The sequence below is a fragment of the Edwardsiella anguillarum ET080813 genome, assembly GCF_000264765.2.
Classification (GTDB): Bacteria; Pseudomonadota; Gammaproteobacteria; order Enterobacterales; family Enterobacteriaceae; genus Edwardsiella; species Edwardsiella anguillarum.
Genome location: NZ_CP006664.1, coordinates 3,726,171 through 3,956,856 on the forward strand (window position 1 = coordinate 3,726,171; position 230,686 = coordinate 3,956,856).

The 230,686-nt window shown below is 60.4% G+C and carries 201 protein-coding genes, 2 pseudogenes and 1 other annotated feature (2 of these 204 only partly in view); of the genes and pseudogenes, 88 read left to right on the forward strand and 115 right to left on the reverse strand.

Translation table 11 applies throughout. The annotated features are described in order from the left end of the window. The 3 genes from ETEE_RS16755 to ETEE_RS16765 form a co-directional block, all read left to right on the forward strand. On the forward strand, positions 1–121 hold the end of the coding sequence (locus ETEE_RS16755; protein WP_034163479.1) for a copper-binding protein. 227 nt of this gene lie to the left of the window's left edge; the window shows 121 of its 348 coding nt (coding positions 228–348); its start codon lies beyond the left edge, outside the window; the stop codon is at positions 119–121. Positions 122–218: 97 nt separating this feature from the next. Beyond that, entirely contained in the window at positions 219–1,526 is a 1,308-nt protein-coding gene (locus tag ETEE_RS16760) for an efflux RND transporter periplasmic adaptor subunit (RefSeq protein WP_034163498.1), read from the forward strand. Further along, entirely contained in the window at positions 1,519–4,683 is a 3,165-nt protein-coding gene (locus ETEE_RS16765) for a CusA/CzcA family heavy metal efflux RND transporter (protein WP_034163478.1), read from the forward strand. Before ETEE_RS16760 ends, ETEE_RS16765 begins: the two co-directional genes overlap by 8 nt. A 52-nt stretch (positions 4,684–4,735) precedes the next feature. Here the strand turns inward: ETEE_RS16765 and cfa (ETEE_RS16770) are convergent, their stop codons facing one another. Both cfa (ETEE_RS16770) and punC read right to left on the reverse strand, forming a co-directional pair. Next, positions 4,736–5,887, reverse strand: a complete 1,152-nt coding sequence (gene cfa, locus ETEE_RS16770; RefSeq protein WP_034163477.1) for a cyclopropane fatty acyl phospholipid synthase — start codon at positions 5,885–5,887, stop codon at positions 4,736–4,738. A gap of 209 nt (positions 5,888–6,096) precedes the next feature. Then, positions 6,097–7,311, reverse strand: a complete 1,215-nt coding sequence (gene punC, locus ETEE_RS16775; RefSeq protein ID WP_034163476.1) for a purine nucleoside transporter PunC — start codon at positions 7,309–7,311, stop codon at positions 6,097–6,099. Between the two features lie 139 nt (positions 7,312–7,450). Here punC and punR point away from each other — a divergent pair, with 139 nt between their 5' ends. Beyond that, a complete protein-coding gene (gene punR, locus ETEE_RS16780) occupies positions 7,451–8,365 on the forward strand; it encodes a DNA-binding transcriptional activator PunR (protein ID WP_034163475.1) in 915 nt (304 codons plus the stop codon). On the opposite strand, the gene ETEE_RS16785 is transcribed toward punR, so the two are convergent. Genes ETEE_RS16785 through purR form a run of 3 tightly spaced genes read right to left on the reverse strand, consistent with a single transcriptional unit; the run spans position 8,346 to position 11,608 of the window. Then, entirely contained in the window at positions 8,346–8,969 is a 624-nt protein-coding gene (locus ETEE_RS16785) for an ATP-binding cassette domain-containing protein (RefSeq protein WP_034163474.1), read from the reverse strand. The two genes, punR and ETEE_RS16785, sit on opposite strands and share 20 nt — an antisense overlap. Then, complete coding sequence (locus ETEE_RS16790) at positions 8,956–10,578, reverse strand: ABC transporter permease family protein (protein WP_034163473.1); 1,623 nt, start codon at positions 10,576–10,578, stop codon at positions 8,956–8,958. Before ETEE_RS16790 ends, ETEE_RS16785 begins: the two co-directional genes overlap by 14 nt. A 4-nt stretch (positions 10,579–10,582) precedes the next feature. Beyond that, entirely contained in the window at positions 10,583–11,608 is a 1,026-nt protein-coding gene (gene purR / locus ETEE_RS16795; RefSeq protein WP_034163472.1) for an HTH-type transcriptional repressor PurR, read from the reverse strand. 354 nt (positions 11,609–11,962) lie between these two features. On the opposite strand from purR, the gene cydH reads away from it, so the two are divergent. Next, entirely contained in the window at positions 11,963–12,052 is a 90-nt protein-coding gene (cydH, locus tag ETEE_RS21070) for a cytochrome bd-I oxidase subunit CydH (RefSeq protein ID WP_095666566.1), read from the forward strand. A gap of 62 nt (positions 12,053–12,114) precedes the next feature. Here the strand turns inward: cydH and sodB are convergent, their stop codons facing one another. Continuing rightward, a complete protein-coding gene (gene sodB / locus ETEE_RS16800; protein WP_034163471.1) occupies positions 12,115–12,693 on the reverse strand; it encodes a superoxide dismutase [Fe] in 579 nt (192 codons plus the stop codon). Between the two features lie 266 nt (positions 12,694–12,959). After that, positions 12,960–13,814: a C40 family peptidase gene (locus ETEE_RS16805; RefSeq protein WP_034163470.1), complete on the reverse strand. Its 855-nt coding sequence runs from the start codon at positions 13,812–13,814 to the stop codon at positions 12,960–12,962. A gap of 451 nt (positions 13,815–14,265) precedes the next feature. On the opposite strand from ETEE_RS16805, the gene ETEE_RS16810 reads away from it, so the two are divergent. After that, positions 14,266–14,610, forward strand: coding sequence for a Grx4 family monothiol glutaredoxin (locus ETEE_RS16810; RefSeq protein WP_015461457.1), 345 nt, complete (start codon positions 14,266–14,268; stop codon positions 14,608–14,610). Positions 14,611–14,678: 68 nt separating this feature from the next. On the opposite strand, the gene ETEE_RS16815 is transcribed toward ETEE_RS16810, so the two are convergent. From ETEE_RS16815 to gloA, 3 genes are all read right to left on the reverse strand, one after another. Beyond that, positions 14,679–16,001 (reverse strand): Na+/H+ antiporter family protein, encoded by a 1,323-nt coding sequence (locus ETEE_RS16815; RefSeq protein WP_034163469.1) that lies wholly within the window; start codon positions 15,999–16,001, stop codon positions 14,679–14,681. A gap of 159 nt (positions 16,002–16,160) precedes the next feature. Further along, entirely contained in the window at positions 16,161–16,826 is a 666-nt protein-coding gene (gene rnt / locus ETEE_RS16820) for a ribonuclease T (RefSeq protein WP_034163468.1), read from the reverse strand. A gap of 133 nt (positions 16,827–16,959) precedes the next feature. Further along, positions 16,960–17,367 carry a lactoylglutathione lyase gene (gene gloA, locus ETEE_RS16825; protein ID WP_034163467.1) on the reverse strand — a complete coding sequence of 136 codons (408 nt, stop codon included), beginning with the start codon at positions 17,365–17,367 and terminating at the stop codon, positions 16,960–16,962. 843 nt (positions 17,368–18,210) lie between these two features. On the opposite strand from gloA, the gene slyA reads away from it, so the two are divergent. After that, positions 18,211–18,642 (forward strand): transcriptional regulator SlyA, encoded by a 432-nt coding sequence (gene slyA / locus ETEE_RS16830; protein WP_034163466.1) that lies wholly within the window; start codon positions 18,211–18,213, stop codon positions 18,640–18,642. 70 nt (positions 18,643–18,712) lie between these two features. Here the strand turns inward: slyA and ETEE_RS16835 are convergent, their stop codons facing one another. Then, positions 18,713–19,180, reverse strand: coding sequence for an outer membrane lipoprotein (locus tag ETEE_RS16835; protein WP_034163465.1), 468 nt, complete (start codon positions 19,178–19,180; stop codon positions 18,713–18,715). A gap of 382 nt (positions 19,181–19,562) precedes the next feature. Between ETEE_RS16835 and anmK the strand changes: the two genes are divergently transcribed. The 5 genes from anmK (at position 19,563) to pdxY (ending at position 24,338) form a co-directional block, all read left to right on the forward strand. Further along, positions 19,563–20,693: an anhydro-N-acetylmuramic acid kinase gene (gene anmK, locus ETEE_RS16840; protein ID WP_034163464.1), complete on the forward strand. Its 1,131-nt coding sequence runs from the start codon at positions 19,563–19,565 to the stop codon at positions 20,691–20,693. 20 nt (positions 20,694–20,713) lie between these two features. Then, on the forward strand, positions 20,714–21,019 hold the full coding sequence (locus tag ETEE_RS16845) for an MliC family protein (protein WP_081854130.1): 306 nt from the start codon (positions 20,714–20,716) through the stop codon (positions 21,017–21,019). 252 nt (positions 21,020–21,271) lie between these two features. Next, positions 21,272–21,925 (forward strand): pyridoxamine 5'-phosphate oxidase, encoded by a 654-nt coding sequence (gene pdxH / locus ETEE_RS16850; protein ID WP_034163463.1) that lies wholly within the window; start codon positions 21,272–21,274, stop codon positions 21,923–21,925. 198 nt (positions 21,926–22,123) lie between these two features. Continuing rightward, positions 22,124–23,398, forward strand: coding sequence for a tyrosine--tRNA ligase (tyrS, locus tag ETEE_RS16855; protein WP_034163451.1), 1,275 nt, complete (start codon positions 22,124–22,126; stop codon positions 23,396–23,398). Positions 23,399–23,471: 73 nt separating this feature from the next. Next, positions 23,472–24,338, forward strand: coding sequence for a pyridoxal kinase PdxY (gene pdxY / locus ETEE_RS16860; protein WP_034163450.1), 867 nt, complete (start codon positions 23,472–23,474; stop codon positions 24,336–24,338). Positions 24,339–24,420: 82 nt separating this feature from the next. On the opposite strand, the gene gstA is transcribed toward pdxY, so the two are convergent. From gstA to ydgT, 12 genes are all read right to left on the reverse strand, one after another. Continuing rightward, the gene (gstA, locus tag ETEE_RS16865; RefSeq protein WP_034163449.1) at positions 24,421–25,026 is read right to left on the reverse strand and encodes a glutathione transferase GstA; all 606 of its coding nucleotides are present in this window, start codon (positions 25,024–25,026) and stop codon (positions 24,421–24,423) included. A gap of 151 nt (positions 25,027–25,177) precedes the next feature. Next, positions 25,178–26,650, reverse strand: a complete 1,473-nt coding sequence (gene dtpA / locus ETEE_RS16870; protein ID WP_034163448.1) for a dipeptide/tripeptide permease DtpA — start codon at positions 26,648–26,650, stop codon at positions 25,178–25,180. 574 nt (positions 26,651–27,224) lie between these two features. After that, on the reverse strand, positions 27,225–27,866 hold the full coding sequence (nth, locus tag ETEE_RS16880; RefSeq protein ID WP_034163462.1) for an endonuclease III: 642 nt from the start codon (positions 27,864–27,866) through the stop codon (positions 27,225–27,227). Continuing rightward, positions 27,866–28,576: an electron transport complex subunit E gene (locus ETEE_RS16885; RefSeq protein ID WP_034163446.1), complete on the reverse strand. Its 711-nt coding sequence runs from the start codon at positions 28,574–28,576 to the stop codon at positions 27,866–27,868. The genes nth and ETEE_RS16885 overlap by 1 nt, the downstream gene beginning before the upstream one ends. Further along, a complete protein-coding gene (rsxG, locus tag ETEE_RS16890; protein ID WP_034163445.1) occupies positions 28,573–29,202 on the reverse strand; it encodes an electron transport complex subunit RsxG in 630 nt (209 codons plus the stop codon). The genes ETEE_RS16885 and rsxG overlap by 4 nt, the downstream gene beginning before the upstream one ends. 9 nt (positions 29,203–29,211) lie before the next feature. Continuing rightward, positions 29,212–30,249 carry an electron transport complex subunit RsxD gene (rsxD, locus tag ETEE_RS16895; RefSeq protein ID WP_034163444.1) on the reverse strand — a complete coding sequence of 346 codons (1,038 nt, stop codon included), beginning with the start codon at positions 30,247–30,249 and terminating at the stop codon, positions 29,212–29,214. Continuing rightward, positions 30,250–32,520 carry an electron transport complex subunit RsxC gene (rsxC, locus tag ETEE_RS16900; RefSeq protein WP_038631584.1) on the reverse strand — a complete coding sequence of 757 codons (2,271 nt, stop codon included), beginning with the start codon at positions 32,518–32,520 and terminating at the stop codon, positions 30,250–30,252. After that, on the reverse strand, positions 32,513–33,088 hold the full coding sequence (rsxB, locus tag ETEE_RS16905) for an electron transport complex subunit RsxB (protein ID WP_034163442.1): 576 nt from the start codon (positions 33,086–33,088) through the stop codon (positions 32,513–32,515). Before rsxB ends, rsxC begins: the two co-directional genes overlap by 8 nt. Beyond that, entirely contained in the window at positions 33,088–33,669 is a 582-nt protein-coding gene (gene rsxA / locus ETEE_RS16910; protein ID WP_015461468.1) for an electron transport complex subunit RsxA, read from the reverse strand. The genes rsxB and rsxA overlap by 1 nt, the downstream gene beginning before the upstream one ends. Positions 33,670–33,823: 154 nt before the next feature. Further along, positions 33,824–34,255: a DUF2569 domain-containing protein gene (locus ETEE_RS16915; protein ID WP_034163441.1), complete on the reverse strand. Its 432-nt coding sequence runs from the start codon at positions 34,253–34,255 to the stop codon at positions 33,824–33,826. Positions 34,256–34,339: 84 nt separating this feature from the next. Then, positions 34,340–36,070 carry a formate--tetrahydrofolate ligase gene (locus tag ETEE_RS16920; RefSeq protein ID WP_034163440.1) on the reverse strand — a complete coding sequence of 577 codons (1,731 nt, stop codon included), beginning with the start codon at positions 36,068–36,070 and terminating at the stop codon, positions 34,340–34,342. 558 nt (positions 36,071–36,628) lie between these two features. Then, on the reverse strand, positions 36,629–36,844 hold the full coding sequence (ydgT, locus tag ETEE_RS16925) for a transcription modulator YdgT (RefSeq protein ID WP_034163439.1): 216 nt from the start codon (positions 36,842–36,844) through the stop codon (positions 36,629–36,631). 237 nt (positions 36,845–37,081) lie between these two features. Here ydgT and ETEE_RS16930 point away from each other — a divergent pair, with 237 nt between their 5' ends. Beyond that, positions 37,082–38,068: a bile acid:sodium symporter family protein gene (locus tag ETEE_RS16930; RefSeq protein ID WP_034163438.1), complete on the forward strand. Its 987-nt coding sequence runs from the start codon at positions 37,082–37,084 to the stop codon at positions 38,066–38,068. A gap of 24 nt (positions 38,069–38,092) precedes the next feature. Here ETEE_RS16930 and add read toward each other — a convergent pair whose 3' ends face one another. From add to manA, 3 genes are all read right to left on the reverse strand, one after another. Next, positions 38,093–39,094 carry an adenosine deaminase gene (gene add, locus ETEE_RS16935; protein WP_034163437.1) on the reverse strand — a complete coding sequence of 334 codons (1,002 nt, stop codon included), beginning with the start codon at positions 39,092–39,094 and terminating at the stop codon, positions 38,093–38,095. A gap of 260 nt (positions 39,095–39,354) precedes the next feature. Then, the gene (locus tag ETEE_RS16940) at positions 39,355–40,833 is read right to left on the reverse strand and encodes a YdgA family protein (RefSeq protein WP_034163436.1); all 1,479 of its coding nucleotides are present in this window, start codon (positions 40,831–40,833) and stop codon (positions 39,355–39,357) included. Positions 40,834–40,961: 128 nt separating this feature from the next. Next, positions 40,962–42,140: a mannose-6-phosphate isomerase gene (manA, locus tag ETEE_RS16945; protein WP_034163435.1), complete on the reverse strand. Its 1,179-nt coding sequence runs from the start codon at positions 42,138–42,140 to the stop codon at positions 40,962–40,964. A 195-nt stretch (positions 42,141–42,335) separates the two neighbouring features. Here manA and fumC point away from each other — a divergent pair. Beyond that, positions 42,336–43,719 (forward strand): annotated as a pseudogene (gene fumC, locus ETEE_RS16950) (class II fumarate hydratase). Positions 43,720–43,734: 15 nt separating this feature from the next. Here the strand turns inward: fumC and tus are convergent. Continuing rightward, complete coding sequence (tus, locus tag ETEE_RS16955) at positions 43,735–44,664, reverse strand: DNA replication terminus site-binding protein (RefSeq protein ID WP_034163434.1); 930 nt, start codon at positions 44,662–44,664, stop codon at positions 43,735–43,737. 356 nt (positions 44,665–45,020) lie between these two features. On the opposite strand from tus, the gene ETEE_RS16960 reads away from it, so the two are divergent. Beyond that, positions 45,021–45,458 (forward strand): VOC family protein, encoded by a 438-nt coding sequence (locus tag ETEE_RS16960; RefSeq protein ID WP_034163433.1) that lies wholly within the window; start codon positions 45,021–45,023, stop codon positions 45,456–45,458. Between the two features lie 284 nt (positions 45,459–45,742). Here ETEE_RS16960 and ETEE_RS16965 read toward each other — a convergent pair whose 3' ends face one another. Next, positions 45,743–47,020 carry an MFS transporter gene (locus tag ETEE_RS16965; RefSeq protein ID WP_034163432.1) on the reverse strand — a complete coding sequence of 426 codons (1,278 nt, stop codon included), beginning with the start codon at positions 47,018–47,020 and terminating at the stop codon, positions 45,743–45,745. A 162-nt stretch (positions 47,021–47,182) separates the two neighbouring features. Between ETEE_RS16965 and ETEE_RS16970 the strand changes: the two genes are divergently transcribed. From ETEE_RS16970 to bioD, 3 genes are all read left to right on the forward strand, one after another. After that, a complete protein-coding gene (locus tag ETEE_RS16970) occupies positions 47,183–48,124 on the forward strand; it encodes a LysR family transcriptional regulator (RefSeq protein WP_034163461.1) in 942 nt (313 codons plus the stop codon). 115 nt (positions 48,125–48,239) lie between these two features. Further along, on the forward strand, positions 48,240–49,463 hold the full coding sequence (gene mlc / locus ETEE_RS16975; protein WP_034163431.1) for a sugar metabolism global transcriptional regulator Mlc: 1,224 nt from the start codon (positions 48,240–48,242) through the stop codon (positions 49,461–49,463). A gap of 238 nt (positions 49,464–49,701) precedes the next feature. Beyond that, a complete protein-coding gene (gene bioD, locus ETEE_RS16980; RefSeq protein ID WP_034163430.1) occupies positions 49,702–50,367 on the forward strand; it encodes a dethiobiotin synthase in 666 nt (221 codons plus the stop codon). A 74-nt stretch (positions 50,368–50,441) separates the two neighbouring features. On the opposite strand, the gene ETEE_RS16985 is transcribed toward bioD, so the two are convergent. Further along, positions 50,442–51,908 (reverse strand): cytochrome-c peroxidase, encoded by a 1,467-nt coding sequence (locus tag ETEE_RS16985; RefSeq protein WP_034163429.1) that lies wholly within the window; start codon positions 51,906–51,908, stop codon positions 50,442–50,444. Between the two features lie 541 nt (positions 51,909–52,449). Then, positions 52,450–52,758, reverse strand: a complete 309-nt coding sequence (locus ETEE_RS22095; protein WP_192828382.1) for a hypothetical protein — start codon at positions 52,756–52,758, stop codon at positions 52,450–52,452. Between ETEE_RS22095 and ETEE_RS20485 the strand changes: the two genes are divergently transcribed. Together ETEE_RS20485 and ETEE_RS16995 are read left to right on the forward strand one after the other, a co-directional pair. After that, positions 52,729–52,965 (forward strand): CAT RNA binding domain-containing protein, encoded by a 237-nt coding sequence (locus tag ETEE_RS20485; RefSeq protein ID WP_330935802.1) that lies wholly within the window; start codon positions 52,729–52,731, stop codon positions 52,963–52,965. The two genes, ETEE_RS22095 and ETEE_RS20485, sit on opposite strands and share 30 nt — an antisense overlap. Before the next feature lie 139 nt (positions 52,966–53,104). Beyond that, positions 53,105–54,586: an MDR family MFS transporter gene (locus ETEE_RS16995; protein ID WP_034163427.1), complete on the forward strand. Its 1,482-nt coding sequence runs from the start codon at positions 53,105–53,107 to the stop codon at positions 54,584–54,586. Between the two features lie 28 nt (positions 54,587–54,614). Here the strand turns inward: ETEE_RS16995 and ETEE_RS17000 are convergent, their stop codons facing one another. From ETEE_RS17000 to ydfG, 3 genes are all read right to left on the reverse strand, one after another. Beyond that, positions 54,615–54,887 carry a DUF1161 domain-containing protein gene (locus ETEE_RS17000; RefSeq protein WP_034163426.1) on the reverse strand — a complete coding sequence of 91 codons (273 nt, stop codon included), beginning with the start codon at positions 54,885–54,887 and terminating at the stop codon, positions 54,615–54,617. A gap of 14 nt (positions 54,888–54,901) precedes the next feature. After that, positions 54,902–55,237, reverse strand: coding sequence for a DUF1283 family protein (locus ETEE_RS17005; RefSeq protein ID WP_081854131.1), 336 nt, complete (start codon positions 55,235–55,237; stop codon positions 54,902–54,904). 136 nt (positions 55,238–55,373) lie between these two features. Further along, a complete protein-coding gene (gene ydfG / locus ETEE_RS17010) occupies positions 55,374–56,123 on the reverse strand; it encodes a bifunctional NADP-dependent 3-hydroxy acid dehydrogenase/3-hydroxypropionate dehydrogenase YdfG (RefSeq protein ID WP_034163424.1) in 750 nt (249 codons plus the stop codon). 266 nt (positions 56,124–56,389) lie between these two features. On the opposite strand from ydfG, the gene wzzB reads away from it, so the two are divergent. After that, a complete protein-coding gene (gene wzzB / locus ETEE_RS17015; protein ID WP_034163423.1) occupies positions 56,390–57,343 on the forward strand; it encodes an LPS O-antigen chain length determinant protein WzzB in 954 nt (317 codons plus the stop codon). 46 nt (positions 57,344–57,389) lie between these two features. Here the strand turns inward: wzzB and ETEE_RS17020 are convergent, their stop codons facing one another. Further along, complete coding sequence (locus ETEE_RS17020; RefSeq protein WP_034163422.1) at positions 57,390–60,344, reverse strand: HD domain-containing phosphohydrolase; 2,955 nt, start codon at positions 60,342–60,344, stop codon at positions 57,390–57,392. Between the two features lie 86 nt (positions 60,345–60,430). Further along, a complete protein-coding gene (locus tag ETEE_RS17025) occupies positions 60,431–60,856 on the reverse strand; it encodes a universal stress protein (RefSeq protein WP_034163421.1) in 426 nt (141 codons plus the stop codon). 258 nt (positions 60,857–61,114) lie between these two features. Between ETEE_RS17025 and ETEE_RS17030 the strand changes: the two genes are divergently transcribed. After that, on the forward strand, positions 61,115–62,602 hold the full coding sequence (locus ETEE_RS17030; RefSeq protein ID WP_034163420.1) for a C69 family dipeptidase: 1,488 nt from the start codon (positions 61,115–61,117) through the stop codon (positions 62,600–62,602). 141 nt (positions 62,603–62,743) lie between these two features. Here the strand turns inward: ETEE_RS17030 and ETEE_RS17035 are convergent, their stop codons facing one another. The 10 genes from ETEE_RS17035 to ETEE_RS17080 all read right to left on the reverse strand — a co-directional run bounded on the left by ETEE_RS17035 (position 62,744) and on the right by ETEE_RS17080 (position 74,461). Further along, positions 62,744–63,673 carry a cation diffusion facilitator family transporter gene (locus ETEE_RS17035; protein WP_034163419.1) on the reverse strand — a complete coding sequence of 310 codons (930 nt, stop codon included), beginning with the start codon at positions 63,671–63,673 and terminating at the stop codon, positions 62,744–62,746. 53 nt (positions 63,674–63,726) lie between these two features. Next, the gene (locus ETEE_RS17040) at positions 63,727–64,038 is read right to left on the reverse strand and encodes an ArsR/SmtB family transcription factor (RefSeq protein WP_034163418.1); all 312 of its coding nucleotides are present in this window, start codon (positions 64,036–64,038) and stop codon (positions 63,727–63,729) included. A 1,682-nt stretch (positions 64,039–65,720) separates the two neighbouring features. Continuing rightward, the gene (locus ETEE_RS17045) at positions 65,721–66,299 is read right to left on the reverse strand and encodes a Slp family lipoprotein (RefSeq protein ID WP_174434960.1); all 579 of its coding nucleotides are present in this window, start codon (positions 66,297–66,299) and stop codon (positions 65,721–65,723) included. A gap of 204 nt (positions 66,300–66,503) precedes the next feature. After that, positions 66,504–68,294, reverse strand: coding sequence for a methyl-accepting chemotaxis protein (locus ETEE_RS17050; RefSeq protein WP_034163416.1), 1,791 nt, complete (start codon positions 68,292–68,294; stop codon positions 66,504–66,506). Between the two features lie 215 nt (positions 68,295–68,509). Continuing rightward, on the reverse strand, positions 68,510–68,869 hold the full coding sequence (locus ETEE_RS17055) for a helix-turn-helix transcriptional regulator (RefSeq protein ID WP_012848578.1): 360 nt from the start codon (positions 68,867–68,869) through the stop codon (positions 68,510–68,512). 18 nt (positions 68,870–68,887) lie between these two features. Beyond that, positions 68,888–69,184 carry a DUF406 domain-containing protein gene (locus ETEE_RS17060; protein ID WP_034163415.1) on the reverse strand — a complete coding sequence of 99 codons (297 nt, stop codon included), beginning with the start codon at positions 69,182–69,184 and terminating at the stop codon, positions 68,888–68,890. Positions 69,185–69,335: 151 nt separating this feature from the next. Beyond that, complete coding sequence (asrC, locus tag ETEE_RS17065; RefSeq protein ID WP_034163414.1) at positions 69,336–70,343, reverse strand: sulfite reductase subunit C; 1,008 nt, start codon at positions 70,341–70,343, stop codon at positions 69,336–69,338. Positions 70,344–70,354: 11 nt separating this feature from the next. Then, complete coding sequence (asrB, locus tag ETEE_RS17070; RefSeq protein WP_034163413.1) at positions 70,355–71,173, reverse strand: anaerobic sulfite reductase subunit AsrB; 819 nt, start codon at positions 71,171–71,173, stop codon at positions 70,355–70,357. Beyond that, positions 71,173–72,222 carry an anaerobic sulfite reductase subunit AsrA gene (asrA, locus tag ETEE_RS17075; RefSeq protein ID WP_034163412.1) on the reverse strand — a complete coding sequence of 350 codons (1,050 nt, stop codon included), beginning with the start codon at positions 72,220–72,222 and terminating at the stop codon, positions 71,173–71,175. Before asrA ends, asrB begins: the two co-directional genes overlap by 1 nt. Positions 72,223–72,496: 274 nt before the next feature. Beyond that, the gene (locus tag ETEE_RS17080; RefSeq protein ID WP_034163411.1) at positions 72,497–74,461 is read right to left on the reverse strand and encodes a peptidase U32 family protein; all 1,965 of its coding nucleotides are present in this window, start codon (positions 74,459–74,461) and stop codon (positions 72,497–72,499) included. 541 nt (positions 74,462–75,002) lie between these two features. Between ETEE_RS17080 and ETEE_RS17085 the strand changes: the two genes are divergently transcribed. Further along, on the forward strand, positions 75,003–75,761 hold the full coding sequence (locus ETEE_RS17085; protein WP_012848584.1) for an FNR family transcription factor: 759 nt from the start codon (positions 75,003–75,005) through the stop codon (positions 75,759–75,761). Positions 75,762–75,950: 189 nt separating this feature from the next. Continuing rightward, a complete protein-coding gene (gene uspE, locus ETEE_RS17090) occupies positions 75,951–76,910 on the forward strand; it encodes a universal stress protein UspE (RefSeq protein ID WP_034163410.1) in 960 nt (319 codons plus the stop codon). A gap of 74 nt (positions 76,911–76,984) precedes the next feature. Here uspE and pntB read toward each other — a convergent pair whose 3' ends face one another. After that, entirely contained in the window at positions 76,985–78,376 is a 1,392-nt protein-coding gene (gene pntB / locus ETEE_RS17095; protein WP_034163409.1) for a Re/Si-specific NAD(P)(+) transhydrogenase subunit beta, read from the reverse strand. 12 nt (positions 78,377–78,388) lie between these two features. After that, entirely contained in the window at positions 78,389–79,915 is a 1,527-nt protein-coding gene (pntA, locus tag ETEE_RS17100) for a Re/Si-specific NAD(P)(+) transhydrogenase subunit alpha (protein ID WP_034163408.1), read from the reverse strand. Between the two features lie 554 nt (positions 79,916–80,469). Between pntA and ydgH the strand changes: the two genes are divergently transcribed. Both ydgH and ETEE_RS17110 read left to right on the forward strand, forming a co-directional pair. After that, a complete protein-coding gene (gene ydgH / locus ETEE_RS17105) occupies positions 80,470–81,420 on the forward strand; it encodes a DUF1471 family protein YdgH (RefSeq protein WP_034163407.1) in 951 nt (316 codons plus the stop codon). Between the two features lie 242 nt (positions 81,421–81,662). After that, the gene (locus ETEE_RS17110) at positions 81,663–83,054 is read left to right on the forward strand and encodes an amino acid permease (protein ID WP_034163406.1); all 1,392 of its coding nucleotides are present in this window, start codon (positions 81,663–81,665) and stop codon (positions 83,052–83,054) included. A 268-nt stretch (positions 83,055–83,322) separates the two neighbouring features. On the opposite strand, the gene ETEE_RS17115 is transcribed toward ETEE_RS17110, so the two are convergent. Beyond that, positions 83,323–83,724, reverse strand: a complete 402-nt coding sequence (locus tag ETEE_RS17115; RefSeq protein ID WP_034163405.1) for a preprotein translocase subunit SecD family protein — start codon at positions 83,722–83,724, stop codon at positions 83,323–83,325. A 655-nt stretch (positions 83,725–84,379) separates the two neighbouring features. Here ETEE_RS17115 and folM point away from each other — a divergent pair. The 6 genes from folM (at position 84,380) to agp (ending at position 91,095) form a co-directional block, all read left to right on the forward strand. Beyond that, positions 84,380–85,102: a dihydromonapterin reductase gene (folM, locus tag ETEE_RS17120; protein WP_034163404.1), complete on the forward strand. Its 723-nt coding sequence runs from the start codon at positions 84,380–84,382 to the stop codon at positions 85,100–85,102. 22 nt (positions 85,103–85,124) lie between these two features. After that, the gene (gene rstA / locus ETEE_RS17125; protein ID WP_034163403.1) at positions 85,125–85,847 is read left to right on the forward strand and encodes a two-component system response regulator RstA; all 723 of its coding nucleotides are present in this window, start codon (positions 85,125–85,127) and stop codon (positions 85,845–85,847) included. Between the two features lie 5 nt (positions 85,848–85,852). Further along, positions 85,853–87,163 carry a two-component system sensor histidine kinase RstB gene (gene rstB, locus ETEE_RS17130; RefSeq protein WP_034163402.1) on the forward strand — a complete coding sequence of 437 codons (1,311 nt, stop codon included), beginning with the start codon at positions 85,853–85,855 and terminating at the stop codon, positions 87,161–87,163. Between the two features lie 49 nt (positions 87,164–87,212). Continuing rightward, positions 87,213–88,727, forward strand: coding sequence for a carboxypeptidase M32 (locus ETEE_RS17135; RefSeq protein WP_034163401.1), 1,515 nt, complete (start codon positions 87,213–87,215; stop codon positions 88,725–88,727). Between the two features lie 387 nt (positions 88,728–89,114). Further along, positions 89,115–89,597, forward strand: coding sequence for a GNAT family N-acetyltransferase (locus ETEE_RS17140; protein ID WP_034163400.1), 483 nt, complete (start codon positions 89,115–89,117; stop codon positions 89,595–89,597). A gap of 259 nt (positions 89,598–89,856) precedes the next feature. Then, a complete protein-coding gene (gene agp / locus ETEE_RS17145; RefSeq protein ID WP_034163399.1) occupies positions 89,857–91,095 on the forward strand; it encodes a bifunctional glucose-1-phosphatase/inositol phosphatase in 1,239 nt (412 codons plus the stop codon). A gap of 213 nt (positions 91,096–91,308) precedes the next feature. Here the strand turns inward: agp and ETEE_RS20495 are convergent, their stop codons facing one another. Beyond that, positions 91,309–91,758 carry an MmcQ/YjbR family DNA-binding protein gene (locus ETEE_RS20495; RefSeq protein WP_081926443.1) on the reverse strand — a complete coding sequence of 150 codons (450 nt, stop codon included), beginning with the start codon at positions 91,756–91,758 and terminating at the stop codon, positions 91,309–91,311. Positions 91,759–91,914: 156 nt separating this feature from the next. Here ETEE_RS20495 and ETEE_RS17150 point away from each other — a divergent pair, with 156 nt between their 5' ends. The 4 genes from ETEE_RS17150 to ETEE_RS17160 all read left to right on the forward strand — a co-directional run bounded on the left by ETEE_RS17150 (position 91,915) and on the right by ETEE_RS17160 (position 95,128). After that, positions 91,915–92,484 (forward strand): recombinase family protein, encoded by a 570-nt coding sequence (locus tag ETEE_RS17150; RefSeq protein WP_034163398.1) that lies wholly within the window; start codon positions 91,915–91,917, stop codon positions 92,482–92,484. A gap of 40 nt (positions 92,485–92,524) precedes the next feature. Then, positions 92,525–93,391: a YopJ/AvrA family T3SS effector serine/threonine acetyltransferase gene (locus ETEE_RS17155; protein WP_034163397.1), complete on the forward strand. Its 867-nt coding sequence runs from the start codon at positions 92,525–92,527 to the stop codon at positions 93,389–93,391. Between the two features lie 764 nt (positions 93,392–94,155). Further along, positions 94,156–94,236: a small membrane protein YdgU gene (ydgU, locus tag ETEE_RS22420; protein WP_455709036.1), complete on the forward strand. Its 81-nt coding sequence runs from the start codon at positions 94,156–94,158 to the stop codon at positions 94,234–94,236. A 79-nt stretch (positions 94,237–94,315) separates the two neighbouring features. Further along, positions 94,316–95,128: a trypsin-like serine peptidase gene (locus ETEE_RS17160; protein ID WP_034163396.1), complete on the forward strand. Its 813-nt coding sequence runs from the start codon at positions 94,316–94,318 to the stop codon at positions 95,126–95,128. 18 nt (positions 95,129–95,146) lie between these two features. Here ETEE_RS17160 and hrpA read toward each other — a convergent pair whose 3' ends face one another. The 4 genes from hrpA to ETEE_RS17180 form a co-directional block, all read right to left on the reverse strand. Beyond that, positions 95,147–99,031, reverse strand: a complete 3,885-nt coding sequence (gene hrpA / locus ETEE_RS17165; RefSeq protein ID WP_034163460.1) for an ATP-dependent RNA helicase HrpA — start codon at positions 99,029–99,031, stop codon at positions 95,147–95,149. Positions 99,032–99,178: 147 nt separating this feature from the next. Further along, a complete protein-coding gene (locus tag ETEE_RS17170; protein WP_012848608.1) occupies positions 99,179–99,505 on the reverse strand; it encodes a YdbL family probable chaperone protein in 327 nt (108 codons plus the stop codon). Between the two features lie 9 nt (positions 99,506–99,514). Next, positions 99,515–99,709, reverse strand: a complete 195-nt coding sequence (locus ETEE_RS17175; protein WP_012848609.1) for a YnbE family lipoprotein — start codon at positions 99,707–99,709, stop codon at positions 99,515–99,517. Continuing rightward, a complete protein-coding gene (locus ETEE_RS17180) occupies positions 99,702–102,305 on the reverse strand; it encodes a YdbH family protein (protein ID WP_034163395.1) in 2,604 nt (867 codons plus the stop codon). The genes ETEE_RS17175 and ETEE_RS17180 overlap by 8 nt, the downstream gene beginning before the upstream one ends. Before the next feature lie 219 nt (positions 102,306–102,524). On the opposite strand from ETEE_RS17180, the gene ETEE_RS17185 reads away from it, so the two are divergent. Continuing rightward, entirely contained in the window at positions 102,525–103,517 is a 993-nt protein-coding gene (locus tag ETEE_RS17185) for a 2-hydroxyacid dehydrogenase (protein ID WP_034163394.1), read from the forward strand. Positions 103,518–103,590: 73 nt separating this feature from the next. Here ETEE_RS17185 and ETEE_RS17190 read toward each other — a convergent pair whose 3' ends face one another. Further along, complete coding sequence (locus ETEE_RS17190; RefSeq protein ID WP_015461515.1) at positions 103,591–103,797, reverse strand: hypothetical protein; 207 nt, start codon at positions 103,795–103,797, stop codon at positions 103,591–103,593. Between the two features lie 287 nt (positions 103,798–104,084). Here ETEE_RS17190 and ETEE_RS17195 point away from each other — a divergent pair, with 287 nt between their 5' ends. Then, positions 104,085–104,498, forward strand: a complete 414-nt coding sequence (locus ETEE_RS17195; RefSeq protein WP_034163393.1) for an META domain-containing protein — start codon at positions 104,085–104,087, stop codon at positions 104,496–104,498. A 14-nt stretch (positions 104,499–104,512) separates the two neighbouring features. Here the strand turns inward: ETEE_RS17195 and ETEE_RS17200 are convergent, their stop codons facing one another. Next, positions 104,513–104,770 carry a putative hemolysin gene (locus ETEE_RS17200; protein WP_034163392.1) on the reverse strand — a complete coding sequence of 86 codons (258 nt, stop codon included), beginning with the start codon at positions 104,768–104,770 and terminating at the stop codon, positions 104,513–104,515. 190 nt (positions 104,771–104,960) lie between these two features. On the opposite strand from ETEE_RS17200, the gene ETEE_RS17205 reads away from it, so the two are divergent. Then, positions 104,961–105,614 carry an MgtC/SapB family protein gene (locus ETEE_RS17205; RefSeq protein WP_034163391.1) on the forward strand — a complete coding sequence of 218 codons (654 nt, stop codon included), beginning with the start codon at positions 104,961–104,963 and terminating at the stop codon, positions 105,612–105,614. Between the two features lie 42 nt (positions 105,615–105,656). On the opposite strand, the gene ETEE_RS17210 is transcribed toward ETEE_RS17205, so the two are convergent. Further along, positions 105,657–105,989 carry a DMT family transporter gene (locus ETEE_RS17210; RefSeq protein WP_015461516.1) on the reverse strand — a complete coding sequence of 111 codons (333 nt, stop codon included), beginning with the start codon at positions 105,987–105,989 and terminating at the stop codon, positions 105,657–105,659. A 197-nt stretch (positions 105,990–106,186) separates the two neighbouring features. On the opposite strand from ETEE_RS17210, the gene nifJ reads away from it, so the two are divergent. Further along, positions 106,187–109,717, forward strand: coding sequence for a pyruvate:ferredoxin (flavodoxin) oxidoreductase (gene nifJ, locus ETEE_RS17215; RefSeq protein ID WP_034163390.1), 3,531 nt, complete (start codon positions 106,187–106,189; stop codon positions 109,715–109,717). A 341-nt stretch (positions 109,718–110,058) separates the two neighbouring features. Continuing rightward, complete coding sequence (aegA, locus tag ETEE_RS17220) at positions 110,059–112,095, forward strand: formate-dependent uric acid utilization protein AegA (protein ID WP_034163389.1); 2,037 nt, start codon at positions 110,059–110,061, stop codon at positions 112,093–112,095. A 71-nt stretch (positions 112,096–112,166) separates the two neighbouring features. On the opposite strand, the gene ETEE_RS17225 is transcribed toward aegA, so the two are convergent. Beyond that, the gene (locus ETEE_RS17225) at positions 112,167–112,478 is read right to left on the reverse strand and encodes a DoxX family protein (RefSeq protein ID WP_034163388.1); all 312 of its coding nucleotides are present in this window, start codon (positions 112,476–112,478) and stop codon (positions 112,167–112,169) included. A gap of 234 nt (positions 112,479–112,712) precedes the next feature. On the opposite strand from ETEE_RS17225, the gene ttcA reads away from it, so the two are divergent. Then, complete coding sequence (ttcA, locus tag ETEE_RS17230; RefSeq protein ID WP_034163387.1) at positions 112,713–113,648, forward strand: tRNA 2-thiocytidine(32) synthetase TtcA; 936 nt, start codon at positions 112,713–112,715, stop codon at positions 113,646–113,648. Positions 113,649–113,929: 281 nt separating this feature from the next. Here ttcA and zntB read toward each other — a convergent pair whose 3' ends face one another. The 3 genes from zntB to ydiJ are packed head-to-tail and all read right to left on the reverse strand — an operon-like array spanning position 113,930 to position 118,381. After that, positions 113,930–114,910: a zinc transporter ZntB gene (gene zntB / locus ETEE_RS17235; RefSeq protein WP_034163386.1), complete on the reverse strand. Its 981-nt coding sequence runs from the start codon at positions 114,908–114,910 to the stop codon at positions 113,930–113,932. Beyond that, complete coding sequence (locus ETEE_RS17240) at positions 114,907–115,329, reverse strand: hotdog fold thioesterase (protein ID WP_034163385.1); 423 nt, start codon at positions 115,327–115,329, stop codon at positions 114,907–114,909. The genes zntB and ETEE_RS17240 overlap by 4 nt, the downstream gene beginning before the upstream one ends. Then, positions 115,292–118,381, reverse strand: coding sequence for a D-2-hydroxyglutarate dehydrogenase YdiJ (gene ydiJ, locus ETEE_RS17245; RefSeq protein WP_034163384.1), 3,090 nt, complete (start codon positions 118,379–118,381; stop codon positions 115,292–115,294). Before ydiJ ends, ETEE_RS17240 begins: the two co-directional genes overlap by 38 nt. A 303-nt stretch (positions 118,382–118,684) precedes the next feature. On the opposite strand from ydiJ, the gene ydiK reads away from it, so the two are divergent. After that, a complete protein-coding gene (gene ydiK / locus ETEE_RS17250; protein ID WP_034163383.1) occupies positions 118,685–119,782 on the forward strand; it encodes an AI-2E family transporter YdiK in 1,098 nt (365 codons plus the stop codon). A gap of 525 nt (positions 119,783–120,307) precedes the next feature. Here the strand turns inward: ydiK and ppsA are convergent. Continuing rightward, positions 120,308–122,683 (reverse strand): phosphoenolpyruvate synthase, encoded by a 2,376-nt coding sequence (gene ppsA / locus ETEE_RS17255; RefSeq protein WP_034163382.1) that lies wholly within the window; start codon positions 122,681–122,683, stop codon positions 120,308–120,310. Between the two features lie 413 nt (positions 122,684–123,096). On the opposite strand from ppsA, the gene ppsR reads away from it, so the two are divergent. The 13 genes from ppsR to ETEE_RS17320 all read left to right on the forward strand — a co-directional run bounded on the left by ppsR (position 123,097) and on the right by ETEE_RS17320 (position 136,517). Continuing rightward, a complete protein-coding gene (gene ppsR / locus ETEE_RS17260) occupies positions 123,097–123,918 on the forward strand; it encodes a posphoenolpyruvate synthetase regulatory kinase/phosphorylase PpsR (protein ID WP_034163381.1) in 822 nt (273 codons plus the stop codon). A 212-nt stretch (positions 123,919–124,130) separates the two neighbouring features. Next, on the forward strand, positions 124,131–125,177 hold the full coding sequence (locus ETEE_RS17265; RefSeq protein WP_034163380.1) for a 3-deoxy-7-phosphoheptulonate synthase: 1,047 nt from the start codon (positions 124,131–124,133) through the stop codon (positions 125,175–125,177). Between the two features lie 171 nt (positions 125,178–125,348). Then, positions 125,349–126,731 (forward strand): heme anaerobic degradation radical SAM methyltransferase ChuW/HutW, encoded by a 1,383-nt coding sequence (hutW, locus tag ETEE_RS17270; RefSeq protein WP_034163379.1) that lies wholly within the window; start codon positions 125,349–125,351, stop codon positions 126,729–126,731. After that, entirely contained in the window at positions 126,721–127,242 is a 522-nt protein-coding gene (hutX, locus tag ETEE_RS17275; protein WP_034163378.1) for a heme utilization cystosolic carrier protein HutX, read from the forward strand. The genes hutW and hutX overlap by 11 nt, the downstream gene beginning before the upstream one ends. After that, positions 127,239–127,871 (forward strand): NAD(P)H-binding protein, encoded by a 633-nt coding sequence (locus ETEE_RS17280; RefSeq protein WP_034163377.1) that lies wholly within the window; start codon positions 127,239–127,241, stop codon positions 127,869–127,871. Before hutX ends, ETEE_RS17280 begins: the two co-directional genes overlap by 4 nt. 34 nt (positions 127,872–127,905) lie before the next feature. Beyond that, complete coding sequence (gene hemP, locus ETEE_RS20915) at positions 127,906–128,136, forward strand: hemin uptake protein HemP (protein WP_034163376.1); 231 nt, start codon at positions 127,906–127,908, stop codon at positions 128,134–128,136. 111 nt (positions 128,137–128,247) lie between these two features. Next, positions 128,248–130,245, forward strand: coding sequence for a TonB-dependent hemoglobin/transferrin/lactoferrin family receptor (locus ETEE_RS17290; protein WP_034163375.1), 1,998 nt, complete (start codon positions 128,248–128,250; stop codon positions 130,243–130,245). Between the two features lie 66 nt (positions 130,246–130,311). After that, positions 130,312–131,349 carry a hemin-degrading factor gene (locus tag ETEE_RS17295; protein WP_034163374.1) on the forward strand — a complete coding sequence of 346 codons (1,038 nt, stop codon included), beginning with the start codon at positions 130,312–130,314 and terminating at the stop codon, positions 131,347–131,349. Continuing rightward, a complete protein-coding gene (locus ETEE_RS17300) occupies positions 131,349–132,179 on the forward strand; it encodes a heme/hemin ABC transporter substrate-binding protein (protein ID WP_034163373.1) in 831 nt (276 codons plus the stop codon). Before ETEE_RS17295 ends, ETEE_RS17300 begins: the two co-directional genes overlap by 1 nt. Next, on the forward strand, positions 132,176–133,177 hold the full coding sequence (locus ETEE_RS17305; RefSeq protein WP_034163372.1) for a FecCD family ABC transporter permease: 1,002 nt from the start codon (positions 132,176–132,178) through the stop codon (positions 133,175–133,177). The genes ETEE_RS17300 and ETEE_RS17305 overlap by 4 nt, the downstream gene beginning before the upstream one ends. Beyond that, positions 133,167–133,949, forward strand: coding sequence for a heme ABC transporter ATP-binding protein (locus ETEE_RS17310; protein ID WP_034163371.1), 783 nt, complete (start codon positions 133,167–133,169; stop codon positions 133,947–133,949). The genes ETEE_RS17305 and ETEE_RS17310 overlap by 11 nt, the downstream gene beginning before the upstream one ends. Before the next feature lie 235 nt (positions 133,950–134,184). Beyond that, a complete protein-coding gene (locus ETEE_RS17315; RefSeq protein WP_034163370.1) occupies positions 134,185–135,579 on the forward strand; it encodes a purine-cytosine permease family protein in 1,395 nt (464 codons plus the stop codon). Beyond that, positions 135,576–136,517 (forward strand): PfkB family carbohydrate kinase, encoded by a 942-nt coding sequence (locus ETEE_RS17320; protein ID WP_034163369.1) that lies wholly within the window; start codon positions 135,576–135,578, stop codon positions 136,515–136,517. The genes ETEE_RS17315 and ETEE_RS17320 overlap by 4 nt, the downstream gene beginning before the upstream one ends. Positions 136,518–136,523: 6 nt before the next feature. On the opposite strand, the gene ETEE_RS17325 is transcribed toward ETEE_RS17320, so the two are convergent. The 15 genes from ETEE_RS17325 to ETEE_RS17390 form a co-directional block, all read right to left on the reverse strand. Further along, complete coding sequence (locus ETEE_RS17325) at positions 136,524–137,537, reverse strand: lipoate--protein ligase (RefSeq protein WP_034163368.1); 1,014 nt, start codon at positions 137,535–137,537, stop codon at positions 136,524–136,526. Between the two features lie 74 nt (positions 137,538–137,611). Continuing rightward, positions 137,612–138,100 (reverse strand): C40 family peptidase, encoded by a 489-nt coding sequence (locus tag ETEE_RS17330; protein ID WP_045427908.1) that lies wholly within the window; start codon positions 138,098–138,100, stop codon positions 137,612–137,614. Positions 138,101–138,243: 143 nt separating this feature from the next. Continuing rightward, entirely contained in the window at positions 138,244–139,011 is a 768-nt protein-coding gene (gene btuD / locus ETEE_RS17335; protein ID WP_081854135.1) for a vitamin B12 ABC transporter ATP-binding protein BtuD, read from the reverse strand. Then, complete coding sequence (gene btuC, locus ETEE_RS17340) at positions 139,001–140,035, reverse strand: vitamin B12 ABC transporter permease BtuC (RefSeq protein ID WP_034163367.1); 1,035 nt, start codon at positions 140,033–140,035, stop codon at positions 139,001–139,003. Before btuC ends, btuD begins: the two co-directional genes overlap by 11 nt. Continuing rightward, complete coding sequence (dsrB, locus tag ETEE_RS17345) at positions 140,016–140,219, reverse strand: protein DsrB (RefSeq protein WP_034163366.1); 204 nt, start codon at positions 140,217–140,219, stop codon at positions 140,016–140,018. The genes btuC and dsrB overlap by 20 nt, the downstream gene beginning before the upstream one ends. Positions 140,220–140,309: 90 nt before the next feature. Beyond that, entirely contained in the window at positions 140,310–140,606 is a 297-nt protein-coding gene (gene ihfA / locus ETEE_RS17350) for an integration host factor subunit alpha (RefSeq protein WP_005285818.1), read from the reverse strand. Positions 140,607–140,610: 4 nt separating this feature from the next. Then, positions 140,611–142,998 (reverse strand): phenylalanine--tRNA ligase subunit beta, encoded by a 2,388-nt coding sequence (pheT, locus tag ETEE_RS17355; protein ID WP_034163365.1) that lies wholly within the window; start codon positions 142,996–142,998, stop codon positions 140,611–140,613. A gap of 14 nt (positions 142,999–143,012) precedes the next feature. Next, a complete protein-coding gene (gene pheS, locus ETEE_RS17360) occupies positions 143,013–143,996 on the reverse strand; it encodes a phenylalanine--tRNA ligase subunit alpha (RefSeq protein WP_034163364.1) in 984 nt (327 codons plus the stop codon). A 109-nt stretch (positions 143,997–144,105) separates the two neighbouring features. After that, positions 144,106–144,231: a sequence feature (Phe leader region), on the reverse strand. Beyond that, complete coding sequence (pheM, locus tag ETEE_RS21415) at positions 144,182–144,226, reverse strand: pheST operon leader peptide PheM (protein WP_106120997.1); 45 nt, start codon at positions 144,224–144,226, stop codon at positions 144,182–144,184. Its footprint overlaps the feature before it by 45 nt. Positions 144,232–144,388: 157 nt before the next feature. Further along, a complete protein-coding gene (gene rplT, locus ETEE_RS17365) occupies positions 144,389–144,745 on the reverse strand; it encodes a 50S ribosomal protein L20 (RefSeq protein ID WP_015461533.1) in 357 nt (118 codons plus the stop codon). A 43-nt stretch (positions 144,746–144,788) separates the two neighbouring features. Continuing rightward, complete coding sequence (gene rpmI, locus ETEE_RS17370) at positions 144,789–144,986, reverse strand: 50S ribosomal protein L35 (RefSeq protein WP_005293643.1); 198 nt, start codon at positions 144,984–144,986, stop codon at positions 144,789–144,791. Positions 144,987–145,082: 96 nt separating this feature from the next. Beyond that, positions 145,083–145,625, reverse strand: a complete 543-nt coding sequence (gene infC, locus ETEE_RS17375) for a translation initiation factor IF-3 (RefSeq protein WP_034163363.1) — start codon at positions 145,623–145,625, stop codon at positions 145,083–145,085. A gap of 3 nt (positions 145,626–145,628) precedes the next feature. Further along, complete coding sequence (gene thrS / locus ETEE_RS17380) at positions 145,629–147,557, reverse strand: threonine--tRNA ligase (protein WP_034163362.1); 1,929 nt, start codon at positions 147,555–147,557, stop codon at positions 145,629–145,631. Between the two features lie 227 nt (positions 147,558–147,784). Then, positions 147,785–149,800 (reverse strand): choline BCCT transporter BetT, encoded by a 2,016-nt coding sequence (gene betT / locus ETEE_RS17385; protein WP_034163361.1) that lies wholly within the window; start codon positions 149,798–149,800, stop codon positions 147,785–147,787. 501 nt (positions 149,801–150,301) lie between these two features. After that, entirely contained in the window at positions 150,302–150,793 is a 492-nt protein-coding gene (locus ETEE_RS17390; protein WP_034163360.1) for a hypothetical protein, read from the reverse strand. 948 nt (positions 150,794–151,741) lie between these two features. Here ETEE_RS17390 and ETEE_RS17400 point away from each other — a divergent pair. Together ETEE_RS17400 and dps are read left to right on the forward strand one after the other, a co-directional pair. Next, positions 151,742–151,978 carry a YobH family protein gene (locus ETEE_RS17400; protein ID WP_034163358.1) on the forward strand — a complete coding sequence of 79 codons (237 nt, stop codon included), beginning with the start codon at positions 151,742–151,744 and terminating at the stop codon, positions 151,976–151,978. 303 nt (positions 151,979–152,281) lie between these two features. Beyond that, on the forward strand, positions 152,282–152,791 hold the full coding sequence (gene dps / locus ETEE_RS17405) for a DNA starvation/stationary phase protection protein Dps (RefSeq protein WP_034163357.1): 510 nt from the start codon (positions 152,282–152,284) through the stop codon (positions 152,789–152,791). A 76-nt stretch (positions 152,792–152,867) separates the two neighbouring features. Here the strand turns inward: dps and pfkB are convergent, their stop codons facing one another. Then, entirely contained in the window at positions 152,868–153,821 is a 954-nt protein-coding gene (pfkB, locus tag ETEE_RS17410; RefSeq protein WP_034163356.1) for a 6-phosphofructokinase II, read from the reverse strand. 224 nt (positions 153,822–154,045) lie between these two features. Here pfkB and ETEE_RS17415 point away from each other — a divergent pair, with 224 nt between their 5' ends. Then, the gene (locus tag ETEE_RS17415; RefSeq protein ID WP_012848661.1) at positions 154,046–154,288 is read left to right on the forward strand and encodes a DUF4060 family protein; all 243 of its coding nucleotides are present in this window, start codon (positions 154,046–154,048) and stop codon (positions 154,286–154,288) included. 1,362 nt (positions 154,289–155,650) lie between these two features. Further along, the gene (gene ompC, locus ETEE_RS17420; protein ID WP_034163355.1) at positions 155,651–156,772 is read left to right on the forward strand and encodes a porin OmpC; all 1,122 of its coding nucleotides are present in this window, start codon (positions 155,651–155,653) and stop codon (positions 156,770–156,772) included. Between the two features lie 69 nt (positions 156,773–156,841). Here ompC and ETEE_RS17425 read toward each other — a convergent pair whose 3' ends face one another. From ETEE_RS17425 to cfa (ETEE_RS17455), 7 genes are all read right to left on the reverse strand, one after another. Next, complete coding sequence (locus tag ETEE_RS17425; RefSeq protein ID WP_034163354.1) at positions 156,842–157,651, reverse strand: alpha/beta fold hydrolase; 810 nt, start codon at positions 157,649–157,651, stop codon at positions 156,842–156,844. A gap of 32 nt (positions 157,652–157,683) precedes the next feature. Continuing rightward, a complete protein-coding gene (locus ETEE_RS17430) occupies positions 157,684–159,741 on the reverse strand; it encodes a S9 family peptidase (protein WP_034163353.1) in 2,058 nt (685 codons plus the stop codon). A gap of 132 nt (positions 159,742–159,873) precedes the next feature. After that, positions 159,874–160,731, reverse strand: a complete 858-nt coding sequence (locus ETEE_RS17435) for an EAL domain-containing protein (RefSeq protein WP_034163352.1) — start codon at positions 160,729–160,731, stop codon at positions 159,874–159,876. Between the two features lie 1,668 nt (positions 160,732–162,399). Further along, positions 162,400–162,723, reverse strand: a complete 324-nt coding sequence (gene yqfB, locus ETEE_RS17440; RefSeq protein ID WP_034163351.1) for a N(4)-acetylcytidine aminohydrolase — start codon at positions 162,721–162,723, stop codon at positions 162,400–162,402. A gap of 122 nt (positions 162,724–162,845) precedes the next feature. Further along, entirely contained in the window at positions 162,846–163,166 is a 321-nt protein-coding gene (locus ETEE_RS17445; protein ID WP_034163350.1) for a YebG family protein, read from the reverse strand. Between the two features lie 164 nt (positions 163,167–163,330). Beyond that, positions 163,331–163,540, reverse strand: a complete 210-nt coding sequence (gene cspE / locus ETEE_RS17450) for a transcription antiterminator/RNA stability regulator CspE (RefSeq protein ID WP_034163349.1) — start codon at positions 163,538–163,540, stop codon at positions 163,331–163,333. Positions 163,541–164,038: 498 nt separating this feature from the next. After that, on the reverse strand, positions 164,039–165,193 hold the full coding sequence (cfa, locus tag ETEE_RS17455) for a cyclopropane fatty acyl phospholipid synthase (RefSeq protein WP_034163348.1): 1,155 nt from the start codon (positions 165,191–165,193) through the stop codon (positions 164,039–164,041). Between the two features lie 431 nt (positions 165,194–165,624). On the opposite strand from cfa (ETEE_RS17455), the gene purT reads away from it, so the two are divergent. Further along, the gene (purT, locus tag ETEE_RS17460) at positions 165,625–166,803 is read left to right on the forward strand and encodes a formate-dependent phosphoribosylglycinamide formyltransferase (RefSeq protein ID WP_034163347.1); all 1,179 of its coding nucleotides are present in this window, start codon (positions 165,625–165,627) and stop codon (positions 166,801–166,803) included. Positions 166,804–166,833: 30 nt separating this feature from the next. Here purT and ETEE_RS17465 read toward each other — a convergent pair whose 3' ends face one another. Next, positions 166,834–167,028, reverse strand: a complete 195-nt coding sequence (locus tag ETEE_RS17465; protein ID WP_012848677.1) for a YoaH family protein — start codon at positions 167,026–167,028, stop codon at positions 166,834–166,836. Positions 167,029–167,170: 142 nt separating this feature from the next. On the opposite strand from ETEE_RS17465, the gene pabB reads away from it, so the two are divergent. The 3 genes from pabB (at position 167,171) to ETEE_RS17480 (ending at position 170,957) form a co-directional block, all read left to right on the forward strand. Beyond that, positions 167,171–168,559 (forward strand): aminodeoxychorismate synthase component 1, encoded by a 1,389-nt coding sequence (gene pabB / locus ETEE_RS17470; RefSeq protein WP_034163346.1) that lies wholly within the window; start codon positions 167,171–167,173, stop codon positions 168,557–168,559. Beyond that, positions 168,550–169,122 (forward strand): CoA pyrophosphatase, encoded by a 573-nt coding sequence (locus ETEE_RS17475; RefSeq protein WP_034163345.1) that lies wholly within the window; start codon positions 168,550–168,552, stop codon positions 169,120–169,122. Before pabB ends, ETEE_RS17475 begins: the two co-directional genes overlap by 10 nt. A 467-nt stretch (positions 169,123–169,589) precedes the next feature. Beyond that, a complete protein-coding gene (locus ETEE_RS17480) occupies positions 169,590–170,957 on the forward strand; it encodes an L-serine ammonia-lyase (protein WP_034163344.1) in 1,368 nt (455 codons plus the stop codon). 71 nt (positions 170,958–171,028) lie between these two features. Here the strand turns inward: ETEE_RS17480 and phsC are convergent, their stop codons facing one another. The 5 genes from phsC to ETEE_RS17505 form a co-directional block, all read right to left on the reverse strand. Further along, a complete protein-coding gene (phsC, locus tag ETEE_RS17485; RefSeq protein ID WP_034163343.1) occupies positions 171,029–171,796 on the reverse strand; it encodes a thiosulfate reductase cytochrome B subunit in 768 nt (255 codons plus the stop codon). Further along, positions 171,793–172,365 (reverse strand): 4Fe-4S dicluster domain-containing protein, encoded by a 573-nt coding sequence (locus ETEE_RS17490; RefSeq protein ID WP_034163342.1) that lies wholly within the window; start codon positions 172,363–172,365, stop codon positions 171,793–171,795. Before ETEE_RS17490 ends, phsC begins: the two co-directional genes overlap by 4 nt. A gap of 11 nt (positions 172,366–172,376) precedes the next feature. Further along, the gene (gene phsA, locus ETEE_RS17495; protein WP_034163341.1) at positions 172,377–174,656 is read right to left on the reverse strand and encodes a thiosulfate reductase PhsA; all 2,280 of its coding nucleotides are present in this window, start codon (positions 174,654–174,656) and stop codon (positions 172,377–172,379) included. A gap of 660 nt (positions 174,657–175,316) precedes the next feature. Beyond that, positions 175,317–176,375 carry a nicotinate-nucleotide--dimethylbenzimidazole phosphoribosyltransferase gene (cobT, locus tag ETEE_RS17500; RefSeq protein ID WP_034163340.1) on the reverse strand — a complete coding sequence of 353 codons (1,059 nt, stop codon included), beginning with the start codon at positions 176,373–176,375 and terminating at the stop codon, positions 175,317–175,319. A gap of 51 nt (positions 176,376–176,426) precedes the next feature. After that, the gene (locus ETEE_RS17505) at positions 176,427–177,968 is read right to left on the reverse strand and encodes a cobyric acid synthase (protein WP_034163339.1); all 1,542 of its coding nucleotides are present in this window, start codon (positions 177,966–177,968) and stop codon (positions 176,427–176,429) included. A gap of 528 nt (positions 177,969–178,496) precedes the next feature. Between ETEE_RS17505 and cobD the strand changes: the two genes are divergently transcribed. The 3 genes from cobD (at position 178,497) to ETEE_RS17525 (ending at position 181,982) form a co-directional block, all read left to right on the forward strand. Next, positions 178,497–179,573 carry a threonine-phosphate decarboxylase CobD gene (gene cobD / locus ETEE_RS17510; protein ID WP_034163457.1) on the forward strand — a complete coding sequence of 359 codons (1,077 nt, stop codon included), beginning with the start codon at positions 178,497–178,499 and terminating at the stop codon, positions 179,571–179,573. A 459-nt stretch (positions 179,574–180,032) separates the two neighbouring features. Next, complete coding sequence (gene pykF, locus ETEE_RS17520; protein ID WP_034163337.1) at positions 180,033–181,445, forward strand: pyruvate kinase PykF; 1,413 nt, start codon at positions 180,033–180,035, stop codon at positions 181,443–181,445. 300 nt (positions 181,446–181,745) lie between these two features. Beyond that, on the forward strand, positions 181,746–181,982 hold the full coding sequence (locus ETEE_RS17525; RefSeq protein ID WP_005285548.1) for a major outer membrane lipoprotein: 237 nt from the start codon (positions 181,746–181,748) through the stop codon (positions 181,980–181,982). A gap of 186 nt (positions 181,983–182,168) precedes the next feature. Here the strand turns inward: ETEE_RS17525 and ETEE_RS17530 are convergent, their stop codons facing one another. Further along, complete coding sequence (locus ETEE_RS17530; RefSeq protein ID WP_034163336.1) at positions 182,169–183,233, reverse strand: L,D-transpeptidase family protein; 1,065 nt, start codon at positions 183,231–183,233, stop codon at positions 182,169–182,171. Between the two features lie 526 nt (positions 183,234–183,759). Beyond that, complete coding sequence (locus ETEE_RS17535) at positions 183,760–185,379, reverse strand: peptide ABC transporter substrate-binding protein (protein WP_034163335.1); 1,620 nt, start codon at positions 185,377–185,379, stop codon at positions 183,760–183,762. Between the two features lie 218 nt (positions 185,380–185,597). Between ETEE_RS17535 and tpx the strand changes: the two genes are divergently transcribed. After that, entirely contained in the window at positions 185,598–186,101 is a 504-nt protein-coding gene (gene tpx / locus ETEE_RS17540) for a thiol peroxidase (protein ID WP_034163334.1), read from the forward strand. A gap of 50 nt (positions 186,102–186,151) precedes the next feature. Here tpx and tyrR read toward each other — a convergent pair whose 3' ends face one another. Further along, on the reverse strand, positions 186,152–187,735 hold the full coding sequence (tyrR, locus tag ETEE_RS17545; RefSeq protein ID WP_034163333.1) for a transcriptional regulator TyrR: 1,584 nt from the start codon (positions 187,733–187,735) through the stop codon (positions 186,152–186,154). 390 nt (positions 187,736–188,125) lie between these two features. Here tyrR and sseA point away from each other — a divergent pair, with 390 nt between their 5' ends. After that, positions 188,126–188,956 (forward strand): 3-mercaptopyruvate sulfurtransferase, encoded by an 831-nt coding sequence (sseA, locus tag ETEE_RS17550; protein WP_034163332.1) that lies wholly within the window; start codon positions 188,126–188,128, stop codon positions 188,954–188,956. Positions 188,957–189,013: 57 nt separating this feature from the next. Here sseA and ETEE_RS17555 read toward each other — a convergent pair whose 3' ends face one another. Genes ETEE_RS17555 through pspA form a run of 6 tightly spaced genes read right to left on the reverse strand, consistent with a single transcriptional unit; the run spans position 189,014 to position 193,067 of the window. Further along, positions 189,014–190,081 carry a TIGR01620 family protein gene (locus ETEE_RS17555; RefSeq protein WP_034163331.1) on the reverse strand — a complete coding sequence of 356 codons (1,068 nt, stop codon included), beginning with the start codon at positions 190,079–190,081 and terminating at the stop codon, positions 189,014–189,016. Then, positions 190,078–191,478, reverse strand: a complete 1,401-nt coding sequence (locus tag ETEE_RS17560) for a YcjX family GTP-binding protein (RefSeq protein WP_034163330.1) — start codon at positions 191,476–191,478, stop codon at positions 190,078–190,080. The genes ETEE_RS17555 and ETEE_RS17560 overlap by 4 nt, the downstream gene beginning before the upstream one ends. After that, positions 191,475–191,738, reverse strand: a complete 264-nt coding sequence (locus tag ETEE_RS17565) for a hypothetical protein (RefSeq protein WP_034163329.1) — start codon at positions 191,736–191,738, stop codon at positions 191,475–191,477. The genes ETEE_RS17560 and ETEE_RS17565 overlap by 4 nt, the downstream gene beginning before the upstream one ends. Positions 191,739–191,774: 36 nt before the next feature. Continuing rightward, positions 191,775–192,128: an envelope stress response membrane protein PspC gene (gene pspC / locus ETEE_RS17570; RefSeq protein WP_015871156.1), complete on the reverse strand. Its 354-nt coding sequence runs from the start codon at positions 192,126–192,128 to the stop codon at positions 191,775–191,777. Continuing rightward, positions 192,128–192,355, reverse strand: coding sequence for an envelope stress response membrane protein PspB (pspB, locus tag ETEE_RS17575; RefSeq protein WP_012848702.1), 228 nt, complete (start codon positions 192,353–192,355; stop codon positions 192,128–192,130). Before pspB ends, pspC begins: the two co-directional genes overlap by 1 nt. Positions 192,356–192,401: 46 nt before the next feature. Continuing rightward, positions 192,402–193,067, reverse strand: a complete 666-nt coding sequence (gene pspA / locus ETEE_RS17580) for a phage shock protein PspA (protein ID WP_034163328.1) — start codon at positions 193,065–193,067, stop codon at positions 192,402–192,404. 216 nt (positions 193,068–193,283) lie between these two features. Between pspA and pspF the strand changes: the two are divergent. From pspF to ETEE_RS17615, 7 genes and pseudogenes are all read left to right on the forward strand, one after another. Beyond that, positions 193,284–194,305, forward strand: a pseudogene (gene pspF / locus ETEE_RS17585) (phage shock protein operon transcriptional activator). Positions 194,306–194,707: 402 nt separating this feature from the next. Then, positions 194,708–196,393 (forward strand): ABC transporter substrate-binding protein SapA, encoded by a 1,686-nt coding sequence (sapA, locus tag ETEE_RS17590; RefSeq protein WP_034163326.1) that lies wholly within the window; start codon positions 194,708–194,710, stop codon positions 196,391–196,393. After that, positions 196,390–197,355, forward strand: coding sequence for a putrescine export ABC transporter permease SapB (gene sapB / locus ETEE_RS17595; protein WP_034163325.1), 966 nt, complete (start codon positions 196,390–196,392; stop codon positions 197,353–197,355). The genes sapA and sapB overlap by 4 nt, the downstream gene beginning before the upstream one ends. Next, entirely contained in the window at positions 197,342–198,232 is an 891-nt protein-coding gene (sapC, locus tag ETEE_RS17600) for a putrescine export ABC transporter permease SapC (protein WP_034163324.1), read from the forward strand. The genes sapB and sapC overlap by 14 nt, the downstream gene beginning before the upstream one ends. After that, positions 198,232–199,227, forward strand: a complete 996-nt coding sequence (gene sapD, locus ETEE_RS17605; protein ID WP_034163323.1) for a putrescine export ABC transporter ATP-binding protein SapD — start codon at positions 198,232–198,234, stop codon at positions 199,225–199,227. The genes sapC and sapD overlap by 1 nt, the downstream gene beginning before the upstream one ends. Next, positions 199,224–200,039, forward strand: a complete 816-nt coding sequence (gene sapF / locus ETEE_RS17610) for a putrescine export ABC transporter ATP-binding protein SapF (RefSeq protein WP_095666567.1) — start codon at positions 199,224–199,226, stop codon at positions 200,037–200,039. Before sapD ends, sapF begins: the two co-directional genes overlap by 4 nt. Positions 200,040–200,134: 95 nt before the next feature. Then, positions 200,135–201,106, forward strand: coding sequence for a mechanosensitive ion channel family protein (locus tag ETEE_RS17615; protein WP_034163321.1), 972 nt, complete (start codon positions 200,135–200,137; stop codon positions 201,104–201,106). A gap of 76 nt (positions 201,107–201,182) precedes the next feature. Here the strand turns inward: ETEE_RS17615 and fabV are convergent, their stop codons facing one another. Continuing rightward, complete coding sequence (gene fabV, locus ETEE_RS17620) at positions 201,183–202,376, reverse strand: enoyl-ACP reductase FabV (protein WP_034163320.1); 1,194 nt, start codon at positions 202,374–202,376, stop codon at positions 201,183–201,185. Positions 202,377–202,573: 197 nt separating this feature from the next. Here fabV and ETEE_RS17625 point away from each other — a divergent pair, with 197 nt between their 5' ends. From ETEE_RS17625 to ETEE_RS17635, 3 genes are all read left to right on the forward strand, one after another. Further along, positions 202,574–204,034, forward strand: coding sequence for an AMP nucleosidase (locus ETEE_RS17625; protein ID WP_034163319.1), 1,461 nt, complete (start codon positions 202,574–202,576; stop codon positions 204,032–204,034). Positions 204,035–204,168: 134 nt separating this feature from the next. Further along, on the forward strand, positions 204,169–206,112 hold the full coding sequence (locus tag ETEE_RS17630; protein ID WP_034163318.1) for an exoribonuclease II: 1,944 nt from the start codon (positions 204,169–204,171) through the stop codon (positions 206,110–206,112). Positions 206,113–206,292: 180 nt separating this feature from the next. Further along, positions 206,293–206,886 (forward strand): NAD(P)H-dependent oxidoreductase, encoded by a 594-nt coding sequence (locus ETEE_RS17635; protein WP_034163317.1) that lies wholly within the window; start codon positions 206,293–206,295, stop codon positions 206,884–206,886. 87 nt (positions 206,887–206,973) lie between these two features. Here ETEE_RS17635 and pepT read toward each other — a convergent pair whose 3' ends face one another. Then, the gene (gene pepT / locus ETEE_RS17640) at positions 206,974–208,212 is read right to left on the reverse strand and encodes a peptidase T (RefSeq protein ID WP_034163316.1); all 1,239 of its coding nucleotides are present in this window, start codon (positions 208,210–208,212) and stop codon (positions 206,974–206,976) included. 363 nt (positions 208,213–208,575) lie between these two features. Between pepT and potA the strand changes: the two genes are divergently transcribed. The 5 genes from potA (at position 208,576) to potD (ending at position 214,489) form a co-directional block, all read left to right on the forward strand. Then, positions 208,576–209,709: a spermidine/putrescine ABC transporter ATP-binding protein PotA gene (potA, locus tag ETEE_RS17645; protein WP_034163315.1), complete on the forward strand. Its 1,134-nt coding sequence runs from the start codon at positions 208,576–208,578 to the stop codon at positions 209,707–209,709. After that, positions 209,693–210,559, forward strand: a complete 867-nt coding sequence (gene potB, locus ETEE_RS17650; RefSeq protein WP_034163314.1) for a spermidine/putrescine ABC transporter permease PotB — start codon at positions 209,693–209,695, stop codon at positions 210,557–210,559. Before potA ends, potB begins: the two co-directional genes overlap by 17 nt. A 161-nt stretch (positions 210,560–210,720) precedes the next feature. Then, positions 210,721–211,497, forward strand: a complete 777-nt coding sequence (gene potC, locus ETEE_RS17655; RefSeq protein WP_012848720.1) for a spermidine/putrescine ABC transporter permease PotC — start codon at positions 210,721–210,723, stop codon at positions 211,495–211,497. Positions 211,498–211,903: 406 nt separating this feature from the next. Further along, positions 211,904–213,238 (forward strand): cadaverine/lysine antiporter, encoded by a 1,335-nt coding sequence (gene cadB / locus ETEE_RS17660; protein WP_034163313.1) that lies wholly within the window; start codon positions 211,904–211,906, stop codon positions 213,236–213,238. A gap of 192 nt (positions 213,239–213,430) precedes the next feature. After that, entirely contained in the window at positions 213,431–214,489 is a 1,059-nt protein-coding gene (gene potD, locus ETEE_RS17665) for a spermidine/putrescine ABC transporter substrate-binding protein PotD (protein WP_034163312.1), read from the forward strand. 43 nt (positions 214,490–214,532) lie between these two features. Here the strand turns inward: potD and ycfP are convergent, their stop codons facing one another. The 8 genes from ycfP to ETEE_RS17705 form a co-directional block, all read right to left on the reverse strand. Next, positions 214,533–215,075 carry an alpha/beta hydrolase YcfP gene (gene ycfP / locus ETEE_RS17670; RefSeq protein ID WP_034163311.1) on the reverse strand — a complete coding sequence of 181 codons (543 nt, stop codon included), beginning with the start codon at positions 215,073–215,075 and terminating at the stop codon, positions 214,533–214,535. Positions 215,076–215,173: 98 nt separating this feature from the next. Further along, positions 215,174–216,196: a beta-N-acetylhexosaminidase gene (nagZ, locus tag ETEE_RS17675; RefSeq protein ID WP_034163310.1), complete on the reverse strand. Its 1,023-nt coding sequence runs from the start codon at positions 216,194–216,196 to the stop codon at positions 215,174–215,176. Positions 216,197–216,235: 39 nt separating this feature from the next. Further along, complete coding sequence (locus ETEE_RS17680) at positions 216,236–217,078, reverse strand: phosphotransferase (protein ID WP_034163309.1); 843 nt, start codon at positions 217,076–217,078, stop codon at positions 216,236–216,238. Next, complete coding sequence (gene lpoB, locus ETEE_RS17685; RefSeq protein WP_034163456.1) at positions 217,068–217,664, reverse strand: penicillin-binding protein activator LpoB; 597 nt, start codon at positions 217,662–217,664, stop codon at positions 217,068–217,070. The genes ETEE_RS17680 and lpoB overlap by 11 nt, the downstream gene beginning before the upstream one ends. A gap of 25 nt (positions 217,665–217,689) precedes the next feature. After that, on the reverse strand, positions 217,690–218,082 hold the full coding sequence (locus tag ETEE_RS17690; RefSeq protein ID WP_034163308.1) for a YcfL family putative periplasmic lipoprotein: 393 nt from the start codon (positions 218,080–218,082) through the stop codon (positions 217,690–217,692). 29 nt (positions 218,083–218,111) lie between these two features. After that, the gene (gene hinT, locus ETEE_RS17695) at positions 218,112–218,462 is read right to left on the reverse strand and encodes a purine nucleoside phosphoramidase (RefSeq protein WP_034163307.1); all 351 of its coding nucleotides are present in this window, start codon (positions 218,460–218,462) and stop codon (positions 218,112–218,114) included. Positions 218,463–219,638: 1,176 nt separating this feature from the next. After that, positions 219,639–220,193, reverse strand: a complete 555-nt coding sequence (locus ETEE_RS17700) for a Spy/CpxP family protein refolding chaperone (protein ID WP_034163305.1) — start codon at positions 220,191–220,193, stop codon at positions 219,639–219,641. Between the two features lie 389 nt (positions 220,194–220,582). After that, positions 220,583–221,098: a Spy/CpxP family protein refolding chaperone gene (locus tag ETEE_RS17705; RefSeq protein ID WP_034163304.1), complete on the reverse strand. Its 516-nt coding sequence runs from the start codon at positions 221,096–221,098 to the stop codon at positions 220,583–220,585. A 409-nt stretch (positions 221,099–221,507) separates the two neighbouring features. On the opposite strand from ETEE_RS17705, the gene kduI reads away from it, so the two are divergent. From kduI to ETEE_RS17725, 4 genes are all read left to right on the forward strand, one after another. Continuing rightward, positions 221,508–222,344 carry a 5-dehydro-4-deoxy-D-glucuronate isomerase gene (gene kduI, locus ETEE_RS17710; RefSeq protein ID WP_034163303.1) on the forward strand — a complete coding sequence of 279 codons (837 nt, stop codon included), beginning with the start codon at positions 221,508–221,510 and terminating at the stop codon, positions 222,342–222,344. Positions 222,345–222,409: 65 nt separating this feature from the next. Continuing rightward, positions 222,410–223,171 carry a 2-dehydro-3-deoxy-D-gluconate 5-dehydrogenase KduD gene (gene kduD, locus ETEE_RS17715; RefSeq protein ID WP_034163302.1) on the forward strand — a complete coding sequence of 254 codons (762 nt, stop codon included), beginning with the start codon at positions 222,410–222,412 and terminating at the stop codon, positions 223,169–223,171. Positions 223,172–223,496: 325 nt separating this feature from the next. Further along, positions 223,497–223,748, forward strand: coding sequence for a hypothetical protein (locus ETEE_RS17720; protein WP_034163301.1), 252 nt, complete (start codon positions 223,497–223,499; stop codon positions 223,746–223,748). Positions 223,749–224,447: 699 nt separating this feature from the next. After that, the gene (locus ETEE_RS17725; RefSeq protein WP_034163300.1) at positions 224,448–225,662 is read left to right on the forward strand and encodes a YadA-like family protein; all 1,215 of its coding nucleotides are present in this window, start codon (positions 224,448–224,450) and stop codon (positions 225,660–225,662) included. An 825-nt stretch (positions 225,663–226,487) separates the two neighbouring features. Here the strand turns inward: ETEE_RS17725 and ETEE_RS17735 are convergent. The 6 genes from ETEE_RS17735 to tssF all read right to left on the reverse strand — a co-directional run. Further along, positions 226,488–227,867 (reverse strand): VasL domain-containing protein, encoded by a 1,380-nt coding sequence (locus ETEE_RS17735; RefSeq protein WP_034163299.1) that lies wholly within the window; start codon positions 227,865–227,867, stop codon positions 226,488–226,490. 102 nt (positions 227,868–227,969) lie between these two features. Further along, positions 227,970–228,440 carry a hypothetical protein gene (locus tag ETEE_RS17740; RefSeq protein WP_034163298.1) on the reverse strand — a complete coding sequence of 157 codons (471 nt, stop codon included), beginning with the start codon at positions 228,438–228,440 and terminating at the stop codon, positions 227,970–227,972. A gap of 14 nt (positions 228,441–228,454) precedes the next feature. Beyond that, complete coding sequence (gene tssE, locus ETEE_RS17745; RefSeq protein ID WP_034163297.1) at positions 228,455–228,910, reverse strand: type VI secretion system baseplate subunit TssE; 456 nt, start codon at positions 228,908–228,910, stop codon at positions 228,455–228,457. Further along, positions 228,910–229,455 carry a type VI secretion system lipoprotein TssJ gene (gene tssJ / locus ETEE_RS17750; RefSeq protein ID WP_034163296.1) on the reverse strand — a complete coding sequence of 182 codons (546 nt, stop codon included), beginning with the start codon at positions 229,453–229,455 and terminating at the stop codon, positions 228,910–228,912. Before tssJ ends, tssE begins: the two co-directional genes overlap by 1 nt. Then, positions 229,433–230,518, reverse strand: coding sequence for a type VI secretion system baseplate subunit TssG (gene tssG, locus ETEE_RS17755; protein WP_034163295.1), 1,086 nt, complete (start codon positions 230,516–230,518; stop codon positions 229,433–229,435). Before tssG ends, tssJ begins: the two co-directional genes overlap by 23 nt. Further along, positions 230,482–230,686, reverse strand: the 3' end of a protein-coding gene (gene tssF, locus ETEE_RS17760; protein WP_034163294.1) for a type VI secretion system baseplate subunit TssF. The gene runs 1,550 nt beyond the window's last position; 205 of the gene's 1,755 nt are visible here — the last part of the coding sequence; the start codon falls outside the window, past its right edge — the gene reads right to left on this strand; its stop codon occupies positions 230,482–230,484. Before tssF ends, tssG begins: the two co-directional genes overlap by 37 nt.

Here is a 230,686-nt window from a genome sequence, read left to right on the forward strand (position 1 = left end):
CATGCGCTTTACCTTCGATGAGGCGAGCCAGGTCGCGGGAGTAAAGGCCGGCGATCGGGTCTCCTTCTCGTTTGTTCAGCAGGGCGCGATCTCACGGTTAACCGCCATCCATGCCATCTGATCGCAGCGATGCTATTGATGCCGGAGGTTCCCGAGGGGACTCCGGCCGTTCGACTCTGCGTCCGTCGTGAATGACCGGCTCGCGAATGGGGATTGTCATGCCCGCTCTAAATATAAAGTATGCCGCGGCGCTTGCCGGCGGCCTCATTCTGGGGGGGGCGATCACCGTCGCCCTGTATCCTTATCTGAATCTGACATCGTCAGCCGCCACGGCGCCGGCCGAACGCCGCGTGCTGTTCTGGTATGACCCGATGAAACCCGATGTCAAATTCGACCAGCCGGGGAAATCCCCCTTTATGGACATGGATCTGGTGCCGAAATACGCCGACGAGGGCGGCGCGGAGGGGCAGGATGGCGGCGTACGCATCGATCCCGCCCAGCGGCAGAATCTGGGGCTGAAGACGGCCGAGGTGCGACGGGGGACGCTGCGCGACGCACTTACGCTGCCCGCCACCATCAGCTTTAACGAGTATCAATACGCGATCGTGCAGGCGCGTGCGGAGGGGTTTGTCGAGAAGGTCTACCCGTTGACCAACGGCGATCGGATCGCGCGCGGCAGCCCGCTGGTCGATATCACCATCCCGGCCTGGGTCGAGGCGCAGAGTGAATATCTGCTGCTGACTCAGCCGGGGGGCGGCCAGGAGGCGCAGCGCCAAGGGGTGCTGGAGCGTCTGCGCCTGAGCGGGATGCCGGAGGAGGATATTCAGCGCCTGCGCACCGCCCGGCGCATCCAGACGCGCTTTACCCTGCGCGCGCCGATCGACGGGGTGATTACCGCCTTCGATCTGCGCGCCGGGATGAACTTCTCCAAGGATAAGACGGTGGCGCAGATCCAGGGTATCGACCCAGTCTGGGTCAGCGCTGCGCTGCCGGAGGCGATGGCCGCGCAGCTGAACGCGGATAGCCGCTTCGAGCTGACGGTGCCCGCCTATCCACAGCAGCGTTTCTCGGTGCGCGACTGGCGCACGCTGCCCAGCGCCGATCCGGCGACGCGCACCCTGCAGATCCGCCTTGCGGTGGCCAATCCCGACGGCAGACTGAAGCCCGGCATGAACGCCACGCTGCATCTTGAGACGCAGAGCCGGCCGCTGCTGCTGATCCCCGCCCAGGCGATCGTCGATAGCGGCGCCGAGCAGCATGTGATCACCGTGACGCAGGACGGGCGCTTCCTGCCGAAGCGCGTCGCGGTGGCGCAGGAGGCGCAGCAGCAGGCGGGGATCGCCGCGGGGCTGACGGAGGGGGAATCGGTAGTGGTCAACGGCCTGTTCCTGATCGATTCGGAGGCCAGTATCAGCGGCGCGCTGGCGCGTATGCGTCAGGCGGGTGGGGGAGATGCGCCGTCATCCCCTGGCGCACCGGCTCCCTCCGCGTCGCACGCCGAACACGGAGACGCGCGCCATGATTGAATGGATTATTCGACGCGCGGTGGCGAACCGCTTCTTGGTCATGATGGGCGTCCTGTTCCTCGGTATCTGGGGCGCCTGGACCATCGCCAACACGCCGGTGGATGCGCTGCCCGACCTCTCCGACGTCCAGGTGATCATCAAGACCAGCTACCCGGGGCAGGCCCCGCAGCTGGTGGAGGATCAGGTCACCTATCCATTGACCACCACCATGCTGTCGGTGCCGGGGGCCAAGACGGTGCGCGGCTTCTCCCAGTTCGGCACCTCCTACGTCTATGTGATCTTCGCCGATGGCACCGACCTCTATTGGGCGCGCTCGCGGGTACTGGAGTACCTGAATCAGGTGCAGGGTAAGCTGCCGGCGGGCGTCAGCGCGGAGATCGGCCCCGATGCCACCGGGGTCGGCTGGATCTTCGAGTATGCGCTGCTGGATAAGAGCGGGCGACACGACCTGGCCGAGCTGCGCTCGCTGCAGGACTGGTTCCTGAAGTATGAGCTGAAGACCATCCCCAACGTCGCCGAGGTTGCCTCGGTCGGCGGGGTGGTGAAGCAGTATCAGATCCAGGTCGATCCGCTGAAGCTGGCGCAGTATGGCATCAGCCTGGCGGCGGTGAAGCAGGCCGTCGGGGCATCCAATCAGGAGGCGGGCGGCGCGTCGCTGGAGCTGGCCGAGGCGGAGTATATGGTGCGCGCCAGCGGCTATCTGCGCACCCTCGACGATTTTAACCACATCGTTCTGAAGAGCGGCCAGGATGGCGTACCGGTCTATCTGCAGGACGTCGCGCGGGTCCAGATCGGGCCGGAGATGCGCAGGGGGATCGCCGAGCTGAACGGCGAGGGCGAGGTGGCCGGCGGGGTGGTGATCCTGCGCTCGGGCGAGAACGCGCGCCAGGTGATCTCGGCGGTGAAGGCGAAGCTGGCCGCGCTGCAGGGCAGTCTGCCGCCGGGGGTGGAGGTGGTGACAACCTATGACCGCAGCCAGCTGATCGATCGGGCCATCGACAACCTTAGCGCCAAGCTTATCGAGGAGTTTATCGTGGTGGCGCTGGTCTGTGCCCTGTTCCTGTGGCATGTGCGCTCGGCGCTGGTGGCTATCGTCTCCCTGCCGCTGGGGCTGTGCATCGCCTTTATCATCATGCGCTACCAGGGGCTGAACGCCAATATCATGTCGCTGGGGGGGATCGCCATTGCGGTGGGGGCGATGGTCGATGCGGCGATCGTGATGATCGAGAACGCCCATAAGCGCCTGGAGGAGTGGGCGCATCGTCATCCCGACAGCCCTATCGACAACGCGACGCGCTGGCGGGTGATCACGGATGCCGCGGTCGAGGTGGGGCCGGCGCTGTTTATCAGCCTGCTGATCATCACGCTCTCCTTCATCCCGATCTTCACTCTGGAAGGGCAGGAGGGGCGGCTGTTCGGCCCGCTGGCCTTCACCAAGACCTATGCCATGGCCGGCGCGGCGGCGCTGGCGATCGTCGTCATTCCGATCCTGATGGGGTTCTGGATCCGGGGCGACATCCCGCCGGAGAGCCGCAATCCCCTGAATCGTTTTCTGATCAGGATCTATCATCCGCTGTTGCTCGCCGTGCTGCGCTGGCCGCGGCTCACCCTGCTGGCGGCGGCGCTGTCGATAGTGACGGTGATCTGGCCGTTGGAGCGCCTCGGCGGCGAGTTTTTGCCGAACATCAACGAGGGCGATCTGCTGTACATGCCCTCGACGCTGCCGGGGATTTCGCCGGCTCAGGCGGCGCAGCTGCTACAGACCACGGACAAACTGATCAGGCAGGTGCCGGAGGTGGCCAGCGTCTTTGGTAAGAGCGGGAAGGCGGAGAGCGCGACCGACTCGGCGCCGCTGGAGATGATCGAGACCACCATTCAGCTGAAGCCGCAGGATCAGTGGCGTCCGGGAATGACGATGGACAAGATCATCGCCGAACTCGACGCCACGGTGCGTCTGCCGGGGCTGGCTAACCTGTGGGTTCCGCCGATCCGCAACCGTATCGACATGCTCTCGACCGGCATCAAGAGCCCGATCGGCATCAAGGTGTCGGGTACCGTGCTGGGCGACATCGACGTCACGGCCCAGCGTATTGAGGCGGTGGCTAAGGGGGTACCCGGGGTGGTTTCGGCGCTGGCGGAGCGCCTGGAGGGGGGGCGCTACCTCGATATTCAGATCCAGCGCCAGCGGGCCGCCCGCTACGGGATGACGGTCGCCGATGTGCAGCTGTTCGTCTCATCGGCCATCGGCGGGGCGATGGTGGGGGAGACCGTCGAAGGGGTAGCGCGCTATCCGATTGCGCTGCGCTATCCCCAGAGCTGGCGGGATTCGCCCGAGGCGCTGCGCCGGCTGCCGATCCTGACGCCGCTCAATCAACAGATCACCCTGGGCGATGTGGCCGAGGTGCGCGTGGTCTCTGGGCCATCGATGCTGAAGACGGAGAATGCGCGCCCGGCCAGCTGGATCTATATCGATGCCCGCGGGCGCGATATGGTGTCGGTGGTCGAAGATCTGAAGACGGCGATCCAGCGCGAGGTCACCCTGGCGCCGGGCACCAGCGTCAGCTTCTCCGGCCAGTTCGAGCTGCTGGAGCATGCCAACCGCAAGCTGATGCTGATGGTGCCGATGACGCTGGTGATCATCTTCGTGCTGCTCTACCTGGCCTTCCGGCGAGTAGAAGAGGCGCTGCTGATCCTGATGAGTCTGCCCTTCGCCCTGGTGGGTGGCATCTGGTTTCTCTACTGGCAGGGGTTCCATCTGTCGGTCGCCACCGGCACCGGCTTTATCGCCCTGGCCGGCGTGGCCGCCGAGTTTGGCGTGGTGATGCTGATGTACCTGCGCCAGGCCATCGAGCAGGATCCGGCGCTGAGCCACGCTGAGCGCTTTACCCCGGCCGCGCTGGATGAGGCGCTGTATCACGGCGCGGTGCTGCGGGTGCGCCCCAAGGCGATGACCGTGGCGGTGATCATCGCCGGTCTGCTGCCGATTCTGTGGGGAACGGGCGCCGGCTCGGAGGTGATGAGCCGCATCGCCGCACCGATGATCGGCGGGATGATCACTGCGCCGCTGCTGTCGCTGTTTATCATCCCGGCGGCCTATAAGCTGATCTGGCTGCATCGCCAACGCCGAGCTACGCGCCGGACGGACACTTCAGCGTAGAAAAACGGGCGGCACGCCTTGAGCATGCCGCCCGCTTGGCGCATCCCTTTCCCTAGCGCGCGGCGCGTATTCCTCCAGCGATCCCCTGTGGGGAGAACAGAACCTGCCAGAGTTGGATATCGCGAGCGCGGAACGCCCCGGCGCAGGCACACAGATAGTAGTTGAACATGCGGAAGAAGCGTTCGGAGTAGCGTTGCTGCAGCGCCGGCCAGGCAGCGAGGAAGCGCTGTTGCCAGGCCATCAAGGTACGGTCGTAGTCGGCGCCGATGTTATGCCAGTCCTCCATCACAAAGAGCGGCTCACTGGCCCGGGCGATGTGGCGTAGCGAGGGGAGACAGCCGTTGGGGAAGATATACTTATTGATCCAGGGGTCGACATCCGGCGTGGTGCGGTTGGCGCCGATGGTATGCAGCAGGAACAGCCCGTCATCCTTGAGATTGCGCCGTGCGACGGCGAAATAGGTGGCATAGTTCTTTGGTCCGACGTGTTCGAACATGCCGACGGAGACGATACGATCGTAGCGCGCGTTCAGATCGCGGTAGTCCTGCAACAGGATGCGTACATCCAACCCGTGGCAGCGTGCGGCGGCCAGCTTCTGCTGTTCGGCCGAGATGGTCACCCCATCGACCCGCACCCCGTAGTGGCGGGCGGCGTAGGCGGCCAGCCCCCCCCAGCCACAGCCGATGTCCAGCAGGGCCATGCCGGGACGCAGCTGAAGTTTCTCACAGATCAAACGCAGCTTATCCCGCTGTGCCTGCTCCAGGCTCTCGGCCTGCTTCCAATAGGCGCAGGAGTACTGCATCTCGGGATCAAGCATCTGGCTGAAGAGGTCGTTGCCCAGATCGTAGTGTTCGCGCCCCACCGTCCAGGCGCGGCGGCGAGACTGCAGGTTGGTCAGGCGGGCGCCGGCGACGCGCAGGGTGTCGCGCCAATGGTGCGGTAGCTGACGCTCCAAGCCGGCGCGCAATACCTTATGAAAGAAGATATCTAGTCGTTCGCATTGCCACCAGCCATCCATATAGCTTTCGCCGAGCCCCAGCGACCCCTGCTGCAGTACACGGCGGTAAAAATGCGGATGGATAACCTGGATATCATAGGGCCGCTCACCGTTGAGTGTGATCCCGGCCCGGCCCAGCATCTCGCTGGCGATGCGTTGCCAGGTGTCATTCTGTTCGCTGATCTCTTCTACACATGATGCGCTCATCGTTGCTCCCTCGCCAAATCGGATGGACGGTCAGCCTGATGGCGTCGCCGGCTTTTCAGCGAGCGGAGGGCTGTTGCTGTCCACGGCCTGCTGCGTAAAACGCAAGGCTGGTCACATTCTGTTCAGTATAGGCCGGAGGGAAAAGAGGCTCAAGGCGGGGAGGAGACATTGCCAGACGCGCCGGGAGACCCAGCGCGTCGGCGTGGAAATCAGCGGCGGGAGAGGGCGTGCTGACCGCGCTGCTGTTCGCGGCGTTTTTCCAGCATAGTTGTGACGCTGTCACTTTTAAGCCAATACCCCAGCGCAACCAGCGGAATGGTGCCGGCCATGATGGCGGAGGTCGCCAGCAGCGGCATGTGGATCAGCGCCGACACCAGCAGGCTGGCCAGGAAGCAGACGCCCAGCTGCAGCGTGTTCTGCAGCGCCGCCGCTTTGCCGCTGTTGTTCGGGAAGGGCGTCAGGGCGCTGGCCACCACGATAGGATAGATAGCGCCGTTCATCATCGCCATGACGCAGAACGGGACCAGCAGCGCTAGCAGGCCGGGCTGGTAGCTGAGGGCCATCACCAGCATCGCCAGCATGCTCAGCGAGTAGATCACCAGCAGCCACGGCAGCAGCAGGGTACCGCCGATGCGGCTCAGCAGCGCCCGGCAGCCGTATCCGCCCAGCAGGAAGGCGATGGTCTGCGGTACATAGCTCAGGCCGATATCGTTCGGGCTATAGCCCATCTCGCCCAGAATAAACGGCGAGCCGGTCAGCCAGGCGAAGAAGCCGGCGGAGCAGGCGGCGTAGATCAGCACGTTGCCGCTGAAGACATTAGAGCGCATCAGGCGCAGGAAACCGATGCGCGGCGCCTGACGGTTAGCCGCCGCCCGGTGCTCCTGCAGACACAGGGTCGGGATCATCAGCAGCAGAGTGATGGCGAACAGCACGGCGAAGATAGCCTGCCATTCAAAGTGGTTGAGCAGCCAGGCGCCGAGCAGCGGCGCCAGCGCCGGCGACAGGGCGACCAGCGGCATGACCGTGGCGAAGACGCGGTTGGCGACCCCTTTGCTGTAGCGATCGATAACCAAAGCCTGCCAGGTGACCGCCGCGGAGCAGACCCCGACGGCCTGCACGAAGCGCAGGATCAGCAGCTGGGTGGTATTGCCGACCCACAGCATCCCCAGGCAGGCCAGGGCGAACATGCCCAGCCCTAACAGCAGAACCGGTTTGCGTCCGATGCGATCGGAGAGCGGTCCCCACAGCAGCTGCGCAAAGGCAAAGCCGGCCAGAAAGATGCTCAGGCTGGCGCTGATGGCGCCAGCGGAGGCGCCCAGGTCGTGGCGCATGGCGCCAAAGGCGGGCAGATACATATCGGTGGCCAGGTACCCCAGCATACTGAGGCCAGCCAGATAGATCATAAAACCTGATTTACTTCTCATTATTTTGACTCGTTATGAATATGTTGCAGGCGGAGAATGTGACGGGTGAGAGTTTATGGGCTGACGTCAGCGTTGTGAAACGCTATTATTTGGCATGATGGATGAAAATTTTTGAAAGCATAATATTGAGGGGCTGAACATGTGGTCAGAATATTCGCTGGAGGTGGTGGATGCGGTTGCCCGCACCGGGAGCTTCAGCGCGGCGGCGCAGGAGCTGCATAGGGTGCCCTCTGCCGTTAGCTATACCGTACGTCAGCTGGAGAACTGGCTGGCGGTACCGCTGTTTGAACGACGTCACCGTGACGTTGAGTTGACCGAGGCCGGGGCGTTTTTTGTCGATGAGGCCCGCAGTATTATCAAAAAAATGAATGCCACTCGGCGCCAGTGTCAGCAGGTCGCCAACGGCTGGCGCGGTCAGTTCCATGTCGCGGTGGATCGCATCGTCCGTCCGCAGCGTTGCCAGCAGCTAGTAGTGGACTTTTACCGTCACTTCCCCGATATGGAGCTGATGATCCACAGCGAGGTGTTCAACGGCGTGTGGGACGCGCTGATCAACGGGCGGGTTGAGGTGGCGATCGGCGCGACGCGGGCGGTACCCGCCGGCGGGCGCTACGCCTTCCGCGATATGGGCTTTCTGCGCTGGCGCTGCGTGGTCAGCCCCGACCACCCGCTGGCCGCGTTTGACGGCGAGGTGGACGACGACCGCCTGCGCCCTTTTCCGGCGCTGAGCATCGAGGATACCTCACGGACGTTGCCCAAGCGGGATACCTGGCTGCTCGATAACCAGCGGCGCTTGGTGGCGCCGGACTGGCCGTGCGCCATCGACTGTCTGGAGGCCGGGCTGTGCGTCGGCCTGATGCCGGCCCACGCCGCCGAGCCGCTAATTGCCGCCGGGCGCCTGCATGCGCTGCGCCTGTGCCAGTCGTTTCCCGACAGCGCCTGCTGTGTGACCTGGCAGGATCACAGCCGTTCGCCGGCCCTTGAGTGGCTGCTGGAGTATCTGGGCGATACCCGTACCATGAATCAGGAGTGGCTTATGCCGCAGCCAGCGTGACGATCCGTCCGTCGGGCGGAACGTCGGCGCGATCGTGGGTGACTAGGATCGCGGGAATGGCGCGTTCGGCGATCTGCCCGTAGACCCAGCGGCGAAAACGGCGGCGCAGCGGGGCGTCCAGGCGGGAGAAGGGCTCATCGAGCAGCAGGGCCGAGGGCGCGGCCAGCAGCGTGCGCAGTACGCTGATGCGCGCGCGCTGCCCCCCTGAGAGGGCGGCGGGATAGCTGGCGCCCCGTCCGGCCAGCTCCGCCTGCTGCAGCGCGCGCGTCACCGCCTCATCCGATACCCCCGGCGGCAGGGCAAAACGCAGATTCTGCGCCACAGTCAGGTGTGGGAACAGAACATCATCCTGAAACAGCAGCCCGATCCCGCGCCGCCAGGGCGGCACGCGGCTCAGGCTGCGCCGATCCAGCCAGACTTCGCCGCGGGCGACCAGCGGCGGCTGCAGATGGCCGCCGATCCCGGCCAGCAGGGTGGATTTGCCGCAGCCGCTGGGGCCCATCAGCGTGACGATCTCCCCCGGCGCGACCGTCAGCGTCAACGGTGCCAGCAGGGGACGCCCGGCCAGTTCGACGCTCAGCTGGCGGAGATTAAGGGTGGTCATGCGACGTTGCTCCTCGTATACCGCGCCGCGGCAGCCACAGCGCCAGCAAAAATGCCGGCAGCGGTAGCAGGGTTTGCCACAGGGCGCCGATGGCGGCCAGGCGGCGATCGATGCCGCTGGCATAGGCGACGGTTTCCGTGGCCAGGGTCGGCAGCCGCCCGGCGCCCAGCCCCAGCGTCGGCAGATACATGCCGACGCTGACCGCGATGCCAAAGGCCACCGTCAGCCGCAGCGCCGGCAGCATCTGCGGCAGCTTAATCCGGTAAAAGGCCTGCCAGGGCGTCTTACCTAACGCCAGCGCTACCCGGATCTGACGCGTATCGAAACGCAGCCAGGCGCCGGACAGCGTCAGCAGGTAGTAGGGGGTGACGAACAACAGCTGGCCATAGATAACCAGCGGGTAGCTGCCCAGCAGCTGGCTGCGGGCGGCGAAATACTGCAGGCCGAAGATCAGCCCCATCTGCGGCAGCAGCAGCGGCAACAGCAGCCAGGCACCGGGGGCCCGCCGTCTCAGGGCATACCACTCCAGCGTGCCGAGCGCCAGTATCAGCGCCAGCAGATTGACCGCCAGCGCGATGCACAGGGTATGCCACAGCGGGGCGCTCCAGTCACTGAGGCTGTACAGCCAGCTGTCATAGCGCCACTGCTGCGGCCAGCGTTGCGCAAAGGGCCAGCGCTGGGCCAGCGAAATCAGCACCAGCATCAGGTAGGCCGCAGCGGTCAGCGCCAGCGCCAGGGGCCAAAAGGCGGCATAGGCCGCTGACCCGCCGAGGGCGACGCGTCGTCGCGGGGGCCGGCGGCCCACGGCGACCCACAGGCGCTCTATGCCATACCAGAGCAGCAGCGCCAGCGCGTTTAAGAGCATCAGCAGCAGCGCCCCGAGGGCCGCTAGCGCCGTCTGCCCACCGTCGGCAATCCACTGCCACAGCAGCTGCGCAAACAGCAGCGGCCGCTGCGGACCGAGCAACTGCGCCAGATCCAGCGCCGACAGGGCAAAGGCCAGGACGCAGAACATGGGCAGGCGTAGCCCCGGCAGCAGCTGCGGAACCACGATACGCCACCAGCCCTGCGCCGGGGGATAGCCCAGCGCGGCGCCGATACGCAGCTGCCGCGGCGCCGCGCAGCGGGCGGCCAGATTCAGGGTAAGCAAATAGAAAAAGGGGGTCTCTTTTAACAGCAGGAGCAGCGAGAGGCTCAGGCCGTAGGGATCGTTGGGAAGCGGCAGGTCGGGCGGCTGCTGCCAGCCAAACAGCGGCGCCATCAGGCGCCACAGCAGGCCGGTTGGCGCCAGCAGCATCAGCAGGCCGGTGGCCAGGGCGATGTGGGGGGCCGCCAACAGCAGCGCCGGCGCCAGCGCATGCTGACGCTGACGCCGCAGGGTGAACCCGGCCAGCGCCAGCGCCAGCAGCAGGGCTCCGGCGCTGGCCCCCAGCGCTATCCACAGCGACAGACCGAGGCTGTGACCGAGCGCGGGCCACTGCAGCAGTCGCTGCAGCGCCTGTCCTGCATCCTGTCCGGTCAGCGGCAGTAGGGTTGCCGGGACCATCGCCGCCAGCGGCAGCGCGCCGGACAGCAGCACCAGCGCGGGAAACAGGACTAGCCGAGACACGCGCTTAGCGGCGGTAGTCGATGAACGGTCCGTCGGCCACGGAGCGGCGCTCAACCAGCTTAGGATGTACTTCGATGGTTTGGGCGTCCTCGCGCTTGCTGGTAATGCGATCGAGCAGCATGTCGAACGCCATGGCGCCAAGGCGCTCCTTGGGCTGATGAATGGTGGTCAGCGCCGGGGTAAAGTAGCGGGCGTTGCGCACGTTATCGTAGCCGATGACGGAGATATCCTGCGGTACGCGCAGTCCCATCTCATCCGCTGCGCAAATGGCGCCCATCGCCATGATGTCGCCGCCGACAAACACCGCCGTCGGACGCTGTTTCTGCGCCAGAATGTTTTGCATCGCCGCATAGCCGGACTCCGGCTCGAAGTCGCCTTCGACCAGCCATGACTCCTGCGGCGTGATATTGGCCTCCTGCAGCGCCTTGAGGAAGCCGCGCAGTCGACCGCCGCCGGTGTTGCGCGATACCGGGCCGGTGATGGCGCCAATGTCGCGGTGGCCACGCTCGATCAGGTAACGGCCGGCCAGATAGCCTCCCTCGAAGGCGTTGTCCTGGATAGCGTCGGTAAAGTCGCTGCGACGGGTTCCCCAGTCCATGACCACCATCGGGATGTGGCGGTAGTCCTCCAGGATCTCCAGCAGGTTTTCCGGGTATTCGGAGCACATCACCAGCAGGCCGTCGACGCGTTTCTGCGCCAGCATGGCCAGGTAGGCTTTCTGCTTCTCCAGATTATTGTGGGAGTTACACAGGATCAGGGTATAGCCTTGGCTGTAGCAGCTATTCTCTACCGATTCGATGACCTCGGCAAAGTACGGCGCCTCGCTGGAGGTCGCCAGCAGGCCGATGGATTTGGTGTGGTTGACCTTCAGGCTGCGGGCAACGGCGCTGGGGGAGTAGTGTAGTTCTTTAATGGCCTCCCAGACGGCGGCTTTGGTCTCGTCGGCGACAAAGCGGGTTTTATTGATGACGTGAGACACCGTGGTGGTCGATACGCCTGCGCGCTTTGCCACATCTTTAATCGTTGCCATGAAACAAATGACTCCTGGGCGTACGCGCTGCGTCGCCGTTTTGTTAATCGTTTGCCTGCGTGCATCGGAAAATACGCCTGACAGCGCGGCTCGGCGCCGGCGCGTTTGCGCAATAGGGTGACGTTTGCCATTTCTTGTTTAGAATTATAGCGTCGGCACGCGGCAGTAAACCGCAAATTCTGTCTGATCTCAGGCAAAAGGGGAAGCACTAATTGGCGATTTGCGCAGGATGTAATCATAAGATTTTCTGCGTGTTTTAAGATGTGATTTATGTAAAAATGATTTAACACGGGTTTTGTGCGAACTTTCAAGTCAGTAAAAATTGATCCGGAACGTAAAACATGAGGTGTCAGGATGGAAAACGATCTGAAGTATTCTCTGGTAACAACGGTGGTGGCGCTGGCGCTGATCGTCGTGGCCAGCCTGATCGCCGCACTGCACTAAGTCAGCGGGCGGCATAAATAAAAAAGGCGCTCGGTGAGCGCCTTTTTTATCTCTGCGGCCGGTTACGCCAGATTCTGGGCGACGAACTCCCAGTTTACCAGCGCCCAGAAGTTTTCCAGGTACACCGGGCGAGCGTTACGGTAGTCGATGTAGTAGGCGTGCTCCCATACGTCCACGGTCAGCAGCGGCTTGTCGTCGCCGGTCAGCGGGGTCGCGGCGTTAGCGGTGTTGACGATGGCCAGGGTGCCGTCCGCCTTTTTCACCAGCCAGGTCCAGCCGGAGCCGAAGTTGCCGACGGCAGACTTGGTCAACGCGTCTTTGAACGCGGCAAATGAGCCGAAGGCGGCGTTGATGGCGTCAGCCAGGGCGCCGCGCGGCTCGCCGCCGCCGTTCGGGGAGAGACAGTGCCAGTAGAAGGTGTGGTTCCACACCTGAGCGGCGTTGTTAAAGATACCGCCGGAGGCGCTCTTCACGATCTCTTCCAGCGATTTCCCTGCGAACTCCGTGCCTTTGATCAGATTATTCAGGTTGACCACATAGGCGTTGTGGTGCTTACCGTAGTGGTATTCCAGCGTTTCGGCGGAGATATGCGGTTCCAGCGCATTCATGGCGTACGGTAATGCAGGTAATTCAAATGACATAGCTCTCTCCTTAATGCTTCTGTGGCAAGACGGTTAATCCGTAAGCAACGCACGTAAGACGCCGCCGGCGGTTAGACAAAAATGAAAAAATCTTGTTGTCCGCTTGTTATGGTTTGTGATTCTAGCAAGTTTTGCCGTGAAAGACAGGGGGCAGGTGTATTTTAGCTGACTGAGTGGCGAAATGTGCAGCAGACACGCGGTGAAAACGGCGCGTGGAAGCCGGGTGTCGGGGGGCCACCGCGGGGGGAGATGCCGTGGCGAGAGCGTTAGCGGATGGTTTTCGGGGTCATGACGCGGCGGGCGCCCAGGTAGTGATCCTGCCAGTAGTCATCGCCCAGATAGCTGACGCGAATCTCCTCGCCGGTGCGCGGAGACTGAATAAATTTGCCGTTGCCCAGATAGACGCCGACGTGATCGGCGGCGCCGCGCCCGTGGATCTGAAAGAACACCAGATCGCCGCGCTGCAGCTCGGCGCGCTTGACCGGCGCGGCGTCGCGCAGGTGGTACATCTCGTTAGCGGTGCGCGGCATTTTGATGTTCAGCAGATCCTGGTAGGCGTAATAGATAAGGCCGCTGCAGTCAAAGCCGGTATGGGGAGAGGTGCCGCCCCAGCGGTAGGGTTTACCTATCTGACGCATCAGCTTATTCATCGCCGTCTGTTTGGCGTGCTGATAGCGCTTCTTGTGCAGCGGACTCATGTGGATCGGCTGGCTATCCTCATGGCGGCCGGCTGCGTGGCGGGCCGTCTTAAGGGCCGAGGGGCGGCCATAGGCTTTTTTGCCCCGGTGCGACGCCGCCTGTGCGCTTGCGTGCCGCGCAAGGGGTTTCTCGCCGCGGTGGCGCGCTTTTGCCCTGTGCTCGGCGGCGGCGTGCTGCGGCGCAGCCGCCGTGCGGTGGGGAGTGTGCGCCGCGCGCTTCTCCCGGGCGGGGAGATGAGACGCCGCGCTGCGGCTCTTCTGCGCCCCGGCGTCTGCCCTGCGTTTTTTACGCTCGCCGCTCTGGCTGTGGCCAGCCGTGGCTTTTCGCTGATCGGCGATGACTTTGTGTGCCGGTGACGCAGTCGCTGAGGTGGTAAACCATTGGGTAAACAGCAATACAAAGAGCGCAACGAATAGACGCATGATCAGTCGCTTCCAGGCTAAAAACTAAAATAAAAACGCTGAAACAGTATTAATTAAAATATGCTGAACATAACAGTACTGATGTTTACGTATTCGCGTCTAATTGTGAGTAAATATTTCAATTGTCTGATTTAGCGACAGAGAGGGCTTTTTTACAGTGAGATTACCTATTAAAAAATGCTTGAGCAGGATAATGGGCGAATAATGTGCGGCTGGCGGAGAGGCGATGCGCTGCCGCGGCAGCGCGCTGTGCAATAGACCCTGCAAAAGATGGTGTTTTTTTCCTGCCTCGCCCGCCGCTACAATAGTGCAATCCGACGCCGCGCGTCCTGCGGCGGGCGGGGGAGGCGCCTTTCGTGCCCCATCCCTTGTCTGCCGCGGTCGACGCGGGCGATAATGACAATATACTGCGTTACCGCTATAACACTGGATATTTAAGGAAGTAAAGACCATGACCACTATCGAAAAGATTCAGCGCCAGATCGCCGAGAACCCGATTCTGCTGTATATGAAAGGCTCACCGAAGCTGCCGAGCTGCGGCTTTTCTGCGCAGGCGGTGCAGGCGCTGTCTGCCTGCGGCGAGCGCTTTGCCTACGTGGATATCCTGCAGAACCCGGACATCCGCGCCGAGCTGCCGAAGTTTGCTAACTGGCCGACCTTTCCGCAGCTGTGGGTCGAGGGTGAGCTGATCGGCGGGTGTGACATCGTGCTGGAGATGTATCAGCGCGGCGAGCTGCAGACGCTGATCAAAGAGGCCGCGGCGCGCCACGGCTCAGCGGCGCAGGACAACGCCTGATCGCGCGGCGTTAGGCCATGTAAAAAGGCGCCGCAGGGCGCCTTTTGCATATCGGCAGGGGCCGCTTGCTAGAGGATCATCGCCGCCGCCCAGCCGAAGCCGAGCAGCGGCAGGTTGTAGTGCAGGAAGGTGGGCACCACCGAATCCCAGATGTGATCGTGCTGGCCGTCCATATTCAGCCCAGAGGTTGGCCCCAGGGTGGAGTCAGAGGCCGGCGATCCGGCATCCCCCAGCGCCCCGGAGACGCCGATAATGGCGATGGTTGCCATGGGGGAGAAGCCAAAGGCAATGCACAGGGGCACATAGATTGCCGCGATGATCGGCACCGTGGAGAAGGAGGAGCCGATGCCCATGGTGATGACCAGCCCGACCGCCAGCATCAGAAACGCGGCCAGTCCCCGGCTGCCGCCGATTGCCCCCTCGATGGAGGTCACCAGCGTATCTACGCTGCCGGTGGCTTTGATCACGGCGGCGAACCCGGAGGCAGTGATCATGATAAAGCCGATCATCGCCATCATATGCACCCCGCGGGTAAAGACATCCTGAGTATCCCGCCAGTGGATCACGCCGCCGAGAATAAACACCACAAAACCCATCAGCGCTCCGAGCACGATGGAGTTGGTCGCCAGCTGTACTCCTAGGGCGGCGATGATGGCGACAACGGCGACCCATACGGCCCGTAAATGAATACGCTTATGCTCCGGCTCGGCGGAGAGGATGCGCCCTTCGCTATAGCGGCGCGGCCTGCGGTAGCTGAAGAAGATGGCCAACAGCAGACCGAACAGCATCCCCAGCCCCGGCAGCAGCATGGCGCTGGGCACCTGGGCGGCGGTGACCTGCAGCCCATTCTCATTGAGGTTTTTCAGCAGAATATTGTTCAGGAAGATGCCGCCAAAGCCGATCGGCAGCACCATATAAGGGGTGATCAGGCCAAAGGTCAGCACGCAGGCTACCGCGCGCCGATCGAGATTCATCCGCGAAAACAGGTGCAGCAGCGGCGGGATCAGAATGGGAATAAAGGCAATGTGGATGGGGATCAGGTTCTGCGACGAGATGGCGATCAGCGTCAGGATCAGCAGCAGACCGTATTTAAACCAGAACAGGCGGTGGGTGCTCGGCGCCAGCCCCATGCGGCGGATCACGCCGTGGGCCAGCACGTCGGTGATCCCGGAGCGCGAAATCGCGACGGCGAAGGTACCCAGCATGGCGTAGCTGAGGGCGATCTCCGCGCCGCCGCCCAACCCACCGCTGAAGGTGGCGATCGTGGTGTCCAGCGTGAGACCGCCGCTCAGGCCGGCAACCAGCGAGGCGACGATCAGGGCGATCACCACGTTGACCCGCAGCAGGCTGAGGAGCAGCATTACGACCACGGCAATTACAACAGCATTCATAGACGTCAATGTCCTAAAAGTCGTTCAAGGCAATAGCAGGATTATTAGCATGTTTCCGTGCGTGGCACGACAAAAAAATACCCTGGCGTGACCTTTTCCCCGCCGCCGCGGGGCGGAATAAAAAACGCCCGCGGAGCGGGCGTGGTCTGCGGGGGGCGGCTATGCCTCCGCGGAGAGGTCGGCATCGTTCAGGCCAGCCGGGGGCCAGCCGCCCAGGCGTTTCCAGCGGTTCACCAGCTCACAGAACAGCGTGGCGGTCTGCTGGGTGTCATACAGGGCCGAATGGGCCTGGGCGCTGTCGAAGGGGATCTCCGCGCTGATGCAGGCCTTGGCCAGCACCGTTTGGCCGAGAACCAGCCCGCTGAGAGCGGCGGTATCGAAGGTGGCGAACGGATGGAATGGGTTGCGCTTCAGCCCGGCGCGCTCTGCGGCCGCCATCAGAAAGGAGTGGTCAAAGTGGGCGTTGTGGGCCACCACCACCGCGCGATTGCACGCCTGATCTTTAATTCCCTTGCGCACCATCTTAAAGATGGCGTGCAGCGCGGTATATTCGCTGACGGCGCCGCGCAGCGGGTTGTGTGGATCGATACCGTTAAAGGCCAGCGCCTCTGGCGAGAGCACGGCGCCCTCAAAGGGAGCGATATGAAAATGCAGGCACTGATCGGTTTCCAGCCAGCCGTCGTCGCTCATTCGCAGAGTGACGGCAGCAATTTCCAGCAGGGCGTTGCAATTGGCGTCAAAGCCCGCGGTTTCGACGTCGATGACGACCGGGTAAAAGCCACGAAAGCGCGCGCTCAGCGCGTTGAGATTAGAGGTGTCAGCCATGGGTTCGTTGGTGTCTTTATTTTGAATGCAGCGCGTATTATGGCAAATTTCGCCGTGTTTTACACGGGGATGGCCAATGAGAAGGGGGGCGGGCGGCACATATTGCGTCCGCCCGGGTGAAAGGGACGGGGCGTTAGCGGCCCAGCCCTTCGCTGGCCGAGCGGTTTTCGATCAGCTCGATTTTATAGCCGTCGGGATCTTCGACAAAGGCGATGATCGTATGGCCGCCCTTGACCGGGCCCGCCTCACGGGTAATGTTGCCGCCGGCGCGGCGGATCTGTTCAACGGTAGCGGCGACGCTATCGACGCCGAGGGCGATATGGCCGAAGGCGCTGCCCATCTCATAGCTATCGACGCCCCAGTTATAGGTCAGCTCGATCACGGCGCCTTGGCTCTCATCGCCATAGCCGACGAAGGCAAGAGAGTATTTATAGGCTTCGTTTTCGCTGGTGCGCAGCAGGCGCATGCCCAGTACCTGGGTATAAAAGTCGACGGAGCGCTTCAGGTCAGTGACCCGCAGCATGGTATGAAGTACACGCATAGTTATCCTCAACGCTGACAAAGTAAAAAGACGTTTCAATAGTGTCACAGCGGCCGCCGGCTTGGCAACGCCAAACCCGCAGGGCTGGGTGGTTTGGCGAAGCGTCTATTGCGTGGATCCCGGCGGGTCACCGGCGCGGCGATCCGCGGGTGGCGTAGGGCGGTGACGGACCCAGAGGCGCTTTAACACTTTTAATAGATTAATTGTTATCATAATGGCTTAAATAATTATTTGATGTTTCTTCCCGGCATTGGATGAAATTTGTGTGATAGATATTTATGTTGCATTTTTATCATGCAGGTTAAATCAATAAATGAGGCGTCGGTGGGCGGGGGCGACGGCGCGATCGCCCGCCCAGCCTGTGCGTAGCAGGCCTAGCGCATTCTCGTGGTGTATTATGTGATAGGCCACGATTAATTTTGATATATTTGCAATATGTATGTTTATTAATGAGCAAACAATAAGCATGAATAAGATTTTTTTCATTATTTTGCTTTATATTGTTTAGCTAACTGGTTAATATTATTCGCACGCAACCGCTCGGCTATCGATGCTTTTGGCGTCCATAGACGTGGGGGAGTGCATCACAAAGGAATTGGCCGATATGTACCCGGCACGGGCATCGGGATGATGATGCGTTACCGTTCGGTGCCATAGCCGAAAGGAGCTCGCCGCCTGAAGCCTGACCGCTGCGTTTCACCGGAAGGGGGAAACCAACGGGCATCGCGCCGCCGGATCCGGTCCATAGGGGAGCAGCACGCTGAGTCGTGGCTTCTGGACACGGGACGGTGATGACGGTGTATCGGGTTTATGGATTAGCACGCTCATTATAAGGAGATTAAATTGGAATCAACATTGGGGTCGGATTTATCACGGTTGGTGCGTGTATGGCGCGCCTTGATCGATCAGCGACTGAAGCCGCTGGAGCTGACGCAGACGCATTGGGTGACGCTGTATAACATTCATCGCCTGCCGCCTGAGCAGTCACAGATTCAGCTGGCCAAGGCGATTGGCATTGAACAGCCGTCACTGGTACGTACGCTGGATCAGCTGGAAGATAAAGGGCTGATTACTCGACATATCTGTGCTAACGATCGCCGCGCCAAACGCATTAAGCTGACGGACGGTGCCGAACCCGTGATTAAGGAAGTGACCGACGTGATTTCGCTGACGCGCAGTGAAATCTTGGACGGTATCTCAGCGGATGAGGTCTCGCTGTTGACCAGTCTGGTCGAACGTCTGGAGCAGAACATTATTCATTTACAGAATAAATAAACAGCGCCGCGTTCGAGCAGTCAAAAAAAAACCGGAAGGCATGCCTCCGGTTTTTTTTATTGGCGCGGGATCACATCGGCGAGACGTTAACGGTGCTGCCGTTGCTCAGCAGCATCACGCGCTGATTAACCCGGAAAGCCTGCTTGTCGTTTTTCTGCACCACGGCGATGGTCTTACCGCTGTCGAGACGGATCACCAGTTGGACGCCATTGGTACGGTTGACCGCGCCCTCAATGCTGTTGCCAGCCACGCCGCCCGCGACGGCGCCTGCGGCGGTCGCCAGGCTGCGTCCGGTGCCGCCGCCGATGGTGTTACCCAGCAGACCACCGATGACGGCGCCACCGATGGTGCCGATCACGTTCGCCTCGTTACCGGCCTGAATCTGTACCGGCTCCATGGAGACGATGGTGCCATATGTTACCTGCTGTACCTGCTTGGCCTGATTGGCGCTGTACACGTCACCGGACAGGGTGCTGGTATTGGCACAGCCCGCCAGGGTTGCCGTGGCAATAGCGACAATAATAAGACGCTTCATCATGATTAGGTTCCTTTTATTACCATTACCCGTGTTCTTTCCCAGGGGGCGGCGGTGAGATGGCTGGGCCTCATGACCGGACGCGCCCGCGGGACGAGCGTAGCTTCAGTGTATGTCAAAATGGCTTAACCGTGGGTAAACCGTCGCCGACGGCGGCGTACTGCCCATCAGTATGGCATGTATAATGTTATTCTAATGATAAAACGGTAGCTTAAGAAGTCGGAATCCGGAAATTATGTTGCAGCTTTTTGCTGGCGTCGGATTTATCCGCAATTGGCGCCGATATTGATAAAAGTTAAGTCGATCCGTTAGTTGGGTGATAGGCTGGACGAAATACCGGCGACGGCCTGCGCGGCGCGTCGCACCACCGGAGTCGGAAGAGAAAATGAAAACGGGACGCTATATCGGCATTATGTCCGGCACCAGCCTGGACGGTATTGATGTGGTTCTGGCCGCGATCGATGAAACGCTGGTGGCACACCAGGGACGCTACGTTCACCCCATTCCCCATGAGGTCAAGACGGCGATCCTGGCCATGAGCCAGGGGCAGGAGACGACGCTGGCGGCGGTGGGCGAGTTGGATCGGGTCCTGGGCACGCTGTATGCCGAGGCGGTCAATCAGCTGCTGCAGCGCCAGAGGCTGACGGCCCATGATATCGTGGCCATCGGTTGCCATGGGCAGACCGTCTGGCATCAGCCCGACGGGAGCGCGCCGTTTACGCTGCAGCTGGGGGATAATAACCGCGTAGCGGCGCTGACAGGGATCGCCACGGTGGGCGATTTTCGGCGGCGCGATATGGCTTATGGCGGGCAGGGCGCCCCGCTGGTTCCGGCGTTTCATCATGCGCTGCTGGCCCACCCCGGCGAGCGACGCATGGTGCTGAATATCGGGGGGATCGCCAATTTATCGCTGCTGCTGCCTGGCGCGGCGGTACGCGGCTTTGATACCGGGCCGGGCAATATGCTGATGGATGCCTGGATCTGGCGCCGGTGCGGACGTCCGTACGACGCCGACGCCGTCTGGGCGCGCGGCGGTCGCGTTCTTAGCGCGCTGCTGGCGCAGATGCTGGCGGATCCCTATTTTGCGCGTCCGGCGCCGAAAAGTACCGGACGGGAGCTGTTTAATCTCGGCTGGCTGGAGCGGCACCTGCAGCGTTGGCCCGGCGTGGACGCCCGGGATGTCCAGGCGACGCTGGCGGAGCTGACGGCGCGCAGCATCGCTGATCAGGTACAGCTGGCCGGCGGCTGCGAGCGCCTGCTGGTCTGCGGCGGCGGCGTTCACAATCCGCTGGTGATGGCCCGGCTGGCGGCCCTGCTGCCGGGCACCGAGGTCGCGTCGACCGATAAATACGGCGTCAGCGCGGATGATATGGAGGCGCTGGCCTTTGCCTGGCTGGCCTACCGGACGCTCTCGGGACTGCCCGGCAACCTGCCGTCGGTGACCGGCGCCGATCGTCCGACGCTGCTGGGCGCCATCTACCCGGTCAATCCCTACGATGCCGGTATCGCTCTATAGCTTTATCAACGGAGGGCTCTATGATGCGCTTTTCCCTCGCGGTAACCGCCATGCTGACGCTGGGCGGGTGTCAGTGGCTCGGCGTCACCCCGCCACAGACGCTGCACTATCGCTGTGGCACGCTGCCGCTGACCCTACAACAGGATAATGCCCGGCGCCAGGTGCGTCTGGTGCTGGACGGCAACGCGCTGACACTGCCACAGACGCTCTCGGCATCGGGCGTGCGCTACAGCGATGGCCGCTATACCTTCTGGTCTAAGGGCGAGGGCGCTTTTGTCGAGCGTGACGGGCATCTAATCCTGAATGATTGCCGGCTGCAGCGCTGAGCCCGACTGTCCCTATAGTTTCCCCCCTGCTGTCACCGTCCGGCTCGCCCTGCGGCAGGTGGTGAGCTTATCATGTTTATTATCAATGAATTACATCTCATTCCCGATCGTCGCCCAGCGCCGCTCGGGAGGAATTTGTATGGCAAAATCCCCGATCCCTCCCGCCTGACGGGGGGCGGGGAAACGCAGGCGATTGAGATTGTGACGGCCAGCGTGCAGAATGAACCTATCTCCGCTGGCAGGACGTTGAATATGAGTGAAAACAACGAGTTTGATATTGCCGATCTGCGCCGCGACTATGTGCGCGGCGGCCTGCGCCGCCGTGATTTAACCGCCAATCCGCTGGATCTGTTCGAACGCTGGCTGCGTCAGGCGTGCGATGCGCGTCTGGCCGATCCGACCGCCATGTGCGTGGCGACGGTGGATAAGTCCGGCCAGCCCCATCAGCGCATCGTGCTGCTGAAGCACTACGATGCGCAGGGCATGGTGTTTTATACCAATCTGGGCAGCAATAAGGCTCAGCAGCTGGAGGAGAATCCGCGTATTAGCCTGCACTTCCCCTGGCATATGCTGGATCGACAGGTCAGCATCACCGGCACGGCTCACCGTCTCTCGGCCCTGGAGGTGATGAAGTATTTTCACAGCAGACCGAAGGACAGTCAGATTGCCGCCTGGGTGTCACACCAGTCGGCGCGCATCTCCACCCGCGGGATCCTGGAGAGCAAGTTTTTGGAGCTGAAGCAGAAGTTTTTGCAGGGTGAGATCCCACTGCCTAGCTTTTGGGGCGGCTATCGGGTATCGCTGCAGACCATCGAATTTTGGCAGGGACGCGAAAGCCGCCTGCACGATCGTTTTCTGTATCAGCGCGATGGGGGTGGTTGGCAAATTGACCGCCTGGCGCCCTAGGTTGGGGACAGGGACGGCGGCGGCGGCCATTTGGCTACGCCTTAACCCTCAAACGGTTACGGGCACAGCCTAACGGCGTAATTTCCCCTGTAAAGGCTGGCGTGACGGAGCGCGGCGCTTTATCCTATAGCGTTTATTATCCGCCTTGACACCGCCCCGCGAGGGTAACGGTGTGTGTTAACACTAATGGAGTTATTAATGGCAAGCAGCAACCTGATTAAACAACTGCAAGAGCGGGGCCTCGTTGCCCAGGTTACGGATGAAGAAGCGTTGGCAGAGCGACTGGCGCAGGGGCCCATCGCACTGTATTGCGGATTCGATCCGACCGCTGACAGCTTGCACTTGGGCCATCTGGTTCCCCTGCTGTGCCTTAAGCGCTTCCAGCAGGCCGGGCATAAGCCGGTGGCGCTGGTGGGCGGGGCGACCGGTCTGATCGGCGATCCGAGCTTTAAGGCGACCGAGCGTAAGCTGAACACCGAAGAGACGGTGCAGAGCTGGGTGGATAAAATCCGCCGTCAGGTAGCGCCGTTTCTGGACTTCGACTGTGGGAGCAACAGCGCGATTGCCGCCAATAACTACGATTGGTTTGGCGGCATGAATGTGCTGACCTTCCTGCGCGATATCGGCAAGCACTTCTCTGTTAACCAGATGATTAACAAAGAGGCAGTTAAGCAGCGTCTGAACCGTGACGATGTGGGGATCTCCTTCACCGAGTTCTCCTACAACCTGCTGCAGGGCTATGACTTTGCCAGCCTGAACCGTATGCACGGCGTCGAACTGCAGATCGGCGGATCCGATCAGTGGGGGAACATTACCTCCGGCATCGACCTGACCCGCCGCATGAACCAGCAGCAGGTGTGGGGGCTGACCGTCCCGCTGATCACCAAGGCCGACGGGACCAAGTTTGGTAAGACCGAAGGCGGCGCGGTATGGCTGGATCCGAAAAAGACCAGCCCGTACAAGTTTTACCAGTTCTGGATCAATACCGCCGATGCCGACGTATACCGTTTCCTGAAATTCTTCACCTTTATGGACATTGAGGAGATCAATGCGCTGGAAGAGGAAGATAAGAACAGCGGCAAGGCGCCGCGCGCGCAGTATGTGCTGGCCGAGGCGGTGACGCGCTTGGTGCACGGCGAGGCGGGGCTGGAGGCGGCGAAACGTATCACCCATAGCCTGTTCTCCGGCAGCCTGAGCGAGATGACCGAGGCCGACTTTGCCCAGCTGGCACAGGATGGCATGCCGATGGTCGAAATGGATAAAGGCGCCGATCTGCAGCAGGCGTTGGTTGACGCCGAACTGCAGCCGTCGCGTGGCCAGGCGCGTAAAACCATCGCCTCTAACGCGGTCACCGTCAACGGTGAGAAACAGTCCGACCCTGAATACACTTTCAGCGACGGCGATCGTCTGTTTAGCCGCTATACGCTGCTGCGTCGCGGCAAGAAGAACTATTGCCTGATCTGCTGGAAGTAATCACAGCAATCAAGGGGGCTGCGGCCCCCGTTAATACCAACGACTGCCCAGTGGGCAGATAAGCAAAAATACGATGAAGAATATCCTTTCCATTCAATCTCACGTGGTGTTTGGCCACGCCGGCAACAGCGCCGCTGTTTTCCCGATGCGTCGCATGGGCGTTAACGTATGGCCGCTGAATACCGTTCAGTTTTCTAACCATACTCAGTACGGTCACTGGACCGGCAGCGTGATGCCGGCTAATCATCTGACCGAGATTGTGCAAGGGATTGCCGATATTGGGGAGCTGACGCGCTGCAACGCGGTGCTGAGCGGCTACATTGGTTCGCCGCAGCAGGGCGAGCATATTTTGCAGATCGTTCGACAGGTGAAGCAGAGTAACCCCGACGCATGGTATTTTTGTGATCCGGTGATGGGACACCCGGAAAAAGGGTGCATCGTCGCGCCAGGCGTGGCGGAGTTCTTCTGCCAGCAGGCGGTCGCCTGCAGCGATATCATGGCGCCCAATCTGCTGGAGCTGGAGACGCTGACCGATCGTAAGATAACCAGCGTTGAGGAGGCCCTGGCGGCCTCCCGCGCGCTGATCGCCCGTGGCCCGCGCATTGTCTTAGTCAAACACCTGCACAATGCCGGCTACGATCGCAACCGCTTTGAAATGTTGCTGGTCACCGCCGACGAGGCCTGGCACATCGCCCGTCCGCTGGTGGACTTCGGTGCCCGCCAGCCGGTGGGCGTTGGCGATTTGACCAGTGGTCTGCTGCTGGTGAACCTGCTGAAGGGCGAGTCGCTGCAGAGCGCGCTGGAGCACGTTACGGCGGCGGTCTATGAGGTGATGCTGACGACCCAGGCGATGGGGGAGTACGAGCTGCAGCTGGTCGCCGCCCAGGATCGCATCGCCTGTCCGCAGCACCGCTATACGGCGCGGGCGCTGCACGGCTGATCCCGGACGATCCGCAAAAAACGAGGCCTCCCCTGGGAGGCCTTTTTTTTACTTGTCTGCTGCGCGCTCAGGGTCGATCGCGCTACTTCAACCCCTCGGCGCTGAGCGTAGCATCGACCGCCGGCCGCGCGGCGATACGCGCCATATAGTCGGCCAGCGCCGGCCAGACGGCCAGATCGAAGTGCATCGCCTTGGCCCAGCACAGCGTGGTGAACAGATAGGCGTCGGCGACGCTGAAGCTGGGCCCCAGCAGGTAGGGACGCTCGCTGAGTACGCCGTTGAGGTAGTGGAACTGCTTCTCCAGCGCCGCGCGCGCTATCGCCTTGCTCTCCTGCGGCTGGCGCGGATTGAACAGCGGGCTGAATCCCTTATGGATCTCGGTGGCAATATAGTTGAGCCATTCGATCGCGTGATAGCGCGCCAGCGTCTCCTGCGGCGGGATCAGCGCGCGGTCTGGCACCCGATCGGCCAGGTACTGCACGATGGCCACCCCTTCGGTCAGCAGACTGCCGTCATCCAGCAGCAGCGCCGGCACCTGTCCCTTGGGATTAATACGCAGATAGTCGCTGCCGTGCTCGGTACGTTTGCTGGCCAGATCCACACTTTCGATGGTGAAGTCCAGACCGGCCTCACGCAGTACGATATGCGGTGAAAGAGAGCAGGCCCCGGATTTATAGAACAATTTCATCACTCGCTCCTTGGACGTTTCCGCTGGGTAGATGACCTTTAGCGTAGTCCGTCAGCGGCAGTCTGTCTGTGTGGCAGATAGAATTTATACGCGGCGCGCCCGCGGTAAAAAAAAGGCGCCGCAGGGGCGCCTTTTTCGCGAGGGAGAGAAATCAATCGCCCAGGGTCATGCGGTTCAGCTTCGGCGCGGTCAGCAGCATCAGCACGGCGATGACGGCGGTAGCGATACCGATCTGCATAAATACGTGGCTATAGATAGCCAGTGACGCGTGGGGATCGGCAACCTCGCCCCCCGGCACGGCGGTCAGCGCCGCCACTTTACCGGCGATCAGCGCCGCGGCGGCGGTGGTCAGGAACCAAGAGCCCATGATAAAGCCCATCAGTCGCTGCGGCACCAGCTGCGCCACCATGGCCAGACCCAGACCGGAGATCATCAGTTCGCCGATACTCTGCAGCGCATAGCTCAGGATCAGCCAGTTAACCGACACAATCCCCGCTTCATTGGCGAAGGATGCGCCCCACGGCAGCACCAGGAACGCGCCGGAGCACAGCACCATACCGATAGCAAACTTGTGCGGCATCGGCAGGCGGTCGCCCATCTTGTTGTAGATTGCGGCTAGGATCGGGCTAGCGACCATGATCCAGAACGGGTTCAGCGCCTGATACTGCTCCGGCTCGAACGCGATGCCGAAGATGCTGTGTTCAACGTTATGGATGGCGAAGAAGTTCAGCGAGGTCGGCATCTGGCTATACAGCACGAAGAAGACCACGGCTTCTAGCATCAGCAGGAAGGCGACGATCATCTTACGGCGCGCGCCGCCCTGCAGTGCAAAGGTCTCTTTCGCGAAGATCAGGATGATGCCGGCGGAGATGATGGCCAGCGCCCAGCGCGCGATGGTTTGGTTATGCAGCAGCCAGGTTGAAATGGCGACCAGGATCACCACGCCGACCAGGGTCATCATCAGCTTGCCGACCTGCAGCGCTGCGAAGTCCGGCTTGGAGCCCTGATCCTTCACCCAGCGACGGCACATCATAAAGTTGACCAGGGTGATCAGCATGCCCACGACGCTTAGGGAGAACGCGACGCTCCAGCCAAAGCGGGCCGCCAGCCACGGGGTTGCCAGCATAGAGAAGAAGGAACCGATGTTCACCGACATGTAGTACATGGTGAAGGCGCCGTCCAGGCGCGGATCGTTTTTCTCATAGCAGGTGGAGAGCAGCGAGGAGGGGTTAGCCTTAAACAGGCCGTTACCGACCGCGATGGTCGCCATCCCCACGTAGACCAGCGACAGGTCATGGCCGGAGTAGGCGACAAAGGCATAGCCAATGGCCAGAACCAGCGCGCCGAGCATGATGACGCGCTTGGCACCCAGCACCTTGTCACCCAGCCAGCCGCCGATAGCGACGAAGCCGTATACCAGGGCGCTGAAGGAGGAGAACAGGGTAATGGAGTCGGCCTCGGTCATGCCCAGCATCTTGACCAGATAAACGGCCATGATGCCCTGCAGGCCGTAATAGCCAAAACGTTCCCACAGTTCGATAGAGAAGATCAGATAGAAAGCACGGGGCTGTTTAAACGCGTTAAGACTCACGTTTTCCGGTTGGTTGTTGTTTGCGTTTGACACAAGTTACCTCTGGTTTTTCACGCCCGTCTGACGACGGGTAACGGCCGCGGCGCATGTTTAAAAAACATACTGTTTACATTGTTATACGCGGCAGGAAGAGGGGTACTCTTAACGATATTTTGCAGGCTGACAATAGCTTTGTCATATTCTGTTACACAAACATTCTATGGAATAATCCGATAATGTTACAAATGTTACTCAGAGGGAACTAACGCCTAAAATGCATTTTCCGATGTAAAATTTTGCCGAATTGCCGTACAAAAGCAATTTCGTTGTATATTTCGCTATTTTTATAAAAAGCAGGGTTATTATCTGGTTGTTCGCAATAATTGTATTTGATTGTACTAAATTATCGTCTTTTTCCAAAATCATCAAATAGAGCAACATATCGGCATCAATCGAAGAATAATATTAACGATTTAAATGTGATCAACCTCAAAATTACGACAACGAAAGTGCTTGCGCTGTGGCAAATAAAGTGAAACTGCGCTAGCAGAGGTAAAAACGGGGGAGAGATCACAGCAGAGGGCGGCGCGCACCGCCGGATAAGCAGTGCGCGGCACCGGGAAAGGGCCTACTGCTCGGGGTAGACTTTATCGCGGAATTCGCACAGATCCTCGATGAGGCAGGAGCCGCAGCGCGGGCGCCGGGCGATGCAGGTATAGCGCCCGTGCAGGATCAGCCAGTGATGACAGTTGAGGGTGAACTCCGCCGGTACCACCTTAAGCAGCTTCTCCTCAACCTCGTTGACCGTCTTTCCCGGCGCAAAGCGGGTGCGGTTACAGACGCGGAAAATATGGGTATCGACGGCGATGGTCGGCCAGCCGAAGGCCGTATTGAGCACGACGTTGGCGGTCTTGCGTCCGACGCCGGGCAGCGCTTCCAGCGCAGGGCGATCCTCCGGTACCTCGCCGCCGTGCTGCTCCAGCAGGAGACGGCAGGTCTTGATAATGTTTTCCGCTTTGCCGTTATACAGACCGATAGTCTTGATGTGCCGCTTGACACCGTCCACGCCGAGCGCCAGCAGCGCCGCGGGGGTGTTGGCCGCCGGAAACAGCGTCGCGGTTGCCTTATTGACGCTGACGTCGGTCGCCTGGGCCGACAGCAGCACGGCGATCAGCAGTTCAAACGGGCTGCTGTAGATAAGCTCGGTGGTCGGCTGCGGATTGGCGTCGCGTAGGCGCCGGAGTATCTCGATGCGTTTTTCCTGATTCATCATGCCTGCTCATGGTTGTCCGTGGGCGCCGCGCTGCGCTGCGCTTGGCCAACGGCGCTACGCTGCGCCTGACGCCGGCGTAGCTTTTGATCGATAACATATTTGAACGCTAGCATAAACCCAAGGCCAAGAAATGCGCCCGGCGGCAAAATGGCCAGCAGGAACGGCGTATCGGTATGAAACAGCTCGATGCGCAGCGCGCGGGCCCAGTGGCCGAGCAGCAGGTCGGCGCCGTCGAATAGGGTACCGTTGCCCAGGATTTCACGCAGGGCGCCCAAAACGAACAGCGCCGCGGTCGCGCCTAGCCCGGTGGCCAGGCCGTCCAGCGCCGCTACCCCGACGGGATGGTGGGCGGCATAGGCCTCGGCGCGCCCGATGACGATGCAGTTGGTGACGATCAGCGGAATAAAGATCCCCAGGGATTGATACAAGCCGAACGCGTAGGCGTTGATCAGCATCTGCACCGCGCTGACGACGGAGGCGATGATCATCACATAGATAGGAATACGGATCTCGCTGGGCACCCAGCGGCGCAGCGCCGAAACGGCGCTGTTGGTCAAGACCAGCACCAGCGTGGTGGCCAGCCCCAGCCCCAGGGCGTTGGTGGCGGTCGAGGAGACCGCCAGCAGCGGGCAGAGGCCGAGCAGCTGTACCAGGGCCGAGTTGTTCTTCCATAGCCCGTTGATGAATAGATTTTTGGCCTCACTCATTCACTTTCTCCACAGCGCGGCAGGCTGGCCAGATGCGGTCGGATATCGCGGATTGCCAGCGTAGTGCGGCGAACGGCGTTAACCACCGCCCGCGGAGTGATGGTAGCGCCGGTAAACTGGTCGAACTCGCCGCCGTCTTTCTTTACCCGAAACGCCGGGTCCTGTGCGCCGTGTACGACCTTGTTGCGAAAGCTGTCGATCCAGTCGGAGATACGGATTTCAATTTTATCGCCGAGCCCTGGGGTTTCGTGCTGCTCTTGCACCCGTACGCCTAGAACCTTACCGCTGAAATCGGCGCCGACCAGCAGGCGAATGGCGCCGGCATAGCCATCGGGCGCGGTGGCCTCGACCAGCGCAGCGATCGGCTGGCCCTGACGCTGGGCCAGATACAGCCGGTGCTCCGCGCCGTCGCCCAGGCGCGGGTCGCGCAGCAGCAGACAGCTACGCTGCAGGTCGTTGTCGTAGTCGCCCGGTGCGATCACCTGATCAAACAGTCGCTGCTGCTGCAGCGCCGCCTGACGGGCGATGGTGCGGGTGGTCAATTGATGCACGATGGCCGTCAGCGCGGTGGCGAGGATGGCGAACAGGGCCAGGCGGATACCGTGGCGGCGCATAGTGGTTAGCATGAAGACTCCTTAGCGATGGCCATAAACGCGCGGCTGGGTGTAGTGGTCGATCAGCGGCACACAGATGTTGGCCAGCAGCACCGCAAAGGCGACGCCGTCGGGGTAGCCGCCATAGGTGCGGATCAGCCAGACCAGTACGCCGCAGAGCAGGCCAAAGATCAGGCGGCCGCGCGGCGTGGTGGCCGCGGTGACCGGATCGGTAGCAATGAAAAACGCGCCCAGCATGGTGGCGCCGGAGAACAGGGTAGTCAGCGGCGGCGCAATGCTCTGCGGCGCCAACCCACCGCCCAGCGCGGCGCATAGCGCCATGGCGACCAGGAAGCCTAGCGGGATCTGCCAGTGAATAATGCGGCGCAGCAGCAGCAGCAGGCCACCGAGCAGGAACCCTGCGTTGACCCATTGCCACCCTAAACCGGCCAGCTCGCCCTGCCAGATGGGCTGGCGGAAGATTTCCGTCAGCGTCTGGCCGCTGCGCAGCCCGGTCTTCACGCTGTCGAGCGGCGTGGCGGAGCTTACGCCGTCCACGCTGAGCAGGGCGTGCAGATCGGCGGCGTGACCGCCGAAGATCTGTGACAGAGTATGGCTGAGATCCAGCGGTTGGCTCAGCAGGCTCTGCGGCGGCAGCCAGGTGGTCATGGGCACCGGGAAGGCAATCAGCAGCATGACATAGCCGACCATGGCCGGGTTGAAGGGGTTCTGCCCCAGCCCGCCGTACAGCTGCTTGGCGATGATGATGGCAAAGGCGCTGCCGAGCACGACGAGCCACCAGGGCGCCAGCGGCGGCAGGCTGATGCCCAGCAGCAGCCCGGTCAGCAGCGCGGAATTATCGCCGAGCGTACTGAGCGGGCGTCGGCGTAGACGCAGCACCAGCGCCTCACAGAGGCAGGCGGTGAGGATGGCCAACGTGAGCTGGATAAGCGTGCCGTAGCCAAAAAAGTAGGTTTGCGCCACGATGCCAGGCAGGGCGGCGGCAACGACCCAGAACATGATGCGCCCCGTGTTCTGGCGGTTATGGGTAAAGGGTGAACTGGCGATTCTGAAGGCCATTTATTCCTCGCTTGGCGCTGCGGACGCCTGCTTTGCCTTAATGCGGGCGATAGCGGCCGCGACGGCCGCTTTCTGCGCATCCGTGGGGGTGGACGGAGAGGCGGGCTGAGGGGCCTCTCCGCTGACCAATGCCTGGCGGGCTTTCACCCGAGCGATTGCCGTGGCGATGGCGGCCTGGCGATCGGACGTCGGCGTCTCTTTTTCCGAGGCTGCCGGTGTATCCGCGTCGGATCCTGGCGCGTAGGCTGCCTGCAGCGTTGCCCGGTGGATCTGACGGCGAGGGCTTTCACCCTTGTCTGCCGCCGGTGGCTCGGCGTCGGCTTCGCTCGCCGCGGCCTGCTTGGCCTTGGCGCGGGCGATGGCGGCGGCGATGGCCGCCTTACGCGGATCGTCCTGCGGCGCCGGAGCGTCGGCGTCGCTGTTCGCGGCCGATGGGGCCGCGGCCTGCTTGGCCTTGGCGCGGGCGATGGCGGCGGCGATGGCCGCCTTGCGCGGATCGTCCTGCGGCGCCGGAGCGTCGGCGTCGCTGTCCGCGGCCGATGGGGCCGCGGCCTGCTTGGCTTTGGCGCGGGCGATGGCGGCGGCGATGGCCGCCTTACGCGGATCGTCCTGCGGCGCCGGAGCGTCGGCGTCGCTGTTCGCGGCCGATGGGGCCGCGGCCTGCTTGGCCTTGGCGCGGGCGATGGCAGCAGCCAGCGCCGCCTGCCGCGGATCGCTTACCGCGGCGGTGACGTCATCGGTCGGCCCCGCCTTACGCAGGTTAATGCGCTGCAGCGCGGCTTGGATGGTCTCCCGATCGCTGTTGCTGACGCTGACGGCGGCCTGTTTATGACGCTGCTCGCGCGCCGCCTTTTCCCGCGCCAGTCGCGCCAGACGGGCCTCAAAGCGCGCCTTGGCCTCGGCGGCGCGTCGGGCCTCATCGTCCAATGCGCGGATCTCGGCCTTCTCCTGTCGATAATACTGCACCAGCGGAATGTTGCTGGGACACACATAGGCGCAGGCGCCGCACTCGATGCACTCCTGCAGATGGTAGTCGCGCGCCTTATCGTGCTCCTTGCCCTGGCTGAACCAGTACAGCTGCTGGGGCAGTAGGCGCGCTGGACAGACGTCGGCGCAGGCGCCGCAGCGAATGCAGGGCTGCTCCGCCTGCGCCGCGCTGGCGCTGAATTCATCGCGCGAAGGCGTCAGGATACAGTTGGTGATCTTGACCACCGGGACGCCGAGGCGCGACAGGGTAAACCCCATTAGCGGGCCCCCCATGATCACCATCGGGTGCTTGTTCTGTGCAATAAACCCGCCGTTTTGCAGCAGATGCTTCACCGGCGTACCGATGGCGGCCCAGACATTTCCCGGGCGGTGCATCTGCTCGCCGGTCAGGGTGACCACGCGCTCGATCAGCGGCTCTCCGTCGATGACGGCGCGCTTGATGGCGTAGACCGTCGCCACGTTTTGCATCAGCACGCCGATGGAGGCCGAGTGTCGACCGTGGGGAACCTCCATGCCGGTCAGGATCTTGATCAGCTGCTTGGCCCCGCCGGAGGGATACTTAGTGGGGATCACCCGCAGCTGTATCTGATCGTGACCCTGTAACGCCTGCCGCAGGGCGGCGATCGCCTGCGGCTTATTGTCTTCGATGCCAATCAGCACCCGCTCAGGCGACAGAATGTGGCGCAGTATCGCGCAGCCGGTGACGATATCCGCGGCCTGCTCGCGCATCAAGCGATCGTCGGCGGTGATGTAGGGCTCACACTCGGCGGCGTTGATGATCAGGGTATTGATGCGATCCACGCCGCCGTTGAGCTTGGCGGCGGTCGGGAAACCGGCGCCGCCGAGTCCGGCGATCCCGGCCTGATGGATATGGTCGATCAGCGCCGAGGGCGTCAGGGTGCGATAGTCGGGCAGCGGGTGGCGCTCTCCCCAGCGCTCCTGCTGGTCGGGAACCAGGCTGATGCACAGCTCGGGCAGGCCGGAGGGGTGGGCGGTCACCTGGCGCGAGATGGCGCTGATGGTGCCGGAGGTCGACGCGTGTACCGGCAGGGTGCGGCCATTGCCATGGGTGAGCGGCTGGCCTTTCAGCACCCGTTCGCCCACCTTGACCAGCAGGTCCCCCTCGGGTCCCAGGTGCTGCTGCAGCGGAATGATCAGCAGATTCGGCAGCGGAATGCGGCGCAGCGGGATCTCGCTGGAGATCTGTTTCATCTCAGGGGGATGGATCCCCCCTGTAAAGTCCCACAGTCTCTCTTTACGCAGTGCGGCGAACAGCTTAAACATGGCGCTCAACTTCCAGAATATGTACGGGGATGGTCTGCAAATCCCATTTCCAAGTGGCGGTCGTGGTAGGGACGGGCACCAGCTGGATACACGACGTCGGGCAGGGCGGCAGACACAGGCCGCAGCCGGTACACTGATCGCTGATGACGGTGTGCAGCGCTCGCGTCGCGCCGACGATGGCGTCGACCGGGCAGGACTGAATACACTTGGTGCAGCCGATACAGTTGGCCTCGTCGATCAGCGCGACCTGGCGCTGAGGCTCGCGCTGGGCGCTCTCGCCCTCCAGCGGCTGCGGATCGACGGCCAACAGGGCGGCGATATTACGCATTACCGCGTCGCCGCCCGGCGCACAGCGGTTGATCTTCTCCCCGTTGGCGACGGCCTCGGCATAAGGGCGGCAGCCAGGGTAACCGCACTGGCCGCACTGGCTCTGCGGCAGCAGGGCGTCAATACGTTCTACGATGGGGTCCGCCTCCACCTGAAAACGGCGGGCGGCAAATCCCAGGATCAGGCCGGAGAGCAGCGCGATGGCGCTGACGGCGGCGATCGCTATCCACAATGAAGACATTAGAATTTCACCAATCCGCTAAAGCCCATAAAGGCAAGAGACATCAGCCCGGCGGTGATGAGGGCAATGGACGCGCCGCGAAACGGCGCCGGGACGTCGGCCAGCGCCAGTCGCTCACGGATGGCGGCAAACAGCACCATCACCAGCGAGAAGCCGGCGGCGGCGCTAAACCCGTACACGGCCGACTGCAGAAAGTTGTGTGACTGGTTGACGTTGAGCAGCGCCACGCCGAGCACCGCGCAGTTGGTGGTGATCAGCGGCAGAAAGATGCCCAGCAGACGATATAGAATCGGGCTGGTTTTACGCACCGCCAGCTCGGTGAATTGTACCACGACGGCGATGACCAGAATAAAGGTCAGGGTGCGCAGATAGGTCAGCCCCAGCGGCACCAAAATAAACTGGTTTACGGCCCAGGCGCAAACGGACGCCAGGGTGAGTACAAAGGTGGTTGCCAGTCCCATGCCCATCGCCGTCTCAAGCTTTTTCGATACCCCCATAAAGGGGCACAGGCCGAGAAATTTAACCAGGACGAAGTTATTGACCAGGACGGTGCCGACCAGCAACAACAGGTAATCGGTCATCACACAAAACCTACAAAGCAGAAAGATCAGCCGGAAGATGAAACCGCTGTATTATCGGGGTTTAACCGGCTGACGACAACAGATCAAACGTAGGGTTATTGCGATTTGCGCAAATTACCCACGATGAGGGCGGCGGCGCCGGCGTAAATTGACGCTATTGCTCAATAAATGTCTGGCGCACGCGGGCCGAACGCTTGATATAGGGAACAAACACGGCGGCGGCCAGCAGCGGCATGACGATCCCGCGCAGCGCAAGGGTATCGCTGATCGGCGAGAAGGCGAAGGACTTCAGCGCCAGCAGCAGCATGACCAGCAGCCAGGCGATGAAATGCTTGGGGAAGCGCCGCGAGCGCTTAAAAAACAGGCGCAGCACGTGCAGTGAGAAGCACCATACGCCTAGGGTAATGAGCAGGGAGAGCCCCCACTGCGAGAAAAAGGTGCCGCCGTGGGACCACAGGCGTCCGCCGCCGCCGTGCTGCAGCAGCGTCATGATGAACAGCGCCAGCATCAGGCTGGAGGAGATGAGAGAGAGGATCATGTAGGCCAATGGCGCAAACAGCCAGCCGCCGATACGGTCAGTTTTCATCGTATGCAATACCGGATAAAAGGGCGAATGCGGGGGAGTATACCCGATCCCGGCGCCGGAGGGAGCAGGGATCGGGGGCGGGCGTTAGCTTAGTCCAACGGTATTGCCGTCGGCGTCGATATCGATGTGGCGGTAGGCCGGCAGGGTGCTAAGCCCCGGCATCGTCATGATGTTACCGGCATAGGCGCGGATAAAACCGGCGCCGGCGGAGACCTGCAGGCTGCGGATGGGCAGCACAAAGCCGCGCGGGGCGTTTTTCAACGCCGGATCGGCGCTGATGGAGAGCGGGGTCTTCGCCATGCACAGCGGCAGTTGGCCAAATCCGGCCTGCTCCAGTGCATCCAGCTCCTGCTGCGCCTGCGCCGTCAGCTCGGCGTGGCTGGCGCCGTAGCTGTGCGCCAGGGTCTGCAGCTTCTCTGCCAGCGGCATCGCGTCCGGGTACAGTAGGTTGACCTGGGCCGCCTGGCTGCAGGCATCGGTGACGCAGGCTGCCAGGCGCGCCGCGCCGCGCCCGCCGAGAGCAAAGGCTTCGCTGAATTCGACGCCGAATGCGCCGGCGCTGAGCGCATAGTCGCGCAGTATGGCCAGCTCCTGCGGCGTATCTTCCGGCCAGCGGTTGACGGCGATAACCACCGGCAGACCATAGCGGCGAGCGTTGGCGATATGCCAGCCCAGGTTTTCACAGCCGGTGCGCAGCAGATCGGCGTTCGGCTGCTTCACCTCTTCCGGTAGCGCCTGTCCCGGCTTCATATTGAACTGCCCGCTGTTGGCCTTCAGGCTGCGCAGCGTGGCGACCAGCACCACGCAGGAGGGGGCGATCCCCGACTGGCGATATTTGATATTGAAGAACTTCTCCATTCCCATGTCGGAGCCGAAGCCCGCTTCGGTGACCACATAGTCGGCTAGCTGCAGGGCCAGTCTATCGGCTAGCACGGAGGAGTTGCCGTGGGCGATATTGGCGAAGGGACCCGCGTGGATCAGCACCGGCGTCTGCTCGCTGCTCTGCATCAGGGTCGGGTGGATCGCCGCTTTCATCACAACGGTCATGGCACCGGCCACCTGCAGATCCTCCGCGGTGATCGGCGCACCTTGCAGGGAATAGGCCAGGATCACCTTGCCGATGCGCGTACGCATATCGGCCAGACCGTCGGAGAGCGCCAGAATGGCCATCAGCTCTGAGGCGGCGCTGATGTCAAAGCCATCGTGACGCGGCACGCCGTTATTGCCGCCGCCGACGCCAACGTCGATGCTGCGCAGCGCCCGATCGTTATGGTCCATCACCCGTTTCCAGACGATGCGCTGGGGATCGATATCCAGACGCGGCAGCCCGCTCTGATCGGTGAACGCATCGCCCAGGCGCTGTTCGTGGAATAGACGGGCATCGAGCGCCGCCGCGGCCAGGTTATGTGCGGCGCTGATGGCGTGAATATCACCGGTCAGATGCAGATTGAGCTGCTCCATCGGCAGCACCTGCGACGCACCGCCGCCGGCGGCGCCGCCCTTAACGCCGAACACCGGGCCGAGGCTGGGCTGGCGGATACAGGCGATGGCGCTGTGCCCCAGATGGTTCAGCCCTTGGCTCAGGCCTAGGGTCGTGACGGTTTTCCCTTCGCCGAGCGGCGTGGGGGTGATGCTGGAGACCAGGATCAGTTTACCGCGTGGGGGACGGGGCGTGAGCTGTCGCATATCCACCTTGGCCGCATACTGGCCGTAGGGGATCAAGGCTTCAGAGGCGATGCCGATTCGGGTCGCAACGGCGGCGATCGGCAGCAGGGCAGGCTGAGATGAAGGCATCGGTTCGCAGCGGGATATCATGGCGTGTCGTGATCCTTTACATAGACAGAGTAAACACAGGCGCTGCCGGCAGCAGGCCGCTAAGTGGGCTGAGCGGCATCGATTATACGCCTGGACGGGCTCAGGTGCGTACTATGCCACAGTGCGCAAACGTTTGCCTTGTTAAATGTCGGAATAGTGTAACCGGGAGGGGGAAAACGGCGCCGGTAAGGATAAAGAAGAGACTGCACCGCCTGCGAGGGCTATTTTATAAAGCCGGCTGATTTATCATCTCGCTGAGCGCGGTGAGGCGGGGGAATTCCCGCGGGGCCGGGTATTTACGCTTAATTTTCATTACGCTTCGCGTTAATAGAAAAAGCGAGGTAAACGATTAACCGGACGGAATAATTCAGAGCATCTAATTTAAAGTCACTGACTCTGCCCGGTTCGTCCGTCGCGCGCTATTTCGGCGGGATGACCTGCGTGGCGGAGGCCGCGCGACGGGCTTAGCGGGAGGGGGCGAGCAGGGGACGGGTTAACCCGGTACGCCGCGCGGCGGCGGGCGCGGACACAGGGCCAACGCGCGCGGCGTCGGCCGATCTAGACGACATAGTGCCAAATCTCTTTCGGCACGCAGCCCACGTCAAACAGACGCCCGCCGCTGACCAGTTCGGCGCGCCGATGGTCGGCGGCGCGATACATATTTATAATGTCGCTTTCATCGCGCAGAGAATAATTTAAATGGTCGAAGAGTTTTTCCAGACTGTCGCTATTATTCACCTTGCGGAATTTGTGCAGGAATTCGTCAACGTTCATATTTTCGTCATTGTTCGATATGTATAATAAAAGAACAGTATTCAGCAATTATTCTAATGAGTCCAGCGAGATATTAGTGATATAGATTGCAAAATTATGAAATGTTGATGGCAACGATGCCATTCTGCGCCACCGCGGCGGCGGGGATTTTGTCAGGGTCTGTAACAGGGGCGTGGCAGGCGGAGGAAACCCCGCTATGATGGGGCGATCCCATCGATTGACAAGGAAACCGGTGTTATGTCCTGGCTGCGGCGTTTACGCATTGATCCATTTCTGTTGGTTCTGATCCTGGTGGTGCTGCTGGCATCGCTGTTTCCTTGTCGTGGCGAAGCCAAAACCCTGTTTGGTCACTTGACGACCGCGGCTATCGCGCTGCTGTTTTTTATGCATGGCGCCAAGCTGTCGCGCGAGGCGATCGGTGCCGGTATCGGCCACTGGCGGCTGCATCTCGTAGTATTCCTGAGCACCTTCGCACTGTTCCCTCTGCTGGGCGTGGGGCTGGGGGCGCTGGTGCCGGCGCTGATGAGCCCCGCGGTCTATCTGGGCTTTTTGTATCTGTGCGCGCTGCCAGCGACGGTGCAGTCGGCCATTGCCTATACCTCGATGGCCGGCGGCAACGTGGCGGCGGCCATCTGCAGCGCCTCGGCCTCCAGTATGCTGGGGGTGTTTTTATCGCCGCTGCTGGTGGGGCTGCTGATGCATACGCAGGGCGACAATATCGATAGCCTGCACGCTATCGGCGCGATTGTGCTGCAGCTGATGCTGCCGTTCCTGCTGGGACATCTGTCGCGTCCGCTGACGGCGACTTGGGTGGCCCGTCACCGGCGTCTGATCAATGTAACCGACCGTTCATCGATCCTGTTGGTGGTCTATACCGCGTTCAGTGAGGCGGTGATCGAGGGGATCTGGCAGCGTATTGACGCCGGCTCTCTCGGGGTGATCGTGCTGGTCTCCTGCCTGCTGCTGACGATTGTGCTGCTGATTAACACCGTCGTCGCCCGGGCGTTGGGGTTCGATAAGGCCGATGAGATAACCATTGTGTTCTGCGGCTCTAAAAAGAGCCTGGCCAACGGTATCCCGATGGCCAACGTGCTATTTCCGGCGGCGGCCGTCGGGATGATGGTGCTGCCGCTGATGATTTTTCACCAGCTGCAGCTGATGGTCTGTGCCTGGCTGGCCCAGCGCTACGCCCGCGGCCGTCAGGCGCAGGCGCGCGCTGAATAGCGAGGCGCCCAGGGCGCTGGGGGATTAGCCTACCTGCTTGGCGTCGCGCAGCGCCTGCTTCTCCGCCGGGCTCAGGAAAGCCATGGTCAGGCCGTTGTACTGCGCCTGGCGGATCTGCTCGGCGCTCAGGCCCGCCGCCGGGGCGGCCGTCTGGTATTCGTGACGCAGCTCAATCCCTTCCACCGCAGGGTCATCCGTATTGAGGTTAGCGATAATGCCGTGTTGCAGGAAATGCTTCAGCGGATGCTGTGCCAAAGAGGGCACCGTACTGGTCTGCAGATTGGAGGTCAGGCAGGCCTCCACGCCGATGGCGTGCTCCGCCAGATAATCCATCAGGCGCGCATCTTGGATCGCCTTCACGCCGTGGCCAATGCGTTCGGCCCCCAGCTCGCGGATGGCCTGCCAGATGCTTTCCGCCCCCGCGGCTTCGCCGGCGTGTACCGTAATGTGCCATCCCGCGTCACGCGCTCGGGTAAAGTGCGACATAAACAGATCGCCCGGGAAGCCCAGTTCGTCACCGGCCAGGTCCAGCGCGGCGATCCGCTCACGGCAGCTCAGCAGCGCCTCCAGCTCCTGGCGGCAGGCCTCCTGGCCAAAGGTGCGACTCATGATCCCAATCAGCTTGACCGGAACGCCGACGTCGCGCGATGCGGCGCTGACGCCGTCAATGATGGCTTCAACCACCCCCTGCAGCGGCAGGCCGTGGCGCTGTGCCATGTAGTAGGGGGAGAAGCGCAGTTCGGCATAATCGATGCCTGCGTGCTTCAGATCTTCCACGTTTTCGTAGGCCACCCGGCGGCAGGCGTCCAGAGTGGCCAGAACGGCGACGCCCCAGTCCAGCTTCTGCAGAAAGCTGACCAGATCCGGAACCGTATCGCTGATTTGGACATGGGGGCGCAGGGCCTCCAGCTCATCCGCCGGCAGTGCCAGCTGATACTGTTGCCCCAGCTCTAGAATGGTTTGCGGTCGGATATTGCCATCAAGATGGCGGTGCAGGTCGGTCAGGGGAAAACGCGAATCGATCATGATGGGCACTCTCAGTTATTTTGATTAAAGTGCGCAACAGTATAAAAATAACACGATGTAAAACGCCATCTAATTGCATAAAAGTGTGATGAATATCACCAAAAATCCATCAATGTCTCGCTTTGCTGCCATACTGTATTTATATACAGTATGGCGCGCTGTGCGGAAATGCTGTGTTTATATACAATATTACGCACTGTGCGGAAAGGGAAAAAAAACGCCCGCCGAGCGGCGGGCGTTGTCGATGGCAGCGGAGAGGATTACTGCGCGCCCGTGGGCGCTGAATCCATACCGCCCAGCACGCCAAACAGGCCGGCAAACTGAGCCAGGGTCATCTGCTTACCGTTTAGGGTGACCTGTCCGTCGGCATAGCGTAGCTGGCTGACGATCGCGTTATCCTGCTGCGTCGTGAGCTTAAACATCTGGCCCATGGCGGAGACGCCCTGCACCTGCTGTGCCGCCAGCTTTTGCGCCTCATCGGCCTGGTAGCCCTCGAGCTCGGCCGCATTGGCGGCGATTTGCGTCGCCATCGGCATGGAGAGGTTAAGGGAGACATCTAGCGTACGGACGGCCTGCAACAGCGGCGGCAGCGCGGCGGCGGCCTCGGTCTTGGCCGGTGCGCCCAGGGACAGGCTAAGGTCAAACTGACTGCTGCCGGCGCTGTTTTTCCAGGTGACCGGCTTGAGATCGATCCGGGGATTGCCGCTCAGCAGGGTGGGCAGGGCGGCATCCAGCATGCTGGTCAGCTGCTGCTGATAGGCGGCGCTGTCGCTGCTGTGGCCGCTGCTGAGCTGGCGGCTGATAAAGGCGTTGTATTCATCGGCAAACGTTTTCACGCCATGGCCATCGAACCCGTTCAGGTCCAGCGTCATGGCGCCGCCGCCGAAGGCTTTGCCATCGATCTGCAGCGCGCCCAGGCGATAGTCCACCCGGGCGTCCAGCGTACGCTCACCCTCTTTCAGGCTGGCGTTCATTGCCAGATCGTCCAGCGCGGCGCTCTCTTTGCCATCGACCGATAGGCTCAGATGCTTGGCGGCGATCTGCTGTTCACCGATATTCAGGCCGAACTTGCCCATCTTGCTGTGGGTGGTAAAGGTGGCGCCCGTCAGCGACAGGGTTTCACGCTGTCCACCGTTCGGGGCGTCGATGCTCAGGCTCTTGGCCTCCGCCGCCAGATCCATTCGGCTGAGATCGCGGGCGACATCGGCCTTAATCTGCGCCCCACCAAAGTCGATTTTATTCTCGCCCGCCAGCAGAGAGAGCGGCAGCAGGGTTATTTCGGAGCGGTTATCTCCGCTATAGGCGATCCGGGTATAGGCATCGAGCGGCGACTGCCCTTTATTGGCTGTAAACAGCGGGGCGACCAGCGGTGTGTTGGCCAGCTCACTGTGCACCACGGCCATGCTGGGCTCCAGGGAGAAGTGGGTCAGCGGGAAGGGGCCATGGCTGATGGTTTCATTCAGCGCCAGCTGCTGGCCCGGCTTCAGCAGTGCATCCTGTTTGGCGGCGGGATCGGCCTGGATAATGTAGCGAACCCGGCTGGAGAAAACGCCGCGTTGGTAATCCTGGTAGCTGATCTTCAGGCCGGCCTGAGGCAGGCGCTGAGTGAGGCTTTCGTTAAGGCGGGCAACCTCACCGTCCATACGCTGCTCAATAAGCTTACCGGTATACCACGATGCGCCGCTCCAGGCTGCGCCCAACACCACGATGACCGCAACGGCGACGGCTGATTTTTTCATACTCTGTCCTTCTGTAGCCAGAATCGGGCACCGGCTTCAAGCGCATCGGTGCCGGAAGGTAAAAAACGCCCGCAGGCGTTTTTATTGTGGCGGCAAGGGGGTGTAATTGGCAAATAATTCGTTGAAAATTAATCTAACTGATTAAACACGCGCGCCAGCTCGCCGTGACCGGTCACCGAAACCTGGCGGTCGGCGGCGCTGAGATAGCAGGACTCGCCGGCGTGCAGGATCAGCGTCTGTGCCCCCTGCTGCAGCCGGGCCTCTCCACGGATACAGAACAGCACAGCGGCGCTCTCCTGATGCAGCGGCTGCGGCTGTGCGCTCAGGGTATGGACCGCGAAGGAAAAATCGGCGACCGGCACCGGAAAACGGGTCTCTGCGCCGGCGGTGCTCGGCGCCGTCAGCAGCGTCTCGAGCGGTTTGGCGACGAAGCGGACGTTCTCCAGCAGCTCGGCGACGTCGATATATTTCGGGGTCAGGCCGGCGCGCAGTACGTTATCCGAATTGGCCATGACCTCCAGGCCGACGCCGTGCAGATAGGCGTGAGGGGTTTCGGCATCCAGGAACATGGCCTGGCCCGGTGCCAGCTCGATCACATTCAGCAGCAGCGGGGAGAACAGGCCGCTGTCATCCGGGTAAATAGGGATAATGGTATGCAGGGTGTCCCAGACCGCACCTTGCTGGTGGGCCATCTCCTCGCGCAGGCGGCGCAGCGCATGGGCTTTTTCCTCGCCCTGCATATTGAGCAGATTGGCAAACAGGGTCCGCAGCGTGTCGGTGGTCGGGTGCGCGATAAAACCGGCGATATCCGGGTGGGCATCGGCCAGCGGCTGCAGCAAGGCGGCTATCCGATCGAATTCGCGAAAGCCGTTCATTGCCGCAAAGGGGGTCAGCGCATATACCAGCTCCGGCTTATGGTTGGCATCCTTGTAGTTACGGTTAGGGGCATTTCGCGCGATGCCGGCGGCCTCCTCACGCGCAAAGCCGGCCTCGGCGGCGCGTTTGTTGGGATGTACCTGAATGGAGAGCGGCTGGGCGGCGCATAGCACCTTGAACAGAAACGGCAGCTCGCCAAAGCGATGAGCGACGGCATCGCCCAGCTGGGCGCGTGGATCGGCGGCGATTTGATCGCGCAGGCTGAGCTCGGCGCCGTGCGCATCCTGCACCCGAGAGCTGTTCAACGGGTGGGCCCCCATCCACAGTTCGGCCATCGGCTGGTCATCCGGGTTAGCGATGTCATAGAGGTTACTCAGCGCGTCGTGGCTGCCCCAGGCATAGTGCTGTATGGCATTGATCATCTTTTGCATCTGTCGGTTCCGCGAGTCAGTGAAACGTGAATTTTCTTCAGTAAACAGGAACAGCCCCCGCCTCGGCAAGGGGATTGATCATCTAAATGACGAAGGCATCCTCAATGAGGCCATTGGCAAGGCAGTATACTGAAAAAGAGGCGGTTAATTTCTCACCGCGCGGGCGATGGGCCAACGGAGAACCGAGGAGAGACGATGACGGCGATGCGTATAGAGAGAGACGCGATGGGACAGGTGAGGTGCCTCAGGATCGTATGTGGGGCGCCCAGATGCAGCGCTCTCTGGCGCATTTTCGTATCTCGGTAGAAAAGATGCCGCCGGCGCTGATTACGGCGCTGGCGCTGGTCAAACTGTGTGCTGCGCGAGTAAACCGAGAGGCCGGGCGCCCGCTATTATACTGGCGGCGCAGGAGGTTATCGACGGTCAGCGTGCCGGGGAGTTGCCGCTGTCGGTCTGGCAGACGGGCTCCGGCACGCAGACCAATATGAATATGAACGAAGTGCTGGCGAACCGCGCCAGTGAGCTGCTGGGGGGCGTCCGCGGCGAGCAGCGCTTGGTGCATCCCAACGATGACGTCAATAGCACCCAAAGCTCCAACGATGTGTTTCCAACGGCGATGCACGTGGCGGCGGTGTTGGGCATTGAGCGCGATCTGCTGCCGCGGATCGCCCAACTGAGCGATACCCTGCGGCATAAGGCGCAGTGCTTCGCCTCCATTGTGAAGATTGGGCGCACCCATCTGCAGGATGCCACGCCGCTGACGCTGGAGCAGGAGATCTCCGGCTGGGTGGCGGTGCTGGAGCACAGTGGGCAGCATATCCGCCACGCGCTACCGCACCTGTACGAGCTGGCGCTGGGGGGAACGGCGCTCGGAACCGGACTGAATACGCCGCCGGGCTTTGCCCTGCGTGTCGCCGCCGAGATCGCTGACCAGCGCGGTCTGCCATTTGTCAGCGCTCCTAATAAGTTCAAGGCGCTGGCGACCTGTGATGCCTTGGTGCAAGGGCACGGCGCGCTGAAGGGGCTGGCCTGCTCCCTGATGAAGATCGCTAACGATGTGCGCTGGCTGGCCTCTGGCCCCCGCTGTGGGATAGGGGAGCTGGGGCTGCCGGAGAATGAGCCGGGCAGCTCCATCATGCTCAGTAAGGTCAACCCGACGCAGTGTGAGGCGCTGACCATGGTGTGTGCGCAGGTGCTGGGGAATGATACCGCCGTGAATATCGGTGGCGCCTCCGGTAACTTTGAGCTGAACGTCTTTCGCCCGCTGGTGATCCGCAATGTCTTACAGTCCCTGCGCCTGTTGGCCGATGGCATGGAGAGCTTCAACCAGCACTGTGTGCAGGGGCTGATGCCGAACCGGGAGTGTATCGATGAGCTGCTGCAGCGTTCTCTGATGCTGGTGACGGCGCTGGCCCCGCACATCGGCTACGATCGGGCGGCCGAGATCGCCAAGAAGGCGCACCGAGAGGGGACGACGCTACGGGCGGCGGCGCTAGCGCTCGGCTATGTCAGCGCGCAGGCGTTTGACCAGTGGGTTCAACCCGCGCAGATGGTGGGTAATCCGGCGTGGGGCGATTGATCTGTGACAACGTCACTACTCATCGACCTCACGGTACAGATGCAGCCGGGGGATCACCGGAATCAGCTTCTTGGCCCGCGGGCGATGGCGCAGCGCGATGTTGTCGGCGTCGTAGTCGGCCAGCGTGCCGATGCGCGGCGCCAGCTCAGCAGACTCGCACAGCGCGATCAGCGGCATGCTGCAGGGGTGCTGTACCTGACGCTGGATAGCGCTGTACCACACGCGGGCAATCGGCTGAACCTTGACCGGGCGGCGAATTTTGAGTTTGACATCCCCGGGCAGCGCCAGCAGGGTATCCCGTTCCTGCAGAATGCGCTGCGTCCACTGTTCACGGGTGTAGGGGGCAACGGCGCGTCCGGCGCGCAGGCTTTTATCCAGGCGCGTCAGTACCTCGGCGCGGCTGAGATTATTGATCACCTGCTTGTTTGCCCAGCCGAAGCCGACGCTGCTGGGATCGTCTAGTAGCGTCAGAGTGCGGTAGGCGCTGAGGGTCAGCAGCCCTTTGAGCTGGCGGTGGACAAAGTCAAAGCGCTGCTCCGGAGGCAGTCCGGTCTCCACGGCGATGATCTGCTCCAGCTGTTGTTTGTGGCGGTTGACTCTCTCGATCGCGTCGCGCAGCGCGCTGCGCTGCCGGGGCGTGGCCTGGTAGCACAGCACGCCGGGCAGGCGTACCGCGGCCTTGCTGCTGACATGCTGGCTGTGGTGGTGAAGGAAGAGGCGGCGAAAGTGACGGCGTCCGGCGTCAAAAGCCTCCCCGGCGGCACAGGGGAGGACGGCGATGCGGCGGATCTCCTCATGCTCTTTGCCTTTTTCTATCTCCGGTAGCGCAAATATCTGCGCCTGCAGCGGGGTGAGGGCAGCCAGCTGGTGGTCGACGTGCGCTAGCGTCTCCTCCAGTTGACGGAAGCAGAGATGAAGTCGTTCGATAACGCTGCTGGTGGTCATTGAGGATAGATGTCTTTATTAGTTACAACATACATTTGATGATGACACACTGCGCTGTCTGCAGCAACGCATTTTACCCCTACCATCCCGCGGATAGCGGGAGTCCAGCAGGATTGATGTCCATCGATGGAGGGGGGCCCCGGCGGCGATAGCATCCTCAGGATGGCAGGGGTGGACGCTTGGAACGCGAGAGGTATCCTACGCTAAGGCGGTTTCTCAGCCCGGACCGCGTTGGGCGCGCAGCGGATGTTCTGGTTACTGCCCATATCACATGGAGCCGTCAGCGCATCCCCCTGGATACTCGCTGAGTCGTAATATACATTGAGGATTCATTCCAGCGGATTAAGGATGCCGGCATGGCGCAGAATTTACCGGAAATTGACGTGTTGTTTGTCGCGGGGTTTGGGCCCATTGCGCAGGATACTGAATCCAGCACCGCGTTTTATGTGCGGATACTCGGTCTGCCGCTTAAACCCATGGAGGGTAACTGCGATTACCTGCTGTCGGAAGAGGGCCTGCTGAAAGGGGTTAAACATTTTGCCGTCTGGCCACTGTCACAGGCTGCAACCTCATGCTTTGGCGTTGGGTTGTGGCCAACGGAACACCCGATCCCTCAGGGATGGATTGAATATGAGGTACAGGATCTCGATTCTGCTACCCGGATATTGGTAGAGAAGGGCTATAGCCTGTTTGTGGCTAACCGCATAGAGCCGTGGGGACAAACTGTCACGCGTCTGCTCAGCCCCGAAGGGTTGCTCACCGGGCTTACGATGACCCCTTGGCTTCGTGGGTAAACCGTGTTCGTTTCTGGCACTGAGCGGATAGCCAACCCGAATGTCTGACATTCAAGAGGATGACGTTCCCGCCAATAGGCTAAAAGGGGGAATTAAATTCCGGTGCAATGGCACCGAGACTCCCCGAGCGCCAATATGAGCAGTCGTCGTCAGCGGCCGTTTTTCATTCCGCGCGGGAGGAGGGCCAAACCGCACTCCGGCTGCTTTGGCCCCCGCAATACCTGGGCCGGGATCGTTCGTACGCTCGCCGAGCGGCGGGCCGCCCGGCAAGGACGCGATGGACGCTATGATAGCGGGGTGGCTTCAGGGAGACGCTGTAGACGACGCCCCAGCAGCCAGGCGAGCAGCAGCATGGCGACCAGGAAGACGACGATACCGTTCCAGCCATGGCTGTGCCAGAACACGCCGCCTAGCGTACCGGCGACGCTGGATCCGACGTAGTAGCTGAACAAATAGAGTGAGGAGGCCTGGCCTTTGGCCCGGCGCGCCCGGCGGCCGATCCAGCTGCTGGCCACGGAATGGGCGGCGAAGAAGCCGGTGGTAAACAGCACCATGCCAATAAACACCAGCCACAGCGCGGAGAAGGCGGTGATCAGCAGTCCCAGCAGCATGATGATTATCGCGACGCTCAGCACCGGGCCACGGCCAAAGCGGGCGGTCATCGCCCCGGCCTTGGGCGAGCTGTAGGTGCCGCTGATATAGACCAGTGATAGCACGCCGACGATAGCCTGGCTGAGGTCATAGGGGGAGGCCAGCAGGCGGTAGCCAATGTAGTTAAACAGCGTGACAAAGCTGCCCATCAGCAGGAAGCCTTCGGCGAACAGCAGCGGAAGCCCCCGATCGTGGCAGTGCAGGCGCAGATTGAGCAGCAGGTTGCGCGGGCGCAGGGAGGTCGGGCGAAAATGGCGCGAGGGCGGCAGGATTTTCCAGAACATCAGCGCGCCGCACAGCGCAAATAGCCCGATGACGGCCAGGGTGGCCCGCCAGGAGAAGTAATCCGTCAGGACGCCGCTGATCAGGCGGCCGCTCATGCCGCCGATCGAGTTTCCGCTGATGTACAGCCCCATGGAGAACGCGACTACCGAGGGATCCATCTCTTCGCTGAGATAGGTCATGGCCACGGCAGCTACGCCGCTCAGGGCCAGCCCCACCAGGGCTCGCATCACCAGAATGGCATCCCAGCTGCTCATCAGGGCGCAGATCAGGGTGCAGACAGCCGCCAGCAGCAGCGCCGTGACCATGACATTCTTACGACCGATGGCATCGGAGAGCGGGCCGGTAAACAGCAGTCCGATGGCCAGCATACCGGTGGAAACCGATAGCGATAGGCTGCTGGTCGCCGGAGTAATGGCGAAATCCTGCGATAGCACCGGTAGAATGGGCTGTACGCAGTACAGCAGGGCAAAAGTGGCCAGCCCCGCGGAAAACAGGGCCAGCGTGACCCGCTTGAAATCGGGGCGGTCGCGGGTGATAAAAGGGGGTTTACCATTAAGGTCATCGCTGATGGCGGTGGATGCCGGAGAGACGGTATCCGGCGCGGCTTCAGCCGGGGAGGTATTCACACAATATCCTTATACGGGACAAACAGAGAGTCAGCCTAGGCCACATCACGATCTGCGATATCGACGCGAAACCAGGCTGCAGGACAGCGAGCATAGAATTACGCCTGTTGAATGTCTAATATATTAATAAGAACCAATAATATATTTAAAGTATCAATGGCCATGCGCATCGAAATTCGTCATCTTAAGTACTTTATCGCCGTCGCCGAGGAGCGACATTTCAACCGGGCGGCGGAGCGGCTGAATATCTCGCAGCCGCCGCTGAGCCAGCAGATCCAGGCGCTGGAGCGCGAACTGGGCGCCTGTTTGCTGATGCGCACCAACCGCAGCGTCAGCCTGACGCAGGCGGGGAGCCTTTTTCTAAAAGAGTGCTATGCGATCGTCAGTCAGCTGGAGCAGGCGGCCGAAAAGGCGGCCCGGGCCCATCGGGGGGAGACCGGGGATCTAACCATTGGCTTTACCTCATCGGTTCCCTTTATTCCCCGGGTGGCACACAGCCTGTTCTCCTATCGCCAGCGCTATCCGCAGGTACATCTGCAGATGCGCGAGCTAAATACCAAGCAGCAGATCGAACCGTTGGTTGATGGCAAGCTGGACATCGGCATATTGCGCAATACGCTGCTGCCCGGCGTGCTGACGCACCGGGTGCTGCAGCGTGAGCCGCTGGTTGCGGTTTTGCATCGTCACCATCCCTTGGCGCTGCGGGGGCAGGCGCTGAGGTTCAGCGACCTGGCCGACCAACCCTTTGTCTTTTTTTCCCGCGGTGATGGTACGGCGCTATACGATGAGCTGCTGTCGCTGCTGAAGAGGGCCGGCATTGTGCCGTATATTACGCAGGAGGTCGGTGAGGCGATGACGATCGTCGGGCTGATCTCGGCGGGCCTGGGCATCTCTATTCTGCCTGCGTCCTATACTCGTATTCAGGTGGACGGTGTGTGTTATCGCGCATTGGATGAGCCCGACGCCTATACCGAGGTGTGGCTCGCCTACCACCGCCAGCGGCCGCTGAGCGCACAGGCCAATGCGCTGATCGCGCTGCTGACCGCGCCCCCCTCCGACGTCATGGCGCCGCCATCGATGATGGAAAACGCGCCGAATGGGTAAGTATTTGTGCACTTAATCACATAACTAATCAAATGGTTGACGCCTTTTTGTAAAATCCCCGCCATACCCGGTAAGATTTATTTTGAAGCGCGAAAAATAACTGGGAGTAGCGGTAGTGATTGCTGACGGTCAGCCGGGGCATATTGATCAAATCAAGCAGATAAATGCTGGGGCGGTTTACCGCCTTATCGATCGTTTTGGCCCCATTTCGCGCATTGAGCTCTCAAAACGCGCACAGCTGGCACCCGCCAGCATTACCAAAATCGTGCGTGAGCTGCTTGAGGCTCACCTGGTGCAGGAGACGGAATTCCAGGAGCCCGGCAGCCGCGGACGTCCTGCCGTGGGGCTCACGCTGGATACCGCATCCTGGCACTATCTTTGCGTGCGGATTGGGCTGGGCACGATGACGCTAGCGCTGCGCGATCTGAGCGGCGCGCTGGTCGCCGAAGAGGAGATCGCGCTGCCGGCGCAGGGTGAACTGCCGCTGCTGACCCGCATCGTGACAGAGATCGATCTGTTTTTCACCCGCCACCAGCATCAGCTGGAGCGTCTGACGGCGATTGCCATTACGCTGCCGGGGCTGATTAACGCCGCCCAGGGGATCGTACACCGGATGCCGTACTATGCTGAGGTGTGTGACATGGCGTTGAGCGTCGAGCTCTCGCGCCATACGGGGCTGCCGGTATATCTGCAGCATGACGTTTGCGCTTGGACCATGGCCGAGTCGCTGTTTGGCGCCGGCGCGGGCTGCGCCAACCTGATTCAGATTGTCATTGACCATAACGTGGGCGCCGGCGTGATCAGCGAAGGGCGTCTGCTGAACGGAAGTCGCCAAAGTTTGGTAGAAATAGGGCATACCCAGGTCGATCCCTATGGCAAGCAGTGCTACTGCGGAAACCATGGTTGTCTGGAGACGGTCGCCGGGCTGGGCAATATACTGACGCTGGCGCAGCAGCGTCTCGCGCTGTCGCCGTCGTCACAGCTGCACGCGGTCAGTCCGCTGAATATTGAGGCCCTGTGTCAGGCCGCGCTGCAGGGAGATCAGCTAGGACGGGACTTGATCAATAGCGTCGGTCATAGCGTGGGGCGCATCGCTGCGGTGATGGTTAACCTGTTTAACCCGGAAAAAATCCTGATAGGCTCACCGCTGAACCAGGCCGCGGAGGTCTTGTTCCCCTCCATCGCCAGCGCAATTCGGCAGCAGGCGCTGCCCCATTACACCCAGCATCTTTCGGTTGAGGCCAGCCATTTTCACAACCATGGTACGATGCCCGCTGCCGCGCTGGTCAAAGAAGCGCTATATAACGGTTCGCTGCTGGTACAGCTGCTGCAAGGGTAATTGTACGCATAATTGTTCGCTTTTGTTTGCCGAACGGTTACTCATCGCCCGTGAATTCGCGCGCTGGGTAGGAAAATGATCCGCGCGATAAATAAAAATTTGAGCTAACGCAAGCCGCCTAAGAAGCGCTTCGCCTAGACTTCCTGGTTTATTAGCGATCGCGGGCACACAGCATACTTCCGGTCAGATCGTTCTGCTTTTTTATTATTAATCGGAGTCTCTCCGGAGTAATTATTCCATGTTAAAACGCGTATTCGTTACGGGAACCGACACCGAGGTGGGTAAAACGGTGGCCTCCCGTGCGTTATTACAAGCTATTCAGGCGGCGGGGCACAGCGCGGTGGGGTATAAACCTATCGCCGTAGGCAGCGATGAGACCCCGCAGGGATTACGCAATCGGGATGCCGTCACGCTGCTCGAGGCCTCTTCCATGGCGCTCAGCTATGACGAGGTTAATCCTGTCACCCTGCGCGAAGAGATAGCCAATGCCTATACCGGCGAGGCGCTGGACTATGGCGCCATGAGCCGTGGGCTGCAGCATCTGAGCGTGAAGGCGCAGCATGTCGTGGTGCAGGGAACCGGCGGCTGGCGGGTATTGATGCAGGATTTGCGTCCGCTCTCTGAATGGGTTGTGCAGGAGCAACTCCCGGTGATCCTGGTGGTGGGGATTAAGCTGGGCTGTATCAGCCATGCCATACTGACCGCTCAGGCCATTATTAATGATGGCCTTCCGTTTGTCGGCTGGATTGCGAACCGGATTAACCCCGGCCTGTCGCATTATGCTGAGACCATTGATGCTCTGCGGCAGAAACTGCCGGCGCCGCAGCTGGGAGAGATCCCCTATCTGTACCGTCCAGAGGAAAAAGCGCTGGCGCGCTATATCGATTTGTCTGCGCTGGTCTGACGCCGCGTAAGGACACGATTTTGTGACTGAAACGGGCGTGCACAGTGCACGCCCGTTTGCTTTTCGGTCAACGGTTATGGATGGGCCGTCTCCCGCGGCGCCGTCGTTAGGCTCTCTGCGGCGGCGGCCGTGTTCATCGGATACGGCGTATAGACACCGTTCAGACTCTTCAGGAAGGCCACGATATCGTCGACATCGCTTTGCGGCAGGGTGACGCCGACCTGATAGCGCAGCATTTGCTTCACCGCCTCATCCAGCGTCTTCACATCGCCACGGTGGAAGTAGGGGCCGGTCAGCTCAACGTTACGCAGCGTCGGTACCTTCTGGCGCAGCTTATCGCGCAGATCCTGGGTCACGTTCATCCGGCCGATATCAGCGCTGGTCACTTCGCCAAACGGGTAGGCTTTGATCAACCCGAGGGGCTCATAAGACTCCCCGCCCATGGCGACGCCGGCGTGGCAGGTTGCACAGCGGTTATCCTTAAAGAGCTGATAGCCATGCTGCTGCTGGGCCGTGAGTGCGCTGCTGTCGCCGCGCAGATAGCGATCAAACGCGGAGTTCGGCGTAATCAGGGTCCTTTCAAACTCGGCGATGGCGTCAGTGATGGTTTTTCCGCTGAACCCCTGCGGATACACCTTGAGAAACTCCTGCTTAAACGCCTGATCCTGATTCAGCTTACCGATGATTTGTTCCCACGACGTGGACGCCATCTCGATCGGGTTCAGCGGTGGCCCTCCGGCCTGATCCTGCAGGGTTGCCGCGCGGCCATCCCAGAACTGGGCGATGTTGAACACAGAGTTAAACACCGTCGGCGCGTTGATGGGGCCAACCTGGTCATCGACGCCCAGCGATGTTTTCCGCCCATCGACGCCGCCGGCACCCAGCTGGTGACAGTGGGCGCAGGCCACGGTGTCATTGCCGGATAGACGCGGATCGTGGTACAGACGGAATCCCAGCGCAACTTTTTCGGCGTTGACCGGTAAGGACTCGGGGATCGGCTGTATCGGCTCATTGCGCAGTGAGGGTGCCATATCTGGCGTTGTGTAATATTTTTGCCGCTGCTCATTCACCCACTTCAGCAGGGTATCGCGATCGGCCTGTGACATCCTGCCGGCCCAGTGCATCGCGGTATAGCGGGTGGGCGGCATGGTTTGATGCTGAACCACCCACTCCAGCTTATTGAGATCCGTCAGGGTCGGCGGTTGGCCGCTGGCGGTTTTCCACGGGGAGGGCTTCAGCAGACTTTCGCGCAGGGGGGTCAGGTTGAACGCCTTATATCCCTGATACATGTCATACTCCATTAGCTGCTTCACGCCGGGAACACTGGCATAAAACGGCAAATTCGCCGACGGCGTATGGCAGTAGTCACAGCCCTTTTCGCTCAGGATCCCCAATACCTGAGCATTAAGCGGTGAGCTTGCCGGTTCACTCGGTACGGTATTACGCTGTTTGTCATGATTATAGACATAGCCGACCAACCCTAAGTAGCAGGCGATACCGACAATGACGATGCCTCCCACCCATTTCGTTATTTTTTTCATTGTTACAGAACTCCTTTTGAGAGTGTCAATACGGCTGCGGAGGCAGCCGACAAATATCGGCGAACCGACGCGACCATAGTGCAGGGTGGTCTCGCAGCGATATTTGATAAGTGTCAACGATAGATGCAGGGACGGCCTATCATTAAGATAGGAACCGACAATTAATGATGTTTTTTTAGATGCATATACTGCCTTTCAGGCAGGATTCGGCGATAAGTTTGTATATTACATGGCAATATTATCTTTTCCTGACAGATGATCTTTACCCAGCGCGCAACCGCCGTCGTCTGGACGGCGGTGTGGCGATAGACCCCGGCGCTGACGCCGCGGTGATCGCATCGTCAGTAAACGCCGACTTATTATGGCATTAGTTGGATAAAGAGATTACGCCGATAATGAATTCCTTTTCACCGTACTTAATTGCATTATGATGTTCGCCGTTGATATAGGTCTGCATGGTGATCGCCAACAATAGCGCATCAGTTTTGAAATGCATGAATTTATTTAATTTATGAATTATTGGGGAGATATTAAATAGACGCTAACATAGAGACAAATTACCAATCAGCCCCACACTTTTTATTAAGATAGTGGAAGTTGTTATGGGTGCAATTACAGTATTAAAACACTGGATTGTTACTGCACCTGCAGGCAAAACCTGATCGTTGGCGATGATGTCAAAGGTCAGGTTTTTTTTGTTTTGTCGCCGTGGCCGACCTATCGACAGCGGCGGGAGAGCGCTCGGGGGGATGATGCGCATATTGCCAACATCCTGAATAATAATGTGATACTGGCGTTGGATAGCCGGCAACGCGAGCTGGTGATGATGGGGCGAGGCCTTGCTTTTCATCAGTGCGTAGGGGATATCCTGGATGAGGGTAGAATAGAGAAAATATTTACACTTCAATGTAATAGATTAAACTGTCGATCTCATGACATGATTCTACACCTTCCCCTGGATGCTATAGCCACCTGCGAGCGCATTATTTTATCGGCTTATACTGGCGCAGGTCGGGCTCGCCAGCGCATTGGCGGAGTACTGCTATTGCGCCATTGAGCGACATCGCCGAGGGGCTGTTATTCACAATGAACTTTTACGGGAATGCTGCGGAAAGACGTAGGAAAGGAAAGTAAGTAGGAATCGCCTTATCTCTCCATGCTAGTATAGCCGCAGGATTTTCGACGACATAGGCCCTATGAGTACGGATACGACATCGATAAGCCCGAAGCGGGTACTGGTCTTGGCAGCCTGCATGCTTGCCACCTTCATGGCGGCGATTGAGGTAACGATTGTCTCTACCGCCATGCCAACCATCATTGCCGATTTGGGCGGTTTCTCCCTGCTGGGATGGGTGTTTGCCGCCTATTTGCTGACGCAGGCGATCTCTATTCCTATCTATGGGCGGTTAGCGGATCTGCATGGCCGCAAGCGGATGTTTTATATCGGCGCCTCGCTGTTCCTTTTGGGCTCTGTGCTCTGCGGCTTTGCCCACAGCATGCTGTGGCTGATCGCGTTCCGCGCGCTGCAGGGGGCTGGCGCTGGCGCGATTACACCGATCGCGGTCACCATTATTGCCGATGTCTATGGCCCCCTTGAGCGTCCCCGTATTCAGGGCTATCTCTCCAGCGTCTGGGGCGTATCGGCGATCGTCGGGCCGTTGATGGGGGCATTTATCGTCCAGCATTTCCACTGGTCCCTGGTCTTTTGGATCAATTTGCCCATTGGCTGCTGCGCGATGTATCTGCTATGGCGTTATTTTCCCGAACAGCGACATCCGCGGCGCCATGCGCTGGATCTGGCCGGAACCGCCTGGCTCGCCATCGGCATCAGCGCGCTGTTGCTGTCACTGCTTCAGGCCGAGTGGCTGGGGTGGTGGGTGCTGCTGCTACTGGCCATCGCCGTGCTGAGTGGTTTTTTACTGTGGCGTCAGGAGCTGCGCGCGACAGAGCCCCTGTTTCCGGCCGTACTCTGGCGCCAGCGCATTATGGTGGCCGGCAACATCGGCGGGCTGGTCGTGGGGGCCGCCATGATGGGCGTCGCCGCATTTTTACCCACCTATGTGCAGGGCGTCATGGGATATTCGGCCCTGGAGGCCGGTACGACGCTGGCCCTCATGTCGATAGGCTGGCCTATCGCGAGCACGCTCAGCGGCCGGCTGATGGCCCATACGTCATACCGGACCACGGCGTTGCTGGGCGCCCTGTTGCTGATCGCGGGAAGCCTGTGTCTGCTGTGGCAGACTCCACAGGGGAGCCTGTGGTGGGGGCGAGTTTCGGCCTTTATCATCGGCGCGGCGATGGGAATGACCAATACCACCTTCCTGGTCTCCGTCCAGAACAGCGCGCCGCATTCCATGCGCGGTATTGCGACGGCCTGCACGGTGTTTACCCGTATGCTGGGCTCTGCGCTGGGCACCGCCGTGCTTGGTGCGACGCTCAACCTGAATCTGGCCTGGCGCCTACCGCAGGTGAGCGATCCGGTACAGCGGCTGATGACCCTGCGTACTCAGCCGGCGGCAGAGGAGGTCGGCGCGCTGTTGGCGCCGGTCGCGGCGTCGCTGCATGCGGTGTTTATTGCGGCGGCGCTATTGGCGTGGCTGGCCCTGTTGGCGGCATGGCTGATCCCGGCGGGGGCGGGGCTGCGCGAGCGGATTGAAGAGATCGGGGATAATAAGTAGTCCAGGCCGCCGACGGCGGCCTGGGCGTTTAGCGTGGATTCACATGGGCGCCTGGCTCGGCGCCGTCGGTACGGATATAGACAATTTTCTGAGTGTCGTTACCGCAGTGACCCACAACTTGACCGCCTGCCTGCTGTACCTGATCGTTGGGGACGATCTCTAGCGTAAAGGCCTCCTGGGGGACACCGTTGGCCACGATCTTCTGGCTAATCTCATCCCGAATGCTTTCGCAGGAGGAGGCGGCGGCATAAGAGAACAACGGCGCCAGGAGCAGGGCGGACAATAAGATAGGTTTATGCATAGGATACCTGTCAGTTAGGGTGTTAACGGACGCCCGCTCTGGCGATCCAGGCAGCGGCGCGTCTCTGGCTCCCAGTAGGCGTTGACGTTCAGACTGCGCTCACAGCGCTCTCGCTGCTCGATGGCCCGATCGGCCTTATCAAACTCTTTCTCAACGTGGCTGTTGACCTTGTTACGCAACGGGCGGGTTTGATCCCATTGCTCCCGCTGTTCACGCGCCTGTTCTTTGGTCAGCGAGTTGTCTTGTCCACCGCTGGAGCCAAAGACGCAGGTGCTACCGGCCTCGCAGCTGGCGGCCTGCGCGGCGCTGTGCCAACCGACGCCGCCGAGCAGTAGCAGCAGGGGAATCAAACGGACGAGTCGATGTCGTTTCTCTATCTTCACAGTGTTGTCCTCAGCGAAATGCACTCTTCAGACCGCGCAGAGCGTCATTGATTCAATCTGCCATGATTTTCTCTATGACGCCATAGCCGTAATCGGCGAATGCCTATTCGCCGCGATAGATCGCCAGAGGTGAGAACGACTGGGAGACTGGCATCATCTCCATCGTATTGATGTTGACGTGAGGGGGCAGCGTGGCCACCCAGAACACCGCCTCGGCGATATCGTCGGCGGTTAGAGCGTGCGCGTCTTGATAGGTACGGGTGACGCGCTGCTCGTCGCCTTTAAAGCGGACGCTGGAGAATTCGGTACCGCCAACCAGACCGGGCTCAATGTCGCTCACCCGGATTCGGGTTCCGTGCAGATCGGCCCGCAGACCAAGACTGAACTGGCGGACAAAGGCCTTGGTTGCGCCATAGACATTGCCGCCGGCGTAGGGCCAGCTGCCCGCCGTTGAACCGATATTGATGATATGACCCGCGTTGCGGGCGACCATTTCAGGCAGCAGGGCACGGGTCATGTTCACTACGCCTTTGACGTTGGTGTCGATCATGGTTTCCCAGTCATCGATATCCGCCCGATGGGCGGGCTCCAGCCCCAGAGCGAGACCGGCGTTATTGACCAGCAGATCGACGGTGCGCTGCGCCGGCGTCAGGTGCGCGATCGCATCCTGGATCGCGGCCCGATTACGGACATCCAGCTGAACGACCGTTAGCGCGTCGCCCAGCTCATCCCGCAGCGCCTCCAGCCGTTCTAGGCGCCGTCCGGCGGCGATGACGTGATGGCCATGACGGATAAACTTACGGGCGATTGCAGCGCCAAACCCGGCGCTAGCACCGGTAATGAAAACGTTCATACTCACTCCCTCGCGTGTGGATAAATTCGGCGCGCCTTTACAACGTTTCACAACCGTCGGCGTTACGCACCCTATTGGAACACTGCCTATCAGAATGCCAGAATTATCCTAATATGTAATCATGATAATAATTCGATACAGTTCATATTTTAAGATTCTATGGTTTTTATTCGTAATATACTATCTGTCTTATTAAAATCGAGATATTCTTAGCAGGGATTTACGTTACTACGTATAAACATGCGACATATTAAGGACTATGCAAGATGCATGAAAAACCAGTAAACCATGTCAATGATGAGATCGATCTGCTTGATATCATTAGGCAGCTATGGCAAGGGAAAGTGATTGTTTTTTGTGTTTCAATCGTGTTTCTCGCTATCGCAGGCATTTATATCATGTTAGCTACGCCAAAATGGACGGCGGAGTCAACGCTTTCGAAGCCTTATCTTAACCAGTTGGCAAATTATCCCGCGGGGGTCATGTTGAGCCAGGCCTGGCCGATGAATGAGGGGGATAACACTCCTGCCATCGATGGTGAAAAAACAACCAGCAATGTATTTAATACCTTTGTCGCCACGGCCAGTGCCCAAATTCTCTCAGGTATCAACATCAGCATTCGCCCCGGCGCCACCGCCGATACATATATTATCTCCTCAACGGCAAACGATCCGGCATCGGCAAAGGAGAATTTGCAATCGGCCTTAATGTCGCTGCGTGATGAGACTCGTAAGCAGCTGGATGCGTCGATGTACAGCTCGCTGCGTGAACGAGCTAATAGCCTGAAAATACAGATGCAAGCTCAGGAGAATAGCGCCAAGGCCCAGCGAGACTACCGTGTTAGCGTGTTGAAAAATGCGTTGCAGTTAGCGCATCAGATGAATATTCAACAGACCAAGCTTAACCCTGTATCCGGAGAAATATCTGACGACATGCTATTTATGCTTGGTGTCCCAATCTTAAATACAATGATTGAGCATGAAAAAAACTTGCCGCTTAAGTTTAATGCCAGTTATTTTGATATGCAGGAGATGTTCGCTTCGATTAATGGTTTTAAGCTAACTGGCGACAACCTATCCATATTTAATGCGACAAATATCTCCGTGGATAAAGTCGGGCAAAAGCGCGCTTTGATTTTGGTTTTATCCTTATTGCTTGGCGTAATTTTAAGCTGTGGATATATTTTGCTGAGAAACGCACTGCGCAGCGCTAACAAGTAAGAGCTATTCTTAAAGGCATGTGCATCGCTTGGCATGCCTTTTTTCTTTATACCGATGAAGCCTCCGTTCCCCGTTCCGGTTTCCCCCGGCAATTATTTATCAGCATAGTAATGTCTACCCGATCCATTTGCTCTGGGCGCAGATAGCGCTTAGCGTAGTTCAGGTAGACACCGCTTTGTAGAAACAGGCAAAATACATCGACATCAATGTGCGCCCTACGGCACATCTCACCCATGATCGCGAGCGTCTGCGATAGCGTCTTGGCCGGCTTATAGGGGCGATCGCTGGCGGTTAGCGCCTCAAAAATATCGGCAACGGCCATAATACAGGCCTGTATCGACATCTGGCTGCGGATCAGCCCTCGGGGGTAGCCGGAGCCGTCGATATGTTCGTGATGGCTGCCGGCAATATCGGGAACCTGCTGCAGGTGGCGAGGAAAGCTAAGCTGATTCAGCATGAGGATCGTCTGAATAATGTGTTCATTGATCTTAAAGCGCTCCTCGTGAGTTAAGGTTCCGTGCGCGATCGTCAGATTATGCAGCTCACCGCGATGATACTGATACTGCGGTATATCCATGGTAAATCCCTGCTGGCGATAGGCCTCAAGCGGCTCGTTGCCGTGGCGCGGCAGGAGATGCTCCGCTCTGTCGGCCAGCAGCAGTTCATTCACCGGCAGCGGCGACTCTGGCGTCGCCTGTCTGCGCTGCATCTCATCGGCGGAGAGGCCGATTCTATCGGAAAGGGTGCGGGTCCAGGTTCGCAGGGCGATGGTACGCAGGCGCTCAATCGCGTCCGGTGACAGGGATTCGCTGCCGCGATTACAGATGGCGACAAAGGCAAACTCCTCATCCAGCTGTGATTTTAGCGTATCGCGCACGTGCGCCAGCATCGTCGGATCGTCGCCTTCCGCCATGCCTTGCCAGTAGGCGACGTCAGCATCCCGCTTTAGCAGCTCAAAGCGCATACGGACCTCATGAATACGGTCATACAGGGTCTCCAGCTTGGTGGCCTTTTCCATCACGAAGTCCGGCGTCGTCACCTTGCCGCAGTCGTGTAGCCAAGCGGCAATGCGCAGCGCCTCCCACTCGTCGTCAGAGAGGGAGAAGTCAGCAAAGGGCCCCTGTTTTTGGTCACAGGCCGCCTGCGCCAGCAGCTTGGCCAGCACGGGCACCCGCTGGCAATGCTCGCCGGTATGTGGGCTTTTCGCATCGATGGCGCCGGCGATGATCCGAATAAAATCCTCCAGCAGACGCTTTTGCTCATCCAGCAGACGCTGGGTATTCAGCGCGACGGCGGCCGTTCCGGCCAGCGCCTGGGCGAAGGCCAGCATGCGCGATGAAACGGGAAAGTGCTGATGATCGATGAACAGGATCAGCTGCCCCAGGAGTTCTTGATCGGCATTTCTCAGGGGAAGCAGCAGGAGGGTCAGCGGTCGGATCACCGGTGGGAAAGCCGGGAAGGCCGCCGCCAGCGTCGGCGGATCAATGGTACGCCGGATGAGCTGCTGCTGCTGCATCCGTTGGAGCAGACTCATCCCGGCGGTAGAAACCCAGGTATGACGTTTATCGATTGTCGTGGTCGTATCCAGCCAGCGTGACTGAACCGGGTGCAGCCCTCCCTGTTGGGATAGCAGGATTAATCCTCCCATCGCATGGGTCTGGCTGGTCATTTCACCAAGGATCCGCGCCAGCAGTACGGGCTGGTGACGCTCACCGACCAATGCCTGAGAGATCGCCATAAAGTGGTCGATGCTCTCTTTCATTTTTCCGAACGCTTTTGCCAGTCGGTAAATTTCAACGATGTTACTCTGGACATTGACCGGCTCATCAAAACGGAACTCTTCGATTTTCTTAACTTCATCAACCAGCTGATTCAACGGCTTGGATGCGCGGTGCGCCAGCCATATCGCACCGATCAGCCCCAGCCCCAGGATCAGCAGCGAGATCCGCAGCATTCGGCCGACGTCCTGCCGGGCGCTGGCCATCAGCTCCGCCGTGGGCGAGGCCATCAGCAGGCGTAGCGTCTCTCCCCCCAGCACCTTAAAGGTAAAGAGCATCCCCTCCCAGCGTTCACCGTTGGCAAGATCCAGCGAGACGGGCTGTAAGGGCGGCATCCGGCTAAGCTGGGCCAGCGGGAGCAGCTGCGGGTTGTCAGTATCGGCCAACGTAGGCAGGTGGGCAATGCCCTGGCCGTTGGTCAGTAGCCCCGGCAGGCCCAGATCGCTGGCGAGGATCTGTCCCTGTGCGTTAAGGAGAACCAGGTGGCTGTTGGGCGTAATGCGGGCCGCCTGCAGCATGGCATCTAACCCATTAATCTGAATATCGCTTCCCGCGACGCCGGGGGCCTTGAGCATGCGTGCTGAGAGCGTGATCCCCAGCAGGCCACCGCTGGCAAAGCGGTATGGCGGGGTACCGTGCAGCGTGCCCGGGTCGGTGGCCATCTGATACCAGTTGCGCGTGCGCGGATCAAAACGGTAGGCGGCAACGCCGCGCTGCTCCAGGAGGGTTAAATTATCATTATAAAACAGATAGTTTCCTGCTATGTTACCATCACCGCTCAGCGTTTGGCTCTGCACCATCCAGGCGGTTCCCGCCGGCGGATCGAACTGACGGATCATTTCGGCCGACGGAATATAGCGACGGACTAGAAAAAACGTACCGTTATCATAGCCGGTATAGAGCGCAGCTAATTTGGGGCTATTGCGTAATGCGGTGACATAGAACGGCAGATGCTGCAGGCGATCTGCCAATGGCTGCGTCGCCATCTCGTTGCGCTGGTTGGCCAGCAGCTCGACCAGCAGCGAGCCGCTGTGGTAGGCCTGTTCCATTTCATTAGCGGTTTCACTGACGACGCTGCGATAATGATTGTACGTCGTCCTCAGGAGCAGGCGGGTGCTGGCGTGATATTGATACCAGAGGATCAGGCAAGAGAAGACCAGTAGCAGCCCGACAAACAGGTAGGCAATATGCAAATAAAAGGGAATCGCGCGCGGAGGCTTCATGGTGATCCAGGCAACGGGTCAAGATTCAGTTAACTTAAGGATAGCACCCGGCGGTAAAGATGCCGGGCCTATCTGGATTAGCTGACTCAGTTACCTTTTAACGGCACGATCAGCGTATCAATGTTAATGGCGTCAATGGTGTTCTTAGCCACGGAAAGAAAGGAGACAAACTTCTGGGCAAACGCGCTGTTGTGATGCCCCAAAATCACCAAATCGATTTGCTGCTGCTGAATAAAGTCTTCCAGGGATGCAGAAAAATCATTGCTGATCATAATGGTAATTTCTGGACATGCGGCGCCAACGGTTTGCTGCAGTGCGGTGGCCTGATCTTCCAACTGAGAAAAGTAGGGTGAGTTTCCGCCGTCGTCACCCGGATCGATATCAAGCACGACATGCACCGGATGCAGCGTTGCCTGCAGGCATCCGCCCAGCTGAACGCCCTTGCTCAATAGCTGAATGTCCTCTTGGGATCCGGTTTTAAGGTCAAGTAGTACCAAAATATTTCTGTACATAATTGTTTCTCCTATTGGCCCTATTGTTAAATTTAGCCGTATTACTCGCGATCCGGTAACAAAAAATAACTGTTTAATGTATGGAAAATAGTCATAACGATTGGTTCCTGCGCAGGCGGATAAGCGGTGGGGGGCTAGAGACATTATTGCCGGCGCCTAAATGCGCCATGGCAATATATGGCGTATGCTGAAGCTGATAATTGCAACGTCATGCGTCGTTGCTGACGCCATTTCCCTCAGGTTACGAGGAGTTGAACAATGAAGCTCTCTTCTGTCTCTGCTGCTTCCCCATCGGCCGTTCCGCTAAGCCAGGATTCGTGTACCACGATCCTCATTGGCGCGGCGGCGACCCGCGACGGTTCACGTATTATTGCCCGCACCGAGGATCACGATCCGCTGCTGTCGAAGGTGCTGCTCAAGCATCCGCCGCAGGCGAATCAGCGCGGACTGTTCCACGCCAATGAAAATGCCTTTAGCTGGCCGCTACCCGAAACGGCGCAGGGCTATAGCGCATTTGCCAACGGTAAGCCCGGAAAAACGGCGGCGCAGATGACCTGGGGCGCCGCCGGATTTAATCAGCGCGGCGTCGGAATGAGCGCCACCGAGACGATTTTTGCCAGTGAACAGGCTCTGTTACACGATCCTTATCTGAGCGAGAGTGGGATCACCGAGGACAGCATTGTCGATATTGTTCTGCCCTATATCGACTCCGCACGGGAAGGAGTGTCTCGCCTGGGAAAAATGATCGAAGAGCAGGGCGCCGGCGAAGGGTTTGGCGTTGCCTTTATCGATCAGAATGAGATTTGGTATCTGGAGACCGGCAGTGCGCACCAGTGGCTGGCCGCTAAACTGGCGCCGCACTGCTATTTTGTTACCGGCAACCAGGGACGCCTGCGCGACTATGATCCCGACGACCGTGACGGCTATATGGCGTCGGCCTCGCTGATCGACTTTGCCCTTCAGCATGGGCTGTATGATCCCCAGCGCGATGGTCCATTCAATTTTGAGCGGGCCTATACGCGTCATGACGATCGCCTCGACGGCTATTACAACTACCCGCGGGTGTATGCCCTGCAGCAGTTATATCGCCCCGATCCGGACAGAACGCTGCAGCAGCCGCAACGGTTTGCGGTCTTCGAAGCGCCCAGCGATGCGCTGGATGTGGAGTCGGTTAAGCGAGGGCTGCGCAACACATACGATAATCTGGGGAGACAGCCCTATGCGGATACGCCGGACTATACCTGGCGGCCGATCTCCCTGTTCCGCACCCAACAGTCCCATATCCTGCAATCGCGCAGCGGTTTGCCGCGCGCGCTGAGCGATGTGATATATCTATCCTACGGTATGCCCAGTATCTCGCTCTATATTCCGTTTTATCCCAACGCCGGGGGCGATGTGCCGGCCGCCTATGGCGAGGTTACCGCCGGGGAGGCCGATACATTCTCGGCGCAGTGGCAGTTTCGCAAGCTGCAGACGCTGATTATGGTGAACTACTATCGCTATGCGCCGAGCGTTCAGCAGGCGTATCAACGGTTGGAATCACGCTTTAGCGATCTGCAGCAGGCGATGGAGTCTGAATATATCAAAATTTATCAAGAGGATATAGCTGAGGCTGACCGTCTGCTTCAACGCTTCGGTGAGCAGGTGTTTGCGGAGGCGCTAGAGACGACGCAGACGCTAACCAACCAGCTGTTTACCCAGCTGGCGCAGGATGTTAACGCGAAATACCTGTTCGCCGGCGCCTAGATAGGCGCTATCTCGCCGGTGCGCCGCTAAACGTGAGTCAAATAGTGACGTTGTCACGTATTGTCTGCTGCGGCGCTGCCATCAGGGCAGATCCTCGATGGCTGTAATGGAAGAGAGGGGCTTTTCGTTGTGTCACTCATCTTAGCCGTTGGCGTTTACGCAGACGACAGGGTCGACGTGCGTCATCAGACACAGTACCGGATGTTCTGCCATAACCCTGCGCTCCGCCTCGCTGGCGATATGATGTCCTGCGGTGATGCTAATCCGGCCATCGATTTCCAGATGGACATCGACCAGGATCAGATCGCCGCTTTTGCGGGTTTTCAGCGCATGCAGTCCGATGACCCCGGGGGTAGATAAAATGGCCCGTCGGATGGCATCGTTCTGCTCCGCGTCGGCGGCCCGATCGGTTAAATCATGCAGCGCATCCGCGCTAAAGCGCCACCCCATACGGCTCACGATTACCCCGACGATCAGCGCAGCGATGGGATCGAGTAATCCGAACCCCAGCAGATTTCCAGCGATCCCGATGGCGACAACCAACGATGAGGCCGCGTCCGAACGGGCATGCCAGGCGTTGGCGACCAGCATCCCAGAACCAACCCGGTGGGCAACGGCGAGCATGTAGCGAAAGAGTATCTCTTTCGCCAGCAGTGCAACAACCGCCACACCTAGCGCGACGTAGTGCACGCGGGGGATGGCCGCCGGATCGCTGAGCTTATTGATGGCTGAAACGATCATCCCAATACCGACGGCCAGCAGGAGTCCTCCCAGGATCAACGAGGCCGCATTCTCGTAGCGCCGATGTCCATAGTGATGATGCACATCCGGGGCCCGCTGACTACGCTGAACGGCGCAGAGGACGACAAAGTCCGCCGCCAAGTCGGATAACGAATGGAGACCGTCGGCGATCAGCCCCTGAGAGCCGGAGAAAACGCCGGCGACGATCTGAAACACCGTCAGAGCGATATTGACGACCACGCTGATCCAGGTGCTGCGTTTACTGGCCGCCTCACGGCTCTGATCCACGCTGGGGCCCCGGGAAAACGGCATGTGCTGCGGTTGACTCATGGCATAAAGCTCCTGGATTGGCGAAAGAGAGAAGAGGGCGAGGCCGCGCGTCCTCAGTCGAGATCCAGGCGCGGCTCATCCAGATGCTCCAGCATGCTGGCCACCATCCGGGAAATATGTGAGTCCGACACGAAGTAGAACACCTGTTTACCCTGGCGATCGGCCGTCACTATCCGGGCGGCGCGGAGAAGGCGCAGATGGTGGCTAACCAGCGATGGGCTGATATCCAGCGAAGCGGCAATATCACCGACGGCAATCGGATGCGCTCGACAGCAGAGCGTAATGCGTAGCCGGGTGGTATCCCCCAAGAGACGGAAAATATCTGCCAGCTCAGCGACGGTGCCTTCTGCGATAGTTAACATCATTAATACCAACACATGAATATGTGTTCATATGTTATTTCTAGTTGATAGCGTTGTCAATACGACGAATCATCAGGAGATGAGTTTTAGGGGGCAATTTGGATATCGAAAATTATGGTACGTTAAGACTGTTCTTTGACCTTCTCTGTTCAAAGTTTAGGATGCGCTAGGCGAAATGAGCAGGGGTTTATCCCTGTTTCCATTCCAGATTTCACGCAGCGACACCATTTTTAGCGAGGCGGTATGGCGAATTTTACGGCAATTTGACCGCGTAGTGAGCGTATCGCCAACGCTATGGCAAATAACGCCGATAAAATAGTCTGAGGTATCGCATTACATCACTCAGCGAGGGCGAATTGCGAAGTCCGGGTTAGCGTGGTCATCGAGAGCCAGGCTCGCGGCACTTATTTTATCGGCGTCGCGCAATTGCCGATGAGTGCGAGCGTATAAGGTGAACCGCGGGAGTAGGGAAGCGCTGCCGGGCTATAAGCTAGCCTGCGATCTTTTCACCGTGCCGGCCTCGATATATTTCAGTGGATTAACTCGGCGTCTTCATGCCGTCTGAGTGTTACCCTGAGCCGGACTGAATCATGAGATACCTGACGGATTGCTTACCAAGGAGCATACCGTGAATTTGCATTCGCTTTTCTTATGCCTGCCCAGATCTGACATCTTGGGGCCGAAGGATGCTTACGCCAGGTGGTTCAGGCTGACACTAGCATTCGGCTGATAGAACAGCAGTAGCCAGCGGCAATGACTGGCTCGGGTAATATCGAGTCTCTTACCGAGACTCTCGTGCAGCCTTGCGAGAACCTGAATGGCGCGTGATGACATCCTGAAGGATCTTGAAGCGGTGCTTGTTTTCACTGAGAACATCCCGGCGTCACAGGCATCGCCATCGCAAACGCCTTATCAGGAGCAGAGGTCCGTTGAATAGGAATACCGGTTTGAAGACGTCCGCGTATTGGTATTGAGCTGCAGCAACTTTAGTTCGCATAATGTATATTATGTTAAATTGCGAATGAACAGAGAAATGGGGAGTGTTCTCATCGAATACGTACCGTTGTTGCCTCGCCATATTGACACCTCCCCTGCGGCGTTAATCTTCCCGACGCGCATAATGATCCGACCAGCCTTTTACATCGTTATCGCTGCGGCGGCGCATATCGCGACAGCCGCAGCCTCTTTCTTTCGCCGTATCATTGCTATCGCTGCGGCCGCATCTTTTCCGCTGAGTCCGCAACGAATGAGATGGCATTCTGCAGCGTGTTATCGTGGTGACGTCTCTCGTCATCCCCGTCCCCCCGGCAACATGCCTCGTCGCAGAGATCACCCGTCGTTATCGCGGCCGATTGTTCCGCTCAAGGTTTCCCTCTGGTTTCCTCGCTACGCAACGCATTTGCCGGCGGCTCCATAACACCGCATTTTATGATGCGCCGTTCACAGCCGATATTCCTAGGCATCAGATAAATGTTCTGACAGTGCCCGCGTTGTCGGTCGCGCAGTGGTCGATGCAGCCGCCCTGCGCGTTGGCGTCGCTACGTGAAATCTGCGCGTCGATTAACAGGATTACCCTGCTGATTTTTTCTAGCGACACCGCGCTTGCGCATAAAAAATGCAGCCGTCGGTTGTTTTGACGGCCGCATCGTATGATTTATACGCAGCGGATACAGCTCAGCGCGTTTTTAGTGCGCTGAGGCCGTTTCCGGCTGCAGCACCGGGTACCATCCCCAGCCTGGATCCCTATGGTTTTGCCCGCTCAGCGGCCAGTTGGGGCCAATGCCGTAGTCCCAGGCAGCCACCGGTGGCTGCGTTTCGCTCACCTGCCAGAGTTGAATGCCCTGAATGTTCAGCATGACAAAGGTGTAAGGTGACGAGCCTATTTTACCCACCTCGCTACCGCTTAGGGTGCCCAATACCGTGACCAGATGATGACGGTAGCTGACTGGATCGAGGAAGCGATCGCTACGGGCGATAAGCCTTCCTTGGTAATGCTGATCTAGCTGCGGTCTGGCAGCGCTGTTTAACGGCAGCACGGCAATCTCCAGCAACGTCTGTTTGGGCTGATTAATCACGTTGATGACCCGCCCACCCAGGCGAACCTGCTGACCCGTGTAGAGATTGGGCGTCATGCGGATCTGGTTAAAGTCTTTTTGCAGTATCGGGCTGTTGTTACCCTGTATATCGCCAGGAATGGCGGCGCACCCGCTGAGTATTAGCGGTGCACAGAGCGCAGCGGCGAATAGTGAATGTCGGCACTTCATCATGACTCTCCTTACGCAGTCACATTAACTATCATAGTTATCACTCAGTAAAAGAGATAGTTAAAGCATAGGAGTCGTGCGGGAACATTGCTTGTTATATTGTGGTAAAACGTCAGCGATGGTGAGAGATCTCGTGGATAGATAAAAAAAGAGAGGACGACTATTAGGCCGCCCTCTCGGTTGACGCGGTGTAAATAACGCGGGCTACATGCGGAACTGGCCCACGGTATCGGCCAGCTCACTCGCCTGCCCCTGCAGCGCGGCGGAGGCCGCGGTTGACTCCTCAACCAGGGCGGCGTTCTGCTGTACCATGGTATCCAGCTGGATCACCGCGCTGTTGATCTCACTGATGCCGCGGTTTTGCTCTTCAGCCGCATTGGTGATCTCCCCCATGATGGCGCTGACGGTGCCGACGCTGTTAACAATATCCGTCATCGTTTCACCGCTCTGGCGTACCTGGTGTGATCCGGAGGCGACGCTGGCTACGGTTGAGTCGATCAGATTTTTGATCTCTTTGGCTGCCTGGGCACTGCGCTGGGCCAGCGTTCTGACCTCGCCGGCGACAACGGCAAACCCACGCCCCTGCTCGCCGGCGCGGGCGGCTTCAACCGCGGCGTTGAGCGCCAGTATATTGGTTTGGAATGCAATGCCGTCGATGACTCCGGTGATGTCGCCGATTTTACCGGAGGCGACCTCAATCGAAGACATGGTTTCAATGACCTGTGAGATCATCTTGCCACCGCGCTGCGCTACCTGAACGGCTGAGCTAACGGCCTCATTGGCCTGCTGAGCGGAGGTCGCCGACTGCGCGACGGTTGACGAAATCTGCTCCAGCGCCGCCGAGGTCTGCTGCAGACTGGCCGCGGCTGACTCGGTTCGACTGGAGAGGTCCTCGTTGCCGGCGGCGATTTCCCGCGCGGCAATGCGAACCGATTCACTGGTACTGTGAATAGAAACCATCACCCGGGCCAGCTTATCAACAAACTGGTTAAATGCGCGGGCGATCTGCGAGACCTCATCTTTGCCCTGCACATCCAGTCGCTTGGTCAGATCCGCGTTGTTGCCGGCGCCGATGTTTTCCATCGCCTGGCGAATATGGAACAGCGGACGCAGCGCTCGACGCGTAACGATGCCGATCACCAGCGTGGCGAGCACGATCAGAACCAGCAGTGCAATGCAGGAGGCTAGCAGCAGTGAACGCATCCCGGCCGTGGCCTCTGTCTTATCCATGGCCACGACGGTATACCAGCTAGTTCCCGGGACCGGCATCGCCAGCAGCAGCACATCACGGCCGGAGACGATCGCCTCCACCGGTTTGCCGGAGGTTAACAGCTGGGTCAGGCTCAGGCCTGGCGCGATATTGGCCAGCGGCTTCAGCGTCAGCTGCTGATTGGGATGGGCAATAATGGTACCGTCAGCGTTGAGCAGCATGCCGAAGCTGTTTTCCGTGGGGCGGATGGATCGCACATTGGCAATTACTTTATCCATATGTACGTCGCCCTCGACGACGCCGCTGATCGGCGTGTCCTGCGGGCCGGGGGCGGCAAAGGTCACCACTAAGGTATGGGTATTCGCATCCATATAAGGCTCGGTGACGATCGGATGCCCCGCTTTTCTGGCATTGATAAACCAGGCGCGGGTCGTGGGATCGAACCCCGGGGGAATGCTTGAGGGGTCGGAAGAGATCTCCACCTTGTTGGAGTACCCCATATCCACGCTGATAAAGCCACCGGCGTCGGCTATCTGCTTTAATAGCGGCCGGGGATCGCTGTCTCCGACGTGGGGCGTCAGCGAGGCGATCAGCGCCGTATTGTTTTCGACCCACTGGCGTACGGTGGCGGTATGGCTGGCGGTTAAAGAACTGAGGGTATGTTGAATGGCTTCTGCATTGGAGTCGCTGGCAATGCGATAATTAATCAATGTATTGACACAAAGCGACGCCGCGACAATAACGCCAGTTGTCGCGAGGATCCGTGCCCGAATGGAATCGAACATAATAAGCCTGCCTGTGTAGTAAGTAAGACAAATTTTAAATGGTTAGCCTTACTGATAACGGCAGAATGACATTAAACTTGAGTGATTTTATCTAATGTAAAGAGTATCAGAGTGTTACTCATCGCGGGGAAAGAATATATAAGATTATTTTTACATTGCGCAACACTTGCCCATAGCGCCCCGGTCTCTGCGGCGTGGCTATGGGCAGGCGATGGTTAGCTTGCCAGGCGAGAGGTCCTGCGGCACAGTAGGCGATACTCTGACGGCGAGACGCGATACTGATTCTTGAAGATCTGACAGAATGTACTTTGGCTGGGATAGCCAAGTGCGTGGCTAATCTCCTTAATGCGCAGGTCCGTCTCTTCTAACTGCTGCAGCGAACGCTTGAGGCGTTCGAGACGAATATAGTTCGCCAGCGTCATCCCCATCGCCAGCTCAAATTCGCGGAGAAAATAAGAGCGAGAATAACCTGAAATCGCGACCACGTCAGCGCTTTTAATTCCAAGATGAACGTGGCTGGCAATCCAGAGCTTAATGGTTGAAAAACTTTTTAAAATAAACTTATCTCTAACCATAGTGCAATATCCTACCGTTTATGCGTGGCGTAGTGAAAGCTCAAAAATAACGGTTTCTGCCTGGCATGAAAAATTGAAATAGGCGTTAAGAACAAACTCCCCTTCTTTTTCAGCGATGTCGTGGGTAATGATGCAAGGGTACTCTTGCTGCGCGACGCGCTGGGCTTTAGCGGTTAACTGAGCCAGCTGTTTCTCGGCCTCATCACGGCTGGCGTAGGCTTGTGTAATGATGGTGGTGCAATTATCGTTATCGAGCACAGAGCCAATATCGATGGCACAGCCTTTGTTACTGCATTTATCGATGACGTCTTTCATCACATTGCCCTCATTATTATCAACTGTTTCTAGAGTAAAACAAATTAATAATTAACAAAAACGATTAATTATAATATATACAACCACTTTTACAGATAAATTAATTTATAAAAAAGGCCCGCCGCAGCGGACCTGATCCCTCTTGGGCACGCTACACCGATTTCAGGTGGACGTTGCCGACGTAGGTGTCCTCTTGCCAATACATCCGTTCGGCGACCTGGGCGCCCGGATTCAGGGTGACGCCACGCAGCACCCGCTTTTTAAAGTCGCTGTAGCCGGCGCGATCGATCAGATGCCCCATATGCAGATACACCGGCGTGCCGTCCAGCATCTCGCGTTCAAATTCAAATATGTTGCCGATGACGGCCTGGATCACCTCTTCGGTGACCCAGTTAAGAAAGACTTTACCGACGCGCGGTGTCTTCTTACTGGTACGGCCGCCCAGGCGCACCTGGTACAGCTGCTCCGGACGCCGCTGCCAGGCCAGCGTTGGGCAGGCCAGCACGCACTCGCCGCAGCCGATGCACAGACTCTCCTGCTTGGTGGCCTTACCGTTCAGCAGGGAGAGGCAGTCGACGGCATGGTGTTTACAGGCGCGAACGCAGGCGCCGCAGCCGATGCAGCGCTCGGGGGTAAAGTTAATCCGGGCGACCCCCAGGATCCCCAGATCGGCCATGGTGGCCTTAGCGCAGTCGTTAGGGCAGCCGGCCAGCACCACCTTGAGATGATAGCGGCTGGGATAGATCAGCTTTTCCAGCCGCTGCGCCATGCCGGTGGTATCCGTATTGGCCTTTTGGCAGATGCGGTTGCCCTGACAGGCAACGATGTTACGCCCACCGATAGCCTGATAGCCGGCCTTCGGATCCTCGACCTCAATCCCGCAGGTTTCAATTTCAATCTCGCGGATAAAGGGCTCCAGTGCGGCGTTAACCTTGTCCATGTCCTCATAGCGAATACCGGGCATCGCCAATTTTTGGCGGGTCGTCAGGTGAATCAGCCCGTTGCCATACTCTTCGGCGATTTGCTGGGCTACGCTCAGCAGACGTGCGGGCAGGATCCCCCCGGGGATCCTGACGCTGACCATGGCCTCAGAGCGTACCTTGGAGAAACGGTATTCATTCAGCGCCCGAGCGCGGTAAATATCGACATCGATACTCATTATTGGCTCCTTCAGTCAACCATGGCGCGAGCGTCGGCATAGTTAAACACCGGCCCATCGACACAGATATAGACATCTCCCATGCGGCAGTGGCCGCACTTGCCGACAGAGCAGGCCATGCGACGCTCATAGTCGACCCAAATCTGCTCATCCCGCAGGCCATTTTCCTGCAGCATGGCGACCGTCGCCCGGATCATCACCGGCGGCCCGACCACGATGGCCTGGATCTCCTCCGGTGCGCTGAAGTCCAGGTACGGCAGATGGTCGGTCACCCGCCCCAGGTGATAATATTCGGCGATGGTGTCGCCCTCATCCAGGGTCAGGCACAGGTTGTGCCGGCTGCGCCAGAAGTCGAGCTCGCGTTTGTACAGGATGCTGTCCTGATTCTTATAGCCCAAGATCATATCCAGGCTTTTTACCTGCTGCGGATGCTCGCAAAAATGACGCATCAGCCCTTTTACCGGCGCTACGCCGGTGCCGCCGGCGACCACGATCAGGCGCTTATCGTAAAACTGGCTCAGGTCATAGCCGTTACCGTAGGCGCCGCGCAGCCAGACCTTATCGCCGATCTGCAGCGCAAACAGCGCATCGGTCACGTGCCCTACCCGGCGGATCAGCAGATCAACCCAGCCATCGCCATAGTCGGAAACGGATATCGGCGCCTCGCCGACCAGCGGCAGAGAGACCTCCACAAACTGGCCATAGTGCAGCGGAAAGTCGCAGGCAACGCGAAAGTTCCACTCCAGCGCCGTATGTTTCTCAATCTCCAGAATCGGGTATGCCGCCGGCAGCAGCACCTGGTGACGATGTTCACAGTTACCGTTACACATTATTCCTGCTCCTCCTGCAGCACCCGGGCGACTTCAGCACTCATCTTATTAATAATATTTGAAAATTTTATATACTGCGGGCAGCGATCGTCGCAGCGGCCGCAGCCGACGCACATATGCTCCCCCTCCTGGGCACGGGCGCGGTAGTCGTTGACCTTATGCAGTGCGCGGAAGCGCAGACGCTCGCTGACCTTGTCGCGGAAGTGGTGGCCACCGGCCATATCGGTAAATCCGGCCACCATACAGCTGGCCCACTGACGACGGCGCTCGCCGCGCTGTGGATTTTCGGCATAGGCGACATCGAAGAGGCTGTAGCAGGTACAGGTTGGGCAACCGGTGGTGCAGCGGCCGCAGCCGATGCAGCGGTGCTGGTAGTCATCCCACAGAGGACTCTGCTGTAGGATTTGGCGCACGCGCTTAGGGTCATCGCATACCTGGTCCGGGGTGACCACGTTCTCTGAGTTCTCGCTGACGAACCCAGCGCGGTAGTTACACGCCTGCCCCAGCCCGGAAAAGGCGGCCTCTAGCGCCGGATCGGTGATCTCGACGTTCACCCCCTGCTCATCAAAACGCATCGCGGCGCTGTAGCTGTCAGTTCGGTTGGTTCCCATGGAAACGCAGAAGCAGTTTTCAAAGCTGGATGCGCACTCCATCAGCACAAACTTGATGCTGTCGCGCACTAATGCGTAGCTGTAGTCGGCATTATTGCCGTTCTTCAGATACATATAGTCAAGGCGGCTCATGGCATTAATATCACAGGCGCGCGCCAGGATCAGACGTGGACGGCGATCGACATCGGCAATCTGAATCACATCGTTATCGAAGTGAAACAGTGTCTCGGTAATCGGGGATATAATCGTGCTGGGTGCCATATGGGACTTTTCCTGCCAGACAATATCCCGCCAGCGAGTCACCTCCTGGTAGACGATATTATCAGTATCAGAAAAGCGTCCGCCGCGATACTCCGCCACCGGCGCATAAACCCGGTAGTGGCTGCGCAGGCGCGTCAGCGCCGCGTCGGCGTCGGCTTCAGACAAACGAAGTGACATAATGACTTCTCCATGTTAATTGTATGGATTTTCTGAATATGAATATATAACGCCTGCGCGACGTCGACTTACGCGAAATGCGAATTAGCGATAAAGTAAAAAGAGGTAAATGAAATTTATCTTATGAAAACAATAAATTATTTTATTTTCGCGCGATGGCAGCGGTAGATAGACAGTCAGAAATGCAAGTCAGATCGCATTTTTGGCGGGAGATCTCTCCCGCCGAGGGGTAAATAAAATGAAAATAATTGGTTATTTTACGGATATTCCAGAATTATCTTTGCTTTCCTGGCAGCGTTTTTAGCAGCTCATCCGGTGTAATGGCGCCCAATACGCTCCCCGGCAGCGCCATTTTAAGCACGTGGGGTTTAATCTTGCCAATAACCTGCATTTCACAGTGTTTACAGTCAAACTTCAGCGTCAGTAGCTCATCCTGGTACACCAACTGCATCGGCGACGCCCTTCCCTTAACGCCCTGGCTCCCTTTCGCCTGCTTGGGGCAGAGGTTAAACGCAAAGCGTAGGCAGTGCTTGGTGATCATAACCGGAACCTCGCCCTTCTCCACGTGCGCCTCATAGGCGGCGTCGATCAGGGTGACGCCATGCCGGTGATAAAACTCACGGGCCAGTCGGTTATACACATTGTCCAGATAGGTCAGATGGCTCTGCGGATACTGCGGCGGCGGCGTCAGCGCGGCCCTGCGCCGCAGACGCTTGTCCTGGCAGGCCCGGGCCTGATCCAGCCGCTCGATGGCTTCGCGGCGCAGCTGGTTCAGCTGGCTGTTGGGGACAAAATAGGGCTCTGCCAGCGCAATCTCGACCTCATCGGCCTGATACAGGGTTTGTCCCAGCTTGCTTAGCCCCTCGCGCAGCCCCTGCAGCGCCCGCTCGGCCTGGCGCGCCGGTTCAAAGTGACCCGTCAGAGAGTGACTAACGCTGACGCCATCCTCACAGGTGAGCGTCAACTGCAGCCGCTGTGCCGAGCCGCTTAAACGCAGCTTCAGGCCGACGCGGCGCTCGCTGGAGCTCTTCAGCAGCGTCTGCTGCCAATCGTGGTCTAGGTTACGGTTCAGGGGATGGGGCAACCGCAGCGTAGCCAGCGCCGGCGGCATTTCGTTAGGCCAGATACGGTAGCGCCCCTCGCCCCGCGCCTCTACGGTATTGGCCCGCAGCCCGACGATATCTCGCTTCACCTGTACGTTCAGTCCATCGCCGTTGTGCAGCGCCTCGTGGACGCTGACATCCAGGTGCCCGGCGGCAACGGCGGCAACCTCACCGATGGGAACCCCGATAAATTTGGGCGACTCAAACGCGCCGATATCCATTTGTCGCTCACGCACAAAGTAGTCGGTGCTGCCGCGGTGAAAGGTCTTGTCCGGCGACGGCGTAAAAAAGTGACGGGTGCGGCCCAGGGAGGCGCGGCTCAGGTCTGGCCGCTGCTCCAGGATAGCGTCCAGGCGCTGGCGATAGTAGGCCGTGATGTTTTTCACATAGCTCATATCCTTGTAGCGCCCCTCAATCTTAAAGGAGCGCACGCCGGCATCGATCAGCGCCGTCAGGTTGTCGCTTTGGTCGTTATCCTTGAGCGACAGCAGATGCTTCTCATAGGCGACGACGCGCCCCTGCTCATCTTTCAGGGTATAGGGTAAACGACAGGCCTGGGAGCAGTCGCCGCGGTTAGCGCTGCGCCCGGTCTGGGCATGAGAGATATAGCACTGCCCGGAATAGGCTACGCACAGCGCGCCGTGGATGAAGAATTCGATATTGGCATCGATACTGTCGCGGATAGCGGCGATCTGCGGCAGGCTCAGCTCGCGGGCTAGCACGATCTGGGAGAAGCCGGCCAGGGATAGGAAACGGGCCTTCTCCACGCTGCGGATATCGCATTGGGTGCTGGCATGTAAATCGATGGGGGGAATGTCCATTTGCAGGATCCCCATGTCCTGCACGATCAGCGCATCCACGCCGGCGTCGTAGAGACGGTGGATCAGGCTGCGCGCTGGCTCCAGCTCATTATCGTGCAGTATGGTATTGAGCGTAACGAAGATTTTGGCGCCATAGCGGTGGGCAAAATCGCTCAGGGCGGCGATATCACTCAGGGAGTTACCGGCGTTATGGCGCGCGCCAAAGCTGGGTCCGCCGATATAAACCGCATCGGCGCCGTGCAGAATGGCCTCACGGCCGATGGCCGCCTCGCGGGCGGGACTGAGGAGTTCAAGCTTGTGTGTGGGTTGGCGCATGCGGTTACCGTGGTTAGTCTCTGAAACGGCGCTATTGTAGTCGCGCCGGACACAGTTACAAGGCTAGCGCTGTGAATTTCTTATCCGCGTCGCCCGCGCCGGCCGCCGTTAGGCTCACCGCTGCGCTATTTTTTCGGCGCCCCGGCGTGCTATTATAAACAAATTACTTACTTAAATGGCGCTGCGCCGCTTTATTTATTTGTGTGATTTTATTCTTGCCCGCGCTGTAATTTTTAATTTCCGCTCCGATCGTTCCCTCCGCGCCAAGCCCCGCGTCGTCTCGCTCTGCGCGTATTTTTACGCCGCCATCCCCGCCGTGGCTAACACGATATCAACAGGAAAAATCATAGCACTAACATAATTAATGGCGCTAACCATATTATCGTGACAATGTCACCAATAAATAATGTGCTATACATCACAGCTTATACACGAAACGTGCCTTAATTCGCATCCCCAAATCTGGATCAACAATAGGGTTTATTATCCCCCGTAAAAGATGTTAAAATTGACCGATATCAATATTATTTAGGCAACACCTATGATTCCGGAAAAACGTGTCATTCGCCGTATCCAGTCTGGTGGTTGTGCGATCCACTGTCAGGATTGCAGCATCAGCCAGCTGTGTATCCCGTTTACGCTTAATGAGCATGAGCTGGATCAGCTCGACAACATCATTGAGCGTAAAAAGCCGATTCAGAAAGGTCAGGCGCTGTTTAAGGCGGGGGATGAACTGAAGTCGCTGTACGCGATCCGCTCCGGAACCATTAAGAGTTATACCATCACCGAACAGGGTGACGAGCAGATCACGGCGTTTCACCTGGCGGGCGACCTGGTGGGGTTTGACGCCATCGGCGCGCAGATGCATCCCAGCTTTGCCCAGGCACTGGAAACCTCCATGGTGTGCGAGATCCCCTTTGAAACGCTGGACGACCTGTCCGGTAAAATGCCCAGTCTGCGTCAGCAGATGATGCGCCTGATGAGCGGCGAAATTAAGGGCGATCAGGACATGATCCTGCTGCTCTCCAAGAAGAATGCCGAAGAGCGTCTGGCCGCCTTTATCTATAACCTGTCGCGGCGCTTTGCCCAGCGGGGCTTCTCACCGCGTGAATTCCGCCTGACCATGACCCGCGGCGACATCGGGAATTATCTTGGCCTGACGGTAGAGACTATCAGCCGTCTGCTGGGACGCTTTCAGAAAAGCGATATTCTCAGCGTAAAGGGTAAATATATTACGATTCAAGATATTGATGCGTTGGCCCATCTGGCCGGTAATCCGCGTACGCCCTGCGGCGAATGAACGCCCGCTGCGAATAAAGAAGACGGCCTGCGGGCCGTTTTTTAGTGTCACCCTCCCTGCCCAGGCCTCCCTCGATTATATTTTCTGATTTGTTGCTCGTCGGCATTTTCCTTATCTATTCTATTGTATGGTGAATGGTGAAGTTCGCGTAAAAACACGTTAATGATGAGGCAGTAAAGGAGAGTCCATATGGCCCAATATCAGAAAATACTGGTGGCTATCGATCCGAACCAAAACGATCAGCCAGCGCTACGGCGCGCGGTATACCTGGTGCAGCGTAACGGCGGCCAGATCCTGGCATTTTTGCCTATCTACGATCTCTCCTACGAGATGACGACCCTGCTGTCGCCCAGCGAGCGGGTGACCATGCGCCAAGGCGTCGTCAGCCAGCGCACCGCCTGGATCCGCGAGCAGTGCCACTACTATCTTGAGGCGGGTATTTCCATTGAGATTAAGGTGATCTGGCATAATCGCCCGTTCGAGGCCATCATCCAGGAGGTGATCCGCGGCGGTCACGATCTGCTGCTGAAGATGGCTCACCAGCACGATCGGCTGGAGTCGGTCATTTTTACCCCCACCGACTGGCATCTGCTGCGCAAATGCCCCTGCCCGGTATGGATGGTGAAGGATCAGCCCTGGCCGGAGAATGGCGTGGCGCTGGTTGCGGTGAACCTCTCCAGCGAGGAGCCCTATCACGATCCGCTGAATATCAAGCTGGTACGGGAGACGCTGGCGCTGGCGGAGAAGGTGAACCAGACGGCGGTTCACCTGGTGGCGGCCTATCCGGTGACGCCGATCAATGCTGCTATCGAAATTCCAGACTTTGATCCGCGTATCTACAACGAGGCCATTCGCGGCCAGCATCTGGTCGCCATGAAGGCGCTGCGGCAGAAGTTTTCGATCCCAGAGACGCAGACCCACGTAGAGAAAGGACTGCCGGAGGATGTGATCCCCGCGGTCGCCGCCCGGCTCAATGCCGGCGTGGTGGTGCTCGGCACCCTGGGGCGCACCGGTATTTCCGCGGCGTTTATCGGCAATACGGCGGAACATGTGATCGATCATCTGAAATGCGACCTGCTGGCGATTAAGCCGGACGGCTACGCCTCGCCGCTGGAGGTGGACTGCGAAGATGAGCACGATGACGAGTAAGCCGACGGCACCTCGCCCTTAAATGAAAAAAGCGCCCCACATAGGGGCGCTTGCGTTTTCATCCCGACGACCCTTTACAGGGCGCGCAGGATGGCCTCGACGCTGTCTTTGGCATCGCCGAACAGCATCTGCGTATTTTCTTTAAAGAACAGCGGATTTTGCACCCCGGCATAGCCGGTATTCATGGAACGCTTGAACACGATGACGTTCTGAGCCTTCCATACTTCCAGCACCGGCATCCCGGCGATCGGGCTGCGCGGATCTTCCATGGCCGCCGGGTTGACCGTGTCATTGGCGCCGATCACCAGTACCGTATCGGTATCGGCGAAATCATCGTTGATCTCATCCATCTCCAGCACCACATCGTACGGTACCTTGGCCTCCGCCAGCAGGACGTTCATGTGACCGGGCAGGCGCCCCGCCACCGGGTGGATGCCAAAGCGCACTTTGATCCCGCGATCGCGCAGCTTCTGGGTGATTTCCGCGACCGGATACTGCGCCTGCGCGACGGCCATGCCATACCCCGGCGTGATGATCACGCTTGAGGAGTTCTTCAGCATGTCGGCCACCTCTTCCGCGCTGGCCTCGCGGTATTCACCCATTTCGCCCTCATCACCGGTGGATGAGCCGTCGGTGCCGAAGCCACCGGCGATCACGCTGATAAAGGAGCGGTTCATCGCTTTACACATGATGTAGGACAGAATGGCACCGGACGAACCGACCAGGGCGCCGGTTACGATCAGCAGATCGTTGCTCAGCATAAAGCCCGCCGCTGCTGCCGCCCAGCCGGAGTAGGAGTTCAGCATGGAAACCACCACCGGCATATCCGCGCCGCCGATAGAGGCCACCAAGTGCCAGCCAAAGGCCAGCGCGATGAGCGTCATCAGCAGCAGGGCAAACACCTGCGCCACGCTGGAGCCGGTATTGACGAACCACAGCATCAGCAGGAACGAGACGACCAGCGCCGCCAGATTCAGCTTATGGCGATGCGGCAGCATCAGCGGCTTGGATGAGATAATCCCGCGCAGCTTGCCAAAGGCGACGATAGAGCCGGTAAAGGTGACGGCCCCGATGAAGATCCCCAGGAACACCTCGACCAGGTGGATATTTTCCAGCACCGCTTCCATGCTGCCCGGCTGATGCTCGATGTAGCTGTTGTAGCCCACCAGAACCGCCGCCAGACCGACGAAGCTATGCAGAATAGCGACCAGCTCCGGCATTTCAGTCATCTCGACCTTACGCGCCAGATGCATGCCGATAGCGCCGCCGATCACCATCGCCACGATGATCCAACCGATGCTGCCGGCGTCGGGACCACAGATGGTAGCGATCAGCGCAATGGCCATACCGACCATGCCAAAGGTATTGCCCTGCTTGGACGTCTCGTGCTTGGAGAGCCCGGCCAGACTAAAAATAAACAGGATGGCGGCAACAATGTATGCTGCGGTGACTAATCCTCCAGACATTTGTTACCTCCCTCAGTTCTTACGAAACATTTTCAGCATGCGCTGGGTGACGGTGAAACCGCCGAAGATGTTGATACTGGCGATCAGCACCGCAATAAAGGCAAAGAACGTGATCCAACCGCCGTGCCCAATCTGCAGCAGCGCACCGACCACAATGATGCCGGAGATGGCGTTGGTGACCGACATCAGCGGCGTATGCAGCGCATGGCTGACGTTCCAGACCACGTAGTAGCCCACCACGCAGGAGAGCGCAAATACGGTGAAGTGCGATAGGAATTCCTTCGGCGCCACGCTGGCCATCCAGCCGAACAGCACGATGGCCAGGGCCATCAGCAGGTACTTCTTAAGCGGCGACGTCGGCTTGGCCACGGGGGCGGCTACCGGCTCTGCCTTGGCAGCCTGCGGCTGGGCGGAAACCTTGATCGGCGGCGCCGGCCAGGTAATCTCTCCCGTCCGCACCACGGTCACTCCGCGGATGATCACATCCTCAAAGTCCACGTTAAGGGTGCCATCTTTCTCTTTGCACAACAGCTTAAGCAGATTGACCAGGTTGGTGGCATACAGCTGGGATGACTGGGTCGGCAGACGGCTCGGCAGATCGGTATAGCCGATGATCTTGACGCCGTTTTCGGTGGTCACCACCCGATCCGCCTGCGTCAGCTCGCAGTTACCGCCGGTCTGCGCCGCCAGATCGACGATCACGCTGCCCGGCTTCATGGCGGCGACCATCTCTTTGGTGATCAGGCGCGGCGCCGGTTTCCCCGGGATCAGCGCCGTGGTGACGATGATATCCACCTCCTGCGCCTGGGCGGCGAACAGCGCCATCTCGGCCTTAATAAAGGCCTCCGACATCACTTTGGCATAGCCGTCGCCGCTGCCGGCCTCTTCTGCAAAGTCCAGCTCCAGAAACTCGGCGCCCATACTCTGCACCTGCTCTTTGACTTCTGGACGGGTATCGAAGGCGCGTACGATGGCGCCGAGGCTACCGGCAGCGCCGATGGCGGCCAGACCGGCAACGCCGGCGCCGATCACCATCACCTTCGCCGGCGGCACCTTACCCGCCGCCGTGATCTGACCGGTAAAGAAGCGGCCAAACTCATGAGCCGCCTCCACGATGGCCCGGTAGCCAGCGATGTTTGCCATGGAACTGAGGGCGTCCATCGACTGGGCGCGCGAAATACGCGGCACCGAATCCATCGCCATCACCGTGACCTGGCGCGCGGTCAGCTTCTCCAGCAGCGCCTGGTTCTGCGCCGGCCAGATGAAGCTTATCAGGGTAGCGCCAGCCTTAATGCGGGCAATTTCATCATCATCCGGCGCGTTGACCTTTAAAATCACGTCAGACTGCCAAACCTCGTCAAGTTCCACTACCTCGGCGCCGGCCTGCTGATAGGCGGCATCTTCAAAGCTGGCCAGTTTTCCTGCGCCGCTTTCGATAGCCACCGTGAAGCCCAGCTTTAGCAGCTGCTCTACCGTCTTCGGCGTCGCCGCTACGCGGGCTTCATTGGCCAACCGCTCTTTTGGTACACCAATACGCATAATCGTCCCTTTTCACCTGTCAATAAGATGAGCGTCATCCATACCCTGCGATGACCTTGTATGCTGTTAGCGAAAATTGCTGATAGCTTGCTATAAACTACTGAAAACAGGTGCGCCGATCCACTACTGATCGTCACGTCCGGTGCCAAAATCGGCAAAACTTTCGCATTTGTCATTGAGATAACCGCTAATGCCTGATTTACGGCTGTTTATGCCCCTGCCCACGCAAAGGATGCGGCGGTGTTTTAAAAAAGAAAACGCGAAATCAATTAATTATCAGCCGAGTTATCGCCGCAGGCAGAGAGGCTGTCCGGCAGCCAGGTGGATTGCCCATCCCCTCTCAGAGAAGATGGCAGCCGCTGCAATAACAGCGGACGAGCGCATTGATCGCATAAAATCCTGAGGCAAGGGGCAGCATTACGTGTAATAATCTGGCGCATTATTATGTGCTGTCATTGTCAATCGCGGCAAGGTTTGGCAAAAGCCGGACGCCCCGGTGTAGGCTTCTGCCGCTAACCAAAACAACCTTATAAGGCGTAAAGGATTTTTTTGATATGAAGCTGAAAACCACCCTCGTTGCGTCGGCCCTGCTCTCTGCCACGGCATTTTCTGTCCAGGCGGCCCAAGAACTCACGCCGCAAAAAGCCGCGGAGCTGAAGCCTTTCGAACAAATCGCCATCAGCGGGCGCTTCAATATGCTCAGCGAGGCGGCGGACGCCGTTTCTCGTCGGGCCGATCAGCTGGGCGCCGCCTATTTCTATATTCTGGATACCAACGCCAGCAACGACGGCGGCAACTGGCGCGTCGTGGCCAACGTCTATAAGAAAGATGCGGCAACCGTCGACAAGAGCCAAAGCTACCGTTACTTCCAGGGGGTTAAAGAGCTGCCGAAAGCAGAGGCCGTTGCGCTACAGCCTTTCGATACCGTGACTGTCAGCGGCTTCTTTAACAGTCAGCCAGAGGTCAATGACGCCGTCGCGCGCGCCGCCAAGAAGAAAGAGGCCGCGGCGTTTTACATCGTGCGTCAGATCGATACCAATAACGGTGGCAACCAGACGATCACCGCCTACGTCTTTAAAGCCGATGCGCCGAAGCGTCAGGTGCAGAGTCCCGATGCGATCCCCGCCGACTCTGACGCGGGTCGCGCGGCGCTGGCCGCCGGCGGTGCCGCGGCCGCCAACGTCGAGATCCCGGGCGTCGCCTCCTCCTCGACCCTGAGCAGCAACGTCGGTCAATTCTGGCAGACGCAGTCCTCTTCCGGTCACCGTTACACTGTAACATTACCGAACGGCACCAAAATCGAAGAGCTGAACAATGCCACCGCCGCCCAGATGGTTCCCTTTGACTCCATCACCTTTACCGGTCGTTTTAACAGCATGACCGATATGTCAACGGAAGCCGCCAAGCGTGCGGCGGCGAAGGGTGCCAAGTACTACCACATCACCCGCCAGTGGCAAAATCAGAGCGGCGGCAACCTGACCGTCAGCGCCGATCTGTTTAAATAAACGCCGGTTGTATGACGAACGGCCCTGCGGGGCCGTTTTTTTTTACGCTTTCCGCGGCCTAAGCCCGCTGTTTTTGAATAATTTTTTACTCAAATTGCATAGTATTCCATTGCGCGGCAGGCGCTCTCTTCGTACAATCGGCGCCACTTTTACCGGCCAGCCCCCGCTGAGCCCGTCATCGTCAGTTTTTACATCGTAGAAATGTAAAATATTGGTTAATTCATCTATTTTTGGATTTTGCCTTGGAAAAAAAACTCGGACTTACCGCCCTGACGGCGCTGGTATTGAGCTCCATGCTCGGCGCCGGCGTATTCAGCCTGCCGCAAAATATGGCGGATGTGGCAAGCCCTGCGGCTTTATTGATCGGCTGGGTAATTACCGGCGTCGGGATTCTGTTTCTGGCGCTGGCCATGCTGCTGTTGACCCGCTTACGTCCCGATCTGGACGGTGGTATCTTTACCTACGCCAAAGAGGGGTTCGGCGAGCTGGTGGGGTTTTGCTCGGCCTGGGGGTACTGGCTGTGCGCCGTGATCGCCAACGTCTCTTACCTGGTCATCGTGTTTGCCGCCCTGAGTTTTTTCACCGATTCGCCGCAGCAGACGCTGTTTGGCGATGGGAACACCTGGCAGGCGGTGATCGGCGAATCCATTCTGCTGTGGGTCGTGCACTTTATGGTGCTGCGCGGGGTTAAAACCGCGGCGGGGATCAACCTGGCCGCTACGCTGGCCAAGCTGCTGCCGCTCGGGCTGTTTGTGATCCTGGCCGCCATCGCCTTTCGTCTGGATACGTTTAAGATCGACTTTACCGGGCTGAAGATGGGCGTCCCGGTCTGGGAGCAGGTCAAGGACACCATGCTGTTTACCCTGTGGGTCTTTATTGGCGTGGAGGGCGCCGTCGTGGTCTCCGCCCGCGCCCGCCATAAGCGAGATGTGGGTCGGGCGACGATGCTGGCCGTCGTCTCCGCGCTGGTGGTCTATTTGCTGATAACCCTGCTCTCCCTCGGCGTGGTGCCGCGTGCCGAACTGGCGGAAATGCGCAACCCCTCCATGGCGGGACTGATGGTGAAGATGATCGGCCCGATTGGCGAAATCGTGATCGCCGGCGGACTGATTATCTCCGTCTGCGGCGCCTACCTGAGCTGGACTATCATGGCGGCAGAGGTGCCGTTCCTGGCCTCGCAGCACGGAGCCTTTCCGAAAATCTTTGGTAAGCAGAATGCCAAAGAAGCTCCGGCCTCTTCACTGTGGCTGACCAACGGCGCGGTGCAGGTGACGCTGATCATCATCTGGGCAACCGGCGCAAACTACAACAACCTGCTGACCATCGCCTCCGAGATGATCCTGGTTCCCTACTTCCTGGTCGGCGCCTTCCTGTATAAGGTCGCGCGGGAAAAAGGCGATCGCTGGATTACGCTGGCGGCCATCGGGGCCTGTGCCTATGGCCTGTGGTTGCTGTATGCCTCTGGACTGACGCACCTGCTGATGTCGGTGCTGCTGTATGCGCCGGGCCTGCTGGTCTTTATGCACGCGCGCCGCTCTCAGTGCGATCGCCAGCGGATGAGCCTGCTGGAGCGTAGCGGGATCTGCCTGCTTCTGATGGCAACCCTGCCCGCGGGATGGTTTATGCTGCACTGAGTGCGCCCCCCACGGCGAGGCCCGTGAGAGGTTTCAGAAGGCCGCAGCGCTATCCGCTGCGGCCTTTTTTATGTGTCGCGCTTGGGAGTGGTCTCTGGGCGGTCCGGCTCGGCAGGCGCTAGCCAATAAGCCGCCCCCTGCCGAGCCGAAGGAAAGAGACAAAAAAATCCGCACGCCCAGAGGGCGTGCGGATCCGTGTTTTCGCTTCGACGCGCACCACCGCGCCCTGCCTGAACGGTCATGGGACTGAGTGCGCTCTTTCCCGTCGCTACTTCAGCGCGATCAGCAGTCGTTCGCCACGCGGCTCGATGCGGACTGGAATCACGGACTGAGCGCGGATCGCGCTCAGCTGGGACTCTTCTAGCGCATAGGGCAGCTGGATTTCGATCTCCGGCAGCCCCTGATGGTTTACCAGCTCAATCAGGCGCAGGATATTGGTTTCATCGCTGACCTGGGTTGAGAGCACCTGCAGCGCTAGCTGACGAATGCGCGCGCTCTGGGTGCTGCGTTTGCTCTGCGCCGTGTCGCGGGTCACCATGCCGAACAGCGGCATCACCCCACAAATGGCATCGACGAAACGCCAGCGTTTATTACACGATGCGGACAGAAAATGCGTGTAGTCGAAACAAACCCGCTCTTGTTTTCCGACAGACCGATAAAGATCAGACATATTCCAGGCTCCCAATCGCATCACGCCAACGCTTAGAGCATCCATGGACAGCGTGGCTTTATTTCTGCGGTGTCGGACTATTATTCCAACTCGTTGCGGAGAGTTCAATATAAAGTTGGCGTCTCCTCTGGCGGAGACGGCAAACATACAAAATCCACCTCACAATTTAGCGATGGATTAACCTGGCGCGCTTTTTATTATCAGTAGCTTAACATTTATAAAAGCAAAAAATAAATGCAATTAACTGATTTTAATAATGTAATCCAATAGGCAAAATGTATTGCAGCGATAGGGAAAACTTTTTTAAAGAAATAACGACATATTCTCCACGCCTTGTTTATTTTTATTTACAAAATGAGAGATATTATAGTTATCCCCTTGGCGTAACCTTTTCTATCCTGTTTGTAACGATAAATATTTTGTGATGAAGCGCACATCAGTAGCATCATGATCATATCCTCTGACGCACGGATGCTTTCTCTATTGCGCCCTATTCATTTACACTCTATTAACGCCATGGGCGTTGGTATATAGCAAATGACATAATTGCCCGGCGTATTTTAACCTTTACGGTACATATCCAGCGCACTGATAATACGGTGGACCGTAACGGTATCGCACAGCCGCATACCTTTTTCAGTTAAGGAAATCGCAGATGGATACGCAGTCCATGCCACCGGTGGTGATCACCGGCGGCGCCCGCCGCGTCGGACTGGCGCTGGCCCTCTCCCTGCTGGCCAGAGAGATCCCCGTATTGGTAGCCTACCGCAGTGAATACCCGGCCCTAGCATCGCTGCGTCAGGCCGGGGCGCTCTGCCTACAGTGTGACTTCTCGACGACGGAGGGAATCTATGACTTCGCCGCGCGGGTGCAACGCATCACGCCGCGCTTGAGGGCGCTGATACACAACGCCAGCGCCTGGCAGGCCGAACGCCCCGACGTCGCGCCGGAGCAGACGCTCAATGCTATGCTGCAGATCCACGTCCACACGCCCTACTTGCTGAATCTGCTGCTGGAGCCCCTGCTGCGTGGACAGGGTGACGCCGGCGCCGATATCATCCATTTGACCGATTATGTTGTCGAGCGCGGCAGCGACAGCCATATCGCCTATGCCGCCGGTAAGGCCGCGCTGGACAATATGACGCGCTCCTTTGCTCGCAAGCTGGCACCAGAGGTCAAAGTCAACGCCATCGCCCCGGCGCTGATCCTGTTCAACCCGCAGGATGATGAGGCCTATCGACAAAAAGCGCTGGATAAGTCGCTGATGAAAATTGCCGCAGGCGAACAAGAGATTGTCAATGCCATTGACTTCCTGTTGAATAGTCGTTTCATTACCGGTCGTACCATAGGGGTAGACGGTGGCCGCCCCCTGCGCTAGCCGTTAACCAGGTGTAGAGACGATGAGCAGAATTGTATTTGTTGAGGATGATCCCGACGTAGGCCAGCTGATTGCCGCCTATCTGGGAAAACATGACATTGATGTCACGCTGGAGCCGCGCGGCGATACCGCCTTTGACACCATCCTTCGGCTAATGCCGGATCTGGTGATGCTGGATATCATGCTGCCGGGTAAGGATGGTATGAGCCTATGCCGGGACTTGAGGCCGGCTTACGCTGGGCCCATCGTGCTACTGACCTCGCTCGACAGCGATATGAACCATATCTTGTCGCTGGAGATGGGTGCCAGTGACTATATTCTGAAAACGACGCCGCCGGCGGTGCTGCTGGCGCGCCTGCGTCTGCATCTGCGCCAGCATGCGACGCCGCAGCCGGAGAGTACGGGCCGCGCACCGGCGCCGTCGGCCCGCCTCAATCCGCTGCAGCTCGGTCAACTCTGTATCGATCCGGTCAACCGCGAGGTACGCCTCGCCAGCGCGGAGGTGCATCTCTCCACCTCCGATTTTGACCTGCTGTGGGAGCTGGCGACCCACGCCGGCACCATTATGGATCGCGATGCCCTGCTGCAGAATCTGCGCGGCGTCAGCTATGACGGTCTGGATCGCAGTATCGATGTGGCCATCTCCCGTCTGCGCCGCAAGCTGCACGATACCGGGCCCGAGCCCGTACGCATCAAGACCGTACGCAATAAGGGATACCTGTTTGCGCCTAACGCCTGGGAATAGTACCGATGCGCAAACTGTTCATTCAGTTTTACCTGCTGCTGTTCGTCTGCTTCCTGGTGATGGCGATGCTGGTCGGGCTGGTCTATAAGGTCACCGCCGAGCGCGCCGGCCGTCAGTCGATGGATGATCTGATGAAAAGCTCGCTGTATCTGATCCGCAGCCAGCTGCGTGAGATCCCGCCGCGCGATTGGAACAAGACCATCGACAAACTCGACTGGAATCTATCGTTTCAGTTTCATATCGAGCCTCTCGGCAAGCGCCATCTCTCCCCTGGACAGGATCGTAAACTGCGCGAGGGCGAGATCGTCGCATTGGACAGCGAATACACTTTTTTACAGCGCATTCCACGCAGCCACTATGTCCTGGCGGTCGGACCAATCCCCTACCTGTTTTTCCTGCATGAGATGCGCCTGTTTGATTTTGCCCTGATGCTGCTTATCGGACTCTCGCTGGCGCTGCCGGTATTTCTGTGGATGCGCCCCCACTGGCAGGACCTGCTCAGGCTGGAAAACGCCGCCCAGCGCCTGGGCGAAGGACATCTGCAGGAGCGAACGCACTTTGACAGCACCTCCAGCCTGCATCGCCTCGGGGTTGCGTTTAACCGTATGGCCGACAATATTAATACCCTGATCGCCAGCAAGAAGCAGCTGATTGACGGGATTGCCCACGAGCTGCGGACACCGCTGGTACGCCTGCGCTACCGGCTGGCCATGAGCGATGGCCTCAGCGCCGAGGAGCAGGCGGCGATCAATCGTGATATCGGTCAGTTGGAGGGATTGATCGATGAGCTGCTGACCTATGCACGCCTCGATCGTCCCCAGGTCAGCACCCATCTGGAGGCGATCGACCTGCCCGCCTGGCTGGAGGATAAGGCCAATGAGCTGCGCCAGATGCATCCTCAGCAGCAGATCTTGCTGGATATCCCCCATCGGGGTGATTTCGGTGCTATCGATATCCGCCTGTTCGAGCGCCTGCTGGATAATCTGATCAACAACGCCCTGCGCTATAATCAGGACAAGCTCCGTATCGGGCTGTGGTTTGACGGCGATAATGGCTGCCTCCAGGTGGAGGATGATGGGCCCGGTATTCCCGCCGCAGAGCGCGAGCGGGTCTTCGAACCCTTTGTCCGGCTGGATCCCAGCCGCGATCGCGCCACCGGCGGCTGTGGCCTGGGGCTGGCCATCGTCTACAGTATCGTGCAGGCCTATCAGGGGCAGATCGCGATTAGCAGTTCGTCGCTGGGCGGCGCCTGTTTCCTGTTTACCTGGCCACGTCATAGCGCTACGCTTCCTTTGGCGCCCGCCGCCTCAGCCTGACCCCCATCCCCCTACTAACGGCCCCCGGTGGGCCGTGGAGTCGCTATATATGACCAGTGCCTACCAACGTTTGGAAACGATCTTTCAGCGCCTGGCGCGCTTTGACCACCTTTCAGCCATCGCCGGCTGGGATATGCAGACCTATATGCCGCCCGGCGGCAGCGTCGCCCGCTCAGAGGCGCTCACCGAGCTTAGTCTGCTAATGCACCGGATCCTGTGCGACGAGGAGACCGGCGTCTGGCTGCAGCGCGCCGCGCAGGAGAGCCTCAGCGATGAGCAGCGCGCTAATCTGGCCGAAATGCAGCGCCGCTACGCGCAGGCCAGCCTGCTCCCCGCCGCCCTGGTCGAGGAGAAATCCCTGGCCGGAATGCGCTGCGAGCATGCCTGGCGGACGCAGCGCGCCAATAATGACTGGCATGGATTTATGGAGAATCTGCGCCCAGTCGTCCGGCTAAGCCGGGAAGAGGCCAAAATCCGCGCCGACCACGCCGGATGCAGCCGCTATGATGCCCTGCTAGATCTGTATGAGCCGGGGATGAATAGCGCGCGCCTCGACACCCTGTTCGGCGAGATTAAAGGCTGGCTGCCCACGCTGCTGCAGCAAGTAGTGGAACGGCAGCAGCGCACGCCGCCACGGTTGCCGCGCGGGCCATTCGATGAGGAGGCGCAGCGCCGGCTGGGGCTGCGTATCATGACGCAGCTGGGCTTCGACTTTGTCCACGGTCGCCTGGACGTCAGCGCCCATCCCTTTTGCGGCGGCGTCCCCCAGGACGTTCGTATCACCACCCGCTATAGCCGCGATGACTTTCTTAGCGCGCTGCTGGGCGTCGTGCATGAAACCGGTCATGCCCGCTATGAGCAAAATCTCCCGCAGGCCTGGGCGGGGCAACCGCTGGGCGAGGCGCGCTCTACCGCCATCCATGAGTCCCAGAGCCTGTTTTTTGAGATGCAGCTGGCGCGCAGCCACGGCTTTCTGAACTTCCTGCGCCCGTGGGTTATCGAGGCCTTCGGCGACGATCCGGCCTTCAGCGCGGAAAACTTTGTCCGCCTCAATCAGCGCGTCAAGCCCGGCTATATCCGGGTCGATGCCGATGAGGTCAGCTATCCGGCGCACATCATTTTGCGCTATGAGATCGAACGGGCGCTAATTGAGGGCGAGATTGAGGTAGAGGACATTCCGGCGCTCTGGGATAGCCAGATGCGCCGTACGCTGGGGCTGAGCACCGCCGGCAACTACCGCGACGGCTGCATGCAGGATATTCACTGGACTGACGGCGCCTTTGGCTACTTCCCCACCTATACCCTCGGCGCGATGTATGCTGCGCAGCTGTACGCCGCCGCCCGCCGGGATATCGCCGATCTCCCGGCGCAGATCGCCGCCGGCGATATCGCACCGATCGGCCACTGGCTGCGTCAACATATCTGGTGCCACGGCTCACGCTGGGACACCGATACCCTGATCCGCAACGTCTGCGGTGAGCCGTTGAACCCAGACTACCTGCGACGCCACCTGGAGCAGCGCTATCTTGGCTCTCCGCAGGAAACAGAAGATAGTTTACGATAAGGCATGTGTGCATATTCCGCGCTACGGGAGGGCATGGGCGATTATCGTCTTTCTCGATAGCCTAGAAAATCGCGATGCGATCCCACTCTCGGCGTTATTGCCGACGCCGCGCGGGATCGCGGAGCCTGTTGGGTATAAACAGCGTTTGCACAATGCGCCGCAGCGCCGCAAGTCCATTCTATTTGGTGGCGGCTCCGTTTTTTCTGCATCAGAGAGGTCGTTATAACGCCCCGCTATATCGGCGTGGCCGTGCCAAGCACAGCCGTCCCTTGTCAGGTCTAGGTTGGTTGTCGCTGGAAGCGCCGGAATAACGCTGAAACGGCAGCGCTAACACCATAAACGACGAATTTATCAGCCGGGATCTCCCCACCTGACCAGCGAGGTTTGATGAAAATAAGAAGGTTTAGACATGGGGATGAAATGACGTTATTCCGCGTCTTTCTCTCTTCTGTACATACCATTGCATCACGCTACTACACTCGTGAACAAATCACAGCCTGGGCTCCCGCCGATATCGACCCAGAACAATGGGCCAGCCACATGCGGGAGCTGCGTCCCTTTATCGTTGAGATAAAGGGCGAAATCGCTGGATACGCCGATATTCAGCCCAATGGATACATAGACCATTTCTTTGTCTCGGGAACCTGCTCCGGCCAAGGCGTCGGGACATTATTGATGAATCGCCTTCATGAAGAGGCCATCCGGCTCGGAGTGAGTGCGCTTACGTCAAATGTAAGCCAGGCTGCCGAACGGTTCTTTATGCGACATGGTTTTCATGTGGTGAAGAGAGGGTTCCCTGTCTGCCGGGGCGTGAGATTACAGCAGGCTACAATGAGAAAAAACATTACAAAACAACAAAATAACACATAAACATTATCTCCTGCATGCCTAACCTGCACGCTGAGCGCACACTCTGCCCCAATGGCGCCTAGGCGCCGTCCCTGTGGAGATAAAGCGGCAAAGCCGCGGGTGCCTTTCCGGCTGAGAGACGCCGCCGCTTATGCGATGGCCCGCGCCTGCCGGTAAAGTCTACACGCAGCGTAGGTGTAACTTTGCGGTATAGCGCCAGGCAAATTATCGCCAACCTGTCACACTTTTGCGGCGTATTAAAAAAGCGAAGGAGTTAGGGATGAAAAAACAGATAGTCGCAGTCGTTGTCGGGGCACTGCTAGCGGCCGGCGCCGTGCAGGCGCAAGGTGAACCGCAGGGATACCAGCTGCAGCAGGTGCTGATCATGAGCCGGCACAATCTACGAGCCCCACTGGCCAATAACGGGAGCGTGCTGGAGCAATCAACAGCCAAAGCCTGGCCGCAGTGGGATGTCCCGGGCGGACAGCTCACCACCAAAGGCGGCGTGCTAGAGGTGTACATGGGGCACTATGTGCGTGAATGGCTGGCGCAGCAGGGGCTTATCAACAGCGGCGAATGTCCTGCCCCCGAGGCGGTGTATGCCTACGCCAACAGCCTGCAGCGCACCGTCGCTACTGCGCAGTTCTTCATTACCGGCGCGTTTCCGGGGTGCGATATCGCGGTGCATCACCAGGATAAGATGGGCACCATGGATCCCACGTTTAATCCGGTGATTACGGATGCCTCTCCGGCGTTTCGCGAACAGGCGCTGAAGGCGATGGAGAGTGAGCGGCAGAAAATGCAGCTGGGCGATAGCTACAGGCTGCTGGCGAAGATCGTAGACTATCAAGACTCCCCGGCATGCAAAGAGAAGCACCTGTGTTCGCTGGCGGACGGAAAGGATCATTTTAGCGCTAACCTGGGGCAGGAGCCGAGCGTCTCCGGGCCGCTGAAGATCGGTAATTCGCTGGTCGATGCATTTACCCTGCAGTATTACCAAGGTTTTCCGGCGGATCAGGTCGCATGGGGCGAGATCAACACCGACGCGCAGTGGCAGCGTCTGTCGCAGCTGAAAAACGGCTATCAAGACAGCCTGTTTACCTCCCCGGCGGTGGCGCGTAACGTCGCCAAGCCGCTGGTAAAATACCTGGATAAGGCGCTGGTGACCGACGCGGCGAAAGCGCCGAAGATAACCCTACTGGTGGGACATGATTCGAATATCGCCTCGCTGCTGACGGCGCTGGATTTCAAACCCTACCGGCTGCATGACCAGTATGAACGTACGCCCATCGGCGGAAAAATCGTATTCCAGCGCTGGCGGGATACGGCAAAAAACCGAGAGATGATGAAGATTGAGTACCTGTATCAAAGCACCCGCCAGCTACGCGATGCCGCGCCCCTGACGCTGGCGTCACCGCCGCAGCGGGTGACGCTTGCGCTCAGCGGCTGTCCGATAGATGCCAACGGCTTTTGTCCGGTCGAACAATTTAATGCGGTGCTGAATCACGCGGCGCAGTAATCTTACACCGATACGGCTCGGGGATGACGCTCAGCGCCCTCCCCGGGCCTGCGACTGGAGAGGTAAAATGCCGCCCGGCGCCCTGTCTCGCACCGGGGTTATCACCTGTCGCCGGAGCGAACATATCAATATCACCGGATGATTTTACAGCGTGATAAAACGGTGAGCGCGCGGATCGGTCAGGGCGTAGGGCGTGTTTAACCATCGGCTCACCTACCGTAATGATGTCACCCACCACACAGGCAGCCCACCGGCGAAGTTAGGTGGCGAAGTCATCGCACGCGTGGCCGCCAGCGCGAAGCTATTGCCTATGCGCCTACAAATCTCAGCGAGAGGAACCGCGCCGTCTAGGTGAATAGTGCTCCAGTATTTTTGGTTCATGTGATAACCAGGAAAATATCTTCTGCCATCGACCAACGTAGAAATATCGTCCGGAGCCATTTTTGCATTGATAATTTCAACCATGCGCTTGTCGATACCGCCCCGCTTTTCGCTCTTTACGCGCAGTATGGCGCCGTACCACTTTCCATTGCCTTCCCATCGGGAGATGACATTATCAGGCGTGCGCGGCCATAAAAATTCCAGCTCGCTGTGATATTTTTCTCTGGTAGACTGAATGATCTCTTTTGCCTGCTCAGTTTTAAACGGATTTGGGGTAGTGATCGGGTAGCTGCGATAACGGCCAACGTTTCTTCACTTTATCACGACGCATCAACGAACGTTTTTGTAACCATGCCTATCCCAACGTAACCATACCGTCTTGTGAACTGTAGAAATATATTGCAATATAAAAATAAATGGTAACCGGAAATCGAAATTATGCTCATCGGTTATGCCCGAGTTTCGACACAGGAACAGGATACTCAGGCTCAGATCTCAGCACTAAAGTCAGCCGTGTGTGAACTGATACGCCAGGAAAGAGCATCGAGCAGACGATGGGATCGCCTCGAGTTACCACGACTTTTGCAACGGTTACGCAGGGATGATCAGGTTATTGTATGGAAATTGGACCGTCTTTCCCGCTATCTGAAGGATTTATTGCTGGCGCAGGAGAAGATTGAAAACATAGGGGATGATTTCCGCAGCATTACCGAAAATATTGACAGATCCTCTCCGGCAGGAAGGATGATGATGCAGATCGCTGGCTCCTTTGCCGTATTTGAACGTGCTATGCTTCGTAAGCGGACAAGAAACGGACTTGCGGCGGCACACCAGGAGGGGCGGACAGATGGACGAGGCCCTAAAAAATCACCCTCCCAGCACCCAAAAAAGATTGTCTCGCTCGTCACATCGGGGCAGAAAACAGGCGCTGATGCTGTCCATCTGTTCCGGGTTCACCCATCAACGATTGGACGTCTTATTGCAAGGCAGCGTTTATTCGGAACATAAAATTCATATCACTGGTATTCCCCTGAATGAGGATAAATAAATGATTGGACCCATATCACAAACAAACGGATTCGGTGGTTTATTAAACGAAGACACCCCCACCTTAATTAACAATGAAGAACTTAAAAATATTATAACACAGTTGGAAGCTGATATAGAGGATGGCTCCTGGCCCCATAAAATTTATTCAAGCACGGATATGAAAATCATGCCCGCATTGGTGGCACAGGCGAACAATAAATTTCCAGAAATGAATCTTAATTTCATTAAATCGCCACAGGATCTTTCTCTAGAAATAAAAAATAAAATAGATAATGGGGCTGAGTCTTCCAAGTTCATAATTAATATGGGGGATAAGGGCATACATTTTAGTGTAATTGATTATAAACATATAAATGGAAAAACATCTCTGATATTGTTTGAGCCAGCAAACTTCAACAGTATGGGGCCAGCGATGTTGGCATTAAGGACAAAAATAGCAATTGAGCGTTATCAATTACCTGATTGCCATTTCTCTATGGTGGAAATGGATATTCAGCGAAGCTCATCTGAATGTGGTATTTTTAGTCTAGCGCTGGCAAAAAAACTTTATACAGAGAGGAATGAATTGTTGAAAATACATGAAGATAATATCAACGGTACATTAACTGATAGTGAAACGCCCCTCCCCCACGATAAGCTGGATCCGTATCTCCCGGTAACTTTTTACAAACATACTCAGGGTAAAAAACGCCTTGATGAATATTTAAATACTAATCCACAGGGAGCGGCTACTGTTATTAACAAAAAAAATGAAACTATCCTTAACAGGTTTGATAAAAATCAATCGATTATAGACGGAAAGGAGCTGTCAGTTTCGGCACATAAAAAGAGAGTGACTGAATATAAAACACTTCTCAAACCATAACGGACTTTGGAAGTCTTAATCAACAAAAGCGCTAAGTTGAAAAATGAAACGGATCTGGGATGAACTGGCTGAACACGGGAGTCTGAGGTTTGACGAATCCCGACAGCTCAAACCAAGCCTGCCAGAAACCACCTGCCATTTTCTGTTCAGCTTAAGTTTTATCAAAACACAGGGTGTTTCCCTTCAACAATTTCTTTTTCATCCTCCTCACGAATCTTACCAACAAAGGCGCCGGTTACCGATCTGATACAATATGAATTCTTCCTCCGTGAGCCTGTCCACCATCGCCGCTGAAGTCATTACGGCATCAGCGGATGCAAAACGGTGCCATCATCAGGCTTGTTCCTGGCATTGAGCAAACGGCTAACGTGGGAGCCAGAGGGAATGACCTCATCAGCCAATACGCATGAGGTCATTCCCCCTTCCCCTTATCAGTATCAGAGATAAATCGGCGGGTGAGCTCAATCGAGCGGCCGTCAAAGAGCACCTTGCCCGGCGGTGCGCCAGACCTCTCTTTCGCCAATCCAGGAGCTTTATGCCATGAGTCAACCGCAGCGCTTCCTTTTCTGAATAGCGGCTGTGACTTTCCGTTAAGGCGTTGGCCTCAGGAGATGAGGGAAATAAATCATATGCATGTTGTAACTAATTAAAGAATCCGACGGCAGCGTACAAAGGGTTACATGCCGAAACCATTCCCCCACAGTCGGGGCTCGGCCAATCTTCTACCATTATCCTATCGGCCCGCTCTGACTCTGGGTACTCCTATGTTCCGTCACTATCGCTTCGAGCTGTTGATGCTATTGCTCATTCTATGCGCCATCATCGCAGCCTGTTTTTATGTTTAGCTGCATCAGATGACGTGCATAGCGCACCGCCGATTGACTACACTGTCGATAGATAACACGACGATTCACGGAATTAACCATGCGCTTTCCTGCCCTTTTGAGCATTACGCTGTTATTAACTCCCTGGCTACCGCACGCCGCCCTGGCGGATGACGGGCTTACTCCTTATCAGCAGCGACAGCTGTTTTTCGGTCACGACGATCGCGATCGCGTCAGTGAGGTCGCCGACTGGCCATGGAACGCCATCGGTCAGGTCGAAACCGCCAGCGGCAATCTGTGTACCGCAACCCTGATAGCGCCGCGCTGGGCGCTGACGGCGGGTCACTGCCTGCTGGCGCCGCCGGGGAAAATCGATCGCGCCGTCGCGCTACGCTTTATATCTCAGGACGGTAAGTGGCGCTATCAGTCACCTCATCTACAGACGCGGGTCAATCCGCAGCTGTACAAAAAGCTCAAGGCCGACGGCGATGGCTGGATCGTTCCACCGGCGGCGGCGGCGCAGGATTATGGATTGGTGGAAATCACGGCCGGCCCCCTGCCCGATCTGCGTCCGCTGCCGGTATGGCAAGGGACGCAGAAGGCGCTGAGCGCCGCGCTGAAGGCGCAGCGCCGCCAGGTCACCCAGGCCGGCTATCCACAGGATCATCTGGATGTCCTCTATCGCCACCGCGACTGCCTCATCACCGGCTGGGCACAGAGCGGCGTGCTGAGCCACCGCTGCGATACGCTGCCGGGCGACAGCGGATCGCCGCTGCTGATGCGCCAGGCGGCCGGATGGACGCTGGTCGCGATCCAAAGCTCGGCGCCAGCGGCGGAAAACCGGGCGCTGGCCGATAATCGCGCCGTCGCCGTTACCGCGATCAACGCGGGGCTGCAGCGCCTGATGCGCTGATGCACCGAGGCGGCGCGGCTATGGCTGCTCCGCCGCCTCCATCGCCTGCAGGATACGCTTGTCTGACACCGGATAGGGCGTACCCAGCTGCTGGGCAAAATAGCTGACGCGCAGCTCCTCGATCATCCAGCGGATAGCCAGCACCTCCGGCGCCTGATGCCGCACCGACGGTAGACGGTTACGCCACTGCTGCCAGGCCTGCTGTACCTGTTCAACGCGCAGCATCTGAGCCCGATCGCGGTGTGGGTCGATGCCCAGCTTCTCCAGGCGACGTTCGATAGCGTGCAGATAGCGCTCCACATCCGCCAGGCGATCCGCGCCGGTGGCCGTGACAAAGCCCCGGTAGATAAGCCCACCCATCTGCGCCTTGATATCGGAGAGGGCCAGCGCCATCGTCATGTCTACCCGCCCTTTCAGACGCTTATTGATCCCGTTGGCACAGGTCAGAATGCGCTCGACCTGTGCGGCAATCGCGACAACCGTCTCATTCAGCTCGCCGCGCACCCGCTCATGCAGCGCCTCAAATGCCGCGCTCTCCCAGACGGCGCCGCCGTGGCGCGCCACCAGTGTATCCACGCCGCAGGCGATGCAGTCGTCGATCAGCTCCAGCACCTTGCCATAGGGATTAAAATAGAGTCCCAGCTTGGCCTTGTTCGGCAGTTTTTCATGTAGATACTTCACCGGAGATGGAATATTCAGCAGCAGCAGCCGGCGCAGGCCGGTGCGCATCGCCTGTTGCTGTTCCTGTTCGGTCTCAAAGAGCCGGATCGCCACGCTCTCTTTCTCATCCACCAGCGCCGGGTAGGCCTTGATGGCATAGCCGCCGCGCTTTTGCTCATAGCACTGTGGCAGCTGGCCAAAGCTCCACAGATGCAGCCCCGCTTGCTCAAGGCCATCGTCCGCCACCGCCGACAAGGTTTGCTGCACACGATCCTTCAAACGCTGCTTCAGCGCCTCCAGCGACTTACCTTCGGCCAGTGGCCGGTTACGATCGTCCAGCACCCGGAACGTTACGCTCAGGTGATCGGGCAACTGATCCAGCTGCCAGTCATCGCGTGACACCGTCACACCCGTCATGCGGCGCAGCTCACGCTCCATCGACTCCAGCAGCGGCAGCTCAAAGGGCGTCGCACGGGCCAGAAAGGCATCGGCATAGTTGGGCGCCGGCACAAAGTTACGCCGCTGCGGCTTCGGCAGCGACTTGATCAGCGCCATCACCCGCTCACGGCGAATACCGGGGATCTGCCAATCAAAATCGCGATCCTCGATCTGATTCAGGATCGCCAGCGGAATATGCACCGTCACGCCGTCGGCGTCCGCGCCCGGCTCGAACTGATAGGAAAGACGCAGGCGAAAGTTGCCCTGCTGCCAGGCGTTGGGGTAATCCTGCGCGCTGATGCGGGCCGCCCCCTCTTTGATCAGCATCGACTTTTCAAAGTTGAGCAGCTCAGGCTGCGCAGCCCCCGCTTTCTTCCACCAGCTGTCGAAGTGGCGCACCGACACCACCTCTTGACCGATCCGGCGGTCATAAAAAGCAAACAACGTCTCGTCATCCACCAGAATATCGCGGCGACGCGATTTGTGCTCCAGCTCTTCGACCTCGCTGCGCAGGCGCTGATTGGCGCGCATAAAGGCGTGCTTTGTCTGCCACTCCCCCTGAACCAGGGCATGGCGGATAAACAGCTCTCGGCACAGTAGCGGATCGATACGTCCGTAGTTGACCCGCCGCTCGTTGACGATCGGCAGACCATACAGCGTGACCTTCTCGCTGGCCATCACCGCCCCCTGGCTTTTCTCCCAGTGCGGATCGCTATAGCTGCGCTTAATCAGGTGCTGTGCCAAGGGCTCGATCCACTCCGGATCGATACGGGCAGCGACGCGTCCCCACAGGCGGGAGGTCTCCACCAGCTCCGCCACCATCGCCCACTTGGGCGGCTTCTTAAACAGCGACGAGCCGGGGAAAATGGCGAAACGGGCGTTGCGTGCGCCGGTAAACTCCTGCTTTTCGACATCTTTCTGCCCGATGTGGGAGAGCAGACCGCTCAACAGCGCGCAGTGCAGCGCCCGGTAATCGGCGGGAGTACTGTTAATATGGAATCCCAGCGATTTCACCGACTGACGTAGCTGGGTATAGATATCCTGCCACTCGCGCACCCGCAGATAGTTGAGAAATTCGCTTTTACACAGCCTGCGCAGCTGGTTGGCGGAGAGCGCCTGCTGCTGTTCGCGCAGATAGTTCCACAGATTGACCAGCGCCAGAAAGTCGCTCTCTTTATCGCTGAAGCGACGGTGCTTCTCATCCGCCGCCTGGGGACGATCGGCGGGCCGTTCACGCGGGTCCTGAATCGACAGCCCGGCGGCGATCACCATCACCTCGCGCAGGGCGCCGTTGCGCTCCCCTTCGATCACCATGCGCGCCAGACGCGGATCGATGGGCAGCTGCGCCAGCTGACGTCCCAGCGCGGTCAGTTGCTGGTGTCCACGCGCATTGACAGTGACCGCGCCCAGCTCCTCCAGCAGGCGCACCCCATCCTGAATATTGCGCTTGTCCGGCGCCTCGACAAAGGGGAAGGCGGCAATATCGCCCAGCCCCAGCGCCGTCATCTGCAGGATCACCGACGCGAGATTGGTGCGCAGGATCTCCGGATCGGTAAAGGCGGGACGCGACAGGAAGTCCTGTTCATCGTACAGCCGGATACAGATCCCGTCGGAGACACGGCCGCAGCGCCCTTTACGCTGATTGGCCGACGCCTGGGATATCGGCTCAATCGGCAGCCGCTGAACCTTGGTGCGATAGCTGTAGCGACTGATGCGCGCCGTACCGGGATCGATAACATATTTGATCCCCGGCACCGTCAGCGAGGTCTCCGCCACGTTGGTCGCCAGCACAATACGCCGCCCGCTATGGGCGTGAAAGACCCGGTTCTGCTCGGCGGCGGACAGGCGAGCATACAGCGGCAGCACCTCGGTATGGGGGAGTTCAAGGCGGTTCAGCGCATCAGCGGTATCGCGGATCTCACGCTCACCGCTCATAAAGATCAGAATATCGCCCGGCGCCTCATGGCGCAGCTCATCCACCGCATCGATAATCGCCTGGGTCTGATCGCGATCGCCTTCACCATCGGCGATAGGCCGGTAGCGCACCTCAACCGGATAGGTACGTCCGGACACCTCGACGATCGGCGCATTATTGAAGTGGCGGGAGAAACGCTGCGGATCAATGGTCGCCGAGGTGATGATCACCTTGAGGTCAGGACGCCTGGGCAGCAGCTGGCGCAGATAGCCCAGGATAAAGTCGATGTTCAGGCTGCGTTCGTGGGCCTCATCGATGATCAGCGTGTCATACTGCATCAGCAGGCGGTCCTGCTGGATCTCCGCCAGCAGGATCCCGTCGGTCATCAGCTTGACCAGCGTGTTGTCGCCGACCCGATCGCTAAAGCGTACCTTATAGCCCACGCAGCTGCCCAGCGGGGTATCCAGCTCATGGGCGATACGCTCTGCCACCGAACGGGCAGCCAGGCGGCGCGGCTGACTGTGACCAATCATCCCGCGCACCCCGCGCCCCAGCGCCAGACACATTTTGGGCAGCTGGGTCGTTTTACCGGACCCGGTCTCCCCGGCGACAATCACCACCTGATTATCGCGGATCGCCGCCAGCAGCGCCTCGCTCTTCTGGCTGACCGGCAGCCCCGGCGGATAGCTAATCGTCGGACAGACGGCGCGCCGGTTGGCCGTCGCCTGACGCGCCCGGGCGATCTCCTCCGCCAGCGTCGCGGCGGTCGCCTGCAGGGTATCGGGTTGGGTGATCTTATTGGCGCCCTGGAGACGGCGCATCAAACGCTGGCGATCGCGCAGCATGACATCATCAAGCTGGTCGGCCAGCGCACCAAGCGGGGATTTCACGTTCAGAATTCCTTGGAAAGGCGCCGGTGCGATACGCATTCGCCCGGCGCGGCAGTTGATATCCTGTTATCTCCCTATCTTACCACAGACGGGCACGGGGTCAGAGTGTGACAGGGCGCGCACTTTACCCCCGACCTCCGGCGCTGATCACGGCTTGCGCAGCCACATGCCGTTAATGCCCTGCACGTAGTCGCCGGGCCGAGCGCGGGCCACCAGCTTTTCGCCCGCCAGGCGCGCCACGCTGTCGCGACTGACGCCGTTGCTCTGCGCCAGCGCCTGATAGCTTTCCGCCCGCCCCCGGTTGACCCGCGCCACCAGCGCCAGCGTCTCGGCGTCCTGACTGCGGGCGGCCAGATAGCCGCTGAGGGTCTCCCCGACCCGCCCGCTAGCACGGGCCTCATCCAGCGTTACCGCCCGCAGCGGCAGGCTCAGTGCCAGCGCAGCGCAAAACAGCAGAATCCGATAACGTTTCACCCCTCCTCCTTAGAACAGCCCAGGCTTGGACTTCAGCAGGGTTTCAACCTCTTTATCCAGCGTAATGTGAATGTCATGCTCAATCTTCACGTTCATATTGATGGTGATAGGCTGGGTGGGCGCCGCGACCTCGATGCGCGGCGTACATCCCGTGGCCCACAGCGCCAGCAGCAACGCCGGCAGCGCAAAATTACGGTTACTCATGCTGACTCCTCGTTGCCCGGGAGAGGCGGGACTGCAGCCACTCCTGTACGTTATCGCCGAAGCGCAGGCTGCGCCACAGCTGGAATACATTCTCCTGCTGGCGGTAGTTGAGTTCGATAACCCGCCGATGGTCCTTCTGTCGATTAATGCCGTACAGCGTCGCATCCAGCGTCAGCTCCCCCAGATTACTGAGATCGATCCAGGTGTGGGAGCGCCCCACCTCCAGATAGCGCAGCCAGTCAAGGGCCACCCCGCCGATGGGGTTATTGCTGACGATGGCATCCACCATATCCTTGTCCAGACGCAGCGTGACGGGACGGGCGTTACCCAGCCAGCCGCGGTGAATAATCCACTGCGGATTATGCAGATAAAGCGGCAGCTCGCCATCCACCTTGCCCGACAGGGCAAACTGCTTCACCTTCAGCGCGGTGATCAGCTCACTCAGCTCAATATCATGCAGCCGCAGCAGCGTGGGCTGATGCTGCGGCAGACGCAGACTGGAAAAACCGGCCTCGCCCCCCAGCATGTCGGTCGTCACGTCGCTCAGGGTCAGCGGGTAGGTCTCGTCGTATGGGTAATAGCCCTGCAGATCGGCGCGGATCTTCCGCAGATCGAACTGATTGACCAGTCGATCGACGCGCAGAGTGACCGGCGTATGCGGGCCGAGCTGCCAGCGACTGTCGTGCAGCCGATAAGGCAGCGTCAGATCCATACCGTCTACCGTGCCATCCTTTAACCACAGACCAACGCCCTTAGCCTGCAGATGCCCCCCGGCGACAAAGCCCTGGCCGCGCGCCGCCGAAAAGGCCGCCTGGGCATGGAATCGTCCCTCGCGCAGGCGTACCCCCAGCGACGGCGTCAGCAGCGGCTGAAAGACCGTGACCGGCTGGCTGGCCCACCAGGCTTGGCCGCGCAGACGCGCACCATCCCAACGTCCATCCAGCCGAATCGGACCGATGGCGCCAGCGCGCAGATCGCCGCGCAGCTGCATCGCCGCCGGCGATTCACCCTGCGCCGTCAGCTGGAGACGCGGCGTGGGCAGATAGCCGCCGTGGGTAAAGTCAATCCGCTGGGCGGCAAGGGCAAATCCGGCGCGGAATGCCGCATGCTGTGACGCCCGCAGCCACATCAGCGGCTGGGTCAGGGTCAGACGCGGGCGGATGACCCGCGCCAGCCCATAGGTCAGGCGATCGAAGCCGGCGGAGAGATAGTCCAGGTGCAGCGCATCATCCTGCCAGGCGCCCTGCCCGCTAACGTCCCAGCGCGCCCGCAGCGGCGGCATCTGCCCTTTTCCCCAATAGCGCCAGCGCCAAAGCCCCTTATCGGGGCGAAACGCCTCGGCCTGGCCGTCCAGGTGCAGCTGCCCCTGACCCCAGTAGCGGTGGCTGACGCGCAGAATGGCCTGGAGACGCCCGCTGACGCCGTCGCGGCTGATACGCACCCCCGCCAGCGGCCAGCGCACCTCCTGCAGGGTGGTCTGGTCATCGGTTTTACCCCAGATACGCAGCAGCGCGCCGGGCAGCAGCCTCAGGGAGGGATCCCCGGGCGTACCGCTGACCTGCGCATCGAGGGCGGCGGAAAACGACAGACCGCCATGATTCGCCAAGCCGTTCAGGCGCAGGGGAAAAGCCCGCGCCTGAAAATCCAGCCGCCCCGGCCCCAGCTGCATCACCATGTTGGCCTTTCCCTGCGTCCCCCGCGTCAGCATATTGACCCGTCCCTGCAGCTGGGCATGTCGCCACCCCTGTAACCAATCGCGCAGTTGCAGGTCGATGCCACCCTGCAGCAGCTGAGGCCCATAGGGCCAAAACCACTGCCCGCCGCTGACCGTCAGCGCCCCCTGCAGCTGTTGCCAGGGTAGATCGACCAGCGGACGAGGCTGATCCAGAGCATTGAGCAGCAGGCGCCCTCCCTGTCGCTGCCAGACCAACCGTAGGCGTAGAGGGTGCGGCAGCCCGGACAGGCGAAACTGCGCCTGCAGCAGCCCTCCCGGCGGCACGGTCGCGAGATCCAGCCCCAGCGCTATCTTCCCCTGCAGCTGCAGGGCATCATCGAGCTGCGGCAGTCGCAGCAGCAGCGATCGCACGCTCAGGGCCTGATGCTCCAGCGCCAGATCCAGCTTAAGCTGCTCGCCGTCCAGGCCGATACGCTGGGTGCCGTCCTGATTATTCAGTCGGAGCATCCCGCCGTAGCGCTGCCACGGTAGGATATTGAGACGCCCGATGTTCAGGGTCAGGGGCGGCAGGGAGTGCTGCAGCGAGGCGATCGACGGCATGGAGCCCCCGCTGGGCGCGGCAGAGAGACAGCGGCTGTCCAGATCGACCGTATCGGCATTGAGCTGCCAGTGCGGACGCCGGTAGCTCAGCGCCGCGCCGCGCAGGCTCAGCAGCGGACACGCGGCCAGACGATAGTCCAGCCGCGGCAGCCGCAGGGCGCCGTCGGACCAGTATGGCCGGGCGGGGATAATCACCTCGGCGCCGGCCGGCAGCCAGGGACGCAGCGCCGCAGACAGCCAGTAGGGCGAACTCCACCACGCCGCTACGCCGCCCGACAGTAACACCGCCACGCCTATCGCACCGATATATCGCTTTTTCACTCGCACTCCCTCACTCGCACTCCCCACCCATTACGCCACGGCACCGCACCCTATCATACTTACCAGTTTAGCTAAATGTACCCCGGAGGACAGTGGATTAATCTATTGCCATTCAAGGCGCTAACAGGAAAAAATGATTTACATCACACTTCCCCACCCATTTTGTCCACCTTCTCTATTTTTGCTATGATGATCACAATTTCAGCTGGGGGAATATTTATGAAACTCGCCATCTACAGCACCAAACAATACGACCGAAAATATATTGAGCTGGTAAATAAGCAGTTCGGCTTTGAACTGGAGTTTTTTGACTTTCTGCTGCGCCCACAGACGGTGAAAACCGCCCAGGGGTTCGATGCGGTCTGCATTTTTGTCAACGATGACGGCGGACGCGAAGTGCTGGAGCAGTTGGCCGCCATGGGGATTCGTATCGTCGCCCTGCGCTGCGCCGGCTTTAACAACGTCGATCTGGATGCCGCCAACGCGCTGGGTATCGAAGTGGTTCGCGTACCGGCCTACTCGCCGGAGGCGGTCGCCGAGCATACCGTCGGCATGATGCTGACCCTTAACCGTCGAATTCACCGCGCCTATCAGCGCACCCGCGACGCTAACTTCTCGCTCGAGGGGCTGATCGGGTTCAACATGCATAACCGTACCGCCGGCGTCATCGGCACCGGGAAAATAGGGATCGCCACGATGCGCATCCTCAAGGGATTCGGCATGCGTATCCTGGCATTCGATCCCTATCCCAACCCACAGGCGCTGGAGCTCGGCGCAGAGTATGTCGATCTGAAGACCCTGTATGCCCAGTCCGACGTCATTACCCTGCACTGTCCACTGACGCCGGAGAACCACCATCTGTTAAACCAGGATGCCTTTGCCCAAATGAAAGACGGGGTCATGATCATCAATACCAGCCGCGGCGGCCTGATCGATTCCTGCGCCGCCATCGATGCGCTGAAGCAACAGAAGATCGGCGCCCTGGGCATGGACGTGTACGAAAATGAGCGCGACCTGTTCTTTGAGGACAAGTCCAACGACGTGATCCAGGACGACGTGTTCCGCCGCCTCTCCGCCTGCCATAACGTGCTGTTTACCGGCCACCAGGCTTTCCTGACTGAAGAGGCCTTGATCAGCATCTCGCTGACCACCCTGCAAAACATCGATGATCTGATCCAGCATCGCCACTGCCCGAACCGGCTTACCGCCTGATCGCCACACTCTCCTTGGCGCACAAAAAAACCCGCTGCGGCGGGTTTTTTCGTCCACGATTTGCGGCGGCGGCCTACACCAACTCCTCCTGCGTATAGCGCTGGCGATAGTAGGCGAGACGCTCGTTGAACAGCGCCCGCTGTTTCGCCGTCATGTTTCCCTGTACCTCGGTCGCACTGATATTGCGCCCCTGTGACTCCATCATTGCAATACTGCTGGCCAGAAAATCCATGGTGTTTGTGCTAAACGCAGCCGCCGGCCGGTCGGATACCATCGCCATTCGCACACTCCTCTTTCTGTATTGATGCTGATGCCAATTGCCTGTCAAAATCATCGCCGGCGTCCGTGCTGCGGACGGTGGCGACCGGCGCAGAAAACGCGCCGCACATTGCGCTACGGTGATAGCGGGTTGACGGACATCGTGCCCGTCATCGCCGTTGTCTCGCGGGATTGCCGTACGAATAACAAGTATAGATGAGACAGAGAAAGCTGCCGTGAAAAGCGGGACATCATTGCATTTATTCTACGCTCCGCCCGCGGATACCCCCTCTGGAGAGAGAAACTGATATGAAACGGATCCTGCCCCCCCTGCTGTGCACCCTGCTCGGCGCCTGCAGCGCCCCGCCGACGGCGCAGCAGCTGCTGCACCATCGCTATGTTCTGCAGGCGATCGACGGCCATCCCCTCGCGAAGGCTCCCCGCGCGCCGACCCCGGATCTGGAGTTTGGTGAAAGCCTGTGGCTCAGCGCCAGCCTGTGCGGCCAGCTGAGTGGCTGGGCCACCCTGCGGCTGGGCACGCTGCGCATCGCGGCGCCGCAGCGCACGCCGGCGCCCTGCCCCGATCCCGCCTGGCAGCCGACGCAGCGCCGTCTGGAGACGATGCTGCGGCACGGCGCCCGACTCACGCTGCAAGGAGAGACCCTGGAGCTGCGCGATGCGCAGGGATCGGTGCTGCGCTATAGGCTACGCGACTGGATGTAGCGCCTGCCGCACGATCAGTTGGGGCAGCGGCCGCTGATCACCCCCCGCTCCGTACAGCGTTTGCCGTCCGGCAGCTGGCACTGTACCAGCGACGTCCCGTCCAGCTGATGCACCAGCGCGACCTCGCCGCCGGCCAGCGCGCACCCCTCGCTCAGCGCCGCGCTGGCGGCGATAGGTGAGCGCCCGCCGGCCGTCTGCGCCGCGGGCTCGCTGGCGCAGCCTGATAGCATCACGGCCAGCAGCCCCCCGACCCCCATAGCAACCCCTCTCATGCTCATCACTCCCCTGACATAAAACGTAACGCTTTGCCGCCCAGCCCCGCCGCGCCAGAGCGCCATCGGCACGGGGCAAGCGCGCGGAATCTTTGTTACCATAGCCCCGCAGGCTAAAGATAGCGTGGCATGGGTTTTTACGCCGAATAATGGCGGAAAACAAGCGGGTAGATAACAACGAGAGGTTAGCATGGTCACCGACTTATTGCTGCGCGTCGCCCTGGCGGGGCTACTGGGCGGTTTAATCGGCCTTGAGCGTCAGCTGCGGGCCAAAGAGGCCGGGCTGCGCACCCATATTTTGGTCGGTATCGGCAGCGCACTGTTTATGATCGTCTCCAAGTATGGCTTTGCCGATATTCTCGGGCTCTCCCACGTCGGGCTGGATCCCAGCCGTATCGCCGCGCAGGTCGTCTCCGGCATGGGGTTTCTCGGCGCGGGGACGATTATTATTCAGAAGCAGGCTGTTAAAGGGCTGACGACCGCCGCCGGCATGTGGGTGACGGCCGCGATTGGGCTGGTGATCGGCAGCGGACTGTATGAGATTGGGATTTACGGCACGCTGATGACGCTGATCGTGCTGGAGCTATTCCGCCAGCTGAGCAATCTGCTGCTGGGAGAGCACCACGGCCTGATCATCCATCTGCCGCCGGAAGAGGTCAGCGCGCTGCTGCTGACGCTGCAGCAGCTGAATCTGAAGCCGGAGCGCCTGTCGCTGCGCCAGCGACAGGAGGAGACGCTGTGCGAGATCCGCCTGGAGATCACCCTGCGCCCCCGGCAGCGCGTCGGTGAGCTGTATCAGCAGCTGCAGAAGCTTGACGCCATTCGCTTTCTCGAAATTCGCTGAGCGCCGCCGTCCGCGGCGGGCAGAGCGGTTGCAGAATGTAACTTAATGTGCCGACGTGTGGGAGAATAAATTAATCACCAGCACGCCCCCGACGATCATCGCCATCCCCAGCAGCGCCGCCCAGTCGAGCGCCTGCTGGTACAGCCAGTAGGCGGCCAGCGAGACCAGCACGATGCCCATGCCGGACCAAATCGCATAGGCGACGCCCAGCGGAATGCTCTTCACGACCTGAGAAAGTCCCCAGAAAGCAATGGCATATCCAACCACCACCACCAGGCTCGGGCCGAGTCGGCTGAATCCCTGGGTGGCTTTCAGGGCCGTCGTGGCGATCACCTCGGCGCCGATCGCCATCGCCAGATACAGATATCCGTTCATTTATTCATCCTATTAATATTACCTCTATATGGCGCAATTCTATCCGGCGCCGATGCCGGCGGCAATCCACCCGTGGACACATTCATTCATCACCTGCCGGGACTACCATTTGCCATAAAACTGATAAGACGCTGAAATCGCGTTTGCTAGAATCCTGTTAATAACAACATCGCAATGTGAAGCCAAAGGTAACCTTCATGATCACCATTGACGGTAACAGCGCAGTGGCGTCCGTGGCCTATCGGGCCAGCGAAGTCATTGCCATCTATCCGATAACCCCCAGCTCAGGCATGGCCGAACAGGCCTCCGCCTGGTCCGCCGACGGACGCCGCAACGTCTGGGGCGATATTCCACGCGTCGTGGAGATGCAGTCGGAAGGCGGCGCCATCGCCGCCGTACACGGCGCGCTGCAGACGGGGACGCTGGCCACCAGCTTTACCTCATCCCAGGGGCTGCTGCTGATGATCCCCACCCTGTATAAGCTGGCCGGCGAATTAACCCCCTTCGTTCTGCACGTCGCCGCGCGCACCGTCGCCACCCATGCGCTCTCCATTTTTGGCGACCACTCTGACGTCATGGCGGTGCGCCAGACCGGCTGCGCCATGCTGTGCGCCGCCAGCGTGCAGGAGGCTCAGGATTTCGCCCTGATAGCCCATATCGCCTCCCTCAACAGCCGTCTGCCGTTTATCCACTTCTTCGACGGTTTCCGCACCTCGCACGAAATCAACAAAATCGTGCCGCTGGCCGACGACACGCTGCAGAACCTGCTGCCGGCGCAGGCCATTGCCGCCCACCGCGCCCACGCGCTGACTCCAGAGCACCCGGTGATCCGCGGGACCTCTGCCAACCCGGACACCTATTTTCAGGCCCGGGAGGCCAGCAACCCGTGGTACGACGCCGCCTGTGATCACGTGACCGACGCCATGCAGGCCTTCGCCAACCAGTGCGGACGCCGCTACCAGCCGTTTGAATACGATGGCGATCCTGACGCCACTCGGGTCATCGTAGCGATGGGCTCCGCCTGCGGCACCTGCGCTGAGGTGTGCGACATGCTGCGCGCGCGCGGGGAGAAGGTGGGCGTACTGAAGGTGCGGCTGTACCGTCCCTTCTCCGCCCGCCATCTGCTCGCTGCGCTCCCCCTCTCGGCGCAGCGCATCGCGGTGCTCGACCGTACCAAAGAGCCGGGCGCGCTGGGTGAGCCGCTGTATCTGGACGTCATCGCCGCGCTAGCGCAGGCGGTCAGCAGCGGCGAGCGCGCCGCGCTGCCGCTCACCATCGGCGGGCGCTACGGCCTTTCCAGCAAGGAGTTTGGCCCCGACTGCGCCCTGGCGGTGTTTGAGGCGCTGGAGAGCCCGCGGCCCCGGCCCCGTTTTACCGTCGGCATCAACGACGACGTGACCCACCTCTCCCTGCCGCGCCGGACGGATGTCCACCCGGTGAGCAACCGGCTGGAGGCGCTGTTTTACGGGCTGGGCAGCGACGGCACCGTCTCGGCGGCGAAGAACAACATCAAGATTATCGGTAACAGCACGCCGCTGCATGCCCAGGGCTACTTTGTCTATGACTCCAAAAAGGCCGGCGGCCTGACCGTTTCACACCTGCGAGTGCGGGAGACGCCCATTCACTCCGCCTACCTGGTGGAGCAGGCCGACTTTATCGGCTGCCATCAGTGGCAGTTCATTGAACGCTATCGGATGGTCGAACGCCTGCGCCCGGGGGGGATCTTCCTGCTAAATACCCCCTATGCCGCAGACGAGGTCTGGGCGCGGCTGCCCCAGGAGGTGCAGGCGCTGCTCAACGCACGTCAGGCCAAGCTCTACATCATCAACGCCGCCCGTATCGCCCGCGAGTGTCGGCTCGGCGCCCGCATCAACACCGTCATGCAGATGGCCTTCCTGCACCTCAGCGACCTGATCCCCAACGGCGGCGCCCTGCCGCTGTTGCAGGATGCCATCGCCCGCAGCTATGCCAATAAAGGACAGGAGATCGTCGAGCGCAACTGGCAGGCGCTGGGGGCGGTCGAGGGCGCGCTGCACGCCGTTCCCCTGCGTCCGGTCGACGCCACAAGCCCTCGCCGGCCGCCGATCGTCGCCGACCAGGCGCCGGACTTTGTCAAAACCGTTACCGCCACCATGCTGGCCGGGCTGGGCGACAACCTGCCGGTCTCCGCCTTCCCGCCAGACGGCACCTGGCCCATCGGCACCACCCGCTGGGAGAAGCGCAATATCGCCGAGGCCATTCCCATCTGGCAGCCCGCCCTCTGCACCCAGTGTAACCACTGCGTCGCCGCCTGCCCCCACGCGGCGATCCGCGCCAAGGTGGTCGCGCCGGCGGCGCTGGAGCACGCGCCGGCCACGCTGGAGAGCCTGGAGGTCCGCGCCCGCGATCTGCGCGGCGAGCGCTATGTGCTGCAGGTGGCGCCGGAAGACTGCACCGGCTGCAACCTGTGCGTGACGGTCTGCCCGGCGGCGGATCGTCAGGATCCCAGCGTCAAGGCCATCAATATGCAGCCGCGTCTGGCGCATCTGGCGCGGGAAAAGGCGCATTACGACGCGTTTCTGGCCCTGCCGGAGATCGACCGCCGTCGCCTGGAGCGCATCGACATTCGCACCTCGCAGCTGATTTCGCCGCTGTTTGAATACTCCGGCGCCTGCTCCGGCTGCGGTGAAACCCCCTATATCAAGCTGCTGACCCAGCTGTTCGGCGATCGTATGCTGATCGCGAACGCCACCGGCTGCTCCTCCATCTATGGCGGCAACCTCCCCACCAGCCCCTATACCACCGATGCGCAGGGACGGGGGCCAGCCTGGGCCAACTCGCTGTTTGAGGATAACGCCGAGTTTGGCCTCGGCTTCCGCCTGAGCGCCCAGCAGCACCGTCAGCGGGCGCTGCGCCTGCTCCATGCGCTGGCCGGACAGCTGCCGGCGGCGCTGGTCGCGGCGCTGCAGCAGGCGGAGACGCCCACCGAGACCCGCCGTCAGCAGATAGCGACGCTGCGCACGGCCCTGGCGACGCTCGCCGATCCGCAGGCTCAGGCGCTGGCGCAGACGGCCGATGCCCTGGTAGAGCAATCCATCTGGCTGATCGGCGGCGACGGCTGGGCCTACGATATCGGCTTCGGCGGGCTGGATCATGTGCTGAGCCTGAGCGAAAACGTCAACGTTCTGGTCCTGGATACCCAGTGCTACTCCAATACCGGCGGGCAGCAGTCCAAGGCGACGCCGCTGGCGGCGGTCACCAAGTTTGGCGAGCACGGCAAGCGCAAGGCGCGTAAGGATCTCGGCGTCAGCATGATGATGTATGGCCACGTCTACGTCGCCCAAATCTCGCTGGGCGCCCAGTTGAACCAGACCGTCAAGGCGCTGCAGGAGGCCGAATCCTACCCGGGCCCCTCGCTGGTGATCGCCTACAGCCCCTGTGAGGAGCACGGCTACGATCTGGCCGACAGCCATGAGCAGATGAAGCGCCTGACGGCCAATGGATTCTGGCCGCTGTACCGCTTTGATCCGCGCCGCGGCGCCGAGGGGCAGAACGCCCTGGCCCTGGACTCCCGGCCGCCCAGCGGCGATCTGGCGCAAACGCTGCTGGCCGAACAGCGATTCCGTCGGCTGAGCAGCCTGGCGCCGCAGGAGGCGCAGACGCTATACCGCGAGGCAGAGGAGAACCTGCGTCAGCGTTTCGCCCTGCTCAGCCTGCTGGCGGGGAAAACGCCCCCTGCCGCAGAGTAACCCACCGGCGCTGTTCACCGGGCAGCGCCGCTTTACTTTTCGATTACATTTACAACATCGATTATCACTTTGCGCATAGAAAAACTCACGCCGTGTCACAGTGATAATCGTGATACATAATAAAGAAACATTCAGATTAATTAATTTGCCCTGTTATTTTGATGCAACTCATTATTTCCCCATTTTTAGCGCTTTTTTAATCAATTCATAACAAAAACTGTGATACATTGCGCAGCCGTCAGGTTTCCTTGTCGTTAATAAGGGTTTTCCAGTCATTTGTGCACGCGATGTGCATATATCCCAAACATGTTGTCTCCTTTTCGTCTTTGGGTGAGGTCGTTATGAATCGTTTTGTCATTGCCGATGCCAACAACTGCATCGGTTGCCGTAGCTGTGAAGTCGCCTGCGTAATGGCCCACAACCACGGTGAGCATGTTCTCACGGCGGCGCAGTTTCAGCCGCGCATCCACGTAATCCGCCGCGGCGATCGCCGTACCGCGCTGCTGTGCCGTCACTGCGAAGATGCGCCCTGTGCCAACGTCTGCCCCAATGGCGCCATTGAAAAATATAACGACAGCATCCAGGTCAGGCAGGAGAAGTGCATCGGCTGCAAAACCTGCGTCGTCGCCTGCCCGTTTGGCGCCATCGAGGTCATTACCCAGTCCGATCCGCGCAGCAACCATCCTGACAGCGTGCGCGCCAACGCCCATAAGTGCGACCTGTGCGACGAGGTGGCCGATGGCCCCTCCTGCGTTGCCGCCTGTCCCAGCAATGCCCTGCGGCTGATCAGCGAAGTCTCCCTGACCCAGCTGCGGCAGCAGCGTCAGCTGCGCGCCGTGTTCAACGAGCAGGCCGGACGGATGTTTAACGGCAGCGCGGCGGCCGATGCCCGCGGCGCCGCGATCGGCGGCAGCGGCGGTAGCAAGGTGGCGCAGATGCGTCAGACCCCGCCGCGCCAGGATCCGGTCAAGATCGCGCTGGCGATCCGTAAGACCCGCTTCGACGAAATCTACCCGACCTTTGACCGCCCACAGGCGCAGGCGCAGAGCGAACGATGCCTGGCCTGCGGCACCCACAGCGTCTGCGAGTGGACCTGCCCGCTGCATAACCATATTCCGCACTGGATCCGTCTAGTCAAAGAGGGGCGGATCCTCGAGGCCGTCGAACTCTCCCACCAAACCAACTGCCTGCCGGAGGTGACCGGCCGCGTCTGCCCGCAGGATCGCCTGTGCGAGGGCGCCTGTACGCTGGGGAAAGAGTTCGGCGCCATGACCATCGGCAACATTGAACGCTACATCAGCGACAGCGCTTTCGCCCTGGGCTGGCGCCCCGACCTCTCCTATGTCAAGCCGGTCAACCGCCGTGTCGCCATCATCGGCGCAGGCCCCGCCGGACTGGGCTGCGCCGATATTCTCGCCCGTAACGGCATTCAGGCGGTGGTGTTCGATCGCCATCCGGAAATCGGCGGCCTGCTCACCTTCGGCATTCCGGCGTTTAAGCTGGATAAAGCGATCCTGGCGCGACGCCGGGAGATCTTCAGCGATATGGGCATCGAGTTCCGCCTGAACACGGAGGTGGGACGTGATGTCACCCTGGCGCAGCTGCTGTCCGACTTTGACGCCGTGTTCGTCGGCGCCGGCACCTATACCTCCATGCAGGCGGGGATAGAAAACGAGCAGGCACCGGGAGTCTATGATGCCCTGCCGTTCCTGATCGCCAATACCAAACAGGTGATGGGGCTGCCGCACAGCGATGAGGCGCCCTATATCAGCATGGAAGGTAAGCAGGTGGTGGTGCTGGGGGGCGGCGATACCGCCATGGACTGCGTACGCACCTCCATCCGTCAGGGCGCCACCCGGGTAACCTGCGCCTATCGCCGCGACGAGGCCAATATGCCCGGTTCGAAGAAAGAGGTGAAAAACGCGCGTGAAGAGGGCGTCGAGTTCGAGTTTAACGTGCAGCCCCTCTCCATCGCCGTCGACGAGCAGGGCAAGGTCTGCGGGATCCACATGCTGCGCACCGCGCTGGGCGAACCGGACGCCGCCGGGCGCCGCCGTCCCAAGCCTATCCCCGGCTCCGAGTTTCTCATGCCGGCCGATGCGGTGGTGATCGCCTTTGGCTTCACCCCGCACGCCATGCCATGGCTGGAAGCGCAGGGGGTAAAAGTTGACCGTGCCGGGCGTATCATCGCCCGCGTAGACAGCGAGATCCCCTATCAGACCAGCCATCCGCAGATCTTCGCCGGCGGGGATGCGGTACGCGGCGCCGACCTGGTGGTCACCGCCATCGCCGAAGGGCGTCACGCCGCTGCCGGCATGATGCGCTACTTTGGCGTTGAGGCACAGCGTCCGCATATCCGCGTGCAGGATATCGCCTGATCGGCGGGCACGACCGCCTTTTCACGCAGAGGGGCGCGCGTCGAACGCGTCCCCCTGTCCCTCATCGCGACTCAGCGCCGGATGCGCACCAGCAGTCCGGCGGCCAGGATCAGGGCCAGCAGCAGCATTCCCCACTCGCCAAAGCGCAGATGGGTCTGCAGGGCGCCCAGCATCAGCAGCAGCAGTCCTCCCGCCGCCCAGCGCCGTAGGCGGCTCAGCAGCCCCAGCGCCCCCAGGGTTTCGGCCGCGCCGACCGCATACATAAACCACAGCGGGTATCCCCAGCGGGCAAACGCCGCCTGCTCAAACGCCAGCCCTGCCAGCTTCGCCACGCCGGAGGCCAGAAAAATAATCAGCAGTCCCCACGTCAGAATCCGTTGCATGTCTCCTCCTCCCCGTCGCCCAGTTTTGTATTGAATATTACAAAATACAACAACGGCCGCGACGATGCAACGTCTGTCGTCCCTGAGGCGCCGCCGCCGCATAATTCCTGCTGGCATTCGCCGCCGTAATCCGTACCATACACGCCACGCCGTCCACGATGACAGCCCCCGATGATTGCGCCGTCGCCCGACGCGCCGCCGCAACCCTTTTGTCTATGCCGGGTAACAGAAACGATGTCAGTGAATCAAGAGATCAGCAAAAAAGAACAGTACAACCTGAACAAGCTGCAGAAGCGCCTGCGCCGCTGCGTCGGTGAAGCCATCGCCGACTTCAATATGATTGAAGAGGGCGATCGGGTGATGGTTTGCCTGTCCGGCGGCAAAGACAGCTATACCATGCTGGAGATCCTGCGCAACCTGCAACAGAGCGCACCGGTGAGCTTTACCCTGGTCGCGGTCAACCTCGACCAGAAACAGCCCGGCTTCCCGGAGACCGTCCTGCCGGCCTACCTGGAGACCCAGGGCATCGAATACCGCATCGTCGAAGAGAACACCTACGGCATCGTCAAAGAGAAAATTCCGGAGGGTAAAACCACCTGCTCTCTGTGTTCACGCCTGCGCCGCGGCATTCTCTACCGCACCGCCAACGAGCTGCGCTGCAATAAGATCGCGCTGGGCCACCACCGTGACGACATGCTGGAGACCCTATTTCTCAACATGTTCTACGGCGGCAAGCTCAAAGGGATGCCGCCCAAGCTGATGAGCGATGACGGCCAGCATATCGTGATCCGCCCGCTCGCCTACTGCCGCGAAAAGGACATTGAGCGCTTCGCCGCCGCCAAGGCTTTCCCGATCATTCCGTGTAACCTGTGCGGCTCCCAGCCGAACCTGCAGCGCCAGGTGATCAAAGAGATGCTGCGCGACTGGGACAAGCGCTATCCGGGGCGCATCGAAACCATGTTCAGTGCCATGCAGAACGTGGTGCCGTCGCATCTGGCGGACGGCACCCTGTTTGACTTTAAGGGGCTGCAGCAGGGCGGTGAGATCATCGACGGCGGCGATCTGGCCTTCGATCGCCAGACAATTCCGCTGCAGCCGGTCGGCCTGAGCGACGACGACGATCGGCCGCAAACGGACAGCATGCGCCTGGACGTCGTCGAGGTGAAGTGACCTTCCCGGCGGGACATCTGGGCATCCCGCCGCGTTCAGAAATAAAAAAATGCCGGTAATCACCGGCATATGACGAATTAAATTGTGCTATGCAATAATTCAAAATTAGGAAGTAAGACAATATGGAGCGCAACGCCCATCGCTTGACGTTGCATTCACCTGCGAAATGAAGTTTGCCCTACCTACTTCGAGTGAAGTTTGATATTGCTCAATTTCCTTCGGTCTTTTCCCCGCCCGCCGCGTGAACTTTGACACGCCACAAAGATTGCCCGCGCGATAGGTTACAACCATTTACTGCGTTTTAACCCAATAACAACGCAAAATGCCAAAATCAGCAGCAATAGGCAAAACAGCACGAACGCCAGCGGCGATTCGCTGCCGGGGATCCCCCCCAGGTTGACGCCGAACAGGCCGGTCAGAAAGGTCGCAGGCAGAAACAGCATCGCCAGCAGTGACATGGTATAGGTGCGGCGGTTCAGCGCGTCGGCCACCTGCGATGCGATCTCATCCGCCAACAGCGCGGTACGGGCGATACAGCTATCCAAATCCTCCAGACCGCGGCCGAGGCGATCGGCGATATCCTGTAGCCGGCGCCGATCGTCATCACCCAGCCAGCCCAGCCGCTCGCAGGCCAATCGCGCCAGCACATCGCGCTGCGGCGCCAGGTAACGACGCATCACGATCAGCTGCTTACGCAGCATCGCCAGCTCGCCGCGGGGAGGAAACTGCTGATCCAGCAGCCGATCCTCCATATCGATGATGCAGTCATGGCGCGCGTCGATGGCGTCGCTGAGCTGATCCACCAGCGCATCGGCGATCGCAACCAGCAGCCCCGCGCTGTTCACGGCGCCGCTGCCCCCCTGTAAATCCTCCACCACCGGCGCCAGCGCCGCGCTGTCGCGATGCGCAGAGGTGAGGATCAGCGTGCCGGTCACATACATGCGCAGCACCACCCACGGATCCGGGTGCGTATCGGCCGCCGGATCGAGATGGAGACTGCGCAGGGTGATCATAACCCCCTCCCCCTGGCGCGTCAGCCGGGGGCGCAGGCTCTCCCCGGACAGGCTTTGGCGCAGCGGATCCGGCAGCAGCGACGTGGTCGCCAGCCAGTTGCGGATCGGCGCCTCACGGTAGTCCAGGTGTAGCCAGGCCGGCTGCGCCAGCGAGGCCTGCGCCTGGACGGTCAGCGCCCGACAGCCGCCCTGACCGTCCAGCTGCAGAGCATATATCGCCTGCCCCAGCGGCAGATCCTCGCCCATCATTGGCGCTTCTCCAGCAGCGCGGTGGTCAGGCGCGAGGTACAGCACAGATGACCGCGATCGTCGCGGATATCGATCTGCCACACCTGATGACGGCGCCCTAGGTGCAGCGCCCGGCATACGCCGTGCACCGTACCGCTGCGCACGGCGCGCAGATGGTTGGCATTGATCTCCAGCCCCACCACCTGCTGACTGCCCTCGCTGCACAGGTAGCCCGCCAGCGAACCCAGCGTTTCCGCCAGCACCGCCGATGCGCCGCCGTGCAGCAGGCCAAAGGGCTGGCGGGTACGCTGATCCACCGGCATACTGCCCTCCAGCGTATCTTCCCCCATCCGGGTGATCTCAATGCCCAGATGGCCGACCATGCACGCCTCCCCGACCTGATTAAGCTGCTCCAGGGTTATCGCGCGTTTCCAAATCATCACATATCTCCAGTAAAGCCTGAACCGGATGGCGCAGCGCCACCCCCTGCTGGCGTAGTACCTGACTGCGGCAAGAGTAGCCCGTCGCCAGACAGCGCGCCGGCGGCAGCGCAGCCAGCGCGGGCTGCCACGACAGCGCATAGATGCCGCGCGACGCCGCCTGGTTGGCCACCTCATGGCCATAGGTTCCCGCCATGCCGCAGCAGCCTACGCTGACATTCTGTAGGCGGGCGCCCAGATGGGCAAATACCTGCTGCCACTGCGCCACGCTGGCCGGCTCGGCACAGGTTTCGGTACAGTGGCCGAACAGATACCATGTCTCGTCAACCGCGGGCCCGAGCCGCTCGGCGGACGGCAGCGCCTGCGCCAGCCACTCCTGAATCAACTGTACCTGAAACTCGCCGCGCTGCTCACCCAGAATAGTTTTATATTCATCGCGATAGCATAACACCATTGCCGGATCGACGCCCACCAGCGGGATCCCCAGCCGGGCGACCCGGTTGAGAAACTCGGCGCCGCTGCGCGCCGTACGGGCGAAACGGCGCAGGAATCCCTTGATATGCTGCGCCTTGCCGTTGGGAACAAAGGGCAGCAGCTGGGCCCGCAGGCCCAACCGATCGCACAGTCGGATCAGCGCCTCGACGACCCGCGCGTCGTAGTAGCTGGTAAAGGGGTCCTGCACGATAAGCACCCTGCGCGCGCGCGCCGCGGCATCCAGCCCCTCCAGCGACTCCAGAGAGTCCAGCAGCGCCGGATGGCCGGCCAACGCGTGGCGCAGGGTCGGCGCTGAGAGCTGCGGGAGATCGGTCATTCCGACACAGCGTTCGCTCAGGCGTCCCAGCAGCGGCTGACGCAGGAAAAAGTTAAAGACCCGCGGCGCCCTCGCCATCCACGGCGTATAGCGCTCCACACCGGCCACCAGATGGTCGCGCAGCGGGCGCAGATAGCGCGTGTGGTACAGCTGCAGAAAGCGGGCGCGAAACGCCGGCACATCGATCTTGATCGGGCATTGACTGGAGCAGGCCTTACAGGAGAGACAGCCGTCCATCGCCGCCTTGACCTCATGCGAGAAGTCATACTCACCCGCGCGGGCGCGCCAGCCGCGACGCGTTTTGGCGATCAGCGCGCGCAGCGACGCCAGCGTGCCCAGACGCTGCTCCAGCGCCAGGGGATCGACGCCCTGCTCCGCCAGCAGGCGCAGCCATTCGCGCATCAGCGCCGCCCGGCCTTTCGGCGAGTGAAGACGATCGCCGCTCACCTTCAGCGAGGGGCACATCGGGCTGCGCCGATCAAAGTTAAAGCACAGGCCGTTACCGTTACACTCCAGCGCCCCGCGAAACGCGCCGCGCACCGCCGCCGGAATCTGCCTGTCGAAGGTGCCGCGCTTCACCGCATCCACCTGCTTCATCGGCGCATCGCAGCCCAGCGGCGGGCAGATCTTTCCGGGGTTCATCCGGTTATCCGCGTCAAACAGGCTCTTGATACGGCGCAGCTCGTGATACAGCGCCGCGCCAAAGAAGGCCGGGCTGTACTGGGCGCGAAACCCCTTGCCGTGCTCCCCCCACAGCAGGCCGCCATATTTGGCCGTCAGCGCCACCACCCGATCGGAGATCTCGCTGACCAACGCCTCATGACGCGGGTCACACATGTCCAGCGCCGGCCGCACGTGCAGCACGCCGGCGTCCACGTGGCCAAACATGCCATAGCTCAGCTGATATTGATCCAGAATGGTGCGAAACTCGGCGATATAGTCCGCCAGATAGGGCGGAGGCACGCAGGTATCCTCGACAAACGGGATCGGTTTGGCCGCCCCCTGGGCGTTACCCAGTAGGCCGACCGCCCGCTTGCGCATGCCGTAGATCCGTTCGATATCGGCCTCATCGCTGCACAGACGGTAGCCGATCACGCCGCCTTCGCCCGCGTCCGCCATCGCCTCCAGCCGTTGACACAGCGCCGTCACCTGGGCGGCAATGGCGCGCGCATCATCACCGGCAAACTCGACGATGTTCAGCCCCTGCAGCGGACGATCGGCGCGATCGTCGATCAGATCGCGCACGCCGTGCCAGATGATGTCGCGACGCGCCAGCGCCAGCACCTGAGAGTCAATCGTCTCGACCGACAGCGCGTTGGCCTCCAGCATCAGCGGCGCGTTGCGCAGCGCCGCATCGAAGCTGTCATACGTCACGTTGACCAGACGGCGCACCTGCGGCAGCGGAATGATGCGCAGACGCGCCTCGGTCACCAAGGCCAGGGTTCCCTCCGAGCCGGCCAGCAGCCGCGACAGATCGACGCGCTGCAGATCGTCGCTGAGAACGTGGCGCAGATCGTAGCCGGTCAGGAAGCGGCTAAGCGGCGGAAACGCGGCGACGATGGCCTCGCGCTGCCCCAGGCAGACCTCCAGCACCCCGCGGTAGATTTCGCCGATCCGATCGCCCTGGCGGGCCAGGGTCTGGGCCAGCCGAATCGGCAGCGGCGCGGTATCCAGAATATCGCCGCCCAGTAGCACGCTCCGCAGCCCCAGAATATAGTCGGAGGTTTTACCGTACACCCGAGAGCCCTGACCGCAGGCGTCCGTATTGATCATCCCCCCCAGGGTTGCGCGATTGCTGGTGGAGAGCTCCGGCGCAAAGAAGTAGCCGTGGGGTTTGAGCAGGGCATTCAGCTGATCCTTGACGACGCCCGCCTCGACCCGCACCCACCCCTCCTGCAGATTTATCTCCAGAATGCGCTGCATATGGCGCGACATATCCACCACGATGCCCCCGTTTAGCGCCTGGCCATTGGTACCGGTGCCCCCGCCGCGCGCCGTGAGGCTCAGGTGGCGGAACGCCGCCTCCTGGGCCAGGCGGGCGATCGCCACCACGTCCGCCGTAGAGCGCGGAAACAGAATGGCGTCCGGCAGCAGCTGATAGATGCTGTTGTCCGTCGCCATGGTCAGACGCGCCCCATAGCGCGTATCGCACTCGCCGTTAAAACCGTTTTGCTTCAGGGTCTGAATAAACGCCGTAACCGCCGGGTCAAACCCCGTCGATGGCGAAAGCCGAGGGATCATGCGCATAAATCCTGTCCATAGTGTGTGCTCCGCGGGCTCACAGGCCCGCCCCCTGCCATACGCCGCGCCGAGTATCGCGACTGGCCGATGCGACGCCCCAGTCGCGCGGCCGCGCCCCGCCGTGCGGTAGCCATGCCTGAATTCAACCGGTTACTCCTCACGCTATCACAAAACAGCAGGCGGTGAAATTTTCTACGCCGCGCGCACGCCGCTAAAGATCTGCATGCAGGAGCTGGGTTTTCCCACTATCCTGAGTCATCATAAGCGCCGCGCACGCCGCCGCGCACAATTGAGATGGAGACTATGGATAAGCCACTACCGAAGTATGATTTGGCCCGGATTATTTTTGGGTCGCTGTTTATTGCCCTGCTGATCATCTCCTGTCTGTGGGTGGTTCAGCCGTTTATTCTGGGCTTTACCTGGGCCAGCATGGTGGTGATTGCGACCTGGCCGGTGCTGATTTGGCTGCAAAATCACCTGTGGGGCAAGCGCTGGATCGCAGTCGTGCTGATGACGCTGCTGCTTCTGCTGCTGTTTGTACTGCCCATCGGCATGGTGATTACCAGCCTGATCGGCAACGCAGGCCCGATCCTTGACTGGGCAGCCAATGCCCGCAGCTGGCAGATGCCGCAGCTGGAGTGGCTGCAGACGCTGCCGCTGATCGGAGCCAAGCTGTATGCCAGCTGGCAGGGGCTGATGAACGAAGGGGTTCTGGTCACCAAGATCCAGCCCTATATCGGCCAAGGGATCACCTGGTTTATTACCCAGGCGGCCCATGTCGGCGGCTTCTTCCTACACTGCTCTCTGATGCTGTTGTTCAGCGCCCTGCTGTATAGCCGGGGCGAGGAGGTCGCCTTTGGCATCCGCCGCTTCGCTATCCGCCTGGCCGCCGACCGCGGCGACGCGGCGGTGATCCTGGGCGGTCAGGCCATTCGCGCCGTCGCGCTGGGCGTCGTCGTCACCGCGCTGGCCCAGTCGCTGCTGGCGGGCATCGGGCTGGCGATCAGCGGCATCCACTATGCCGTCCTGTTGACGGTGGTGATGTTTATCTGCTGCCTGGCCCAGCTGGGCCCGCTGCTGGTGCTGATCCCGGCCGTCGCCTGGCTGTACTGGAGCGGTGATAACACCTGGGCAACGGTGCTGCTGGTATGGAGCGGCGTAGTCGGCACCATGGATAACGTGCTGCGTCCGGCGCTGATCCGCCTGGGCGCCGATCTGCCGATGCTACTGGTGCTCTCCGGCGTTATCGGCGGCCTGCTGGCCTTTGGCATGATCGGCCTGTTTATCGGCCCCGTCGTGCTGGCGGTCTCTTATCGTCTGGTTTCCGTCTGGATCAGCGAGGCGCCGGCGCCGCTGAGAGATGCCCGCCAGGTCAGCGAGGCGTTAGATAAACGGCAGTAAGATAATGGGCGGCGTCTGCCCCGGGAGACGCCGCCTAAAATGCGGCAGGTCCTCTGCGCTCGCGCGATTAAAATAGCCAACATGAATCCCATCGGGTATTTATTCAACAGCCTGCGGTTTTATTTAAGTAATGAAACGAAAATCGCTGTACATATTCCTTTCCTCCCGTTGCCCAGTGAAATTTCTGTATTCTCCATTTTTTATAGATTAGCTATCGTCATAGTAATAAATTAGATATATAATCCAGCCCTGTAATGTCTTCAGCGCGGTGTCAATAAGAATCACTCCCAAAACCGTCTGATTCCCCCGGATCCAGAAATGTGCATCGGTGCCAGCGCGGGCCTGCGGATTTCTCTCCCTATTGCTGTGTGTAGTCTTTGCCCATCGCTTTGATGGGCTTTTTTTTTATCCGCCATGTTTCAAATGGTAACCGATCATTTATTTGTATCGCGGCGAGAAGAAATAAAAGCGCTAGAAAAAACGGCCGCATCGCAGCGACCGTTTAGCCTGTGGCCAAAATAACGCTTATTTTTCTGCCAGATTAATCCAGGTCTGTACCACCGTATCCGGATTCAGCGACAGGCTGTCAATTCCCTGCTCCATTAACCAGCGGGCAAAGTCCTCATGATCCGAGGGGCCCTGACCGCAGATCCCTACATATTTCCCCTGCGCCTTGGCGCTGCGGATAGCCATCGACAACAGCGCCTTCACCGCCGCGTTGCGCTCGTCAAACAGCGCAGAGACCACCCCAGAGTCACGATCCAGTCCCAGGGTGAGCTGCGTCATATCGTTAGAGCCGATGGAGAAGCCGTCGAAATGGGCCAGGAAATCGTCGGCCAGCAACGCATTGGAGGGGATCTCGCACATCATGATCACCTTCAGGCCGTTTTCACCGCGGCGCAGCCCCTCTTTCGCCAGCTGGGAGACCACCGCCTGCGCCTGCTCCACCGTGCGGACGAAGGGGATCATCACCTCGACGTTGGTCAGCCCCATCGTATTGCGCACCCGCTTAATGGCGTCGCACTCCAGGGCGAAGCAAGGGGCAAAGCTCTCCGCCACATAGCGACCGGCGCCGCGGAACCCCAGCATCGGGTTCTCCTCATGGGGCTCATAGCGCTCACCGCCGATCAGATTGGCATACTCATTCGACTTAAAGTCTGACAGGCGGACGATCACCCGCTTGGGCCAGAATGCCGCCGCCAGCGTCGCGATGCCCTCGGTCAGGCGGCTGACGTAGAACTCCACCGGATCGTCAAACCCCTGCATCATCTGACGGATCTCCGCCTGTACCGCCGCATCCTGGCGATCGAACTCCAGCGCCGCGCGCGGATGCACGCCGATCATCCGGTTAATGATGAACTCCAGGCGCGCCAGCCCCACGCCATCGTTGGGCAGGCGGGCGAAGTCAAAGGCGCGGTCCGGGTTGCCGACGTTCATCATGATCTTCAGGGGAAGCGTGGGCATCTGCTCGACCTGCGAACTCTGCACGCTGAAGTCGATCTGCCCGCGGTAAACATAGCCGGTATCCCCCTCGGCGCAGGACACCGTCACCGCCGTCCCCGGCCGCAGGCGCTCGGTGGCATCGCCGCAGCCGACGACCGCCGGGATCCCCAGCTCACGCGCGATAATCGCCGCATGGCAGGTGCGTCCGCCGCGGTTGGTGACGATCGCCGAGGCCCGCTTCATGATCGGCTCCCAGTCCGGATCGGTCATGTCCGTCACCAGCACATCGCCCGCCTGGATCAGGTGCATCTCGCTGATGCGGGTAATCACCTTCACCGGCCCGGCGCCGATGCGATGGCCGATGGCGCGCCCCTCCACCAGCACCTCGCCGCGCTGGCTCAGCTGATAGCGCTCCATCACCTGCTCGTTGGCCCGCACGGTCTCCGGACGGGCCTGAACGATGTACAGCTTGCCGCTGTGCCCATCCTTGGCCCACTCGATGTCCATCGGACGGCCATAGTGCTGTTCGATCAGTAGCGCCTGCCGGGCCAGCTGCTGGATCTCCCCGTCGCTCAGGCTAAAGCGCCCGCTCTGCGCCGCGGGGACATCCTCAATGCGCACCTGCTTTCCGTGCTCCTGACTGTCGGCATACACCATGCGGATCTTCTTCGAGCCCAGCGTGCGGCGCACGATGGCGGGCCGCCCCGCCTGCAGGGTCGGTTTGTGCACGTAAAACTCATCGGGGTTTACCGCCCCCTGCACCACCATTTCGCCCAGCCCATAGGCCGAGGTGATAAAGACCACCTGATCGAATCCCGACTCGGTATCCAGAGTAAACATCACCCCGGAGGCCGCCAGATCGGAGCGCACCATCAGCTGCACCCCGGCAGAGAGCGCCACGCCGCGGTGGTCATAGCCCTGGTGTACCCGGTACGAAATGGCGCGATCGTTAAACAGCGAGGCGAAGACATGCTTCACCGCCGTCATCACCGCATCGATGCCCTGTACGTTGAGAAAGGTCTCCTGCTGCCCGGCAAACGAGGCATCGGGCATATCCTCCGCCGTCGCCGAGGAGCGCACGGCGAAGGAGGCATTGGCGTTGTCCGCGGCCAAGGTGGCATAGGCGCTGCGAATCTCCGCCTCCAGCGTCGCCGGAAACGGGGTTTCGATCACCCAGCGGCGGATCTGCGCTCCCGCCCGCGCCAGTGCGTCTACGTCATCGATGTCCGTCTGATCCAACAGCGCATAGATCCGCTGGTTGACGCCGCTCTGTTCCAGAAAATCATTAAACGCCTGCGCCGTTGTGGCAAAGCCATTCGGCACCGACACGCCCAGCTCAGACAGGTTGGTTATCATCTCTCCCAGAGAGGCATTTTTACCGCCGACCCTCTCGACATCGTGCATCCCGAGCTGGTTGTACCACACCACATTCTGTAATTGCGCGCCATTACTAGACATCGAAGCAATCCTTTTATTTCAAAGCATGGGTTTCGGAGACAAGACACCGCCAACGCGGCATAATCAGACTAACACAATGTCGGCACAGACCAAGATAGGTGAATCGTTACACCTAGCGTAGAATTTGCCTTCAATGGAAAAAACGCACTTTTTTACTTGGATGTGCTGAAATACGTCAGCCATTATTCCCCCCGTCACGCCCATGCTGAAGCACGCCGCGCGCGATCGTCAGCGTATCGACCGGCAGTGCGGGGCACAGTGGCGGCAGAATGGCTACAGCATATTGAAAGCAAAGACTTTCCTGACCAGTCTTCAATTAACTGTAGTCTTAAAAATACATTCGTGCTATTTATCAGCCGGGCAGCGACATACCGCGGTCGCGGTGGTCCAGCCCCCATCAACAGGAGGAGAGCATGAAGAGAAGCGTGTTCTATATTTCCGACGGAACGGCCATTACCGCAGAGGTGCTAGGGCACGCCGTGCTGTCGCAGTTCGCGTTGGACGCCACCAGCTATACCCTGCCCTTTGTCGAAACCGAAGAGCGGGCAGAGGCCGTACGGCAGCAAATCAACGCCATCTACCAGCGCAGCGGCGATCGCCCGCTGGTGTTTTACTCTATCGTCTCGCCGCGCATCCGCACGATTATCGAAAGCAGCGAGGGCTTCTGCCAGGACATCGTCCGTGCGCTGGTGTCGCCGCTGCAGGCGGAGCTGGGTATCCAGCCGGTGCACGTTGCCAACCTGACCCATGGTCTAACGGCCCATAATCTGAACCGCTACGATGCGCGTATCGCCGCGGTTGATTACACCCTAGCCCACGACGACGGTATCTCGCTGCGCAACCTGGAGCGCGCCCAGGTGATTCTGCTGGGCGTCTCACGCTGCGGCAAGACCCCCACCAGCCTGTATCTGGCGATGCAGTTTGGCATCTTTGCCGCCAATTATCCGTTCACCGCCGACGACATGGACAACCTGCAGCTGCCCCCCGCGCTGCGCGAACACCAGGACAAGCTGTTTGGCCTGACGATCAACCCCGAGCGGCTGACGGCGATCCGTGAGGGACGCCGGGAAAACAGCCGCTACGCGTCCCTGCGCCAGTGCCGTCTGGAGCTGGGTGAGGTCGAGGCGCTCTACCGCAAGCACCAGATCCGCTACCTCAATACCACCAACCACTCCGTCGAAGAGATCGCCGCCAAAATCATCGATACCCTGGGGCTCAATCGCCGCATGTATTGAGATGGCGCCTGCCCCTGCCGCCGCATCCATGCGTCGCGGGGCGGGCAAAAAAGGCGCTTATTGTGCGACCTGACGCATGTACTAGTAAGAAAGTACATCAACTGCTCACAAAAGCAGCGCCGCTCTATTGATTTGTCCGGTAATTGCTTTATCGTGATCCCCATCACTTCCCGGTACTCCTGCCGTTGAGAAGACCAGCTTTAGAGACAGCCATGCACAAAACCGATGAACTGCGTACTGCGCGCATCGATACACTGATTTCGCCCGCAGAACTGGCGCAGCAACTGCCTATCGATCCGTCGGTGGCAGAACACGTGACAACGTCACGAAAACGAATTGAACGCATCCTTCAGGGCGATGATCCCCGCCTGCTGGTCATCATTGGTCCCTGCTCCATCCACGATACGGCAGCGGCGCTGGATTACGCCCAGCGCCTGGCCCCCCTGTGCCAGCGCTATCGGGATCGTCTGGAGATCGTGATGCGCACCTATTTTGAGAAGCCGCGCACCGTTATCGGCTGGAAGGGGCTAATCTCCGACCCGGATCTGAACGGCGCCTGCCGCGTCAACCACGGCATCCGTCTGGCCCGTGAGCTGCTGCTGCGGGTCAATCAGCTGGGAGTGCCCACCGCGACAGAATTTTTAGATATGGTGACCGGGCAATATATTGCCGACCTGATCAGCTGGGGCGCCATCGGCGCGCGTACCACGGAGAGCCAGATCCACCGCGAGATGGCCTCGGCGCTCTCCTGTCCAGTCGGTTTTAAAAACGGCACCGACGGCAGCACCCGCATCGCCATCGACGCCATCCGCGCCGCCCGCGCCAGCCATATGTTCCTGTCGCCGGATAAGGATGGCCGGATGACCATCTACCAGACCAGCGGCAACCCGTTTGGCCATATCATCATGCGCGGCGGCAAGGTGCCCAACTACCATCCGGCCGACGTGGAGCAGACCTGCCAGCAGCTGCGCCAGTTCGATCTACCGCCCTACCTGATCGTCGACGCCAGCCACGGCAACAGCCAGAAACAGCACCGCAGGCAGCTTAACGTCGCCGAGGCGGTCGCCGGCCAGATCCGCGCCGGTTCCCGCAGTATTGTCGGGATCATGGCGGAGAGCTTCATCGCCGAAGGGGCGCAGAAAAATCTGCCCGGACAGGCGCTGATCTACGGGCAGTCGATCACCGACCCCTGCCTGGGCTGGGAGGACAGCGAACGGCTGCTGGCCCAGCTGGCCGATGCGGCCGGCAGCCGCCTCTGAGCACGAACGGGACGCCCGCCCGCGGCGTCCCGACATCCCCTGATCCCCCGCGCTTTATCTTTTTGTGCTCTCTCGCTTGATCCAGATCATGAACAATTCGCATTACCGTTGATCGAATGATAACTATTATCATTCAATGCCGCGCAGTTCAGGTATTAACGGAGAGTTACCATGACGCTGGACATTACCCCCTATCTGGCCGCGGCCGAAGGCATTCCCTTCCCCGAACGCTGGGCCACCATGCCCTGGCGCCATCAGCAGCCCCTGCCCGCCGACGCCCTGGCGCAGGGCTGGCAGCAGCTGTGCCAGCGCACCCTGTCGCCCAATAAGCGCCTGGTCTATGTACATATCCCCTTTTGCGCCACCCACTGTACCTTCTGTGGCTTTTATCAAAACCGCTTCAGCGAACAGGCCGTAGCCCGCTACTGCGACTACCTGCAGCGCGAAATCGCCCTGGAGAGCGCCCTGCCGCTGCAGCAGTCGGCGCCCATCCACGCCGTCTACCTGGGCGGCGGCACCCCCAGCGCCCTGAGCGCTGAGCAGCTGTATCGCCTGATCACCCAGCTGCGCAGCGCGCTACCGCTGGCCGCCGACGGCGAAATCACCGTCGAAGGACGCGTGCTGAACTTTGACGATGCACGTATCGACGCCTGTCTGGCGGCCGGCGCCAACCGTTTCTCCATCGGTATCCAGACCTTTGATACTCGTCTGCGCCAGCGCATGGGGCGGCGGGCCGATCGCGATCGGGCCATCGCCTTTCTGCGGGCGCTGGCCGAGCGTGACCGGGCGGCGGTGATCTGCGACCTGATGTTTGGTCTGCCGGGACAGACCGCACGGGAGTGGCAAAACGATCTGGATATCGTCAACGATTTACCGCTGGACGGCGTCGATCTCTACGCGCTCAATCTGCTGCCCTCGACGCCGCTGGCCAAGGCCGTCGCCAACGCCCGCGCCCGCGTCGCCGACGCCGCCGAGCGCCAGGCATTCTACCTGCATGCGCTCGATGAGCTGGATAAGCGGGGCTGGCGCCAGCTCAGCAACAGCCACTGGGCACGTACCACCCGCGAGCGCAACCTGTATAACCTGCTGATCAAGCAGGGTGCCGACTGTCTGGCCTTCGGCAGCGGCGCCGGCGGCCACCTGGATGGCCAGTCCTATATGCTGCAGCGCTCCCTGGAGGCCTACTATCAACGGCTGGACACCGCGGACAAGCCGTTGATGATGCTGAGCGCGCCCGCGCCGCAGCACCGCTGGCGCCTGGCGCTGCAGGGCGGCATCGAAACCGGGCGGTTGGATCTCGCCACCCTGCTCGACGATCCTGCGCCGCTGCTGCCGCTGCTGCTGCAGTGGCAATCCTGTGATTTGCTACGCCTGCGGGAGCACTGCCTCACGCTGACGCCACGCGGGCGTTTTTGGGCCAGCAATCTGCTGCAGGCCCTGCAGCAGCTGTTGGCCCAGCTGTTGGCCCCCTCGCAGACAACACCTTCCAGCGCCGGCGCTCGCGCCGCGCACTCCCCCCAGCACACACACCCGGAGAAACACCATGCATCCTGAACATCAGCAACGCGTTGCCGAACTGGACGCCTTTCTATCCACGGCGCCGACGGATACCGTTGAAGCGATCGCCCAGCGCTTCGCGCTGTCGGCGCTGGACGTCCTGCGCCGCCTGCCGCAGGTCACCCTGTGCGACGGGGGCGCCTTTGATCGGGTTTGGCAAACCCTGACCGGCTGGGGCGACGTCACCACGCTTATCAACAACCCCGATTTAATTCTGGAGTTTCATGGGCCGCTGCCCGGCGGCGCCCACCGACACGGCTTTTTCAACCTGCGCGGTGAGGGCGGCCTGAGCGGCCATATCCGCGCCCAGCGCTGCCGACATATCGCACTGGTTGAGCGTCCCTTCATGGGGATGGAGACCGCCAGCGTGTGGTTTATCAACCCAGAAGGACAGGCCATGCTGAAAGTGTTCGTCGGCCGGGATGCGCAGCGCCGCCTGCGGGCAGAGCCCCTGGCCGCGTTCCGCGCCCTGGCGCAGACGCTGCCCAGCGAAGGAGCGCGCGCATGACGCCGTGGATCCTGTTTGGCGCCGGACAGGGCGCCGGCCTGGCGTTGGCACAGCGGGCGGCGGGCCATCGCCCGCTGTATGCCCTGGTGCGTAAGGAGGCCCAGGCCCAACGCCTGCACAATCTCGGCGTTCAGGTCACGCTGGGCGATGCCTGTGATACACAGGCGCTGGGGGTGCTATACCGTCAGGCGGGCCCACACAGCGCGATCCTCTCCACCCTGGGCGGCGGCGGTCACGACTATCTCGCCCACCGGGCAATTATCGATTGCGCCGTCGAACAGGGGATCGCCCGGATGCTGTTAGTGACGTCGCTGGGCTGCGGGGAGAGCTGGCCACTGCTGTCGCCGCGCGCCCGCGCCGCCTTCGGCCACGCGGTGCGGGAAAAGAGCCTGGCGGAGTGCTGGCTGCAGAGTAGCGGTATGGACTTTTGCATTCTGCGCCCCGGCGGGCTGCTGGATGGCGACGCCAGCGGGCAGGCCACGTTGCACCGGACGCCGCACCACGGTCTGGTGCGCCGCGCCGATCTGGCGCAGTGGATGTACCGTCTGATGGAGATGCCGCAGGCCTGGGGGCAGATCCACACGCTGGTAGACCGCCATCTGACGCCGCCCGAGCGCCAGGCACGCTAAAAACTGCTTGCCGTCGCCGGCGGCTTATACGATAATGATTATCATTAAGATGAAGAGCGGAATTTTATCCTACGTACTCACTATGGAAAAAGCGACCCCCGATTCACCCCGTACCAGAGTGACGCACGAGCGTACTGCGCCGCCGGGCAGCACCATCGCCAGTCACACCCTGCTCGGTCAGGAAGGCCGAGTGACCATTACCCACCAGGGAGAACACTACCAGCTACGCCAGACCCGATCGGGCAAACTGATCCTGACTAAATAGATGTCATAACGCCCTGACACCGTTTTGCCAGCCACCCAGCCCGCCGCATACCCGCGGTGCGGCAAGGCAGCCAGCAGTCCCAATGCCATATTACATTTGGAGTGTTGAGTCATGCCTATGCTTTTCAACCCTGCCCTGCGGCCGCTTACCCTGGCCATCGGCGCCATCCTACTGACCCCCACCCTGCTGCTGGCCGCGGAGAGCGGCGACAGTGTGACCGTTATCGCCACCGGAAACCAGCGCGACAGCTTCAGCGCCCCCATGATGGTCACCGTCATCGACCAGCAGGACCCGGTGGCCGCCAGCGCGGCCTCCGCGCCGGAGATGCTGCGCAATGTCCCGGGGCTCAGCCTGAGCGGCGTCGGTCGCAGCAATGGCCAGGACATCACGCTGCGCGGCTACGATAACCGCGGCGTTCTGGTCCTGGTCGATGGCGTACGCCAGGGAACCGACACAGGTCATCTGAACGGGACGTTTCTCGATCCGGCGCTGATCAAACGGGTCGAGGTGGTGCGCGGCCCCGGCGCCCTGCTGTATGGCAACGGCGCGCTGGGCGGCGTCATCGCCTACCAGACCGTCGATGCCGCCGACCTACTGTTACCGGGGAAAACAAGCGGCTACCGCCTGTTTGCCAGCGGCGGCACCCAGGATCACAGCCTGGGCCTGGGTGCCAGCGCCTACGCCCGCAGCGATACGCTGGACGGCCTGCTCTCCTTTAGCACCCGCCAACGCGGCGACCTGCGCCTCGGCGGCGGGGAGCGCGCCGCCAACCGCGAAACTATCGGCAACCTGTTAGCCAAAGGCACCTGGCTCATCGACGATGCCCAATCGCTACGCGCCAGCCTGCGCTATTACGACAACGCCGCCCGTGAGCCCAAAAATCCGCAGGATATCCAGGCCAGCGCCCGCAGCGTCATGACCCGTCGCGACACTATCCAGCGCGATCTGCAGCTGGAGTACCGCCTCAAACCGCTGGAGAGTACCTGGCTGGATGCCGGCCTGCGGCCGTACTACTCCGACGTCCGGATTACCGCCAGTCCCCAGGGAGAAAGCGAGGAAAGCCGAACCCAGCGAACTCTGGGGCTACGGGCGGAAAACCGCAGCCGTCTGTGGACTGACGGCCCTGCCGCCCACCTGTTTACCTACGGTAGCGAAGCCTACGGCCAAAGCCAGCGTCCGGGCGGCGGCGCCAGCGCCTATCCCCAGGCGGACATCCGCTTTGCCTCGGGCTGGCTGCAGGATGAGATAACCCTGCGCGATCTGCCCGTCAGCCTGGTGGCCGGCACCCGCTACGATAACTACCGGGCCCACAGCGACAGCCATGGCGATATCAGCGCGAACAAGTGGTCGTCCCGGGCGGCCGTTACCGTTACCCCGGCCGACTGGCTGATGCTATTTACCAGCTACGCCCAGGCCTTCCGGGCGCCGACCATCGGGGAGATTTACAACGACGGCCGCCACTTCAGCATCGGGCCCTTTGTCAACTACTGGCGTCCCAACCCCAACCTGCGCCCGGAGAGCAACACCACCCAAGAGGCCGGCTTTGGGCTACGCTTCGACGATCTGCTGGCCGAGGGCGACAGCCTGCAGTTCAAGTCCAGCTACTTTGGCACCCGCGCCAAGAACTATATCGATACGCAGGTGGTCAACGACTTCGCCAAGCGCCAGTTTTATACCACCTCGATCAACGTTGACGATGTCAAACTGTGGGGCTGGGACGTCGTGCTGAACTACCGCAGCGATCGGTTTAGCTGGGAATCGGCCTATAACCGCACCCGCGGAAAAAACAGCCAAAGCGGCGACTGGATTGCCAACGGGACGCCGGACACCCTCAGCAACCGGCTAGATATTCCGCTGGCCCACAGCGGCTTCTCCGTCGGCTGGGTCGGTACCTTTGCCGCCGCCTTCTACACCAACGACAGCCGGACACAGCCGCAGGCCGGCTATGGCGTCAATGACTTCTATGTCAGCTACCGCACCCCGGCGCTGGGCAACCAGTTCAGCGCCACCACCGTCCTGAGCAATGCGTTTGACAAGGCCTACTACGCGCCGAGCGGCGCGCTGCAGGATGGCCGCGGCGCCCGTCTGCTGCTCAGCTACCAGTGGTAGCGTGATTTTCACCCCGGGGCGTTAGCACGCCCTGTTTTCACCTGCACCATAAAAAAGGATCTTTGCATGAGCCATGACCTGTATACCCGCTACCTGAACGCCCGCCAGCAGCACCCGCGCGCCTACGCCCGCGATCTGGCGCAGATTTTGGGCGTCAGCGAGGGCGAGTTGACCCGGGCCCGCGTCGGCCACGACGCCGTCCGTCTGTACGCTGACGCCGCGGCTCTGTTGACGGCCTGTGCCGCGCTGGGCGAGGTTAACGCCATCACCCGCAACGAGTATGCCGTACATGAGCATCTGGGGCGCTATGACAACGCGCACCTGAGCGACCACAGCGGGCTGATCCTCAACCCGCGGGCGCTGGATCTGCGCCTGTTTTTACAGCATTGGCACGCCGCCTTTGCCCTGCGTGAGCAGAGCGCGCGCGGCGAGCGCTTTAGCCTGCAGTGCTTTGACCCACAGGGCGACGCCGTACATAAGATCTATGCTACCCAAGAGAGCGATATGGCGGCCTGGCACGCGCTGGTCTCCCGCTTCACCGGCGACGGGAATCCGGCCTTCCCCGGCCTCTGCGCGCGCGCCCCTGCCGCCGCACCGGCGCTGGACGCCGCCGCGCTGGAGCGCGAATGGCGCGCCATGACCGATGTACACCAGTTTTTCCCGCTGCTGCAGCGCCATGGCGTCAGCCGCCAGCAGGCCTTTGCCGCCGTCGCCGATGATCTGGCCTGCCGGGTAGACAACGTCGCTCTGCAGCAGATCCTGACCCAGGCGCAGCGGTGCCAGAATGAGATCATGATCTTCGTCGGTAACCGTGGCTGCGTGCAGATCTTCACCGGTGAAATCGCCAGGCTGACCCCGCAGGATCAATGGCTCAACGTCTTTAATCCGCGCTTTACCCTGCACCTGTTCGCCCCGGCCATCGCGGAGAGCTGGATCACCCGTAAACCGACCCGCGATGGCATGGTTAGCAGCCTGGAGCTGTTCGCCGCCGACGGCACCCAGATAGCCCAGCTGTTCGGCCAGCGCACCGAAGGCAAGGCGGAGCAGACGCAGTGGCGCGAGCAGCTGGCGGCCCTGGCGCCGCTGACACAGGAGCAGGCATAATGACCAGAATCACCTCGGCAATACTGCTGCTGGCGCTGTGCAGCGTCGGCGCCCAGGCCGGTGAACGCCTGATCACCATCGGCGGTGACGTGACGGAGATCGTGTTTGCCCTGGGGGCGGGCGATCTGGTCGTCGCCCGGGACAGCACCAGCACCCAGCCTGCCGCCGCCGCCGCACTGCCGGACGTAGGCTATATGCGCCAGCTCAACGCAGAGGGTATCCTCGCTCTGAAACCGACCCGGCTGCTCACCAGCGATCAGGCTCAGCCGGCCATCGCGCTGTCACAGATAAGCGCGGTAGGCGTCACCGTGGTACCGGTGGCCAGCGTCAACCGCCTGGAGGCCGTCGGCGACAAAATCCACCGGCTGGCCAGCGCGCTGGGGCGCGAAGCGCAGGGACAGGCGCTGATCGAGGACTACCAGCGGCGCCTGGCCACCATCCCGCGTTCGCCCCTCTCGACCCGGGTGCTGTTTATCCTCAGCCACAGCGGCATGACGCCGATGGCGGCCGGAGGCCAGACCGCCGCTGACGCCATCATCCGCGCCGCCGGGGGCAAGAATGCCATGCAGGGCTTTAACCGCTACCGGCCGCTCTCCCAGGAGGGGGTCATCGCCGCCCAGCCGGATCTGATCCTGATCAGCCGCGATGGCGCCAAGGCGCTGGGAGGCCCGGAGCGGGTATGGACGCTGCCCGGGATGGCCCAAACGCCGGCGGCGCGCGAAAAGCGGGTCCTGGTGCTGGATGACATGGCGCTGCTGGGCTTTACCCTCGGCACACCAGATGCGCTGGCCGCCCTGCGTAACGCGGCTGAGCAGGCACAGCGACCATGATCCGTCGTTCACCGCGCCTGACGCTGGCGCTGCTACTGGGTCTATTGATGCTGACCACGCTGGCCGCCGCCCACCTGGGCGCACTGCGCCTGTCGCCCGTCGCGCTGCTGCGCGACAGCGATCCCCTCCAGTGGCAGATCTGGCTCAACATCCGCCTGCCGCGAGTGCTGCTGGCGGCGGTTATCGGTATTGCGCTGGCCGTCTCCGGCACCCTTATGCAGGGGCTGTTCCGCAACCCGCTGGCCGATCCCGCCCTGCTGGGGATCAGCAGCGGCGCTGCGCTGTGCGTGGCGCTGACCATCGTGCTCCCGCTGGCGCTCTCGCCGCTGCTAGCGCTGTATGCCCAAATGCTGGCGGCGTTTGGCGGTAGCCTGGCCATTTCGCTGCTGATTTATCTCCTCAGCCGCGGTGCATCAGTGACACTGTCACGATTATTGCTCGCCGGGATCGCCATTAACGCCCTCTGCTTTGCCCTGGTCGGGGTGCTGAGCTACCTGAGCGACGATCAGCAGCTGCGCCAGTTCACCCTATGGAGCATGGGAACTCTGTCGCGCAGCGAATGGCATACGCTGGGCGCCAGCGCCCTGCTGATCCTGCCGGCCAGCCTGTTCGCGCTCACCCGGGCCCAGCGCCTGAACCTGCTGCAGCTGGGCGATGAGGAGGCCCACTACCTCGGGCTCGACGTGGCGCGCACCAAGCGCCAGCTCTTGCTTCTCAGCGCCATCCTGGTCGGCAGCGCGGTGGCAGTCAGCGGCGTCATTGGCTTTATCGGCCTGGTGATTCCCCACCTGTTCCGCCTGCGGCTCGGCGCCGATCACCGCTGGCTATTGCCCTGCGCAGCCCTGGGCGGCGCCTGCCTGCTGCTGCTGGCCGACACCCTGGCCCGCACCCTGGCGGCCCCGGCGGAAATGCCGGTCGGGATGCTGACCAGCCTACTGGGCGGCCCCTATTTTCTCTGGCTGATACTGCGCTACCGGGAGGTAAGTCATGGCCAATAACCCCAGACTGCAGGCCGAGCAGCTCACCTATAGCGATCATGGCCGAACGCTGATCCGCCAGGTGTCGCTGACCCTGCCCTGCGCCGAGCTGGTGGTCATTATCGGCCCCAACGGGGCGGGAAAATCGACCCTGATGCGACTGCTTGCGGGCTATTTACGCCCGGACAGCGGGCGCTGCACCCTGCTGGGGAAGGAGCTGGCCGCATGGCCTGCGCAGCAGCTGGCACAGCGACGGGCGGTGATGCGCCAGCACAGCGCGCTGGCCTTTCCCTTTAGCGTACGCGAGGTGATCGCCATGGGGCGCTCACCCTGCCCCGAGGGACAGCAGCAGGCGCTGCAGACGGTGATGCAGCAGAGCGGCTGCCTGGCGCTGGCGGATCGCGACTATCGCACACTCTCCGGCGGCGAACAGCAGCGGGTACAGCTGGCGCGAGCGCTGGCCCAGCTGTGGCATCCCACCCCCCAGCCGCGCTGGCTATTTCTCGACGAGCCGACCTCTGCGCTCGATCTGTTTCACCAGCAGCACCTGCTGCGCCTGCTGCACGGGATGACCCGCCGCGAGCCGCTCTCGGTCTGCTGTATCCTGCACGATCTCAATCTGGCCGCCCTGTATGCCGATCGCATCCTGCTATTGCACCAGGGGACGCTGGTCGCCAGCGGAACACCGGAGCAAGTACTGGATCCGGCGCTGCTGTCACACTGGTATCGGGCCGATCTGGCGGCGGGACGCCACCCCGAAACCGGCGGCCCCCAGATCCACCTGCGGCGCTGAGCCAAGACAAACGTTTCTCCTGTCGGCGGGCGCAGTCCCGCCGTTTTCTCCGCAATAACACCTCAGCATGGCTTATCTATAGCGGTTTTATATTGGCATCCTATGGGTGTGCCAGTAGACTGTGCGCGAATGGATTTCCCTCCCTCCCGTGCGCGGCGCCGTCGCACGGCCGGGAATGATGCGACCCGCCACGGTGTAAGCAGCACGAGCCAATGACAAAGGAGTGAATTGTAGAATGAGTGAAACCAACGCCAACCCCGCCTGGCAGGTAGAGAATATCGGCATCGATCGGGTTCCCGAGCCGGCGTGCCGCAGTACCCCCAGCGAGCTGTTCTGGATCTGGTCTGCCGCCAATATCGGTATTTTAGGCGTGGTCTACGGCGCGATCATCGTCAGCTTTGGCCTCTCCTTTGTACAGGCGATACTGGCCGCCCTGCTCGGGGTGATGAGCTTCTGCCTGGTCGGCTACTTCAGCTTTGCCGGTAAACGCGGCCGCACCTCTACCCTGACCCTCTCCCGCGCCATCTTTGGCATCCGCGGTAACATCGCCCCCACCCTGTTCAGCTGGATCAACCTGATGGGCTGGGAGGCGGTCAACATCATCACCGGAACCCTGACCCTGGCCGCGCTGCTGCAGGCCTGCGGCGTCCCGGGCGGACACGGTCTCACCCTGGTGTGCCTGGTGCTGTTTGCCGGCTTGGCCATCGCCGTCAGCCTGCTGGGACAGACGGCCGTCGCCGCTATCCAGCGCTGGTTTACCCGCATCTTCGGCACCATGACCCTGATCGTGGTCGGCTATATCCTGTTTACCACCCCCTGGCAGGCCGTACTGGCGATGCCCTCCGGCAGCTGGCTGACCGCCTTCCTGCCGGCCGTGTCGGTGATCGCCGCCGGCACCGGTATCAGCTGGGCTATCGCCGGCGCCGACTACAGCCGCTATCAGTCCGCCAAGAGCAAAGAGAGCCACATCTTCGCCGCCGTCACCGGCGGCGCCGCGCTGCCCCTGTGCCTGCTGATGCTGGCCGGGATCCTGCTCTCAGCCCGCCTGCCCGATCTGGCCGCGGCAGAAAACCCCATCGCCCTGATAGGCTCGGTGCTGCCGCGCTGGATGTCCATCCCCTATCTGCTGGCCGCTACGGCGGGCATCGTGACCATCGCCGTGCTCAGCCTTTACTCCGCCAGCCTGAACCTGTTGACCATCGGGGTTAAGATCCGCCAGATCTGGGCGGTAACGCTCGATGCCGCAATCGTGCTGGGCATCGCCCTGTACATTCTGTTCGTCGCCGGCGACTTTATGGGGCCTTTCGTCGCCTTCCTGCTGTGCTGCGGCGTCTTCCTGGCCGCCTGGGAAGCCATCTTCCTGGTCGACTATGTCTGCCTGCGCCGCCATCAAGGCTATAGCGACAGCCAGCTGTTCGATCTGCGCGGCAGCAACGCCGGCGTGCGCGTCGGCCCGCTGCTGTGCTGGCTGCTCGGCGCGCTGTGCGGGCTGATGGTGACCCGCACCGGCTTTATCGACGGCCCGCTGGCCATCGGCGTCTTCGCCGACTCCAGCCTGGGGCTGTTCGTCGCCTTCCTGATCAGTCTGTTTAGCTACGCTCTGCTGGTCGGCATGAGGAAAAAAGCATGACAACGACGCAAACGCCGCGCCCAGTCGCCGTCATCGGCGGTGCCGTCGGCGATCTGATCCTCAGCCTGCCGCGTCTGCCGCGGCGGGGAGAGGATGTGGAGGCCCGCGAAGACGGGCGGACCATCGGCGGCTGCGCCTTCAACGTGGCGCGGGCGCTGTGTCGCCTGGAGATCCCGGTCATCAACGGGATGCCGGTCGGCAACGGCCCCTGGGGCGCGCTGGCGGAACAGGCCATGGCGGCGCTGGCGCTGCCGGTGCTGCTGCGTCACCCGCAGCAGGATAACGGCTGGTGTCTGGCCTGCGTTGAGGCCGATGGGGAGCGTACGTTTATCAGCGTCAGCGGCTGCGAGACGCAGTGGTCTGCGGCGCAGCTGGCGAAGATAGCGCTGCCCGCCGGGGCGCTGGTTTATCTCAGCGGCTATGAGCTGGCGGGAGACGGGGGTCAGGCGCTGTGCGAGTGGATGTACGCCCTGCCGTCCGGCTGTACCCTGCTGCTAGATCCCGGGCCGCGCCTGCCCCATCTGCCGGAGGCGCTGTGGCAGCGGCTCCCCACGGGCAGCCTGCTGACCCTTAACCGCGATGAGGTCACGCAGCTGTGCGGCGCGGGCGATCCGGTGGCGGTCGCGTCGGCGTTTGCCGTCCAGCGCGGGATCCATCTGATCTGCCGCCTCGACGCCCACGGTGCCTGGCTATGCGCCAGCGATGGCCGTCAGCGGCACCTGCCCGCCTACCCGATAACGGTAGCCGATACCATTGGCGCCGGGGATGCCCACTGCGGCGGCGTGCTGGCGGGGCTCGCCCTCGGCCTGGCGCTGGAGGAGGCCATCGATCTCGGCAATCAGGTCGCCGCCTGCGTGGTCAGTCAGCCCGGCCCCGACGGCGCGCCGACCCGCGCGCAGCTGAAGGCCCGCTTTCCCCAGGCGCACACGCGCCTGTAGTCGGCCCTAGGCCAGCTGGCGGCGCAGCCATGCCGCCAGCTGTGGCATCATCGTCACTGTCGCATCCTCACTCCCCAGAGCCAACGCCCGCTGGGCGACCGCCTCCCCCTGATAGGAACAGCCCGCCAGCGCGACGGCCAGCGCCTCAAGCGGCGCCGGCGTCAACGCATCGCTGAACAGACGGGCGCGAACGATCGTCCCCCGCGTCACCTCGCAGTGCAGCTCCACGCCGCCCCAGTCAAAGCGCGTCTCCATCACATGGCTAAAGTCGGGCGCCTGGCCATAGTTCCACGCCCAGCTGCTCTGGCGCTGAAACTGCTGTGCAAAGCCGGGCAGATCCGGGAGATGCTGCGGCGAGATATGCTGCGGCGCGACCCGCTGCCCGTAATGGGCAAAAAATGCCTCGCCGATGGCATCGCACAGACGCGCATGGTCGATGTCCGCGACCCACTCCGACAGATTGGCAACGCGCGCGCGCACCGAGGCGATGCCCTTAGCCTGCAGCTTCTTCAGATCGGGGTTCAGATAGTCGGCCAGACGGCCCAGATCGGCATTCAGCAGCAGGGTTCCGTGATGAAAACCGCGATCCTGGGTTTCGCGGTAGGCCGAACCGGAAATTTTGCGCCTTCCCTGCGGGGTATCCAACTCCAGATCGTTGCGCCCACTGGCCTGGGCATCAATACCCAGCCCGGCCAGCGCGGCAAGGATAATGCCCGTGGAGACCTGCTTATCATAGCCTGGCTTACCGGCCATAAAGGTAAAACAGCTGTTGCCCAGATCGTGGAACACCGCCCCGCCGCCGCTGCTGCGCCGGGCCAGCTTCACGCCGTCCTGCGCCATGCGCCGGGTATTGCACTCGCGCCAGGGGTTCTGCGCGCGACCAATCACCACCGTATCGGCATTGCGCCACAAGAATAAGACCCGATGCGCGGGATCCATCTGGCGGAAGATGCACTCCTCCACAGCCAGGTTGAACCAGGGATCGTGAGAATCGGAGATAAAAAACGATAACGGCGTCATAACTATGCCCTTTTCCTGAGCCAAAGCCATGATGATAGCACCGCTGCCGCGCGGATAAGAGCCCGCCGCTGAGGCTATAGTCGCCGGGCCTGCCAGTAGACATTGCGCCAGTAGACGTTGCCCAGCGACGATCGCGTTACCCCCTGCGAGGTCGACGCGTGAATGAACGTGTCATTGGTATCATAGATGCCGACGTGCAGCCCGTTATCGCCGCGCCCGGTGCGGAAAAACACCAGATCGCCGGGCAACAGATCGTCCCGCGACACCCGGGTTCCCAGCGCGGTTTGCTCCTGCGTCGTCCGCGGCAGCTGAATTGCAAAGCGATCGCGGAAGGTGCGGTACACAAAGCCGGAGCAGTCGACACCGCTGCGCTCCATCCCACCGTAGCGATACGGCGCGCCGTGCCACTGCCGCAGCTGGTCATTGAGCTGCGCGACCACCACTATCGGGTCGGCCAGGCGGCCGGATGGCGGCGGCGTGCGGTGCTTGCTGCTACATCCCGCCAGAATCAGTGCGACGGTACACCATGCGCAATAGCGGTATACGGATGTCAATCGTCTCATCTTCCCTATGCCCCTATCATACCCGGACTCTCTTTACAGAGCCGCGCGGGCAACCCCCATGAGTTAGCGTTATTTGCCGCGCGGCGTTGCGCGCGGCCTCGTCAACACATAACGGCAAAATGCGCGTCAAGGTCAAGTTTTTTTTAACCATTTTGATAATAGAGCCAGTCGCGATCGCCGCCGCGAATGCGGCGAAAGGGCACCTCAAACAGCCTGCTCAGCGCCTCCACCTGCATCACCACCCGCGCGTCCCCCTGCGCCACCACCTGCCCCTGGCTGAGCATCCACACCGTATCGGCGTGGTACAACGTGTGGTTAAGATCGTGCGCGCTGGCGATCACCGTGATCCCGGCCGCGCACAGCTCGCCCAGCAGACTGTCCAACGCGGCCTGCTGGCGAATATCCAGGCTGCTCATCGGCTCATCCAGCAGCAGCAGGCGCCCCTCTGGGTTTAGGGTCGGCCAGATCTGCAGCAGCACCGCCGCCAGCCGCACCCGCTGCCACTCGCCGCCGGACAAATGGCTCAGCGGACGGCTCAGCTTATCGCCGAGGCTCAGGCGCCCGCTAAGCGACGCCAGCACGTTGTCCAGCGCCGCGGCGTCGGCGTGACGCGGCGCGTGCAGCGCCAGGTAGGCAAATACCGGCATCAGGGCATGCGGCATCTGCTGCTGTACCAGGCAGGCGCGCCGCCGCGCCTGTGCCGCGGGTGACTGGCGCAGCAGCGACTGCCCCGCCAGCCATACCTCGCCCTCTCCGCTCACTAAACCGGCCAGCCGTAGCAACAGCGAACTTTTCCCCGCGCCGTTGGGGCCGATCAGGTGCACCAGCGCCCCGCGGACGATGCGGGCATCAACGGCGCCCAACCGTCCCGGCACCGTCAGCCCGACGATGCGCAGCATACTATCGTCCATCGAGGCCTCCCGCCGATCGGCGCAGCAGCATCCAGATAAACAGCGGCGCCCCCAGCGATGAGGTCACCACCCCGATCGGCAACTCGGCAGAAAACAGCGCGATCCGCGCTACGACGTCCGCCAGCAGCAGCATCGAGGCGCCCGCCAGTGCGCAGCCCGGCAGTAGCATTCTGTGCTGGGTGATGCCCCACAGGCGCAGCATATGGGGCACCACCAGGCCGACAAAGCCGATCACGCCGGCCAGCGCGACGCTCACCCCGACCAGCCAGCCGATAGCCAGTACCAGCAGGCTACGCCAGTGGGTCATGCCCAGCCCCAACTGACGGGCGGGGAGCTCCCCCAGCGCCATCAGATTCAGAATATCACCGCGCGTGAGCAGCCACAGCAGCACCGGCAGCAGCGCGGCCGTCAGCCACCCTTGACGCCAGTCGACGCCGCTGAAGCCGCCCATCAGCCAGTAGAGCAGCTGGCGCAGATCCAGGCTGCTGCTAAAGTAGACCGCCCAGGTCATGGCGGCGCTGCAGGCGATCCCCAGCGCGACGCCGATCAGCAGCAGCCGGGCGTTGTTTACCCGCCCCCGGCGGGAAAACAGCAGCAATAGCAGCGTGATCGTCAGCGCGCCGACGATGGCCAGCGCGCTGAGCAGCCACATCGGCATCAGGCTCTGCCCCAGCAGCACCGCGATCACCAGGGCCACGCCGGCGCCGTTAGAGACCCCCAGCAGCCCCGGCTCGGCCAGGGTGTTGTCAAACAGCGCCTGCATTACGGCCCCGCTGACCGCCAGCGCCGCGCCGACCGCCATCACCGCCAGCATCCGCGGCAGACGCAGCTGCCCGACAAACAGCTGCCCGTCGGGGGTAAACCACTGCGTAGGCCACAGCCAGACCTCCCCGGCGCTCAGCCCCAGCACCAGCGCCGCCAGCAGCAGCAGCGCCAGCAGCGCCAAGCGCCGCCGATCGCGTCGCCGCTGACGCTGGAGCAGCTCGCTGAAGGCGGACGCCGCCTCAGACTGACGCGGCGTCATCGTACGGCTCAACGAAGATACCCTGCGCGCAGCCGGCCTCATTGAAAAACCAGATGCCCTGGGGATAGTCATCCAGGGCGACCAAATACATGGTACCTTCGCTGAAGGTCTCCAGCGCCAGAATGCGCCCGATACGGCGCGGACCGCCGTCCGTTTTAACACTGACCCGCTCGTTTACCTGCATAACGTAATGCCTCACTCTTTCGCCCGCAAAAGCGCTGAACAGCACAAGAAAAAGGCCACCTAAAGGCGGCCTTTTGTCCTGTTTGCCTGATTAATCCTTGGGTGTCGCGTTCTCGACCCGGCTCTTTAACTTCTGTCCCGGACGGAATGTCACAACACGGCGCGCCGTAATCGGGATATCTTCCCCGGTTTTCGGGTTGCGCCCCGGCCTCTGGTTCTTGTCGCGCAGATCAAAGTTGCCGAAACCGGACAGCTTGACCTGCTCGCCATTTTCCAGCGCGCGGCGTATCTCTTCGAAAAACAGCTCGACGAGGTCTTTGGCGTCCCGTTTGCTCAGCCCAAGCTTTTCAAACAGGTGTTCAGACATTTCAGCTTTTGTAAGCGCCATAGATTCAATCCCTCAAGGATGCTTGGAATCGCTGTTTTAACGCCTCTACGCATTTTGCGACGGTAGCGGCAATTTCCTCTTCTTCCAGTGTACGCGTGGTGTCTTGCAACACCAGACTGATCGCGAGGCTCTTATAACCCTCGGCAACACCCTTACCACAATACACGTCAAATAAGTTTACGCCAACTACCTGATTTGCGCCAACTTTCTTACATTCGGCCAAAACATCTTCCGCAGGCACATTTTCAGCCACCACAACCGCGATATCACGGCGGTTCGCGGGGTAGCGGGAGATCTCGCGCGCCTGCGGGATCAGGCGCTCTGCCAGGGCACTCCAGCACACCTCGAACACCACGGTACGGCCGTTGAGATCCAGCTTACGCTCCAGCTCCGGATGCACCACGCCAATGAAACCGATGCGCTCGCCGTGCAGATACAGCGCGGCGCTCTGCCCCGGATGCAAGGCATCGTGGGCTTCGGCGCGGAACTGCACCGCGTCCAGTTTACCGGTCAGCTCCAGCACCGCCTCCAGGTCGCCTTTCAGATCGTAGAAATCGACGGCCTGGCGCTCGATGCCCCAGTGCTCTTCGTCGCGGTGACCGGCGATCACCCCGGCCAGCATCACGTCCTGGCGGATCCCCAGGTTCGCCCCCTCGTCTGGGACAAAGCGCAGGCCGCTTTCAAACAGACGCACCCGTGGCTGCTGGCGGTTCTGGTTATATACCACGGCGCCCAGCAGACCGGTCCACAGCGACAGGCGCATGGCGGACATATCGGCGGAGATCGGGTTCGGCAGGATCAGCGGCGTCTGCTGCGGGTGCAGCAGCGCCTGAACTTTAGGATCGACAAAGCTGTAGGTGATGGCTTCCTGATAGCCGCGATCGACCAGCAGGGTCTTGACCCGCTTCAGGGGCAGATTCGCCTCACGGTGCGCGGTCATCACCAGATCGGCGCGTAGCGGCACATCCGGAATGTTGTTGTAACCGTAGACACGCGCCACCTCTTCGATCAGATCCTCTTCGATGGCCATATCAAAACGCCAGCTCGGCGCGACAGCCTGCCAGCCGCCGTCCACGGCCGTGACCTGGCAGCCTAGACGCTGCAGAATATCCAGCACCTGCGCGTCATCGATATGATGGCCGATCAGACGATCCAGTTTGCTGCGCTGCAGCACGATGCTGGCCGGCTGCGGCAGATAGGCATCGTTGGTCACATCGATGACCGGGCCGGCCTGGCCGCCGCACAGCGCCAGCAGCAGCTCGGTAGCACGTTCCATGGCACGCAGCTGCAGCTGCGGATCGACGCCGCGCTCATAGCGGTGCGATGCGTCGGTGTGCAGCCCATAGCGACGGGCGCGGCCGGTAATCGCCAGCGGGTTAAAATAGGCGCACTCCAGCAGCACGTCGCGGGTTTCCGCGTTAACGCCGGAGTGCTCGCCGCCGAAAATGCCGCCCAGCGCCAGCGCCTGCTGATGGTCGGCAATGACCAGCGTATCGCCGCTCAGCGTCGCCTGACTGCTGTCCAGCAGCGTCAGGGTCTCCCCTTCACGGGCCATGCGCACCACGATACCGCCCTGTAGACGGTTGAGATCGAAGGCGTGCATCGGCTGCCCCAGCTCCATCAGGACGTAGTTGGTCACGTCCACCACCGGATCGATGGAGCGAATGCCGCAGCGACGCAGCTTTTCGCTCATCCACAGCGGCGTCTTCGCCGTTACGTCGATGCCGCGCACCACGCGGCCAAGGTAGCGCGGACAGGCTTCCGGCGCCTCAACGGCGATCGGGAAACGGTCATCGATGCTGACCGCTACCGGCACCGTCTGCGGCAGATTCAGCGGCAGGCGATTAAGCACCGCGACATCGCGGGCAACGCCCAGAATACCGAGGCAGTCGGCGCGGTTAGGGGTCACGCTGATTTCGATCGCGTGGTCATCCAGCTGCAGATATTCCCGCAGATCGCAGCCGATCGGCGCATCCTGCGCCAGTTCGATGATGCCGCTGTGATCCTCACAGATGCCCAGCTCGGAGAAAGAGCACAGCATCCCTTCGGAAGGCTCGCCGCGCAGCTTAGCCGCTTTGATTTTGAAGTCACCCGGCAGAACGGCGCCAATGGTGGCCACGGCCACGCGCAGCCCCTGACGGCAGTTCGGCGCGCCGCAGACGATGTCCAGTAGGCACTCACCGCCGACGTTGACCTTGGTGACCCGCAGCTTATCGGCATTAGGGTGTTGATGGCATTCGACCACCTCACCGACCACCACGCCGTGGAACACGCCGGCAACCGGCTCTACGCCGTCCACTTCCAGGCCGGCCATGGTGATTTGTTCGGACAATGCATCGCTGCTGATGGCAGGGTTTACCCACTCGCGCAACCAAAGTTCACTGAATTTCATGTGTTAATCCTGCCTTATTTGAACTGTTTGAGGAAACGCAGATCGTTTTCGAAAAATGCGCGCAAGTCGGTGACACCGTAACGCAGCATCGTCAGTCGCTCCATGCCCATCCCAAAGGCAAAGCCGGAGTAGACCTGCGGATCGATGCCGACGTTGCGCAGTACGCTGGGGTGTACCATGCCGCAGCCCAGCACCTCCAGCCACTTGCCGTTTTTCCCCATCACATCCACCTCGGCAGAGGGTTCGGTGAACGGAAAGTAGGAGGGACGGAAACGGATCTGCAGATCCTGCTCAAAGAAGTTGCGCAGGAAGTCGTGCAGCGTCCCCTTCAGATTGGTAAAGCTGATATCTTTATCCACGATCAGCCCTTCCATCTGATGGAACATCGGGGTATGGGTCTGGTCGTAGTCGTTGCGGTAGACGCGCCCCGGCGCGATGATGCGGATCGGCGGCTCCTGCTGCTGCATGGTACGGATCTGTACACCGGAGGTCTGGGTGCGCAGCAGACGGGTCGCATCGAACCAGAAGGTATCGTGGTCGGCGCGCGCCGGGTGATGAGCCGGAATATTCAACGCGTCAAAGTTATGGTAGTCGTCCTCGATCTCCGGCCCGGTGGCAACGGCAAAGCCCAGCTCGGAGAAGAAGGATTCAATGCGTTCGATGGTGCGCGTAACCGGGTGCAGGCCACCGTTTTCCATCCGCCGGCCCGGCAGGGAAACATCGATGGTCTCCTGCGCAAGGCGGGCATTCAGCGCCGCCGACTCCAGCGCCGCCTTACGGGCGTTCAGGGTCTCCTGAACCTCCTGCTTGGCCTGGTTGATGACCGCCCCGGCCGCCGGACGCTCTTCTGCCGGCAGATCGCGCAGTGACGTCATCTGCAGCGTTAAATGACCCTTCTTACCCAGAAACTCGACGCGTACGCTATCCAGCGCGGCGACGTCCTGGGCACTCTCTACGGCTGCCTTCGCCTGGGCAACCAACTCGGCGAGATGTGACATGACTTTCCTCTTCTTCCGGCCAGTATGGCCCGATGGTCGATGTTGAGCGATGACGGCTCATCGTACTACGGCGCGCCGCTTCGCACGCCGCGCAACGCGCGGCGATAATAAAAAAAAAGCCTCCACGAGGGAGGCTTTTGGCGCTATTTTCCGTTTCTTTTCTTATGCGCAAAGCCTCCTGACGATCAGGCGCTAAAGTAAAAAAAGAAACGGAAAATAGCAGCGTTCATGCTTGCGTTACCTTGAACATTCAGAACGTATTGAAATCTCTGTCTATTGAAAGATCCAGCGCGGAGAATGTCAATAAATTATCGCTAGCCCTGCGCAGTTCTGACGAACAATGCTCCAGGCTCAAAAGCAAAAGAGGGAGCAAGCTCCCTCTTTCATCTGACTTACGCCAGAGCCGCTTTCGCTTTTTCAACCAGGGCGGTGAACGCCACTTTGTCGAATACAGCGATGTCGGCCAGGATCTTACGGTCGATTTCAACAGAAGCCTTTTTCAGGCCATTGATGAAACGGCTGTAAGAAATGCCGTTCTGACGGGCAGCAGCGTTGATACGTGCGATCCACAGCTGACGGAACTGACGCTTACGCTGACGACGGTCACGGTAAGCATACTGGCCTGCTTTGATCACTGCCTGGAAGGCAACACGATATACGCGCGAACGGGCACCGTAGTAACCTTTCGCCTGCTTCAATACTTTCTTGTGACGTGCACGTGCAATCACACCACGTTTTACGCGAGCCATATGCTCTCTCCTAAAGTCTTATTCTTGATTCAAAAAAAATTACTTATGCGTACGGCAGGCACGCTACAACCAGACCCAGATCGCCTTTGGAGACCTGAGACTTCGGACGCAGGTGACGCTTACGCTTGGTAGATTTTTTGGTCAGAATATGACGCAGGTTAGCATGTTTACGCTTGAAACCACCACCGGCGGTTTTCTTAAAGCGCTTGGCCGCGCCACGCACAGTTTTAATCTTAGGCATTTCGATTTCCACTTCGCATTGTTAATTACAACGAATCAGTGAGGCGAACGGTTCTACGGTCGGAAAACCGAACCGCAGAACCCTTACTTGATAGCCTTACTGTTTCTTCTTGGGAGCGAGCACCATGATCATCTGGCGGCCTTCGATCTTCGACGGGAAGGACTCGACCACTGCCAGTTCACTCAGATCGTTCTTGACGCGGTTAAGCACTTCAATACCGATCTGTTGGTGCGCCATCTCACGACCGCGAAAACGCAGCGTGATCTTGGCTTTATCGCCATCTTCCAGAAAGCGAACCAGGCTGCGGAGTTTTACCTGGTAGTCGCCATCATCTGTGCCAGGACGGAATTTGATTTCCTTGATCTGGACAACTTTCTGTTTTTTCTTCTGCTCTTTGCTAGCCTTACTCTTCTCATAGAGGAATTTGCCGTAATCCATGATACGACAAACCGGCGGTTCAGCGTTGGGGCTGATTTCGACCAGGTCGACGCCAGCTTCCTCGGCCTTCTCAAGAGCTTCTCTCAGACTGACAATACCAATCTGCTCGCCATCCACACCTGTCAAGCGAACCTCTTGGGCGCGAATTTCCCCGTTAATACGATTAGGACGCGCCGTTTGAACTCGTTTTCCGCCTTTAATACCTTATTCCTCCAACTGATGAAGACTACGGCTGCGAATCTCTTGCTGCAGCTTCTCGATTACGTCGTCAATGCTCATTACGCCCAGGTCTTTACCGCGGCGCGTACGCACTGCCACTTTGCCGGCTTCGACTTCTTTGTCACCGCAAACCAGCATATAGGGGACGCGACGTAAAGTATGTTCGCGAATTTTAAAGCCAATCTTCTCGTTTCTCAAGTCTGATTTTGCGCGAATACCGGCGGCCTGCAGTTTTTTGCTCAATTCTTCGACATATTCAGCCTGAGAATCGGTGATATTCATCACTACAGCCTGTACCGGCGCCAGCCAGGTTGGGAAGAAGCCGGCAAACTCTTCGGTCAGAATACCGATAAAGCGCTCCATGGAGCCCAGGATAGCGCGGTGGATCATCACCGGCACCACGCGTTCGTTGTTTTCGCCAACGTAAGAGGCGCTCAAGCGACCCGGAAGAGAGAAGTCGAGCTGCACGGTACCACACTGCCAGGCGCGATCCAAGCAATCATGCAGGGTAAACTCGATCTTCGGCCCGTAGAAGGCCCCCTCACCCGGCTGATATTCAAACGGAATCCCGTTCTCCTGCAGCGCCGCGGCCAGGTCCTCTTCCGCGCGATCCCAGATCTCATCGCTGCCGATGCGCTTCTCCGGACGGGTAGACAGCTTCACTACGATTTTTTCAAAGCCGAAGGTGCTGTACATGTCGTACACCATCTTAATGCAGCTGTTGACCTCGTCGCGGATCTGCTCTTCGGTACAGAAAATGTGCGCATCGTCCTGGGTAAAGCCGCGGACGCGCATCAGGCCGTGCAGGGAGCCCGACGGCTCGTTGCGGTGACAGCTGCCAAACTCGGCCATGCGCAGCGGCAGATCGCGGTAGGACTTCAGCCCCTGGTTGAAGATCTGTACGTGACCCGGGCAGTTCATCGGCTTGATGCAGTATTCACGATTCTCTGATGAGGTGGTGAACATCGCATCCTTGTAGTTTTCCCAGTGGCCGGTCTTCTCCCACAGCACGCGGTCCATCATGAACGGACCCTTCACTTCCTGGTACTGGTACTCTTTCAGCTTCATGCGCACAAACGCTTCCAGCTCGCGGAAGATGGTCCAGCCGTCGTTGTGCCAGAACACCATGCCCGGCGCCTCTTCCTGCATATGATACAGGTCGAGCTGTTTACCGATCTTGCGGTGGTCACGCTTGGCCGCCTCTTCCAGGCGCTGCAGGTAGGCGTTCAGCTGCTTCTTGTCTGCCCAGGCGGTACCATAGATGCGCTGCAGCATCTTGTTATCGCTGTCGCCGCGCCAGTAGGCGCCGGAGGACTTCTGCAGCTTAAAGTGGTGGCAGAAGCGCATGTTCGGCACGTGCGGACCGCGGCACATGTCGACATACTCTTCATGATGGTACAGGCCGGGACGATCGTCGCGGCTGATGTTCTCGTCGAGGATCGCCACTTTGTACGGCTCATCGCGCGCGACAAAAGCGTCACGCGCCTCTTGCCAGCTGACTTTTTTCTTGATGACGTCGTAGTCTTTTTCCGCCAGCTCATGCATACGCTTATCCAGGCGATCGAGATCTTCCTGGGTCAGCGTGTGATCCAAATCGACGTCATAATAGAAGCCGTTGTCGATCACCGGGCCGATGGCCATTTTGGTTTGTGGCCACAGCTGCTTAATGGCATGCCCCAGCAGATGGGCGCAGGAGTGACGCAGAATGTCTACCCCTTCCTGATCCTTGGCGGTAATGATGGCGACCGTTGCGTCGGCATCGATTAAATCGCAGGCGTCGACCAGCTCACCGTTGACGCGGCCGGCTATACAGGCTTTTGCCAGACCCGGGCCGATATCGCGGGCGATGTCCATGACAGATACGGGATGGTCGAAATGACGCTGACTGCCGTCAGGAAGCGTAATAACAGGCATTTGAATTCCTTATCTACAGTGGTGACCCACACGACAGGTCACATATAGAAAAAAGTTTTGTTGAGTTTCAAGGATTGTCGGTGCGTTCCTGCTCTACTTAGCAAGACGCGTACGCTGCACCATCAACAACTCTGCGGATAGCACAGCGGACTAACACCGCACCGGGCAATATTACCCCCCTGCGGCCGCAATTGCCAACCGCAATCCCGGCCGCGGAAGGGATTGCCCTACTCCGGCACGCGCTCGCCGCGTATCAGGTGCAAAAAGTGAATGTGCTTTTCATACTGATCCAGAATATCGTGCAGCACCTGCTCCTGGGTCCAGCCCATCAGATCGTAATCCTGTCCACCCTCTTTCAGATATACCTCGGCGCGATAGTAGGCCTCATCCTCGCGCGGGCTCTCCTCTTCATCCAGCCCGGCCATGGCGAAGGCCGGCTTGCGATAGGTACGCGGCCGCACGCCGTAGCAAAAGTCCATATCATCGCCAAAGTCGACCCGCAGGCTAAGGCGATCGTCCGCCTCCTCCGTCAGGCTGGCCGACTTGCCCTGCCGCCCCAGCTCCTCCTGCACCATCAGCATCGCCGGACGGATCACCTCGGCAATAAAGCGACGCACCTGCGAGCGCTTGGGATAATAGACGATATTGCGCAGGCGGCGCTGCCAGGGGATCGGGTTACGGCTGGCCGGCGGCGCAATGGTGGTCATCTGCTGACTCTCCTTTTTATAGATGTCGACCCGCAGCGCCTTGAGCAAACCATAGATCGCCAGCAGCAGGATCAGCGCAAACGGCAGCGCGCTGGCGATAGTGACGGTCTGCAGCGCGCGCAGCCCTCCGGCCAGCAGCAGGACGATCGCCACCACCCCCATCAGCGCGGCCCAAAAGACACGCTGCCACAGCGGCGTATGTTTGACGCCACCGGAGGCCAGAGTGTCCACCACCATCGCCCCGGAGTCGGCCGAGGTGACAAAAAACACCACCACCATCACCATGGCGATAAACGACAGCGCGGTCGGAAACGGAAAGTGCTCCAGGAAGTTAAACAGCGCCAGCGAGACATCCGTCTGCACCGTTCGCGCCAGATCGGCGGCGCCGCGGTGGGCGATCAGCTCAATGGCGCTGTTGCCAAACACCGTCATCCACAGCAGGGTAAAACCGGCGGGGACCAGCAGCACGCCGGTCACAAACTCCCGGATGGTTCTGCCGCGCGACACGCGGGCGATAAACATGCCGACAAAAGGCGACCAAGAGAGCCACCAGCCCCAGTAGAGCAGCGTCCAGCCTCCTAGCCAATCGCTCGATTTCGGCTCATAGGCATAAAGATTGAAGGTCTTGCTAATAATCTGCGACAGATAGCCGCCGGTGTTCTCAACAAAGGATTTGAGCAGCAGCACCGTCGGTCCCAGCGCAGCGACCAGGATCATCAACAGCACCGCCAGCCCCAGGTTCAGCTCCGACAGCATACGGATACCGCGATCCAACCCGGAGACCACCGACAGCGTCGCCAGCGTCGTGATCCCCACGATCAGCGCCACCTGCACGCCGGCGGAAATGGGCAGGCCAAAGAGATGATTAAGCCCGGCGTTCACCTGCAGCACGCCGTAGCCCAGCGAGGTGGCCACCCCCAAGACGGTACCGATGACGGCAAAAATATCGACCGCGTGGCCCGCAGGGCCATAGATGCGCTCGCCGATCAGCGGGTACAGCGCAGAGCGCAGGGTCAGCGGCAGCCCATGGCGATAGCTAAAGAACGCCAGGATCAGGCCGACGATGGCGTAGATAGCCCAGGCGTGCAGCCCCCAGTGAAAAAAGGTCAGCGTCATCGCCTGCTTGGCCGCGGCGATCGTCTCGGCGCTGCCCTGCGGCGGCGACAGGTAATGCATGGCGGGCTCCGCCACCCCAAAAAACATCAGACCGATCCCCATGCCAGCGGAAAACAGCATGGCAAACCAGGAAAAATAGCTAAACTCCGGCTCGGCATGATCCGGCCCAAGCTTAATGCATCCATAGCGTGAAAATCCTAAGTAGGTCACGCTTAACAGAATTAATGCGACGGCTAAAATATAAAACCAACTGGCGTTGGCAAATATCCCTTGTTGTATGGACTGAAACCAGCGATCCGCCTGCTGCGGTAACATCCCGGCAAACAGCACAAGCGCAATAATAAGGACGGCTGAAATAATAAATACGGGGGGGTTAATCGTTCGATGTTGCTTATCTATATTCGTGCCATTATGACTCATGTTATACCCTCACGTTGAGTTTATAATGCGCGCAATTTACTCATCCTTAATGTGAAAATTACCCGGTTAAAATGAACGCCCGCAGCAAAAAAAGAGAGGACGATGGAAGAAGAACGGCAAGATCATAAGGAAAAACATGGTTGATTTCAATGAATACAGCTAATTTTACAGAAATGATGGCGCAAAAAAAGCGCGCTATCACGGCGCGGCGTCCCTTTATCATCGGCTTCGCGGCGGCCTATTTTACGGCGATAATCTAGCGCAAAATGGGGCGATAATTAACCGCGCTAGCCCGGCAATCACGATGGTATCCCCCCATTCTCCCCGGCGGCGTGAGATGCGGCAGCCATGATTGCCCCCGACCGAATCCAGGCCCTGCCCCCGTTAACGCATGGCTTGCGCCATGCGCATTGCTCCGGCGTCAGGCGTTCCCGCTGCCCACGCGGCGGGCGGGCGAAGACGCGCGAATTCACCGCAGGCCCCGCCCCGGCGCATCCGGACTCAGCGCGGCTGCAGCAGCGCAAGCAGGCGCTCCGCCGCCGTATTGAACGCCGAGAGCGCCGTATCGTTAACGCCCTGCGGCGTGATCCCCTGCATCGCCACGCGCCATGTCGCGACGCTCTCCTTCAGCGCATCACGCTGCGCCTGGCTATTGAGCGTGGGGTATACCGTCTGATACTGGGCATCGATAATCTGGCGCGACGCCTGTAAGATCTGCGTGCTGCAGGCGTTGATGCGATCGCGCTCAGGCAGAGGGACACTGTGGGTCAGCCATTGACCGGCAACGAAGTTTCGCGCCTGGGCATGTTGAGAGAGATGGCGCATATTGACCACCAGATCCGCCGCCGTCTGTAACGGGGGAAACGTCTGCGCCTGCGGCACATCGCACTGATAGCTGCTGCGCAGCGTCTGCGGCACGCTCTCCGTCGCCTGCGGGCCAGCGCTGCAGCCGGCCAGCAGACACGCCGCCAGCAGTGAAAGATATTGTTTCATCACATATTCCTCGCTAGGTAGGCCGCGATGATAGCAAGCGTACGCCACAACTCAATCTCTAGGGTAAAATTTCCCGCGGTGGCCAAGGCGGCGGGCGTTGCGCAAGGCTCTTCCCCGAGCGCAAAAAAAGAGACAGATCGGTGAGCTATATCACACTCGGTCGCTGAAGATTCCGCTATGTTTATTTCATCCGAGGCAACGAAAGGAGTTAAATGGTACATTTAATTACGTTCGTGACGGCAGTGAGTTGTAGCACCCAACGGACCCTCGTCTTGGCCTGCCCGGAATAAGCCACTGAGTAAACGGCGCGGGATTTCTGCCTCGCGGTGGTCATGCCCTTAATATGTAGCACTCCATTATCTGAGGCCTCATTCGTGAGGCCTCTTTACGCTTTTGCGCGCGCATTCACACCTCTCCCCGCGCTTAGCGTGGCGACCCATTTTATTGTCTGCGCCGGCTCCCGCTCGCGCTAAAACCCCCTAGGCTAAGCCGCAGCCTGGCCTTCGGCCAGCGCGATAGAGCCGCACTCGGAAAAATAAAAAACCCGGCGCATCCCGGGTTGTTATTTAGAATACTTATTCTGGCGCGTCGCGTTTATTTCTTTTCTCCGCCCGCCTTTCCTTCAGCGTCTTCTCTGATTTCTTCTTGGTGGCCTTATCCTTTCCTCTACTCATAAACACCTCGCTTATTTTTGATAGTACTCAGTTTCGGGAAACCAAACATCTTCATATCCGCAGGCTCATTAATAGCAAAGGCAAAAAATAAAAACAAGGCCATCTCTGGTATTTAAGGAGCGCATAAAATAATCACCCTCGACTATCCGCACGCAGACGGATATCGGCGCCTCAGTCGATGGGAAAAAGCTCGCCCATCTGACTGATTATGATAATATTTCACTAATTTTCTACCGTGAGCGCCGCAGGCCGGCGCCAGGCCTAAGGAGTTGTCATGCGTCTGCTAAAAACCACCCTAATCCTGCTGATCGTCATCTATCTGGTCCTGCTATTCAGCGGCTATGGATTTCTGATCAGCAGCCGTAAAAACCTAGGCGGCCTGGGGCTCCAGTGCCAGTATCTGACCGCCCGTTCGCTGGTAACCCAGACACAGATCCACGATAGCAACGGCGTCATCGGTATCGCCGAATGCCCGCTGTTTAAAGCCATCAGCACCCCCCTGGGGCAGTAGCCCCGCCGTGAGTCGGGCTGCCTCCCCCGACGAGGCCGCGGGCGCGATAGCCCGCAGCCGTCACGCATCGGGCGCCTGACGGCCATGCACATCCGGCGATAAGGCACATGCCGGCGTAGCCTCCGCGGCCAGAGAATGAAAAATAAAACACACGACGACCACAAACGATAGGTGATACCTATTCAATCGATACCGACAACCCCTTAGCTATCCTCCCGCTTCGCTCCCTATACTGACACAAACAGTACGTATTCTTGCGCTGTCCAACTGAATAAACGAAGTAAATCAATGGGAGAAATAATAATGAACGTAACCCCGCTGAATAACACCGCTCTGGACGCCGCCCTGGCGACCACCCGCAACGATCTGGCACCGGAGATCAAGCAGCAGACCATCGCCCAGTTACAGCCCCTGGTCGCTGAGTTCATCGATCTGGCTCTGCTGACTAAGCAGGCGCACTGGAACATGAAAGGGAAAAACTTTATCGCGGTGCATGAAATGCTGGATGGCTTTCGTACCGCGCTACTGAATCACCAGGACATCTTCGCCGAACGTATCGTTCAGCTGGGCGGCGTCGCGCTGGGGACGCTGCAAACGACCGCCGCCGCCTCATCGCTGGCCCCCTACCCGCTGAATATTACCCGCGTCCGCGAGCATCTGTCCGCCCTGGCGGAGCGCTATGCCGTCGTCGCTAACCACACCCGGGCGGCGATTAGCGCTACCCAGGATGAGGACAGCGCAGACATGCTGACCGCCGCCTCGCGCGATCTGGATAAGTTTCTGTGGTTCATCGAGGCCCATCTGGCCGACTAGCCCTAGGCGATGCGCTATCGACGCGGGACGGCGGATGCCCCCCGCGTCTTTCCTGATCCACGCCATCCGCGGCGGATTAAAAGGGGTGCGGCTGCGGGTGGTGGGCCTCAATATAGGCCGCGATCTCGGCGACATCGCTCGCCTGACAGAGCTCGGTGCCATGGCGCAGCGTCGCCGCGGTTCCGGCCGCAACGCCGCCGATCGCCAGCGCGCTCAGCGATCCTCCCTGGGCCAGCTGCAGCGTCATCGCCGCGACCATACTGTCGCCGGCGCCCACCGTCGTCAGCGCCTTAATCGGCGGCGGTGTCACCTGGATCCAGGCCCGGCGATCGACGGCGATCGCGCCCTGCGCCCCCAGCGAAACCACCACATACTGCGCGGCGCCCTGTAATACCAGCGCGTGGGCCGCCTGCAGAACCGAGGCCGGTTGAGTCATATCCCGCCCGCTCAGCGTCGCCAGCTCCTTTTGATTGGGTTTAATCAGCGTCAGTCCCCCCAGGCTCACCGCCGCCATCAGGGCATCGCCCGAGGTATCGACGACGCAGCGAATACCGCGCTGACGAAGGTGGCGCAGCAGCGCGGAAAACCGCGACGGCGTAATGTTCTCCGGCAGACTCCCGCTCACCACCAAAAGGGCATCAGCGGGGATCTGATCAAGCCGCTGCGCTAGGAGATCGAACTCCCGCGGCGTCAGCGCTGCACCGGGCATCACAAAACGGAACTGCTCGCCGGTCGCCGTCGCACTGACATGCATATTCTGACGCGTCCAGGCCTGTGCCGCGATCGGATCAACCGCCACCCCCTCCTCCTGTAGCAGCGTGGTTAAGTGCGCGCCGGTCGATCCTCCCGCCGGATAGATGGCCACGGCGCTTCTCCCCATACGATGAATGGCCCTGGCCACGTTGATCCCACCGCCGCCCGGTTGGTATAGGGCCTGGCTGCAGCGTAGCTTACCCTCCGGATATATTTTGGCCGTGCTGGTCGAACAGTCCAGTGAGGGAGACAGCGTAAGGGTATAGATAGGGTTCATATGCGCTCCTTAATCGGTAGGATTCGCTTTAGCGTAGCATGCCTGGCCTCCCCGCATCCCACGGATTGCGATAGGGGATCCCGCTAAGCGTAGTCGATCGATATGGTTAACTAAATAGCGGAAATTCTAACTGAAACATGTCGAAGTATAGGGAATGGTGTTATAACAGAAAGGTCAGCCTAGGCTGAACAGAGCAAATTGATGGATTTATGTAGGGAGCCTGTATGAAGCGAATCATTAAAGGCGATACAAACTTCTCTCACCTTGTTGTTGCCCATGCGGCCATCGACCAACATGCAAACGCCTTCGGCCGCACCCGTCAGGGATGGCCTTGCATCTACCACCTTAAATACCGAGATAAGCTCATTGCCGTAGAGGTCGTCACTCGACGGCAATCCTATGTCGCGACCGTCATGGTCGGCGCCCGCAATCTGACCAAGCTGTGCGGTATGCCAACCGCAGCCTAAAAAACCAGGGGCACGCAGACCGCGCTGCCCCGATCCGAGATCGCTATCTTCCACCCCTGGCGCCACGGCGCACTGCCGGGGTGAAAACCGTGCATGGCAGCGTTACTTGCCAGCTATCCTCTGCAAATAATTCCATTCATAACAATAGATTGCCACAAATCCATGAATATGGCCTTGCAACTCAGTCGCAACGGCGCTTAAGTAACTAGGCAACCTACCCAACGATAGTTAAAGAGAGGCTACTATGAGTAAGGGAATGGATAGCAAAAAAAATGCTAAGAAAAAACCGCAGAAAACGCTGGTGGAAAAGCGCGCGGCAAAACGCGCTAAACGCGCCCACACGGAGGATGTGGTAGAATAAAAACGGCAATGATTCTTAGCAAATAAACCCGCTACGGCGGGTTTTTGTATTATATGCGGGAGCGGAGGATCCTCTGCGCAGCTCCCGATGGGCGTGCGGAGTGCAGGTAGCACTGGCATAGGCACCTTCGCCGGATATTGACGATGCCGTGACGTTTCTCCCCCTCTCCCTCTTGGAAAATAATCACCATCGACGCCTCTCAGATCTCAGACAACGCTTAAAAAACACCTGCCAAGAGCATTATGTTTATACCCCGTCCGGCCATCTTCAAAACGCATCTTTTGTTAAAAATAAAAATCGAAACCGATATAACACCGGAGAAGTATCGTTGGACACCTCACCCGGTTGAGCGCTTATCGAGGCCACAGCACAAATAATCAAGCATGATTCTGAGACACGCACGACGCGTCTGACAATACAGCGTAGAATAACTAGAAAAGCGTATCCTAAATTAATATTATTAATGAGTTAGACCAGGTTCCGCCGGTTCAAAGGCTAACAACAACAGATGAACTCGATGATTTGTAAGGTATTCTTATAAAAAAAAAGCCAACCCGAAGGGTTAGCTTAAAAATATTTAAGACACAGTAAAAATAAAATGCAGTAACAATGATGAGATTTAAGTATACAACAACAATAGGAATAACATTGACATTTTGTGTGATCGCCAAAAATTCGACCTCACCGTCAAGACAAAGAGCGTAAAGAGCGTAATGAATAACAAAATGTTGAGCATCCGGTGGGCGCGCAAAAAACATACGTAATGTCATAAAATATAGCGCATTTTACATTTATACATAATTAATTACGCCATTTAATAAATTAAATGGAACTCTGCTTTTTATTTAGCTGAAAAAACACCTATGATTAGGGCGTGCCCGATGTGTTTACTTCGACAGATGGAACGCAATTTAGTTCTCACTCGCAGCACGAAAAGACAAAATAAGCAGTGGCATCTCATACCTGACCGCACCGGTCAGCAACTAAGAAGGAATATTATTGTGAAACGTAATCTGCTGGCAGTCGTTATTCCTGCTCTGTTAGTTGCAGGCGCAGCTAACGCTGCGGAAATCTACAACAAAGACGGCAACAAGCTGGATCTGTACGGTAAAGTAGATGGTCTGCATTACTTCTCTCAGGACCATAACAAAGATGGCGACCAGTCCTACGTCCGTTTCGGCTTCAAAGGCGAAACCCAGATTAACGATCAACTGACCGGTTATGGCCAGTGGGAAGCACAGGCTAACGTTAACCAGCCGGAAAGCAACTCCTCTAACTTCTTCACCCGTCTGGGCTTTGCCGGCCTGAAGTATGGCAACTACGGCTCTATCGACTACGGTCGTAACTACGGCGTGCTGTACGATATCGAAGGCTGGACCGACGTGCTGCCTGAGTTCGGCGGCGACACCTCTGCCCAGTCCGATAACTTTATGGCCCAGCGTTCCAACAACCTGGCCACCTACCGCAACAACGGCTTCTTTGGTCTGGTTGACGGTCTGAACTTCGCCCTGCAGTATCAGGGTAAAAACGATGCCAAAGGCGAAAGCAACAACGGCCGTAACGAGCTGACTGAGCAGAACGGCGACGGCTTCGGTATGTCCACCTCCTACGATCTGGGCTGGGGCATCAGCGCCGGTGCGGCGTACACCACCTCTAACCGTACTACCGATCAGAAGTGGCACGGCAATCAGGCTAACTCCAACGTTGCCGGCGGTAACAAAGCCCAGTCCTGGGGCGCGGGTCTGAAGTATGATGCCAACAACATCTACCTGGCTACCATGTACACTGAAACCCAGAACATGACCCCGTTCGGCTCCACCGGTATTGCCAACAAGGCGAAGAACTTCGAAGCCGTGGCCCAGTATCAGTTCGACTTCGGTCTGCGTCCGTCCATCGCCTACCTGCAGTCTAAGGCCTCTGAGCTGAACTCCTACAACGGCTTTAACGGTGGCAAGGCTGACCTGGTGAAATACGTTGACCTGGGTGCGACCTACTACTTCAACAAGAACATGTCCACCTACGTTGATTACAAAATCAACCTGCTGGATGAGAATGACTTCACCCGTGCTAACAGCATCAACACCGATGACATCGTTGCGCTGGGTCTGGTTTACCAGTTCTAATTCCACTCCTGTGGATAGCAAAAAGGGGCCTCAGGCCCCTTTTTTTATCTGTCTCACGCCGATACCGGCTTAGCCTGGCAGACTCTGCTGCAAAAACGCCAGCAGCAGCTGGTTCACCCGCTGCGGCTGCTCCAGCGTACAGATATGCCCGGCCTCAGCAACCACCTCCTGACGGCAGTTCAACATCTCAGCCATCAGGTATCCTTCCAGCGGTGGGCGCGGTCGATCCTCCGCCCCGGTGATCACCAGCGCAGGCATGCGCAGCCGGCTCAACAGATCGCAGCGATCCGGACGACCAAAGATCATCCGCCCCAGCGGAACGATGCTGTTGCGCAGCGTCTCAGCGGGTAGCCTGGACAGACGCTGGCTCAGCGCGGCGATCAGGTCGGGCTCCGGCGTCTGGCGGAAGAACAGCGGCGCTATCTGCGCCAGCAGCGGCGGCGGGATAGCCCCGGCCTGCTCGATAGCCTCCAGCATGGCAAAATAGCGCTGATGGGTTACCTCCGGCTCACGTCCCACGAACGTATCCATCAGAACCAGCGCCGCACAGCGATCGCCGGCCAGCGCCGCCAGCTCGGTTCCCCACATTCCACCGACGGACAGCCCCACCATCGCAAAGCGATCGATCCCCAGGCTGTCCAGCAGCGCCAGGGTATCCTGTGCCAGACAGGTCAGCGAGCGGTGCCCCTCCGGTAGCGCCGCAGAGCGGCCGTGTCCCCACAGCTCCGGTACGATGACGCGGTAGCGGGCGCTCAGCGCCTCGATCTGCGGACGCCACATATCGGCATCGAACAGGTAGCTGTGGCCCAACACCAGCGGAAAGCCGCTGCCGTGGTCCTCATAGTACATATCGCGCTGGTGTAAATGCAGTATTGGCATACGACTCCTTGCTAAAGCTCACCCAAGTGGGTCTATTGTGTTACGCCAGACAGCGTTAAAATAAACGCATATTCCAACGCAATATCTTCATAGGCTTTAAAGCGCCCCGATTTTCCCCCGTGCCCCGCCTCCATATCGGTATACAGTAGCAGCAGGTTATCATCGCATTTCATCTCACGCAGGCGTGCCACCCACTTGGCAGGCTCCCAGTATTGCACCTGGGAGTCATGGAGTCCGGTGGTCACCAACAGATGGGGATAGGCCTGTGCCCGGACTCCATCATAGGGGCTGTAGCGCCGCATGTAATGGTAGTATTCGGGATCCTCCGGATTCCCCCACTCATCGTACTCACCGGTCGTCAGCGGGATCGAGGCGTCCAGCATGGTCGTCACGACGTCGACAAAAGGCACCTGGGCGACTGCCCCGCGATAAAGCTGGGGAGCCATATTAAGCACCGCACCCACCAGCAGCCCACCGGCGCTGCCGCCCATGGCATAGACCTGATCGGCGGCGGCATACCCCTGACGGACCAGCCCCTGCGTGACATCGATAAAATCATAAAATGAGTTCAGCTTGTGCAGCAGCTTACCGTCCTCATACCACTGCTGCCCCAGATCGGCGCCGCCGCGAACGTGGGCGAGCGCAAACACAAAGCCCCGGTCGAGCAGGCTCAGACGACTGGTGCTAAAGCCGGGATCCATGCTGCTGCCATAGGCACCGTAGCCATAGATCAGGATCGGATTCTGTCCGCGCACAAAGCGATCGCACCGGTAGACCAGGGAGACCGGCACATCCACGCCGTCCCGCGCCCGCAGCCAGATGCGTTCGCTGGCGTAGTCCTGCGGGCTAAAGTCCGCCACGCTCTGCTGCTTCAGCAGGCGCCGCTCACCGCTGTTCAAATCCAGCTCGTAGACGCTGCCCGGCGTCGTCATTGATGCGTAACCGTAGCGCAGTTTGGCAATCTCTGGCTGCGGGTTATAGCCCAGCCAGGTGACATAGGTTGGATCGTCGAAATGGATCAGCCGCTCCTCTCCGCCGTCGCGACGGATCTGGCGCAGCGTCGTCAACCCATGGGTGCGCTCCTCCACCACCAGCCACTCCTGAAACAGGCAGAAGTCCTCCAGCATGACCGCATCGCGGGGCGGCACCAGCGTCTGCCAGCTCAGCACATCGCCATCCGGCCCACAGTACAGGGCAAAATTCTGCCCTTCCCGGTTAGAGCGGATATAAAAGCGCGAGTCATAGTGCTCCAGCGAATACTCGTGGTCGCGCCTACGCGACAGGAAGCAGTGCGCCCGCGCCTCGGGGTCATCGGCATCCAGCAGTAGAACCTCGGAGGTCGTCGTGCTGCTGATATGGATCATCACGTAGCGCTGAGAGAGCGACTTTTCCAGCCCCAGGTAAAATGCGTCATCCAACTCCTGATAGATCAGGCAATCCTGGCTGCAGGGCGTGCCCAGGCGGTGGCGATAGACCTGATAAGGCAGCAGGGTCTGTGGATCCAGACGGATATAGTAAAAGGCGCGGGAGTCGTTACACCATTCGATATGCCCATCGCACCCCTCGATCGACTCCTCCAGCCAGACGTCGTCATCCGTCAGAGATTTTACGCGCAGCGTGTATTGCCGCCGGGACACCGTGTCCTCGCTGACGGCCAGCAGACGGTTATCTGGGCTAACCTCCAGTGCGCCCAACGCATAAAAATCATGCCCCTCGGCACGCTGATTGGTATCCAGCAGCAGCTGCCACGCCGTCTCGCTCTCCGGGCTCGCCGACTCAGGCTGGCGCCAATACTCGGCATATTCGGCGGCGGGCCGGTAGCGGTGCTGGTAGCGGTAACCGTTGCGCACATAGGGAACGGAGGCATCCTGCTGGGGAATACGCGCCACCATCTCTGCCAAGAGCGCCGATCGAAGCGCCGACTGCGGCGCCAGGCAGCGCTCGCTATAGGCGTTTTCCGCGTTAAGGTAGGCTAACATCTGTGGATCGCTGCGGGTATCGTCGCGCAGCCAGTAATAATCATCAACCCGGCGATCCCCATGCGTCACGATCTCATAGGGATGTTTTGCTGCTTTTGGTGCCTTTTTCATTGTTAATGCCTAACGGATTCATCACACAAGCCATCTTATAACAGGGTGACACAATCCGCGGGCGGTGAAAATGCAAAAATACCGTCGTATGCCTGATAGGATAAGCGGAATTACGTGAGATAACGCGGCGGGTCACCCGCCTGAGGGTGACTCCTCTTCGTCGGCGTCGCTCAAAATGTGGCATACGACCGCCAGCTGATCCGCGCTCAGGGGACGGAAAAGATAGGAACCCTGAAAATCGCGGCATCCCGCTGCCGACAGACACTCAAACTGCTGTACGCTGTCGACCCGCTGCGCGCAGCAGCGCATGGCCATTTTATCCGCCAGGCGCAGCATCAGCTGAACCATCACCATGGCATCCGGGTGCGGCAGCAGGCCGATCACCCCCGGGGGAATATGCATCCGATCCAGCGGCAGCTGGCTCAGGGCCGCCAGCTGCCGATATCCCTCGCCGTACTCCGCCAGCGCGGCCCCATATCCCTGCTCACGTAGGGCGTGCATGCCCGCCAGGCAGGCGGGATTCGACAGCAGATCGTCGCTCCCCTGCCAGATCAGCGCAATCGCCGCTGGCGTCAAACCATACTGGGACAGCAGGTGGGTAAAGGGGGCCAGCACGGCCTCATTGGCGGCAAGGCTCAGCGGTAGGGCCAAGGACAGGCTGAAGTCCGGCGTGATCTCGCTACGCAGGCGCTGCAGCAGCGGCAGCGCGCGCTCGGCTAACCAGCCAAATAGCGCGGGCCCCAGTTGACAGCTCATCAGCGCATCCATAAACCGCTCGGGCAACAGTACGCCATAGCGAGGATGCTGCCAGCGAATCAATAGCTCCGCGCCCTGGATGTGCCCATGAACATTCCACTGCGGCTGGTACTCCAGATAAAACTCGTCGCTAGCGAGTGCATATTGCAGCCTGACCCGCAGCGCCTCAGCCTGCTTATGAGACGGCGCTACCGATCTGACATCACTTAAGAGATGGTAATGTTCACTATTCATTATGCTATCTAATTCTATTTGCCTTCTCATATGAGGAGGCACTGGTATTGACTGCGTGTAGTGTCAAAGTTGACAGCTTGCCATTATTACAACAAAAATTAATCGCTGCTAAAGTATCTGCTACGTCAGTATTTACTAAAGTGAATATTTATTATTCTGGAACATTGCATCAATCATCCTTGGCATATTAGCAAAGTTTATCTAATCCAGCGGATTCAGCCACTATTCTAGCTGATAGTGGGTAAATGAATAGATATAATTAACCATGCGCTTAGAGGGTAATATGATGAGAATGACGATATAATCCGATAATTTGCAGCAAATCAGAACAAAAAACCTTCATATATCAAAAAAACAGAATTAGAACCTATTTTTATAGCTAAATATATTAATATGTCTATCAGATCACATTCGTGAAGGAAACGATGCTTTGAGCTTAACAATCTCGCGCCCGGGGTCAGAGATACGTACGCCGTCTCATCCGGCTTTGGCGCGCGCAATCCGCCGCGTTTAGCGCGCATCTTGTATGCCGGATAGCCCTCCATCGGCTCGTCCCTCGCTGCGCCAGATAACGCCGCAGGGCTACGGGGCATCCTCGCGCATAGCGCCCGGCGGATAGCCAAACGATCGGGTGGTGCACTCACGCGCCGGAGCGACGTGGGCCAACGGGAGTCGCGCTCTCTCCTCCCATCAACCCGCCTCAGCGCCCGGCGATACCTTGACCTCTCCGCCGCAGGCGTCTCCTTTTCATCACAGGATAAAATGGCAACTTAAAATAAGATATATATGATCCATTTAATTATTCATCCCATAGGCGTGTCCATCGGCGCGGAAGATGATGCCGCGCGGCGCATGCAATAAATTCCCCCGGTGAAGTGAGGCTCGAGGATATCGAGAACGGCGCAGCTAACACGCCAGCGCCGGAGGATATCCCGCCCCCTTTCAGCATCATGACCGAACGCTATGGTAACCATGCAAAATATTTAATAAATGTATCGATGATGCGCTTATCCCACGCCGGATAGCCCTGCCCCGCACGGGTCAAGCGTACAGGGCGCCGGGGGAATATCGCGCGATGACGACTGGCGCCGGCGGCGTCGTTCACCAGCCGCAAACGTCTGACAGCGACGGGCGGCCCCGCCGTATATTAAAATAACCTATTAAATATAAATGAATTATACAAAAAGCACATTGATAGCCACGCCGGCGCTTGACAGGAACCGCCGCACCCGCCGGCGATGCTCCGCGCACGCCATACGGGATCTCTCGCCGCGGGATGCGCCACGGCAGAGCGCACGCCTTTGCGCTATCGATACGGCGTGCGGGAGCAGAGCATAGGCGCATTATGATTCGCATCATTAATATAATGCACGCAATAATTAGCCATGAATTAAAATAACCCAACAGCCGCGGCTAAATTAATGGACGCCGCGTCCCCCCATACCTACCGCCAATAGCATCGGCGATAACGCGGCCCCGTGCGTAGAATCATCCATTGATGGCCCCACGGGTAATATATTGCGCATATAACCACAAAGAGCGGTCGCCGAAGAATAAACCAGGGCACCAAGGCGAGTCGCCGTGGAAATAACGGCGGCGGCGCGTCATCAGAGCGCGTATCGCCGACGGCGGCAGCGCTGCCTGCGGAAAAGCGTCTGCACCCGGGCCTCAGCCCGCCAGCGCGCGCACCAGTGAAAAGGCGATGACATAAAGCCGATCGACCTGCGGATAGATCTCTCCGATCACGCCACGCAGCGCATCCAGCGTCATATTCTCCTGAGCGGCATGCTGCGCGTTCAGCTGCGCCAGCGTCACCGGCGTCACGTCAATCACCTCAATCTCACAAAAGGGGATCCCATCCTCGTAGCGCCCTACCGTAAGCCGCTGTCCCGGCTGAAAATGTGACTCGCTGTCATCACGGATGGTAATCGTCTTACGGCCAGCGAGAATATCCGCCTGAAAGCGGCGATAAAAAGTGATATCGGGTGTCATCTGTCGCTCCTCTGCGGCGATCAACGGGAAAGAGCGGCATGATATCCTGCGCGCCCCCCGCTGCCAACACTGCCAGCATCGGCATGCGCTCCCGTCGAGGGCTCGCCGACGACGACGGTACGCTAGGCAGCCTGCGCCCTTTCGGCCGCGCGTGCCTCCCCGTCGGCCGCTGCGCTAGCCGGCGCCGACGATGACGCATCCACCAGCGATGCCACGCTAGCCCCGCGCAGCAGGCGTCCCAGGCTCTCTTTCTGTTCAGCCAGGTAAAAGCTCAGTGCTTCACGCTGCCCCTCCTCCAGCGTCAGCGGCGCCTGCGCCAGCCACTCGCTCAGGCTATCCGCCAAATCCAGCATCCTGTCATAGGCATCCGCCTCTTTCTTACTGGTAAAGGTCATTTTTTCCACCCCATCGCGCACCACAACATATTGAATATTTACGGCCATCTTACCCACTCTCACCTTGATACTGTTTTTATATACAGTAAATGATCCGAGGGGCTATCTGCAAGCCTCCAGCGCAGCAATGGCTGCCGTTCGGTTGATTTCGCAGCCAAAAACAGAAAAACCCGCCGATGGCGGGTTTTATCAACCGTGGTGAAGCGGTTTACTTACAGCGCAACCACGTCGGCTGCGGCCGGGCCACGCTGGGAGTCCTGGATAGAGAACTCAACCTGCTGACCTTCTGCCAGGGTCTTGAACCCCTCGCTCTGGATGGCAGAAAAATGGACGAAGACATCTTTGGAGCCATCAGCTGGCGTGATGAAACCAAATCCCTTGCTTTCGTTGAACCATTTGACCTGACCGGTTTTCTTGCTCATTACGCTTTCCTTCACTTTGAAAAACTGCCCTAAGGCATACTTGACTCTATTAATCAGGTCGTCGCCATGCTAAAGAAATCATCAATCCAGATATTTCCTCAGCGCAGACAACGCCCCGTTTTAAGGCGCCATTATTAATGACATACTTCACTTCAAGGTGCAAATGATTAGCCGTTATTTTTAATCATGGCGCAAAAAAGGCCGCACTGCGGATTATTATTACAGGATGTTGATAAAATGAAATTAAATATAAAATATTATAAATTTCATTGCATTATGATATACACGCAAATCTTTCAAACAGCAGAATATGGTTTTTTAACGCAATTTACGAAATGGCAATCACATTTATCAACGTTACTCGGCGCATAAAAACATCTCCCCTTGCCTCACCTTCCCCTCGCCCCGCGTATATTGTCAGACATAATCAGCAGGCGACGCTGGCATTAATCCGGCGCCGCCTGTTTTCTGTTCTGCGCCCCCGCGCAGGTGCTGAGATTAACGCGGTACGCGCATCCCCCCCTCAATTCCCTGCGGGCTTAACAGGACCTGCCACAGCTGAATGTTGCGGGCGCGGAATGCCCCGGCACAGGCCGTAAGGTAATAGCAGAACATGCGGTAAAAACGCTCGCTGTAGCTATCGCTGATCTCGGGCCAGCACGTCTGGAAACGCTGGAGCCACGCCATCAGGGTGCGATCGTAGTCCGGCCCAAAACTGTGCCAGTCCTCCATGACAAACAGCCCTTCGCTGTGGTTGGCGATATGCGCCACCGACGGCAGACAGCCGTTAGGGAAGATATACTTATTGATCCAGGCATCCACGTTCAGGTCAGTCTGGTTAGAGCCGATGGTATGCAGCAGGAACAGGCCATCCGCCTTCAGATTACGCGCGGCCACCTCAAAGTAGGTGCGATAGTTTTTAGGGCCGACGTGCTCGAACATCCCCACCGATACAATGCGATCGTAGCGGTTGTTCAGATCGCGATAGTCCTGCAGCAGAATATTGACATCCAGCCCCTGACAGCGCGCCTGCGCCATCTTCTGCTGTTCGGCAGAAATCGTCACGCCGTCCACGGAGACGCCGTAGTTTTCCGCCGCATACTGCGCCAGCCCGCCCCAGCCGCAGCCGATATCCAACAGCCTCATGCCCGGCTGCAGCTGCAGCTTCTCACAGATCAGCTTCAGCTTATCCTGCTGGGCCTGCTCCAGCGTCTGCGCCGTTTTCCAATAGGCACAGGAGTACTGCATATGCGGGTCAAGCATCCGGCTAAACAGATCGTTCCCCAAATCGTAGTGCTCTTTCCCGACGATCCAGGCGCGTTTACGGCTCTGTAGATTAAAGATCCGCGCGGACGCGATGCGTACCATGTCAGCAACGTGCTTCGGGAGCTGGGTATCCAGACCGGCGGTCAGAATGCGCTGGAAGAAGATATCCAGCCGTTCGCACTCCCACCAGCCATCCATGTAGCTTTCGCCCAGTCCCAGGGATCCCTCTTGCAGTACACGGTGAAAAAACTGCGGGTTTTTTACCTGAATATCATAAGGCTGTGTGCCATTGATGGTAATCCCCGCCCGGCTCAGCATCTCTTCCGCGATACGATACCAGTTATCCTGTTTTAATCCGCTTTCTTCAATGCAGGTCGCACTACTCATTCCACATACCTTCCCGCTGCACCCGATGCACTCCTGCATTTGCGCAACGCTGTTGGAGTCTTAAGCGGCCGGCGTCCTTCCGACCAAATCAATTGATCATACAATATTATTTATAATACAAATCTTCAAGTTGCGGCGCCTCGCGCGCCGATGAGGAAAAAACAGTGCTAAATGTGCGCATCCGGCACCCCGCCTATTCCCCGTTTTTCCAGTATATCCCTGCCTCCGACGGCGAAAACGCTCTAATGAGACATAGCGCACAATTGTGTAAGGCAGCCCCGACAGATCATAGTCAACATAATGAAATACAAATGGTTATTTAAATATTTTCGCTTTGTTGCTCATTGTAATAAAATCTTTCCCGTTGCCACGCAAACGGTTTCGTATATACTGCCGACGATGATTTCCCCGAGTAAACAGGAACAGAATCCATGCAGCCAATCGGAACCGCCCTTCGTCCCCACGCAACCCGCGTCATGCTGCTAGGCGCCGGAGAGCTCGGCAAAGAGGTCGCTATTGAGAGCCAGCGTCTCGGTCTGGAAGTGATTGCCGTGGATCGCTATGCCGATGCGCCGGCCATGCAGGTCGCCCACCGTAGCCACGTCATGGATATGCGCGACGGCGACAGCCTGCGGGCGCTTATCGAACGCGAGCGCCCTGACTATATCGTGCCAGAAATAGAGGCCATCGCAACGCAAACGCTGCTGCAGCTGGAGAGCGACGGCCAGCGGGTCGTTCCCTGCGCCCGGGCGGTACAGCTTACGATGAACCGCGAGGGGATCCGCCGCCTGGCGGCCGAGACCCTGGCTCTGCCCACCTCCCCCTATCGCTTTGCCGGCAGCATCGAGGCGTTTCGCCAGGCGGTGGCAGAGATCGGCTATCCCTGCTTCGTCAAGCCCGTCATGAGCTCATCGGGCAAGGGGCAGAGCGTTGTGCGCTGCGACGACGACGTGGCACCTGCCTGGCAATACGCCCGCCAGGGTGCCCGCGGCGACGCCGACAGCGTCATCGTCGAGGGAGAGGTTCGCTTCGATTTCGAGATAACCCTGCTGACCGTACAGGCCAGCGACGGGATCCACTTTTGCGCGCCGATCGGGCACCGCCAGCAGGAGGGCGACTACCGCGAGTCCTGGCAGCCGCAGGCGATGAGCCCTACCGCGCTGGCGCGGGCGCAGGCGATCGCCGCCTCGGTCGTCCGAGCGCTGGGGGGATATGGTCTATTTGGGGTAGAGCTGTTTGTCTGCGGCGATGAGGTGATCTTCAGCGAGGTCTCCCCCCGCCCCCACGACACCGGGCTGGTCACGCTGGTCTCGCAGGATCTCTCTGAGTTTGCGCTGCATGTCCGCGCGTTTCTCGGGCTGCCGATCGGCGTGATTCGCCAGTTTGGCCCCAGCGCATCCGCCGTACTGCTGCCGTCGCTGCACAGCGACGACGTCACCTTCGCCAATCTCTCGCAGGCGCTGCGCCCGGCAACCCAGCTGCGCCTGTTTGGCAAGCCGCACATCGACGGCGTGCGGCGCCTCGGCGTCGCGCTGGCCTGGGGAGAGAGTACGGAAACGGCGCGCCAGCGCGCCAGGGACAGCGCGGCGTCGGTGGTTATCCGCCCCTGAGCGTCCCCGGGGTGCCGCTGGCGCCCCGCCCTACTGCGACGCCTCGTCGTCGTCCGTCTCGTCAAACGCCACGCGGATCTGCTCACCGCGGTGGCTGGCGCGGATCTCTGCGGCGACCTGGGCAATCGCCTCTCCGCTGCTCATCCCCTGCGTCATCAGCGTCTGGATGCGCTCCGCCGCCGCCTGCTGCTGTTCATGGGTTAATGCCGGCATACCGCCAACCATACAACGTCTCCTCTCGGTTATTTCCGCTGCAGTATATAGCCAAGCCAGCGGACGGAACAGCGCCGTGGTGATTGCCGCGCAGGCGCCATCCGTAGATAATTGACCTAAATCATATACAGACCGATGAGACACCCGCGCCGCCATGACCGCTATCCCCGAACTGACACAGCGTGATCTTCCCTACCAGCCCGATGCGGCGCTGCGCTACTTTGCCCCGCTGGCGCACCATCCCTGGGCCATGCTGCTCAGCTCCGCCGCCGCCGACCACGCCCACAACCGCTATGATATTGTCGTGGCCGACCCCTGCGCCACACTGCAGACCCGCGGCGGACGGACACAGATCGCCTCGCGGGAGGGCGCCTGCCGTAACGACGATGGCGATCCGCTGACCCTGCTGCGCGCGGCGATAGCGCGCTATCTTCCCCGCTGCCCGCCGCAGCCGGATCTGCCGTTTTGCGGGGGGGCGCTCGGGCTGTGGGGCTACGATCTCGGGCGACGCTTCGAACGCCTGCCCAGCCTAGCCTGCGCCGATCTGCAGACCCCGGACATGGCGCAGGGGATCTACGACTGGGCGCTGATCGTCGATCATCAGCGGCGCCGGGTGACGCTGCTCAGCTGGCGGGACGCCGGGGCGCGGCTGGCCTGGCTGCTGGCGCAGACGCCTGCCCCCGCCGCCCCCTTCAGCCTGACGTCTGCGTGGCAGGCAAACCTGAGCCGACACGCGTACCGCCAAGCCTTCCAGCGGATACAGGCCCACTTACAGGCCGGCGACTGCTACCAAATCAATCTGACCCAGCGCTTCAGCGCCGACTACCGCGGCGATGAATGGCAGGCCTTCCTGCGACTGACCCAGGCCAACCGGGCGCCGTTTTCCGCCTTCCTGCGCCTGCCGCACAGCGCCGTGCTCAGCGTCTCGCCGGAGCGTTTCCTGCAGCTCACCCAGGGCGATATCGTAACCCGCCCGATCAAAGGCACCCTGCCCCGGTGTCCGGCGCCCCATGACGATGCCCAGCAGCGTCTGCGCCTGGCCGCCTCGGCCAAAGATCGCGCGGAAAACCTGATGATTGTCGATCTGATGCGTAACGACGTTGGCCGGATCGCCGCGCCGGGCAGCGTCAGCGTGCCCGAACTGTTCGCGGTGGAAACCTTCCCCGCCGTTCACCATCTGGTCAGCACCGTCCGCGCCCGTCTGGCCGGGGGGCTGGACGCCTGCGATCTGCTGCGCGCCTGCTTTCCGGGCGGCTCGATTACCGGCGCCCCCAAGATCCGCGCCATGGAGATCATCGATGCGCTGGAGCCGCAGCGGCGTAACCTCTACTGCGGTTCCGTTGGCTATATCAGCGCCTGCGGCAATATGGATACTAGCATCACGATCCGTACCCTGTTGGCGGAGCATGGACGCCTGCACTGCTGGGCGGGCGGCGGCATCGTCGCCGACAGCGAGGCTGAGGCCGAGTACCAGGAGACGCTGGACAAGGTCAGCCGGATCCTGCCGCTGCTGGCGGACGGAGCGCCTGCGCGATGCGACTAAGCCCGGCGTTGGCCCGCTTTGTGACCCATTTTCAACTGAATAGCCCGCTGCCGGAGCGCCCGACGCACCACGCGCGCCAGGCGGCGGTGCTGATCCCCATCGTCAACCGCCCACAGCCGACCCTGCTGCTGACCCGACGCGCGGCCGACATGCGTAAGCATCCCGGTCAGGTCGCCTTTCCCGGCGGTGCGCGCGATAGGCAGGACAGCTCTCTGTATGCCACCGCCCTACGCGAAGCGCAGGAGGAGATCGGACTGGATCCCGCCGGGGTCAGGATCCTCGGCCATCTGCCGCCGCAGGACAGCAGCAGCGGCTTCTGCGTCACGCCGGTGGTCGCCATCCTTGCTACGCCGCTGCGCCTGTGCCCCAACCGCGACGAGGTCGCGCAGATCTTTGAGCTGCCCCTGGCGCAAGCGCTGGAGCCGGGCCGCTATCACCCGCTGGATGTGACCCGCGCCGGCGCGGCGCACCGTCTTTATCTGTCCCGCTACCGGGAATTTCTGATCTGGGGACTGACGGCGGCGATGATCCGCCGCCTGGCCCTGCAGACCCGCGCCCCCTGAATCGGCACCCGCTCCCTACCTCAGTTTATCCGAGCAGCGCACCGCCGCGGCGCGCGTTTTTGCTAGCTACCCGACAAAAACGGACCGTCGCCGGCCCTAAGCGGAGCAACAATGTGAATATGTCTTGATTTTCACTCTTCACAGGGTCATATGATAGAAAAGTGGAAGTTGGCAGCATATTCCCATGGTTATTTTGCGCAGCTTGCCGTACCGCCGATCGCCGCGTTCCCGCGCGGGAGAGCACGCCAGTGGCACAATTGCGCGTGCGCCGATGCCGCAGTTCGGTTATTGTTGGCGCCCCATTAAAGGGGCCTGCGCAGCATTAAATTATTTAATGCGAATCGGCGATAACAACTCCACCCGCCGCCGCCGCGACGGCGCCCCTGGGTGACACGTGACCCGCGATTGCGCCGGTCGACGACTTTACACCAGCAGCACAAGACATAGCCTCTTTAAGGAGCTTTAGCGTGATTAGCATTTTCGACATGTTCAAGATCGGCATTGGCCCCTCCAGCTCCCATACGGTCGGCCCGATGAAAGCCGGGAAACAGTTTGTCGATGATTTGGCGGCGCAGGGTCTGTTGCCGTCGGTCACGCGCGTTGCCGTTGACGTTTACGGCTCGCTCTCACTGACCGGCAAAGGCCATCACACCGATATCGCCATCATTATGGGGCTGGCGGGAAACCTGCCGGACAGCGTCGACATCGACGCCATCCCCGCGTTTATCCGCAGCGTGGAGAGCAGCGAACGCCTGCCCCTGGGCCGCGAAGGCCACCCGGTCATCTTCCCCCGCGACGGCGGAATGGTCTTCCGCAGCGATAACCTGCCGCTGCATGAAAACGGCATGACCATCCGCGCCTACGGCGCCGGTGACGCACCGCTGTACAGCAAAACCTATTACTCCATCGGCGGCGGCTTTATCGTTGATGAGGAGCACTTCGGCCAGGAAAACAGCGACGGCGTCACGGTCCCCTACCCGTTCCACTCCGCGCAGGCGCTGCTGGACTATTGTGAAGATACCGGGCTCTCCATCAGCGGGCTGGTAATGAAAAATGAGCTGGCGCTGCACGGCAAAGAGGAGATTTACGCCTACTTCACCGCCATCTGGGACACGATGCAGGCCTGCATCGAGCGCGGACTGAACACCGAAGGTATACTGCCGGGGCCGCTGCGGGTGCCGCGCCGCGCCGCCGCGCTGCGCCGGATGCTGGTCACCAGCGACAAATACTCACGCGATCCGATGAATGTGATCGACTGGGTCAACATGTTTGCCCTGGCGGTCAATGAAGAAAACGCCGCCGGCGGACGCGTCGTCACCGCGCCGACCAACGGTGCCTGCGGCATCGTACCGGCCGTGCTGGCCTACTACGACCACTTTATCGAGCCCGTGACCCCAGACGTCTTCGTACGCTACTTCTTGGCCAGCGGCGCTATCGGCGCCCTGTATAAGATGAACGCCTCGATCTCCGGCGCTGAGGTCGGCTGTCAGGGCGAGGTGGGCGTCGCCTGCTCCATGGCCGCCGCCGGGCTGGCTGAGCTGCTGGGCGGCAGCCCGGTGCAGGTGTGCATCGCCGCGGAGATCGGCATGGAGCACAACCTGGGGCTGACCTGCGATCCGGTCGCCGGTCAGGTACAGGTGCCGTGCATCGAACGCAACGCCATCGCCTCGGTGAAAGCGATCAACGCGGCCCGAATGGCGCTGCAGCGCACCTCCGCGCCGCGCGTCTCCCTGGACAAGGTGATTGAGACCATGTACGAGACCGGCAAAGACATCAACGCCAAGTACCGGGAAACCTCTCGCGGCGGCCTGGCTATCAAGGTGCAGTGCGGCTGAGGCAACGCCGCCGCGGTGATAGCACAGCGGGGGCATTCGCCCCCGCTGTCTTACCCGCTCCCCCTATCGCGCTACGGACGCGCGTCCGGCGCGCCATCGTGCTCGCGGTGGCGATGGTAGCCATCCAGCATGCTACGGAAGATCTGCCCCGGCGTATCCCCCAGCGTACACAGATAGATATGCGCGCACAGGAACATCAGCGCGACCACCGCCAGCAGCATGTGCAGCGTCAGCATCAGCGGCGCCTGTCCGGCGCTAAACTGCGGATAGAGACACAGCAGACCGCTGACCATCAACAGCGGCACCAGCGCATACATGATGGCCAGATAGGCCAGCTGCTGCAGCGGGTTAAACTTGCCCCGGGCATCCGCGATAAAGGGGTGCGCCTCCCCCTTCATGATGCCGAACAGATAGAAGCGCGCCTGGCTCAGGCAGCGCGAGATCAGCCCCCGCCAGCGGACGCGATAATGGCGTCCGTTGCCGCTCAGCAGGTTGATCAGCACAAAGCCGACCCAGGCGACGATCAGCACATAGCCGCACAGCGTATGCAGGGCGACCCACTGCGCCACCGGCCCCAGCGAAAAGTGGCCACACAGCCCGCTCAGCAGCAGCAGAACAAACAGCAGCGCGTTGCTCCAGTGCCAGCTGCGCACCACCGCCGAGTAGAGATACAGCCTCGTTGGTATCCCCGGGGCATGCTTCGGCGCCAGGGCGCAGCGCAGCGCCCCGTGCAGCGCCAGCCCGGCCAGCAGCGCGGCGACCAGCGCCGCCGCCAGCACCAGCCACTGTGGCCAGTAGTCCGGCGTATAGTGTAACTCCGCACCCCAAATGCTGTTCATGCTTGCTCCTCCCGGTGGATCTCTTTACGACGATACAGGCTAACCTCTCCGCTGCGCGCATCCCGCTGGCGATAGACCTCCTCCTGGCCGATCCAGCTCTGCACCTCCGCCGACTCAAGGCGACCGAAGTGCAGCGCATCGGTCGGACAGACCGAGACACAGGCGGGCGCCAGCCCCTCCGACAGGCGGCTGTCGCTGCAGAAGTTGCACTTATCCGCGACGCCGCTGCGCGGATCCAGATAGCGCACGTGGAAAGGACAGGCGGCGACGCAGTAGTCACAGCCGATGCAGCGGGACTTATCGACCTGCACGATCCCGTTATCATCCCGGAAAGAGGCACCGGTCGGACACACGCTGACGCAGGGCGCATCGGCGCAGTGCTGGCACGAGACTCGGACAAAGCGAAAGCGCCCCTCCATCTCCTGCTCCGGCAGATGGATCTGCACCTGCAGCCGACTGTACGCCACAGGCACATCGTTCAGCACCCGGCAGGCGACGGTACAGGCCTGGCAGCCAATGCAGCGTTTCTCGTCATGCAGCATGACGTAGTGGTTGTTGTTCTGATTCATCGACGGCTCCTTCAGGCGCGGCTCAGGGTAACCCCGGCGGTGTGTACCACGGTGCCAGACACCGGGCTGGTTTCATGGGGCAGCAGATTGCCGCAGTGGATCCCGTGGCGGGTGGCCTCCGTACGGGCGCCGGCCTTGGCGCCAAAGCCCATATAGACAAACAGGGTATCGGGGCGGATCGCCGGCGTCACCAGCGCCCGTCCCTTCTCCCGACCGGTCGCGTTTTCCAGCCACACCGTATCGCCGCTGCGGATACCGCGCGCCTGCGCCGTCTGGGGATGCACCCACACCGCGTTGTCCCACATCAGCTCGCTCAACAGCGGCACATACTGCGTCGCACCGTTGGTGTGCACCGCCACCTTGCCCTGAATGAAATAGAGCTGATCCGGCTGCTTAAGGGGCAGGTCGCGAAAGCGCGGGGCGCCATAGCCCGGCAGTAGCGCCTCCAGCGCCGCCGAATAGAGTTCAATACGTCCGCTGGGCGACTTAAAGCGCAGGGCCCCGCCCAGTGTGCCGTCGCTATCCCGCTGCGCCGCCGCCTGAGGGTAGCGCTCGACAAACCGCTCAACCGAAGCCGGCTCGCGCAGCAGCAGCGGCACCCCCCAGCTGAGATATCCCTTTTCGCGCAGCGCGCCGTACAGCGCCCGATCGCCACCCAGCTGAAACAGCTGACGCGTCGCCATCGTCTCCCAGGGGTAGTACTGGCCCAGCCCCAGCGCCTCCCCCAGCTCCTTCCAGATCTGCCAGCTGGGCCGCGCTTCGCCGATGGTCTCCACCACCTGCTGACGCAGCGCATAGGCCGGGTTGAGGCCGGACACATCGCTGACCTCCTCATCGCGCTCCAGATAGGTGCACTCCGGCAGCAGATAGTCGGCATAGGCGGCGCTTTCGCTCAGATACACATCGCAGCTCACCACCAGATCCAGGCTCTCGACGGTTTTGACCAGGTCGGGCCGACAGGTGACGGTCTGAAACGGATTATGACGCGACATAATCCACCCCTTCAGCGGATAAGGCGTCTGCTTCAGCGCGGCATCGATAATGCTTTGCACCACGCCGCCGCTGGCGGTGATATAGGTAAACTGCGGCGCCGTTGCGTCAATACGCGGCGCCTGGATGGATAGCATCCCCTTTACGCCGGGCTTGGCCAGCGTCGGCGCCACCGTCTCGCCGGCCAGCGTGTTATAGACGGAGGCCCCCTTCTTCTGATACAGCCCCCCCTGACGCTCCACGTTACCCAGCAGGGCATTCAGGGTGAAGATCATTCGCCGCATATCGATCTCTTCTTGCGAATAGGTCGCACGGTGGCCCGGATTGACAATGGCGTGGGGCGCACTGGCAGCCAGCTCACGGGTCACCCGTACGATGACCTGCGCCGGGATATCCGAATGCTGCTGCGCCCACGTCGGCGTGGTCTCACTGACCGCCTCCGCTAGCCGATCGAATCCCAGGGTATAGCGATCGACAAAGGCCGCATCGTACAGGCGCTCGGCGATCATCACGTGACACATAGCCATCAGCACCGGCAGGTCGCCGCCGGGGCGGATCGCATGCCATTCATCGGCCTTGCTGGAGAAGACCGACAGCCGCGGATCGAAGCTGACCACCTTGGCGCCCCGCTCCTGCGCCATCATCATTTCATGCGTATCGGCGACCTCGATCCCCTCATACAGATTATGACCGAAGGCCACCATATAGCGGGTATTGACGATGTCCATCGCCAGATCGCCGCCCATCATCACCTTGGCGGCGATCGACTTACCCGCCGGACAGGTCGAGGCATGGGTGAAGGTATTCGGTGAGCCATAGGCGGAGGCCAAATGGAACAGGTGTCCCGAGAGGGAGCCGGACTTGGAGGAAAAGGCCAGGCTTTGCGCGCCGTGCTGCGCCTTGATGGCATTCATCTTTTCAGCGATCTCACGGTAGGCCTGCTGCCAACTGATCGTCTGCCACTCCCCGGCGCCGCGCGGGCCGCTGCGCTTCATCGGCTTGACGATACGCTGCGGATCGTTCACCAGGCTCACCCCGCTGCCGCCGCGGGCGCAGATCCGGGTGCCCTGGTGCGCCGCCTGCGGATTACCCTGAATAAAAACCGTTTTATTATTCACCACCTGCGCCTGGATCGGGCAGCGGAAAGAGCACATCTCACATAGGCTGGGCGTCAGCCTGGCCTTACCTTTTATTTCATCGGGTCGGTTCAACGCCAGCGCCCCGGGCGGAAAACTGCTTAGGGCACATCCACTACAGCCTATTCCAATGCCTTTAAGAAAAGAACGACGACTGATGCTCATATAATCTCCTTTTTATTATACAAAATGATTATAGGGAGAAAATAGCTTTATTATTTGAGCTCATCAGCAAATCAGTAGCGCGCACAAAATTATTTTTCCGGTGCTGAAGCCAACATGATAAATAAATGTAAATATATGTTGCATCGATATATATCAAAGAAATAGATAAATAAAAAATATCATTACCAGATAAAGCAATAATACACAGTAAACGCCGCTAATAGTATAGCGTCTCATTTCTTTATTCCATCGTTCACGCGTCTCTGCCCTGAACGGCGCGCCATGCGCGGCGGGCTGCCGTAGATGCCGGCATACGTCCTCGGATAACGCCCGCGGCGGGGCTTAAAAAAGAGTAGTTCGGCTAACATAAAACGGTTTTGGAGTGGCAAATTCAATTAATCGGCACAATTAAGCCAGGGATAATCTGGCGCTGCGCAATATATTTATTGGCATATCCAATAAACCTTTTCGCAACATTTCACCCAAGCGCGATAAAAATAGAAGAGGTGGATTTATGGCATATTCAATAAATAACGATATGGGATCCAATCAACATATTCATGGCAAGGCCAGTACGCCCCCGGTAATTCCCCCCGCCGTTTACCGCGGCGATCGCGATACCTACGCACCGCGATCGCCGGATATCCCGTTAGCGCACGGCTACGGCAGCACAATATTGCTCTGGCTCAACAGCCCCATCCGCTGATGGACGGCGCAGGCCGCCTCCACGATCGGCATCATCAGCGCCGCGCCGCTGCCCTCCCCCAGGCGCATCTCCATATGCAGATAGGGCGTCAGACCCAGCGCCGCCAGCGCCAGCGCGGCGCCCTTCTCTGCCGAATGGTGAGACGGGATCAGATAGGGGTGCACCCCCGGCGCGATCCGGCAGGCAGCCAACGCCGCGGCATAGGAAAGAAAGCCATCCAGCACCAGCGGAACCCGCGCCGCCGCCGCCCCGATCATCACGCCGGCCATGCCGACCAGATCGAACCCGCCCAGCGCCGCCAGCGTCGCCACGCCGTCTTGGGGATCCGGCGCATTGATACGGATGGCCTGCTCCACCACCGCCACTTTATGGCGCAGGCGATCGGCCGGCAGGTTGGCGCCCAGACCCACCGTCTGCGCCGGCGCGCTGCCGGTCAGCACGCTGACCAGTGCCGCCGCCGGCGTAGTGTTGGCGATGCCCAGCTCGCCTATCCCCAACAGATCGACCCCGGCCTTTGCCTGCGCCATCGCCAGCCTGGCACAGCGCACCAGCAGCTCTTCGGCCTGCGTTCGGGTCATCGCCGGACCCTGTGCAATATTGCCACAGCCCCGCCCCATGCGCATATTGACCGCCTGTGGCAGGGGATCGGCGTCAATGCCGGCATCCACCAGCGTAACGGCGGCGCCGGCCTGCTGCGCCAGCACACACACGCCGGTGATCCCCAGCGCCATATTCTGCGCCTGGATTGCGGTCACCGCCTGCGGCGAAATGGCGACCCCTTCCCGGTATACGCCGTGATCGGCGGCGATAACGAAGATCTGTTTCTTCGTCACGGCCGGCGGCCGCGGCGCAAAGATCCCGGCCAGCTGAACGGCGAGCTGCTCCAGCCGTCCCAGACTGCCGGGGGGCTTCAGTAAACTGTCCTGGCGCCGGCGCGCCTGCGCCTGGGCCGCGTCGTCCAGCGGACGAATGGCGGCGACGATCTCCGCCAACGCCTGTGCATAATGGGTCATCGTTGCGTATCTCTTAAGGTTAATGTCATGCGGGGCGCACCGTTCGCATCATCATGATGACGGCGCCCCGCACGCGTGGGCGCGCATCAGCTGATAGATCCGCGCGATGTCCACATGCTCGCGTAGCGCCGCCGCCAGCGTGTCAAACTGCTGCTCGCGCCAGGCGGGGTAGTTGAGGGTCGGAGCACCGTCCGGCGCCAGCCCCTTACGCTCGCGCAGCGCGTCGAGCAGCGTCCGCGTTAGCGCCGGGGTATCAAACAGCCCATGCAGATAGGTGCCCATCACCAGACCATCGGCGCTGATGGCCCCCTCCTCCCGTTCGTCTGCTGTCCCATTGACCGACAGCAGGCGACAGAATGGGGAACATCCGGTGCCACGCTGGGTCACCCCCATGTGGATCTCATAGCCCGCCAGCGAAATCGCACTGCATCCCGCCCACGGACCGGGCAACCCATCCAGCGCCGCGCCCCGCACCTGTGCGGTGGTCTTCTCCCGGGCAAACCAGGTTTCGCAGTCCAGCAGCCCCAGGCCGCTCATGGCCGCCTGCGCCGACTCCACGCCATCAACGATCCGCCGTCCCAGCATCTGGTAGCCGCCGCAGATGCCCAGAATCGGCGTACCGGACTGACGGGCGCAGAGGATCTGATGGGCTAGGCCGCAGTCGCGCAGATAGCGCAGATCGGCCAGCGTGCTTTTGCTGCCCGGCAGAATCAGCAGGTCCGGCTGACCAATCTCATCGTGCTCAGTGACATAGCGCAGGGCAACGTCCGGCTGGGCATTCAGCGGCGAGAAGTCGGTAAAGTTAGCGATATAGGGGAGCTGCAGCACCGCGATATCCAGCGCCCGCCCCGCCGCGTGACGGTACTTGCCGCGCTGCAGCGCCACGCCGTCCTCGTCGTCCAAATCGAGCGTCAGCCACGGCACGACCCCCAGCACCGGCACGCCGGTAAGGGACTCTATCTGGCGCAGGCCTGGGGTCAGCAGGCTAACGTCACCGCGAAACTTATTGATGATGACCCCCTTGACCCGCGCGCGCTCCTGCGGCGTCAACAGCGCCAGAGTGCCATAGATGGCGGCGAACACGCCGCCGCGATCGATATCGGCCACCAGCAGCACCGGCGCGTCGATCGCCTCCGCCATTCCCATATTGACGATATCGCGATCGCGCAGATTGATCTCCGCCGGACTGCCCGCCCCCTCCAGCACCATGATGTCGACTTGGCTGGCCAACTCGCGGTAGACCTGCGCCACCTGCTCTAGCAGCCGGGGCTTGTAGCGGTGATAGTGGACGGCGTCCATATCCTGCAGCACCCGCCCCATCAGCACTACCTGGGCATGACAATCGCTGGTGGGCTTAAGCAGGATCGGGTTCATCCGTACGTCCGGGGCGATGTTGGCGGCCTCGGCCTGCATCATCTGCGCCCGCCCCATCTCACCGCCGTCGGCGGTGATCCCGGAGTTCAGCGCCATATTCTGTGACTTAAACGGCGCCACCCGGTAGCCATCCTGGGAAAACACCCGGCACAGCCCGGCGCACAGAACGCTTTTCCCCGCGTCGGAGGCGGTGCCCTGTATCATGATCGATAGAGTCATTCTCCCTCCCCCTGGGTGCGCGGCGGCCAGCCGGTCAAGGCCGGGTTAGCGCTGGCGCCGAACCGTCGCATTCTCATCGTCGTTTACCCCATAAAAAAACCGCCGAAGCGAGTTGACCCTCCGCCGCGCGAACGGCGCTCTGCGGCGCCGGCCGCCCCTGCGCCTCTCACCGGAGGGCATTGCGCCGCTATGTCATGACGGCCGGTATTCTGGCTTGGACTCACGCGTGCCCGCGCCTTCCCCCTGGCGATCGGTGGCCTTCGGCGAAGTCGCGCCGCCTTCCCGAACGCATCGCAGCGATAAACCGCCGTGCGCCTACGGCGCGCTTGCAGAAAGGCGCCCGAAGCGCATAAATTACAGCAAAATCATCAAAAGAGTAGCCTTACCCCTCATTGAAGGAGCTGATGGACAGACAAACGGCGCCCCGTGCGCAGAATGTATCCGATCAGGGGCGTCCCATTAACCGAGGGCGCCGGCACCCGCCGTGACGACGATGCGGGGCGCCGGCCTCCCTTTTGGAGCACCGCGATGTTACACAGCCAGCACGGCGGCGACGTTATCGGCGTCGCAGAGCACCTAGGCGTCAGCGCGCTCAGTCTCACCGACTTTAGCGCCAACATTAACCCCCTCGGCATGCCCGACAGCCTACGCCAGGCCCTGAGTGACCACCTAGCGTTGGCTCAGCCCTATCCCGACATTGAATACCGCGCGCTGCACCGTGCTCTGGCCGCCCATCACGGCGTTGACGCCGGATGGATCGTCGCCGGCAACGGCGAGACGGAGCTGATTTTTGCCCTGGCCGATGCCCTGCGTCCGCGGCGCGCCCTGCTGCTGACGCCCGGCTTCGCCGAATACCGTCGTGCGCTGCAGCGGGTGGGCTGCACCATTCAGACCCACTCGCTCAAGGCCGAGAATGGATTTCAGGTGGATGCGGATCTGCTGGCGGCGCTGACGGCCGATCTGGACTGCCTCTTCATCTGTACTCCCAATAACCCGACCGGCCTCACCCCCGATCCTGCGCTGCTGCTGGCGCTGGCGGAGCGCTGCCAGCGCCTGGGCATCCGTCTGATCGTCGATGAGGCCTTCTGGGACTTTATCGCCGATCAGGCGGGGATGATCCCGCAGCTGGCGCGCTTTCCCTGTCTCTGCGTACTGCGTTCCCTGACCAAGTTTTACGCCATCGCCGGACTGCGCCTGGGCTACCTGCTGAGCGCCGATGCGTCACTGACCGCGCGGCTGCGGGCGCGACAGATGCCCTGGAGCATCAATGCCTTCGCCGCACTGGCCGGCGAGGTCGTGCTGCGCGACCGCGTCTATCAGCAGGCCACCCACCGCTGGCTGGCGCAGGAGCGCCCTTTTCTGCACTCGGCGCTGGCGGCGCTGCCGTCGCTTCAGGTGTGGCCCGGCCGCGCCAACTATCTGTTTCTGCGCTGCGATCGTCCGCAGCTCTGCCTGCAGCAGGCCCTGCTGCCCCACGGCCTACTGATCCGCCGCTGCGCCGACTACCCGGGGCTGGACTCGCGCTACTACCGGGTTTGCGTGCGCCTGCGCCCCGACAACCTGCGGCTGATCGCCGCCCTGCGCGCCTGCCTCAGCGCAGGCTAGCGCCGCGCTGAGTCAGGCCAAGCGGGGCTCTCTCCATGCCCCCGGCCCGCGGCGGCGCCGTCATCTGGGACGCGCCGATCGCGGCAGAGTGTAACCTTACGCACTTGACAGCGTGCGGTTGCGCAACGAAACCGGCCTTTGCGCACCCTTTTTTCATCATTGCGCGCTCGGTCTCCAAATTCGTTGTCTTTCTTGCGGTTAAATACGTATAATACCCGGCGTCAATTTTGTTGAATGGTTTCAGCCCTTGATTCGTCGCAGCGCCTACTACATAACAACGCGGCCTTTGCACTGGTCACCTCCCCACGGGCACGCATTTTTTGCCCCGGCACGTCGGCTGTCGCCTATTCTTCTTAGTAGTTCTATTTTCGCATCACCTGTTTTACCCCCTGTCCTCCCAGCCACTGGCGGTGGGAGTAAGCTTTTTCCAATCCATCACAACTTGCAGAAATGAATGTCATGAAAAAGACCAAAATCGTATGCACCATCGGTCCGAAGACCGAATCCGAAGAGATGCTGGGTAAACTGCTGAACGCAGGCATGAACGTAATGCGTCTGAACTTCTCCCACGGTGACTATGAAGAACACGGCCAGCGCATCAAAAACCTGCGCGCTGTCATGGAGAAGACCGGCCAGAAAGCCGCTATCCTGCTGGACACCAAGGGCCCGGAAATCCGCACCATGAAGCTGGAAGGCGGCAATGACGTCTCCCTGACCGCCGGCCAGACCTTCACCTTCACCACCGACCAGAGCGTCATCGGCAACAGCGACCGCGTCGCCGTCACCTACCCGGGCTTCGCCGCCGACCTGCGCATCGGCAACACCGTGCTGGTGGACGATGGCCTGATCGGCATGGAAGTGACCGATGTCACCGAAAGCACCGTGGTGTGCAAGGTTCTGAACAACGGCGACCTGGGCGAGAACAAAGGCGTTAACCTGCCGGGCGTTTCCATCCAGCTGCCGGCGCTGGCCGAAAAAGACAAGCGCGACCTGATCTTTGGCTGCGAACAGGGCGTTGACTTCGTCGCCGCTTCTTTCATCCGTAAGCGCGCCGACGTGCTGGAAATCCGTGAGCACCTGAAGGCCCACGGCGGTGAGCAGATCCAGATCATCTCCAAGATCGAAAACCAGGAAGGCCTGAACAACTTCGACGAAATCCTGGAAGCCTCCGACGGCATCATGGTTGCCCGTGGCGATCTGGGCGTGGAAATCCCGGTAGAAGAGGTTATCTTCGCGCAGAAGATGATGATCGAAAAATGCAACCGCGCCCGCAAAGTGGTCATCACCGCGACCCAGATGCTGGACTCCATGATCAAAAACCCGCGTCCGACCCGTGCGGAAGCCGGTGACGTTGCCAACGCCATCCTCGACGGCACCGACGCCGTCATGCTGTCCGGCGAAAGCGCCAAGGGTAAGTACCCGCTGGAGGCCGTCGGCATCATGGCGACCATCTGTGAGCGTACCGATCGCGTCATGCAGAGCCGTATCGATACCCTGCACGACTCACGCAAGCTGCGCATCACCGAAGCGGTATGCCGCGGCGCGGTAGAGACCGCCGAGAAGCTGGATGCCCCGCTGATCGTCGTTGCCACCGCCGGTGGCAAATCCGCCAAGGCCATCCGTAAATACTTCCCGGATGCGATGATCCTGGCCCTGACCACCAACCCGGTCACCGCCCGCCAGCTGATCCTGAGCAAAGGCGTCATCCCGATGATGGTCAAAGAGATCGCCTCTACCGACGATTTCTACCGCATCGGTAAAGATGCCGCCCTGGAAAGCGGCCTGGCTCAGAAAGGCGACGTCGTGGTCATGGTTTCCGGCGCGCTGGTACCGAGTGGCACCACCAACACCGCGTCAGTACACGTGCTCTGATAGCACAAAAATAATTAAATTCAAGCGCCGCTCTGCGGCGCTTTTTTTATCCTGGTACAACATTTTTATCTCTTGAATTGATATTATTAATAGAATTAACTGAATAGTGAAATAAGAGGATTCCAATAGAAGCGACCTGTTTTGTCTCTCTTTTTTAACCTTCCCGCAAAACAAGGTGGTTCTTTGAGCGAACGATCAAAATAAAACGCTTTAGCATGAAAAATTTATTCTCTTTAGAAAATGGTTTGTGTAATACTTGTAACGCTACATGGAGATTAACTCAATCTAGAGGGTTTTATAATGAATCGTACTAAACTGGTACTGGGCGCTGTTATCCTGGGTTCTACTCTGCTGGCTGGCTGCTCTTCCAACGCTAAAATCGACCAGCTGTCCTCTGACGTTCAGACTCTGAACACCAAAGTTGACCAGCTGTCTTCTGACGTGAACGCAATGCGCGCTGACGTTCAGGCTGCTAAAGACGACGCAGCTCGCGCTAACCAGCGTCTGGACAACATGGCTCACGCTTACAAGAAATAAGATTTCTTGAGCTGAGCGAAAAAGGCGCACCTCGGTGCGCCTTTTTTATTTCTATCGCTCCCTTCAGCGCCAGCGTTCAACGTATCCAGTCCCCGCACGCCACAGGGCGCTCTGCGCCACGCAGCGACACGCCGAAAAAAGGGAGGCTGCCCTCCCCTTAGGATACACCACGCGCCCCTAGCCCCCTTAGCGGCCGTTTAATACCGCCTCGGGGAGCGCAGCGTCGATCGGCGCCGGCGCGCTAGTACTAGTAGATGCCGGCGTAGTCACCGGAGCCGGCGCGCTAGCCGCTGCCTGCGTGGTCACCGCAGCCCCGTCGTTGACCGGCACGGCATGGCTCACCAGCACCGGCATCCCGGAGCGGCGCGCCATCGCCCCCTCAAACGCCGCGCGATCCGTCAGCGGACTGGCGGCGAAGGCGGACAGCCGGCCGTTCAGCGCGATCGGCATCGTCTGCGGATCGTCACGCTCGGAGCGCGACAGCGGCTGGTGCACCTCCACGTAGCGTTTACCGTCCGGCTCCACCGACGTCTTCACCGGCTGATTGACGATCTGTACTCGGGTACCGCCTGGTACGCTGCGAAACAGCGCTTCGATATCATCCGGGCGCAGGCGGATACAGCCGGAGCTGACCCGCATACCGATGCCAAAGTCGGCGTTGGTGCCGTGGATCAGATAGACCCCGCCCTGGGCGGCCAGGCGCAGCGCAAAGCGCCCCATCGGGTTATCCGGCCCGGCGGGCATTACCGCCGGCAGAGTGATCCCCTGTGCCTGATAGTTGCGGCGGATATTGGCGGTCGGCGTCCAGGTCGGATCCTTGATATGCTGAGAGACCCGGGTCACCATCTCCGGCGTATTGCGCCCCAGCTGACCGATGCCGATCGGATACACCTCCACCCGATTCTCTCCCGGCGGATAGTAAAACAGGCGCAGCTCGGCAAGATTGATCACGATCCCCTCGCGCGGCGCGTCCGGCAACAGCATCTGGGCCGGGATGATCAGCTCGCTGCCCGGCCGGGGCAGGAAGGGATCCACCCCGGGATTGGCCTCCAGCATCCCCAGCAGCCCTATCTGAAAGCGTGCAGCGGTCGCTTCCAGCGGTTTGCCATCGCGAGGAACGGTGTGGATGAAGTTTTCGCCGATGAGGCGGCTGTCCGTCGCCGGTAATGGATAGTCCGCCGCGTGGGCGCCGCTCCCTGCCGCCATCCATAGCGACAGCACAAGGCTTACTGCAGTCAGTGCACGTTTCATGCTGGGTTCCCGATCTGTTCTGTGTCCACCGACGCCGCCGCGCCGGATACCGGCCTGAGGCGATAGCCGCAGGCGCTCTACATAAATATTAATATTTACTTACGTAATGGCAATTTATTCTGCCAGCATTGCTCTAAATAATTCTGCAATTTACACTTGTTTTCAAATGATTACTAAAATATAGCCGGAGAAATCCCCGGCGGCCTCCGCGCGTGGGGAACCACGGGAGAGAATGCGGCGGAGGATCTGTTACCGGCGCGCGCACAGCCAAAAACGTCAGTTTTGACCTTCTGAGATGAAATGAGGCGCCTGAGGGGAGATGATGCCTGTTTTTATCGCTATTACAGACGCGGAATGAAATAAAACGTTATTTTTTTCTTTATTCTGAGCGCCTATTTACGCGGGATAGTCAGGGAAAATAGGTTAAATATGCTTTTTACTTAAATAAGCATAATAGAATGGCCATGGCACGCTTATTTTAGCGCCATGGCCCGGCGCGGAAAATATCGCCACCTCGCAATAACGGCTAGTGCTGTACGATATACAGCTGCTGGCTGTAGGCGACATCCTCCGGGTTATTGATGGGATATCCCTTTACCCAAGGCTTAATCAGCCGGGCATTGGTGTATTGGTACAGCGGGGCGATCGGCGCCGCCTCCGCTAGCATGCGCTCTGCCTGCTGGTAGATGGCGCTGCGCTTCTGCCCGTTCCCCTCCCGCGCGGCCTGCTGCAGCAGCGCATCGTATCCCGGCTGGCTAAAGCCGCTTAGATTGCCGCTGTGGCGACTCCCCAGCAGCCCCAGAAAGCTAGAGGCCTCGTTGTAGTCGGCAATCCACGACGCCCGCACCACGTCGAACTGGCCGCTGTTACGACTATCGACGTAGGTTTTCCACTCCTGGTTAGTCAGCTTGACCTGCACCCCCAGGTTCTTCTTCCACATCGATGCCACGGCGATGGCAATTTTCTGGTGATTCTCCGCCGTGTTATACAGCAGCGTCAGCCGGAGCGGCCGCGATGGCCCGTAGCCCGCCTCGCGCAGCCAGGCCCGCGCCTGACGGTTACGCTCCGCCTGGCTCATCCGCTGCATCGGCAGCGGCTGCGGCACCACGCCGTCGGTCACATCCGGTGTCAACCGGTAGGCGGGCTTCTCCCCGCTGCCTACCACCTTGCCGGCGATGATCTCGCGATCGATGGCATAGGAGAGCGCACGCCGCACCCGTGCATCGTTCAGCGGGGCCCGGCGGGTATTGAACGCATAGTAGTAGGTGCCCAGCTGAACCGGAGTGAATACCTCGCCGGGGATGCGCTTTTTCAGCGTCTGATACAGGTTTTTCGGGAAAGATTCGGTGATATCCAGATCCCCGGCCAGATAGCGTTTGGTCGCCGCGCTCTCCTGGTTTATCGGAACAAAGGTCACCCTCGTCAGCTGGGTCTGGGCGTGATCCCAGTAATAGGGGTTCGGCGTCAGCACGATATGCTCGTTGACCACCCGCTGCGCCAGCTGGAAAGCGCCGTTGCCCACCAGGTTGCCCGGGCGTGTCCACGCCTGACCGTAGCGCTCGACCACCTTCTGCGGCTGCGGGAATAGACTGAAATGGGCGCACAGCTGTGGAAAATAGGGCAGCGGACGGTTCAGCTGCACCACCAGCGTACGGGCGTCCGGAGCCGCCACGCCCAGCCGATCGGGGGGCAGCTGACCGCTGACGATCTCCGCGGCGTTGGCGATCCCCGCCGTCTCGGCAAACCAGGCAAAGGGGGAATGGGTCTGCGGATCGACCAGTCGCCGCCAGGCATAGACAAAGTCATAGGCTGTCACGGCATCGCCGTTGGACCAGCGCGCCGTATCGCGCAGCTGAAAGACATAGCGCTGCTGATCCTTACTGTGCCAGGCGACAGCCACGCCGGGTTGGACGCTGCCGTCCGGCCCCTGGTTCACCAACCCCTCAAACAGATCGCGCAGTACCTGTGCCTCCGTCAAGCCGACGGCGGCGACGGGATCCAGCGACACCGGCTCATCCTTCAGATGGCGTACCACGGTCTGCGTCTCGGCCAGAACTGTGCCCGGCGGCACCTGCGCCGCTAGGACGCCCTGACTTCCGACTACGACCCCAATGGCCACCGCGGCGGCCAGACAAAAAAGCTGCATCGTTCACTATCCTGTGTTGGTCACTCTACCCGTAGGGCGCCCGGTCGGCACCATGCCCCTACTCTGCCTGAAGCGCACATTCATCACCACTTTTAATTATTGCCGGGCGGAACCTCTACACAATGAAACAAATTTTTAACATAAATCATCTGTTCACCGCGCAGTAATTGGCATACACTGACCCATTGTTAACAATACGTAAACAAGAGGGAGCATTTATGACGCAGACTGTTTTATTCCGTGGCACACCGGTCACGCTCAGCGGTCACTTTCCACGCCCCGGCGAAGCGGCGCAGCCGTTTTCCCTGGTCTCGAAAGATCTGGCGGATCTGAGCCTGGCAAGCTTTGGTCAGCAGCGTAAAATTCTCAATATTTTCCCCAGCATTGACACCGGTGTCTGCGCCACCTCGGTGCGGCGCTTCAACCAGCTGGCCGCCGAGGCCGCCAACGCCGTCGTGCTGTGCATCTCCGCCGACCTACCTTTCGCCCAGGCGCGCTTCTGCGGCGCCGAAGGGCTGAATAACGTGATTACCCTGTCCACCCTGCGCGGCGGCGAGTTCAAGCAGGCGTATGGCGTGGCGATCGCAGAGGGACCGCTGGCCGGGCTGACGGCCCGCGCGGTGGTGATTTTGGATGGTGAGAATCGGGTGATTTACAGCCAGCTGGTAGCGGAGATCGCCGACGAGCCGGACTACGAGGCCGCCCTGGCCGCGCTGAGGTAACGCCTGGACAGACGCCGTAGTGCGGGCCGCGCTACGGCGTCGAACGCCCTTTACTCCCCCTGGTGAGGATCGGCCTCTTGGTGACGGCGGCTGCTTAGCCCGTATTCGCGCAGCTTGTTGGCGATGGCGGTATGGGAAACGCCCAGCCGTTTGGCCAGCTTACGGGTGCTCGGGTAGTTACGGTACAGGCGGGTCAGCACCGAGCGTTCAAAGCGCTTGCAAATCTCATCCAACGAACCGTCCAGCACCTCGTCGCCCAGCGCCATCTCAGCCTCAAACTCCGGCAGCACAATGTCCTGCGGGCGCAGCTCGTAGCCCTGTAGCTGCGTCAGGGCACGGTACACGGCGTTCTTCAGCTGACGAACGTTGCCCGGCCAGCCATACTGGCTGAGAAACGCGCTCAGCTCCGGCGCCAGCTTAGGCCGCGGCATCCCCTGCTCGTCGGCAAAGCGCGCGACAAACAGCTCCGTCAGCGGCATGATATCCTGCGTGCGTTCGCGCAGCGGCGGCAGGTTGAGGGTTAATACGTTGAGGCGATAGTAGAGATCCTCGCGGAACAGCCCCCGCTGCACCAGATCGATCAGGTTCTTCTGGGTCGCGCAGATCACCCTCACGTCGACGCGCACCTCGTGCTCCTCGCCGACGCGGCGGAAGGTGCCATCATTGAGGAAGCGCAGCAACTTGGCCTGCATGCGCGGCGACATCTCGCCGATCTCATCCAGCAGTACGGTGCCGCCGTTGGCCTGCTCAAAGAAGCCCTTCTTGCCTTCCAGCGCGTTGGGATAGGCTCCCGGCGCATGGCCGAACAGTTCACTCTCCGCCACTTCGTCGGGCAGCGCAGCGCAGTTCAGAGCCAGGAACGGCTTTTTGCCGCGCGGGCTGCGCAGATGGCAGGCGCGAGCCAGCACATCCTTGCCGGTGCCGGTCTCGCCGACCAGCAGCAGCGGCGCATCCAGCATCGCCAGCTTACGCGCCTGCTCCAGCAACTGACGCATCTTGGAGCTGACGCCGATGATATGGTCGAACTCGCTGTTGTCGTTAACCGCCAGATTCTGCAGCTGGCGCCCCATGCGCACCGCCGACTTCAGCACCACCACCGCGCCAACCGGGGTGCGGTGCGTCTGTTTGCTGTCATCCAAATAGATGGGCATGATATCCATCAGGTAATCCTGACCACGGATCACCACCTTCTCGCTGTGCGGCGCGACGTCATCGTCCTCCAGCCAGCGCATAAAGTTGTAGCCGCCGATCAGCGTCGCCGCGGTCTGGTGGCAGATTTTCTCCTCGCTGGTGGCAAACAGGGAGAGCGCCGCCTGGTTGGCCAGCTCGACCTTGCCCTTCATGTCGATGGAGAAGACCGGCTCCGGCAGCGACTCCAGCAGCGCCCACATGGCCCGGTGCTCACGCTCGGAGGGCATAAACGGCACGGTCCGGACGTCGGTTACCCCGCTGATGCGGCGGATCTCCGCCATCAGCTGACGGAACACCTCAAAATCCAGCTCATTGAAGTTCAGATAAATTCGCCCGATGGTATCAATCTCAATACCGCGCAGATCAATATTTCGGGCGGCGAGAAGATCCAGCAGTTCACGCGTTAGACCGATACGATCTTCACAAAAAACTTCCAGACGCATTAGTTTTGACCTTACTCTGCTTATGCTGCGTGTGTACGCGAAAAACAGCCGTTGTTTGCCCAAACCACCAGCACAGCGGCTGAAGCTATTACCTGTCACCCAAAGTTGACAGATTTTTCTGTTATATGCCAGTCATCTTCCCCGATTTTCATCGGTTGATGAGCGCCGTTGACCTACGTCGAGCGCCCCATCGCGGGTGTGGACGCCGCAGACGTCGGGCTGCCATGGGCGTAAGCCAACGCGTACAGTATCTTACCACACATTTATCATACATTTTAGCCGAAGATCGCGGAAGGCTGGCATAGGTCATGCATCCATGCGCATGGCCATACCCTGCGCCAAGGTTGCGGTATACAATCGGATCCCCTTTGCCACGCATCCGGAGCTACCATGTCATCCTCTCTGTTTGTCACCCCGCAGTGGCTGGCCGCCCACCTGGCGGATCAGGATATTCAGCTGCTCGACGCCCGTCTGGCCCCCCCGGGGCCGCGCACCGATCCCGTCGAGCCGGAGCGCCTCCCCGGCGCCCTGCGCTTTGATATCGATGCCCTGTCCGACCACGCCAGTCCGCTGCCCCACATGCTGCCGTCCGCCGCCGATTTTGGCGCCGCCATGCGGGCGCTGGGCGTCGACAGCCGGCGCCATCTGGTGATCTACGATGACGGTACGCTGTTCAGCGCTCCGCGCGCCTGGTGGATGCTGCGGGCCTTCGGCGCGCAGCGTGTCTCGCTGCTCGCCGGTGGGCTGGCTGCCTGGCAACGTCTGGGACTTCCTCTGCGGCCGGCGGCGCAGGCCATCACCCCGCAGGGTCACTTCCCTGCTCAGTTGGATACCCGCCGCCTGCGCAGCGCCGCGCAGGTGTTGGACGCGCTGGGGGATAGCCATACACAACTCATCGATGCCCGGGCCGCCGCCCGCTTCCGCGGCGCGGCGCCGGAGCCACGCCTCGGCCTGCGCAGCGGCCACATTCCCGGCAGCCATAACCTGCCGTGGGACAGCGTCGTGCGGGACGGCGCCCTCAAGACGCCGGAAGAGTTGCGGACGCTGTTCAGGCAGGCCGGTATTGACCTGCAGCGCCCGATTATCGCCAGCTGTGGCTCCGGCGTCACCGCCGCGGTGCTGCTGCTGGCGCTGGCGGCGCTGGGCATTGAGGAGACGGCGCTGTACGACGGCGCCTGGAGCGAATGGGGGGCAGACGATACGCTGCCCATTGCGCGATAACCCGGCTATGCTGACGAGGGTCAGCCGGAGCCCGCCGGGGCACAGCCCCGCGGCGGGCTAGGTTCTGCGCTCTGCCTTTGCCGCAGGTAGCGTCCGCCGCAGCTGGGCTATCAGCTCTCGGCGAAAATCACCCAGACGCGGGCGATCGTCGCCGATCCACGGCAGCGGACGGCACAGCTCCATCGCCTTGATCCCCAGCCGCGCGGTCAGCAGCCCCGCGCCGATCCCCTGCGCCGCCCGCGCCGACAGCCGGGCCGCCAGATCCTGGGAGACCCAGTCCATGCCCACCTCCCGCACCAGCTCCGACGCACCGGCAAAGGCGATGTTCAGCAGCACCAGGCGGAACAGGCGCAGGCGGCTGTAATAGCCCAGCTCAATGCCGTACAGCGCGGCGATGCGATTGATCAGGCGCAGATTGCGCCAGGCGATAAAGGCCATATCCACCAGCGCCAGTGGACTGACGGCGATCATCAGGGTCGACTCGGCGGCGTAGCGGCTGATCTCCCGCCGCGCCTGGCTGTCCAGCACCGGCTGTACCAGCGTGGCGTACAGGGAGACCACCTCGCGGTCGCTGTGGGTCTCGTGCAGCGCCGCCTGCCAGCGCTGCACCGCCGGGTGGCTGCCATCCAGCCCGGCCTGGCGCAGCAGGCGCTCGCAGAATGCCCGCCCGCCGCCGACGGCGTGGCTGTGCAGCAGGTCCGCGGCCAGCTCGCGCTCTTCGGCGCGCTGGCGCAGGCGGTAGAGATGGCGCCATTCGGTGGCCAGGGCACCGACGCCGGCCAGGACGATCATTCCTCCGGCCACGCAGCCGCCCAGCGCGATCCAGTCCTGGCTGACCCAGGCCTGATGCAGCCAAGCCGCCCCCTGCGCCAGCACGCTGAGGCCGAACAGCGCCACCCCGCCCGCCGCGATACGCCGCCACAGGCTGCGACGCGGACGCAGGGCCATGCTGACCATCCCTTCCAACCGCCCCTCATCCTGCTCCGCCTCGGTCTCTGGCGGCGCCGATGGCGTAAATGCCTCGGCCTGATGCGCGTCGAATGCCATGCCCGGCTGCAGCGACGGCGTCGGCTCCGCGCTCAGCGACGCATCGAAATCGATGCGCGGTTTAATCGGATCGTTCACCGTAATTTATCTCCCAGCAAAAATTCCATCACGCTGTCCATACGGATATGCGGCAGCGGCGTATCCACCGCCGTGCGCTGCGGCCGGAACTGTTCAAAATGAAACCCCTGCTGCTGCCAGAATGCGGCCTGCGGCAGACGCGCCGGCACCTCGCCCGGATACACCGTCAGCGCCGCGCCATCGCTCAAGCGCTCCCCGCGCAGGGCCGGGATCGTCTGCCCCTGGTGATCCACCACGCCGCTCTGAGTCGCCTGGATCGCCGCGATGCCGGCGCAGTCCATGCTGATCCCCTCAAAGGCGGCGTTTTGCCAGGCATCCTGCACCAGCTGCTGCAGCAGCGAGACCAGGTTGGCGTGCTGATCGGCGGTCACATGGTCGGCCTTGCTGGCGGCAAACATCAGCCGATCGATACAGGGCGAGAACAGGCGGCGGTACAGCGTGCGCTTACCGTAGTTAAAGCTCTGCATCAGCTGGCTGAGGGCCAGCCGCATATCATTAAACGTCTGCGGCCCGCTGTTGAGGGGCTGCAGGCAGTCCACCAGGACAATCTGGCGGTCGAAGCGTGCGAAGTGCCGACGGTAAAACCCCTTCACCACTTCGCGGCAGTAATAGTCGTAGCGCTGGCGCAGCATGCCAATATTGCTGTGCCGATCGGCGCTGGCCAGGCGGGCCTCACCCGCCTCATCCAGCCCCGGCCAGGGGAAAAACTGCAGCGCAGGCGCGCCGGCCATATCCCCCGGCAGCACAAAGCGGCCCGGCTGAATAAAATGCAGGCCGCGCTGTTTGCACTGCAGCAGATAGTCGGTATAGGCCTGCGCGATGGCCGCCAGCTGGCGCTCGTCCGCCGCCGCCAGCGGATCGCAGGCGGCGCACAGGCGCAGAAACGGCTCGGCCAGCGTCCGCCGCTCACCCTGCAGCAGACCATTCATCTGGCGCGACCACGCCAGATAGCGCTGATCGAGCATCGGCAGATCCAGCAGCCATTCGCCGGGGTAGTCCACGATCTCCAGGTACAGCGTCGAGGTCTCTTTGAAGTGGCGCAGCAGCGACTCCCGACTGCGATAGCGCAGCGCCAGACGGATTTCGCTGACGCCGCGGGTCGGCGTGGGCCAGTCGGGCGGCTCGCCGTACAGCTGGGCCATCCCTTCGTCATAGGTGAAACGGGCCACCCCCAGCTCACGCTGCGGCACCCGTTTTACCCCCAGGATCCGCTCCTCGCGCGCCGCGGAAAACAGCGGCAGGCGCGCGCCGCTGTGGAGATGCAGCAGCTGATTGACCAGCGACGTAATGAACGCCGTCTTGCCGCTGCGGCTCAGGCCGGTGACCGCCAGACACAGATGGCGATCCAGGCCGCGATTAACCAACGCGTTGATATCGTGCTGTAGCCTCTTCTTCATATCTCTCCTTGCCGTTGTCCGGCTGACGCATCGCGCCGGACACCCTGCTGAAAATGGTGCGCCGTCACATAGCGTACGCTGCGGCGCAGCGCGGACGCCAGCGTCCAGCGCAGGATCAGACGCAGCGGGCGCCAGGCGACATAGCGGGTGACGCCGCCGGCGATGCCCGCCGGGGCGGCGCACAGCAGCAGCGGTGCGGCGTGACGCAGCAGTGCGGCGCACAGCGGTCCGGCGCGGCGCGCCTGACGAAAGAAGGTCATATGCCTCTCCTCGGGTATCCGGCGGCGCTGATAGGGCTATAGCTGACGGAAGCGCCGGTTCAGGCTAAACGCCGGCGAGGTCACATAGCGCTCCAGACGACGCAGCCGCTGTTCGCACGCCTCCAGCTCCCCGGCGGTGCGCGCCAGCTGCGCCCGCACGCCCGGCGCCTCGGGCGGCCGTTCGCCCTGTGCCACCGGCAGCGTAAAGGCCAGGATCAGGTACGCCGCCAGCGTAATGACAAACAGGCCGCAGAAGATCGACACGACCGCCATCGCCCGCACCAGAGCAACCGGAACATCAAAGTAGTCGGCGATCCCGGCGCAGACCCCCTTGAACACCCCGCGCTGAGGCAGGCGGTACAAACGACGCGGAGACAACGACGGGCTCATCAGGCGTCCCTCCAGCTGGGATGCTCCGCATCCAGAATCGCCTCCAGGGCGCCGATACGCTGGCGCATCCGCTGCGCCTCCTCGCTCAGCTGAGTCAGGCGCTGCTGCTCCTGCGCCTGCAGCACGCTGTCGCTGCGCTGGCGGTTGCCGTAGTGCAGCCACAGCCAGATAGGCAGGACAAACAGCACGAACAGAGTCAATGGAATGGCGAGAAACAGATAGCCCATAGATGCTCCTTGGATGGATGGGTCAGTGCGCCGAACCGCGGCGCGCCTATTCGCCGCGCTGCAGACGGGCCTTCATTTCACTCAGCTGACGACTGATTTCATCATCGGCCTTTAATTCAGCAAACTCCTGATCCAGGCTCTTCTTTTTGCCCAGCCCCACGCTCTCGGCCTCGGCCTCCATCTGATCGATGCGGCGCTCAAACTGCTCGAAGCGCGCCATCGCCTCATCCAGCTTGCCGCTGTCCAGCTGACGGCGAACATCGCGCGAGGAGGCAGCGGCCTGCTGGCGCAGCGCCAGCGCCTGCTGGCGGGCGCGGGTTTCACTCAGTTTACTCTCCAGCTCGCTGATTTCACGCTTCATTCGCTCAAGGGTCTCATCAATGCTCTCCACCTCATGCCGCAGCGTCAGCAACAGGTCGGCGACGCGCTGTTTTTCGATCAGCGCCGCCCGCGCCAGATCCTCTTTCTCTTTACGCAGGGCCAGCTCTGCTTTCTCCTGCCATTCGTGACACTGTAATGATGCCTGTTCGATGCGGCGCAGCAGCTGTTTCTTCTCCGCCAGCGCGCGGGCGGAGGTGGAACGTACCTCGACCAGCGTATCCTCCATCTCCTGGATCATCAGGCGCACCAGCTTCTGCGGATCTTCGGCCTTATCCAGCAGCGTGTTGATATTGGCATTTACGATATCGGCAAAACGCGAAAAAATACCCATGATGTTATCCTCAGCTCAGTCAGTATTGCGGCCGCCGTGCTATACCCGCGGCCGCCACGGTGTACGTTGATATATACAAGAGCCATGCCAAGTCTACGCCGTGGCGAATAATCATTACAATTCAAAATGTTAATTATATTCCCTTCGGAGGATTGCAGAAAAGGAAGTGATGAGTTTTACTAAAAGATAGTGAAAATAACCACATTAAGGTGAGAGATGGCCGATCGCGATACCCTGCTGGGCGAAGACAACGCGTTTCTGGAGGTGCTGGAGCAGACCTCACGCCTGGCTCAATTGAACAAGCCGCTGCTGATCCTCGGCGAACGCGGCACCGGTAAGGAGCTGATCGCCCAGCGTCTGCACTATCTTTCGCCGCGCTGGCAGGGACCGTTTATCTCCCTGAACTGCGCCGCGCTCAGCGAGACCCTGCTGGACTCCGAACTGTTCGGCCATGAGGCCGGCGCCTTCACCGGCGCCCAGCGTCGTCATCTAGGGCGCTTTGAGCGCGCCGACGGCGGCACCCTGTTTCTCGATGAGCTGGCCACCGCGCCGATGCTGATCCAGGAAAAGCTGCTGCGAGTCATCGAGTATGGCCATCTGGAGCGCGTCGGCGGCAGCCAGTCGCTGCAGGTGGACGTACGCCTGGTCTGTGCCACCAACGCCGATCTGCCGGCGCTGGCCGCCGCGGGGCAGTTTCGCGCCGATCTGCTGGATCGTCTGGCGTTTGAGGTCATCGCCCTGCCGCCGCTGCGCCGGCGCCGGGCTGACATCCTGCCGCTGGCGGAGCACTTCGCCATGCAGATGTGCCGAGAGCTGGGGCGAGCGCTGTTCGGTGGCTTCAGCGCCCGCGCGCAGCGTACGCTGCTCGACTACCGCTGGCCCGGCAACATCCGCGAGCTGAAAAACGTGGTGGAGCGCTCTGTGTTTCGCCACGGCGACGGCGAGGGCGCGCTGGAGAACATCGTGCTTAATCCCTTCCCCCCCCCGACGTCGCCGCGGACGATGAGAGGGTTGCCGCGCTGCCGACGCTGCCGCTGGATCTGCGCGCCTGGCAGGGCGAGCAGGAGTGCCGCCTGCTGCGACACGCGCTGCGTCAGGCGCACTATAACCAGCGGCGCGCCGCCGACCTGCTCGGCATCACCTACCATCAGCTGCGCGGCATTATGAAAAAGCAGGGGATCGCGGCGATACCACCGCAGACGGCCGACGATACCGCGGCAATGGCACCGCGCGAATGAGGCCGACGACGGGATAAAAAAAAGCCAGCACCCGCGCTGGCATTAAAATGAAACTGTAAGCAATGTGAGCAATGTCGTGCTCCTCGCAGGCGCCTGTTAAACAGACCATTGAGGTGCGATTTGAATGATAATGTTTATCAATATCGTTTGCAAAGTTTTTTTGCCTCCGACGATAAAAACCGCGCCCAACCGGCGTCGCACGGCGCCAATTGTTTAATCACAGAGCAAATAATCCGCATCGGCGGCGCCAGCGATTGGGCCGGCCGGCAATGTACGTTACACTAGGCTATCGTTCAATGAACTGCCGCTGCTCCGTCGTGTTATGGTTCCGACGCCGGCAGCGTGCCGGGCGTCCCTACCTGTGCCGCCCGGCAGCACAGCCAACAACCTGTTGAAGCCCCTATGCGCGCTCTGAAAACACTGTTTATTCCGCTGCTGCTCCTGTCGGCAGCGGTCACGGCGGCCGAGAAACCGGCGCCGCAGCCTGCCCCCGCTGTGCCGGATATCCGCCAGAGCGGATTTATCTATTGCGTCAACGGGATCGTCAATACGTTCAATCCGCAGATGGCCAGCAGCGGCGTGACGGTGGATACCCTGGCGGCCCAGCTCTACGACCGGCTGCTGGATGTCGATCCCTATACCTATCGCCTGATCCCCGAGCTGGCTCAAAGCTGGGAGGTGCTCGACGGCGGCGCGACCTATATTCTGCATCTGCGCCGCGATGTCCCGTTCCAGAAAACCGCCTGGTTCACCCCGACCCGCAACATGAACGCCGACGATGTACTGTTCAGCTTCGAGCGCATGTTCGATCCCAAGCACCCCTATCACGACGTCAACGGCGGTCACTATCCCTACTTCGACAGTCTGCAGTTCAGCAATGCGGTGCAGAGCATCCGCAGGCTGGACGATAACAGCATCGAGATTCGCCTGAAGCAGCCCGACGCCTCTTTCCTCTGGCACCTGGCGACCCACTATGCGCCGGTGCTCTCGGCCCAGTACGCCGAGGCGCTGGCCAAGCGCGGCCACCAGGCGCAGATAGACCGGCTGCCAGTCGGCACCGGCCCCTTTATGCTGGAGGAGTATCGCGCCGGGCAGTTTATCCGTCTGGCGCGTAACCCCCGCTACTGGAAAGGGACGCCGCGCATGGCGCAGGTGGTCATCGACCTGGGCGCCGGCGGCACCGGGCGGATCTCCAAGCTGCTGACCGGCGAGTGCGATGTGCTGGCCTATCCCGCGGCCAGCCAACTGGGTATCCTGCGCGACGATCCGCGCCTGCGCCTCACCCTGCGCCCGGGGATGAACGTCGCCTATCTGGCGTTTAACACCCGCAAGCCGCCGCTGGACAACGTCGACGTCCGCCGCGCCATCGCCTATTCGATCAATAACCAGCGCCTGATGCAGTCCATCTACTATGGTACGGCGGAGACGGCGGCCTCCCTGCTGCCGCGCGCCTCCTGGGCCTACGACAACGACGCGCGCGTTACCGACTACAACCCGGAGAAGGCCCGCGCCATGCTTAAGGCCGCCGGGATCAGCAACCTGCGCCTGCAGCTGTGGGTGCCGACCGCCTCCCAGGCCTATAACCCCAGTCCGCTGAAAACCGCCGAGCTGATCCAGGCTGACATGGCCCAGGTCGGCATCAAGGTCACCATTGTGCCGGTGGAGGGGCGCTTTCAGGAGGCCCGTCTGAACGACATGAGCCATGATATGACCCTCTCCGGCTGGGCGACCGACAGCAACGATCCGGACAGCTTCTTCCGGCCGCTGCTCAGTTGCGCCGCCATTCAGTCCCAGACCAACCTGGCCCACTGGTGCGATCCGGCGTTCGATACCCTCCTGCACCAGGCGCTGCAGTCCCAGCAGCTCTCCCAGCGAATTGACGACTATCAGGCGGCGCAAAAAATCCTGGAGCAGCAGCTGCCGATCCTGCCGCTGGCCTCCTCGCTGCGCCTGCAGGCCTATCGCCATGACATCAAAGGGCTAGTGCTCAGCCCGTTCGGCAACGCCTCGTTCGCCGGGGTCTATCGCGATATGCCCCCGCCGCCCCCGGCACCCACGCCCACGCCGCAGGACAAGGAGAAACCATGATTATTTTTACCCTGCGGCGCCTGCTGCTGCTGCTGGTCACGCTGTTTTTCCTGACCCTCGTCAGCTTCAGCCTGCTCTACTTCACGCCCCATGCTCCGCTTTCCGGTGCGTCGCTCACCGACGCCTATCGCTTTTACCTGCACAGCCTGTTGCAGGGCGACTTCGGCGTCTCCAGCATCAACGGGCAGACCATCGTCGGACAACTGCGTGAGGTGGTCCCCGCCACCCTGGAGCTGTGTATCCTGGGATTCCTGCTGGCGCTGTTCTGCGGCATCCCCATGGGCATTGCCGCCGGGATGATGCGCGGACGCTGGCCGGACGGCGCCATCAGCACCCTGGCGCTGCTCGGCTACTCCATGCCGGTATTCTGGCTGGCGCTGCTGCTGATGCTGTTTTTTGCCCTGCACCTGGGCTGGCTGCCGGTCTCCGGGCGCTACGACCTGCTCTACCCGGTGCCCAACATCAGCGGCTTTGCCCTGGTGGATGCCTGGCTCTCCGACTCCCCCTACCGCCGGCAGATGCTGCTCAGCGTGCTGCGCCACCTGGTACTGCCGGTCAGCGTGCTGGCGCTGGTACCGATGACCGAAGTCATCCGCCTAATGCGCCTCAGCACCGACGGCGTGGTCGGCCAGAACTACATCAAAGCAGCGGCAACCCGCGGCCTATCGCGGCTGACCATCATTCGCCGCCACGTGCTGCACAACGCCCTGCCGCCGATCATTCCCCAGTTGGGCCTCCAGTTTTCCACCATGCTGACCCTGGCGATGATCACCGAGGTGGTGTTCAGCTGGCCGGGGCTGGGGCGCTGGCTGATCAACGCCATCCGCCAGCAGGACTTCGCCGCCATCTCGGCCGGCGTCATGGTGATCGGCACGCTGGTTCTGGTGGTCAACGTTCTGTGCGATATCATCGGCGCCGTCACCAGTCCGCTGAAACATAAGGAGTGGTATGCACTTCGATAACGTCTACCGCGAGAAAAAGGTCCCCAGTCCGCTGCGGCAGACCTGGTATCACTTTCACGCCGACTCGCTGGCCATGATCGGCCTGTATGGCGTCGCCGCGCTGCTGCTGCTGTGTCTGTTTGGCAGCCTGTTGGCGCCCTATGGGCTGGATCAGCAGTTTCTCGGCTACCAGCTGCTGCCCCCCTCCTGGTCGCGCTATGGCAACGTCTCCTTCTTCCTCGGCACCGACGATCTGGGACGTGATCTGCTCAGCCGCCTGCTGTGCGGCGCGGCGCCAACCTTTGGCGCCGCGCTGACCGTCACCATCGCCGCCAGCCTGTGCGGCGTGCTGATCGGGGTGCTGGCCGGCGTCACGCACGGACTGCGATCGGCGATCCTTAACCATATTCTCGATACCCTGCTGGCGATTCCCTCGCTGCTGCTGGCGATCATCGTGGTGGCCTTTATCGGGCCGCGCCTGGAGCACGCCATGCTGGCGGTATGGCTGGCGCTGCTGCCGCGCATCGTGCGCGCGGTCTACAGCGCGGTGCATGAGGAGCTGGAGAAGGAGTACGTGGTCGCGGCGCGCCTGGACGGCGCCTCGACCTGGTTTATTCTGTGGGACGCCGTGATGCCCAATATCGCCGGGGTGCTGGTTTCTGAATTCACCCGCGCGCTCTCCATGGCGATCATCGATATTGCCGCGCTCGGCTTTCTCGATCTCGGCGCCCAGCTGCCGTCGCCGGAGTGGGGCGCCATGCTGGGGGACTCGCTGGAGCTGCTGTACGTGGCCCCCTGGAGCGTCATGCTGCCGGGCGGCGCCATTATGATCAGTGTGCTGTTGGTCAACCTGCTGGGCGACGGGTTGCGTCGCGCCGTCAACGCCGGGGTAAAATAATGCCGCTACTCGATATCCGCAACCTGACCATTGAGTTCATGACCCCCGAGGGCCCGGTCAAGGCCGTCGACCGCGTCAGCCTGACCCTCAGCGAAGGTGAAATCCGCGGCTTGGTCGGTGAGTCCGGCTCCGGCAAGAGCCTGATCGCCAAAGCCATCTGCGGGGTAACCAAGGAGAACTGGCGGGTGACCGCCGACCGAATGCGCTTCGACGACATCGACCTGCTGCGCCTGTCGCCACGTCAGCGACGCCGCCTGGTCGGCCATAACGTCTCAATGATCTTCCAGGAGCCGCAGTCCTGTCTCGACCCCTCCGAGCGCATTGGCCGCCAGCTGATCCAGGCGATCCCCGGCTGGACCTATAAAGGCCGTTGGTGGCAGCGCTTTCGCTGGCGCCACCGCCGCGCCATTGAGCTGCTGCACCGCGTCGGCATCAAAGATCACCGTGACGCCATGCGCAGCCTACCCTACGAGCTGACGGAGGGCGAATGCCAGAAGGTGATGATCGCCATCGCGCTGGCCAACCAGCCGCGTCTGCTGATCGCCGATGAACCGACCAACGCCATGGAGCCGACCACCCAGGCGCAGATCTTCCGCCTGCTGGCGCGCATGAACCAGAACAACAACACCACTATTCTGCTGATCAGCCACGATCTGCAGACGATGAGTAAGTGGGCCGACCGCATTAACGTCATGTACTGCGGGCAGACGGTGGAGAGCGCCAGCTGTGAAGAGATCCTCAGCGCGCCGCACCATCCCTATACCCAGGCGTTGATCCGCGCGATGCCCGACTTTGGCCGGGCGCTGCCGCCCAAGAGCCGCCTGAATACCCTGCCCGGCGCCATTCCGTCGCTGGAGCATCTGCCGATCGGCTGCCGCCTGGGGCCTCGTTGCCCCTACGCCCAGAAAAAGTGTATTCAGACCCCGACCCTGCGCAGCGTGAAAAACCACCGTTTTGCCTGCCATTTCCCGCTCAACACGGAGGAGGCCCAGTGATGAAAACGCTGCTGGAGGTCCACGGCCTGGAAAAGACCTTCCGCTACCGCACCGGCTGGTTTCGCCGCCAGCGGGTCGATGCGGTCAAACCCCTCAGCTTCACCCTGCGCGAGGGACAGACGCTGGCGATCATCGGTGAAAACGGCTCGGGGAAATCGACCCTGGCCAAGATGATCGCCGGCATGGTCGAACCGAGCGGCGGCGAGATCGTCATCGACGATCAGCCGCTGCGCTACGGCGATTACCGCTACCGCAGCCAGTGTATCCGAATGATTTTTCAGGATCCCGCCACCTCGCTCAACCCGCGTCAGCGCATCGGCCAAATCCTGGACGTACCGCTGCGGCTGAATACCGATCTGGATGCCCCGGCGCGCGAGGAGCGGATCAATCAGACGCTGCGTCAGGTCGGGCTGCGCAACGATCACGCCTACTACTATCCGCATATGCTGGCCGCCGGCCAGCTGCAGCGCATCGCCCTGGCGCGCGCGCTGATCCTGCAGCCCAAGGTCATCGTCGCCGATGAGGCCCTGGCCTCTCTGGACATGTCCATGCGCTCACAGATCATCAACCTGATGCTGGAGCTGCAGCAAACGCACGGCATCGCCTATATCTACGTCACTCAGCACCTCGGCATGATGAAGCACATCAGCGATCAGGTTCTGGTAATGCAGGCGGGCGAGGTCGTCGAGCGCGGCAGCACCGCCGAGGTGCTCGCCGCCCCGCTGCATGATTTGACCAAGCGTCTGATCACCAGCCACTTTGGCGAGGCCCTGACCGCCGACGCCTGGCGCCGCGACGGCGGCGGCTTTTAACCCGCGCCGGGCGTCGTCGCCCGGCCCCCCCTTAGCGAAGGAGACGAACGCCGCGACCCGCGGGCGTCCATGAATCTGTTTGAGGTAAACTGCTTGTGGCTCTGATTGTCGAAAAACTGCATGCGCATCTGATACTGGCCGCCGTACTGCTGCTGCTCAGCGCGATGGTATATGGCCTGCGCAAGTGCCGGGGAAACCGCGGCACCGCCCTGCTCCAGGTGGCGCAGACCCTGCTGTGGCTGCTGCTGGTACTGCTGCTGTGCGAAGGGATCAAAAAATACCTGGTCATGGTCGGACTGTGGCCGTGGATTAAATATATCTCCTTCTGCCAGACGATCCTGATCATCTTTGTCCTGTTTAAGGCCATCTCATCGGCCATCAATATCATCGCCGACCGACAGGTTAAAAACGGGATCAACCGCTCGAAGACCCTGGTGGTGATCCGCGCCATTAACATCATCACCCTGTTCCTATTGGCGACCCTATTCGGCGAGCAGCTGGGGCTGAATATGTCCGGGCTGCTGACCTTTGGCGGCGTCGGCGGCGTCGCCATCGGCATCGCCAGCCGCAACATCCTTAGCAACCTGCTGTCCGGCGTGATGCTTTACTTCGATCGGCCCTTCAACGTCGGTGACTGGATCCGGCTGCCGGAGAAGAATACCGAAGGCGTGGTGACCGAGATCAGCCTGCGCACCACCAAGATCATCACCTTCGACCAGAAGCCGCTGTATATTCCCAACGCGGTCTTTTCATCGATCATGATCGAAAATCCCGGGCGCAGCGACTACCGCAAGGTCGAGCTGGCGGCGATCGTCAAAAGCTTTGATGCACAGCAGGTCAACGCCCTGCTGGGGCTGATCGGCGATAAAGTGGCGCAGGATCCGCGGGTCAACGGACAGCTGGATACCTTCATTCATATGCACAGTATTACCAAGGATGGTATCCAGATCCTGATTAGCCTGTTCGCCAACACCCGTGACTACGAGGTCTATCTGGCGCTCAGGCAGAGCCTGATCGTCTACACCGTCGACGCCGCCAGCGCGCAGGGGCTGGAGGTCACCTGCTGATCGGCAGCGCTCGGGGCGATCAAAAAAGGCCGCATTCGCGGCCTTTTTAGCATGTGACGTTGGCGTCGGTGGTACGTTACAGCGTCACCACGTCGAACTGCACGTCCGGATTCACATCGGCGTCGTAATCTACCCCGTCCAGACCGAAGCCGAACAGGCGCAGAAACTCCTGTTTGTAGCCGCTGTAGTCGGTCAGCTGGCTGAGGTTCTCGCTGGTGATAGACGGCCACAGATCGCGGCAGGTCTGCTGTACGTCGTCGCGCAGCTCCCAGTCATCCATGCGGATGCGGGCGTGATCGTCCAGCGCCATGTCGCTGCCGTACAGGCGCGTGCGCATCATACGGTCAACCTGCTCCATGCAGCCTTCGTGGATGCCCTTTTCCTTCATGATCTTGAAGGACATCGAGATGTACAGCGGCATCACCGGGATCGCGCTGGAGGCCTGCGTCACCACCGACTTCAGCACGGCGACGTGGGCCGTACCGCCGTGGGCGGCGAGATCGCCGCGGATGCCCGCCGCGGCGCGGTCCAGATCTTCCTTCGCGCGGCCCAGCGTGCCGTGCCAGTAGATAGGCCAGGTCAGATCGGTACCGATGTAGGAGTACGCCACAGACTTGGCGCCGTCGGCCAGGACCCCGGCGTCACGCAGCGCGGACATCCACAGTTCCCAGTCCTGCCCCCCCATCACGGTGATGGTGTTCTGGATCTCTTCTTCCGTCGCCGGCTCGACGCTGGCGGAGATGATCTGATCCTTGTTGGTGTCGATGGCGGTGGTGGTATACACCTCCCCGATAGGCTTCAGCGCCGAGCGAACCACCTCGCCCGTCTCCGGCAGCTTGCGCACCGGTGAGGCCAGCGAGTAGACCACCAGATCCACCTGCCCCAGATCCTGCTTAATCAGCTCGATCACCTGCTGGCGGCATTCGTTGGAGAAGGCATCGCCGTTAACGCTCTTGGCGTAGAGGCCCGCCTCTTTGGCCGCCTTGTCAAACGCGGCGGCGTTGTACCAGCCGGCGCTCCCGGTCTTGGTTTCCGTACCCGGCTTCTCAAAGAACACGCCGATGGTGGCGGCGCCGGCGCCAAAGGCTGCGGCGATCCGCGACGCCAGGCCATAACCGGTCGACGCACCGATCACCAGCACTTTTTTAGGGCCGTTCTCAATCGGCCCTTTAGCCTGGGTATAGGCGATCTGACGACGGACGTTGGCCTCACAGCCAACCGGATGGGTAGTGGTGCAGATAAAACCGCGAACCTTGGGTTTGATAATCATAGTGTCTCTTATCCGTTTTATGGATGAAATCAGGGCATAAGATAGCGCATTGTACCCCAATTGGGTGCTCTGATGTGTTGTCCGCGGCGAAAAAGTCCCGCGTGTCCCCCTTTTCCCCGACGCCGCTCTCGACTAGGCTTGCAGTACCGATCGCTGCGCGCGTCGGCAGCGTCACTGTTATCCATCAGGGAGAAGCCATGAGTCCAGCCAGCAGTGCGACCCCACTCACGCCGGAGCAGGCGATCAATCGCCTGGGCGCTTACTATGACGGCGCCGTGCGCGCCCTGCGCGACGCCATCGGCGCCTTTGTCGAGCGCGGCGAGGTGCCCGACCCCGCGTCGCGCGCCGCCGGGTGCTTTGTCTACCCGGCGCTGCACGTCTCCTGGGACGGTGAAGGTAAGCCCGGCGAGCGCACCCGCGCCTACGGCCGCTTCAACCATCCCGGCCACTATGTCACCACCGTCACCCGGCCGGAGCTGTTCCGCGGTTATCTGCTGGAGCAACTGACCCTGCTGGTGCGCGAATATGGCGCCCGCATCGAGGTTCACCCCTCAGACCAGGAGATCCCCTACCCCTATGTTATCGACGGCGCCGAGCTGGGGCTTGACCGCATGCTGAGCGCCGCGCTGGCCCGCCACTTTCCGACGCCGGATCTCGCCAGCATCGGCGATGAAACCGCCGACGGTGCGCTGCTGGGGCGGCAGGATGCCCCACTCTCCCACTTTGACGCCCTGCGCACCGACTTCTCTCTGGCCCGCCTGCGCCACTACACCGGCACCCCGCCCGAGCACGTGCAGCCCTATATTCTGTTCACCAACTACACCCGCTACGTCGATGAGTTCGTACGCTGGGCCCGGCGCCAGATAGGCAACCCCAACAGCGGCTATCGGGCGCTCTCCGGCGCCGGCGGCATTTACATCGATGCCGCCAACGCGGACGACGATCAGCTGGTCAGCGATCTGGCATGGAAAAACCATCAGATGCCCGCCTATCACCTGATCGGCGACGATGGCACCGGTATCACCCTGGTCAATATCGGCGTCGGCCCGTCCAACGCCAAGACCATCTGCGACCATCTGGCGGTGCTGCGCCCCCACGCCTGGCTGATGATCGGCCACTGCGGCGGCCTGCGTCAAAGCCAGACCATCGGCGACTATGTGCTGGCCCACGCCTACCTGCGCGACGACCATGTGCTGGACGCGGTGCTGCCGCCGGACATCCCGATCCCCAGCATCGCCGAGGTGCAGCGGGCGCTGTACGACGCCACCAAGCAGATCAGCGGCATGCCCGGCGAACAGGTCAAGCAGCGGCTGCGCACCGGCACGGTGGTAACCACCGACGACCGTAACTGGGAGCTGCGCTACAGCGCCTCGGCCCGGCGCTTTAACCTCAGCCGCGCGGTAGCGGTCGATATGGAGAGCGCCACCATCGCCGCCCAGGGCTACCGTTTTCGCGTGCCCTATGGCACCCTGCTGTGCGTCTCGGACAAGCCGCTGCACGGAGAGATCAAGCTGCCCGCCCAGGCCAACCGCTTCTATCAGGGCGCCATCTCCGAGCACCTGCAAATCGGGATCTACGCGCTGGATCTGCTGCGCGCCGAGGGCGACCGCATGCACTCCCGCAAGCTGCGCACCTTCAATGAGCCGCCGTTCCGCTAGCGTGGGCGTCCACGCAGCTGAATTCGCCTCTCTGGCCTGCCGCGCTTGCCCCGGCGGGCCACTTTGCGTAACAATGGCAGCCACTTTTTTTGGTCATCACGATCGCTCACCAGCCGGAATCACTATTTCACACTATGTTTCAGGACAACCCGCTGCTTGCCCAGCTAAAACAGCAACTTCACTCGCAGACTCCCCGCGTGGAAGGCGTGGTCAAGGGAACCGACAAAGGCTTTGGCTTTTTAGAGGTCGACGCGCAGAAAAGCTATTTCATTCCGCCGCCGCAAATGAAGAAAGTGATGCACGGCGACCGCGTCCGTGCCGCCGTTCAGGTTGATAAAGAGCGCGAAATCGCCGAGCCGGAAGAGCTGCTGGAGCCGTTCCTGACCCGTTTTGTCGGGCGTATTCAGAAAAAAGAGAACGATGAACGCCTGTCCATCATCCCGGATCATCCGCTGCTGAAAGACGCCATCGGCTGTCGTCCGGCACGCGGTCTGGATCGCGCCTTCAAGCAGGGAGACTGGGTGCTGGCCGAAATGCGCCGCCATCCGCTGAAGGGTGACCGCAGCTTCTTTGCCGAGATCACCGCCTTCATCACCGACGGCGGCGACCACTTCGCCCCCTGGTGGGTGACCCTGACCCGCCACGATCTGGCGCGCAGCGCGCCGCAGTGGCAGGCGGGAGTCCTGCAGGAAGAGGGGCTGGAGCGCGAAGATCTGTGCGCGCTGCCGTTTGTCACCATCGACAGCGCCAGCACCGAAGACATGGATGATGCGCTGCACGTGCGCGAGAACGCCGACGGCAGCCTGCGTCTGACCATCGCCATCGCCGATCCGACGGCCTACGTCAGCGCCGACAGCCCGCTGGACGCCGAAGCGCGCCACCGCGCCTTCACCACCTATCTCCCGGGCTTTAACATCCCGATGCTGCCGCGCGATCTCTCTGACGACCTGTGCTCGCTGCGCGAAGGGCAGCGCCGTCCGGTGCTGGCCTGCGAGGTTACCCTCGACGCCGACGGCGGCCTGCGCGACGACATCCGCTTCTTCTGCGGCTGGATCGAGTCCAGGGCCAAGCTGGTCTACGATCGGGTCTCCGACTGGCTGGAGGGCTGCGGCGACTGGCAGCCGCCGAGCGACGCTATCGCCGCCCAGATCCGACTGCTGCACCGCGTGGCCAACGCCCGCACCCAGTGGCGTCAACGGCATGCCCTGGTGTTCCGCGATCGCCCGGACTACCGCTTTGTTCTCGACGATCACGGCGACGTTACCGATATCGTCGCGGAGCCGCGCCGCGTGGCCAACCGTATCGTGGAAGAGTGCATGATCACCGCCAACGTCTGTGCGGCGCTGGTGCTGCGCGAACGCCTCGGCTTCGGGATCTACAACGTCCATACCGGCTTCGATCCGGCGCTGGTGGAGCAGGCCGTCTCGTTACTGAACGCCAACGACGTCGCCGCCAACGCCGAAGCACTGCTGACGCTGGATGGCTTCTGCACCCTACGCCGCCATCTCGACTCGCTGCCGAGCACCTTCTTGGATAGCCGTATCCGCCGCTTCCAGACCTTTGCCGAAATCAGCACCGAGCCGGGGCCGCACTTTGGCCTAGGGCTGGAGGCCTACGCTACCTGGACCTCGCCGATCCGCAAGTATGGCGATATGGTCAACCACCGCCTGCTGAAGGCGCTGATCGCCGGTAAGCCGGCGACGCGGCCGGACTCAGCGATGACGCTGCAGCTGGCCGAGCGCCGCCGCCAGAACCGGATGGCGGAGCGCGACGTCGGCGACTGGCTGTACGCCCGCTTCCTGAAGGACAAGGTCAACGCCCCGACCCCGTTCAACGCCGAGATCATCGATATCTCACGCGGCGGTATGCGCGTCCGCCTGCTGGAGAACGGCGCGGTGGCCTTTATTCCGGCCTCCTTTATCCATGCCGTGCGCGACGAGATGGTATGCAGCCAGGAGAACGGCACCCTTCAGGTGAAAGGCAACGTCGTCTACCGCCAGGGCGATACTATCCCGGTGACCCTGAGCGAGGTACGTCTCGATACCCGCAGCCTGATCGCCCGCCCCTTCAGCGCCTGATGCCGAAGGCTCTGGCCCGCCCCGCGCGGGCCAGTTTTTAGGCGATCTCCTGACGCCCAACGGCCCTTTTTGTGCCCTCTCCCGCCGCGACGCGTTCCAATATAGTAATCACAGTGATAGTTTTACACGCATTGATTTACGTATCCCTAACGCCGCCCACCGGGCGCACTGGAGCCAGTCATGAGTCATATTCTGTTGCTTAACGGCATGAAACCCTTCGGCCACTCTAACGGCCAGCTGAACACCACGCTGCACGATACCGCCCGGGAGTGCCTAGGCGCGCTGGGACACACGCTGCGCGCGACGACGATCGACCAGGGATACCAGATAGCCCAAGAGGTGGAGAATCTCCTGTGGGCGGACTGCATCATCTATCAGATGCCGGGATGGTGGATGGGGGAACCCTGGATCGTCAAAAAATACCTTGATGAGGTCTTTACCGCCGGCCACGGCCGTCTGTACACCAACGATGGCCGCACCCGCGCCGACGCCAGCAAGAAATATGGCTCCGGCGGACTGCTGCAGGGCAAAAAATATATGCTCTCCCTGACCTGGAACGCGCCGCAGGAGGCCTTTGACGATCCGGCCCAGTTCTTCCACGGCCAGGGAATCGACGGCGTCTACCTGCACTTTCACAAGGCCAACCAGTTCCTCGGAATGGCGCCCCTGCCGACCTTCCTGTGCACCGACGTCATCAAGCGTCCGGACGTCGAGCACAACGTGGCGCGCTACCGTGAGCACCTGACGCACCTGTTTACCGACGACGCCCGCTGAATCCGACGCAAAAAAACGGGGTGTCTCGCCCATCGCGAGACACCCCGGATACGGTGGCCATCCCCGGCCGCCGTACAGCGGTCTAGGTTATTCGGCGACGCGCGCGCGCTCGGCGGTCAGCTCGGCGATACGCATGATCACCGATACCGCCTTCTCCATCCCTTCCAGCGTAATAAACTCATGTTTACCGTGGAAGTTATAGCCGCCGGTAAACAGGTTCGGGCACGGCAGGCCGCGGAATGACAGCTGCGCCCCGTCAGTGCCGCCGCGGATCGGCCGTTCGATGGGCTCGATCGCCAGATCGCGCATCGCCTGACGCGCCAGGGCGACGATGTGCGGATGCTTCGCCACCTCGTCGCGCATATTGTAGTAGCTGTCGTCCAGCGTCACCTCAATGTAGCAGTCCGGATGCATCCCCTGGCCCACCTGCTTGGCGATCGTCATCATGTGCTTCTTGCGCGCCTCAAATCCCTCGCGGCTGAAGTCGCGCACGATATAGTGCATCTCGGCCTTCTCTACGCTGCCCTTCATCGACACCAGATGGTAGAACCCCTCATAGCCGTCGGTCTGCTCCGGCACCTCCGCCGCCGGCAGCAGCGCGTGAATTCGGTTGGCCAGCCCCAGGGCGTTAACCATCACCCCCTTGGCACTACCTGGATGCACGTTATTGCCGATGATCTTGATGTTGACGGAGGCCGCGTTAAAGTTTTCGCACTCCAGCTCGCCCACGCCGCCGCCGTCCACGGTGTAGGCCCACTCCGCACCAAAGGCCGCGACGTCGAAATGCTGGGCACCCTTGCCCACCTCTTCATCCGGGGTAAAGGCCACCCGGATCTCACCGTGGGGGGTGTTCCCCTGCTTGAGACGCATCATCGCCGTCATAATTTCAGCGATCCCCGATTTATCGTCGGCCCCCAGCAGGGTTTTACCGTCGGTGGTGATCAGGGTCTGCCCCAGCAGCTGGTGCAGCACCGGAAACATCACCGGAGAGAGAATTTCATCGCCGATCCCCAGGGCGATATCGCCACCGCGGTAGTTTTCGACGATCTGCGGATTCACGTTTTTACCGCTGGCGTCCGGCGCCGTGTCCATATGGGCGATAAAACCGATGGTCGGTACCGGCCAGGCCACGTTGGCGGGCAGCGTCGCCATCACGCAACCGTGTTCGCTGAGCGTGACCTGCTCCAGCCCCAGCGCCAGCAGCTCGCTCTGCAGCGCACGGGCCAGCCTGAACTGCCCCTCGGTACTCGGGACCTGACGTACCCCTGGTTTGGACTGTGTGTCAAAAGAAACATAGTTAAGAAAACGATCAAGTAAGTTATTCATTTGGTATTTTCTCCCTTCTTGTTGCCCCATTATGCGGAGCCACCTCCGGCGAAATATTGCGTCAGGTCATTTTTACCGGGGTTTGCCTTTTCTCCTGACAGAAAAAATCTGACCTCTGCCCCGATTCAGCGAAAGCGGTGAATGATTTGTAAACGAATCGAAGCAAATGCCGGGATTTACGCAGGAAATCCGTGAATTCTGCGCGCCTCAGCTTTCAATTATTGTCCGCAGGGTCTATCATGCGCGCTCTAAAAATTTGATCGACGCCGCTGGTTTCGAGCGCCGGGAGTTCCGGTGCGCTCACGCAGTCTTTTTCAGCGGCGGTTCTATCTGCAACATCTCTCGGGATAGAGTAACCACTAAATGACTGAAACTTCCTCTGTAGACGCCCAGGCGCTTCCGGTCGTATGCCTGACCCATATCCGCAAATCCTTTGACGGCAAAGCGATCATTCCCGATCTCGACCTGAGCATTAATCACGGTGAATTTGTCACCATCCTTGGCCCCTCCGGCTGCGGCAAGACCACCGTGCTGCGTCTGATCGCCGGTCTGGAAGAGGTCGACAGCGGCCATGTCGCGCTGGACGGCGAAGAGATCACCCACCAGCCGGCCGAGCAGCGCCATGTCAATACCGTCTTCCAAAGCTACGCCCTGTTTCCGCACATGAGCGTCTTTGAAAACGTGGCCTTTGGCCTGCGCATGCAGAAAACCCCACACCATGACATCGCGCCGCGCGTCATGGATGCCCTGCGCATGGTGCAGTTGGACGAGCTGGCCCAACGCCGCCCGCATCAGCTCTCCGGCGGCCAGCAGCAGCGGGTGGCCATCGCCCGCGCGGTGGTCAATAAGCCGCGGGTGCTGCTGCTGGACGAGTCGCTGTCGGCGCTGGACTACAAGCTGCGCAAGCAGATGCAGAACGAGCTGAAAGCGCTGCAGCGCAAGCTGGGAATCACCTTTATCTTCGTCACCCACGATCAGGAAGAGGCGCTGACCATGTCCGACCGCATCATCGTGATGCGCGATGGGCGTATCGAGCAGGACGGCTCGCCGCGCGAGATCTATGAGGAGCCGAAAAACCTGTTTGTGGCCAGCTTTATCGGCGAAATCAACATATTCGATGCCGAAGTGCTGCAGCGCATCGATGAGCAGCGGGTGCGCGCCAACGTAGAGGGGCGCGAGTGCGATATCTACGTCAACCCGGCGCTGCCGGTCAGCCAGGGCGACCGGCTCAAGGTGCTGCTGCGGCCGGAAGACCTGCGCGTGGAGGAGATCAGCGACAGCGAGCAGGTCGACGGTATCATCGGCTATGTGCGCGAGCGCAACTACAAAGGGATGACCCTGGAGTCCACCGTAGAGCTGGAAAACGGCAAGATGGTGATGGTCAGCGAGTTTTTCAACGAGGACGATCCCGACGTAGACCATTCGCTCGATCAGAAGGTCGCGGTCACCTGGGTCGAAAGCTGGGAGGTGGTGTTGCCTGATGAAGAAATCGCGTAAACTGTTTCAAAATGTCGTGATCGCACTGGTGGTTGGCTGGCTGTCGCTGTTCGTCTTCCTGCCTAACCTGATGATCATCGGCACCAGCTTTCTGACCCGCGACGACGCCAACCTGGTACAGATGGTGTTCACCTGGGGCAACTACGCCCGGCTGTTCGATCCGCTGTATGCCGAGGTGCTGCTGCACTCGCTCAACATGGCGCTGATCGCCACCCTGTGCTGTCTGATCATCGGCTATCCCTTTGCCTTTATTCTGGCGCGGCTGCCCCACCGGGTACGTCCGCTGCTGCTGTTTCTGCTGATCGTCCCGTTCTGGACCAACTCGCTGATCCGGATTTACGGGCTGAAGCTGTTCCTCAGCACCCGCGGCTACCTCAACGAATTCCTGCTCTGGGTCGGCATCATCGATCAGCCGCTGCGGCTGATGTACACCTCCACGGCGGTGGTGCTGGGGCTGATTTACATTCTGCTGCCCTTTATGGTGATGCCGCTCTACTCCAGCATTGAAAAGCTGGATCGCTCGGTGCTGGAGGCGGCGCGCGACCTGGGCGCCAACCGGCTACAGACCTTCATGCGCATCATCGTCCCGCTGACCATGCCGGGGATCGTCGCCGGCTGCCTGCTGGTGTTGCTGCCGTCGCTGGGCATGTTCTACATCGCCGACCTGCTGGGCGGCGCCAAAAACCTGCTGATCGGCAACGTCATCAAGAGCCAGTTCCTCAATATCCGCGACTGGCCGTTTGGCGCCGCCACCAGCATCTGCCTGACGCTGGTGATGGGGGTAATGCTGCTGATCTACTACCGGGTCGGTAAGCTGCTCAACCGCAAGGCCAGCGATTTGGCAGACTGACGGATAGGCGCGGCGCCCGCGCCGTGCCGAGAGGTCAAAGTTTAATATCCATTTGTTTTGTTTGACAAAATTTTGTCGAATGGTTTGGAGAAGATAACAAAATTGTCTAATCTGCATAAGTATAACGCGTGCGTATGCCGCGCCGCCCGGGAGGATCTGCCATGCTCGGACGCCTGATGCGCGGGGGCTTCATGTCCCTCATCTACGCTTACTTATATATCCCTATCATTATTTTGATCGCGAACTCGTTTAACAGCTCGCGCTTCGGCATCAACTGGAAAAGCTTTACCCTGAGCTGGTACAGCACGCTGATGAACAACGATAGCCTGCTGCAGGCGGCGGGCCACTCGATCACCATGGCCGTGCTCTCCGCCACCTTTGCCACTCTGATAGGCTCCCTGACCGCCGTGGCGCTGTTCCGCTACCACTTCCGCGGCAAGCCCTTCGTCAGCGGCATGCTGTTTGTGGTCATGATGTCCCCGGATATCGTCATGGCCATCTCCCTGCTGGTGCTGTTTATGTTGCTAGGGGTCTCCCTGGGCTTCTGGTCCCTGCTGTTCTCGCACATTACCTTCTGCCTGCCCTTCGTGGTGGTCACCGTCTACTCCCGCCTGCGGGGCTTTGACGTCCGCATGCTGGAGGCCGCCCGCGATCTCGGCGCCAGCGAGCTGGTTATCCTGCGCAAAATCCTGCTGCCGCTGGCCATGCCGGCGGTGGCCGCCGGCTGGCTGCTGAGCTTCACGCTGTCGATGGACGATGTCGTGGTCTCCTCCTTTGTCACCGGTCCGGGCTATGAGATCCTGCCGCTGAAAATCTACTCGATGGTCAAGGTGGGGGTCTCCCCGGAGGTCAACGCCCTGGCCACCATCCTGCTGGCGCTTTCGTTGCTGCTGGTGCTCGCCAGCCAGCTGATCCTGCGCGACCGCACCCGCAGCTAGCCCCGAGACGGGCGGCCGCTGCACCGCCCGTCTCGCCGTGGCCCCCCACCCGGCGGCGCCGATTATCTTTTTTTGCTACTGCATTAAAATATTCAGATGCCCGCTCCTCAGGTCGGGCGATTTCCCCCCAGCTATGCGTACTGTGCCGCATTTTGGCGTGAAAATGTCCCCCCGCCCCCCCGCCGGGTACCCCCGATCGGCCGCCCCGCTCAAAATGACGCAGCGCAGCGGGAAATTACCGTACCAACTGCTCAGATTAGAATGCAAAATAGCATTGGTCATACCTTGTACTGTGATCTGATTCGCAAATAGTCATATAATTACGACCAGGACTTGATTAATTAAGCGGCGCGCACCGTGAGGGAGTACGGTCACCACGTCTGACATAAGACAAAACGGGGCTAAAATGGCGTCTTCTACAAAAAAAATCGGGCTTTTTGCCTGCACGGGAATCGTTGCCGGCAATATGATGGGCAGCGGTATCGCCCTGCTGCCGGCAAACCTTGCCAAAATTGGTTCCATCTCTATTTTTGGTTGGTTAATTGCCTTGGTCGGCGCAATGTCGCTGGCCTTTGTCTTCGCTCGTTTGACTACACGCGATCCACAGGTAGGCGGCCCTATCGCCTACGCGGGTCGTCTGGGCCCAGCCTTTGGCTTCCAGACCGCCGTGCTCTACTATCACGCAAACTGGATCGGTAACCTGGCCGACTGCCTGGCCGGGGTCGCCTATCTGTCGGTCTTCTTCCCGATGCTCAACGACCCGATACCGGCGGGCATCGCCAGTATCGTCATCATCTGGATCATGGCCTTCATTAATATGATGGGCGGAACCTGGGTGAGCCGTCTGACGACCCTGGGGCTGATCCTGGTGCTGATCCCGGTGGTCGGTACCGCCATCGCCGGCTGGCACTGGTTTGATCCGGCGCTGTATCACGCCAACTGGAACACCACCCGGAGCAGCAGCGGCAGCGCCGTACTGCACAGCATTCTGATCTGCCTGTGGGCCTTTGTCGGCGTAGAGAGCGCCGCGGTCAGCTCCGGGCTGGTGAAGAACGCCAAGCGCACCGTGCCGCTGGCCACCATGCTGGGAACCGCTCTGGCCGGCCTGATCTACATTCTGGCGACCCAGGTGATGAGCGGAATGTTCCCGGCGCAGACCATGGCCAACACCGGCGCCCCCTTCGCCGCCAGCGCCTCGATGATCCTCGGCCCCTGGGCCGCTCCGGTGGTCTCGGCCTTCACCGCCTTCGCCTGTCTGGCCGCACTGGGATCGTGGATGATGCTGGTGGGCCAGGCCGGGGTACGCGCCGCCCGCGACGGTAACTTCCCCCGCATCTACGGCGAGGTTGACGCCCACGGGGTACCGCGTAAAGGGATCGTGCTGTCGGCGCTGAAGATGACCGCCCTGATGGCGCTGATGACCTTCTTGGCCGCCAGCGGCGCCAAAACCTCCGATATCTTCGGCGATTTGATCGGCATTGCCGTGCTGTTAACCATGCTGCCCTACTTCTACTCTTGCGTTGCGCTGATCCGCCTGGAGGGGCCCTCCCTGCACCACGTGCTGAGCCTGACGGCCGCCACCCTGGGCTGCCTGTTCTGCTTCATCGCGTTAAGCGGCGCGGAGTCGGTCAAGCTGGCGCTGACCTTCATCATCAGCCTGAGCATCCTGATGTTCTATGCCCGCCGCCAGGGCTTTCATGAGAAGGCCTACGCCCGCCTCAACCAGCAGGCGCCGCGCTAAGCGCCGCCACACCGCCGTCCGCGCCCCTTGCCGGACGGCACACCCGCCCATCGGCGTCCGGCGGCGGCCAAGGCTTTACCCCCGTCGTCGCCGCTCCTATAATAGCCCGCCTGTTTGTTGTGGTGCGCCAAGGCGTTACGGCGGCGGACAGTTCCACCTTCTGTTTCGACCTTCACTATAGGGATACGCTGAATGAAAAAGTGGTCACCTCTGGTAGCCGCAGGTTTGCTGGCAATGGGAGCTCATGCCGCACATGCTGCCGATGCGCCGAAAACCGACAATAATACGGTCTACTTCTACAACTGGACCGAATATGTCCCGCCGGGGCTGCTGGAGCAGTTCACCAAGGAAACCGGAATTAAAGTCATCTATTCGACTTATGAATCTAACGAAACCATGTACGCCAAGCTGAAGACGTACCGGGAAGGCGCCTACGATCTGGTGGTGCCCTCCACCTACTATGTCGCCAAGATGCGTAACGAAGGGATGCTGCAAAAGATCGATCACGACAAGCTGAGCAACTTCCACAACCTGGATCCCAATCTGCTGCACAAGTCGTTTGACCCGAAGAATGACTACTCCATCCCCTACATCTGGGGAGCGACGGCGATCGGGGTCAACAGCGATGCCATCGATCCGGCCAGCGTGACCAGCTGGGCCGACCTGTGGAAGCCAGAGTATAAGGGCAGCCTGCTGCTGACGGACGATGCGCGCGAAGTGTTCCAGATCGCCCTGCGCAGGCTGGGTTACTCGGGCAATACCACCGATCCCAAGCAGATCCAGGAGGCCTATCAGGCCCTGGTGAAGCTGATGCCCAACGTGCTGGCCTTCAATTCCGATAACCCGGCCAATCCGTTTATGGAGGGCGAGGTCAATCTGGGCATGATCTGGAACGGCTCCGCCTATGTGGCGCGCCAGGCCGGCACGCCGGTGCAGATCGTCTGGCCGAAAGAGGGCGCCATTTTCTGGATGGACAGCCTGGCCATTCCGGCCAATGCCAAAAATCCCGAAGGCGCGATGAAGCTGATTAACTTCCTGCTACGCCCGGACGTCGCCGCGCAGGTCGCGGAAACCATCGGCTATCCGACCCCGAACCTGGCGGCTCAAAAGCTGCTGCCTAAAGAGGTGGTCAGCGACAAGTCGCTCTACCCGGATGCGGAGACCATCGCCAAGGGCGAATGGCAGAATGACGTCGGCAGCGCCAGCGAAATCTACGAAACCGATTTCCAGAAGCTGAAGGCCGGGCGCTAAGCGCCCTCAGCGCAGGGGGAGCCACTCCCCCTGCCATCGCCCCTCAGGCCACGCTCTTGAACGCGCGAATCCGCTGCAGATGCGGCGACAGGCTGGGGAACTTGTGCCCCTGCCGCTCATCCCACACCACATCATAGTACGGCGCCAGCAGCCCGGCGCTGCGCTGGCTATCCAGCACCTCATCGTGGCGCGACAGCAGCACCAGACTACGGCCGCGGTTACGGCTGCGGAAATTCTCCACGCACTTGGTGGCGATGTCCGCATACTCTTCGGGGCGATCGATGAGCCCCGGCATCGTCTCCTGCGGGAACAGGTTCGGGTTCACCATCACCTGGCGGATACCGCAGAGAAAACCGATGCGCTCGGCCCAGTATCCCCCGAGCCCGACGCCGCAGATCAGCGCGCCCGGATCGTCGCTCTGACGGACGACCCGGCTCACCTCGTTGAGCAGATACTGCATGTCGTGCCGCGGATGACGCGTGCTGTAGCTGATCAGCCGCACGTCCGTATCGATAAACTGCAGCTGAAGTACCTTTTCATGATTGCCCGGACTGGTGGAGTCGAAGCCATGCAGATAAATAATCATACGTCTCCCTAAGCGGTCTCCCGCACGTGTCATCCACGCCGCAGGTCACCTTGATATGCGGCGGTCCTGCACCCAATGAGGTTATCCGGCGCCGGATCTCAGGCCTGTTTGGCCTCCTCCCAGCGCTGGTGTAAGCGTTGCAAATCCTGATGCGCCTGCTTCCAGCGCGCGCTGCCCATCAGCCCCTCGCGATCGACCTGGCCGCGGTGACGCAGACGCTCGATGCGCGGCGACCCGGCGGCAGACAGATGGTCCAGCACGCTGATCGCACCCTGGCGGTTATTGCATACCAGCACCATATCACAGCCGGCGTCCAGAGACGCCTGCGCCCGCTGCGCATAGCTGCCCATCACCGCGGCCCCGTTCATCGACAGATCGTCCGAGAAGATCACCCCCTCGAAGCCCAGGGTCTGACGCAGCACCTGCTGCAGCCAGTAGGGTGAGCCGCTGGCCGGGCGGGAGTCCGCCTGTGAGTAGATCACGTGGGCCGGCATGACCGCGTCCAGCCTGGCGCACGCATTCAGCGTCTTGAAAATAACCATATCATGCTCAACGATTTGCGCCAGCGGGCGCTCGTCGATCGGCGTCTCCTTATGGGAGTCCGCGCTCACCTTACCGTGCCCCGGGAAATGCTTGCCGGTCGCCTTCATTCCCGCCTGGTGCATCCCGTCGATAAACGCCTGCGCCAGCGGAATGGCGCTCTCCGCCTCCCGGTGAAACGCACGCTCGCCGATGGCAGCGCTGCCGTGTCCCAAATCCAGCACCGGAGCAAAGCTCAGATCGATATCCATGGCGATCATCTCGCAGGCCATCAGCCAGCCGCCCTCCAGCGCCAGACGCTGCGCCTCCTGCGGCGCATTGAGCGCGGCATAGGACTGCGCCGCCGGCAGGCGGGTAAACCCCTGATGGAAGCGCTGCACCCGTCCCCCCTCCTGATCGACGGTCACCAGCAAAGGGTGGCGCGCCGCCTGGCGGATTTGGCGCACCAGCTCACGCAGCTGTGCCGGATCGTCAAAATTACGGCTAAACAGGATCACGCCACCGACCAACGGATGGTCCAGGATCTCTCGCTCCTCGGCATCCAGCGCATGGCCGGCGACATCCAGCATTACAGGGCCCACACGACGTCTCCTCTCTCGCGGCGCCGTGCGCCGCATGGATTATTGGGTTAAATTGCGCAGCAGGACATCGGCCTGCCGCCGGTAAATAGGTTGTTGGGTCTGCTGCCAGCGCAGCTCAAACCACAGCCAGGCCATATAGTCCACCCAGCCCAGCCAGCGATTCAGTTGATGCAGCAGACGCGCGGCGTCACGGTAGCCCCCCTGACGACAGTAGGCCGCGACCAGCTCGGCCCGCCCGGCCCCGTCCAGGGCATAGTTACGGCTCAGCGCCGCCAAATCCAGCGCGATATCGCCGCTGGCGGCATACTCCCAGTCGATCAGTCCCACGGCGCCGTCGGCGCCGATCAGGTTGCCATCGTGAATATCCATATGCAGCAGCGCCAGCTTGAGCGGACGCGGCTCACGGCGTCGCTGCCAGCGCTGGTGCACCCGCTGCGCCAGGAACCCGCGGCGCCCGGGCGCCAGCTGCGACCAGTAGGCGGCGCAGTAGCGACGCAGCGAGCGCGACGTCAGACGCGGCGGCAGGCGGTGCAGGCACGCGACGAGCGCCGCCAGCTGCACCGTCGACAGCGTCCCCGGCGCCAGCGTCTCGCCGGGCAGCCAGCCGGCCAGCAGCCAGCCATCAACGGTGCCATAGCAGGTTGGCCCCAGCCCGGCCGCGGCGCCCATCCGCAGCGCCCGCCCCTCGCGGCGCCGATCGATCCCCAGATGGCGCCGCTGCGGCGTTATCGGACGCAGCAGAATTGTGACACTGTCACCATTTTGCGCACGCCAGTTATCGCCGCTCAGCCCCTGCGTCAGGCTAAACTGCCAGTCGGCACCCGGCAGCGAGGGAAAGCGGCGGCACAGCACCGCCCGCATGGCCTGCGGATCAGAGCGCAACCGGGCCTTTACCCGACCAGATGATCTCCCCGCTCTGCACCAGCATCAGCTGCATCGCCAGACGCGGCGACTGCACATTGCCGCTGACGGTGGTATACAGCACATACTGGGCGCTCACCTGCCGCGCCAAGCCGATCGCCTTGCTGCGCGATCCGAGGCTGTCATTGGCCGCCAGCCCTAGGCGCTGCTTGGCCTGCGCTAGCTGCGCCGCCGACACCATCTGGAAACGGGGGTTACCGGCCAGCGCGCTGCGCAGCACCTCGCTGGCGTTGGCCATACTCAGCTGGCCGTTGGTTTTATTTTGCACCCCGTCCACCAGCAGAATGCTACCGGCCTCGACCCCCTGCGCGCCCAGCAGCTGATCGATCAGCGGCGCAAAGCTGCCCTGCCAGTCCACGCTGGTCATCTTGGGCGGCTGGGGTACCGGGGTGACAGCCGGCGGCGGCGGTGGCGGCGTCGGCACCACGCTGGGCTGCGCCGGCGTCGTGGGCGCCGGCGGCTGAGAGGGTGTCTCCCCGCGCGGCAGCAGCCCCTGACAGCCGCTCAGCAACAGCGCGGCCAGCGCGATCCCCGTCGTTCTCTTTATCATTATGCTCAATCCTATTTACCCCTCAGTCATAAAGGTATAGCCGCACCTGGCGCGCCTGCGGATCTCGGCTGAACGACGTCAGCCTGACCCGCTCCCCGCTATGCAGCGTCAGACGGGCGGGCGCCGGCGCGGGCGCGATCTCCAGTCCCCGGGCGTCATACCAATAGAAGCGGTAGTGCAGCGGCAGCGTCGCGCCGCCCTCTCCGTCGCCGTAGCTGACCTGCGCCTGCGCGGTGCGTCCGCTCCCCTGCACCGTTATCTGCGGCGCGGTGGCTGTAACGCCTGCCGCCAGCAGCCCCGGCTCCATCACCAGACGCTGCTCCGCGTTGATCGGGATCCGTGACGGCGCCGCGCATCCGGCCAGCCACAGCGGCGTCAACAGCGCCAGCGCAGCCCAACTGCGATTCCCTGCCATACCTCCTCCTGCCCGGCGTCGGGCCGCGGTTAACGCGCCAGCAGCGGCCCCAGCGGACGACCGCCGAGCAGATGCATATGGATATGAAACACCTCTTGCCCCGCGTCGCGGTTGCAGTTGATCACCAGGCGGTAGCCGTTCTCATCAATCCCCTCCTGGCGCGCGATTTTTGCCGCCGCGCTGATCATCCGCCCCAGCGCCGCTTCATCCTGCGGCTGCACATCGTTCACCGTTGGGATCAGCCTATTCGGCACGATAAGCACATGGCTCGGCGCCTGCGGCGAAATATCGCGAAATGCCGTGACCAGATCGTCCCGGTACACCACATCGGCGGGAATTTCACCGCGGATAATTTTGCTAAAAATGGTCTCTTCAGCCATGACAGATATCCTTAAACAGAGAGAGGGAGAATGATGATAAGGGCCCGACTCCGCCACCCGGAACGCGCTTCACACGCCGGCGCGTGAAGCGTCTTTAGCCCGCGCGCCGGCGAAACGGGGCCCTACCCCGCGTCGAGTCCCTTAATGCCCCCACGTGGCCGCAGGCGACGGAGATATTGACGGAGAATTAAGGGACGCAGTCAGCAGTATGAGTAGAGCGCGTCCGGCTTTCAAGCCTTAGACGAGCGGAACGGCGTAACTGGCGCCTTTTCCGCCGCCGCAGGGGCCGGGGCGTACCGGCGATGGCGACAGCCGCCATGGCCCGCGCGCGGCACGCGGCTAGTTTTAATGGGAAATGTAATACCGACGCACCGCCGCGACCCGATAGACTCGCCGCCGCAGCCCCCTCGCCGAATGGACGTGGAACGGCAACATGCAATATCTGGCTTTTGGGGACGGAAACGGAGCCCCCCTCGGGCGTGGAGCGCTCACCGCTGCGATTCCCCCTTGATGAGTCCGTCAGTTGGATATTGTCATAGGATTAGGGATTGAATGACGAGGAGGAGTGGCGTGTGCTTGCTGACGACCTTTCCCCGCGGCCAGGAATCATCGAGACAGGGCATTTCGGATTGATCATTCAACTAAAGCGACCACGGCTACCTGGCCATTATCCTGAATAAATAAATGATTGCACCCTGGGTCTTATTCTCACGAAGAATATGCTGAGTCAGCGTATAACCTTGGTCAACAACGGAGAGAGCCGTATCACTCCGATTGAGGATAAGGTTATCCAGGAGAGCAAAACCCAGCATTCCGCCCTGTTATTTAATATCGATGACGCCGCATACCGGCAAATATTGCTCAGCGTAAAACCCAATCGTCCTAACGCTCAGGCAATACACGTGCGACGGCATATTTTATGCTCAACGGCGGAAATATTCTCCCTCAGCACCCCGTAATAGAACATGCCGCCATGCAACAAAGAGGACCTACACACATCTCGCGCCGGATTTTTTGCCGGTGGCGATTTCACGCACTCCCCCTACGGGAGACTCATCCGCAACGGTGGCTCGGGTGGGGCCTTGCATCCCCCAGCAATGAAAAAACCCACTGAAAAACACAGTTCAGTGGGTTTATGACGCCCCGCACGGGGCGTTGTTCAGCGCGGCGTCAGGGTTACTGCTGGGACTGACTCATTTTCCCCTGGCGATCCAGCATCAGCTGCATGCGCTTTTCAAAATTCTGGTTAACCTGCGTCTTCTGCTCCGGGGTCAGCAGATTGTAGATCTGGTTTTCCATCTTCATCCTGGCCAGCGCCGCGTCATTGCGCGTCTTGTTGTTGGCCTCAATCTGCGCGCGCGCGGCCGCCTCATCGAACTTATCGCTGGCAACCAGCTGATGCATCTGCTTAAAGCGGTCCACGCTATGGGGCATCGGGTGCGTATTGCGGAACTGCAGACGAATGTCGCGGATCTGCTGGCGCTGCTCCGGCGTCAGCTGGATCCCGGCCAGCATGCCGCCGTCGTGCCGGGCGCCTTTTTTCTGCATCATCTGATTTTGATGGTGCATCGTCCCCACGCCATTACCATGCCCCATGCCATTACCCATATCATGACCCATGCCATTGCCCATGCCATTCTGCACCTGCGCGGCGGTGCTATCGGCCGCATTCGCCGCGCCAACGCCCAGAGCCAGAGTCGAAGCAAGAAGGAGTGCCGTCATTTTACGCATTGAGAATTCCTCTGTATCAATTTATGTTCGGTGATTTCGCCGTGTGCCTGGAAATAAATTTAGCGGAAAAGAGTTCAAGTAATTATATCCAGTGTAAATAACTGAAAGCAGAATTACGCGAAATAGCTTAATTATGGATTAATTATGAAGAGTCGGGATAAAACTGGTTATTGCGCTGCGCTATCCCCTGCGACCGCTCGCCCGCGGCGCAAGGCAATGCCGGCACGATCAGCCGGCGCGCCGTAAATAAAATAGCCAACGAGGCGCGGGGTAATAGAATTAAATAGGAAAAGGGTTAATTAATCCAGTCAAAAATACAACACTGTCCCGATAATTCGCTGGAGCCGATCAGAGCCCCGCCGCGGCGAGGCTCCCCCCATCCGCTGAATTTATTGATGCATCCAGCGATCGTGATATTGCTGCATCTGCTGCAGGCCGCGCTCGGCGTTATCGTTAAAGGCCTTTTTTTGCTCCGGTGTCAGCACGCTGTACATCTGGTGCTCCATCTTCAAACGCTGAACCAGCTGCTGATTGCGCTTGGCACCCGAGGCGTCCAGCTGCGCACGCACGGCACTTTCGTCAAATTTATCGCCGGTAATGATTTGCTGGCGCTGTTTAAAGGCATCGTGCCAGGCGGCGCTGTCGCTCTGGGCGGCATACTGGCGCGCGATATCTCGCATCTGCTGACGCTGCGCGTCGCTGAGATTCAGCCCATCAAACATACCGCCGCGGTAGCGTCCATGATGGCCGTCGCGCCACATCATATGGTGATAGCCCGAGCCCATCATCATACCGCCGTCCTGCCAGCAGGGCGGCGTATCGTCATCCTGCTGCGGCTGTGCCCAGGCCGCCCCCACGCTCAGCGCTAGCGACGCCGCCAGCGCCATCACCGTCAATTTTCTCATGTTTTGCTCCTTGTCGAGTCCAGCGTCTTACTGCGCAGAATGCCCCCCCGTGGCGGCCCTCATGCGCACGGAAACTCTCTATGGAGTGAGCTTACCCCCTCAGCGCGCTAATGACAGCGCATTCACGTAAATTATTGTAAACCACCACGCGCCCCCGCTATCCCAAAAGCAAGACACGGCACAACTGCTAAAAATACCCCGCCCCCTCTGCGCGATTCACTGTCTGGCGCCCTGCGGATCCGCTGCCCGCGGAGAACATCACAAAAATGCAATTGTGATTCTAAAAAATTAAAACAGCATTTCATTTTATGTTGAAGCCCCGCCAGGATTGGGTTAGGATCCTCATCAGCACACGGGATCGGCCCAATGCCTGAGCCCGTCGGGTGTTACTGAGCATAACGAGGTAAAAATGGAAGTCCGTCAAAGCATCCACAGCGATCACGCGAAGCAGCTCGACACCGCCGGTCTGCGCCGTGAGTTTCTCATCGATACCGTCTTCGACGCCGATCGCTATACCATGGTGTACAGCCATATCGACCGCATAATCGTCGGCGGCATCATGCCCGTGACGCAGAGCGTCTCTATCGGCAACGAGGTGGGAAAGCAGCTGGGCGTCGGCTATTTTCTTGAGCGCCGCGAGCTGGGCGTTATCAATATCGGCGGCCCCGGCGTCATCGACATCGACGGCGAGCGCTATGAGATCGGCCCACGTGAGGCCCTGTATGTCGGCCAGGGCGCGCGCGTCCTGCATTTCGCCAGCCTGGATAGCACCTGCCCGGCCAAGTTCTACTACAACTGCGCGCCGGCCCATACCCACTACCCAAACCGCAAAATAACCCCGGCCGATGTTTCTCCGCAGACCCTGGGCGATGCCAAGACCAGCAATCGCCGCACCATCAATAAATACATGGTGCCGGAGGTGCTGCCGACCTGTCAGCTGTCGATGGGGCTGACGGAGCTTGAGGAGGGCAACCTGTGGAATACCATGCCGTGCCACACCCATGAGCGCCGCATGGAGGTGTACTTCTATTTCAATATGGCGCCGGACAGCTGCGTATTCCACATGATGGGGCAGCCGCAGGAGACACGGCATATCGTGATGCGCAACGAACAGGCCGTGATCTCCCCCAGCTGGTCTATCCATTCGGGCGTCGGCACCCAGGCCTACACCTTTATCTGGGGCATGGTGGGAGAAAACCAGGTCTTTGACGATATGGACCACCTCGCCATTACCGATTTGCGCTAACCGTTATTTTTCATTCATCCGCACGCCGGCGGGGATGCCGGCGCGCCAGTTAAAGGACAATACGCATGATTCTGGATACATTCTCTCTGCAGGGTAAAGTTGCGATGGTGACCGGGTGCGATACCGGTCTGGGTCAGGGCATGGCGCTGGGTCTGGCGCAGGCCGGCTGCGATATCGTCGGCGTCAACGTGGTCGAGCCGACGGAGACCGCAGAAAAGGTGCGCGCGCTGGGACGCCAGTTTGTCAGCCTGACCGCCGACCTGCGCGATCAGGCGGTGATCCCGGATCTGGTGGCCCAGGCCGTCGCCGCCTACGGTCATATCGATATTCTGGTAAATAACGCCGGGATCATTCGCCGTCAAGACGCCATCGACTTCAGCGAAAAGGACTGGGACGACGTGATGAACCTGAACATTAAGAGCGTCTTCTTCCTGTCGCAGGCCGTGGCGCGCCAGTTTATTGCGCAGGGACAGGGCGGCAAGATCATCAACATCGCCTCCATGCTCTCCTTCCAGGGGGGGATCCGGGTGCCCTCTTATACCGCATCCAAGAGCGCGGTGATGGGCGTAACCCGTCTGCTGGCCAACGAATGGGCCAAGCACGGCATCAACGTCAACGCCATTGCACCGGGCTATATGGCCACCAATAACACCCAGCAGCTGCGCAGCGACGAATCCCGCAACAAGGAGATCCTGGAGCGTATTCCGGCCGCGCGCTGGGGCCTGCCGCAGGATCTGATGGGCCCGGTGGTCTTCCTCTCGTCTCCGGCATCCGACTATGTCAACGGCTATACCCTGGCCGTCGACGGGGGCTGGCTGGCCCGCTAACCGTCGGGAGGGCTCCGCGAAAGCGCCGGGGCCCTCCGCACGCTCCCCTTGCCCGGTTGGATGGCGAAACGCGGGCCGCTCAGCGGCACCTTCTCCGTAGACCACCGCAGCGAACCACGCCCCCAGACCAATGCGGCGCAGCCTGATAAGCATTTCTTATTATTGGCACCGTCAGCGTAACCCCGATGATACCTGCACAAAGATTGATTTTGGTCATTATTTAATCGCCAAACTTTTGCTTCTATGAAAACTCACTTATGTGAGTGCTATCACAATAAATTACTAATACCTTACTTATTCGGTTCCTTACTGCAGGAGGTTCGTCATGTCGGTCGTTCACACCCGTCTTAACCTGTTCGGCGGCGATACGCTGATCGTACGCTGCGCCCACCGGTTCTCCGTTCACCTGGCCAGCGATGAAAATCCCCACCTTCAGCAGGCCGCAGCGGCGGCCTCCCTCAGTCAACAGCCCCATGGTGAGCTCTATCTCAGTATCCCCTTCAGCGGCCTATGGAGTTTGATTATTGACGCACAGGGCGATGCGATAGAGCACTCCGTACGCTATTTACCGGCATAGCGTCGGGTCAACGCACTCCCGATGCCGCTCTCCCCCAAACGCCGGGAGATTCTGGGCAGCACAGATCAGCGTAGCGTATCCGCGATGCGCAACGCCTTTTCCCTGCCCTGCGTTACCCCATCGCCAGCGCAGCGACGGAGATTAAAAGCATCCTGCGCACCTTAATTGGCGCAGTATTAAGAGGTATTAAAAATAACTTAGGATATTTCCATTACGGAAGAAAATTATTATTTCAGCGCGTAAAAGCTATTATCTACAAAACATGTGGAAGTGTTATTAATTATTAACGCGAAAATATTGACATGGTAGATAACCATAACGCCATGGACACATTTTTATTTTCAACGGAATAGGCATTAGGCTAAATTTAGATATTTATCTCGATCTGCGCAAAGGGTACAGAGTATAAATCCAAAAGTAACACTTATGTTAAAATTCAACTCTAGCGAAATGACGCCTACAAAAATCGCGAAAAATGAATGACAGAATCGTCTGATATAGCCAACCATCCAGCGCAACCGTATATTCCTCAGCGCCGAAAGCATTTGCGCTAATAACCTAAGAAAATGAGCCATTGCCTTCTTTAGCTGCATAGTTCAATTACCTCAACAGACAACGTTAGCGAAGGTTATGTTAATCGGGCCGGAATAACCCCGTTATTTTCGACAAGCATCTCACGTAGAAAATTGGCCATAAACGATGAAAAAACGTCAATTCATTTTACTTCTCTCCCTTCTCCCTCTCACTCCCCCACTGGCTTACGCCAGCAATACTAGCGGAGCCTTCAGCGGCAGCTACCAGGCCGGCGGCGCGCAGGCCGACAGCCAGAACGCCATCGCCCTGGGCAACGGCGCCCATGTTACGGCCGGAGCCCACAGCGCCGTCGCCGTCGGGGTCAGCGCCACGGTAAATTCATCCCTTGATGGCATCGCCATCGGCAGCCGGGCGGCGATCCAGGGCAAGGCCGACGGCGCCACCGCCATTGGCAGCGGCAGCGGCAGCGGCAGCCAGATCGACAGCAACAACGTCGGCAGTAACGCCATTGGGATCAATAGCCATGTCCACACCGACGCCGCCGGCGCCAATGCCATCGGCGACACCGCCAGCGTCGGTAGCGCAGCCGCGGGCGCCAACGCCATCGGCCTCTTTAGCCAGATCGGCGACAATGCCAGCGGCGCCGTCGCCTTGGGCAGCGACGCCAGCGTCGGCGACAACGCCCGCAGCAGCGTCGCTATCGGCGATCATGCCGGCGTGGCCAGCGGCGCTGCCAACGCCGTCAGCATCGGCGATCACAGCACCAACCAGCGCAGCCAGACCGTCTCATTCGGCAATGCCGTCCATCAGCGCCAGCTCACCCACGTCGCCGCCGGCACACAGTCTACCGACGCCGTGAATCTCGGGCAGCTGAACCGCGTGGCCATGGCTGGACAGCAGCGTCAGCGGCTGCTGCAGCGCAATAGCGTCAGCATTCACGCTAACGGACAGAATATTGCCGGGAATCGTCAGCAAATCAGCGACAACGGTCAACAGATCGCCGACAACGCACAGGATGTGCGCGACAATGGCCAGCGTATCCATCACAATGCGCAGACGATTCAGCGTCACTGGCGGGCGGTCAATGAGTGGCAAAGCGGCATCAGCCGCCATCTTGGCGCCCTGCAGCACCAGATCGACAACAACCGTCATGAAATGCGTCAGATCGCCGCCAAGGATGCCGCGCTGGCCGGGCTATTCCAGCCCTATAGCGTCGGTAAATTCAACGCCAGCGCCGCGCTGGGAGGCTATAAGGATCAGCAGGCCATCGCCGTCGGCATGGGCTACCGCTTCACCCAACGGCTGGCGGCCAAAGCCGGCGCCGCCGTTAACGACAGCTCGCTGGAGTATAACGTCGGCGTCAACTACGAATTCAACTGAGCGGCCCCGCGCTCTGCGGACGCTAAAGGAGAAAAAGCGACGGTGCGACGGAAGGCTGAAACGAAAAACCCCGCGCGATGCGCGGGGTTTGAATTTGGCGGAGTTCGACCATCTGTGGAAAAACGATGCCGCTGCTGGATACCCTCAACTGAAGTTACTGGGTCGGATCGGTATGTCATGAGCTGAATATCGCCCCGCCGACGTACTACTGGCGCTGTAAATACCACCAGCATCCGGAGGGAAGCCCCGATACCGGACATTGCACCGCTTATCATCTGGGAAATCCCCCATGGACGTGGGGAAGATCGATCCGGCGGGTCCTTTCGCGGCACCGTGTCCGGAAATCCCCCATGGATGTGGGGAAGATCCCTTATATTGTTAAAGAGCATGCTAAACCAACTACATATTGTGGTTAACTTACTGGTCGAGTCGCTTGTCTACCACTAACTGCAGGCCGTTTATCTCACAGAGCGTCTTGGTCGGAAATCCTATGGTTCGGATCTGATACCCCCGGTGTTCTAGCAATGCTTTTAAATATCAGCACCCTCGCTGCCAGTGAACCGTGCTGGTAAAGGTATTCGATCACGGTGTCAGCAACCGAATCCTTGATACCGGAAATGAAAGTATTTAGCCGCGGTTCAATAAACCAAAGTTTCATTCGTCATCGAACTGCTGGAGGTAAATCATTAGCTAGCACTGTTGGCCAGCCATCTCATCGACTGACAGGGATGAATAATTACTTTCCAAAAGGATTAAATAGCAATAGTTCATCTGGTACGATTATTACGGTAACGAACAAAATCGCTCATAACTTTTAGTACCACTTTATTTTGATGCATTCTGTTTTATCTCAGCATAACGGGCTGTCAATTGTTTCAAATGTATCTCCATTTGGACCCTGGCAGCAGCAGGTAAAGGTTCTCCCGCTGCATTTTGTGACAATACCCGCAGTTGCTCTTCAGCCGGTATGGATTTGTTAAATGACTGTATTGCGGAAAATACAACGGATTTTAGCTCACTGACCGTCATATATTTCCCCCTCTGCTCATCCAGGCCGTTCAGTCTGTCACTCAGTTTTTGTAGTGTTGTCATTCCCTGATACCAGCCATTGAGCTGTTCTACCGGTAATGCGGCCGAATTAATCTGTTGTTGCCATTGCTGTGCCAGAGGTTTAGCTTGCTCTGGCCACAGAACCCTGGCCTGCTCAATCAACTGACGACTGTTGTCAATATTCCAGTCAGGAGGCAATTTATCCAGCCGGGTCAGCTGCTGCTGTGTTTGCGCGATTACAGCCTGTGGTATCGGTGCTTGCTGACGCAGCATATCCAGTTGTTCAGGCGTGAGAGGTGCTGGTAACGGAGCCAGTGAGGCTGCAAACTGAATCTGCAATGGATCTGGCCGGTGAATATACTGCCAACTCCATACCGCTGCGGCGCTGATCACCAGCATGGTACACATCCCAACAGCGAAGGATTTCCACTTTTTTACCGATGTGGGCGCTGGCGCCAGCACATCCACGTTCGGCCGCTGTTCATGCTGCGCCACGTACACCCACTTCACGGCACAGTCCGGTGCGCAGAGCTCTTCATACGGACTATCGGCCAAGTCCCTTGCTGACGGACCCTGTCCATGCATTACCACGATACCTGGCTGAGTTATTGACCCGGTATGGGATATGTCATCGCTGTTTTCTAACCGAACGGCACTGTTATGCATCAGGGTACACAAAGTATCTAACTGGCTGAGATGTTTCAGCTCCAGACGTTGTAATACGGCGCCTAGTTTGGTAAGTAATTGCTCAGCCTGATACAGCTGGCTGAGGTCACTGTAATTCAGCGGGAGTGCGCGCATCCGTTGCTGCAGGCGCTGACTTAGGCTACTGAGGATTTCCATGCGAGCATGCACTGGCTGCGGCCAGAGTGCTCCCCACTGATGGCTTATCAGGGCCTCAAGTATCGCCAGACCTTCATTGAGCCCGAGTAAACCGGCCAGCTGCGTACGCGCAAGCGTATACCAGGCTGCTGTTTGTAATTCCACGCCATTCTGCTCAAACAGTGAGAGACAGAGTTTTTCCACATAATGCCAGTTCACATCCGGGCGCGCCGGATGCCTCAGCTTATTCAGTTCATCGCGTAGGGTAGCGTAATCCGACAGCGTCCTGGGGTCACCACCAGTTTGGATTTTACGTGAGGTAATGTCATTCATGAGCAGTTGTCCATTGAGCGTATCAGGAGTTTTTGAAGGTTATTGTTTATGCAACTTCGCTTTCTGCATGTTCAGAGGGGACTGGTATTACAACACCAGCAGCTATGTCAGAAGCGCTAAAATCAGACTAAAAAATATGCTCTCATCAAAACCCTGTCCGGAGGGGGATAAAGCACCAGGCGGAGTAAAGGCCCACTTGTTCACCGTTCCAGACCGCATAAATAATCGCCCCAGAGGTGTCACGGGGCCTCCATCATGGAAGGTCGCCTCCACACACCCGGTCACACCCTGACCATAAAGGAATGCCGGCACGAATTTTACAGAACGATCGTCGATACTCAGAGCGAGGGCGGCAATCTCAAATGCTCTCCCCTCAATCAGCAGGTCCGTAACGGATGTACTGACCGTCTCCACATTCAGTCCGGTACCCACCAGCCACGCGTCCATCTGCTCCTGAAGCTGTGTCATTCGCAGGCGAAACTCTGCAATATCGGCCTGAGTCCTGCTGGTAAACGAGACCGGGGTGGGCTGTCTGGCGTGGAGTTTTTTGAGAAACTGTGATTTTACTGACATAGTGTTAACTGGCCTTACCGACGGGTTGTGGTATCGATATACTGCCGTTGCTTCAGGTGTCTCAGCATCACTCGTCCCTCGGGCATAAACTCGGTTCCGTAACGCACGAGGCCAATACCCTTCAGCTCAGCATCAATGGCATAACGCAACTCGCCGGGGACGTTCTGCTCCAGCAGGACTACAGTGATTTTTTTTAGGCGAGGCTCATATTTGAGCAGAACAGTCGACAGGGTGCCCAGCAGCTCATGGGCGGTACCCGGCATGCCCTGGAGAACTCTGGTCATATCGGGTAGGCCATAGTCCGGCAGATGCGCCAGCGTGCCGGTGCGACAGTTAAGGATACGCTGCATGTTATCGAGCACCGATAAAATCACCTGGTTCTGCTCACTGACCTGCGACAGCGGAAGACCACCGGTAAAATGGCCAGTGAGCATTTCATACAGCGACGGCGTGTTGTGTCCCTGGGGCATCAATCATCCTTAAGGGGTTGTAGCGTCAGGTGGTTATTGCCCGCTTCCAAAATGCGCGGCTTATCCGGATCCAGGTCGTCTCGTTCGATAACCTGCTTCCAGGTGTTGTTGACCATATCCGGATGACGGAACAGCCCCACCACCGCCACAAACTGAGCGTCTTCTTCCATCGGCATATTCAGGTTCGCATCACCGCCCGGCTTCACCACCACATCACGACTCGCCAGCAGGTCAACTTTCAGAATGGTCTCCCCATCTTTCAGCAACTGCTGGTAGACCGCTTTGTCGAAGGTTTTGCGGTCTTTCAGCTGCCAGACACGAATAACCACCGGCTCAGACAGCGAGTTACTCTCGCGGGAATCTGTGTTCAACGCTTCACGGGCAGTGAAATCCAGGTGCAGCACCTTAATCTTTTTGTAGAACACGGCGTTAAAGGCCGATTTGGTGCCATCGGTGATACCCTGCGTCACCCCACAGCCCGCCAGACTGAATGCCAGCAGGGGTAACAGCCAGCGAGCTGTTTTAGTTAAATTTGTACGTAACACATCGGTTTCCTTGTCGTGGTGTGGCGGGCTGAAGGCCGGTGTAATAGCCCAGTTCCGTCGTAAAGGTCTGCGGGATATCATCCGGGAGGGCTTCGTCTTCCGCGCCCAGTACGCCATTCATCCCCAGCCAGAATGGGCCTTCACCGAGCGGCGGCGTGGCCAGCAACCGGGTAGCGGTAGTCAGGGTGATTTTTGCCTTGAAGCGCCAGCCAAGATAGACACGCAGCATCACCAGAAAGTCCTGATACAACAGACCGTCCGGCCTCCAGCCCTGCGACTCCTGTTCGCTTTCGGTGGACAGGGCGATCAGCAGCTGACTGTTGGCATCCATTGCTTCGTCCCCCAACGGCGTGTTGCCGTCCAGCAGAAAATCATCATCGCCGTAAAAACCCAGCGGCTGGCTGACCTCCACCGGACGCAGACAGTACGGACTGACCCTGACGGTGGTATCCGGTGCCAGCAGGCTGACCAGGGCCTGCATACCCTGCTGAGTTTTACCGGGCTGGCGCAGCCCCCCCAGCAGCGCCAGAAATCGGGATATCGGTGTGGCAATATGGTTTTCCGTACCGGGAATGCCCAGCCCCACCAGGCCCAGCAACGACTGCGATATGCTGTCAGTTCCGCCGGGCTCGAAGCTTGCCGGGTAAGAGTATTTACGCCAGATGCGGTAAAACTGCGTCAGGATGCGGTGGCTGAATATATCGAGAAAACTCTGCAGCGCTTCATATCCGTCAGCCCGCAGCGTGATGTCATCGAGATACGCTGTCGGCAATGGCGAATCAACGCCGTACATGCCTAGAAATGTGGTGCGAATGACCGGCGGTTTGCTGTCATCGTCTTCGTCGTATTCAACCGCCTTCAGCTCACTGGCCGGAAAACCCATCCCGGGGTGTGGTGCAAATCGCACCGGGTCGTCACCGGGATGGCTGGTTGAGCCCATCAGCGGCCGGTCCGGATTCAGTTTCTCCAGCAGTTGACATAAGCGGTAAAAGTTAATGCGGTGCAGGTCGGCTTCCAGCCGCGGGGTCAGCCGGGAATGCGACGGTTGTGCTTCTCTTCCCATTCCAGGCGCTCTCCGGTTGGTTGTAGGATGATAATCAGGCGATTAAACAGATAGATATCGGTATAGAGCGCAAAGAAGCGGCTCAGCATCTCGCCAAACAGGCAGATATCGCCCCGCCCGGCAAAGCCATGGCCGTCGAGCGTCACTTCAATCTGCACGCCACGCACC

What these genes read in the sequence shown, in the direction of transcription:
- ETEE_RS16760 (WP_034163498.1), top strand. Translation starts at nt 219, where the DNA reads ATGCCCGCTCTAAATATAAAGTATGCCGCGGCGCTTGCCGGCGGCCTC.
- ETEE_RS16765 (WP_034163478.1), top strand. Translation starts at nt 1,519, where the DNA reads ATGATTGAATGGATTATTCGACGCGCGGTGGCGAACCGCTTCTTGGTC.
- cfa (WP_034163477.1), bottom strand. Translation starts at nt 5,887, where the DNA reads ATGAGCGCATCATGTGTAGAAGAGATCAGCGAACAGAATGACACCTGG.
- punC (WP_034163476.1), bottom strand. Translation starts at nt 7,311, where the DNA reads ATGAGAAGTAAATCAGGTTTTATGATCTATCTGGCTGGCCTCAGTATG.
- punR (WP_034163475.1), top strand. Translation starts at nt 7,451, where the DNA reads ATGTGGTCAGAATATTCGCTGGAGGTGGTGGATGCGGTTGCCCGCACC.
- ETEE_RS16785 (WP_034163474.1), bottom strand. Translation starts at nt 8,969, where the DNA reads ATGACCACCCTTAATCTCCGCCAGCTGAGCGTCGAACTGGCCGGGCGT.
- purR (WP_034163472.1), bottom strand. Translation starts at nt 11,608, where the DNA reads ATGGCAACGATTAAAGATGTGGCAAAGCGCGCAGGCGTATCGACCACC.
- cydH (WP_095666566.1), top strand. Translation starts at nt 11,963, where the DNA reads ATGGAAAACGATCTGAAGTATTCTCTGGTAACAACGGTGGTGGCGCTG.
- sodB (WP_034163471.1), bottom strand. Translation starts at nt 12,693, where the DNA reads ATGTCATTTGAATTACCTGCATTACCGTACGCCATGAATGCGCTGGAA.
- ETEE_RS16805 (WP_034163470.1), bottom strand. Translation starts at nt 13,814, where the DNA reads ATGCGTCTATTCGTTGCGCTCTTTGTATTGCTGTTTACCCAATGGTTT.
- ETEE_RS16810 (WP_015461457.1), top strand. Translation starts at nt 14,266, where the DNA reads ATGACCACTATCGAAAAGATTCAGCGCCAGATCGCCGAGAACCCGATT.
- ETEE_RS16815 (WP_034163469.1), bottom strand. Translation starts at nt 16,001, where the DNA reads ATGAATGCTGTTGTAATTGCCGTGGTCGTAATGCTGCTCCTCAGCCTG.
- rnt (WP_034163468.1), bottom strand. Translation starts at nt 16,826, where the DNA reads ATGGCTGACACCTCTAATCTCAACGCGCTGAGCGCGCGCTTTCGTGGC.
- gloA (WP_034163467.1), bottom strand. Translation starts at nt 17,367, where the DNA reads ATGCGTGTACTTCATACCATGCTGCGGGTCACTGACCTGAAGCGCTCC.
- ETEE_RS16835 (WP_034163465.1), bottom strand. Translation starts at nt 19,180, where the DNA reads ATGATGAAGCGTCTTATTATTGTCGCTATTGCCACGGCAACCCTGGCG.
- anmK (WP_034163464.1), top strand. Translation starts at nt 19,563, where the DNA reads ATGAAAACGGGACGCTATATCGGCATTATGTCCGGCACCAGCCTGGAC.
- ETEE_RS16845 (WP_081854130.1), top strand. Translation starts at nt 20,714, where the DNA reads ATGATGCGCTTTTCCCTCGCGGTAACCGCCATGCTGACGCTGGGCGGG.
- pdxH (WP_034163463.1), top strand. Translation starts at nt 21,272, where the DNA reads ATGAGTGAAAACAACGAGTTTGATATTGCCGATCTGCGCCGCGACTAT.
- tyrS (WP_034163451.1), top strand. Translation starts at nt 22,124, where the DNA reads ATGGCAAGCAGCAACCTGATTAAACAACTGCAAGAGCGGGGCCTCGTT.
- pdxY (WP_034163450.1), top strand. Translation starts at nt 23,472, where the DNA reads ATGAAGAATATCCTTTCCATTCAATCTCACGTGGTGTTTGGCCACGCC.
- gstA (WP_034163449.1), bottom strand. Translation starts at nt 25,026, where the DNA reads ATGAAATTGTTCTATAAATCCGGGGCCTGCTCTCTTTCACCGCATATC.
- nth (WP_034163462.1), bottom strand. Translation starts at nt 27,866, where the DNA reads ATGAATCAGGAAAAACGCATCGAGATACTCCGGCGCCTACGCGACGCC.
- ETEE_RS16885 (WP_034163446.1), bottom strand. Translation starts at nt 28,576, where the DNA reads ATGAGTGAGGCCAAAAATCTATTCATCAACGGGCTATGGAAGAACAAC.
- rsxG (WP_034163445.1), bottom strand. Translation starts at nt 29,202, where the DNA reads ATGCTAACCACTATGCGCCGCCACGGTATCCGCCTGGCCCTGTTCGCC.
- rsxD (WP_034163444.1), bottom strand. Translation starts at nt 30,249, where the DNA reads ATGGCCTTCAGAATCGCCAGTTCACCCTTTACCCATAACCGCCAGAAC.
- rsxC (WP_038631584.1), bottom strand. Translation starts at nt 32,520, where the DNA reads ATGTTTAAGCTGTTCGCCGCACTGCGTAAAGAGAGACTGTGGGACTTT.
- rsxB (WP_034163442.1), bottom strand. Translation starts at nt 33,088, where the DNA reads ATGTCTTCATTGTGGATAGCGATCGCCGCCGTCAGCGCCATCGCGCTG.
- rsxA (WP_015461468.1), bottom strand. Translation starts at nt 33,669, where the DNA reads ATGACCGATTACCTGTTGTTGCTGGTCGGCACCGTCCTGGTCAATAAC.
- ETEE_RS16915 (WP_034163441.1), bottom strand. Translation starts at nt 34,255, where the DNA reads ATGAAAACTGACCGTATCGGCGGCTGGCTGTTTGCGCCATTGGCCTAC.
- ETEE_RS16920 (WP_034163440.1), bottom strand. Translation starts at nt 36,070, where the DNA reads ATGATATCCCGCTGCGAACCGATGCCTTCATCTCAGCCTGCCCTGCTG.
- ydgT (WP_034163439.1), bottom strand. Translation starts at nt 36,844, where the DNA reads ATGAACGTTGACGAATTCCTGCACAAATTCCGCAAGGTGAATAATAGC.
- ETEE_RS16930 (WP_034163438.1), top strand. Translation starts at nt 37,082, where the DNA reads ATGTCCTGGCTGCGGCGTTTACGCATTGATCCATTTCTGTTGGTTCTG.
- add (WP_034163437.1), bottom strand. Translation starts at nt 39,094, where the DNA reads ATGATCGATTCGCGTTTTCCCCTGACCGACCTGCACCGCCATCTTGAT.
- ETEE_RS16940 (WP_034163436.1), bottom strand. Translation starts at nt 40,833, where the DNA reads ATGAAAAAATCAGCCGTCGCCGTTGCGGTCATCGTGGTGTTGGGCGCA.
- manA (WP_034163435.1), bottom strand. Translation starts at nt 42,140, where the DNA reads ATGCAAAAGATGATCAATGCCATACAGCACTATGCCTGGGGCAGCCAC.
- tus (WP_034163434.1), bottom strand. Translation starts at nt 44,664, where the DNA reads ATGACCACCAGCAGCGTTATCGAACGACTTCATCTCTGCTTCCGTCAA.
- ETEE_RS16960 (WP_034163433.1), top strand. Translation starts at nt 45,021, where the DNA reads ATGGCGCAGAATTTACCGGAAATTGACGTGTTGTTTGTCGCGGGGTTT.
- ETEE_RS16970 (WP_034163461.1), top strand. Translation starts at nt 47,183, where the DNA reads ATGCGCATCGAAATTCGTCATCTTAAGTACTTTATCGCCGTCGCCGAG.
- bioD (WP_034163430.1), top strand. Translation starts at nt 49,702, where the DNA reads ATGTTAAAACGCGTATTCGTTACGGGAACCGACACCGAGGTGGGTAAA.
- ETEE_RS16985 (WP_034163429.1), bottom strand. Translation starts at nt 51,908, where the DNA reads ATGAAAAAAATAACGAAATGGGTGGGAGGCATCGTCATTGTCGGTATC.
- ETEE_RS22095 (WP_192828382.1), bottom strand. Translation starts at nt 52,758, where the DNA reads ATGAAAAGCAAGGCCTCGCCCCATCATCACCAGCTCGCGTTGCCGGCT.
- ETEE_RS16995 (WP_034163427.1), top strand. Translation starts at nt 53,105, where the DNA reads ATGAGTACGGATACGACATCGATAAGCCCGAAGCGGGTACTGGTCTTG.
- ETEE_RS17000 (WP_034163426.1), bottom strand. Translation starts at nt 54,887, where the DNA reads ATGCATAAACCTATCTTATTGTCCGCCCTGCTCCTGGCGCCGTTGTTC.
- ydfG (WP_034163424.1), bottom strand. Translation starts at nt 56,123, where the DNA reads ATGAACGTTTTCATTACCGGTGCTAGCGCCGGGTTTGGCGCTGCAATC.
- wzzB (WP_034163423.1), top strand. Translation starts at nt 56,390, where the DNA reads ATGCATGAAAAACCAGTAAACCATGTCAATGATGAGATCGATCTGCTT.
- ETEE_RS17020 (WP_034163422.1), bottom strand. Translation starts at nt 60,344, where the DNA reads ATGAAGCCTCCGCGCGCGATTCCCTTTTATTTGCATATTGCCTACCTG.
- ETEE_RS17025 (WP_034163421.1), bottom strand. Translation starts at nt 60,856, where the DNA reads ATGTACAGAAATATTTTGGTACTACTTGACCTTAAAACCGGATCCCAA.
- ETEE_RS17030 (WP_034163420.1), top strand. Translation starts at nt 61,115, where the DNA reads ATGAAGCTCTCTTCTGTCTCTGCTGCTTCCCCATCGGCCGTTCCGCTA.
- ETEE_RS17035 (WP_034163419.1), bottom strand. Translation starts at nt 63,673, where the DNA reads ATGAGTCAACCGCAGCACATGCCGTTTTCCCGGGGCCCCAGCGTGGAT.
- ETEE_RS17040 (WP_034163418.1), bottom strand. Translation starts at nt 64,038, where the DNA reads ATGATGTTAACTATCGCAGAAGGCACCGTCGCTGAGCTGGCAGATATT.
- ETEE_RS17045 (WP_174434960.1), bottom strand. Translation starts at nt 66,299, where the DNA reads ATGAAGTGCCGACATTCACTATTCGCCGCTGCGCTCTGTGCACCGCTA.
- ETEE_RS17050 (WP_034163416.1), bottom strand. Translation starts at nt 68,294, where the DNA reads ATGTTCGATTCCATTCGGGCACGGATCCTCGCGACAACTGGCGTTATT.
- ETEE_RS17055 (WP_012848578.1), bottom strand. Translation starts at nt 68,869, where the DNA reads ATGGTTAGAGATAAGTTTATTTTAAAAAGTTTTTCAACCATTAAGCTC.
- ETEE_RS17060 (WP_034163415.1), bottom strand. Translation starts at nt 69,184, where the DNA reads ATGAAAGACGTCATCGATAAATGCAGTAACAAAGGCTGTGCCATCGAT.
- asrC (WP_034163414.1), bottom strand. Translation starts at nt 70,343, where the DNA reads ATGAGTATCGATGTCGATATTTACCGCGCTCGGGCGCTGAATGAATAC.
- asrB (WP_034163413.1), bottom strand. Translation starts at nt 71,173, where the DNA reads ATGTGTAACGGTAACTGTGAACATCGTCACCAGGTGCTGCTGCCGGCG.
- asrA (WP_034163412.1), bottom strand. Translation starts at nt 72,222, where the DNA reads ATGTCACTTCGTTTGTCTGAAGCCGACGCCGACGCGGCGCTGACGCGC.
- ETEE_RS17080 (WP_034163411.1), bottom strand. Translation starts at nt 74,461, where the DNA reads ATGCGCCAACCCACACACAAGCTTGAACTCCTCAGTCCCGCCCGCGAG.
- ETEE_RS17085 (WP_012848584.1), top strand. Translation starts at nt 75,003, where the DNA reads ATGATTCCGGAAAAACGTGTCATTCGCCGTATCCAGTCTGGTGGTTGT.
- uspE (WP_034163410.1), top strand. Translation starts at nt 75,951, where the DNA reads ATGGCCCAATATCAGAAAATACTGGTGGCTATCGATCCGAACCAAAAC.
- pntB (WP_034163409.1), bottom strand. Translation starts at nt 78,376, where the DNA reads ATGTCTGGAGGATTAGTCACCGCAGCATACATTGTTGCCGCCATCCTG.
- pntA (WP_034163408.1), bottom strand. Translation starts at nt 79,915, where the DNA reads ATGCGTATTGGTGTACCAAAAGAGCGGTTGGCCAATGAAGCCCGCGTA.
- ydgH (WP_034163407.1), top strand. Translation starts at nt 80,470, where the DNA reads ATGAAGCTGAAAACCACCCTCGTTGCGTCGGCCCTGCTCTCTGCCACG.
- ETEE_RS17115 (WP_034163405.1), bottom strand. Translation starts at nt 83,724, where the DNA reads ATGTCTGATCTTTATCGGTCTGTCGGAAAACAAGAGCGGGTTTGTTTC.
- folM (WP_034163404.1), top strand. Translation starts at nt 84,380, where the DNA reads ATGGATACGCAGTCCATGCCACCGGTGGTGATCACCGGCGGCGCCCGC.
- rstA (WP_034163403.1), top strand. Translation starts at nt 85,125, where the DNA reads ATGAGCAGAATTGTATTTGTTGAGGATGATCCCGACGTAGGCCAGCTG.
- rstB (WP_034163402.1), top strand. Translation starts at nt 85,853, where the DNA reads ATGCGCAAACTGTTCATTCAGTTTTACCTGCTGCTGTTCGTCTGCTTC.
- ETEE_RS17135 (WP_034163401.1), top strand. Translation starts at nt 87,213, where the DNA reads ATGACCAGTGCCTACCAACGTTTGGAAACGATCTTTCAGCGCCTGGCG.
- ETEE_RS17140 (WP_034163400.1), top strand. Translation starts at nt 89,115, where the DNA reads ATGAAAATAAGAAGGTTTAGACATGGGGATGAAATGACGTTATTCCGC.
- agp (WP_034163399.1), top strand. Translation starts at nt 89,857, where the DNA reads ATGAAAAAACAGATAGTCGCAGTCGTTGTCGGGGCACTGCTAGCGGCC.
- ETEE_RS17150 (WP_034163398.1), top strand. Translation starts at nt 91,915, where the DNA reads ATGCTCATCGGTTATGCCCGAGTTTCGACACAGGAACAGGATACTCAG.
- ETEE_RS17155 (WP_034163397.1), top strand. Translation starts at nt 92,525, where the DNA reads ATGATTGGACCCATATCACAAACAAACGGATTCGGTGGTTTATTAAAC.
- ydgU (WP_455709036.1), top strand. Translation starts at nt 94,156, where the DNA reads ATGTTCCGTCACTATCGCTTCGAGCTGTTGATGCTATTGCTCATTCTA.
- ETEE_RS17160 (WP_034163396.1), top strand. Translation starts at nt 94,316, where the DNA reads ATGCGCTTTCCTGCCCTTTTGAGCATTACGCTGTTATTAACTCCCTGG.
- ETEE_RS17175 (WP_012848609.1), bottom strand. Translation starts at nt 99,709, where the DNA reads ATGAGTAACCGTAATTTTGCGCTGCCGGCGTTGCTGCTGGCGCTGTGG.
- ETEE_RS17185 (WP_034163394.1), top strand. Translation starts at nt 102,525, where the DNA reads ATGAAACTCGCCATCTACAGCACCAAACAATACGACCGAAAATATATT.
- ETEE_RS17190 (WP_015461515.1), bottom strand. Translation starts at nt 103,797, where the DNA reads ATGGCGATGGTATCCGACCGGCCGGCGGCTGCGTTTAGCACAAACACC.
- ETEE_RS17195 (WP_034163393.1), top strand. Translation starts at nt 104,085, where the DNA reads ATGAAACGGATCCTGCCCCCCCTGCTGTGCACCCTGCTCGGCGCCTGC.
- ETEE_RS17200 (WP_034163392.1), bottom strand. Translation starts at nt 104,770, where the DNA reads ATGAGAGGGGTTGCTATGGGGGTCGGGGGGCTGCTGGCCGTGATGCTA.
- ETEE_RS17205 (WP_034163391.1), top strand. Translation starts at nt 104,961, where the DNA reads ATGGTCACCGACTTATTGCTGCGCGTCGCCCTGGCGGGGCTACTGGGC.
- ETEE_RS17210 (WP_015461516.1), bottom strand. Translation starts at nt 105,989, where the DNA reads ATGAACGGATATCTGTATCTGGCGATGGCGATCGGCGCCGAGGTGATC.
- nifJ (WP_034163390.1), top strand. Translation starts at nt 106,187, where the DNA reads ATGATCACCATTGACGGTAACAGCGCAGTGGCGTCCGTGGCCTATCGG.
- aegA (WP_034163389.1), top strand. Translation starts at nt 110,059, where the DNA reads ATGAATCGTTTTGTCATTGCCGATGCCAACAACTGCATCGGTTGCCGT.
- ETEE_RS17225 (WP_034163388.1), bottom strand. Translation starts at nt 112,478, where the DNA reads ATGCAACGGATTCTGACGTGGGGACTGCTGATTATTTTTCTGGCCTCC.
- ttcA (WP_034163387.1), top strand. Translation starts at nt 112,713, where the DNA reads ATGTCAGTGAATCAAGAGATCAGCAAAAAAGAACAGTACAACCTGAAC.
- zntB (WP_034163386.1), bottom strand. Translation starts at nt 114,910, where the DNA reads ATGATGGGCGAGGATCTGCCGCTGGGGCAGGCGATATATGCTCTGCAG.
- ETEE_RS17240 (WP_034163385.1), bottom strand. Translation starts at nt 115,329, where the DNA reads ATGATTTGGAAACGCGCGATAACCCTGGAGCAGCTTAATCAGGTCGGG.
- ydiJ (WP_034163384.1), bottom strand. Translation starts at nt 118,381, where the DNA reads ATGATCCCTCGGCTTTCGCCATCGACGGGGTTTGACCCGGCGGTTACG.
- ydiK (WP_034163383.1), top strand. Translation starts at nt 118,685, where the DNA reads ATGGATAAGCCACTACCGAAGTATGATTTGGCCCGGATTATTTTTGGG.
- ppsA (WP_034163382.1), bottom strand. Translation starts at nt 122,683, where the DNA reads ATGTCTAGTAATGGCGCGCAATTACAGAATGTGGTGTGGTACAACCAG.
- ppsR (WP_034163381.1), top strand. Translation starts at nt 123,097, where the DNA reads ATGAAGAGAAGCGTGTTCTATATTTCCGACGGAACGGCCATTACCGCA.
- ETEE_RS17265 (WP_034163380.1), top strand. Translation starts at nt 124,131, where the DNA reads ATGCACAAAACCGATGAACTGCGTACTGCGCGCATCGATACACTGATT.
- hutW (WP_034163379.1), top strand. Translation starts at nt 125,349, where the DNA reads ATGACGCTGGACATTACCCCCTATCTGGCCGCGGCCGAAGGCATTCCC.
- hutX (WP_034163378.1), top strand. Translation starts at nt 126,721, where the DNA reads ATGCATCCTGAACATCAGCAACGCGTTGCCGAACTGGACGCCTTTCTA.
- ETEE_RS17280 (WP_034163377.1), top strand. Translation starts at nt 127,239, where the DNA reads ATGACGCCGTGGATCCTGTTTGGCGCCGGACAGGGCGCCGGCCTGGCG.
- hemP (WP_034163376.1), top strand. Translation starts at nt 127,906, where the DNA reads ATGATTATCATTAAGATGAAGAGCGGAATTTTATCCTACGTACTCACT.
- ETEE_RS17290 (WP_034163375.1), top strand. Translation starts at nt 128,248, where the DNA reads ATGCCTATGCTTTTCAACCCTGCCCTGCGGCCGCTTACCCTGGCCATC.
- ETEE_RS17295 (WP_034163374.1), top strand. Translation starts at nt 130,312, where the DNA reads ATGAGCCATGACCTGTATACCCGCTACCTGAACGCCCGCCAGCAGCAC.
- ETEE_RS17300 (WP_034163373.1), top strand. Translation starts at nt 131,349, where the DNA reads ATGACCAGAATCACCTCGGCAATACTGCTGCTGGCGCTGTGCAGCGTC.
- ETEE_RS17305 (WP_034163372.1), top strand. Translation starts at nt 132,176, where the DNA reads ATGATCCGTCGTTCACCGCGCCTGACGCTGGCGCTGCTACTGGGTCTA.
- ETEE_RS17310 (WP_034163371.1), top strand. Translation starts at nt 133,167, where the DNA reads ATGGCCAATAACCCCAGACTGCAGGCCGAGCAGCTCACCTATAGCGAT.
- ETEE_RS17315 (WP_034163370.1), top strand. Translation starts at nt 134,185, where the DNA reads ATGAGTGAAACCAACGCCAACCCCGCCTGGCAGGTAGAGAATATCGGC.
- ETEE_RS17320 (WP_034163369.1), top strand. Translation starts at nt 135,576, where the DNA reads ATGACAACGACGCAAACGCCGCGCCCAGTCGCCGTCATCGGCGGTGCC.
- ETEE_RS17325 (WP_034163368.1), bottom strand. Translation starts at nt 137,537, where the DNA reads ATGACGCCGTTATCGTTTTTTATCTCCGATTCTCACGATCCCTGGTTC.
- ETEE_RS17330 (WP_045427908.1), bottom strand. Translation starts at nt 138,100, where the DNA reads ATGAGACGATTGACATCCGTATACCGCTATTGCGCATGGTGTACCGTC.
- btuD (WP_081854135.1), bottom strand. Translation starts at nt 139,011, where the DNA reads ATGGACGATAGTATGCTGCGCATCGTCGGGCTGACGGTGCCGGGACGG.
- btuC (WP_034163367.1), bottom strand. Translation starts at nt 140,035, where the DNA reads ATGACGCCGCGTCAGTCTGAGGCGGCGTCCGCCTTCAGCGAGCTGCTC.
- dsrB (WP_034163366.1), bottom strand. Translation starts at nt 140,219, where the DNA reads ATGCAGGTAAACGAGCGGGTCAGTGTTAAAACGGACGGCGGTCCGCGC.
- ihfA (WP_005285818.1), bottom strand. Translation starts at nt 140,606, where the DNA reads ATGGCGCTTACAAAAGCTGAAATGTCTGAACACCTGTTTGAAAAGCTT.
- pheT (WP_034163365.1), bottom strand. Translation starts at nt 142,998, where the DNA reads ATGAAATTCAGTGAACTTTGGTTGCGCGAGTGGGTAAACCCTGCCATC.
- pheS (WP_034163364.1), bottom strand. Translation starts at nt 143,996, where the DNA reads ATGTCACATCTCGCCGAGTTGGTTGCCCAGGCGAAGGCAGCCGTAGAG.
- rplT (WP_015461533.1), bottom strand. Translation starts at nt 144,745, where the DNA reads ATGGCTCGCGTAAAACGTGGTGTGATTGCACGTGCACGTCACAAGAAA.
- rpmI (WP_005293643.1), bottom strand. Translation starts at nt 144,986, where the DNA reads ATGCCTAAGATTAAAACTGTGCGTGGCGCGGCCAAGCGCTTTAAGAAA.
- thrS (WP_034163362.1), bottom strand. Translation starts at nt 147,557, where the DNA reads ATGCCTGTTATTACGCTTCCTGACGGCAGTCAGCGTCATTTCGACCAT.
- betT (WP_034163361.1), bottom strand. Translation starts at nt 149,800, where the DNA reads ATGAGTCATAATGGCACGAATATAGATAAGCAACATCGAACGATTAAC.
- ETEE_RS17390 (WP_034163360.1), bottom strand. Translation starts at nt 150,793, where the DNA reads ATGAAACAATATCTTTCACTGCTGGCGGCGTGTCTGCTGGCCGGCTGC.
- ETEE_RS17400 (WP_034163358.1), top strand. Translation starts at nt 151,742, where the DNA reads ATGCGTCTGCTAAAAACCACCCTAATCCTGCTGATCGTCATCTATCTG.
- dps (WP_034163357.1), top strand. Translation starts at nt 152,282, where the DNA reads ATGAACGTAACCCCGCTGAATAACACCGCTCTGGACGCCGCCCTGGCG.
- pfkB (WP_034163356.1), bottom strand. Translation starts at nt 153,821, where the DNA reads ATGAACCCTATCTATACCCTTACGCTGTCTCCCTCACTGGACTGTTCG.
- ETEE_RS17415 (WP_012848661.1), top strand. Translation starts at nt 154,046, where the DNA reads ATGAAGCGAATCATTAAAGGCGATACAAACTTCTCTCACCTTGTTGTT.
- ETEE_RS17425 (WP_034163354.1), bottom strand. Translation starts at nt 157,651, where the DNA reads ATGCCAATACTGCATTTACACCAGCGCGATATGTACTATGAGGACCAC.
- ETEE_RS17430 (WP_034163353.1), bottom strand. Translation starts at nt 159,741, where the DNA reads ATGAAAAAGGCACCAAAAGCAGCAAAACATCCCTATGAGATCGTGACG.
- ETEE_RS17435 (WP_034163352.1), bottom strand. Translation starts at nt 160,731, where the DNA reads ATGAATAGTGAACATTACCATCTCTTAAGTGATGTCAGATCGGTAGCG.
- yqfB (WP_034163351.1), bottom strand. Translation starts at nt 162,723, where the DNA reads ATGACACCCGATATCACTTTTTATCGCCGCTTTCAGGCGGATATTCTC.
- ETEE_RS17445 (WP_034163350.1), bottom strand. Translation starts at nt 163,166, where the DNA reads ATGGCCGTAAATATTCAATATGTTGTGGTGCGCGATGGGGTGGAAAAA.
- cspE (WP_034163349.1), bottom strand. Translation starts at nt 163,540, where the DNA reads ATGAGCAAGAAAACCGGTCAGGTCAAATGGTTCAACGAAAGCAAGGGA.
- cfa (WP_034163348.1), bottom strand. Translation starts at nt 165,193, where the DNA reads ATGAGTAGTGCGACCTGCATTGAAGAAAGCGGATTAAAACAGGATAAC.
- purT (WP_034163347.1), top strand. Translation starts at nt 165,625, where the DNA reads ATGCAGCCAATCGGAACCGCCCTTCGTCCCCACGCAACCCGCGTCATG.
- ETEE_RS17465 (WP_012848677.1), bottom strand. Translation starts at nt 167,028, where the DNA reads ATGGTTGGCGGTATGCCGGCATTAACCCATGAACAGCAGCAGGCGGCG.
- pabB (WP_034163346.1), top strand. Translation starts at nt 167,171, where the DNA reads ATGACCGCTATCCCCGAACTGACACAGCGTGATCTTCCCTACCAGCCC.
- ETEE_RS17475 (WP_034163345.1), top strand. Translation starts at nt 168,550, where the DNA reads ATGCGACTAAGCCCGGCGTTGGCCCGCTTTGTGACCCATTTTCAACTG.
- phsC (WP_034163343.1), bottom strand. Translation starts at nt 171,796, where the DNA reads ATGAACAGCATTTGGGGTGCGGAGTTACACTATACGCCGGACTACTGG.
- ETEE_RS17490 (WP_034163342.1), bottom strand. Translation starts at nt 172,365, where the DNA reads ATGAATCAGAACAACAACCACTACGTCATGCTGCATGACGAGAAACGC.
- phsA (WP_034163341.1), bottom strand. Translation starts at nt 174,656, where the DNA reads ATGAGCATCAGTCGTCGTTCTTTTCTTAAAGGCATTGGAATAGGCTGT.
- cobT (WP_034163340.1), bottom strand. Translation starts at nt 176,375, where the DNA reads ATGACCCATTATGCACAGGCGTTGGCGGAGATCGTCGCCGCCATTCGT.
- ETEE_RS17505 (WP_034163339.1), bottom strand. Translation starts at nt 177,968, where the DNA reads ATGACTCTATCGATCATGATACAGGGCACCGCCTCCGACGCGGGGAAA.
- cobD (WP_034163457.1), top strand. Translation starts at nt 178,497, where the DNA reads ATGTTACACAGCCAGCACGGCGGCGACGTTATCGGCGTCGCAGAGCAC.
- pykF (WP_034163337.1), top strand. Translation starts at nt 180,033, where the DNA reads ATGAAAAAGACCAAAATCGTATGCACCATCGGTCCGAAGACCGAATCC.
- ETEE_RS17525 (WP_005285548.1), top strand. Translation starts at nt 181,746, where the DNA reads ATGAATCGTACTAAACTGGTACTGGGCGCTGTTATCCTGGGTTCTACT.
- ETEE_RS17530 (WP_034163336.1), bottom strand. Translation starts at nt 183,233, where the DNA reads ATGAAACGTGCACTGACTGCAGTAAGCCTTGTGCTGTCGCTATGGATG.
- ETEE_RS17535 (WP_034163335.1), bottom strand. Translation starts at nt 185,379, where the DNA reads ATGCAGCTTTTTTGTCTGGCCGCCGCGGTGGCCATTGGGGTCGTAGTC.
- tpx (WP_034163334.1), top strand. Translation starts at nt 185,598, where the DNA reads ATGACGCAGACTGTTTTATTCCGTGGCACACCGGTCACGCTCAGCGGT.
- tyrR (WP_034163333.1), bottom strand. Translation starts at nt 187,735, where the DNA reads ATGCGTCTGGAAGTTTTTTGTGAAGATCGTATCGGTCTAACGCGTGAA.
- sseA (WP_034163332.1), top strand. Translation starts at nt 188,126, where the DNA reads ATGTCATCCTCTCTGTTTGTCACCCCGCAGTGGCTGGCCGCCCACCTG.
- ETEE_RS17560 (WP_034163330.1), bottom strand. Translation starts at nt 191,478, where the DNA reads ATGAAGAAGAGGCTACAGCACGATATCAACGCGTTGGTTAATCGCGGC.
- ETEE_RS17565 (WP_034163329.1), bottom strand. Translation starts at nt 191,738, where the DNA reads ATGACCTTCTTTCGTCAGGCGCGCCGCGCCGGACCGCTGTGCGCCGCA.
- pspC (WP_015871156.1), bottom strand. Translation starts at nt 192,128, where the DNA reads ATGAGCCCGTCGTTGTCTCCGCGTCGTTTGTACCGCCTGCCTCAGCGC.
- pspB (WP_012848702.1), bottom strand. Translation starts at nt 192,355, where the DNA reads ATGGGCTATCTGTTTCTCGCCATTCCATTGACTCTGTTCGTGCTGTTT.
- pspA (WP_034163328.1), bottom strand. Translation starts at nt 193,067, where the DNA reads ATGGGTATTTTTTCGCGTTTTGCCGATATCGTAAATGCCAATATCAAC.
- sapA (WP_034163326.1), top strand. Translation starts at nt 194,708, where the DNA reads ATGCGCGCTCTGAAAACACTGTTTATTCCGCTGCTGCTCCTGTCGGCA.
- sapB (WP_034163325.1), top strand. Translation starts at nt 196,390, where the DNA reads ATGATTATTTTTACCCTGCGGCGCCTGCTGCTGCTGCTGGTCACGCTG.
- sapC (WP_034163324.1), top strand. Translation starts at nt 197,342, where the DNA reads ATGCACTTCGATAACGTCTACCGCGAGAAAAAGGTCCCCAGTCCGCTG.
- sapD (WP_034163323.1), top strand. Translation starts at nt 198,232, where the DNA reads ATGCCGCTACTCGATATCCGCAACCTGACCATTGAGTTCATGACCCCC.
- fabV (WP_034163320.1), bottom strand. Translation starts at nt 202,376, where the DNA reads ATGATTATCAAACCCAAGGTTCGCGGTTTTATCTGCACCACTACCCAT.
- ETEE_RS17625 (WP_034163319.1), top strand. Translation starts at nt 202,574, where the DNA reads ATGAGTCCAGCCAGCAGTGCGACCCCACTCACGCCGGAGCAGGCGATC.
- ETEE_RS17630 (WP_034163318.1), top strand. Translation starts at nt 204,169, where the DNA reads ATGTTTCAGGACAACCCGCTGCTTGCCCAGCTAAAACAGCAACTTCAC.
- ETEE_RS17635 (WP_034163317.1), top strand. Translation starts at nt 206,293, where the DNA reads ATGAGTCATATTCTGTTGCTTAACGGCATGAAACCCTTCGGCCACTCT.
- pepT (WP_034163316.1), bottom strand. Translation starts at nt 208,212, where the DNA reads ATGAATAACTTACTTGATCGTTTTCTTAACTATGTTTCTTTTGACACA.
- potA (WP_034163315.1), top strand. Translation starts at nt 208,576, where the DNA reads ATGACTGAAACTTCCTCTGTAGACGCCCAGGCGCTTCCGGTCGTATGC.
- potB (WP_034163314.1), top strand. Translation starts at nt 209,693, where the DNA reads ATGAAGAAATCGCGTAAACTGTTTCAAAATGTCGTGATCGCACTGGTG.
- potC (WP_012848720.1), top strand. Translation starts at nt 210,721, where the DNA reads ATGCTCGGACGCCTGATGCGCGGGGGCTTCATGTCCCTCATCTACGCT.
- cadB (WP_034163313.1), top strand. Translation starts at nt 211,904, where the DNA reads ATGGCGTCTTCTACAAAAAAAATCGGGCTTTTTGCCTGCACGGGAATC.
- potD (WP_034163312.1), top strand. Translation starts at nt 213,431, where the DNA reads ATGAAAAAGTGGTCACCTCTGGTAGCCGCAGGTTTGCTGGCAATGGGA.
- ycfP (WP_034163311.1), bottom strand. Translation starts at nt 215,075, where the DNA reads ATGATTATTTATCTGCATGGCTTCGACTCCACCAGTCCGGGCAATCAT.
- ETEE_RS17690 (WP_034163308.1), bottom strand. Translation starts at nt 218,082, where the DNA reads ATGGCAGGGAATCGCAGTTGGGCTGCGCTGGCGCTGTTGACGCCGCTG.
- hinT (WP_034163307.1), bottom strand. Translation starts at nt 218,462, where the DNA reads ATGGCTGAAGAGACCATTTTTAGCAAAATTATCCGCGGTGAAATTCCC.
- ETEE_RS17700 (WP_034163305.1), bottom strand. Translation starts at nt 220,193, where the DNA reads ATGCGTAAAATGACGGCACTCCTTCTTGCTTCGACTCTGGCTCTGGGC.
- ETEE_RS17705 (WP_034163304.1), bottom strand. Translation starts at nt 221,098, where the DNA reads ATGAGAAAATTGACGGTGATGGCGCTGGCGGCGTCGCTAGCGCTGAGC.
- kduI (WP_034163303.1), top strand. Translation starts at nt 221,508, where the DNA reads ATGGAAGTCCGTCAAAGCATCCACAGCGATCACGCGAAGCAGCTCGAC.
- kduD (WP_034163302.1), top strand. Translation starts at nt 222,410, where the DNA reads ATGATTCTGGATACATTCTCTCTGCAGGGTAAAGTTGCGATGGTGACC.
- ETEE_RS17720 (WP_034163301.1), top strand. Translation starts at nt 223,497, where the DNA reads ATGTCGGTCGTTCACACCCGTCTTAACCTGTTCGGCGGCGATACGCTG.
- ETEE_RS17725 (WP_034163300.1), top strand. Translation starts at nt 224,448, where the DNA reads ATGAAAAAACGTCAATTCATTTTACTTCTCTCCCTTCTCCCTCTCACT.
- ETEE_RS17735 (WP_034163299.1), bottom strand. Translation starts at nt 227,867, where the DNA reads ATGAATGACATTACCTCACGTAAAATCCAAACTGGTGGTGACCCCAGG.
- ETEE_RS17740 (WP_034163298.1), bottom strand. Translation starts at nt 228,440, where the DNA reads ATGTCAGTAAAATCACAGTTTCTCAAAAAACTCCACGCCAGACAGCCC.
- tssE (WP_034163297.1), bottom strand. Translation starts at nt 228,910, where the DNA reads ATGCCCCAGGGACACAACACGCCGTCGCTGTATGAAATGCTCACTGGC.
- tssG (WP_034163295.1), bottom strand. Translation starts at nt 230,518, where the DNA reads ATGGGAAGAGAAGCACAACCGTCGCATTCCCGGCTGACCCCGCGGCTG.